The organism is Arthrobacter sp. Leaf141 (genome assembly GCF_001424565.1).
GTDB lineage: Bacteria > Actinomycetota > Actinomycetes > Actinomycetales > Micrococcaceae > Arthrobacter.
Genome location: NZ_LMOL01000016.1, coordinates 92,876 through 321,495, shown reverse-complemented (window position 1 = coordinate 321,495; position 228,620 = coordinate 92,876). Strand labels below are relative to the sequence as shown.

211 protein-coding genes and 3 tRNA genes (2 of these 214 running past the window's edge) are annotated in these 228,620 nt (G+C 66.1%); 127 read left to right on the top strand and 87 right to left on the bottom strand.

From position 1 onward, the window contains the following. The 12 genes from ASF72_RS13230 to ASF72_RS13175 all read right to left on the bottom strand — a co-directional run. Window positions 1-234, bottom strand: the beginning of a protein-coding gene (locus tag ASF72_RS13230) for an L-idonate 5-dehydrogenase (protein WP_056599559.1). 831 nt of this gene lie to the left of the window's left edge; 234 of the gene's 1,065 nt are visible here — the first part of the coding sequence; its start codon is at window positions 232-234; the stop codon falls past the left edge of the window. Further along, window positions 234-1,004, bottom strand: coding sequence for an SDR family oxidoreductase (locus ASF72_RS13225; protein WP_056599556.1), 771 nt, complete (start codon window positions 1,002-1,004; stop codon window positions 234-236). Before ASF72_RS13225 ends, ASF72_RS13230 begins: the two co-directional genes overlap by 1 nt. After that, window positions 1,004-1,942 carry a 2-hydroxyacid dehydrogenase gene (locus tag ASF72_RS13220; RefSeq protein WP_056599555.1) on the bottom strand — a complete coding sequence of 313 codons (939 nt, stop codon included), beginning with the start codon at window positions 1,940-1,942 and terminating at the stop codon, window positions 1,004-1,006. Before ASF72_RS13220 ends, ASF72_RS13225 begins: the two co-directional genes overlap by 1 nt. 48 nt (window positions 1,943-1,990) lie before the next feature. Beyond that, window positions 1,991-2,746: an SDR family oxidoreductase gene (locus ASF72_RS13215; RefSeq protein ID WP_056599552.1), complete on the bottom strand. Its 756-nt coding sequence runs from the start codon at window positions 2,744-2,746 to the stop codon at window positions 1,991-1,993. A 49-nt stretch (window positions 2,747-2,795) separates the two neighbouring features. Then, window positions 2,796-4,136, bottom strand: coding sequence for an MFS transporter (locus tag ASF72_RS13210; protein WP_056599704.1), 1,341 nt, complete (start codon window positions 4,134-4,136; stop codon window positions 2,796-2,798). Window positions 4,137-4,176: 40 nt separating this feature from the next. Continuing rightward, window positions 4,177-5,190 carry a biotin-dependent carboxyltransferase family protein gene (locus tag ASF72_RS13205; protein WP_056599550.1) on the bottom strand — a complete coding sequence of 338 codons (1,014 nt, stop codon included), beginning with the start codon at window positions 5,188-5,190 and terminating at the stop codon, window positions 4,177-4,179. Continuing rightward, on the bottom strand, window positions 5,187-5,900 hold the full coding sequence (locus ASF72_RS13200; protein ID WP_056599547.1) for a 5-oxoprolinase subunit B family protein: 714 nt from the start codon (window positions 5,898-5,900) through the stop codon (window positions 5,187-5,189). The genes ASF72_RS13205 and ASF72_RS13200 overlap by 4 nt, the downstream gene beginning before the upstream one ends. A 1-nt stretch (window position 5,901) precedes the next feature. Continuing rightward, complete coding sequence (locus ASF72_RS13195; protein WP_056599703.1) at window positions 5,902-6,687, bottom strand: LamB/YcsF family protein; 786 nt, start codon at window positions 6,685-6,687, stop codon at window positions 5,902-5,904. A gap of 213 nt (window positions 6,688-6,900) precedes the next feature. Next, complete coding sequence (locus tag ASF72_RS13190; protein WP_056599544.1) at window positions 6,901-7,716, bottom strand: ABC transporter permease; 816 nt, start codon at window positions 7,714-7,716, stop codon at window positions 6,901-6,903. Window positions 7,717-7,719: 3 nt separating this feature from the next. Further along, window positions 7,720-8,637, bottom strand: a complete 918-nt coding sequence (locus tag ASF72_RS13185; protein WP_056599541.1) for an ABC transporter permease — start codon at window positions 8,635-8,637, stop codon at window positions 7,720-7,722. Beyond that, a complete protein-coding gene (locus tag ASF72_RS13180; protein WP_056599538.1) occupies window positions 8,634-9,746 on the bottom strand; it encodes an ABC transporter ATP-binding protein in 1,113 nt (370 codons plus the stop codon). Before ASF72_RS13180 ends, ASF72_RS13185 begins: the two co-directional genes overlap by 4 nt. A 48-nt stretch (window positions 9,747-9,794) precedes the next feature. Further along, window positions 9,795-10,877, bottom strand: a complete 1,083-nt coding sequence (locus ASF72_RS13175; RefSeq protein WP_056599533.1) for an ABC transporter substrate-binding protein — start codon at window positions 10,875-10,877, stop codon at window positions 9,795-9,797. A 313-nt stretch (window positions 10,878-11,190) separates the two neighbouring features. Here ASF72_RS13175 and nac point away from each other — a divergent pair, with 313 nt between their 5' ends. Together nac and ASF72_RS13165 are read left to right on the top strand one after the other, a co-directional pair. Continuing rightward, on the top strand, window positions 11,191-12,126 hold the full coding sequence (gene nac, locus ASF72_RS13170) for a nitrogen assimilation transcriptional regulator NAC (RefSeq protein WP_056599530.1): 936 nt from the start codon (window positions 11,191-11,193) through the stop codon (window positions 12,124-12,126). A 120-nt stretch (window positions 12,127-12,246) separates the two neighbouring features. Next, window positions 12,247-12,480 carry a hypothetical protein gene (locus tag ASF72_RS13165; protein WP_056599527.1) on the top strand — a complete coding sequence of 78 codons (234 nt, stop codon included), beginning with the start codon at window positions 12,247-12,249 and terminating at the stop codon, window positions 12,478-12,480. Between the two features lie 127 nt (window positions 12,481-12,607). On the opposite strand, the gene ASF72_RS13160 is transcribed toward ASF72_RS13165, so the two are convergent. After that, on the bottom strand, window positions 12,608-13,303 hold the full coding sequence (locus ASF72_RS13160) for a 4-carboxy-4-hydroxy-2-oxoadipate aldolase/oxaloacetate decarboxylase (protein WP_056599524.1): 696 nt from the start codon (window positions 13,301-13,303) through the stop codon (window positions 12,608-12,610). A gap of 22 nt (window positions 13,304-13,325) precedes the next feature. Then, window positions 13,326-14,534 carry an aspartate transaminase gene (locus tag ASF72_RS13155; RefSeq protein WP_056599522.1) on the bottom strand — a complete coding sequence of 403 codons (1,209 nt, stop codon included), beginning with the start codon at window positions 14,532-14,534 and terminating at the stop codon, window positions 13,326-13,328. A gap of 254 nt (window positions 14,535-14,788) precedes the next feature. Between ASF72_RS13155 and ASF72_RS13150 the strand changes: the two genes are divergently transcribed. Then, entirely contained in the window at window positions 14,789-15,349 is a 561-nt protein-coding gene (locus tag ASF72_RS13150) for a hypothetical protein (RefSeq protein WP_235504726.1), read from the top strand. Window positions 15,350-15,400: 51 nt separating this feature from the next. Here the strand turns inward: ASF72_RS13150 and ASF72_RS13145 are convergent, their stop codons facing one another. Next, entirely contained in the window at window positions 15,401-15,610 is a 210-nt protein-coding gene (locus ASF72_RS13145) for a hypothetical protein (protein ID WP_050686857.1), read from the bottom strand. 365 nt (window positions 15,611-15,975) lie between these two features. On the opposite strand from ASF72_RS13145, the gene ASF72_RS13140 reads away from it, so the two are divergent. Both ASF72_RS13140 and ASF72_RS13135 read left to right on the top strand, forming a co-directional pair. Continuing rightward, entirely contained in the window at window positions 15,976-17,256 is a 1,281-nt protein-coding gene (locus ASF72_RS13140) for a glycosyltransferase family 87 protein (RefSeq protein WP_442854166.1), read from the top strand. 61 nt (window positions 17,257-17,317) lie between these two features. Next, the gene (locus ASF72_RS13135; protein ID WP_200933651.1) at window positions 17,318-18,538 is read left to right on the top strand and encodes a glycosyltransferase 87 family protein; all 1,221 of its coding nucleotides are present in this window, start codon (window positions 17,318-17,320) and stop codon (window positions 18,536-18,538) included. Between the two features lie 3 nt (window positions 18,539-18,541). Here ASF72_RS13135 and mptB read toward each other — a convergent pair whose 3' ends face one another. Both mptB and ASF72_RS13125 read right to left on the bottom strand, forming a co-directional pair. Next, entirely contained in the window at window positions 18,542-20,134 is a 1,593-nt protein-coding gene (mptB, locus tag ASF72_RS13130) for a polyprenol phosphomannose-dependent alpha 1,6 mannosyltransferase MptB (RefSeq protein WP_056599513.1), read from the bottom strand. A 179-nt stretch (window positions 20,135-20,313) separates the two neighbouring features. Then, window positions 20,314-20,694: a MerR family transcriptional regulator gene (locus ASF72_RS13125; RefSeq protein ID WP_050686864.1), complete on the bottom strand. Its 381-nt coding sequence runs from the start codon at window positions 20,692-20,694 to the stop codon at window positions 20,314-20,316. A gap of 159 nt (window positions 20,695-20,853) precedes the next feature. Between ASF72_RS13125 and ASF72_RS13120 the strand changes: the two genes are divergently transcribed. The 13 genes from ASF72_RS13120 (at window position 20,854) to ASF72_RS13060 (ending at window position 36,696) form a co-directional block, all read left to right on the top strand. Beyond that, window positions 20,854-22,377: a SulP family inorganic anion transporter gene (locus ASF72_RS13120; RefSeq protein WP_056599510.1), complete on the top strand. Its 1,524-nt coding sequence runs from the start codon at window positions 20,854-20,856 to the stop codon at window positions 22,375-22,377. Between the two features lie 38 nt (window positions 22,378-22,415). Then, window positions 22,416-22,871 (top strand): GNAT family N-acetyltransferase, encoded by a 456-nt coding sequence (locus ASF72_RS13115; RefSeq protein ID WP_056599508.1) that lies wholly within the window; start codon window positions 22,416-22,418, stop codon window positions 22,869-22,871. 62 nt (window positions 22,872-22,933) lie between these two features. Next, window positions 22,934-24,139, top strand: coding sequence for an FAD-dependent monooxygenase (locus ASF72_RS13110; protein ID WP_056599505.1), 1,206 nt, complete (start codon window positions 22,934-22,936; stop codon window positions 24,137-24,139). Between the two features lie 272 nt (window positions 24,140-24,411). Further along, on the top strand, window positions 24,412-25,848 hold the full coding sequence (locus ASF72_RS13105) for a GH32 C-terminal domain-containing protein (RefSeq protein ID WP_056599501.1): 1,437 nt from the start codon (window positions 24,412-24,414) through the stop codon (window positions 25,846-25,848). A 50-nt stretch (window positions 25,849-25,898) separates the two neighbouring features. Next, the gene (locus ASF72_RS13100) at window positions 25,899-27,236 is read left to right on the top strand and encodes an ABC transporter substrate-binding protein (protein ID WP_056599498.1); all 1,338 of its coding nucleotides are present in this window, start codon (window positions 25,899-25,901) and stop codon (window positions 27,234-27,236) included. A gap of 46 nt (window positions 27,237-27,282) precedes the next feature. After that, on the top strand, window positions 27,283-28,161 hold the full coding sequence (locus ASF72_RS13095) for a carbohydrate ABC transporter permease (protein WP_050686875.1): 879 nt from the start codon (window positions 27,283-27,285) through the stop codon (window positions 28,159-28,161). Continuing rightward, window positions 28,161-29,063, top strand: a complete 903-nt coding sequence (locus ASF72_RS13090) for a carbohydrate ABC transporter permease (RefSeq protein WP_056599495.1) — start codon at window positions 28,161-28,163, stop codon at window positions 29,061-29,063. Before ASF72_RS13095 ends, ASF72_RS13090 begins: the two co-directional genes overlap by 1 nt. A 38-nt stretch (window positions 29,064-29,101) precedes the next feature. Beyond that, window positions 29,102-30,181, top strand: a complete 1,080-nt coding sequence (locus ASF72_RS13085; RefSeq protein ID WP_082484250.1) for a LacI family DNA-binding transcriptional regulator — start codon at window positions 29,102-29,104, stop codon at window positions 30,179-30,181. A 20-nt stretch (window positions 30,182-30,201) separates the two neighbouring features. After that, complete coding sequence (locus ASF72_RS13080) at window positions 30,202-31,077, top strand: serine hydrolase domain-containing protein (RefSeq protein ID WP_056599492.1); 876 nt, start codon at window positions 30,202-30,204, stop codon at window positions 31,075-31,077. A 362-nt stretch (window positions 31,078-31,439) separates the two neighbouring features. Then, entirely contained in the window at window positions 31,440-33,032 is a 1,593-nt protein-coding gene (locus ASF72_RS13075) for a glycoside hydrolase family 68 protein (RefSeq protein WP_050686882.1), read from the top strand. A 114-nt stretch (window positions 33,033-33,146) separates the two neighbouring features. Continuing rightward, window positions 33,147-35,114 carry a glycoside hydrolase family 32 protein gene (locus ASF72_RS13070; protein WP_056599489.1) on the top strand — a complete coding sequence of 656 codons (1,968 nt, stop codon included), beginning with the start codon at window positions 33,147-33,149 and terminating at the stop codon, window positions 35,112-35,114. A 107-nt stretch (window positions 35,115-35,221) separates the two neighbouring features. Beyond that, a complete protein-coding gene (locus ASF72_RS13065; protein ID WP_056599486.1) occupies window positions 35,222-35,731 on the top strand; it encodes an RNA polymerase sigma factor in 510 nt (169 codons plus the stop codon). A gap of 2 nt (window positions 35,732-35,733) precedes the next feature. After that, window positions 35,734-36,696 carry a hypothetical protein gene (locus tag ASF72_RS13060; RefSeq protein ID WP_056599483.1) on the top strand — a complete coding sequence of 321 codons (963 nt, stop codon included), beginning with the start codon at window positions 35,734-35,736 and terminating at the stop codon, window positions 36,694-36,696. Between the two features lie 76 nt (window positions 36,697-36,772). Here ASF72_RS13060 and ASF72_RS13055 read toward each other — a convergent pair whose 3' ends face one another. From ASF72_RS13055 to ASF72_RS13035, 5 genes are all read right to left on the bottom strand, one after another. Continuing rightward, window positions 36,773-37,912 (bottom strand): bifunctional 2-methylcitrate synthase/citrate synthase, encoded by a 1,140-nt coding sequence (locus ASF72_RS13055; protein WP_056599480.1) that lies wholly within the window; start codon window positions 37,910-37,912, stop codon window positions 36,773-36,775. Between the two features lie 62 nt (window positions 37,913-37,974). Continuing rightward, a complete protein-coding gene (prpB, locus tag ASF72_RS13050; protein ID WP_056599477.1) occupies window positions 37,975-38,880 on the bottom strand; it encodes a methylisocitrate lyase in 906 nt (301 codons plus the stop codon). Further along, complete coding sequence (locus tag ASF72_RS13045) at window positions 38,881-40,401, bottom strand: MmgE/PrpD family protein (protein ID WP_056599474.1); 1,521 nt, start codon at window positions 40,399-40,401, stop codon at window positions 38,881-38,883. Window positions 40,402-40,411: 10 nt separating this feature from the next. Further along, window positions 40,412-41,047, bottom strand: a complete 636-nt coding sequence (locus ASF72_RS13040) for a GntR family transcriptional regulator (protein ID WP_050686893.1) — start codon at window positions 41,045-41,047, stop codon at window positions 40,412-40,414. 77 nt (window positions 41,048-41,124) lie between these two features. Further along, window positions 41,125-42,153 carry a LacI family DNA-binding transcriptional regulator gene (locus ASF72_RS13035; RefSeq protein ID WP_056599471.1) on the bottom strand — a complete coding sequence of 343 codons (1,029 nt, stop codon included), beginning with the start codon at window positions 42,151-42,153 and terminating at the stop codon, window positions 41,125-41,127. A 143-nt stretch (window positions 42,154-42,296) separates the two neighbouring features. On the opposite strand from ASF72_RS13035, the gene ASF72_RS13030 reads away from it, so the two are divergent. From ASF72_RS13030 to ASF72_RS13020, 3 genes are read left to right on the top strand one after another with little or no spacing between them, the layout of a single operon-like run. After that, window positions 42,297-43,475 (top strand): Gfo/Idh/MocA family protein, encoded by a 1,179-nt coding sequence (locus ASF72_RS13030; RefSeq protein ID WP_056599468.1) that lies wholly within the window; start codon window positions 42,297-42,299, stop codon window positions 43,473-43,475. Between the two features lie 49 nt (window positions 43,476-43,524). Next, the gene (locus ASF72_RS13025; protein ID WP_056599464.1) at window positions 43,525-44,223 is read left to right on the top strand and encodes a ThuA domain-containing protein; all 699 of its coding nucleotides are present in this window, start codon (window positions 43,525-43,527) and stop codon (window positions 44,221-44,223) included. After that, window positions 44,208-45,308 (top strand): Gfo/Idh/MocA family protein, encoded by a 1,101-nt coding sequence (locus ASF72_RS13020; protein ID WP_235504724.1) that lies wholly within the window; start codon window positions 44,208-44,210, stop codon window positions 45,306-45,308. The genes ASF72_RS13025 and ASF72_RS13020 overlap by 16 nt, the downstream gene beginning before the upstream one ends. On the opposite strand, the gene ASF72_RS13015 is transcribed toward ASF72_RS13020, so the two are convergent. Next, window positions 45,301-46,458, bottom strand: a complete 1,158-nt coding sequence (locus ASF72_RS13015) for a GGDEF domain-containing protein (RefSeq protein WP_050686901.1) — start codon at window positions 46,456-46,458, stop codon at window positions 45,301-45,303. The genes ASF72_RS13020 and ASF72_RS13015 overlap by 8 nt on opposite strands. Before the next feature lie 231 nt (window positions 46,459-46,689). Between ASF72_RS13015 and ASF72_RS13010 the strand changes: the two genes are divergently transcribed. From ASF72_RS13010 to ASF72_RS12980, 7 genes are all read left to right on the top strand, one after another. Beyond that, entirely contained in the window at window positions 46,690-48,048 is a 1,359-nt protein-coding gene (locus tag ASF72_RS13010) for a hemolysin family protein (protein WP_056599461.1), read from the top strand. Further along, on the top strand, window positions 48,041-49,081 hold the full coding sequence (locus ASF72_RS13005; RefSeq protein WP_056599458.1) for a hemolysin family protein: 1,041 nt from the start codon (window positions 48,041-48,043) through the stop codon (window positions 49,079-49,081). Before ASF72_RS13010 ends, ASF72_RS13005 begins: the two co-directional genes overlap by 8 nt. Before the next feature lie 317 nt (window positions 49,082-49,398). Then, a complete protein-coding gene (gene rsgA / locus ASF72_RS13000) occupies window positions 49,399-50,538 on the top strand; it encodes a ribosome small subunit-dependent GTPase A (RefSeq protein WP_157370979.1) in 1,140 nt (379 codons plus the stop codon). A 120-nt stretch (window positions 50,539-50,658) separates the two neighbouring features. Next, window positions 50,659-52,974, top strand: a complete 2,316-nt coding sequence (locus ASF72_RS12995) for a beta-L-arabinofuranosidase domain-containing protein (protein WP_056599455.1) — start codon at window positions 50,659-50,661, stop codon at window positions 52,972-52,974. A gap of 9 nt (window positions 52,975-52,983) precedes the next feature. Next, entirely contained in the window at window positions 52,984-53,691 is a 708-nt protein-coding gene (locus ASF72_RS12990; RefSeq protein ID WP_056599452.1) for an alpha/beta fold hydrolase, read from the top strand. Window positions 53,692-53,826: 135 nt separating this feature from the next. Further along, window positions 53,827-54,909, top strand: coding sequence for an agmatine deiminase family protein (locus ASF72_RS12985; protein ID WP_056599449.1), 1,083 nt, complete (start codon window positions 53,827-53,829; stop codon window positions 54,907-54,909). Then, complete coding sequence (locus tag ASF72_RS12980; RefSeq protein ID WP_056599445.1) at window positions 54,906-56,651, top strand: amidase; 1,746 nt, start codon at window positions 54,906-54,908, stop codon at window positions 56,649-56,651. Before ASF72_RS12985 ends, ASF72_RS12980 begins: the two co-directional genes overlap by 4 nt. A 133-nt stretch (window positions 56,652-56,784) precedes the next feature. Here ASF72_RS12980 and ASF72_RS12975 read toward each other — a convergent pair whose 3' ends face one another. Continuing rightward, the gene (locus tag ASF72_RS12975) at window positions 56,785-58,077 is read right to left on the bottom strand and encodes a glycoside hydrolase family 27 protein (RefSeq protein WP_056599442.1); all 1,293 of its coding nucleotides are present in this window, start codon (window positions 58,075-58,077) and stop codon (window positions 56,785-56,787) included. A 154-nt stretch (window positions 58,078-58,231) separates the two neighbouring features. On the opposite strand from ASF72_RS12975, the gene ASF72_RS12970 reads away from it, so the two are divergent. Both ASF72_RS12970 and ASF72_RS12965 read left to right on the top strand, forming a co-directional pair. Continuing rightward, the gene (locus ASF72_RS12970; protein ID WP_050684613.1) at window positions 58,232-59,488 is read left to right on the top strand and encodes a D-arabinono-1,4-lactone oxidase; all 1,257 of its coding nucleotides are present in this window, start codon (window positions 58,232-58,234) and stop codon (window positions 59,486-59,488) included. A 37-nt stretch (window positions 59,489-59,525) separates the two neighbouring features. After that, window positions 59,526-59,858, top strand: a complete 333-nt coding sequence (locus ASF72_RS12965) for a hypothetical protein (RefSeq protein WP_056599439.1) — start codon at window positions 59,526-59,528, stop codon at window positions 59,856-59,858. A gap of 42 nt (window positions 59,859-59,900) precedes the next feature. On the opposite strand, the gene ASF72_RS12960 is transcribed toward ASF72_RS12965, so the two are convergent. Both ASF72_RS12960 and ASF72_RS12955 read right to left on the bottom strand, forming a co-directional pair. Next, window positions 59,901-60,479, bottom strand: coding sequence for a MarR family winged helix-turn-helix transcriptional regulator (locus tag ASF72_RS12960; RefSeq protein ID WP_056599436.1), 579 nt, complete (start codon window positions 60,477-60,479; stop codon window positions 59,901-59,903). Between the two features lie 175 nt (window positions 60,480-60,654). After that, complete coding sequence (locus tag ASF72_RS12955) at window positions 60,655-61,458, bottom strand: LysR substrate-binding domain-containing protein (protein ID WP_082178205.1); 804 nt, start codon at window positions 61,456-61,458, stop codon at window positions 60,655-60,657. Here ASF72_RS12955 and ASF72_RS12950 point away from each other — a divergent pair. Then, window positions 61,457-61,861 carry a DUF5997 family protein gene (locus tag ASF72_RS12950; protein ID WP_050684609.1) on the top strand — a complete coding sequence of 135 codons (405 nt, stop codon included), beginning with the start codon at window positions 61,457-61,459 and terminating at the stop codon, window positions 61,859-61,861. The genes ASF72_RS12955 and ASF72_RS12950 overlap by 2 nt on opposite strands. 14 nt (window positions 61,862-61,875) lie before the next feature. Here ASF72_RS12950 and ASF72_RS12945 read toward each other — a convergent pair whose 3' ends face one another. Beyond that, window positions 61,876-62,256, bottom strand: a complete 381-nt coding sequence (locus tag ASF72_RS12945) for a VOC family protein (RefSeq protein ID WP_050684608.1) — start codon at window positions 62,254-62,256, stop codon at window positions 61,876-61,878. 103 nt (window positions 62,257-62,359) lie between these two features. Between ASF72_RS12945 and ASF72_RS12940 the strand changes: the two genes are divergently transcribed. Together ASF72_RS12940 and ASF72_RS12935 are read left to right on the top strand one after the other, a co-directional pair. Beyond that, window positions 62,360-62,965: a hypothetical protein gene (locus ASF72_RS12940; RefSeq protein WP_050684607.1), complete on the top strand. Its 606-nt coding sequence runs from the start codon at window positions 62,360-62,362 to the stop codon at window positions 62,963-62,965. A 61-nt stretch (window positions 62,966-63,026) separates the two neighbouring features. Beyond that, window positions 63,027-63,629 carry a DUF6919 domain-containing protein gene (locus tag ASF72_RS12935; RefSeq protein ID WP_050684606.1) on the top strand — a complete coding sequence of 201 codons (603 nt, stop codon included), beginning with the start codon at window positions 63,027-63,029 and terminating at the stop codon, window positions 63,627-63,629. Window positions 63,630-63,688: 59 nt separating this feature from the next. On the opposite strand, the gene ASF72_RS12930 is transcribed toward ASF72_RS12935, so the two are convergent. Both ASF72_RS12930 and ASF72_RS12925 read right to left on the bottom strand, forming a co-directional pair. Continuing rightward, window positions 63,689-64,171 carry a pyridoxamine 5'-phosphate oxidase family protein gene (locus tag ASF72_RS12930; RefSeq protein WP_050684605.1) on the bottom strand — a complete coding sequence of 161 codons (483 nt, stop codon included), beginning with the start codon at window positions 64,169-64,171 and terminating at the stop codon, window positions 63,689-63,691. Between the two features lie 66 nt (window positions 64,172-64,237). Continuing rightward, window positions 64,238-65,614, bottom strand: coding sequence for a flavin monoamine oxidase family protein (locus ASF72_RS12925; RefSeq protein ID WP_050684604.1), 1,377 nt, complete (start codon window positions 65,612-65,614; stop codon window positions 64,238-64,240). Window positions 65,615-65,754: 140 nt separating this feature from the next. On the opposite strand from ASF72_RS12925, the gene ASF72_RS12920 reads away from it, so the two are divergent. From ASF72_RS12920 to ASF72_RS12910, 3 genes are all read left to right on the top strand, one after another. Continuing rightward, window positions 65,755-66,447, top strand: coding sequence for a TetR/AcrR family transcriptional regulator (locus ASF72_RS12920; protein ID WP_157370978.1), 693 nt, complete (start codon window positions 65,755-65,757; stop codon window positions 66,445-66,447). Window positions 66,448-66,517: 70 nt separating this feature from the next. Then, window positions 66,518-67,645, top strand: coding sequence for an L-talarate/galactarate dehydratase (locus tag ASF72_RS12915; protein WP_050684602.1), 1,128 nt, complete (start codon window positions 66,518-66,520; stop codon window positions 67,643-67,645). A 10-nt stretch (window positions 67,646-67,655) separates the two neighbouring features. Continuing rightward, complete coding sequence (locus ASF72_RS12910) at window positions 67,656-68,354, top strand: FadR/GntR family transcriptional regulator (RefSeq protein WP_050684601.1); 699 nt, start codon at window positions 67,656-67,658, stop codon at window positions 68,352-68,354. Window positions 68,355-68,434: 80 nt separating this feature from the next. Here ASF72_RS12910 and ASF72_RS12905 read toward each other — a convergent pair. After that, window positions 68,435-68,517 (bottom strand) — tRNA-Leu (locus tag ASF72_RS12905). 375 nt (window positions 68,518-68,892) lie between these two features. On the opposite strand from ASF72_RS12905, the gene ASF72_RS12900 reads away from it, so the two are divergent. Genes ASF72_RS12900 through pknB form a run of 7 tightly spaced genes read left to right on the top strand, consistent with a single transcriptional unit; the run spans window position 68,893 to window position 78,277 of the window. After that, window positions 68,893-69,636: an FhaA domain-containing protein gene (locus tag ASF72_RS12900; RefSeq protein WP_050684600.1), complete on the top strand. Its 744-nt coding sequence runs from the start codon at window positions 68,893-68,895 to the stop codon at window positions 69,634-69,636. Between the two features lie 5 nt (window positions 69,637-69,641). Then, window positions 69,642-70,124, top strand: coding sequence for an FHA domain-containing protein FhaB/FipA (locus tag ASF72_RS12895; protein ID WP_050684627.1), 483 nt, complete (start codon window positions 69,642-69,644; stop codon window positions 70,122-70,124). Between the two features lie 2 nt (window positions 70,125-70,126). Further along, complete coding sequence (locus ASF72_RS12890) at window positions 70,127-71,752, top strand: PP2C family protein-serine/threonine phosphatase (RefSeq protein ID WP_056599432.1); 1,626 nt, start codon at window positions 70,127-70,129, stop codon at window positions 71,750-71,752. Continuing rightward, a complete protein-coding gene (locus ASF72_RS12885; RefSeq protein ID WP_056599430.1) occupies window positions 71,749-73,137 on the top strand; it encodes an FtsW/RodA/SpoVE family cell cycle protein in 1,389 nt (462 codons plus the stop codon). The genes ASF72_RS12890 and ASF72_RS12885 overlap by 4 nt, the downstream gene beginning before the upstream one ends. Further along, window positions 73,134-74,600, top strand: a complete 1,467-nt coding sequence (locus ASF72_RS12880) for a peptidoglycan D,D-transpeptidase FtsI family protein (protein WP_056599427.1) — start codon at window positions 73,134-73,136, stop codon at window positions 74,598-74,600. Before ASF72_RS12885 ends, ASF72_RS12880 begins: the two co-directional genes overlap by 4 nt. Next, complete coding sequence (locus ASF72_RS12875) at window positions 74,597-76,312, top strand: protein kinase domain-containing protein (protein ID WP_050684568.1); 1,716 nt, start codon at window positions 74,597-74,599, stop codon at window positions 76,310-76,312. The genes ASF72_RS12880 and ASF72_RS12875 overlap by 4 nt, the downstream gene beginning before the upstream one ends. A 39-nt stretch (window positions 76,313-76,351) precedes the next feature. Continuing rightward, complete coding sequence (gene pknB, locus ASF72_RS12870) at window positions 76,352-78,277, top strand: Stk1 family PASTA domain-containing Ser/Thr kinase (protein ID WP_056599424.1); 1,926 nt, start codon at window positions 76,352-76,354, stop codon at window positions 78,275-78,277. A 20-nt stretch (window positions 78,278-78,297) separates the two neighbouring features. On the opposite strand, the gene ASF72_RS12865 is transcribed toward pknB, so the two are convergent. From ASF72_RS12865 to ASF72_RS12860, 3 genes are read right to left on the bottom strand one after another with little or no spacing between them, the layout of a single operon-like run. Beyond that, window positions 78,298-78,939, bottom strand: coding sequence for an aminodeoxychorismate/anthranilate synthase component II (locus tag ASF72_RS12865; RefSeq protein ID WP_050684566.1), 642 nt, complete (start codon window positions 78,937-78,939; stop codon window positions 78,298-78,300). Then, window positions 78,936-79,106, bottom strand: a complete 171-nt coding sequence (locus tag ASF72_RS20705) for a hypothetical protein (RefSeq protein WP_164468850.1) — start codon at window positions 79,104-79,106, stop codon at window positions 78,936-78,938. Before ASF72_RS20705 ends, ASF72_RS12865 begins: the two co-directional genes overlap by 4 nt. Window positions 79,107-79,108: 2 nt before the next feature. Further along, the gene (locus tag ASF72_RS12860) at window positions 79,109-79,906 is read right to left on the bottom strand and encodes a class E sortase (RefSeq protein WP_056599421.1); all 798 of its coding nucleotides are present in this window, start codon (window positions 79,904-79,906) and stop codon (window positions 79,109-79,111) included. Window positions 79,907-80,078: 172 nt separating this feature from the next. On the opposite strand from ASF72_RS12860, the gene ASF72_RS12855 reads away from it, so the two are divergent. Together ASF72_RS12855 and ASF72_RS12850 are read left to right on the top strand one after the other, a co-directional pair. Then, window positions 80,079-80,330, top strand: coding sequence for a cell division protein CrgA (locus ASF72_RS12855; protein WP_050684564.1), 252 nt, complete (start codon window positions 80,079-80,081; stop codon window positions 80,328-80,330). 8 nt (window positions 80,331-80,338) lie between these two features. After that, window positions 80,339-80,956: a DNA-3-methyladenine glycosylase I gene (locus ASF72_RS12850; protein ID WP_050684572.1), complete on the top strand. Its 618-nt coding sequence runs from the start codon at window positions 80,339-80,341 to the stop codon at window positions 80,954-80,956. 746 nt (window positions 80,957-81,702) lie between these two features. Here ASF72_RS12850 and ASF72_RS12845 read toward each other — a convergent pair. Together ASF72_RS12845 and ASF72_RS12840 are read right to left on the bottom strand one after the other, a co-directional pair. Beyond that, window positions 81,703-82,581, bottom strand: a complete 879-nt coding sequence (locus ASF72_RS12845) for a rhomboid family intramembrane serine protease (protein ID WP_056599418.1) — start codon at window positions 82,579-82,581, stop codon at window positions 81,703-81,705. A 9-nt stretch (window positions 82,582-82,590) separates the two neighbouring features. Then, on the bottom strand, window positions 82,591-83,136 hold the full coding sequence (locus tag ASF72_RS12840; protein WP_050684562.1) for a peptidylprolyl isomerase: 546 nt from the start codon (window positions 83,134-83,136) through the stop codon (window positions 82,591-82,593). A gap of 155 nt (window positions 83,137-83,291) precedes the next feature. Here ASF72_RS12840 and ASF72_RS12835 point away from each other — a divergent pair, with 155 nt between their 5' ends. Both ASF72_RS12835 and ASF72_RS12830 read left to right on the top strand, forming a co-directional pair. Next, window positions 83,292-84,269, top strand: coding sequence for a hypothetical protein (locus ASF72_RS12835; protein ID WP_056599414.1), 978 nt, complete (start codon window positions 83,292-83,294; stop codon window positions 84,267-84,269). A 108-nt stretch (window positions 84,270-84,377) separates the two neighbouring features. After that, window positions 84,378-85,253 (top strand): glycosyltransferase, encoded by an 876-nt coding sequence (locus ASF72_RS12830; RefSeq protein ID WP_056599411.1) that lies wholly within the window; start codon window positions 84,378-84,380, stop codon window positions 85,251-85,253. A 6-nt stretch (window positions 85,254-85,259) separates the two neighbouring features. Here ASF72_RS12830 and ASF72_RS12825 read toward each other — a convergent pair whose 3' ends face one another. From ASF72_RS12825 to dnaA, 12 genes are all read right to left on the bottom strand, one after another. After that, on the bottom strand, window positions 85,260-86,186 hold the full coding sequence (locus ASF72_RS12825) for a DMT family transporter (protein ID WP_056599407.1): 927 nt from the start codon (window positions 86,184-86,186) through the stop codon (window positions 85,260-85,262). Between the two features lie 99 nt (window positions 86,187-86,285). Further along, a tRNA-Ala gene (locus ASF72_RS12820) sits at window positions 86,286-86,358 on the bottom strand. A 71-nt stretch (window positions 86,359-86,429) separates the two neighbouring features. Next, window positions 86,430-86,546, bottom strand: coding sequence for a DLW-39 family protein (locus ASF72_RS21045; protein WP_231686012.1), 117 nt, complete (start codon window positions 86,544-86,546; stop codon window positions 86,430-86,432). Between the two features lie 67 nt (window positions 86,547-86,613). Further along, window positions 86,614-86,687: transfer RNA gene (locus ASF72_RS12815), tRNA-Ile, on the bottom strand. Between the two features lie 98 nt (window positions 86,688-86,785). Beyond that, entirely contained in the window at window positions 86,786-87,439 is a 654-nt protein-coding gene (locus tag ASF72_RS12810) for a DUF3566 domain-containing protein (RefSeq protein ID WP_056599403.1), read from the bottom strand. Then, on the bottom strand, window positions 87,432-90,110 hold the full coding sequence (gene gyrA, locus ASF72_RS12805) for a DNA gyrase subunit A (protein ID WP_050684557.1): 2,679 nt from the start codon (window positions 90,108-90,110) through the stop codon (window positions 87,432-87,434). Before gyrA ends, ASF72_RS12810 begins: the two co-directional genes overlap by 8 nt. A 56-nt stretch (window positions 90,111-90,166) precedes the next feature. Beyond that, on the bottom strand, window positions 90,167-92,254 hold the full coding sequence (gene gyrB, locus ASF72_RS12800) for a DNA topoisomerase (ATP-hydrolyzing) subunit B (protein ID WP_056599400.1): 2,088 nt from the start codon (window positions 92,252-92,254) through the stop codon (window positions 90,167-90,169). A gap of 373 nt (window positions 92,255-92,627) precedes the next feature. Continuing rightward, the gene (locus tag ASF72_RS12795) at window positions 92,628-93,188 is read right to left on the bottom strand and encodes a DUF721 domain-containing protein (protein ID WP_050684555.1); all 561 of its coding nucleotides are present in this window, start codon (window positions 93,186-93,188) and stop codon (window positions 92,628-92,630) included. Next, window positions 93,172-94,383 (bottom strand): DNA replication/repair protein RecF, encoded by a 1,212-nt coding sequence (gene recF / locus ASF72_RS12790; protein ID WP_056599397.1) that lies wholly within the window; start codon window positions 94,381-94,383, stop codon window positions 93,172-93,174. Before recF ends, ASF72_RS12795 begins: the two co-directional genes overlap by 17 nt. Before the next feature lie 43 nt (window positions 94,384-94,426). After that, window positions 94,427-95,311 carry a phosphogluconate dehydrogenase (NAD(+)-dependent, decarboxylating) gene (gnd, locus tag ASF72_RS12785; protein ID WP_050684553.1) on the bottom strand — a complete coding sequence of 295 codons (885 nt, stop codon included), beginning with the start codon at window positions 95,309-95,311 and terminating at the stop codon, window positions 94,427-94,429. 135 nt (window positions 95,312-95,446) lie between these two features. Then, entirely contained in the window at window positions 95,447-96,571 is a 1,125-nt protein-coding gene (gene dnaN, locus ASF72_RS12780) for a DNA polymerase III subunit beta (protein WP_050684552.1), read from the bottom strand. 525 nt (window positions 96,572-97,096) lie between these two features. Then, window positions 97,097-98,518, bottom strand: coding sequence for a chromosomal replication initiator protein DnaA (dnaA, locus tag ASF72_RS12775; RefSeq protein WP_050684551.1), 1,422 nt, complete (start codon window positions 98,516-98,518; stop codon window positions 97,097-97,099). A 472-nt stretch (window positions 98,519-98,990) separates the two neighbouring features. Here dnaA and rpmH point away from each other — a divergent pair, with 472 nt between their 5' ends. The 8 genes from rpmH (at window position 98,991) to ASF72_RS12740 (ending at window position 104,637) form a co-directional block, all read left to right on the top strand. Continuing rightward, window positions 98,991-99,128 carry a 50S ribosomal protein L34 gene (gene rpmH / locus ASF72_RS20075; RefSeq protein ID WP_003800212.1) on the top strand — a complete coding sequence of 46 codons (138 nt, stop codon included), beginning with the start codon at window positions 98,991-98,993 and terminating at the stop codon, window positions 99,126-99,128. Window positions 99,129-99,168: 40 nt separating this feature from the next. After that, window positions 99,169-99,579: a ribonuclease P protein component gene (gene rnpA, locus ASF72_RS12770; protein WP_056599394.1), complete on the top strand. Its 411-nt coding sequence runs from the start codon at window positions 99,169-99,171 to the stop codon at window positions 99,577-99,579. Then, a complete protein-coding gene (gene yidD / locus ASF72_RS12765; protein WP_050684549.1) occupies window positions 99,572-99,958 on the top strand; it encodes a membrane protein insertion efficiency factor YidD in 387 nt (128 codons plus the stop codon). Before rnpA ends, yidD begins: the two co-directional genes overlap by 8 nt. A gap of 15 nt (window positions 99,959-99,973) precedes the next feature. Beyond that, a complete protein-coding gene (yidC, locus tag ASF72_RS12760) occupies window positions 99,974-100,948 on the top strand; it encodes a membrane protein insertase YidC (protein ID WP_056599391.1) in 975 nt (324 codons plus the stop codon). Further along, on the top strand, window positions 100,948-101,514 hold the full coding sequence (locus ASF72_RS12755) for a Jag family protein (RefSeq protein WP_050684547.1): 567 nt from the start codon (window positions 100,948-100,950) through the stop codon (window positions 101,512-101,514). Before yidC ends, ASF72_RS12755 begins: the two co-directional genes overlap by 1 nt. 21 nt (window positions 101,515-101,535) lie before the next feature. Continuing rightward, window positions 101,536-102,186, top strand: a complete 651-nt coding sequence (rsmG, locus tag ASF72_RS12750; protein WP_056599388.1) for a 16S rRNA (guanine(527)-N(7))-methyltransferase RsmG — start codon at window positions 101,536-101,538, stop codon at window positions 102,184-102,186. Between the two features lie 87 nt (window positions 102,187-102,273). Beyond that, on the top strand, window positions 102,274-103,341 hold the full coding sequence (locus tag ASF72_RS12745; protein WP_231686010.1) for a ParA family protein: 1,068 nt from the start codon (window positions 102,274-102,276) through the stop codon (window positions 103,339-103,341). Between the two features lie 63 nt (window positions 103,342-103,404). Then, window positions 103,405-104,637 (top strand): ParB/RepB/Spo0J family partition protein, encoded by a 1,233-nt coding sequence (locus ASF72_RS12740; RefSeq protein ID WP_056599386.1) that lies wholly within the window; start codon window positions 103,405-103,407, stop codon window positions 104,635-104,637. A gap of 4,651 nt (window positions 104,638-109,288) precedes the next feature. On the opposite strand, the gene trxA is transcribed toward ASF72_RS12740, so the two are convergent. The 5 genes from trxA to ASF72_RS12715 all read right to left on the bottom strand — a co-directional run bounded on the left by trxA (window position 109,289) and on the right by ASF72_RS12715 (window position 115,297). Beyond that, the gene (gene trxA / locus ASF72_RS12735) at window positions 109,289-109,615 is read right to left on the bottom strand and encodes a thioredoxin (protein WP_050684544.1); all 327 of its coding nucleotides are present in this window, start codon (window positions 109,613-109,615) and stop codon (window positions 109,289-109,291) included. A 36-nt stretch (window positions 109,616-109,651) separates the two neighbouring features. Beyond that, a complete protein-coding gene (gene trxB / locus ASF72_RS12730) occupies window positions 109,652-110,608 on the bottom strand; it encodes a thioredoxin-disulfide reductase (protein WP_050684543.1) in 957 nt (318 codons plus the stop codon). Between the two features lie 231 nt (window positions 110,609-110,839). Next, window positions 110,840-112,354 (bottom strand): hypothetical protein, encoded by a 1,515-nt coding sequence (locus tag ASF72_RS12725; protein ID WP_056599383.1) that lies wholly within the window; start codon window positions 112,352-112,354, stop codon window positions 110,840-110,842. 166 nt (window positions 112,355-112,520) lie between these two features. After that, a complete protein-coding gene (gene murJ / locus ASF72_RS12720) occupies window positions 112,521-114,683 on the bottom strand; it encodes a murein biosynthesis integral membrane protein MurJ (RefSeq protein WP_056599381.1) in 2,163 nt (720 codons plus the stop codon). 65 nt (window positions 114,684-114,748) lie between these two features. After that, window positions 114,749-115,297 carry an NUDIX hydrolase gene (locus ASF72_RS12715; RefSeq protein ID WP_231686008.1) on the bottom strand — a complete coding sequence of 183 codons (549 nt, stop codon included), beginning with the start codon at window positions 115,295-115,297 and terminating at the stop codon, window positions 114,749-114,751. Between the two features lie 160 nt (window positions 115,298-115,457). Here ASF72_RS12715 and ASF72_RS12710 point away from each other — a divergent pair, with 160 nt between their 5' ends. From ASF72_RS12710 to ASF72_RS20370, 3 genes are all read left to right on the top strand, one after another. Then, window positions 115,458-116,966 (top strand): CCA tRNA nucleotidyltransferase, encoded by a 1,509-nt coding sequence (locus ASF72_RS12710; RefSeq protein WP_050684539.1) that lies wholly within the window; start codon window positions 115,458-115,460, stop codon window positions 116,964-116,966. Continuing rightward, the gene (locus ASF72_RS12705; protein ID WP_050684538.1) at window positions 116,963-117,547 is read left to right on the top strand and encodes a histidine phosphatase family protein; all 585 of its coding nucleotides are present in this window, start codon (window positions 116,963-116,965) and stop codon (window positions 117,545-117,547) included. The genes ASF72_RS12710 and ASF72_RS12705 overlap by 4 nt, the downstream gene beginning before the upstream one ends. A gap of 501 nt (window positions 117,548-118,048) precedes the next feature. After that, the gene (locus tag ASF72_RS20370; protein ID WP_157370977.1) at window positions 118,049-118,276 is read left to right on the top strand and encodes a hypothetical protein; all 228 of its coding nucleotides are present in this window, start codon (window positions 118,049-118,051) and stop codon (window positions 118,274-118,276) included. 148 nt (window positions 118,277-118,424) lie between these two features. On the opposite strand, the gene ASF72_RS12695 is transcribed toward ASF72_RS20370, so the two are convergent. Then, a complete protein-coding gene (locus ASF72_RS12695; protein ID WP_056599378.1) occupies window positions 118,425-119,924 on the bottom strand; it encodes a glycosyltransferase family 39 protein in 1,500 nt (499 codons plus the stop codon). Between the two features lie 65 nt (window positions 119,925-119,989). Between ASF72_RS12695 and ASF72_RS12690 the strand changes: the two genes are divergently transcribed. The 21 genes from ASF72_RS12690 (at window position 119,990) to ASF72_RS12595 (ending at window position 146,636) form a co-directional block, all read left to right on the top strand. Then, on the top strand, window positions 119,990-121,453 hold the full coding sequence (locus tag ASF72_RS12690) for a glycosyltransferase family 87 protein (RefSeq protein WP_056599375.1): 1,464 nt from the start codon (window positions 119,990-119,992) through the stop codon (window positions 121,451-121,453). Beyond that, window positions 121,446-122,903, top strand: a complete 1,458-nt coding sequence (locus tag ASF72_RS12685; protein WP_056599372.1) for a phytoene desaturase family protein — start codon at window positions 121,446-121,448, stop codon at window positions 122,901-122,903. Before ASF72_RS12690 ends, ASF72_RS12685 begins: the two co-directional genes overlap by 8 nt. 50 nt (window positions 122,904-122,953) lie before the next feature. Next, the gene (locus ASF72_RS12680) at window positions 122,954-124,942 is read left to right on the top strand and encodes a penicillin-binding transpeptidase domain-containing protein (protein WP_056599369.1); all 1,989 of its coding nucleotides are present in this window, start codon (window positions 122,954-122,956) and stop codon (window positions 124,940-124,942) included. Between the two features lie 28 nt (window positions 124,943-124,970). Further along, on the top strand, window positions 124,971-126,653 hold the full coding sequence (locus ASF72_RS12675; protein ID WP_050683831.1) for an ABC-F family ATP-binding cassette domain-containing protein: 1,683 nt from the start codon (window positions 124,971-124,973) through the stop codon (window positions 126,651-126,653). Between the two features lie 53 nt (window positions 126,654-126,706). Next, window positions 126,707-127,480 carry a DeoR/GlpR family DNA-binding transcription regulator gene (locus ASF72_RS12670; RefSeq protein ID WP_050683832.1) on the top strand — a complete coding sequence of 258 codons (774 nt, stop codon included), beginning with the start codon at window positions 126,707-126,709 and terminating at the stop codon, window positions 127,478-127,480. After that, window positions 127,477-128,688, top strand: a complete 1,212-nt coding sequence (locus tag ASF72_RS12665; protein ID WP_050683771.1) for an MFS transporter — start codon at window positions 127,477-127,479, stop codon at window positions 128,686-128,688. Before ASF72_RS12670 ends, ASF72_RS12665 begins: the two co-directional genes overlap by 4 nt. 65 nt (window positions 128,689-128,753) lie before the next feature. Further along, entirely contained in the window at window positions 128,754-130,250 is a 1,497-nt protein-coding gene (locus ASF72_RS12660; protein ID WP_056599366.1) for a bifunctional phosphatase PAP2/diacylglycerol kinase family protein, read from the top strand. A gap of 167 nt (window positions 130,251-130,417) precedes the next feature. Then, the gene (locus ASF72_RS12655) at window positions 130,418-131,365 is read left to right on the top strand and encodes an ABC transporter ATP-binding protein (RefSeq protein ID WP_050683773.1); all 948 of its coding nucleotides are present in this window, start codon (window positions 130,418-130,420) and stop codon (window positions 131,363-131,365) included. Window positions 131,366-131,370: 5 nt separating this feature from the next. After that, window positions 131,371-132,270, top strand: coding sequence for an ABC transporter permease (locus ASF72_RS12650; RefSeq protein ID WP_050683774.1), 900 nt, complete (start codon window positions 131,371-131,373; stop codon window positions 132,268-132,270). Window positions 132,271-132,283: 13 nt separating this feature from the next. Then, entirely contained in the window at window positions 132,284-133,618 is a 1,335-nt protein-coding gene (locus tag ASF72_RS12645) for a sensor histidine kinase (protein WP_050683775.1), read from the top strand. Further along, window positions 133,615-134,307 (top strand): response regulator, encoded by a 693-nt coding sequence (locus ASF72_RS12640; RefSeq protein ID WP_050683776.1) that lies wholly within the window; start codon window positions 133,615-133,617, stop codon window positions 134,305-134,307. Before ASF72_RS12645 ends, ASF72_RS12640 begins: the two co-directional genes overlap by 4 nt. Window positions 134,308-134,335: 28 nt before the next feature. Further along, window positions 134,336-135,640, top strand: coding sequence for a M18 family aminopeptidase (locus ASF72_RS12635; RefSeq protein WP_056599362.1), 1,305 nt, complete (start codon window positions 134,336-134,338; stop codon window positions 135,638-135,640). 243 nt (window positions 135,641-135,883) lie between these two features. Then, a complete protein-coding gene (locus ASF72_RS12630) occupies window positions 135,884-137,218 on the top strand; it encodes a glycosyltransferase (protein ID WP_056599360.1) in 1,335 nt (444 codons plus the stop codon). Window positions 137,219-137,431: 213 nt separating this feature from the next. Further along, window positions 137,432-139,279, top strand: a complete 1,848-nt coding sequence (locus tag ASF72_RS21040; RefSeq protein WP_235504722.1) for a glycosyltransferase — start codon at window positions 137,432-137,434, stop codon at window positions 139,277-139,279. A 65-nt stretch (window positions 139,280-139,344) separates the two neighbouring features. Continuing rightward, complete coding sequence (locus ASF72_RS12620; RefSeq protein WP_162242807.1) at window positions 139,345-140,424, top strand: glycosyltransferase family 4 protein; 1,080 nt, start codon at window positions 139,345-139,347, stop codon at window positions 140,422-140,424. A gap of 45 nt (window positions 140,425-140,469) precedes the next feature. Further along, window positions 140,470-141,396 (top strand): glycosyltransferase family 2 protein, encoded by a 927-nt coding sequence (locus tag ASF72_RS20065; protein WP_162242806.1) that lies wholly within the window; start codon window positions 140,470-140,472, stop codon window positions 141,394-141,396. 160 nt (window positions 141,397-141,556) lie between these two features. Then, window positions 141,557-142,468, top strand: coding sequence for a glycosyltransferase (locus ASF72_RS20060; protein WP_082178119.1), 912 nt, complete (start codon window positions 141,557-141,559; stop codon window positions 142,466-142,468). A 73-nt stretch (window positions 142,469-142,541) separates the two neighbouring features. Next, window positions 142,542-143,300, top strand: coding sequence for a hypothetical protein (locus ASF72_RS12610; RefSeq protein ID WP_157370976.1), 759 nt, complete (start codon window positions 142,542-142,544; stop codon window positions 143,298-143,300). Between the two features lie 9 nt (window positions 143,301-143,309). Continuing rightward, entirely contained in the window at window positions 143,310-144,005 is a 696-nt protein-coding gene (locus ASF72_RS12605; protein ID WP_157370975.1) for a hypothetical protein, read from the top strand. Window positions 144,006-144,082: 77 nt separating this feature from the next. Further along, complete coding sequence (locus ASF72_RS12600) at window positions 144,083-145,447, top strand: O-antigen ligase family protein (RefSeq protein ID WP_162242805.1); 1,365 nt, start codon at window positions 144,083-144,085, stop codon at window positions 145,445-145,447. After that, the gene (locus tag ASF72_RS12595; RefSeq protein WP_082178120.1) at window positions 145,413-146,636 is read left to right on the top strand and encodes a glycosyltransferase; all 1,224 of its coding nucleotides are present in this window, start codon (window positions 145,413-145,415) and stop codon (window positions 146,634-146,636) included. Before ASF72_RS12600 ends, ASF72_RS12595 begins: the two co-directional genes overlap by 35 nt. On the opposite strand, the gene ASF72_RS12590 is transcribed toward ASF72_RS12595, so the two are convergent. The 9 genes from ASF72_RS12590 to ASF72_RS12550 form a co-directional block, all read right to left on the bottom strand. After that, window positions 146,557-148,206, bottom strand: coding sequence for a glycosyltransferase (locus tag ASF72_RS12590; RefSeq protein ID WP_056599346.1), 1,650 nt, complete (start codon window positions 148,204-148,206; stop codon window positions 146,557-146,559). The two genes, ASF72_RS12595 and ASF72_RS12590, sit on opposite strands and share 80 nt — an antisense overlap. Continuing rightward, the gene (locus ASF72_RS12585) at window positions 148,193-149,674 is read right to left on the bottom strand and encodes an oligosaccharide flippase family protein (protein WP_056599343.1); all 1,482 of its coding nucleotides are present in this window, start codon (window positions 149,672-149,674) and stop codon (window positions 148,193-148,195) included. The genes ASF72_RS12590 and ASF72_RS12585 overlap by 14 nt, the downstream gene beginning before the upstream one ends. Further along, a complete protein-coding gene (locus ASF72_RS12580) occupies window positions 149,671-150,810 on the bottom strand; it encodes a DegT/DnrJ/EryC1/StrS family aminotransferase (protein ID WP_056599341.1) in 1,140 nt (379 codons plus the stop codon). The genes ASF72_RS12585 and ASF72_RS12580 overlap by 4 nt, the downstream gene beginning before the upstream one ends. Beyond that, entirely contained in the window at window positions 150,807-151,466 is a 660-nt protein-coding gene (locus ASF72_RS12575) for an acetyltransferase (protein WP_050683788.1), read from the bottom strand. Before ASF72_RS12575 ends, ASF72_RS12580 begins: the two co-directional genes overlap by 4 nt. Continuing rightward, window positions 151,463-152,617 (bottom strand): DegT/DnrJ/EryC1/StrS family aminotransferase, encoded by a 1,155-nt coding sequence (locus tag ASF72_RS12570; RefSeq protein WP_056599338.1) that lies wholly within the window; start codon window positions 152,615-152,617, stop codon window positions 151,463-151,465. Before ASF72_RS12570 ends, ASF72_RS12575 begins: the two co-directional genes overlap by 4 nt. Beyond that, complete coding sequence (locus ASF72_RS12565; RefSeq protein WP_050683790.1) at window positions 152,614-153,609, bottom strand: NAD-dependent epimerase/dehydratase family protein; 996 nt, start codon at window positions 153,607-153,609, stop codon at window positions 152,614-152,616. Before ASF72_RS12565 ends, ASF72_RS12570 begins: the two co-directional genes overlap by 4 nt. Then, window positions 153,606-154,724 carry a Gfo/Idh/MocA family protein gene (locus ASF72_RS12560; RefSeq protein ID WP_050683791.1) on the bottom strand — a complete coding sequence of 373 codons (1,119 nt, stop codon included), beginning with the start codon at window positions 154,722-154,724 and terminating at the stop codon, window positions 153,606-153,608. Before ASF72_RS12560 ends, ASF72_RS12565 begins: the two co-directional genes overlap by 4 nt. 27 nt (window positions 154,725-154,751) lie before the next feature. Beyond that, window positions 154,752-156,344 carry a sugar transferase gene (locus tag ASF72_RS12555; RefSeq protein ID WP_082484244.1) on the bottom strand — a complete coding sequence of 531 codons (1,593 nt, stop codon included), beginning with the start codon at window positions 156,342-156,344 and terminating at the stop codon, window positions 154,752-154,754. Between the two features lie 156 nt (window positions 156,345-156,500). Continuing rightward, complete coding sequence (locus ASF72_RS12550; RefSeq protein WP_056599332.1) at window positions 156,501-159,194, bottom strand: LuxR family transcriptional regulator; 2,694 nt, start codon at window positions 159,192-159,194, stop codon at window positions 156,501-156,503. Window positions 159,195-159,660: 466 nt separating this feature from the next. Between ASF72_RS12550 and ASF72_RS12545 the strand changes: the two genes are divergently transcribed. The 5 genes from ASF72_RS12545 to rplI all read left to right on the top strand — a co-directional run bounded on the left by ASF72_RS12545 (window position 159,661) and on the right by rplI (window position 163,174). Beyond that, entirely contained in the window at window positions 159,661-161,079 is a 1,419-nt protein-coding gene (locus ASF72_RS12545) for an amino acid permease (RefSeq protein ID WP_056599329.1), read from the top strand. A gap of 293 nt (window positions 161,080-161,372) precedes the next feature. Continuing rightward, a complete protein-coding gene (rpsF, locus tag ASF72_RS12540; RefSeq protein ID WP_050683795.1) occupies window positions 161,373-161,678 on the top strand; it encodes a 30S ribosomal protein S6 in 306 nt (101 codons plus the stop codon). 74 nt (window positions 161,679-161,752) lie between these two features. Beyond that, the gene (locus ASF72_RS12535) at window positions 161,753-162,337 is read left to right on the top strand and encodes a single-stranded DNA-binding protein (protein ID WP_056599327.1); all 585 of its coding nucleotides are present in this window, start codon (window positions 161,753-161,755) and stop codon (window positions 162,335-162,337) included. Window positions 162,338-162,463: 126 nt separating this feature from the next. After that, the gene (gene rpsR / locus ASF72_RS12530; protein WP_003800144.1) at window positions 162,464-162,703 is read left to right on the top strand and encodes a 30S ribosomal protein S18; all 240 of its coding nucleotides are present in this window, start codon (window positions 162,464-162,466) and stop codon (window positions 162,701-162,703) included. Between the two features lie 18 nt (window positions 162,704-162,721). After that, window positions 162,722-163,174 carry a 50S ribosomal protein L9 gene (gene rplI, locus ASF72_RS12525; protein ID WP_056599324.1) on the top strand — a complete coding sequence of 151 codons (453 nt, stop codon included), beginning with the start codon at window positions 162,722-162,724 and terminating at the stop codon, window positions 163,172-163,174. A 67-nt stretch (window positions 163,175-163,241) separates the two neighbouring features. On the opposite strand, the gene ASF72_RS12520 is transcribed toward rplI, so the two are convergent. Next, window positions 163,242-163,664, bottom strand: a complete 423-nt coding sequence (locus ASF72_RS12520) for a DUF1801 domain-containing protein (RefSeq protein WP_056599321.1) — start codon at window positions 163,662-163,664, stop codon at window positions 163,242-163,244. A 57-nt stretch (window positions 163,665-163,721) separates the two neighbouring features. Here ASF72_RS12520 and ASF72_RS12515 point away from each other — a divergent pair, with 57 nt between their 5' ends. Next, complete coding sequence (locus ASF72_RS12515; RefSeq protein WP_056599319.1) at window positions 163,722-164,570, top strand: PhzF family phenazine biosynthesis protein; 849 nt, start codon at window positions 163,722-163,724, stop codon at window positions 164,568-164,570. 104 nt (window positions 164,571-164,674) lie between these two features. Then, the gene (locus ASF72_RS12510; protein ID WP_056599316.1) at window positions 164,675-165,301 is read left to right on the top strand and encodes an FMN reductase; all 627 of its coding nucleotides are present in this window, start codon (window positions 164,675-164,677) and stop codon (window positions 165,299-165,301) included. A 15-nt stretch (window positions 165,302-165,316) separates the two neighbouring features. Here ASF72_RS12510 and ASF72_RS12505 read toward each other — a convergent pair whose 3' ends face one another. Both ASF72_RS12505 and ASF72_RS12500 read right to left on the bottom strand, forming a co-directional pair. Next, window positions 165,317-165,883, bottom strand: coding sequence for a hypothetical protein (locus tag ASF72_RS12505; protein WP_056599312.1), 567 nt, complete (start codon window positions 165,881-165,883; stop codon window positions 165,317-165,319). A gap of 25 nt (window positions 165,884-165,908) precedes the next feature. Continuing rightward, window positions 165,909-166,193, bottom strand: a complete 285-nt coding sequence (locus ASF72_RS12500) for a hypothetical protein (RefSeq protein ID WP_050683802.1) — start codon at window positions 166,191-166,193, stop codon at window positions 165,909-165,911. Window positions 166,194-166,854: 661 nt separating this feature from the next. Between ASF72_RS12500 and dnaB the strand changes: the two genes are divergently transcribed. Continuing rightward, window positions 166,855-168,237 (top strand): replicative DNA helicase, encoded by a 1,383-nt coding sequence (gene dnaB, locus ASF72_RS12495; protein ID WP_050683803.1) that lies wholly within the window; start codon window positions 166,855-166,857, stop codon window positions 168,235-168,237. Here the strand turns inward: dnaB and ASF72_RS12490 are convergent. Continuing rightward, window positions 168,234-169,250: an acyl-CoA thioesterase gene (locus tag ASF72_RS12490; protein WP_050683804.1), complete on the bottom strand. Its 1,017-nt coding sequence runs from the start codon at window positions 169,248-169,250 to the stop codon at window positions 168,234-168,236. The genes dnaB and ASF72_RS12490 overlap by 4 nt on opposite strands. Window positions 169,251-169,394: 144 nt before the next feature. After that, the gene (locus ASF72_RS12485; RefSeq protein WP_056599308.1) at window positions 169,395-169,829 is read right to left on the bottom strand and encodes a DoxX family protein; all 435 of its coding nucleotides are present in this window, start codon (window positions 169,827-169,829) and stop codon (window positions 169,395-169,397) included. Between the two features lie 105 nt (window positions 169,830-169,934). Between ASF72_RS12485 and ASF72_RS12480 the strand changes: the two genes are divergently transcribed. The 3 genes from ASF72_RS12480 (at window position 169,935) to ASF72_RS12470 (ending at window position 172,368) form a co-directional block, all read left to right on the top strand. Next, window positions 169,935-171,287, top strand: a complete 1,353-nt coding sequence (locus tag ASF72_RS12480; protein ID WP_082484240.1) for an MATE family efflux transporter — start codon at window positions 169,935-169,937, stop codon at window positions 171,285-171,287. Between the two features lie 25 nt (window positions 171,288-171,312). Then, on the top strand, window positions 171,313-171,903 hold the full coding sequence (locus ASF72_RS12475) for a hypothetical protein (RefSeq protein WP_200933650.1): 591 nt from the start codon (window positions 171,313-171,315) through the stop codon (window positions 171,901-171,903). A gap of 102 nt (window positions 171,904-172,005) precedes the next feature. Continuing rightward, entirely contained in the window at window positions 172,006-172,368 is a 363-nt protein-coding gene (locus ASF72_RS12470) for a hypothetical protein (protein ID WP_056599301.1), read from the top strand. A 50-nt stretch (window positions 172,369-172,418) separates the two neighbouring features. On the opposite strand, the gene ASF72_RS12465 is transcribed toward ASF72_RS12470, so the two are convergent. Then, the gene (locus tag ASF72_RS12465) at window positions 172,419-172,964 is read right to left on the bottom strand and encodes a CGNR zinc finger domain-containing protein (RefSeq protein WP_056599298.1); all 546 of its coding nucleotides are present in this window, start codon (window positions 172,962-172,964) and stop codon (window positions 172,419-172,421) included. Between the two features lie 80 nt (window positions 172,965-173,044). On the opposite strand from ASF72_RS12465, the gene ASF72_RS12460 reads away from it, so the two are divergent. After that, window positions 173,045-174,067 (top strand): EamA family transporter, encoded by a 1,023-nt coding sequence (locus tag ASF72_RS12460; RefSeq protein ID WP_056599686.1) that lies wholly within the window; start codon window positions 173,045-173,047, stop codon window positions 174,065-174,067. A 107-nt stretch (window positions 174,068-174,174) separates the two neighbouring features. Here ASF72_RS12460 and ASF72_RS12455 read toward each other — a convergent pair whose 3' ends face one another. Beyond that, the gene (locus ASF72_RS12455; RefSeq protein WP_050683809.1) at window positions 174,175-174,438 is read right to left on the bottom strand and encodes a WXG100 family type VII secretion target; all 264 of its coding nucleotides are present in this window, start codon (window positions 174,436-174,438) and stop codon (window positions 174,175-174,177) included. Window positions 174,439-174,659: 221 nt separating this feature from the next. On the opposite strand from ASF72_RS12455, the gene ASF72_RS12450 reads away from it, so the two are divergent. Further along, window positions 174,660-174,932 carry a DUF2277 domain-containing protein gene (locus ASF72_RS12450; RefSeq protein ID WP_056599293.1) on the top strand — a complete coding sequence of 91 codons (273 nt, stop codon included), beginning with the start codon at window positions 174,660-174,662 and terminating at the stop codon, window positions 174,930-174,932. Window positions 174,933-174,950: 18 nt separating this feature from the next. Here ASF72_RS12450 and ASF72_RS12445 read toward each other — a convergent pair whose 3' ends face one another. The 3 genes from ASF72_RS12445 to ASF72_RS12435 are packed head-to-tail and all read right to left on the bottom strand — an operon-like array spanning window position 174,951 to window position 177,892. After that, window positions 174,951-177,239 (bottom strand): heavy metal translocating P-type ATPase, encoded by a 2,289-nt coding sequence (locus ASF72_RS12445; RefSeq protein ID WP_056599290.1) that lies wholly within the window; start codon window positions 177,237-177,239, stop codon window positions 174,951-174,953. 31 nt (window positions 177,240-177,270) lie between these two features. Next, entirely contained in the window at window positions 177,271-177,510 is a 240-nt protein-coding gene (locus tag ASF72_RS12440) for a heavy-metal-associated domain-containing protein (protein WP_056599287.1), read from the bottom strand. 46 nt (window positions 177,511-177,556) lie between these two features. Then, on the bottom strand, window positions 177,557-177,892 hold the full coding sequence (locus ASF72_RS12435; protein ID WP_050683813.1) for a metal-sensitive transcriptional regulator: 336 nt from the start codon (window positions 177,890-177,892) through the stop codon (window positions 177,557-177,559). Window positions 177,893-178,199: 307 nt separating this feature from the next. On the opposite strand from ASF72_RS12435, the gene ASF72_RS12430 reads away from it, so the two are divergent. Next, window positions 178,200-179,306, top strand: coding sequence for a WD40/YVTN/BNR-like repeat-containing protein (locus tag ASF72_RS12430; protein WP_056599284.1), 1,107 nt, complete (start codon window positions 178,200-178,202; stop codon window positions 179,304-179,306). Then, a complete protein-coding gene (locus ASF72_RS12425; RefSeq protein WP_056599281.1) occupies window positions 179,299-179,586 on the top strand; it encodes a MoaD/ThiS family protein in 288 nt (95 codons plus the stop codon). The genes ASF72_RS12430 and ASF72_RS12425 overlap by 8 nt, the downstream gene beginning before the upstream one ends. 69 nt (window positions 179,587-179,655) lie before the next feature. On the opposite strand, the gene ASF72_RS12420 is transcribed toward ASF72_RS12425, so the two are convergent. Beyond that, complete coding sequence (locus ASF72_RS12420; protein ID WP_050683816.1) at window positions 179,656-179,892, bottom strand: hypothetical protein; 237 nt, start codon at window positions 179,890-179,892, stop codon at window positions 179,656-179,658. A 127-nt stretch (window positions 179,893-180,019) separates the two neighbouring features. Continuing rightward, entirely contained in the window at window positions 180,020-181,246 is a 1,227-nt protein-coding gene (locus tag ASF72_RS12415) for a pyridoxal phosphate-dependent aminotransferase (protein ID WP_050683817.1), read from the bottom strand. A 213-nt stretch (window positions 181,247-181,459) separates the two neighbouring features. Here ASF72_RS12415 and ASF72_RS12410 point away from each other — a divergent pair, with 213 nt between their 5' ends. From ASF72_RS12410 to ASF72_RS12380, 7 genes are read left to right on the top strand one after another with little or no spacing between them, the layout of a single operon-like run. Continuing rightward, entirely contained in the window at window positions 181,460-182,755 is a 1,296-nt protein-coding gene (locus ASF72_RS12410; RefSeq protein ID WP_056599278.1) for an ABC transporter substrate-binding protein, read from the top strand. A 15-nt stretch (window positions 182,756-182,770) separates the two neighbouring features. Further along, window positions 182,771-183,742 carry a carbohydrate ABC transporter permease gene (locus tag ASF72_RS12405; protein WP_200933649.1) on the top strand — a complete coding sequence of 324 codons (972 nt, stop codon included), beginning with the start codon at window positions 182,771-182,773 and terminating at the stop codon, window positions 183,740-183,742. Next, the gene (locus ASF72_RS12400) at window positions 183,742-184,596 is read left to right on the top strand and encodes a carbohydrate ABC transporter permease (RefSeq protein WP_050683819.1); all 855 of its coding nucleotides are present in this window, start codon (window positions 183,742-183,744) and stop codon (window positions 184,594-184,596) included. Before ASF72_RS12405 ends, ASF72_RS12400 begins: the two co-directional genes overlap by 1 nt. Continuing rightward, window positions 184,593-187,268: a beta-galactosidase gene (locus tag ASF72_RS12395; RefSeq protein WP_082484238.1), complete on the top strand. Its 2,676-nt coding sequence runs from the start codon at window positions 184,593-184,595 to the stop codon at window positions 187,266-187,268. The genes ASF72_RS12400 and ASF72_RS12395 overlap by 4 nt, the downstream gene beginning before the upstream one ends. 26 nt (window positions 187,269-187,294) lie before the next feature. Continuing rightward, window positions 187,295-188,584 (top strand): ROK family transcriptional regulator, encoded by a 1,290-nt coding sequence (locus ASF72_RS12390; RefSeq protein ID WP_082178126.1) that lies wholly within the window; start codon window positions 187,295-187,297, stop codon window positions 188,582-188,584. A gap of 15 nt (window positions 188,585-188,599) precedes the next feature. After that, window positions 188,600-190,351 (top strand): glycoside hydrolase family 35 protein, encoded by a 1,752-nt coding sequence (locus ASF72_RS12385; protein WP_056599273.1) that lies wholly within the window; start codon window positions 188,600-188,602, stop codon window positions 190,349-190,351. A gap of 58 nt (window positions 190,352-190,409) precedes the next feature. Next, window positions 190,410-191,486 carry an ATP-dependent DNA ligase gene (locus ASF72_RS12380; RefSeq protein ID WP_056599270.1) on the top strand — a complete coding sequence of 359 codons (1,077 nt, stop codon included), beginning with the start codon at window positions 190,410-190,412 and terminating at the stop codon, window positions 191,484-191,486. A 4-nt stretch (window positions 191,487-191,490) separates the two neighbouring features. Here the strand turns inward: ASF72_RS12380 and nikE are convergent, their stop codons facing one another. The 5 genes from nikE to ASF72_RS12355 form a co-directional block, all read right to left on the bottom strand. Next, the gene (gene nikE, locus ASF72_RS12375; RefSeq protein WP_056599267.1) at window positions 191,491-193,131 is read right to left on the bottom strand and encodes a nickel ABC transporter ATP-binding protein NikE; all 1,641 of its coding nucleotides are present in this window, start codon (window positions 193,129-193,131) and stop codon (window positions 191,491-191,493) included. Further along, window positions 193,128-193,946 carry an ABC transporter permease gene (locus ASF72_RS12370; protein ID WP_050683824.1) on the bottom strand — a complete coding sequence of 273 codons (819 nt, stop codon included), beginning with the start codon at window positions 193,944-193,946 and terminating at the stop codon, window positions 193,128-193,130. The genes nikE and ASF72_RS12370 overlap by 4 nt, the downstream gene beginning before the upstream one ends. A 4-nt stretch (window positions 193,947-193,950) precedes the next feature. Continuing rightward, window positions 193,951-194,892: an ABC transporter permease gene (locus tag ASF72_RS12365; protein ID WP_056599264.1), complete on the bottom strand. Its 942-nt coding sequence runs from the start codon at window positions 194,890-194,892 to the stop codon at window positions 193,951-193,953. Window positions 194,893-194,910: 18 nt separating this feature from the next. Beyond that, window positions 194,911-196,467 (bottom strand): ABC transporter substrate-binding protein, encoded by a 1,557-nt coding sequence (locus ASF72_RS12360; RefSeq protein ID WP_235504721.1) that lies wholly within the window; start codon window positions 196,465-196,467, stop codon window positions 194,911-194,913. A 177-nt stretch (window positions 196,468-196,644) separates the two neighbouring features. Further along, window positions 196,645-197,964 (bottom strand): MFS transporter, encoded by a 1,320-nt coding sequence (locus tag ASF72_RS12355; RefSeq protein ID WP_050683827.1) that lies wholly within the window; start codon window positions 197,962-197,964, stop codon window positions 196,645-196,647. Window positions 197,965-198,192: 228 nt separating this feature from the next. On the opposite strand from ASF72_RS12355, the gene ASF72_RS12350 reads away from it, so the two are divergent. The 17 genes from ASF72_RS12350 (at window position 198,193) to ASF72_RS12270 (ending at window position 214,014) form a co-directional block, all read left to right on the top strand. Further along, window positions 198,193-199,035 carry an IclR family transcriptional regulator gene (locus ASF72_RS12350; protein ID WP_082484236.1) on the top strand — a complete coding sequence of 281 codons (843 nt, stop codon included), beginning with the start codon at window positions 198,193-198,195 and terminating at the stop codon, window positions 199,033-199,035. 133 nt (window positions 199,036-199,168) lie between these two features. Then, on the top strand, window positions 199,169-200,050 hold the full coding sequence (locus ASF72_RS12345) for a shikimate dehydrogenase (protein WP_056599258.1): 882 nt from the start codon (window positions 199,169-199,171) through the stop codon (window positions 200,048-200,050). Beyond that, a complete protein-coding gene (locus ASF72_RS12340) occupies window positions 200,050-201,921 on the top strand; it encodes a bifunctional sugar phosphate isomerase/epimerase/4-hydroxyphenylpyruvate dioxygenase family protein (RefSeq protein ID WP_056599257.1) in 1,872 nt (623 codons plus the stop codon). The genes ASF72_RS12345 and ASF72_RS12340 overlap by 1 nt, the downstream gene beginning before the upstream one ends. 53 nt (window positions 201,922-201,974) lie before the next feature. Beyond that, on the top strand, window positions 201,975-202,838 hold the full coding sequence (pcaH, locus tag ASF72_RS12335) for a protocatechuate 3,4-dioxygenase subunit beta (protein ID WP_056599254.1): 864 nt from the start codon (window positions 201,975-201,977) through the stop codon (window positions 202,836-202,838). Window positions 202,839-202,843: 5 nt separating this feature from the next. Next, the gene (gene pcaG, locus ASF72_RS12330; RefSeq protein WP_056599251.1) at window positions 202,844-203,410 is read left to right on the top strand and encodes a protocatechuate 3,4-dioxygenase subunit alpha; all 567 of its coding nucleotides are present in this window, start codon (window positions 202,844-202,846) and stop codon (window positions 203,408-203,410) included. Then, the gene (locus tag ASF72_RS12325; protein WP_235504720.1) at window positions 203,407-204,858 is read left to right on the top strand and encodes a lyase family protein; all 1,452 of its coding nucleotides are present in this window, start codon (window positions 203,407-203,409) and stop codon (window positions 204,856-204,858) included. The genes pcaG and ASF72_RS12325 overlap by 4 nt, the downstream gene beginning before the upstream one ends. Continuing rightward, complete coding sequence (locus ASF72_RS12320; protein ID WP_050687552.1) at window positions 204,851-205,669, top strand: alpha/beta fold hydrolase; 819 nt, start codon at window positions 204,851-204,853, stop codon at window positions 205,667-205,669. The genes ASF72_RS12325 and ASF72_RS12320 overlap by 8 nt, the downstream gene beginning before the upstream one ends. Beyond that, window positions 205,666-206,130: a 4-carboxymuconolactone decarboxylase gene (gene pcaC, locus ASF72_RS12315; protein WP_056599248.1), complete on the top strand. Its 465-nt coding sequence runs from the start codon at window positions 205,666-205,668 to the stop codon at window positions 206,128-206,130. The genes ASF72_RS12320 and pcaC overlap by 4 nt, the downstream gene beginning before the upstream one ends. Before the next feature lie 104 nt (window positions 206,131-206,234). Then, entirely contained in the window at window positions 206,235-207,431 is a 1,197-nt protein-coding gene (locus ASF72_RS12310; protein WP_056599244.1) for a thiolase family protein, read from the top strand. A 4-nt stretch (window positions 207,432-207,435) separates the two neighbouring features. After that, window positions 207,436-208,095: a 3-oxoacid CoA-transferase subunit A gene (locus tag ASF72_RS12305; protein WP_056599240.1), complete on the top strand. Its 660-nt coding sequence runs from the start codon at window positions 207,436-207,438 to the stop codon at window positions 208,093-208,095. A 2-nt stretch (window positions 208,096-208,097) separates the two neighbouring features. Next, window positions 208,098-208,781 (top strand): 3-oxoacid CoA-transferase subunit B, encoded by a 684-nt coding sequence (locus tag ASF72_RS12300; protein ID WP_056599237.1) that lies wholly within the window; start codon window positions 208,098-208,100, stop codon window positions 208,779-208,781. A 41-nt stretch (window positions 208,782-208,822) separates the two neighbouring features. Further along, window positions 208,823-209,623 (top strand): IclR family transcriptional regulator domain-containing protein, encoded by an 801-nt coding sequence (locus tag ASF72_RS12295; RefSeq protein WP_050687547.1) that lies wholly within the window; start codon window positions 208,823-208,825, stop codon window positions 209,621-209,623. Window positions 209,624-209,670: 47 nt separating this feature from the next. Continuing rightward, a complete protein-coding gene (locus tag ASF72_RS12290; RefSeq protein ID WP_056599235.1) occupies window positions 209,671-210,012 on the top strand; it encodes an MmcQ/YjbR family DNA-binding protein in 342 nt (113 codons plus the stop codon). Between the two features lie 167 nt (window positions 210,013-210,179). Next, the gene (locus tag ASF72_RS12285) at window positions 210,180-211,358 is read left to right on the top strand and encodes a Re/Si-specific NAD(P)(+) transhydrogenase subunit alpha (RefSeq protein ID WP_056599232.1); all 1,179 of its coding nucleotides are present in this window, start codon (window positions 210,180-210,182) and stop codon (window positions 211,356-211,358) included. Next, complete coding sequence (locus tag ASF72_RS12280) at window positions 211,358-211,669, top strand: NAD(P) transhydrogenase subunit alpha (RefSeq protein ID WP_050683628.1); 312 nt, start codon at window positions 211,358-211,360, stop codon at window positions 211,667-211,669. The genes ASF72_RS12285 and ASF72_RS12280 overlap by 1 nt, the downstream gene beginning before the upstream one ends. Beyond that, window positions 211,666-213,039: an NAD(P)(+) transhydrogenase (Re/Si-specific) subunit beta gene (locus tag ASF72_RS12275; RefSeq protein WP_056599229.1), complete on the top strand. Its 1,374-nt coding sequence runs from the start codon at window positions 211,666-211,668 to the stop codon at window positions 213,037-213,039. Before ASF72_RS12280 ends, ASF72_RS12275 begins: the two co-directional genes overlap by 4 nt. 60 nt (window positions 213,040-213,099) lie before the next feature. After that, window positions 213,100-214,014: a diacylglycerol/lipid kinase family protein gene (locus ASF72_RS12270; protein WP_056599226.1), complete on the top strand. Its 915-nt coding sequence runs from the start codon at window positions 213,100-213,102 to the stop codon at window positions 214,012-214,014. Between the two features lie 67 nt (window positions 214,015-214,081). Here the strand turns inward: ASF72_RS12270 and ASF72_RS12265 are convergent, their stop codons facing one another. Next, complete coding sequence (locus tag ASF72_RS12265; RefSeq protein WP_056599223.1) at window positions 214,082-214,927, bottom strand: ACT domain-containing protein; 846 nt, start codon at window positions 214,925-214,927, stop codon at window positions 214,082-214,084. 198 nt (window positions 214,928-215,125) lie between these two features. Here ASF72_RS12265 and ASF72_RS12260 point away from each other — a divergent pair, with 198 nt between their 5' ends. Beyond that, window positions 215,126-216,178 carry an FUSC family protein gene (locus ASF72_RS12260; protein ID WP_056599681.1) on the top strand — a complete coding sequence of 351 codons (1,053 nt, stop codon included), beginning with the start codon at window positions 215,126-215,128 and terminating at the stop codon, window positions 216,176-216,178. Window positions 216,179-216,214: 36 nt separating this feature from the next. Here the strand turns inward: ASF72_RS12260 and ASF72_RS12255 are convergent, their stop codons facing one another. Beyond that, on the bottom strand, window positions 216,215-217,516 hold the full coding sequence (locus ASF72_RS12255) for an MFS transporter (protein WP_056599220.1): 1,302 nt from the start codon (window positions 217,514-217,516) through the stop codon (window positions 216,215-216,217). Between the two features lie 137 nt (window positions 217,517-217,653). Here ASF72_RS12255 and ASF72_RS12250 point away from each other — a divergent pair, with 137 nt between their 5' ends. Continuing rightward, window positions 217,654-218,403 (top strand): IclR family transcriptional regulator, encoded by a 750-nt coding sequence (locus ASF72_RS12250; protein WP_056599218.1) that lies wholly within the window; start codon window positions 217,654-217,656, stop codon window positions 218,401-218,403. A 110-nt stretch (window positions 218,404-218,513) separates the two neighbouring features. Continuing rightward, window positions 218,514-219,704 (top strand): 4-hydroxybenzoate 3-monooxygenase, encoded by a 1,191-nt coding sequence (locus ASF72_RS12245; protein ID WP_056599215.1) that lies wholly within the window; start codon window positions 218,514-218,516, stop codon window positions 219,702-219,704. 21 nt (window positions 219,705-219,725) lie between these two features. Here ASF72_RS12245 and ASF72_RS12240 read toward each other — a convergent pair whose 3' ends face one another. From ASF72_RS12240 to ASF72_RS12230, 3 genes are all read right to left on the bottom strand, one after another. Next, window positions 219,726-220,352 (bottom strand): thymidine kinase, encoded by a 627-nt coding sequence (locus ASF72_RS12240; RefSeq protein ID WP_050683643.1) that lies wholly within the window; start codon window positions 220,350-220,352, stop codon window positions 219,726-219,728. Window positions 220,353-220,456: 104 nt separating this feature from the next. Next, window positions 220,457-220,891 (bottom strand): acyl-CoA thioesterase, encoded by a 435-nt coding sequence (locus ASF72_RS12235; RefSeq protein ID WP_082178100.1) that lies wholly within the window; start codon window positions 220,889-220,891, stop codon window positions 220,457-220,459. A 56-nt stretch (window positions 220,892-220,947) separates the two neighbouring features. Continuing rightward, window positions 220,948-221,451: a GNAT family N-acetyltransferase gene (locus tag ASF72_RS12230; protein WP_050683621.1), complete on the bottom strand. Its 504-nt coding sequence runs from the start codon at window positions 221,449-221,451 to the stop codon at window positions 220,948-220,950. A gap of 143 nt (window positions 221,452-221,594) precedes the next feature. Here ASF72_RS12230 and ASF72_RS12225 point away from each other — a divergent pair, with 143 nt between their 5' ends. Genes ASF72_RS12225 through ASF72_RS12215 form a run of 3 tightly spaced genes read left to right on the top strand, consistent with a single transcriptional unit; the run spans window position 221,595 to window position 223,414 of the window. Beyond that, window positions 221,595-222,098, top strand: a complete 504-nt coding sequence (locus ASF72_RS12225) for a MarR family winged helix-turn-helix transcriptional regulator (protein ID WP_056599212.1) — start codon at window positions 221,595-221,597, stop codon at window positions 222,096-222,098. A gap of 57 nt (window positions 222,099-222,155) precedes the next feature. Next, entirely contained in the window at window positions 222,156-222,482 is a 327-nt protein-coding gene (locus ASF72_RS20055; protein ID WP_050683619.1) for a hypothetical protein, read from the top strand. After that, complete coding sequence (locus tag ASF72_RS12215; protein WP_235504718.1) at window positions 222,479-223,414, top strand: serine/threonine-protein kinase; 936 nt, start codon at window positions 222,479-222,481, stop codon at window positions 223,412-223,414. The genes ASF72_RS20055 and ASF72_RS12215 overlap by 4 nt, the downstream gene beginning before the upstream one ends. Here ASF72_RS12215 and ASF72_RS12210 read toward each other — a convergent pair. Both ASF72_RS12210 and purB read right to left on the bottom strand, forming a co-directional pair. Continuing rightward, the gene (locus ASF72_RS12210) at window positions 223,411-224,088 is read right to left on the bottom strand and encodes a histidine phosphatase family protein (RefSeq protein ID WP_056599209.1); all 678 of its coding nucleotides are present in this window, start codon (window positions 224,086-224,088) and stop codon (window positions 223,411-223,413) included. The genes ASF72_RS12215 and ASF72_RS12210 overlap by 4 nt on opposite strands. 88 nt (window positions 224,089-224,176) lie before the next feature. Further along, window positions 224,177-225,619, bottom strand: coding sequence for an adenylosuccinate lyase (purB, locus tag ASF72_RS12205; protein WP_050683617.1), 1,443 nt, complete (start codon window positions 225,617-225,619; stop codon window positions 224,177-224,179). Window positions 225,620-225,882: 263 nt separating this feature from the next. Between purB and ASF72_RS12200 the strand changes: the two genes are divergently transcribed. Then, window positions 225,883-226,215, top strand: coding sequence for a hypothetical protein (locus ASF72_RS12200; RefSeq protein ID WP_200933648.1), 333 nt, complete (start codon window positions 225,883-225,885; stop codon window positions 226,213-226,215). Continuing rightward, window positions 226,215-227,609, top strand: coding sequence for a hypothetical protein (locus ASF72_RS12195; RefSeq protein ID WP_056599206.1), 1,395 nt, complete (start codon window positions 226,215-226,217; stop codon window positions 227,607-227,609). Before ASF72_RS12200 ends, ASF72_RS12195 begins: the two co-directional genes overlap by 1 nt. 20 nt (window positions 227,610-227,629) lie before the next feature. On the opposite strand, the gene ASF72_RS12190 is transcribed toward ASF72_RS12195, so the two are convergent. Continuing rightward, window positions 227,630-228,058: a phage holin family protein gene (locus ASF72_RS12190; RefSeq protein ID WP_056599675.1), complete on the bottom strand. Its 429-nt coding sequence runs from the start codon at window positions 228,056-228,058 to the stop codon at window positions 227,630-227,632. Window positions 228,059-228,148: 90 nt separating this feature from the next. On the opposite strand from ASF72_RS12190, the gene ASF72_RS12185 reads away from it, so the two are divergent. Beyond that, window positions 228,149-228,620, top strand: the 5' portion of a protein-coding gene (locus tag ASF72_RS12185; protein WP_082484234.1) for a histidinol-phosphate transaminase. Its footprint extends 647 nt past the window's final position; the window shows 472 of its 1,119 coding nt (coding positions 1-472); its start codon is at window positions 228,149-228,151; its stop codon lies beyond the right edge, outside the window.

Below are 228,620 nucleotides of genomic sequence, written 5' to 3'. Positions count from 1 at the left end.
GACCACGGTGCCCGAGATTTCGTGTCCCAGGACCAGCGGGGCCTTGAGAATGGATTCGCCGGCCGCGCCGTGCAGCCAGTAGTGCAGGTCGGACCCGCAGATGCCGCCGTACAGCACCTCGATCACGGCCTCATCCGGGCCGGGAGCACGCAACGGTACGTCGTCGATGCGCAGGTCCCCGGCGGCGTGGGCCACCAGGGCAGGCCCGGAAGCGGGCAGGTTCAAGGTTTCCATCAGACCACCACCGTCATTCCGCCGTCGATGAAGATTGTCTGGCCGTTGACGAACGCCGAGCCGTCGGAGGCCAGCCAGACCACCGGACCGGCGAGGTCCTGCACGGTTCCCCACCGGTGGGCGGGGGTGCGGCCGAGGATCCAGGAGTTGAATGCGGCGTCGTCCACCAGGTTCTGGGTCATTTCGGTGTGGATGTAGCCGGGTGCGATGCCGTTGATCTGCAGCCCGTCCGCTGCCCACTCGGCCGTCATGGCGCGGGTGAGGTTGCGGAGCCCGCCTTTTGCCGCCACGTAAGGGGCGATTGTGGGCCGGGCCAGGTCTGTCTGAACCGAGCAGATGTTGATGATCTTGCCGCGTCCGCGGGGAATCATGCGGCGGGCGGCGGCCCGGCCCACCAGGAACGCGCTGGTCAGGTCCGTTGCCAGGACCCGTTCCCAGTCGACGACGTCCAGCTCCAGCATGGGCACCCGGTGCTGGATGCCTGCGTTGTTCACCAGGATCTCCAGCGGGCCGACGTTTTCCTCGATCCAGGCGATGCTGCGTTCGGCAGCGTCGCCGTCCGTGACGTCGAAGGCGCAGCTGGCGATCCGGCCCGGCGGATAGTCGGCGGCGAACGCCGTCTCGGCGGCCTTGAGCCGTTCGGTGTTGACACCGTTAAGCACCACCGTGGCACCTGCGTCCGCGAGGGCGCGGGCCAGGGCGGAGCCGATGCCCCGGCTTGATCCGGTCACCAGGGCCACCCGGCCCGTGAGGTCGAAGAGGCCGCTCATCAGAACGCCCCCTGCTGGACCAGGTTGGCCGGGGTCCGGCCTGCGGCCAACGCTTCCAGTTGGTTCTTGAGGAGTTTGAGGATCCGCGGTTCGAAGGCCGAGGCGTTTCCGCCCACGTGCGGGGTGATGAGCGCGTTCGGGGTGGACCACAGGGGGTGGCCGGCCGGCAGCGGTTCCGGGTCGACGACGTCGAGGGCGCAGCTCAGGCGTCCCGAGACCACCTCGCGGGTCAGGGCGTCCGTGCTGATGACGGCGCCCCGGCCCACATTGACCACCAGTGCACCGTCCGGAAGCGCGGCGAGGACCTCCTCGCCCACCAGGTGGTGCGTCTTCGAATCCAGCGGAAGGACGGACACCAGGATGTCGTGTTGGGCCGCAAGGCGGACCAGGTCCGCCGAGGAGTGGACCTGGCCATCGGCGTCGGTCCGGGCCCTGCTGCCCACCCGGGTGAGCGTGACCTCAAAAGGAGCAAGCCGGCGCGCCAGTTCGGCGCCGATGCCGCCCACCCCCAGCAGCAGGATCCGCCGGTCGGCCAGGGACTGGCGGCGCTGCGGGTTCCAGTTCTGCGCCTGCTGGTCCCGCACGGCCTCGTCGATGCCGCGCAGCTTGGCCAGGATCAGGCCCACCGCCAGTTCCGCGGTGGCAGCAGCGTGCACCCCCGAAGCGGTGGCCACTGCGGCGCCGGGCCCGGCCGCCTCCGGCACGCCGTCGAATCCGGTCGACTGGGTCTGGACGTACTTGAGGTTTTTTACGTGCGCCAGTGAACCCAGCACCGCTGACGCATCGATGTACGGCAGGATCACGCCGTCAATCTCGCCCGCGGACTCCCCCGGCGCCGCCTTCATGTCCCAGACGACGCCGCGCAGCCCCTCCGGGAGGGGTGAGAGGTCCGCCAGGAGTTGGGGCGTGGGAAAGCTGACGGTTTGTACAAGCTGCATCGGTTGGACCTGTTCGTTGTGGGGACGGGTGACTGCTGGCCGGACGGGTCAGGCGACGCGCCGGTCGAAGGTGAGGCCGCCGGGGACCTGGAAGGTGGGCATGATTTCCATCAGGCCAAGGTTCACGTGGCGGGGCGTTTCGACGGCGTAGTCCAGCGCGTTGACGATGTCGTCGGTGGTGAGGGACTCGTAGCCCTCGTAGTACGTGTCCCATGCCTCGGCCATGGCCTCGGGGCTGCCGCCCATGTTGCGGCCGAAGATCTCGGTTTCCACGCGGCCGGGGCAGATTTCGGTGACCCTGATCCGTTTGCCGACCGTGTCGTTCCGCAGCTGCCGGGAAATCTGGTGCACGGCGGCTTTGGTGGCGTGGTATGCCGTGTGGCCGTAGAAGTTGTACAGCCCGGCGATCGAGCTGATGTTCACCACGTGGCCCAGGTCCCGGGCCACCATGCCCGGCAGCACCAGACGGGTCAGCTGCAACAGCCCGCGGAGGTTCACGTCCACAAGTTCGTCGATGTCCGCCGCGCTGGAGTCCAGGATGTTGCCGGGCCGGGAGACGCCGGCGCAGTTGACCAGGACGTCGATTTCCAGGTTTCCGACGGCGGCCGCGAGGGCTTGGGTGTCGGTCAGGTCAACGGTGTGCGGGATGGCCCCCGTCCTGTCGGCGAGCTCGGCCAGCCGTTCGGTGTTGCGGGCCACCGCGTGGACGGTGAGGCCCCGCTTGGTGAGGCGTTCGGCGATCGCGGCACCCATGCCGGTGGAGGCTCCGGTGACGAGGGCAGTCTTGTAGTCGGAAAAGGGCATTGAAGTCTCCTGTGGTTGGGCGGGACGGTGGTCCCGGGTGAGTGGTGGGTCAGGCGTCGCGGAGCGGCTGGTGCGCGCGGTCCGTGACCCTGCTGACGGCGATGAGCGTGCCCAGGGCGGTCAGGACGGCGTAGAACGCGGGCATGTAGATGTTGCCGGTGGTGCTGATCAGCCACGTCATGAGCAGCGGCGCGGTGCCGCCGAACAGCGCCGAGGAGACGTTGTAACCCAGGCCGTAGGCGGAGTACCGCACCCTGGTGGGGAAGAGTTCCACAATCAGGATGTGGATGACGGCGGTGTGGCCGGCGAAGACGATAGCCATCAGGGACGCGCCAAGGATGGCCCAGACCATTTCACCGGTGGCGATGAGGGCGTAGGCCGGGATGCCGATCACGGCCATGGCGATTGCGGAGCCGGCGATGACCCGCTTGCGGCCGATCCGGTCAGAGAGGGCGCCCATGAACGGGATGGCGATGCAGATGACCACCAGGCTGCAGGCCGTCACCAGGAGGGCTTCACCGATGCTGAAGTTCAGGGCCTTGCCCTTCAGGAAGGTGGGCATGTAGGAGAAGAGGACGTAGTAGCCGGAACCGTTCATCAGCGGGATGAAGAGGGCCAGCACCATGGCGCGCCGGTGTTCTGCCGAGGCGAACGCTTCCTTCAGCGGGTTCTTGGACAGCCCGCCTTCTTCCTTGAGCTTCTCGAAGTTCGGGGTGTCGCTGATGGACTTGCGGATGTACCAGCCGATGATGCCCATGGGGATGGCCACCAGGAACGGGATGCGCCAGGCGAACGAACCGAAGCCGCCGCCGTCGATCGCGGCCTGGGTGAGCCAGGGGGACATGGAGTAGGCCACCAGCGTGCCGGTGAGCAGCGCCGCGAAGGAGGCGATCTGGGCGTAGGAGGTGATGATGCCGCGTTTGCCTTCGGGGGCATGCTCGGCCAGGAAAGTCATGGCACCGGCCGATTCGCCGCCCACGGAGAAGCCCTGGAGGAGGCGCAGGAGCACCAGCAGGATGGGCGCCGCGATGCCGATGGCCGCGTAGTCCGGGAGCAGGCCGATGCCCGCCGTCGCCACGCTGATAAGCATGATCACAAAGACCAGGAGCCGTTGCCGGCCGATGATGTCGCCCAGGTAGCCGCAGACCACGGCGCCCAGTGGGCGGACGAAGAAGGACACGGCGTAGCCGGCGAAAACAAACAGCAGGGCGTTGTCCGGGTTCCCCGGTGCCAGGAATACCAGCGCCAGGGTGCCGGCCATAAATGCGAAGATTCCGTTGTCGTACAGTTCGACGAAAATCCCGACGCAGCCGGCGGTGACAACCTTCCTGGTCTGCCGTGCATCCAGCCGGTCGTGCTGCGGCGAGGCCGCGCGCGTTGATGTAGTCATGTTCAGGTCCTTTGCGGGGTTTGGCACGGGGGGCATGCGCTTAGATTCCGGCTGCGGCGGGCAGCTCACGCCAGCCGGCGTTGGTTCCAACGCCGAGCAGCCCGAAGACGGTCTGCACGGTTCCACGCAGCCTCTCCAGCTCGAGGCACGCTGCCCGGTGTGTGGCGGTGGCTTCGGCGACGGTGGTTTTTCGGAAGGTGATGGTGTGGCCTGGCCTGGCCTGGCCCAGGAGGTCCAGGGCGCGGGTGGTGGCGACGGCGAGCACAGGGTAGCCGGCGGTCACGCCGCGGCCTCGGTGCAGCAGCAGCAGTTCGTCCCGCGACGGAACCTCGATGGCACCCACCGGGACGCCGCGTGAGAGGACTTCCGCCGTCGTCTGGCGTTCCGGGAGCAGCCCGCCCAGCCGCAGCCCGATGTGGTTGCTGCGGGGGCTGACCGTGTAGGTGCTCCGGTACAGCAGTTCCGCGGTGGCGCCGAACTCGGTCACGTCCGGGCCGTCCGTCACGTCAATGACCAGGTGGTCCCTGAACTGTGGCGCGGCGAACCCCAACCGGTAAAGCGGCAGGCCGAAGTGCGGCTGGCTGACGGGCGGGAGGCTGGCGGCCGTGGGGAGGGCGGTGCCGTTGGCGAGCCGGAGGCCGAAGCCGATTACGGTGTCCGGGGCGCAGCTGCCCAGCAGGACGGGGACGGGGAAGGAACCGTGGACCGCGATGTAGGCGCGGAGGCCGGTGGTGATGCGGCGGATGGCCACGGTTTCCCCGGCGCGGACGGATACCGGCTCCCAGCAGGGGGTTTCCCGGCCGCCGACAGTCAGGTGCAGGGGTGCGCCGGTCACGGCGATCAGCAGGTCAGAGGTGGCCCGCATCCGGAAGTCCAGTGCGGTGATTTCCAGGAGCGGATCGTTGTCCGGGTTGCCTGCCAGGATGTTGGCGGCCTTGGCCGAGAACTGGTCCAGGGCGCCGTTGACGGGGAGCCCGAAGGCGGGTCCCCTGGTCCTGCCGAGGTCAGTGATGACCGAGTTGCCGGCCTGTTCGACGATCAGTGGGTTGTTCATGCCGTGGCCTCCAGCGGCCGGCCCTCAAGCCGGGCGAATTCGACGGCGTCAATCCGGTGGAAGCGCAGGACATCTCCGGGGGTATAGGGAACCAGGGGTTCCCTGGCGGCGTCGAGGACCACCAGCGGGGTCTGGCCGATGACGCACCAGCCGCCCGGGGCGACGGCCGGGGCAATAACCGCCTGGCGGCCGGCTACCGACACGGCTCCGGCGGGGACGGACAGCCTCGGGTCCTTGAGCCGCGGGACAGGATGGGGAAAGTCGGGCCCGTCCATCATGGGTGAACCGGCGGGCGCGCCCAGGCAGCGGATGAGGTAGGACTTTTGGGTGTGAAGCGCGATGACTTCGGCAACGGAGAGGCCCTGCTGTTCGGCCACCCGTTCCAGGTCGGGGCCGTAGCCCCCGCCGTACACCACCGGCACGTCGAAGTGCCGGGGCTGCCGCAGGCCGCCGCCCACAAACTCCAGCTGGCGCATTCCCAGCTGGATGAACGCCCGGACCTGCCGGGCGGATGTGATGTAGGGATCGAATTCCACCAGGACCGAGTCGTAGGTGGGGACAGCGCCGTGGATTCCGTCCACCCCGGCGGTGGCCAGCCAGGCTGCCAGCGAGTGGACGGTGCTCCAGTTGGCTTCCTTGTCCGCTGACACTGCCACGGCGCGTAGGGCGGCGTCGCCTGACTCGTGGATTTCAAGGGTGGGAGCGGACATGTCAGGCGGCCTTCTGCTTTGCGGCGAGCACCTGGGCCAGCGGGGCGATGGTGACACCGGCGGCGATCAGTTCGCTGCGGATCAGGCCGGCGAGTTCGACGGCGCCGGCGTTGTCGCCGTGCAGCAGCACGGTGTCCGCGGCGATGCGGATGTCCGTGCCGGAAGCGGTGCGGATCAGTCCTTCACAGACCATCCGGACGGTCCGGTCAACGATGATGGCGGGGTCGTGGATGACGGCGCCGGGCAGCGCCCTGGGCACCAGTGTGCCGTCATCCTGGTAGGCCCGGTCCGCGATGCCCACAATCCCCACGCTGAGCCCGCGGCGGGCGGCGGCCAGGGCGAGTTCGCCGTCCTGGGCCAGGATGATCAGGCTGGGATCCACGCGGCTGGCGGCCTCTGCCACCGCGTCCGCGTAGTCGGCCCGGGTGGCCACCAGGTTGCCCAGCCGGCCGTGCGGGGCCAGGTGGGAGACGGAGGCGCCGTGGTAGCCGGCGAAGGCGGTCAGCGCGCCGAGCTGGTAGACCACGTCGTTGCGGACTTCCTCCGCCGTGAGGTCCATGGCGCGCCGGCCGAAGCCCCGCAGGTCCGGGAAGCTGGGGTGCGCCCCGATGCCTACGCCCTTGCGGACGCATTCTGCAACGGTGGCGTTCATGATGTCCGGGTCGCCGGCGTGGAAGCCGCAGGCGATGTTGGCGCTGGAGACGATGTCGAGCAGGGCTGCGTCGTCGCCGATTGAGTAGGCACCAAAGCCTTCACCAAGATCCGCTACGAGATCAACTGTGGGCATCATGGGCCTTCCTCTGCTGGGGTATCTGCCGCCGCCGCGTTTCGCGGCTGGTGGTTCGGAGTGAAGGCCGGAAGCGGCGGTTTGCGCCGCCACTTCCGGCCTTCAAAAAGTCTGTCACCGAGAGTTGACTCACACAAAGACGTAATCGGTGTCACGGGATAGGGCCAGGTTATGACGTGGCCCTATCCCGCCGGGGGCGTGCGGGTCCAGGAATTACCGCAGCGCCTTGCGCAGGCCCATCACCCGTTCCACGATGACCACAACGGCCAGGGAGATCAGGATCAGGATCACGGAAAGGGCGGCGACGGCGGCGTCCGCCGAATTTTCGACGTACCTCAGGACCTGCACCGGGAGCGTGGGCAGGCCCGATTCCGCTACGAACAAGGAGATGACGGCCTCGTCGAAGGACACGATGAAGGCGATGACGCCGCCGGCGATCACCCCTGGCGCGATGATGGGCAGGGTCACCCGCCGGAACACCGTCCACGAATTGGCGCCGAGGATCCTGGCAGCGGCTTCGCAGGAGGTATCGGTGGTGGCCAGGCTCATCAGCGTGGTCCTGATGACAAACGGGATGGTGATGGCGACGTGGCCGATGATGATCCCGGCGTAGGTGTTGTTCAGCCTGAGCGGGCCGAACAGCAGCACCATGCCCAGCGCCAGCACGATGCTGGGGATCAGCAGCGGGGAGAGGAAAAAAGACTGCACGGCCGCTTTTGCTTTGAACTCGAACCGGTCGAGGGCCAGGGCCACCGGAACACCCAGCGCCAGGACGATCAGGGTGACCACAACGGCGACAATCAGGCTTACCTTCATGCCCTCCATAAAGGTGCTTTCCTTTGGCAGCATCTCGTACCACTTGAGGGTGAAGCCCTCCGGCGGGAACGAGAGGTACTGGTTGGAGGCGAAGGAGACAACAAAGACGATCAGCAGCGGCGCCAGCAGGAACACGTAAAGCAGGAACACGAGGATGCCGAAGGCGGGCTTCGCGGCGTTGAACCGTGGTTTGAACAGCGGTGCTTCGCTCATGGTTCAGCCTCCGATTTTTCGTGTTAGCCGCTGGTAGACGGCGATGATCAGCCCGAACAGCACCAGCAGGATGACGGACAGGGCGGCCGCGAAGGGCCAGTTGAGCAGGCCGGTGGTCTGGTCGTAGATCTCAGTGGCCAGCACCTGGACGCTGCCGCCGCCCAGGAGGCGGGGCGTGATGAAGGTGCTGATGGACAGGACGAACACCAGCAGGAAAGCGGTGAGGATGCCCGGCAGGCTGAGCGGCAGGGTCACGCGGGCGAAGATCTTTGCCTTGCTGGCCCCCAGGGACCCGGCGGCCTCTTCCAGCTGCGGGCTGAGCCGGCCGAACCCTGAGATCATGGCGAGGATGGCGTAGGGCATAAAGATTTCCACCAGGCCAATGGTCACGCCGGTGATGTTGTTGGTCAGTTTCAGTGGCGTATCGATCAGGCCCATTCCCGTCAGGGACGAGTTGATCAGGCCGTTGGTGCCCAGGATGACCATCCAGCCATAGGTACGGACGACGGCTGAGGTCAGCAGCGGGGCAATGGCGATGGCCAGGAGCAGCCCGCGGTATTTGCTTTGGCTCCGGGCCAGGAACAGCGCCACAGGGTAGGAAACCAGCACGCAGAGCAGGCCCACCGTAACGCCCATCTGGAAGGTATCCAGGGTCACTTTCCAGTAGTACGGATCGGTGAGGGGCTGCAGGTAGGTGTCGAACGTGAAGGTTTCCTCGATGACGCCGTCCGGTGCGCCTTTGTTGAACGACATCCGCACCATGTAGGCCAGTGGGAAGACGAAGCTCACCAGCAGGCCCAAGAGTCCGGGAATCAGCAGCGCCAGGTACGTGCGCCGGTTCCGCTTCTCGGTGGCTTTTTCGAGTTCACCTGAGCCCGCGGCCTGGAGCGGCGAGCGCCCCCTGGTCTTGAGGAGGGTCATGATGCCTTCCCGGGTGCGGCTGCCGGCAGCAGGTAGGCGTCTTCCGGCGCCCAGGACAGGTACGCGGTGTCACCGCGGCGGGGCAGGTCCCCGCTGGTGGTCAGCAGCTGGGCGTTGAAGCTTCTTTCTCCTACAGCAATGGCAACGGACAGGGCATCGCCGGTGTAGCTGACCCGTTCGATGGTTCCCTTCAGCGCGTCGTGGCCTTCACCGGTGAGGGTGACCTTGAGCCGGTGCGGACGGATGACCAGTTCGTGGGCTCCGGTGAGCCCCTTGGCGCCGACGGCGCCGAAGCCGCCGAGGCCTTCGACGTCCACTTTGTAGCTGGCCTCGCCGGCCACGGGGGCGGGGCCGGTTTCCGAGATGATGGTGACGTCGAGGAAGTTTGCCTGGCCGATGAAGTTGGCCACGAAGTGGGTCTGCGGGCGTTCGTAGACGTCGGTGGGTGAGCCGAACTGCTCGATCAGGCCACCGTTCATCACCGCGATCCGGTCGGCCATGTCCAGTGCCTCGTCCTGGTCGTGGGTGACGAACAGGGTGGTGGCGCGGGTGCGCTGCTGGATGGACCGGATTTCGGTCCGCATGGTTTCGCGGAGCTTGGCGTCGAGGTTGGAAAGGGGCTCATCCAGCAGGAGCAGGGTGGGCTCCACCACCAGCGCGCGGGCCAACGCGATCCGCTGCTGCTGGCCACCGGAGAGTTCCCGGGTCTGCCGCTTTCCGAGGTGGCCCAGCTGGACCATGTCCAGGGCGGCCGCCACCCGTTTTTTCTGCTCGGCTTTGGGCGTTTGCCGCATCTGCAGCCCGAACGCCACGTTCTGTTCCACGTTCATGTGGGGGAACAGCGCGTACGACTGGAACACCATGCCCATGCCGCGCTTGTTGACGGGCGTGTGCGTGATTTCCTTTCCGTCCACCACGATGGACCCGGCGGTGGGGTCCATCAGGCCCGCCACCATCCGCAAGGTGGTGGTTTTGCCGCACCCGGACGGGCCGAGGAGCGCCACCAGGTGCCCCTCCTCCACCTGCATGTTCAGTCGGTCCACCGCCGGGTCAAGGCCTGCGGCGTATCGCTTGGTCAGATCAACGATCGACAGTTTTGTTTCACTCACGGTTTCAGTTCTCCTGATGCGAAGGGAGGCAGGGGCGCCGGTGGGCGGCTATTTGGTGATGATTTCGCGCTTCCAGGTGTCGGTCCACTTGTCGCGGGCCGAGGACAGGAAGTCGACGTCGAGGGGGATGATGTTAAGGGAACCGTCGGTGGGGACCACCCGGTCCTTGACGTCTGCCGGGAGGTCCGCGTTGTTGACGGACGGGGCGTAGAACAGCGCCTTGGCGAAGGCCGTCTGGGCTTCGGCGGAGAGGGAGTAGTCAATGAAGGTCTTGGCTGCGGCTGCGTGCGGGGCATCCTTGACGAGGTTCACCGTGTTGATCTGGTAGACGGTGCCTTCCTTCGGAAAGGTGACGCCCATCTTTTTGTTGCTTTGGTCGCTGTAGAACTGGCCGCGGGCATTCTGGCCCAGGCCCAGGACGGTCTGCCCTGTGATCACGTTCTGGTATTCGTCCGGGTTCGGGGCGAAGGTCTGGACGGCGGGAGCCAGTTCCTTCAGCCGGGCCACGGCCTTGTCGATCCCCTGCGTGTAGTCCTCGCCCTCCATTTTTGAGGTGATGGCGGTCAGGGATAGGCCCAGCAGCGACGGGGGCGCGTTGACGTTGATCTTGCCGGCGTAGGCCGGATCCCAGAGGACGTCCCAGCTGTCCGGGGCTTTGGGGAAGGCGGCGGTGTCGTAGAGGAGTCCGACGGCGTCCAGCATGACCACCGGGCCGAATCCGTCCTTGTTTTTGAAGTCGTCCGGAACGTTGGCCAGGTTGGGGACGCCGGCAGCGTCCACCTTCTCGAAGAGGCCCTGCTTGTTGCCGGTGGTGGAGACCGAGTTGTCCATGATGGCAACGTCCGTGGCGGGGCTGTTCTTCTGGCCCTGCAGTGCGCTCAACATTTCGGCGGAGGACCGCTTGGAGGAGAAGTTGATTTTGATGTTGGGGTACTTGGCTTTGAAGGGCTCGATGACGGCGGCCGTGTACTGGTCCTGCCACACACCGGAGTAGGCGATCAGGTTGACTTCGCCGGAGTCCGGGCTGTCATTGGCCGCCGGGGTGGATCCGCCGCCGCAGCCGGTCAGGACCAGGGCGGAAACGGAGATCGCAGCCAGCGCCGCAAACTTTCCCTTATTCGTTACTTTCATCTGTCAGCTCTTTCTCATAAGGAAGAATCCGGTGGGTGGGCCCAAGAACACACCAGAAGGTATGCGGCACTTATTTCCGGAATGTTTAAAGCGATGACATTTCGGCCGAATGTACCAAACATGCAAAATGCATATTGGGTCATAGTTTTTTCCCATTGATCGACGGGGATAGAATGATGCCGTCACGGAAATGTCGTCTGGCATAAACTTAGGTCCGAGATGTGGATCACACAAAGACCGAATGCATGTCCCTACATAGCGTTCGCGTATGACCCCCGGCGGGCCTGCCCACCGTGCTGGAAAGAGGAACGTTTTGGACACTAGGAAGCTGGCGTACTTCGTACAGATCGTCGACTCGGGCAGCATCACCAAGGCCGCGGCGGCGCTGCACGTGGCGCAGCCTGCCCTGAGCCAGCAGGTCTCGTCCCTGGAAAACGATCTCAAGCAGCGGCTCCTGATCCGCAGCAAGCAGGGGGTCCAGCCCACCGCCGCAGGCCACACCCTGTACCGGCACGCGCAAACCATCCTGCGCCAGGTGGAGCAGGCACGCCTGGACGTGGCATCTTCCGGCGCCGCGCCGTCAGGCCGCGTTTCCATCGCCATCGCGCCGTACAGCATGGCCTCGAGCCTCACGCCCCAGATCATCCGGGAAGTTGGCCGGCTTTACCCGGACATTGTGCTGCACCTGACCGAGATTTACGGTGGCGTCCTGAGCGATGCCATCAAGAACGGGCGCCTGGACATGGCGTTGATTTACGAGCCGGGCCCCATCCGCGGCGTCAAGTTCACCACGCTGATCGTGGAGGACCTGCACCTGATTGTCAACGCGGGGCGGGACCTGGGTATCGCCGCCGATGCGGGTTCCGTCACCCTGGCTGAAGCAGCCAAAATTGGTCTGTTCCTGCCCGAGCAGAACCACACCCTCCGCCAGGTGGTCCAGGCCGGGATCGAAGCCAAGGGCATGGAACTGCGCCTGATGGGGGAAGTGGAGTCCGTCCCCAGCCTGACCCGGCTGCTCCGGACGGACCTGGGCGCAACCATCCTGCCCAAGTCGGCTGCGGACGCGCTCTTCCACGAGGAGGACTTCCGGGTGCTGCGGATTTCGGACCCCGCACTGCAATGCCGGATCGCCCTCTGCACCCCTGATCACGAACCGCTGTCCGAGGCCGCGTCGGCGGTCCTGCTGGTCCTTCGGGAGATGCTGCAGGAATGGCTCAACAGCAAGTACACCCGGCGCGCCGATTCATAAGGCCGGCTTATCACAGCACCCTGCATTCGTCTTATCCAGCAATTCCCGGCAGAACTAAAATAAAAGCATCAGGATCAGCCGGACCGCTTTTATAAATGCCGTAATTAACTGGAGCCCATCATGAAGAAAATTACTTCGGCCTACCGGAGTGCAGCGGAGCGAGCCATCCATCTGAAGGCCAGCACGGGATCCCATTGCCCCGCCAACGGCTTTTGGCGCACAGCGGACCTCCTCTCGGATCCCATCTTCGTGTTTGAAGGCAGCATGATGCCGCCAGGGAAGGGTGGTTCCACTATGTGGTTCCTCGACGAAGCGCACGCGGGTCCGCCAGCGTACCCGCTGCCGGGGCGGTAGCCCGCCGCACGGACGGAGCATGGCCGGTTGTACAGCGTCGCTGCGCAACCGGCCATTTTTGTATTGCCGACGCAACCCAAGGGCCGGTGTCCACGCGGACACCGGCCCTTGGGCGCGGGGGGTGCCGTTACCGGCTGAGCAGTTCCGGGGCGTCCTCCACCAGCAGGCCCTTGGCCTTGAGGACGTCCGTGAGGTTGCACAGGTCGATGGTGGTGCCGCCTTCCTTGTACAGTCGGATCAGCTCCCGCTCGGCGTCGTCGCGCGCCTGGGACAGCTTGATGACCTCTTCGATCTCGTCGCGGCGGACCACCACCACACCGTCGGCGTCGCCGAGCAGGATGTCGCCCGCGTAAATGATCTCGTCACCAAAAACCACGGGGTGGTTGACGGGGCCGATGGTCTCCTTCACGGTGCCCTTGATGCTGACGCTGCCGGAGAAGACCGGCAGGCCAAGCTCAATAAGGTCCTGGGTGTCCCTGACGCCGGAATCGGTGACCAGGGCAGCCAGGCCCTTGGCCTTCATGGCGTTGCCCAGGACGTCACCAAACGTTCCGGCTTCTTCGAACTCACCGGCGGCGACCAGGACAACATCGCCTTCCTGGGCGTAGTGGATGGCCACTTGAAGCATGAGGTTGTCCCTCGGGGCGCACCGTACCGTCACGGCGGGGCCGCAGAAGGACATGCTGCGGTCGATCGGCTTGATCCTGGAACTTAGCGCACCCTTGCGTCCCTGTGCTTCGTGGACGGTGGCCGATGAGAATTTCGAAAGCCGTTGGACAGCGTCGGCGGAAGGCCGCTCGATGGAGGTTTTGACGTGGATCATGGGATTTGCTCCTCAGCTGGGGTTAGGAAAGCGCCTGGACGGCTTTGTCGATGGCCGCGATGGATTCCTCGATGACGGGAAGCCCTGTGGCATAGGAAATGCGGAAGTACGGACCAAGGCCGTACGCGGAGCCCTGGATGACCGCAACACCCACCTCGTCAAGGAGGTAGAGCGTGAAGTCTTCGTCGGTGCTGATCAGGCGGCCCTCACGGGTGGACTTGCCGATCACGCCGCTGCAGTTGACGTAGGCGTAGAAGGCGCCTTCCGGCGTCGCGCAGGAGAGGCCGTCGATGGCGTTCAGCGCTGCCACGGCCACGTCGCGCCGTTCGCGGTAGGTTTCGAGGCTGTCGCGGACGAAGGACTGGTCCCCGGTCAAGGCGGCCGCTGCTGCTGCCTGGCTCACGGAGGACGGGCACGACGAAATCTGGGACTGGAGCTTGTTGATGGCACCCACCAGGGCCGCCGGTCCCGCGCCGTAGCCCAGCCGCCAGCCGGTCATGGCGTAGGCCTTGGAGACGCCGTTCACCAGGAGCACCCGGTCCTTGAGCCCCGGAGCCACGGCCACCAGGCTGGACAGCTTTCCGGCACCGAAGTGGATTTCGTCGTAGATCTCGTCCGTCAGGACCAGGACCTGCGGGTGGTCCTCGAGGACGGCTGCGAGTGCTGCCAGCTCCTCCCGCGAGTACACGGCTCCGGTGGGGTTGGAGGGGGTGTTCAGGATGAGCCATTTGGTGCGGTCCGTGATGGCGCCGGCCAAGGCTTCCGGGGTGAGTTTGAAGCCCACGTCCTCGCCGCAGGGGACGATCACGGGGCTGCCGTCGTTGGCCAGCACCATGTCCGGGTAGGAAACCCAGTAGGGGGCGGGGATGACCACTTCGTCGCCCTGGTCCAGGGTGGCCATAAAAGCGGTGAAGATGACCTGCTTGGCGCCGCCGCCGATGGTGATTTCCGCCGGGGTGTAGTGCAGCCCGGTTTTGAGCTCAAGGGTTTGCAGGATGGCCCGCTGCAGTTCGGGGGTGCCGTTGACGGAGGTGTACTTGGTTTCGCCGCGGCTGATGGCCGCGGCGGCGGCGTCCTTCACGTGGGCCGGCGTGTCGAAGTCCGGTTCACCGACGGTGAGGTCGAGGATCCGCCGGCCTTCGGCCTTCAGTTCGCGGACACGGGCGGCGGCAGAAACGCTGGGGGAGGATTTGATGCGGGATACGCGGGAGGCAGGCACAAATTCAGTCATGGTCTTTTCCAGGGTCGGGGAGCTGGCAGAGCTTGATTCATTCGAGCCTAGGGAAGGCCGCGGCATCTGGATAAGACCTAAAGTACGTGGACGGATAAGCCGTGCTTATGACCGTCCGGCCACACGAACCGGCTATCACACCACGCATTTTCGGTATTTTTGCCGGTCCGGAATTGCCCGTAGCGTGCAGGGGACGCACAGCGGGCCCGGTGTAGCTGCCCGGTCCGCATCCGAACCGAGGGCAGGAGCTCAAAGTGGCTGCAGAACCCGCGCCGCAGGTCCGTGACGCGGCCAGCGGCGCCGCGCCTGGTTTCCGGCGCGGAACAGCACCGCGGCTCTACACCTACCGGGGGCATCCGGACCGGGAGCCGTCGGACCGGTCCGCTGACGTCCGCGCGAAGCTCGGGGAGCAAAAGACCCTGCTGGCATTCCGGTCCAGCAGGCTGCGGGCACTTTCCGCGAAATTCAACCAGCACGTGGCGCAGGCGTTGTGTGACGGCCTGAAAATGACCGCCATTGCCAAAGCCGCCGGGATGCCGCTCGGGGCGATCCGCAGCGCAGCGGTGTCACTGGACGATGTACAGCCATCCGGCGGGTCAGCCGATGAGCATCTGCGGGGCATCACGCAGCTCGGCAACGAGCTGAAGGCTGCCGACGGGGACCGCGCGGTGCTTGAACGGAACCGGGCCCGGCTGCTGGCGAGCGCACGGGCCCTGGGGCTGCTCGATGATTACGAGCTCGCTTCAGCCAGCGGCCTCAAGCACGAGGAAATCCGCAAGCTGACCCGGGGGCTGCGCAGCGCCGGCCGGCCATAGGCCCCGGCGCGCCGCTGCCGGCATCCGGCGCCGGACAGGCGGCGGCGCGGCCTACCAGGCCTGGTGTTCGCGGGTGAGGCCGAAGGGGACAGCGTCGCTGAGGGCCACAGTGAACGTGTCCACCCCGTGCCGGGTCACCAGGATGCCGTGCTGCTTCCCGGCGAGGGCGTGGTCCTTGGCTGCGGCGACGGCAGCCTCAAGTTCGGTGTCCATGCTCTGGCGATCGGAGATGGTCAGTGTCAGTGGGAAGTCAGCAGTCATTGGGAGAACCTTCGGTGGGGACGGTGCATACGGGTCCGCGCCGGTCCGCTCCCCCAAGCCGCCGGCGCAATCAGGCATATGTGTGCCCAGAACATAATCTACCGTCAAGTCACAGCAAGCAACTTTATTTAACTACCGGCGGGTAACCGCAGGTCACACCAGACAAAAGCGGCCGGGTGGGCGGGCCTTGACCGGCAGCGCGGCGCCGTCAATTAGACTGGACGCGGAGCGGAGGCCGCGCGCAAAACGGCTCCACTGCTCCCGAGACCCGCCCTGCGGCATGACAAACGCCTCTTCTGCGCTGCAGCCGGCGGTGCCACGACGACAAGGATTCCGCCATTTCCACCGACGCCTTCTTCGGCAATCTGACCCGGATCCGCAACGTCGTCATCCCGTCCCGTGCGCGGGCCTGGCTGAACACCCCGCGCGGCCTGCTGGCCGGATTCATTGTGGTGCACCTGGTGTTCCTGATCTTCGCCGGTATCGTTTCCCTGAACGGCGAGGCGTTCAGCGACACAGGCATCTACCGCGCGTGGGCGCTGGCCGGCTTCAACGACGCCAACCTGAGCGGCGGGCCCAGCCCGTGGGTCTACCCCATCCTGGCCCTGATCCCCATGGCTATCGCGGGCGTTGCCGGTCCCGCGCCGTTCTTCTTCCTGTGGGTCCTGATGACCACCCTCCTGAACGCCTGGGCCCTGCTCAAGCTCACCAACCGCGGCCGCGACAGCCAGGCCATCCCCGCCGCCTGGTGGTGGCTGGTCTTTACGTTCCTGATGGGCTGGCTTGGCTTCGCCCGCGTGGACGGCCTCACCGCACCGCTGGTCCTGGTGGCCCTTTCCTATGGGGTGGGCCGGCCGTTCATCGCCTCGATCCTGCTGGCCATCGGCACTTGGGCCAAGGTATGGCCTGCAGCGGTCATGCTGGCGTTGTTTGCCGTGGTCAAGAACCGGATCCTGGTGGTCCTTGCAGGCATTACGACGACGGCGGGCGTCGTTGCGCTGGCCGCTGCCCTTGGCAGTGTCCCCAAGCTGCTTAACTTCCTCACCCAGCAGGGTGACCGCGGCATGCAGCTCGAAGCCACGTTCACCACGCCGTGGCTCTGGCTGTCCGTGCTCAACGTGGGCGATTCGCGGATGTACATGAACACGGACATCAACTCCATGCAGGTGGACGGCCCGGGCACGGCGGTGATGTCCGTGCTGATGCAGCCCCTGCTCATCCTGGCCGCGCTGCTGGTGGCGGGGCTGACGTTCTGGGCCCTGCACAACGGCAAGGTCAGCGGCGGGGTGGACCGCACCGAGCTGCTCCTGGCCGGTGCCCTGACCCTGGCCACGGCGTTTGTGGTGTTCAACAAGGTGGGCTCCCCCCAGTTCATGGTGTGGCTGGCCCCCGCTGTTGCCGTGGGTCTGGCCCACAGCTGGCGTGAATGGCGCGTCCCGGCCGCCATGCTGATCGTCATCGCGGTGGCCACGTACTTCATCTACCCGCTCTTCTACGACGCGCTCAGCCACAACAACCCCTGGATGGCGCTGGTGCTGACCATCCGCAACGTCCTGCTGGTGGTCCTGTTCCTGTGGAGCGTCCGCCGCCTGTACCTCCTGGGCCGCAAGACGCCGGCCGCCGCTCCCGCACTCAAGGAGAGCTGACATTCCTACCCGCTTCTTCGACCGCCTGGTCAGCGTCCGCACCCGGCTCCTCCCGGCGAAGGTGGTGGACTGGTTCGCCACCCGTGCCAGCGTGTGGTGGGGATTCGCCGTTGTGCACCTCTACTTCCTGGGCTGGATGGCGTCCTTCTTCCTTGGCGGCGGCACCTTCAGCGACACTGAGCAGTACCGCCAGTGGGCCATGGACGGCTACAACCCGGCGGACCTGGAGGGCAAAATCAGCCCCTGGGTCTACCCGGTCCTGGCGCAGATTCCGATCTTCCTCGCCAACATCGCCGGACCCGGCCTGTACCTGCTGGTCTGGACCCTGATCATCACGGCGCTGAACGCTGCGGGCCTGTGGTTCCTGACCCGCGGCCGGCGATCGGAATCCGGGATTGCGCCGGCCTGGTGGTGGCTGTTTTTCACCGTGTTCATGGGCTACCTCAGCTTTGCCCGGGTGGAGGGCATCACCGCCCCGATTGTGCTGGTGGCGTTGCTGTACGCGGCCGAACGCCCCGTGGTGGCCGGGCTCCTGCTGAGCGTCGCCACGTGGATCAAGGTGTGGCCGGCCGCCGTGCTGGTGCCGTTTGTGATCGCCAGCCGGCAGCGGATCCAGGTGCTCCTGTCCGGTGTGGCAGTGACGGCCGTCGTGGCCGTGGGGACCTGGCTTTCCGGCGGCCTGCCGCACATCCTGGACTTCCTCACCAACCAGGGCGAGCGCGGCATGCAGCTTGAGGCGACGTTCTCCACACCCTGGGTCTGGCTGAGCGTCTTCCACATCGCAGGATCAAGGATGGCGGACAATACGGCCATCAACTCCACGGAGGTGTACGGCCCCGGGGCCAGCGTCGCGGCGTTCCTGATGCAGCCGCTCCTGATCCTGGCGGCCGTGGCCGCCGCCGTCCTGCTGGTCCGGGCCCTGAACCGCGGCGCCGAGCGGGAGGAGCTGGTCCTCGAAGGTGCCCTGATGGTGGTCACCGCGTTCATCGTGTTCAACAAGGTGGGCTCGCCGCAGTTCATCATCTGGCTGGCACCGGTGATTGTGGCCGGCCTGGCGCACGACTGGGACCGCTGGAAGGTCCCCGCGGCGCTGCTGATGGGCATCGCGATCACCACGTTTGTCATTTATCCACTGTTTTACACGCCGCTGATCCATGCCCACCCGGTCATGGCTGCCGTCCTCACCACCCGGAACGTACTGCTGGTGGTGCTCCTCTGGTGGTCCGTGCAGCGGACCGCTGAGCTGGGCCGCAAGCCTGCCACAGTCCCGGCCGGAGCCTGAACCCTAGGGCGTGCCGGTGCGCTGCAGGCTGGTCCGTTTGGCCAGCAGCCACTGCCACGCGCGTTTGGCCAGGTCCAGCGGCCTGCCATCGATCAGCAGCGTCCTGGTGTGGACATCAAGGAACAACAGGTAGAAAGTGAAGGCCAGCGCCGTCACAAACGCCAGTGACGAGGCATCGATGGGCAGCTCCACAAATGACCAGACGGACAGCTGGTCCTGCGCGCCGAACACCACAAAGAAGGTCACCCCCACGTAGAGGGACCTGATCTGCCAGTCGTCCCGGATCCCCGTGACGGCCAGGAGCGGCACGAACCAGAGGATGTACCAGGGCTGGATGATGGGCGAAAGCATCACGACGGCGGCGAACGCCAGGGCCATCCGGCGCACCGCCCGGGAGTAGTCGCCGCGGAACATCAGCAGCAGGACCAGGCCGATAGCCGCCCACTTCATTCCGGTCCGGAGCAGGTCGGCGAAGGTCCCGCCGGGCAGTCCCAGGACGTTGCCCAGGAACTCCACCTGCTGGCCCAGGAAGCCCGACGGCGAATAGCCGGTGTAGCCGGGCGTTGAGTCCAGGATGGCCCAGGTCCAGCCCATGCCCAGGTTGTAGGGTATCCCGCTGAGGGCCAGCACACCGAAGCTGATGGCTGCCGTAGCTCCCCAGATCAGGAATTTCCGCAGCCAGGTGGCGCCGGGCCCGGCCCACATCACGCCGATGAAGGGCAGCAGCAGGATGGTGATGGGCTTGATGCCGATGGATGCGGTGACCAACAATATGCCCAGGATGTAGCGGCGCGTGGCCGCGAAGTAGACCCCGGCCACGGCCAGGCCAACCATCAGGGCATCGTTGTGGGCGCTGGCAATGAAACTGATGAGGAACAACGGGTTGGCCACGGAGATCCACAGGGCGCGGGCGCCGTTGATGCCGTGCAGCTCCGCCAGTTTGGGCACGTAGATCACGCACAGGACCACCCCGACGCCGGCCAGCAACCGGAACAGCAGGACCGAGATGTCAGGCTGGGCTCCGGTCAGTCCCACCACGCCGCGGGCAAGCCAGAGGAAGTAGGGCCCGTAGGGAGTCCGGTTTTCGGCCCAGGCCGGGTCCGCGCCGAGCGCGAACCAGTTGTTGAGGGTGGAAATGCCCACCTCGTAGGGGTCCTGGCCTTCCATGACCAGCCGCCCCTGCCCCGTGTAGGCATAGACATCCCGGGAAAACACGGGCACGCAGAAAAGCAGCGGCAAGGACCACGCCGAAATGGCGATCACCACTGACCGCAGGGACCGGGTACCCCAGTCCCCCAGCCGCTGCCCCAGCCGCAGCCAGGAGCGGATCAGCAGCATGGCCCCCACCGTGAGCAGCACGGTGGATACGGTGACGCCCCAGCCTTCGGTGCGGAGGGCGATGACCACGGGTTGGCGGATCATGGGCGAGCCGTTGGCGATCCAGCCGGTGCCGATGGAGCCTACGAACATCATCAGGGCGCCGACGAACCCTTCAAGGGTGGCAACGTAGGCGCGGCGCTTTACGGGTGCGGAGGCGGCGGCAGGTGCGCCCGCCGTGCTCTCCGAAGTCCCGAGGTGTGACCCGCCTGCCGTCATATTGTGTTGGTCCCCTACTTCGTTACGGCGCTGGGTGGACGCGCATTACGGCCCTCCGCAACCCGGCCATTTTACCAGCAGGCTCCCTGCCGCGGCCCGGGCGGGCCGCTGTGGAAAGGCACAATTCGGCAACACGTGCCGCGATGCCGGCCGGGCCCGCGCGGCGGCCCCACGCCGGTTCAGGCCCCGGAGCGGAGCCGTTCGATCAGTTCGTCGGCCTGGGCGAGGTTCCGCACCATCTTTTCCCGCTCGTGGATGGCCTTCCCCAGGTAGCCGGCCAGCTTTTCCGCGGCGGCACCGCCGGTGGCCGCTTCCCCGCCGGCGGTGCCGCCGTCGGGCTTCAGGAGGGCCAGCATGTCCGCCATCTCCTCCAGCGAAAAGCCCAGCGGCTTCATCTGGCGGATCACCATCAGCCGGCCGAAGTCATCCTCGGTGTAGACCCGGAAGCCGCCATCGGTGCGGGCTGCGGCCGGCAGCAGGCCCACCTCGTCGTAGTGGCGGATGGTGCGCAGGGACAGGCCCGTCCGTTCGGCCAGCTCGCCGATGTGCATGGTGTCCATCTTCTGCTCCTTACATTCGGCCTAAACCCTACCATTACGTTAGGGTAGGGTTTAGCTTCCGGCCGTACAGGCCACCCCGGCGCACAACCGCCCCTTCCCGGCATCGCCGGTGACCGGCCGCCGCCCGCCAGCCCATCCCGATTCCGAACGGAGCCAGTAATGGCCGCGCCAACCACCACGCAGGCAACGGTCCCGCCGCATCAGCTGCAATCAGTCCGCGCCACGCTGCGTTCGCCACGGCGACTGAAGACGGAGGCCCTGGCCGGGCTGGTGGTGGCCCTGGCGCTGATCCCGGAGGCCATCGCGTTTTCGGTGATCGCCGGCGTTGATCCGCGCATTGGCCTGTTCGCGTCGTTCACCATGGCGGTGACCATTTCGTTTGTGGGCGGCCGCCCGGCAATGATTTCCGCTGCCACCGGGGCGGTGGCGCTGGTGATCGCGCCGCTGATGCGCAGCCACGGGCTGGATTACCTGATTGCCGCAGTGATCCTGGCCGGCGTTTTCCAGATCCTGCTGGCCGTCGCCGGGGTCACCAAACTCATGCGCTTCATCCCCCGCTCGGTGATGGTGGGGTTTGTTAATGCGCTGGCCATCCTGGTGTTCATGGCACAGCTGCCGGAGCTTTTCGGGGTGCCGTGGATGGTTTACCCGCTGGTGGCGGCTGGCCTGCTGATCGTGGTGGGCCTGCCCCGGATCACCACGGCGGTCCCCTCGCCTTTGGCGGCCATCGTGGTACTCACCCTCCTCGCCGTGGTGGCCGGCGTCGACGTCCCCACGGTGCAGGACAAGGGGCAGCTGCCGGAGAGCCTGCCGTCCCTGTTTGTTCCCAACGTGCCCCTGACCTGGGAAACGTTCCAGATCATCGCCCCCTTCGCGTTGTCCATGGCGCTGGTGGGGCTGCTGGAATCCCTGATGACGGCCAAGCTGGTGGATGACATCACAGACACCCGCTCCAACAAGACCCGGGAGTCCTGGGGCCAGGGTGTGGCCAATATCGTCACCGGCTTCTTCGGCGGGATGGGCGGCTGCGCCGTGATTGGGCAGACCATGATCAACGTGAAGGGCTCCGGGGCCAGGAGCCGGGTCTCCACCTTTCTGGCCGGCGTCTTCCTCCTGGTCCTGGTGGTGGTCCTGGGCGACGTGGTGGGGCTGATCCCCATGGCTGCGCTGGTGGCCGTGATGGTCTTCATTTCCGCCATCACCTTCGACTGGCACTCCATTGCGCCGCGGACCCTGCGCCGGATGCCGAAGTCGGAGACCGCCGTGATGGTCATCACCGTGGCCGTAGTGGTGGCCACCCACAACCTCGCCATCGGCGTGGGCGCAGGGGTCCTCGCCGCCATGGCCATGTTTGCCCGGCGGGTGGCGCACTTTGTGACTGTCGACCGGACGGTCCTGGAACTCAACGGCGAAAATGTGGCCACCTACACGGTGGACGGAGAGCTGTTCTTCGCCTCCTCCAACGACCTCTACACACAGTTCGACTACGCCCTGGACGCATCGCCGGACATCGCCCGCGTGGTGGTGGACCTGCACGCCTCCCACCTGTGGGACGCCTCCACCATCGCCGTCCTTGATGCCGTCACCGAAAAATACAGGCGGCACGGCCGCGAGGTGGAACTGATCGGGCTGAACTCCGCCAGCGTCACCATGCGGGAGCGGCTGGCCGGGAAGCTCAACTGAGTTTCGGCCATGCCGGTCCGTTGCGGTTGAATGGCCGTATGCTTCCGGACTGGTCCCTCCGCCCCAGCCGTCCCGCCGATGCCGACTGGATCGCCGGGCTCCGCGCCGTGGTGCTCCGCCCCGACCTTGAGCGGCTGGGCCGGTTTGATCCCGTGCGGGTGCGGCAAAGGTTCCTGGCCGGCTTTGTGCCCGGCCACACCTTCGTGATCGAGGCGGACGGAACCGGCGTGGGTGCCATCGCCGTCCGCCCCGAACCTGACGGGCTGTGGGTTGAGCATTTTTACCTGGCCCCCGACCAGCAGGGCAAGGGCCTGGGCGGCGCGGTCCTGGCCGCCGTGATGGAATCACACGCCGATGGCCGGCCGTTCCGGCTCAACGTCCTGCAGGGCAGCCCGGCCCGGCGGCTCTACGAGCGCCACGGTTTTGAACTTGAGCGCGAGGACGCCGTGGATGTGTTCCTCGTGGCGCACCCGCCGGAGAATACGCTTTATTGATTCCGGTCCACGTGCCTTTATCCAATTCGCGCACGCCCCCTCCCCCTGAAAATCGAGGAATTATGCCCGGACCACGAGTCCTGATCGCCGGAGCAAGCATTGCCGGACCCGCGCTGGCGTTTTGGCTGCACCGGTGTGGCTTCGAGCCCACAGTTGTGGAGCGCGCCCCGGAACTGCGGCGGGGCGGGCAAAACGTCGACGTCCGCGGGGCCGGCCGGGAAGTCTCGCGGCGCATGGGCCTCGAGGACAGCATCCGGGCCGCAACCACCGGGGAAGTGGGCACGCGGTTCCTGGGCCCCGGGGGGCAAACAGTGGCGGAGTTCCCGGCCGGAACCTCAGATTCAGGGGGCGCCACGGCGGAACTGGAAATCCTGCGCGGCGACCTGGCGGAAATCCTCGTCGACTGCACCCAACCCAACACTGACTACCGCTTCCGCGACAGCCTCACCGGCATCCGGGACGACGGTGATGGCGTCACGGTCAGCTTCGAAAACTCCCCCGACGAACGATTCGACCTGGTGGTCGCGGCTGACGGCATCGGCTCCGGCACCCGGCAGCTGGCGTTCGGGGACGAAGCCGAAATCCGCCCCCTGGGCCTGGAGATCACCTACGCCACCATCCCGCGGACCGCCGCCGACGACGACTGGTGGCGCTGGTACAACGCCCCCGGCGGGCGGTCCGTCACCTTACGGCCTGACAGCCAAGGCACCATCCGCGCCACCCTGAACCGCATTACCGACAAGGGCCGCCGGGAAGCCGGCTCCCGCACCCTGGAGCAGCAGCGAGCCAGGCTGCGTGCGCAGTTCGGCGACGCCGGCTGGGAAACGGGGCGTATCCTTGCCGCGCTTGACGACGCCGATGACCTGTATTTTGAATCAGTCGGCCAGGTGCTCGCCCCACGGTGGTCGAACGGACGGGTGGCCTTGCTGGGTGATGCGGCGTACTGCGCCTCACCGGTCAGCGGAATGGGGACAAGCCTGGCGATCACCGGGGCCTACGTCCTCGCGGGCGAACTTGCAGCACACCGCCACCACCTGGACGCGTTCGCCGGGTACGAACGGATCATGCGCCCGTACGTGAATCAGGCGCAGCAGTTGCCGCCGGGCACGCCACGCGCCGCCAACCCAAAAAGCCGGCTGGGCATTGCCGTGTTTGGCCTGGCCCTGAAGATTGCCGCGACTCCGTTCGCAGGCAGGGTGGGCAGCCGGCTCTTTACGCCTCCTGCGGACAAGATCGAGCTGCCGGACTACAGCCACTTGGAAGTCTGACCGCGGCCCTGCCAGCCCGCCCTGCCGCAGCAGCGCCCGGCCGTAAACGAGCACGCCCGCACCACACCACCAGCCCCGAGCGAACTCCCGGACGGCGGTTCCAGGAGAGGGTGGCGGCTCCGATCCCGGCTGCGCAGACAGCGTCTTGATCAAGCGTTTAATCAGCCCGGCTTCAGGGCCCAAAAGAAGTTTGCTAAAACGCTTGATCAAACGTGGGCCCGGCGCTAGCCTTTGAGTGATCAAACGCTTTAGCAGAATGGACGTCAGCGCCGATGAATCATCCAGTCTTTTTCCAGCCCGCCGATGGATGGGTGGGAGACCTGATCCCGTTCGAGAAGGACGGCGAATTCTGGCTCTTTTACCTTCACGAGGTCCGCACCGATCCCAAGCCCGGGACGGCCTGGCACCTGGTCACCACCAAGGACCTTACGCAGTTCCAGGACCACGGCGTATCGCTCCCCCATGGCAGCAGCACGGACCTGGACTTCAATGCCTACACCGGCAGCATCGTGCTGGACGATGCGGGAGTCCACCACGTCTTTTACACCGGGCAGAACCCGGACAACCTGGGACCGGACGGCCTGCCGCTGCAGCTGGCCATGCACGCCACCAGCACTGACGGAATGCAGACCTGGGTCAAGCACCCGGAGCTGACATTCGGGGCACCTGCCGGCTATGAACCCGGCGACTGGCGCGATCCCTTTGTGTTCCGCGACGGCAGCCAGGGTCCGTGGCGGATGCTGCTGGCAGCACGGCACGGGTCCGGCCCCGGGCGCCGCCGCGGCGTCATCGCCCAGTGCGTCTCCGACGACCTGCTCACGTGGCGGCACACCGAACCGTTCTGGGACCCGCGCCGCTACATCACCCACGAATGCCCCGACGTGTTTGCCTGGGGCGGCTGGTGGTACATGGTCTACTCCGAATTCTCCGAAAGCTTCACCACCCGGTACCGGATGGCCACCAGCCCCGACGGTCCGTGGACCGTGCCGGCGCAGGACAGCATCGACGGCCGCGCGTTCTACGCCTCAAAATCGGCGGCCCGGGACGGCCGGCGATTCCTTTTCGGCTGGATCGCCAGCAAGGAAGGAAACCACGACGCCGGACCCTGGCAGTGGGCGGGCACCATGGCCGTCCTGGAGATGCGCCAGAACGCCGACGGGACGCTGGGATTCGGCCTCGCCGACGAGGTGGTGGAAAGCTTCTGGGACGAGGTCCCCGTAACTTTCGACCGCGCGCTGCCAGCCCGGCTCGACGTACCGGACGGCTACGAGGCGCTCGTTTCGGACCAGGACCTGCCCGCCCAGTTCTACGCGAAGGCGGTCCTGGACATCGCCGCCGGCACCACCGAATGCGGCCTCCTGCTGCGGGCCGGCGCGGACGGCGACCACTCCTACGTCCTGCGCCTGGAACCGAAGCGTGGCCGGCTGGTCTTTGACCGGTGGCCGCGGACCCGCACCGGCGACGCCCAATGGCAGGTCTCGGGCGACGTGCCTTTCGCGCTGGAACTGGAGCGACCCTGCAGGCTCAGCGCCGGACTCCACACCCTGGAGGTGGTTGTTGATGGCGACCTCTGCGTGGCCACCGTGGACGGCCAGGTGGCCCTGAGCACCAGGATCTACGACCTGCCCACAGGACGGATCGGCGTGTTTGCCGGCGAAGGTTCCGTCACCGTCACCGACTTTGAAGTGCGCCGGCGCACCAACAACTGAAGACCCGCACCCCACCCCACCCTCCGTTCCAATCAAGGGAGATTGCCGCAATGAAGAAACTGTTCCGCGCTGCCGCCGTCGCAGCCGCCACCGCCCTGGCCCTGACTGCCTGCGGGGGTGGCGGTAGTTCCGCCGACCCCGCCAACGTAGCGCCCACCGGTGAGATCAAACCGCGCGAAATATCGTGGCTGCTGTCCCGGCCCGCCGATGGCGCCGTCATCAACATCATGAAGAAGCTCGCCGATGACTACGCAAAGGACCACCCGGGGTTCGAGCTGAACCTCATCACCACCCCGGACCGGCCGTCCTACATCCAGAAACTGGAAACCCTGGCCGCAGCCAACAAACTCCCGGAATTGTTCGACACCGACGCCACCCCCTTCGCCCAGCAGCTGGCCGGGCAGGGCAAGATGGTCGACGCCGAAAAGCTGCTGAAGTCATTGGACCTCTACGACAGCTACCGCCCCGGCGCCCTGGACTACCAGCGGTTCGACGACGGCTCCCTCTTTATGATTCCGTTCCAGTTCGAGCTCGAATTTATCTGGTACAACAAGGCACTGCTGCAAAAGGCGGGCGTCTCCGTGCCCACCTCGCTGGACGATATTCCGGCCATGTGCACCGCGTTGCGCAGCGCGGGGATCACCCCGATCGCCATTGACGGCCAGGACCAGTGGCCGCTGGAGCGCTATGTGGCGTACCAGCCGTTCCGGGAAGCCGGACCGGACTTTGTCCAGCAGCTGAAGAAGGGCGACGCCGCCTTTGCGGATGCAGCCGGACAGAAAACCGTCAACTGGATGGCAGACCTGGGCAAGGCGGACTGCTTCCAGGAGGGCTTCTCCGCCCAGGGCTACTCCGACGCGCAGAACCTGTTCACCAACGGTGAGGCGGCGATGTACAACATCGGAACCTGGGAGCTGCCCAGCCTCGCCACGGACAAGCTGAACCCGGCAGTCCGCGACGACATCGACTTCTTCACCCTGCCCACCACCAGCGGATCGGCGACGGCGGCCAACGAGTTCGTTTCCCCCTCCGGCATCGGCATGGCCGTGAACACCAAGACCTACGATCCGCTGGTAAGCGACTTCCTGAAATTCGCACTGCAGAAGTACCCCGCCGAATACGCCGCCACCGGCGCACTGTCGCCCACCACCGACGTCGAAACCGCCGTTCCTGCCAACGCCACCCCGCTGTACAAAAAAGCGCTGGAGCAGGCCAACAACCTCGGCGCCAAGCAGGCCATGCCGTGGGACACCCAGCTGGACCCCACCACCAACGGCAGGCTGCAGCAGGAACTCGTCCTCCTGGTCCAGGGCGACATCACCCCCGCCCAGTTCACCGAAACCATGGACAAGGCAATCGGGCAGAACGCCCCCAAGTTCTTCAAGTAACCACAGCGGCGGGGGATCATTTGGTCCCCCGTCCGAAAGGCCCGCCATGCTTCCCAACAGGTCACGGACATCGGTCCTCGTCTTCCTGCTCCCGCCCCTGCTGCTCTACTGCGCAGCCGTCCTTTTTCCCATCCTCCAGTCCCTGTTCCTGAGCTTCTTCTCCTGGAACGGCATCAGCGACATGGAATTCGTTGGCCTGGACAACTACGTCCGGATGTTCGTCGCCGACGATATCTTCTGGCGCGCTTTCCTCAACGCCCTGGTCTACCTGGCCATCTGCCTGGTCCTGCAGCTGGGCGGGGCCCTGGTGGTGGCCAGCCTGCTCACGTCCCTGCGACGGGGCCGGGAGCTCATCAAAACGCTCTACCTGCTTCCCGCCGTGATCTCCACCGTCGCCATCGCCTTCCTGTTTGTCCGGATCTACTCGATCGACCCCGTGGGGCTGCTGAACCAGCTGCTGCACTGGATCGGGCTCGGCAGCCTGGAGCGGCCCTGGCTCTCGGACGTCAACACCGTCCTGGCCGCCGTCTCCGCACCGGAGGGTTGGCGCTTCACCGGGCTGTACATGCTCATCATCTACGCCGCACTGATCGCCGTCCCCAAGGAACTCGAGGAAGCGGCCGTCCTGGACGGCGCCTCGAAGTGGACCCTGTTCACCAAAATCCGGTTCCCGTACATCCGGCCCGTCTGGATCACCACCACCATCATGGCAACCACGTACGGGCTCCGCGGCTTCGACATCCCTTACCTGATGACCAACGGCGGGCCCGGCCAATCCTCCGAGCTGTTGACCACGTACATGTACAAAACGGCGTTCACCAGCACCGACTTCGGCTACGCCAGCACCATCTCCGTCTTCATCGTGATCGAGTGCCTCGTCGCCGTCGGCCTCATCCTTTTCCTGCTCAAGCGGAAGGCAGACTAATGATCGCCCAGACCAGCCCGGCCGCCCCACCCACCATCCGGCCGCCCAGCCCCGTCGCCGTGCGCCGGCGCCGCAAACCGAGCCTTTCCCGCACCCTGTCCCGCGTGCTGATCATGCTCATCGTCATCGTCCAGGTGTACCCCCTCGCCTGGCTGTTCCTGACCAGCCTGCGCACCGAACAGGACTTCGCCTCCGGGGACCCGTTCGCCTTGCCAAGCTCGCTGACCTGGGAGAACTACGCCAGGGCATTCGAGACAGGGGACCTGGGCAGGAACATCCTGAACAGCTTCATTGTCACCATGGGCGCCAACATCCTGATTGTCCTGTTCGGCATGATGGCCGCCTACGCCCTCCAGGTCCTCGGTTTTCGGCACAGCAGGATCATCCGGGGCCTCTTTATGGTCGGAATCATCGTCCCGGTCCAGATTGCCCTGGTGCCGCTGTTCATCGACTACTCCGCCGTGAACCTGCTGGACACCTACCAGTCCATGATCATCCCGCTCGCCGGGTTCTCCCTGCCCATGTCCATCTACCTCTTCTCCTCATTCTTCGAATACATCCCCCGCGAAACCTATGAGGCCGCGTCCCTGGACGGCGCCGGCCCGTACCGGATCTTCGGGCTCATCACGCTGCCGCTGTCCGTAAACACTGTGGTCACCGTGGTGCTGGTCAACAGCATCTTCATCTGGAACGACTTCATCTTCGCCAACACCTTTGTCCTGTCCGAGGACCTCAAGACCATTCCGCTGGGGCTGCAGAACTACATCGGGGCCATGGGCAAAGTCGACTGGACTGCCACCTTTGCCGCCGTCTGCGTCACCATCACCCCCCTGCTGCTGGTGTTCCTGGTCCTGAACAAGGCCATGATCCAGGGCCTGGAGAGCGGGGCGAACAAGGGATGAGTCCCACAACTGACGGATATACTCCTGACGGAGGGCAGATGATTTCAGAGACGAAAAGTTCCGGTGAGCCGGCCCCCTTGCCGCGCCCGGTCCAGCCGCCGGAACGCAGCCACCCCGCAACCCTCCGGGAAGTCGCGGAGGCCGCCGGGGTCTCCACCGCCACCGTCTCCCTGGTGGTGAACAGGAAAAAAGGGGCTCGGATCGCGGAAGAAACCCGCCAGCGCGTTAAGGACGCCATCCGGGCGCTCGGCTACCGCCCCAACGCGATGGCCAAGAACCTGGTCAGCGGCACCTCACGCTTCATCGGCCTGGTGGCGGACGGCGTCGCCACCACCCCGTTCGCCGGCCAGATCATCCACGGCGCCCAGGATGAGGCCTGGAAGCACGGGTACGCGTTGCTGATCGCCAACACCGAAGGCAACACCGAGCTTGAGCAGGACGCAATCGCCATGATGCTTGAGTACAAGGTGCGCGGCATCCTCTACTCCACCTGGTTCCACAGGGCCACCAGCATCCCGGAATCGCTCCGCGAAGCGGAGTTTGTGCTGGTCAACTGCTTCTCGGAGGAACCCGGCACACGTGCGGTGGTCCCCGACGAGGAGCAGGGCGGCCGCTCAGCCACGGACATCCTGGTGGGTCACGGCCACCGCCGGATCGCCTTTATCAACGCCACCATCCCGGCTCCGGCCAAGGACGGCCGGCTGAAGGGATACCGCGATGCCCTGGCGGCTGCGGGCATCCCGTTCGATCCCGAGCTGGTGCTGGAGGCCTACCCGGACCAGGAGGGCGGCTACCGCGCCACGGCCGGGCTCCTGGCACGGGGCGCCACGGCCGTGTACTGCTACAACGACCGTATGGCCATGGGCCTCTATGACGGGCTGCGCGAACGCGGCCTGTCCATCCCCGACGACCTGGCAGTGGTTGGTTTCGACAACCAGGAAGTGATCGCCGCGCACCTGCGCCCGCCGCTGTCCACGGTGTCCCTTCCCCACTACGAGCTGGGGGCCGCCGGCGTGCGGATCCTGCTGGGCATCGACGAAGCTCCGGCCGAGGCACCGACCAGGATCCACTGCCCGCCGGTGGAACGCACTTCGGTGCGGGCGCAGGCCCACGCCTGACCGGACAGGAGACCAGCCAGATGCCAACCGCCGCCGCAGTCCTCGGCTCCGTTGTGGCCGCCGTGGACGCGGAAGGCCTGGGTGCCTACGGCGTCCACGTCCTGGTGGGTGACCAGGCGGCACAGCACCGGTGGCGCAGTGATGACCGGGTCAATATCTACTCGGCGTCAAAAGGAGTGTGCGCGCTGGCCGTGGGCATGGCGGTCGACGGCGGCCTCCTGACCCTGGATTCCCGGGTGCCGGAACTGCTGCCGGGCATGGTCCTGGGGCCCGGCGTCGAACACGTCACCGTGGGGCACCTGCTCACAATGACCAGCGGCATCGATTTCGCGTGGTTCGGTCACGAGCCCGCCCCTTGGCCGGACCTCGGCCAGGAAATGCTGCGCAGGCCGGCCACCGGAACCGGAACCGCCTTCCAGTACTCGGATGCCAGCACCTACGTGGCAATGCGCCTGCTCGGCGCCGTGGTGGGCGATGTCCGCGACTGGCTCCAGCCGCGGCTGTTTGACCCGCTGGGCATCCACAACCCCCAGTGGCACCGCTGTCCGAAGGGGTGGATCGTCGGCGGTTCCGGACTGGAACTGCGCACGGAAGAACTCGCGCGGATCGCCCGGCTGCTCCGCGACGGCGGCCGGTGGGACGGACGCCACCTGGTCAGCTCCGCGTGGATCGAACGGATGCATTCCCACTGGGTGGACACCGGCGGCGGACCGCCCTACCAGCGGTACGGCCTGGCCGTCTGGGACGGCCCCGGCGGCAGCTGGCGGCTGGACGGCAAGTACGGCCAGTACGTCATCGTGGACGCAGCCCGGAACGCCGTCATCACCATTACCGCACACGAGGAAACCCGGGACCACAGGCTAGCGGAGATCGCGGCGCTGGCGCTCGGCGGCTGAGCCTGCGCCACCCGCAACGGACCGTCCGGACCCCAATTTCCGGAGATGCCTGACATATTTGACTCCTTACGGCGGCTCATGCAACGCGCGCAGGATTCTTAATGCAAGCGCTTACATTTTGTGATCGCTAACGCCGGAATTCCGCCGGGTAAAGAGGTTTGAACCCCTTCCGCAACTCTGCCTAGGGTGTTGACAGGCGCAGCACAGGGATTCCCCAGCCGCCTCTGCGAAGGGCACAACGACCCTTCACCCCACAACGAAGGCGTCCCGGCGGCAGCTCTTTGTCTTGGGGATGCCGGAGTTCTGGAACCGGGCACCAGCCCTTCTTCCACCCATGGCAACAAACCCCCGAGAAGAGCATCATGCTTACGCACCCCAACAAACCCCACCGGCTCCGGAAACGGTCAGCCGCAGCGACACTGGTGGCGGCCTTCGCCGTCACCACGTTCCTCGCCGTACCGGCCGCCCAGGCCAACGAGCCGTCAGACCCGCCGGCAAGCCAGCAGATGCCGGCCCCGGCGCCGGGCTTCCCCCTCCCCACCGGGCATTCCCAGCAGGCGTTCGACCCGGCGTCGGACTTCACCTCCAAGTGGACCCGTGCCGACGCCAAGCAGATCATGGCGCAAAGCGACCCCGCGGTTGCCCCCGGCGTGAACTCCATGAGCCCTGACGTGACCATGCCGGAAATCCCCGAGGATTTCCCCACCATGAACGACGACGTCTGGGTGTGGGACACCTGGTCGCTGACCGACGAGAACGCCAACCAGATCAGCTACAAGGGCTGGGACGTCATTTTCTCGCTGGTGGCCGACCGGCACGCCGGGTACGGCTTCGACCAGCGCCACTGGAACGCCCGGATCGGGTACTTCTTCCGCAAAACCAACGCCGACCCGGCAGAAAAGTGGAACTACGGCGGCCACGTCTTCGCTGACGGCGCGTCGATCGGCAACACCGAATGGTCGGGCTCCACCCGCCTGATGCAGGGCAACCAGGTCAACGTCTTCTACACCGCCACCACGTTCTACGACGTGGCCGAGCGCAACGCGGGCGGCGGCGGCATCGCCCCGGATGCGGCGATCGCGAAGGCGCTGGGCAAAATTCACGCCGACAAGAACGGCGTCACGTTCGACGGCTTTGAACACACCAAGCTGCTGGAACCGGACGGCAAGATGTACCAGAACAAGGCGCAGAACCCCGGCTTCGCGTTCCGTGACCCGTACACCTTCGCCGACCCGGCGCACCCCGGCAAGACGTTTATGGTGTTCGAAGGAAACACCGGCGGCACCCGCGGCGACTACAAGTGCAAGGCTGAAGACCTGGGCTACCGCCCAGGTGACGCGCAGGCCGAATCGGTGGCTGAAGTCAACAGCGCCGGCGCCTACTTCCAGACCGCCAATGTGGGCCTGGCCGTGGCGGATAACAAGGACCTCACCAAGTGGTCGTTCCTGCCGCCCATCCTGTCCGCCAACTGCGTGAACGACCAGACTGAGCGCCCCCAGATCTTCATCCAGAATGAAGGCGGGAAAAACAAGTACTACCTCTTCACCATCAGCCACCAGTTCACGTACGCAGCCGGAATGCGCGGCCCCGACGGCGTGTACGGCTTCGTGGGCAACGGCATCCGCTCCGACTACCAGCCAATGAACAACAGCGGCCTGGCGCTTGGCTCCCCCACGGACCTGAACCTTCCGTCGGAATCCCCCGAGGCTCCCACGCCCAACCAGAACGGCCGGCAGTTCCAGGCGTACTCGCACTACGTCCAGCCCGGCGGCCTGGTGCAGTCGTTCATCGACAACGTCAACGGCGTGCGGGGCGGGTCCCTCTCCCCCACCGTCAAGATCAACTTCCGTGACGGCGTCTCACAAGTGGACCGCAGCTTCGGCAAAAACGGCCTGGGCCCCTTCGGCTACCTGCCCACCAACCTCAAAGTCGGCGGCAAGGGCCTCTACAAGTAAGCCTGCCCGGCGGACTGCTGCCTGACGCACCGGCCCGCACACCGGAAGGAGCGGGGACCCCCTCAAGGCGGCCCCGCTCCTTTGCCGGTACCGGCCTCACCCCGAACGGTCCCGATGCCCAAGAATTGGCTCCCCTCCCCCGCCACCGCCACGCGCAGCACCTGGCTGGCCGTGGCGCTGTCCCTCAGCATCCTGCTGGTGGGGCTGCTGGCATTCCTGCCCCGCACCGGAACACCTGATGCCGGCCAGGAAAGCGCCGAAACTGCCCTTGGGAGTGTCGCAGCAGCCCAGGCCGGCCTCAAAGCCTCCCGGGACGCCTACGGGACGTACTGGCTGGCGGGCGGCGACCGGACCCTGGAGGCCGGCGGCCCCGTCGACCCGGCCGGCGCGGAGGACCTGCGCAGCATCAGCTGCGCGGACGGCTGGGTCGCCGCGGCACGGACCAACGGCAGGTATTTTGTACGGTCCAGCGAAGACGGCACAACGCGCCAGGCAGGGGAACGGGAGATCAGCAGGCCTGACTGCATCACCCCCGAGGCAACGGCGGCGATGCTCGCCGATCTGGGCAAAACGGACCCACCGGCCACCCCCGCGGCTGTTCCGGAGCGTCCCGCCGGAGCGTCCCCGCACCGCCCGGCGTACCACATCACTCCCGGACAGGACTGGATGAACGATCCCCAGCGGCCCTTTTTCCTGGCCGGGCGCTGGCATTACTACTACCTCTACAACGCCGACTACCCGGAAGGCAACGGCACCGAGTGGTACCACCTCACCAGCACCGACCTGGTGACCTGGCAGGACGAGGGCGTTGCCATCCCCAAGTACAAAAATGGACTGGGCGACATTGAGACCGGCAGCACGGTGGTGGATTACAACAACACCGCCGGGTTCGGGGAGGGCGCCGTGATCGCCGTCCTGACGCAGCAGGACCAGGGCGTCCAGCGGCAGTCGCTGTTCCACTCAACCGACGGCGGCTACAGCTTCACCGCCTTTGACGCCAATCCCGTCATGGAAAATCCCGGTGAAACCCACTGGCGGGATCCCAAAATCATCCGGGACGAGGCCAACGGGCAATGGCTGATGACGTTGGCCGAGGGTGGAAAACTGGGCATCTACACCTCGACGGACCTCAAGTCCTGGCGGTACACCTCCAGCGTTGAACTGCCCGGCCTGGGCACGCTGGAATGCCCGGATCTTTTCCAGCTCGATCTCGACGGCGACCCAGCCAAAAGAACCTGGGTCCTGGCTGCCAGCGGCAACGGCGCCGGAGAAGGCGGCACCACCGGCGTGGCCTACTGGACCGGCGGCTGGGACGGGACCACTTTCACCCCCGCTGGCAACGGGCACCAGTGGCTGGATGCCGGCTCCGACTTCTACGCGGCCGTGACCTGGGACGACCCCCGGCTGACGGAAGGCCAGCGGATGCAGTCCCGCCAGGCCATCGGTTGGGTCAACAACTGGGATTACGCCCGGAAACTGCCCACCGCTGACTGGCACGGCGGAATGGACTCCATAGTCCGCGACCTCCGGCTCAAAACCGTCAGGGGCAAACCGACTCTGGTTTCCACGCCGGCCCGGGCGCTGGCCGGGCTTGAGGGCCCTCCCGTTACGTCGGGGCCGGCAGCCATCACCCCGGACGGAACGGCCGGCCTGCCCGCCGTGAACGGCAGCGCCTACCGGTTGGACCTGACCCTGGAAGCCGACGGCGGCCGCGAAACGGGTGCCGGCGACGCCACGGCACTGCTCCAACTTGGCCGCGGGGAGGCCGTCTACGCCACCATCGGCTACGACTTCGCCGCGGGGACGGCTTCCGTCAGCCGGAAACAGCCAGCCGACGGGACCAACCTGGGCCGGCTGTTCACGGAACGCCGGACCGCCCGGGCACCGGCCCGGGACGGCAGCGTGGACCTGACGGTTTTTGTGGACCATTCCTCCGTCGAGGTCTTTGTCAACGGAGGCGAACAGGCCCTGACGTCGCTGGTGTTTCCCGGGGCCGGCGTGGAGTCCATCAACCTTGTCTCCGACGGGCCGGGGCTGGCCCTCAGGAACGCACGGTACGCCTCGCTCGGCGCCCCAGGCTGACGTTTTCGAATCCGTCGGAATTGAAATCCGAGCACTGTAACCGGAACGGTCCGGCCGGAAACTATACGGTTGCAAGCAGAACCAAAATGTGAACTTCAGGGGGGATCGTGCTTTCAGAGCGCGAGTTGGCGTTTATCGCCTTGTATAAGGACAGCTATCCAAGGATTTACCAATTCGTCCTAAGGCGGGTGGATGAAGCGGAGCTTGCCGAAGAGCTGGCGGCGGACGTTTTTCGGGTCGCCTGGCAAAAGTGGGACGAGCAGGCCGGCCTGGAGATTCCGTGGCTTTTCAGCGTGGCCCGCAACCTGATCGGCAACGCATACCGCGGACGCGACCGGCAGAAGGCTCTGCAGAGCAAGCTTATGGCCACCGCCGCGGGACCGTTCACGAATCAGGATGGCAGCACGCCCGTCGAGGACGCCCTGGCAGCGCTGCGGGAAAAGGACCGGGATATCCTCCAACTGGCGTACTGGGACGGGCTGAGCATGGCGGAAATTTCGCAGGTTCTGCAGTGCACCCCGGCATCGGCCAAGGTGCGGCTTCACAGGGCAAGGGCAGCGTTCCGCCGGCTTATGCCCGCCCTCGCGGGAACCTTCGAACAGAAAGTGAGTGCCTAGCCGTGGATGACATCAGGAAACTCATTGCAGGTGCTGACCCCCTCGGCCAGGACTCCGCCACTCCGGACCCTGAGGACGCCCTGCGCTCCATGTTGTCGCGCCTTGAGGCTTCCCCCGACCGCGTGTATCCCAACATCCCAACGCTGGCTGAGCGGCGGAAACGCCGCGGCAGGATCACCGGGTTTGCTGCGATGGCCGCGGCGGCAGCAACTGCCGGCGTCCTGCTATCCCTGAACCTCGGACCCATCGTGGCGGCACCGGAGCCGGCAAACACCTCCGCCGCCACCCCGTCCGCGACTCCCCGCGCCAGTGCAACGGCCAGCACACCCCCGGAACCCACAGTGCCGGCATCATCGTCCCAACCGGCCCCTGCGCCCAGCACCGCTGCGCCCTCCCCTGCCGCGGAACCCACGCCGCCCGCCGCTGCCTGGGGAAGGTTCTCAAGTCCCGCTGCCGGGCTGTCCTTCGATGTCCCGGCCGGCTGGACTGCCTTGGATGTGCCTGCCGGCGCCCCCGGTTACCCCGCAGCGGGTGTGCAGGTGCGGGATGGAACCGGAAAAACGGTGGCGGACCTGTACTACGGCGTGGGAGGCGGCCGCGGGGGTTCCTGCGGCCCCGAAGCCTATACGGCCACGGAATTGGACTCCGCGCCCTACGCCGCGGCCTGGGACTCTGGCGCGGGGGTCAGGTTCTCCTACCGCGTCCTCGACCGGACGTCAGTTGGCGGCGGGCTCACCTACCAGGCGGGCCTGGTTGACAGGGACACCGGCCGGCTGAGCACCAGCTGCCTGATGTACTCCGGGGTCACAGCGGCGCCGGGTGGTACGTTGACCTTCGGCGACCGGGCATACAACACCCCCGATGAGCCGGTCTTCCGGACCATGGCCGACGCAATCGCGTACATGGCCACCGCCGAGTACCGGAACCTGAAGCAGATGGTCCTGAGCCTCAGCCTGTCCCAGTAGCAGGACTCACGACGACGGCGGCGGGCCACCATCCAAGGTGACCCACCGCCGTCGGGCTCCCGCAGCCGGCGCGGCCCTACGGAAGGTGCCGTTCCGCCGGGCCGTTGTATTCGCTCAGCGGCCGGATCAGCGAGTTTGATTCGAGCTGCTCCATGATGTGCGCGGTCCAGCCGGTGATCCTGCTGGCCACAAACAGCGGGGTGAAGGTGTGGGTGTCGAACCCCATGAGGTGGTACGTGGGCCCTGCCGGGTAATCCAGGTTCGGCTTGATCGCCTTGGCTTCGTCCATTGCCGTTTCCAGGCCCTGGTACAGCCCCAGCAGCTCGGGCCGGCCATAGTGCGCGATCATTTTGTCCAGGGCCGTCTTCATGGTGGGCACGCGGGAGTCCCCGTGCTTGTAGACGCGGTGGCCGAAGCCCATGACCTTCTTTTTTTGGGCCAGGGCGTCCTCCATCCATGCCTTGGCACGGGCAGCAGCCTCCTCGAGGGGTTCGTCCGGGCGGATGCCGATCTCGTCGAAGGTGTGCATCACGGCCTCGTTGGCGCCGCCGTGCAGCGCGCCCTTCAGCGCCCCGATGGCACCCGTCACGGCGGAATGCAGGTCCGCGAGGGTGGAGGTGATCACCCGGGCGGTGAAGGTGGAGGCGTTGAAGGAGTGCTCGGCGTAAAGAATCATCGAGACGTTGAACGCCTCCTCCACTTCGGGGACGGCTTCCTCGCCGAAGGTCATCCACAGGAAGTTCGCGGAGTAGCCCAGGTCATCGCGCGGTTCCACCACGTCCTGGCCGTGCCGGCGGCGCTGGTCGTAGGCCACCACCGCAGGCATGGCGGCGAAGAGGTCGATCGCTTTGGCCATGTTGGCCTCGCGGGACTGGTCCTCGGCCTGCGGGTGGCGGGCGCCCAGGACCGAAGCCGCCGTCCGGCAGACGTCCATGGGGTGTGCCGATTCGGGCAACGCGTCGATCACCTGCTTCACCACGGGGTCCAGGGCCCGGCCTGCTTTCTCCCGCGCCGTGAACTGCGCCAGCTGCTCCGCGCTAGGCAGTTCCCCGTTCCACAGCAGGTAGGCCACCTCCTCGAAACTGCATCGGGCGGCGAGTTCCTGGACCGGGTACCCGCGGTACAGCAGCGAGTTGGTGTCCGAGTTGACCGCAGAGACGGAGGTGTAGTCCACCACCACGCCGGCGAGGCCTTTTTTGATGTCCTGTTCAGCCATGCTGAAACTCCTTTGTTCCTGTCGCCTGTCGGATGCCGGCCGTGGCCGGCGGTGGGTGCGGGTCAGTGCTTCCCGGGCACCTGGAAATTGAAGACCCCCGAGTCGAACCGGTTGTAGCCCTCATAGTCCACGAGGTCGTACAGCCGTGCACGGGTCAGCATGGCGCCAACCTGTGCTTCCTGCGTTCCGTCCGCCTTGATCGAGTCCAGCGTACGCTCGGCAGCGCCCATGGCACTACGGAGCAGGGTCACCGGATATATGACCATGTTCACGCCCACGCCCTGGAGCTGGGTGGTGGTGAAGAGCTCGCTTTTGCCGAATTCGGTCATGTTGGCCAGGATGGGCACGTCCACGGCGTCCCGGATGGCCTGGAACTCGGCCAGCGTGGCCATCGCTTCGGGGAAGATCGCGTCCGCACCGGCGTCCACCAGGGCTTTGGCGCGGTCCTGCGCGGCCGCAAGTCCATCAACGGCCCGGATGTCCGTGCGGGCCATGATGAGGAAATTGGGGTCCCGGCGGGAGTCCGCCGCGGCCCGGATGCGTTTGGCGGCGGTATCCAGGTCCACCACGTTCTTCCCGTCCAGGTGCCCGCAGCGCTTGGGATTGAACTGGTCCTCGATGTGCAGTCCGGCCAGGCCGGCGTTTTCGATCTCCTGGACCGTGCGGGCCACGTTCATGGGCTCACCAAAGCCGGTGTCAGCGTCCACGATCGCGGGCAGGTCCGTCATCCGGGCAATCTGGCCGGCGCGCGTGGCCACTTCCGTGAGGGTGGTCAGGCCGATGTCCGGCAGGCCCAGGTCGTTGGCCAGGACGGCCCCGGAGATGTAGACGCCCTCGAATCCCTTTTCTTCAATCAGCCTGGCCGAGAGCGGGTTGAACGCGCCGGGGAACTGCGCGATGGTATCCGCCGCGAGGAGCTCCCGGAACCGGATCCGTTTCTGTTCGGGGGTCACAGCCGAGTACAGCATTTAGAACAGTCCCTTGGGTGCGCCTGCGGGGTTGATGATCCCCGGTGCTGCCTCGATGTTCAGCTGGTCCAGTTCGCCGGCAGCCAGTTCGGGCAGGCGTTCGACGGCGGCGAGGAACCTGTCGATTTCGGCCTCCTCAACGAGCCCGGCGGCAAGGGTACGGAACTTGTGCACGTACTGCTCGCGGGCGAACGGCCGGGCGCCGAGCGGGTGGGCGTCGGCCACGGCGATCTGGTCAGTGATGACCGTGCCGTCGTTCAGGGTGATCTCCACGGAACCGCCGAAGGCTTTCTCATTGATATCCAGCGAGTGGTAGCGCCGGGTCCACTCCGGGTCTTCCTCGGTGGACACCTTGTGCCAGAGTTCCACGGTGTCCGGCCGGGCGGCGCGTTCGGGGGCGTAGGAATCAACGTGATGCCAGGACCCGTCCTGCAGGGCCACAGTGAAGATGTACGGGATGGAGTGGTCAAGGGTTTCCCGCGAGGCCGTTGGGGAGTACTTCTGGGGATCGTTGGCGCCGGAGCCGATCACGTAGTGCGTGTGGTGGCTGGTTTTGATGAGCACGGAGGCCACGTTGGCGGGGTCGGTGGCCTCGGGGTGTTCGCGGTTCAGTTTCCGGGCAAGGTCGATCCAGGCCTGGGCCTGGTACTCGGCGGAATGTTCCTTGGTGTACGTGTCCAGGATGGCGCGCTTCGCTTCTCCGGGTACCGGCAGCGGGACCGTGTAGGAGGCGTCCGGTCCGTCCAGCAGCCAGGCGATCACACCGTCCTCGCCCTCGTAGATGGGCACCGGCGACGTCTGGCCGCGCATGGACCTGTCCACCGCCTCTACGGCCATTTTGCCGGCGAACGCCGGGGCGTGCGCCTTCCAGGTGGAAATTTCGCCCTTGCGGGATTGCCGGGTGGCAGTGGTGGTGTGCAGGCCCTGACCCACGGACTGGAAGATGGTCTCCACATCCAGGCCCAGGAGGGTGCCGATCCCGGCGGCCGCCGACGGGCCGAGGTGCGCCACGTGGTCGATCTTGTGCTCGTGCAGGCAAATGGCCTTCACCAGGTTCACCTGGATCTCATAGCCGGTGGCGATCGCCCTGACCAGGTCACGGCCGGAGGAGCCCACGTGCTGGCCCACGGCCAGGATCGGCGGGATGTTGTCCCCCGGGTGGGAATAGTCCGCTGCGAGGAACGTGTCGTGGTAGTCCAGTTCGCGGACCGCAACGCCGTTGGCCCACGCCGCCCATTCCGGGGAAACACGTTCCGCAATGCCAAACACCCTGGCGCCCTTCCCGCCCGTACTGGGGCCGTGCGTGAGCGCCTGCGCCCTGGCCGCGACGATAGGGGCCCGGTTCAGCGACGCGATGGCCACCGAGGCATTGTCGATGATCCGGTTGATCACCATCTCCGTCACCTCCGCGCTTACCTCGACGGGATCAGCTGCAACCACGGCGATCTTGTGCGCCAGCTGATCCTCGCGGGCAAGGTTTTCCTCGCTCCGGTAAACCCGGACGTGATGCTCCTGAACCATGGGACTCCTTCTAGGACGTGTGGGTTGCTTTGATGTGCGTAAGGCTGCGGTGCAGATGAAGTGTTACTGCTGCCGAGGCCAGGTGCGCATTGCGGTCCGCAATGGCCTCGGCAATGGCGGCGTGTTCCGCCGCGGCGGCGGTCAGCCGGCCGGCGTCGTCGGCCGCGAGCCGGCGGATCCGGACCAGGTGGACCCTAAGGCCCTGCATGGCCTGGGCCAAATAGGCGTTGGCAATGGCGGCATCAATGGCGGTATCCAGCCTGCCCACCAACGTGTAGTACCCGGCCAGCTCAAGCACGTCACCGGAGATCAGCAGTGGCGCGGCCAGCAGCTCTTCCTGCAGGCCGCGGAAGACGGCGGGATCCCCGCGTTCAGCGGCAAGCGCCGCCGCCCGGCATTCAAGGGTTTCGCGCAGCTCAAAGAGTTCGTCGATGGCCGCCAGCGGAACGCCCGTGACCACCAGTCCCCGCCCGCCGGGTGCGGCCAGGCCTTCGGCGGCCAACCGGCGCAGCGCCTCGCGCAGCGGGGTACGGGAGACGCCCAAACGCTCGGCCTGCTCCACCTCGGCGAGGACTGTACCGGGAGGCAGCCGCCCGTCGAGGATGTCCCCCCGCAGGCCGGTATAGGCCCTTTCGCTTGCACGCATATCCTCAGTGTATACACAGCGACCATCAGCAGCGAGGAAATCCGTCAATCACGCCACCTGTGTATACAAACTGAGACTTATTCGATGGCCGCGGTGGATTCGCGGACCAGCAGCCGGGTGGCGAGCTCAACCCGGCGCGAATCGGGGACCTCGCCCTTGACCTGGCGGAGGACCACCCGGAGTGCGGCCCGGCCGATCTCGCGCAGGGGCTGGGCAACGGTGGTCAGCGCCGGTACCGACTCCGCGCCCTGGCGGATTCCGTCAAAGCCCACCACGCTGAGGTCCTCAGGCACACGGAGCTGCCGGCGCAGCGCCTCGGACATCACTCCGAGGGCGATCGTGTCGCTGGCGGCGAAAACGGCTGTGGGGCGTGGCTCCAGCCGGAGCAGTTCACCCAGCCGCCTGGCGCCGTCGTCGGTCCTGAAGCTGCCGGGGATGATCAGGCGGCCATCCACCGCCACCCCGGCCGCCCGCAGGGCAGCCAGGTACCCGTGCAGCCTGGCCTGGTTGCACTCCATGGATTCCGGACCGCTGAGGAACGCGATCCGCCGGTGGCCCAGGCCCAGCAGGTGGCTGGTGGCATCCTTGGCTCCCGTCCAGTCCGTCGAGCCGATGCTTACCACCTCGTCCGGCGGCGGATTGAGTGGATCGATGACCACTACGGGAACCCCGCGCCGGTGGAATGCGTCCAGTGGACCGTTGCCGAAGGCTGACGTCACCAGGATCAGGCCGGTCCGCCCCTGGTCCACAATGCGCTGGGCTCGCTGTTCCGGATTCAAGGGCCGGGAGCCGCCGGCGCCGATGGCAGTGACCAGCACCTCCACACCCTGGTCCGCGGCGTAGCCAAGGATTCCGGTGACCACCTCAGCCGTGTAGGCGGAGTTGAGCGAATCGAGCACCACTTCCACCACGGGAACGTCTTCCAGGGCGCGCCGCTGCTGCACCGGAGACCTGTAGCCGGTGCGGTCCAGCACTGCCAGGACCCTGGCACGGGTCGCGGCGGAAACGTCAGGCCTGCCGTTGATGACCTTGGAGACGGTGGAGGCCGACGCTCCCGCTTCATGGGCCAGCTGCGCCAGAGTCCACTTCGATTGCTCTTCCGCCATGACCAACCTTTCGAAAACATTCGCTGCTCAAATGAAGAAGACGTCCGTGGCATTGACCGGTTCAGCTTATTGGTAATAGATTTCAATAAGAGAAAAGCGTACATCTTTTCGAAATGTTTCGAAACCTGAGTCAACGAGGACCTATGACCACTCCATCCCCGCTGCGTGTTGGCATGGTGGGCTACGCCTTTATGGGTGCCGCCCACTCACACGCCTGGCGCACCGCCCCCCGCTTTTTCGACCTGCCGCTCCGGCCCGAACTGACAGCAGTCGCCGGCCGGAGCGCAGCCTCGGTCGAAGCCGCCGCAGCCAAAATGGGCTGGGCTTCGGTGGAAACTGACTGGCAGCGGCTGCTGGAGCGCGACGACATTGACCTGATCGATATCTGCACCCCCGGCGATACGCACGCCGAGATTGCCATCGCCGCCCTGTCCGCCGGCAAGCACGTGCTGTGCGAGAAGCCCCTCGCCAATACGGTGGCCGAGGCTGAACAAATGACGGCGGCTGCTGCGGCCGCGGCCCGGAACGGCATCTTCGCCATGTGCGGGTTCACCTACCGCAGGACCCCTGCCCTCGCGCTGGCCCGGCGTATGGTGGCCGAAGGCAGGCTGGGTACCATCCGGCACGTCCGGGCGCAGTACCTTCAGGATTGGCTCAGCGATGCGAACGCCCCCATGACCTGGCGGCTGGACAAGTCGAAGTCAGGCTCCGGCGCACTCGGGGACATTGGCGCCCACATTGTCGACGCCGCGCAGTGGATCCTGGGCCGCCACATCACCGGGGTGTCAGCGCTGCTGGAGACGTTCGTCCCGGACCGTCCGCTCGGCGGAGACCTCGTGGGGCTCGGTGGCCACGGCAATACGGCGGCCGAGGGACCGCGGGGAACCGTCACGGTGGACGACGCCGCGATCTTCACGGCACGGTTCGACGGCGGGCCGGTGGGCGTCTTTGAGGCCACCCGGATGGCACTGGGCCGCAAGAACGCGATGCGGCTTGAATTCAACGGCACCAAGGGCTCGTTGGCCTTCGACTTCGAGGACAACAACGTTCTGTCCTATTACGACGCCGCCGAAGGCCCGGATGCCGGGTTCCGCCGGATCATCGTTACCGAGCCCGAGCACCCTTACGTGGGTAACTGGTGGCCCACGGGCCATGGGCTGGGTTACGAACACGGCTTCACACACCAGGTGGTGGACCTGGTCACCGCCCTTGCGGCCGGCCAGCAGCCCGAGCCCTCCTTCGCCGACGCACTCCAGGTGCAGCGCGTCCTGGCGGCTGTGGAGGCCAGCGCCGGGGCGTCGTCGCAATGGCACAGCGTCTGAACCAGCCCACCAGCAATCCCGACAGATCCATGCAGTTAGAGGAATATTAATGACCGGCAGCAAAAATGCACTTGTGGTCCGCGGCGGCTGGGACGGCCACCAACCCGTCGAAGCCACGGAGCTCTTCATCCCGTTCCTGGAAGAAAACGGCTACACCGTTCGCGTGGAGGAATCCGCCAAAATATATGCCGATCCGGAATACATGGCCGGGGTGGACCTGATCGTCCAGTGCATGACCATGTCCACCATTGAGCAGGATGAGTTTAGGGGACTCCGGGCGGCCGTCGAAAGCGGCACCGGGCTGGCCGGCTGGCACGGCGGCATCGCCGATTCCTACCGGAACACCTCGGACTACCTGCACCTGATCGGGGGCCAATTCGCCTGCCATCCTGGCAAGCACGCCGACGAACTCAAGGGTGAACAGGCAGACAACTACGTGCCGTATACGGTGAACATGCTCCCCGCGGCTGCTGGACACCCCATCACCGAGGGCATCGCCGATTTTGAGCTCGAAACCGAGCAGTACTGGGTCCTCTCGGACGATTACATCGACGTCCTGGCCACCACCACTCAGAAGGCCCGGTCCTGGGACCCTTGGCAGCGGGAAGTGACCTCCCCCGCCATCTGGACCCGGCAATGGGGTGCCGGCAGGATCTTCGTCAGCACACCGGGTCACCGCGTGGAAGTCCTCCAGGACACCAACGTCCGGACCATCATCGAAAGGGGCATGCTGTGGGCAAGCCGTTGAACATCGGAATGGTGGGCTGCGGCGCCATCAGCACCCAGTACCTGGCCACCTTTACCAAGGACGACTCGATCCGCCTGGTGGCCGTGGCGGACATCGATCCTGCCCGCGCACAGGCGGTGGCCGATGCCCACCCGGGCGCCCGCGCCGTCGGGGTCGGGGAACTACTGGCGGATCCCGCGGTGGATGTGGTGCTGAACCTGACCATCCCCGCCGTCCACGCCGAGGTGGCGCTCCAAGCCATTGCCGCCGGTAAGGGCGTCTACGGCGAGAAGCCGCTGGCGGCAACCCTGGCCGAGGCCAAGGATGTCCTGGCCGCGGCGGATGCGGCTGGCGTTGTGGTGGGCTGCGCGCCGGACACCGTCCTCGGCACGGGCATCCAGACGGCGCGGAAAGCGATCGACGACGGCCTGATCGGCCGGCCGGTGTCTGCCATGGCCATGATGGCAACGCCGGGACACGAATCCTGGCATCCGAATCCGGACTTCTACTACCAGCCCGGCGGCGGGCCGCTCCTGGACATGGGCCCGTACTACGTCAGTGCACTGGTGAACCTGCTGGGCCCGGTGGTGTCAGTGACCGGCGCCGCCAGCCGGACCCGGACCGAGCGCATCATCGGCTCAGGCGCCCGCGAAGGCGAGGTGATTCCGGTGGCCGTTGACTCGCACGTCGCAGCCATGTTGACGCACGCCGATGGTGCCATCTCCACCCTGGTGATGAGCTTCGACGCCGTGCGCACCAAGGCGCCCAACCTCGAAATCCACGGCGAGCGCGGCTCGCTGGTGGTCCCGGATCCCAACCGGTTCGACGGCGATGTTGAGCTTTTCGCGCTGGGCGCCGCCGGCTGGGAGGTGCTTCCGGTGTCAGCAGGCTTTGTGGACGCAGGACGGGGCGCCGGCCTGGCGGACCTCGCCGCCACCCCGCCCGGCAGCGAGCCGCGGGCAGGCGGCCGGCTGGCCTACCATGTCCTGGAGGTTATGGAGTCGGTCCTGGTGGCCGCCGGGACGGGCAGGACCGTGGCTATTGAAAGCACCGCGGCGCGGCCAGCCCTGGTTCCCTTGACGGTCCCGGAGCCTGCGGTCAGCTGAGGCCGCGGTGGTCGCTGCGGGCAATCCGGTTCCGGCCCAGCGACTTGGCCGTGTACAACGCCGCGTCCGCTGTGACGATCACGTCGTCGATGTCAGCGGTACCGGCGTCGTACGTTGAAATGCCGTAGCTCACGGTGGGCATCACCATGCCGTCCACCGTGGGCGAGGCAGCCAGCCGGCGGCTGATTTCCCCGGCGATCAGCTCCGCCCGTTCGGCGCTGGCACCGGGGATAAGGATGACAAACTCCTCGCCGCCGTACCGCCCCGCCAGGTCGGTGGTCCGTACGGTGTCCGTGCAGGCGGTGGCGAAGGCCTTCAGTGCGACATCCCCGGCCGCGTGCCCAAAGGTGTCGTTGACCGCTTTGAAGTGGTCCAGGTCGGCCAGGATCAAGGCACCGGAGCCTCCCGTGATGGCCCGGTCGGACAGCTGTTCAGCGGCCAGGTCCAGGAAGGCCTTCCGGTTCAACAGGCCGGTCAGGTCGTCGCGGGTGGCCACCACGCGCAGGGCCCGGGTCTGCTGTTCGCTGCTGAGGGCGGCCATGCTGAAGGAGACCACCACCAGGAGCACCATGGTGATCATGGTGGTCACGGCTGAGCCGAAGATGGTGGTGAAGGTGGGGCCGTTCTGGCCTTCCAGCAGGAAGGCCACCCAGCGGAGGAAGTAAAACAGGGCCAGCCCGCCCGCAGCCGTGGCCATGGGGATCCGGACGCGGGAGTAGCCCGGTTCAAGGCGCCACAGTTCGCGGGAGCCCAGGCCGATGGTCAGGGCCATGGCAAACAGGAACACGGGGCCGCCTGACCACACGTTGGTGGCCGGGTTGTCCAGGACGGAGGCCACCAGGGTGACCACGGGGATTGCCGCGAAGGCCCACTTGTTCGGCGCAGCTGTCCGGAGCGAACGGGCCCCGGCCCACACGGCCACGCCGCCGTGCACCAGCAGGGTGTTGCCCAACGGATTGGCCCAGACCTGGTGGGCGGTGCCGTCCAGCAGGAAGCACGCCGAGCCCGCCAGGAAAAACAGCAGGGCCACACACCACCAGCCACTGTACGGCGAGCGCGTCACCCGGTAGGCGGAGAAGTAAAAAAGCACAACGAGGGCCAGCGCCATTATGCCGAATGAGAGCCGGAGGGTCTCCGTATCCAAAACCATGTCTTCGAGGTCCCCCAAACTCCGCCCGCCCGTGCCCCCAGTATGGCACTGCACACGTTCCGGGAGCAGCAGCGCCTGCTCCGGCACGCTGGTCCGGCAGGCTGTGCCTGCCGGGGAACCATTCCGCCGGACCCGGCGTTGAAAGCAGCATGGACGACCCTCCTTCACACATGCCCTGGCCCCTCTGCCATCTGACCGGATTACCGGCCACCACGGGAGAGGGGCGCCGAAATGTATGAATGGATCATGCTCGGCATCGGCCTCGTCCTGACTGTCGGCACCGGATTCTTCGTTGCCTCGGAATTCGCGCTGGTCAACCTTGACCGGCACGACCTCGAATCCCGGCAGACCCGCGGCGAGAAACGCCTGGGCCCCACCATCAAAGCCCTCCGGATCACCTCAACGCACCTGTCCGGCGCGCAACTGGGCATCACGCTCACCACGCTGCTGACGGGCTACACGTTCGAACCGGCCATCAGCCGGATGCTTAGCGCTCCCCTGACGTCGGCAGGCGTACCCGAGGCCATTGTGCCGGCCGTCGGCTCCGTGGCCGGCATCTTCCTGGCCACCATCTTCTCCATGGTGATCGGCGAACTGGTCCCCAAGAACTTCGCCCTTGCGCTGCCCCTGGCCACCGCCAAGGTGGTGGTGCCGTTCCAGACCCTGTTCACCACCGTGTTCAAGCCGGTGATCCTGCTGTTCAACAACACGGCGAACAACATCATCCGCAGCTTCGGCATCGAACCCAAGGAGGAACTCTCCGGCGCCCGCAGCGCCGAGGAGCTCAGTTCCCTGGTGCGCCGCTCCGCCGTCGAGGGCGTCCTGGACCAGGACCATGCAACCCTCCTGCACCGGACACTGCGGTTCTCCGAGCACAGCGCGGCGGACGTGATGACCCCGCGTGTGCGGATGACCGCCGTCGGAATCCAGGACTCGGCGGAGGACATCGTCGCCCTGGCCACTGCCACTGGATTCTCGCGTTTCCCCGTGATCGGCAGGGACCGGGACGACGTGGTGGGGGTGCTGCACGTCAAGCAGGCCTTCGCCGTGGCGCTGGCCGAACGGCCCGCCGTCCGGGCTGAACAACTCATGATCGATCCCATCCGCGTCCCCGAATCCATGGGCGTGGACACACTCCTGGGCCTGCTGCGGCGCCAGGGCCTGCAGGTGGCCATCGTGTCGGACGAACACGGCGGCACCGCCGGGATCGTCACCCTGGAGGACCTGGTGGAAGAGATTGTGGGCGAGCTGGAAGATGAACACGACCGTGCCCGGGTGGGTGTGGTCCGCACCGGCCGCTCGCTGACCTTTGATGCGGCGCTGCGCCCCGACGAGCTCCTGGACCGGACCGGGGTTGAAGTCCCGGACGGCGGGGAGTACGACACTGTGGCCGGTTTCGTCACGGACCGGCTGGACCGCATCCCCGAGCTCGGTGATGAAGTGGAGCTCGACGCCGGCACGCTGCGGGTGGAGCGGGTAGTGGGCACGCACGTGGAACGGCTCCGGTTCACCCCGGCCGGCGCAGGAGCGGCCGGCAGCGCCCACGACAGAATCATCGACGACATCACGCAGGAGCTGACCCATGAGTGAGTACCTTCCCGGCATCATCTGGCTTGTTGTCCTCCTGGCGGTGAATGGCTTTTTTGTGGGCGCCGAGTTCGCCGTCATTTCGGCGCGCCGCTCCCAGATCGAGCCCAAGGCCGAGGCCGGCAGCAAGGCCGCCAAAACCACGCTGTGGGCCATGGAACACGCCACCCTGATGCTGGCCACGAGCCAACTCGGCATCACGGTCTGTTCCCTGGTGATCCTCAACGTTTCCGAACCTGCCATCCACCACCTGCTGGAGATCCCGCTGGGCCTGACCACACTCTCCGGCGAAGCGATCGGCGTCATCGCGTTCATCGCAGCGCTGCTCCTGGTCACGTTCCTGCACGTGGTGCTGGGCGAGATGGTGCCGAAAAACATCTCGTTCTCGGTCCCCACCCGTGCGGCCCTGATCCTGGCGCCGCCGCTGGTGCTGGTGGCCCGGATCTTCAAACCGGTCATCTGGACCCTTAACGGCATTGCCAACTCCATCCTGCGGCTGTTCAAAGTGGAGCCCAAGGACGAGGCCACCAGCGCCTACACACTTGATGAGGTGGCAAACATCGTGGCCCAGTCCACCCGGGACGGCATGTTGAAGGACACCACGGGCGCCCTGACCAACGCCTTCGAGTTCACGGCCAAAACCGTGGCGGACGTCCAGGTGCCGCTGGCGGACATGGTGCTCCTGCCGCAGTCCGCCACGCCCTTCGACATCCAGCAGGCGGTGGGCCGGCACGGCTTCTCGCGCTACATCCTCACGGACGGCGCCGAGGAACCCGCAGGGTACCTGCACCTCAAGGACGTGATGGACCTGGTGGCGCCCGGCACGTTCGACGCGCCGGTGCCGGCCAAGCGGATCCGGCGCCTGGCGTCGGCGTTCGCAGGGGCGGAACTGGAGGACGCGCTGGCCGCCATGCGGCGCACGGGCGCGCACGTGGCCCGCGTCTTCGACGCGCAGGGCCGGACCACCGGCGTCCTGTTCCTCGAGGACATCATCGAAGAGCTGGTGGGCGAAGTACAGGATGCCACCAGCGCCTGACCTGCGCAAACGGGTGGTGCGGCGCCAACCGCGCCACCCGTTTGTGCACTCAGATTTTTCGCCGCAGGGGCTGGCCGACGACGGCGGGCGGCGCTAGAGTGAAAAGCGTCCGCCACCGCGCGGGCACACTAAGGAACGGGCCTCGAACAGGCCCCGGAGGATGGGAGGTGGTTTTGATGACTGCAGTTGTTGCGCGCCGTGCGCGCCCCGCCATCAACCACCATTCCCTCCCCTCCCGCACCTGCACCGCCTGAGCGGCGCCCGCAGCGGCATCCACGCCGGACAGTGGCAGGGGACCTTGTCCGAAGGTAACCACCGTGTACAACCCTTTGCCCAGCACCGCCGCAACTTCCGGCGGCCCCATCAACTACGGCTACGGCCCCCGGGCCGCAGCCCACTTCGAGGACAACCCGCTGCCGGGTGCCACCGGCCGCGGCCGGGTGATCCGGGTGGACCGAACACTCCTCTTAGTGGCGTCTGAGGAGGGCACCGCCCATCTGCCCTACCCGCTGACCGGGGAAACCGCCGTCACCGGGGACTGGGTGTGGACCGGGCCCAACCGGGCCGGTCCGCACCAGATCCTCGGCATCCTGCCGCGCCTGACAGAGCTCAGCCGAAAACGCGCCTTCGAGGATTCCTCCGAGGCCCAGGTCCTCGCCGCCAACATGGACGTGGTGGGCGTGGTGGTGCCGGTGGACCGTCCGCTGACCCATAACCGCCTGGAACGGACCCTGGTGGCCGCCTGGGATTCGGGGGCCACTCCCCTGGTGATCATCACCAAAGCGGACCTTGCCGACGTGGCGGACGACGTCGTCGGGAAGGTCATCCTCCAGGCCGCCGGCGTGGAGGTGGTCACCACCTCCGCTGAAGATGGCGACGGCATCGACGCGTTGCTGTCCCACCTGCCCGGGGGCCGCACCATCGTGCTCCTGGGGCCTTCGGGCGCCGGAAAGTCGACCCTCATCAACGCCCTGGCAGGCAGCCAGGTGCAGCACACCGGGGAGGTGCGGTCCGGGGATTTCAAGGGCAAGCACACCACCACGGCCCGGGAGCTGGTCCCGCTGCCCAACGGAGCCGTCCTGATGGACACCCCCGGAGTCCGTGGTTTCGGCCTTTTTGACGCTGCCGACGGATTAGGGGAAATGTTCGGGGACGTGGCGGAGCTGGCTGGGAGCTGCCGGTTTGCGGACTGCGCCCACCGGACCGAGCCTGGCTGCGCTGTGCAGGCCGCCCTTGCCGACGGCAGCCTGGCCGAACGCCGCTGGCTCAGCTACGGGAAGATGCAGCGCGAGCTCGCGGCCCTGGCCCGCCGCAGTGATGTGGCGGCACAACGCGCCTATTACCGGGAATGGCACCAGAAGGTGGTTTCCGCCGGGACCTCGCAGCGTTCGGCCGAACGCGGGCTGGCGGAGAAGCAGGAACGGTCCGGCGGGAAGAACCGGCGCGGGCGGCGGTGAGGCGATCAGCAGCCACCGTCAAGGACTGCCACTGTTGACAACTAATTACAACGTTATAAATTTGGGTTTGAAACCAATCACATGACCGCCGGGCAGGGCGTTCGTCACGGAAGGATTGTTGTGCCCACCAGGCCGGAACACAAAACCACAACCAGCACGCCCACACGCACCGGTCCGGGCTCCTTCCCCCCGCACCAGGTCCGCCTCCTCGACAGCGACTTCAAAGCGGCCCAGGAGACCTCTGTCAGCTACGTCCTGTCCCTCGACGCGGACCGGCTCTGCGCCCCGTATCTCCTGGCAGCAGGCCTGGAAAGCCCGGCCCACCCCTACGGCAGCTGGGAGTCGGAGGGCATGGGCGGCCACATCGGCGGCCACTACCTCTCCGCCTGCGCCAAGCTGTTCGCCGCCACCGGCAACCCGGAACTGCTGGCCAATGCCAGATACGTGGTCGGGGTCCTGGTCCGGTGCCAGGACGCGGCAACGGACGGTTATGTGGGCGGCGTTCCGGGCGGCCGGGACCTGGGGAACCAGCTGTCCCGCGGTGAGGTGGACGCGGACCTGTTCACCCTCAACGGCAGATGGGTTCCGCTGTACAACCTGCACAAGACCCTGGCCGGGCTGCTGGATGCCCATCAGTTTGCCGGTCTCACGGACGCACTGGAGGCGGCCACCGCCCTGGCGGACTGGTGGCTGGGCGTTTCCGCCCGGCTGGACCAGCCTGCCTTCGAACGGCTCCTGCGGACCGAGTTCGGCGGAATGAACGACGCCTTCGCTTTGCTGTGGGGCTTCACGGGTGATGACCGGTACCTGGCGGAGGCGCACCGGTTCGCGCACCGCAGCATCCTGGATCCCCTGGCGGCGTACCAGGACCGACTGGACGGGCTGCACGCCAATACCCAGATCCCCAAGGTGGTGGGGTACGCGCGGCTTGCCGCGGGCACCGGCGATCCGGCGTATGCCCGGGCCGTGGACACCTTCTGGGAGTCAGTGGTGTGCCGGCGGTCGGTCTCCGTGGGCGGGAACAGTGTCCGCGAGCATTTCCACCCGGCAGCAGACTTCTCATCGATGGTCCAGGAACCGCAGGGACCGGAGACGTGCAACACCTACAACATGCTGAAGCTGGCGCAGCTGCGGTTCGAGGCCTCCGGCGACCCGGCCGCCATCGACTTCTATGAACGCGCCACGTACAACCACATCCTGTCCTCGCAGCATCCTGCCAGCGGCGGCCTGGTGTACTTCACACCCATGCGCCCCGGGCACTACCGCGTATATTCGAAGGCGCAGGAATCGATGTGGTGCTGTGTGGGGTCCGGGTTGGAGAACCATGCCCGCTACGGCGAGCTGATCTACAGCCACACAGACACCGACCTCCTGGTCAACCTCTACATCCCATCCACGCTGGACTGGACAGAGCGCGGACTTACGGTCCGGCTCGAAACCGACTTTCCGGGTTCCGGCCTGGTCACGCTGACCATCACCGCGACTGCGCCGGTGGACGCCACCGTCCGGCTGCGCAGGCCGGGCTGGGCCACGGCAATGACGGTCGACGGCGGCGGGCAGGGAAGTACCCAGGCCACCCCTCCGGCCGAGGCCGGGGACGTCCGCCTTGCCCGCCGCTGGGCCGGCACCTCTACGGTCCGGATCCGGCTGACCGCGGGATTCCAGGCGGAGGCGCTGCCGGATGGGTCCCCCTGGGTTTCCTTCCGGTACGGCCCGATGGTCCTGGCAGCCCGGGGCGGCGCTGATGGCGTCCCCGGATTCGAGGCCGCTGACCAGCGCATGGGACATGTCGCCGTGGGAACGTTGGAGCCACTGGCCGGAACGCCCGTGGTACCGGATCCGGAAGCCCTCTCCCGGCGCCGCACCCCATCCTTCGCAGCCGAGCTGGAGGTCATCGATCCGGCAGGACAGCCTGCCACGGTCATCCTGGAGCCCTTCCACCGGATCCACGACTGCCGCTATACCGTGTACTGGCCTACGGGTGAACCGGCAGAGCTGCGGGCCAGTCTGCAGGCCCTGGATCGGGCCGCCGCCGGGGCAGCCCGGGTGGTGGATGCCGTTACAGCCGGAGAGCAGCAGCCCGAGGCGGACCACAAATTCGCGGGGAAAGACACCATGGCCGGGGGCGCCGGAGGGCTCCATTGGCGGGACGCCGGCGGCTGGTTCTCCTATGTCCTCACCGATCCGGCGAACCGGGCCACAATCCTGCGGGTCCGCTTCCTGCCCGGCGACGCGCACCACCACATCCTGCGGCTGAACGGGGCGCTCCTGACCGGTCCGGCCCAAGGGCCCGACGACGGCGGCCCGCCGGCCAGCGACTTCGACATCACCGGCGTGGCACGCAACGGGGACGAGCTCGTCTTCACCGTTACGGCCGTCCCGGGCTTCCGCACGGGACGCCTTGTGTCCGTCCAGTTGGTCAACGGCCTGGAGTAGGGTTCGGTCATGGACATCATTCTGGTTCCCGGATTCTGGTTGGACGCTTCCTCGTGGGACGAGGTGACACCGGCCCTGGAGGCCGCCGGCCACCGTCCACACCCCCTCACTCTGCCCGGCCTGGAATCACCCACCGCCAATCGGGAGGGCATTGAACTGCACCACCACGTGGATGCAGTCGTCGAAACAATCGACGCCTTGTCCGGGCCGGCGGTGCTGGTGGGCCACTCCGGCGGTGGTGCTGTCATCCACGGGGCAGTCGATGCCCGGCCGGACCTGGTGGCGCGGGCCATCTATGTGGACAGCGGGCCCCTCGGCGAGGGCGGCGTGATCAATGACGAACTGCCATCCGAAGGTCCGGACGTTCCCCTTCCGCCCTGGGACGCTTTCGAGGACGCGGATTTGGTGGATCTCGATGACCGGATCCGCGCCAGCTTCCGGGAGCGCGCCATCCCCCAGCCAAAAGGGGTGGCATTTGGCCGGCAGCGCCTGCACGATGACCGGCGCTACGAGGTTCCCGTGACCGTCATTGCCTGCGAGTTCCCGTCGGCGGTGCTCCGCGAATGGATGGCGGCGGGGCATCCGTTCGTTGCGGAGCTGGCCCTTGTGCGCGAGGTGGAATATGTCGACCTGCCCACCGGGCACTGGCCGCAGTTCACCCGGCCGAGGGAACTGGCGCAGGCAATTCTGGCGTCTGTGGACGGCAGCGCCGGCTAGATTGATCCGCGGCTGACGGATGCAGGTTCCCGAAGTGCTTCTGGCTAAACCCTTGCGTGGGCACGTCGACGTCCCCATAATAAATGAATGTCATTCATTTATTGACGGCCACCACAGAAAGACCTGCGCCAAGCCATGAAAACTGCAACCCTCCCATCCGCCCCTTCGGCCGCGGCTCAGCCAGCCACCCTCATGCCCGCAGAGTGGGCCCGCCACCAACGGACCTGGATGGCATTCCCACCCCCCAACGACACTTTTGGACCCGCCGGAAGTGCCACGCTGGACCGAGCCAGGGCCGCCTGGACCGCGGTCGCCCACACCATCGCCCGCTATGAGCCGGTCACGGTGGTGGCACACCCGCGGGACGCCACGGCCGCGAGGGAATGGCTGGGCGCGGACATCAACGTCGTTGAAATCCAGCTGGATGACGCCTGGCTCCGCGACAGCGGTCCCAGTTTCGTGCACCAAGGTGACGGCTCCCTGGCCGCGGTGGACTGGACGTTCAACGGCTGGGGCGCCCAGCACTGGGCAGCATGGGACAACGACCAGCATGTGGCCCGGTCAGTGGCCGGCTTCGCGGACACGTCCGTGCGCAGCAGCACCCTGGTCAACGAGGGCGGCGGATTCCACGTGGACGGCGCCGGGACCGTCCTGCTGACCGAGACCGTCCAACTGGACCCGCACCGGAACCCTGGCGCCACCCGGGAATCCGTGGAGGCGGAAATCCACGCGGCCCTGGGCACCACAACGGCGATCTGGCTCCCCCGCGGCCTCACCCGGGACTACGGCGAATTTGGCACCCGCGGCCACGTGGACATCGTGGCTGCCTTCGCCGGCCCCGGTACCATACTGCTGCACCAGCAGCAGGATCCCTCCCACCCTGATTACGCCGTGTACCAGGAAGTCCGCGCCGCCCTTGCGGGGAAGCTGGACGCCCAGGGCAGGCCGCTGCGCATCATTGACGTCCCCGCCCCCACTGTCCTCACGGATGACGAGGGTTTTGTGGACTGGTCGTACATCAACCACTACGTCGCGAACGGAGTAGTGGTCCTGTGCGGGTTCGACGATGCCAACGATTCCATCGCGGCCGGCATCCTGGCCCGCGCCTACCCGGGACGGGCAGTGGAACTGGTGGACGCGCGCGACATCTTCGCTTTCGGCGGCGGCATCCACTGCATCACCCAGCAGCAGCCGGCACCCCAGGAGCCATCGGCATGACGCCGGCCAGCATCGGGAAGGACGGCGAAGAAGCTGCGTTCTCCGTTGTGGAAGCGGGAATCAGGGAGCTCCGGCAGGCCCTGGAGACCGGCGCCACCACCAGCCAAGCCCTGGTCCGGCAGTACCTTGAGCGAATTCAGACATATGACTCCTCAGGCATACGCCTCAATGCCATGGTGGTGCTGAACCCCGAAGCAGTTGCGGAAGCCAGGGCGTCGGATGCCCGCCGGGCAGCCGGGGAAACGTTGGGCCCACTGGACGGCATTCCCTACACCGCCAAGGACAGCTACAAGGTTCGGGGCCTGACCGTGGCCGCCGGATCCCCGGCGTTCAAGGACCTCGTGGCGCAACAGGATGCCTTCACCATCGAGCGGCTCCGGGCGGCGGGCGCCGTCCTGATTGGCCTGACCAACATGCCGCCCATGGCCAACGGCGGTATGCAGCGCGGCGCCTACGGCCGGGCCGAGTCCCCCTACAACGCCGACTACCTCCCGGCCGCTTTCGCCTCCGGCTCGTCAAACGGTTCCGGCACGGCAACGGCCGCCAGCTTTGCGGCGTTCGGGCTGGCCGAGGAAACCTGGTCATCCGGCCGCGCGCCGGCGTCGAACAGTGGCCTGTGCGCCTACACCCCCTCCCGGGGAGTGATCTCCGTGCGCGGCAACTGGCCCCTGGTCCCCACCATGGACGTGGTGGTCCCCCACACCCGTTCCATGGCCGACCTCCTCGAGGTCCTTGACGTTGTGGTGGCCGACGACGCGAACACCCGCGGCGATTTCTGGCGCGTCCAGCCATGGATCCCCATCCCCGCGGCATCTGCCGTCCGGCCGCCGTCGTACCCGGACCTGGCCGTTGCCGACCCTGCCGCGGCGGCAGGGATCCTGGCCGGTAAACGGCTGGGCATCCCGCGGATGTACATCAACGCGGATCCCGACGCCGGCACGGCACCTGCGCCGGGCATCGGCGGCCCCACCGGCCAACGCATCCACACCCGGCAGTCCATCATCGACTTGTGGAGCGCTGCCCTTAAAAGCCTGGAAGCCGCGGGGGCCGAGGTTGTGGACGTCGACTTCCCGGTGGTCTCCAACTACGAGGGCGACCGGCCCGGCGCCCCCACGCTCGGCACCCGGGGCCTGGTCTCCGCCGCCTACCTCCGCAGAGAGATCGTGGACCTTTCGGCCTGGGCCTGGCACGACTTCCTGGCGGCCAACGCCGATCCGCGCCTCAACACGCTGGCGCAGGTGGACGGAGCCATGATCTTCCCCGCCCCGGACGGCTCCCTCCCGGACCGCTACGACGGGTTCGACGACGATATCAGCGACTACCCTGCCTGGATCCGCGCCCACGGGGTTCCCACCCTCGACGGGATGCCGGAACTCGCGGACGGGCTGGCCGGACTGGAGGAGACCCGGCGCGTTGACCTGGAGGAGTGGATGGACGGCCTGGGCCTGGACGCCGTGGTGTTTCCCGCCGTCGCGGATGTGGGCCCGGCCGATGCCGACATAAACCAGGACTCAGCCGACCAGGCCTGGCGCAACGGCGTGTGGGTGGCCAACGGGAACCTGGTGCCACGGCACCTTGGCATTCCAACAGTCACCGTGCCCATGGGCCTCGCTGCAGACATCGCCATGCCGGTGGGCCTCACGTTCGCCGGCCGCGCCTACACCGACAACGCCCTGCTGAACCTGGCGGCCGCGTTCGAGGCCACCGGCAGCCGGAGGGTACCGCCGCCCCGCACCAGCTAGAGCTTCCGCCTGGCGGGTTTTGCACCATCAAACCAACCGGCGCGGTGGCCACACCCCGGAAGTGCGGGTCCGGCAGCCGGGCCGAGCCGATTGATGGTGCAGAACCCGACAGCACCCTGGCGGACGGGTTGTCCTAGCCGCGGAAGCAGCTGAAGAACTGCACCCCGTGCGGCGGCAGGTCCACCGCGAGTGCGGGCATCCCGTCCACGGCGGCAGCGCCTGCCTCCTGCCCGCTCCAGGCCTCCCGGAGCCGCCACGCGCCGGCATCCGGGAGGACTGAAAGCCCCAGGTCGGCCAACGGCATGATGTGTGTTGCGGCGCCGGTCCCGGTGTTGAACAGCGCCACAAAGCCGCCGTCCGCCGTCGTGCTGTCCGCCGCCCAGACCACCAGGTCCCCGTCCCGCAGCAGTTCACGGTTGTTGTGGCTGTCCTTGAGGGCGGCCAGGAGGTCCGCGTTGGTCAGCAGTTCCAGGGTCTCCGGCGGAGAGGACGGCAGGTCGCAGCCCAGCATCAGCGGGGAGCGGGCAATGCACCAGAGCGAGAGCATGGTGCGCTGTTCGTCGCGCGTCAGGCGGCTGAGCCGTTCCTGGCCACGCTCGGCGCGAAGCGCGATGTTACCTACTGGCAGCATGTCCGCATCCGCCCAATGTCCGGGCTGCTGGTGCGGCGCCCACCGCGCCAGCCGGGCGAACTGGGCTTCGACGTCGTCCCAGATGTCCCACAAATCGTCGGAAACCCGCCACATCTGGGCGTTGGCCCGCAGGTGCTCCAGCCGCGCCAACGACAGCGCCTTGCCCGGTGAAAGGCTCAGCACCATATCCCGGCCGCTGCGCCCGATGGCCAGCTGGTACGCGGCGATTTCCTCCGCAAAGTACGGGCCGAGCATGTCGTCGGCCTTAACAAAGTCCACACCCCAGGCGGCAAAAAGGCGCAGTTGGGAGTCGTAGTAGGCCTGGGCGCCCGGCTTGCCGTGATCCAGGCCGAAGTTGTCGGTGTTCCATTCGCAAGAGGATCCCGTGTCGGCCACCTGGTCCGCCGTGACCTGCGTTCCCTCAACGGGGAGCCGGTCCCGGACGGCCTGCCGCGGGATGCCGCGCATAATGTGCAGGCCAAACTTGAGGCCCATGCCATGGATCCGGTCCGCCAGCGGCTTGAACCCCAGCCCGCCGGCGGACGAAGGAAACCTGTTCACGGCCGGAAGCTGCCGGCCGTAGGCGTCGAGTTCCAGGACGGCACCGTCGTTGTAGCCGCCCGCCCGGGCCGCCGGTTCGTACCACTGGATATCCACCACCACGGTGTCCCAGCCGTGCGGCAAAAGATGTTCGGCCATAAAGGCCGCGTTTGCCAGGACCTCATCCTCGGTGACGGACGTGCCGAAGCAGTCCCAGCTGTTCCAGCCCATCGGTGGCGTCTGCGCAAGTGTCATCCGACAAATCTATAACGTTGGAAATCAAGGCACCACCCCACATCAGCAACAGCTTCCTGACGGGCGGTTGCACCCTGGACGAGCCTTGACAGCAAATTTGTTAGCGCTGACAGTGGAGGAAACGAATTCAACCCCGGACGGGAAGCCACGCAATATGAAGAATTGGGCAGGGAACCTCGAATACGGCTCGGCGGACGTGCTCCGGCCGGAATCGGTGGCGGAACTGGCGGCCATGGTGGGACGGGCCGGCAAAATCAAGGCCCTGGGTTCCCGGCACTCCTTCAACCGCGTGGGTGACACCGACGGCGTGCATGTGCTCCTGGACGCCCTGCCCCAGCACATTGAGCTCGACTCGGCGCGCGGCACGGTCCACGTCAGCGGCGGAGTCAGCTACGGCGCCCTGTGCCGGACTCTCGCGGAGTCAGGCGCGGCCATCCACAACCTTGCGTCCCTGCCCCACATTTCCGTGGCGGGTGCAGTGCAGACAGGCACGCACGGCTCCGGGGTGGACAACCAGTCACTGGCAGGCGCCGTGGAGTCCATCGACCTGGTGCGGCCCTCCGGCGAGCAGGTCACGCTTGCCAGGGCGGACGGCGACCAATTCATGGCCAGCGTTGTGGGCCTGGGCGCCTTGGGGATCGTGACGGGCCTGGAACTGTCCGTCCGGCCGGCGTACCAGATGCGCCAGCGCGTCCTGGAGGACCTGCCGTGGGACCGGGCCCTGGCGGAGTTCCCCGCCATCGTCTCGAGCGCTTACAGCGTCAGCCTGTTCACCGACTACGCAGGTGGGACCATCAACCAGGTATGGCTCAAGGCCCTCGCCGCCGAGCCGCCGTTGCCGGATCTCTTCGGCGCCACTGCCGCCACCCGCTCCCGGCACCCCCTCCCCGACATGTCCGCGGAGAACTGCACGGAACAGCTGGACGTACCGGGGCCCTGGCTCGACCGGCTCCCGCATTTCCGCCACGAATTTACGCCCAGCAACGGCGAGGAACTGCAGAGCGAATTCATCCTTCCGCTGGAGCTTGCACCCGCTGCCCTGCAGGCCGTCCGCGGCCTGGCCGGCCGGCTGGCACCGCTGCTGTTCGTCTCCGAGATCCGCACGGGTGCGGCCGATGACTTCTGGCTCAGCCCGTTTTACCGCCAGCGGAGCGTTGCCCTGCACTTCACGTGGAAACCGCTGCAGCAGGAGGTGGAGGCGTTGCTGCCGGACCTGGAAGACGCGCTGCGCCCGTTCGGCGCCAGGCCGCACTGGGGCAAGCTCTTCACGCCGTCAAGCCATGACTGGGAAGACCTGTATCCGAAGTTTGCCGAGTTCCGGTCGCTGGCTGCAGCACATGATCCCGACGGAAAATTCCGCAACACCCTGTTGGACAGCGTCCTTGGCGTGCCGGCAGCCAGCGGACGCTAGGAAGCGGCAGCCCGGCGCCCCCGCCTAAACTGAAGGCATGAACCGACATGCCGCCGCCCTCCTCGCCACCCCGCTGCTGCTCCTGGTGGCCGGTTGCGGCGCCGTCGAGGAGGCCGCGGGAAACGCTGCCAGCGATGCCGCTTCCCAGGTGGCCTCGGCGGCCGCGGAGGAGGTCAACCGGCAGATCTGCGCCGTGGTCCAGGACGGGCTGGTCACTGCCCAGGACCGGGAAGTGCTGGGCAGCCTGGTTTCCGCTGCCCGGTCTGCCGGAGTGGCAGAGGACATTACGACGCCGCTGGGCCGGATCGCGGAGGCCGGAGACCAGGTGCCGGCCGAGTCCGTCCAGGCGCTGCAGGACGCCTGCGCCTAGCCCGGAAGGGCCGCAACTGCGCTCGGGCAACTGGAATCCCGCTCAGGCCCCCGGCCTGCCCGGCCCCCACTCGCCGGTGCTACGGCCGGCATCACGACCGGTGCCACGGCCGGGCCGGTGCGGGTTGCGGTGCTCAGCGCCGGCCCGGTGATCCTTCCGGTTCCCCGGAACGGTAAACGGGACCACTTCACGGTCCCTGCCGGCTGGCAGGGCGCGGACAAATTTAGCCAGCTCGGCGTGCAGGACCTTCCAGCCGATGTCCGGATCGTTGGGATACGCGTTTATTTCCGCTTCCCGTGCAGATTCCAGGGCGTCCCGGCCAGCCCCGGTCAGCTCCACAATCATCTGCCGCCGGTCCGCGGCGTGGCGGTTCCGGACAATGTGGCCGGTGGATTCCAGCCTGCTGAGGACCCGGCCCAGGGTCTGGCTCTGGACGCGGATGGCATCCGCGAGCTGCTCCTGGTTGAGCGGCCCGGCCGCCAGTCCTTCAAGCGCGATGACAGCGGCGCGGGTCAGCCCCAAGGGAGCCAGCGCGTCATCCTGGCGTCGCTGCACCATCCGGGCGGCCAAGCTGATCAGGCGGTAACTGCTCCGGGCATCCGGGTCGAGGTTGCTGGTCATCGGCACGCCTTCCTGTAGGTGGCGAAGCGCGGGGGGTCACCCGTCACGCATGGCTACCCCTACACAATAAGCATGCTTAGCATCAATGATGCAAGTGAACGGCCCTCATTGCCCCGGGCCGGCGCCACAAACCTCGCCGCGGCGGACCGCATCACGGCGGCGGAATGAGCGGAACCTACCGCTTGCCCTTTTTCCGCGAGCCCTTGCCGCGGCCCTTATCCGGGTTTGGCGCGTACCGCTGGGCCACCTTGGGGGCCTTTTTGGCACCTGTGCCGCGCCGGTCCGGTTTGGGCTCCTTCTTTTCCTTGACGGGCTGGGCGGAGGGCTGGCGGGAGCTTTGCGCCGTCCGCCCGCGGACGATGCCGATGAACTCCTCGATGACCGGATCCGTGCCGTCGATGGGCCAGACCAGGGCAATTCCCGATTCAGGGGCGCCGGTGAGCCGCCGGGCCACGGTGTCCTTGACGTTAAAGTGCCGGGCCACGGACATGGGCAGGATCACCAGGCCGGCGCCGGAAGCCACCACCTGCAGGGCCGCTTCGGCACCGCCCAATGCCGCAACGTCCAGGAAGGTTTCCGCGTCCAGGTCCGCCAGCGCCACTTCGTCGAACACCGAAATTTCGTGCCCCTTCGGCGCCACCACGACCGGCAGCTCCTCGTACAGGGAAATGACGTTGAACCCTTCGCGGTCCACCGGCAGCCGGACAAAGGCCAGGTCCGCGGACCCGTCCCGGACCGCCTGGCCGCCGGGACCGCCGTCGGTCATAAACGCCTGCAACGGTACGCCGGGCATCCGTTCTTCCCAGCGGCGGATCCATTTGCCCGGCGTGACTCCCGGCACGTACGCGATCCGGAGTTCCCGCGGCGCTTCCGCTGACGCGTCCTGTTCCGCGGAATCGGCGGGGACTGCGTCTGTCTGGGGGGTGTTCTCGGTGGGCACGTCTTCACAGTACCGCCCGCCCGGATACCCTTGAAGCATGACCTCTGCAAACTCCCAGTCCATGAAGCCGGCCACCGTTGCCAAGAAACTTGGCATCTACCTGCCTGCAACACCCCAGGAGTTCCAGGATTCAACCATCTCCCGCGCGGATTTCGCCGAGCTCCAGGCCAACCCGCCGGAGTGGCTGGCCGAGCTCCGCCGCACCGGCCCGCACCCGCGCCCCGTGGTGGCCCAGAAACTGAACGTCTCCATCAGCGGCCTGGCCCGCGGCGGCGTTGAAGAAGCGCTCACGACGGCGGAAATCACCGCGCTGCTGCAGGCTCCGCCGGCCTGGCTGGTCACCGAGCGCGCCACGCACGCTGCCGTCCGCGCCGACGCCCAGCGGGTCAAGGACGACGCCGCCAAGAAGGACGCGAAGAAGGCCCGCGCCCAGGCGGAGTAGCGCCTCCGGGCCGCTCAGTCCTGGTGCAACTGCACGTAGTTGCCGCACCCGTCGTCGAACACGGCGCTGATGCCTGAGGGATCCTCGGTGGGTTCGCCGCGGAAGCTCACCCCGGCCGCCAGCAGCCGCTGGTACTCGGCCTGGACGTCGGGGACGCCGAAGACAATTGCCGGCAGGCCGGCGTTGTGCAGGGCGTTCATGTAATTGGCGCCGATCGGGTTGTCGCTGGGTTCCAGCAGCAGCCCGGCGGCGCCTGCGCCGGCACCGGGATCCTTGACGATGAACAGGTTGTATTCGGGCATGGCCATCAGGGTTTCGAAACCCAGGGTGTCCGTGTAAAAGGTGTGGGCCGTCGCCGGGTCCTGCACATGGATGCTGCACATTTTCAGTCTCATGACTCCACGGTACGCGGCATTGACCCCGGCGCCGGAACCCAATTTAATGGGAAGACAAGCCTGGGAAACCCTTGGCCCGGGCGGTAACCGCTGGAGGTTCAGGATGTCGGCCGTGATGGAAGCCTTCTCCGAGGGACTCCTCCTGCTCCTCTGCGGGGCGGTTTTGGTGGTCAGTGTTGCGGGCACTGTCTATTTGGTCCGGCGGCGGTCCCTCGCCCCTGCAGGCACCGGTCCGGAGCGCTCCGACCAGCTGTTCTGGGACCTCTTCCTGGGCGCCGCCGTTGCCGTTCCGGCACTGCTCATTCCCACCCTGGCCTGGCCGTGGGCCGGCCTGATCCTCGGTGCCGCCGGTGTTGGGGCCGCCGTCGCCGCCTACCGCCTCAGCCCCCGCTTGCTGGCCTGGCGGGCCGGCCGGCGGGACTCGAGGCTGCAGGTGTCCGCCAACCAGGCCGCCAGGGTCCAGCACGATGAACTGATGGCCCGCTGGCGCAGGTATGAGCTGGACCCCGCCTGCAGCATCGACTACCCGGCCCTCACCGATGTCCGGTTGCCGGAAACGTCGGCACTGATCAAGGCCATGCGGACGGCCGAACAATTGCGCGCACAGCCGCACCGCGACTACCCGGCCGCAGTAACCGGATTGGCGTTGTCACTGGCTGCAGCGGAGCGCGCTGCCGGACTTCCTACGAACCAGGCCGGCGCAGCCTGACGTTAAGTGCTGTGTCGGTGCCACTGGATCAGACTGCGTCAGGGCGGATAGCATCCAAAGGATGAAGCCAGAGGAAATGCCAGTCCATGACCGCTTCGGCCGCCTGCTGGAGGACCGCGGCGTGTGGCGCCAGGCCACCACCCTGGCCGGGGCTGGCGAGCTAACGGCCCGGTGGCTTGAAGGCGGCAGCAAATACCAGCCGGGCCACTTCGCGGCAGGCTTCGATCCTGAAACCATCGCACTCGCCCCGGAACTCGCCCGCCTGAACCGCAGCGGCCTTTTCACGAAGGAATCCCAGCCGGGAATCAGCGGCGCCGCCCTGGCCCAGCGGCAGTACGTTACCGGGTTCTGCAGCCCCGCCGCGGCTGGAGACCTGCTGGCGCTGTCCACCCGCAGCGAATTCATTACCGTGGCGCACGCCCCGGGCGATTCAAGCAACGCCGCCATTCCCGTCACGCTGGCAGGCGATGATGTGGCCACCGTCCTCGGTTCCAGCGAAAACCCCGTCACCGAGGACCAGATCCGGGATTGGGCGGAGGAAACCAACGATGCTTTGGCCCTACTGCTGGCCGACTCCTGGTACGTCGAAATCCTGGACCCCGTCTGGGGCCGGAACGATGTCCTCCTTCCTGCAGTCCTCGCCGCTCTTTCCCCGAACGGCTGAACCGGCGGTTAAACGACAAAAGGTGGAGCAGCCTGCGCTGCTCCACCTTTTGCGGGGACTCAGAGATCCACGGTGCCGCTCTCGCCAACGCTCATCCGGCTGTTGGTGACTTTGGCCTTGACCCACTGCAGGACAGTGGCCGCCGTGCCTCCCGGGCTGGTCCAGTACTCGGCCGAATCGGAATCGACCCGCAGCAGGCACACCTCAGGGGTATCCGGGCCGTCCGGAAACCACGCCTCCACCGCCTGGTTCCACATTTCGCGGATTTTGGCGCGGTCCGTGACAACCTCGGCGGTCCCTGCCACAGACACCCATTCGGTGTTTTTTCCGAACGAGACGTTGACGCGGGAGTCGGCCCGGACGTGCGTTACCTGTGAGGTGTTCAGGCCCGTGAAAAACCACATGTCGCCGTCGTCCAGCACTTCCTGGACGGCCAGCGGGCGGCTGACGAGGGCACCCTCCCCGTTGATGGTGGTCAACATCCCGATGTGGGACCCGTTGATGATGTCGGTTACTTTGCTGATGCTCTGTGCGTCAGTCATGCCTCACCTCTTCGTCTGCTGTCGGGGTCGCTCCCCTTCGGCCAGCCTATTGGTAAGCATGCTTATTTACCAGCCGGCCGCAACCTGCACCTTCGCTTTTTCTGCGATCAGCTGTGCCGTCCGGCGCCCCATCCTGATGGCCCCGTCAACGTGCTGGTACCCCTCGGCGGCCAGGTCTGACGAGGACCAGTGGATGGGCCCCACGGGAGCCAGCTGGTCCTTGCCATAGCGGTGCAGGCCACCCAGGTCATAGCTGGCAGCGTAGGCACCGCGCGTCCACTCCTCAGAGCCCCAGTCGGATTCGTAATACACCTCCGGCGCCAGGGCAGCGTCACCCAAAAAGGCGGCGATGGATTCCAGGACGGCCTTTTTGCGGTCCGCCGGGCTGAGCTCGAAGACGGCGTCGGCTTTCTCGTCGGAGATGAAGCCCACCAGGGTGCCGCGGGTGTCGCCGTGGTTGGTGTTGTCGTAGACCTCCTGCACCAGGGCGCCGGCGCCGAAGCCGGTGCCCGACAGGCCGGCCGCACGCCAGAACGGGGTTTTGTAGACGGCGTGCACCTTGATGACCAGGCCCAGCGACTGGTGCTGGTGCATCTGGTGCTGGCGGCGGGGCAGCGGCGGGTTAAAGGACACCCGGGAGTAGAGGTTCGGCGGAACCGCCATGACTACAAACCTCGCATTCACTGTTGCGCGCTCCGAGACAACCACCGCACTGTCGGCAGTCCAGTTAATGCTCCGGACCGGGCTGTCCAGCACCACGTCACCCTCCAGGCCTGCGGCCATCAGCTGCGAAACCTGCTGCATGCCGCCCACCACACGCTTGTCCAGGATGAAATCCTCATCCGTGAGGTGCGTGAAGGAGCCGGCGGAGGCGGCCATCAGGACCGCCTGCAGGGCGGAAAAGGCGTGCGCCGGCTTGGTCAGCATGCCGCCGGCGATGAAGAGGCCAATGTTGTTGCAGGCTTCCTCGTCAGCGGAATTCTGCCGCAGCCAATGGTGGAATGAGATGGTGTCCAGTTCGCGTGCCTTGGGATGCGCCCAGGGCTCGGTGGCACCGATCTCCTCCGCCAGGCCGTCAAGCAGTTCAATCAGCCGGTCCATTTCGGCGGCGGTGCCCGGCGCCACGGGAAAGGAGTCGCCCGTATAGGTCACGGGAGCGCCGTCCGCGCCGATATAGACGGATTTTCCCTCCCGGTAGCGGGAGTAGGTCTCCAGGCCGAGCTCCGCGAGCAGGTCCAGGAGCACCGTCTGGTCCGGCGAGACCCACTGGCCGCCGATTTCCAGCATGGCCCCGTCGATGGTGTCGGTCCAGGTGCGGCCACCCACCCTGTCACGGGCCTCGATGACGGCGACGGTGAAACCGGCCTTCTTCAGTTCACGGGCTGCGGTCAGGCCGGACGGGCCGGCTCCCACCACTGCAACGTCGCGGTTCAGGTTCAGCATGATGTCCTCTCTGCGGCCCGCAAAGTGACGGGGAGCACTAAATGAATGACGTTCATTTAGCATCAACTATAGCGGCTGCCGGGCGGGACCGGAAGTGCGCGGATGGAATAATGCTGGAGACCATGACAGAAGGGGCAGCAATGCCGGCAGTATCAGCCACACAGGGACGATCCGCGGGGAAGGACCCGGCAGCCAGAAGGCGCGCCGGGAGGCCGTCGGCAGCCGTACTGGACAAGGCGGGCATCACCGTCGCAGCCCTGGCGCTGATCAGCAGGAAGGGCTACGACGGATTGACCATGGCCGCGCTGGCCCGGTCGCTGGACGTGGCGCCGTCTGCCCTCTACAACCATGTGTCCTCCAAGGATGATGTGCTGCTCCTTGTTGAGGACCACCTGGTGGAGATGGTGGACGTGTCGGGTTTCGGCGCCGGTCCGTGGGATGCCGCCGTGCGCCGGTGGGCCTGGTCCTACCGCGAGGTGTTTGCCCAGCACACACCCCTGATCCCCATTATCGCGGTGCTGCCCGTCGCCAATGCGCCCAAAACACTCGCCATGTATGAGGCGGTAACGGCCGGCTTCGGGGCTGCGGGGTTCCCCGCGGAGAAAACCATCTCCGCCATTGTCGCCCTGGAGGCGTTTGTCTTCGGCGCCGCGTACGATGTCACGGCCCCGGCGGACATTTTCGACGCCGGCACCCTCGCCGCGCAGACTCCCAACTTTACGTCCGCCGTCGACCGGCTGGCAGCCGAGCAGCACCCGCGGCCGGCCGACGTGGCCTTCAGCTTGGGCCTGGAAGCCCTGATCACAGGCTTCGACGCCCTCCGGAACAGGTAAGTCTTGTAGTACAAGTTTTAAACTTGTATCCTAAGTGTAGGCAAAGATGCCCCGCCACCTAGGAGAACCCATGAGTCCCGTCGATCTCATCCGCCACGTCAAGCTGTCCACCGCCACGCTGCCGCTCAGCGTCCCCATCAGCGACGCAAAGGTCTTCACCGGGCGGCAGAAGCCCATGACCGAGGTGGTGTTCCTGTTTGCCGAGATCACCACGGAACAGGGCCACGCCGGACTGGGTTTCAGTTACTCCAAACGGGCAGGCGGCCCGGCGCAGTACGCGCACGCCAAGGAAGTGGCGGAAGGCATCATCGGGGAAGACCCCAACGACATCGGCCGGATCTACACCAAGCTCCTCTGGGCCGGCGCCTCCGTTGGCCGCTCCGGGGTGGCCACCCAGGCCCTCGCGGCCATCGACATCGCCCTGTATGACCTGAAAGCAAAGCGGGCCGGGCTGCCGCTGGCCAAGCTCCTGGGTGCCTACCGCGATTCCGTCCAGACCTACAACACTTCGGGCGGATTCCTGAACGCAAGCCTGGACGAGGTCAAGGCCCGTGCCACCCAACTCCTGGCGGAAGGCATCGGCGGCATCAAGATCAAGGTTGGCCTGCCGGACTCCTCGGAAGACCTGCGCCGAGTGGCGGGCGTCCGGGAGCACATCGGCTGGGACGTGCCGCTGATGGTGGATGCCAACCAGCAGTGGGACCGTGCCACGGCACTGCGGATGGGCCGGCAGCTGGAGCAGTACAACCTCATCTGGATCGAGGAGCCCCTGGACGCCTACGACTTCGAGGGACACGCGCACCTGGCCCACGTCCTGGACACACCCATCGCCACCGGCGAAATGCTGGCCTCCGTGGCCGAACACAAGGGCCTCATCAACGCCAACAGCTGCGACATCATCCAGCCGGACGCCCCACGGGTGGGCGGCATCACCCAATTCCTCCGCCTCGCGGCCCTGGCCGACGAACGCGGCCTTGGCCTGGCACCCCACTTCGCCATGGAAATCCACCTGCACCTGGCGGCGGCCTACCCGCGGGAACCGTGGGTGGAGCACTTCGACTGGCTCGACCCGCTCTTCGAGGAACGCCTGGAAACCAAGAACGGCCGCATGATCGTCCCGGACCGGCCGGGACTGGGCGTCACCCTGAGCGGCCAGGCACGCGCCTGGACCACCGACTCCGTGGAGTTCGGCGCGTAACCTTGATCCCATGAGCCGAAACCTCACCGCGGACCTCACCGCCGACCTCCGCACCCGGATTGTGGACGGCATCATCCAGCCGGGCGGGAAACTGCCCAGCGAGAACACGCTGATCAGCGATTTCGGCGTCAGCCGTACGGTGGTTCGCGCGGCCCTGACCCGGCTGCAGGCCGAGGGACTGGTGGAAACTGAACGGGGCAGGGGCAGCTTTGCCCTCACCCCGCCCTCAGAGGCGTCCCCGGCAGCGCCGGGGACGCGGCCCGTGGCCAGTACGGAGGACCGCCTCCACCTGCTGGACTTCCGGCTCGGCGTGGAATCGGAGGCAGCGGCCCTGGCCGCCCGCAACCGCACCGACCGCCAGTTGCGTGCCGTCACGGCCGCCCTGGAAGAATTTACGGCCAGCACGGGCCACCCCGCGCACGCCATGAAGGCGGACTTCGAATTCCACCGGGCAGTGGCCGCCGCATCCGGCAACCCGTACTACTCCGACTGCCTGGCCGCCTTGGGGCAGACGATGATCGCCATGCCCCGCACCCGGCTTATGACCGGCGTCGAACATTATGCCCGGGACCACTTCGACCAGGTGGTGCACGAACACCGGTCCATTGCCGATGCCATCGCTGACGGCGACGGATCCGCGGCCGCAGCTGCCATGCGCAGCCACCTTGCCAACTCACGACGCCGGTTCCAGGCGTCCGCGCGTCCGTAGCGTGGCGTGCGGAGCAGGCAGCCGCCAACAGTTAAAACAGGATGGGCCCCGATCCTAAGACCGGGGCCCATCCATTTGCGTGCGCGAGGGGGGATTTGAACCCCCACGCCCTTTCGGACACTGGCACCTGAAGCCAGCGCGTCTGCCGTTCCGCCACTCGCGCGCAACTTCTTTCCCATTTCCGCTCCCGGTTTCCCGGTTATGCGGACCTGCGAAAGCAGCGAGATCAAGCATAACGGACATATGCCGGAAAATACCAATTGAGCCTGGCGGCCCCTCCATCAGCCGCGCCAAAACCCCCGGAACACGGGCCGAAATAGCCTTTCCACAGCCCCCCAGGAGCCCCACGGCAGCGTCCGGTGGCTGAACTTTTACGCCCGCCCGGCCGTTGCGGATTAAGGTCATTCCCAGCCCTGCCCAGTAGTATCGGTTCTGGACGTGACTGCCGCGCGCAGTCACAACGCCTGGTGACGGACCGTCACGCGGCGTTCCTGCCAAGGACTATTGCCCCGCAGCCGGGGGGAAAGGAGAAGGACCTATGGGTCTGCTGGATAAAGTGGAACGCGGCATCGAAAAAGCCGTCCGGGGCGTCTTCTCCACCGGCTCCAAAGCACAGGTTGAGCCCGTGGAGATCGCCAGCAGGCTCCGCCGCGAACTCGACAACAAGGCGCTGACGGTTTCGGCCGGCCGGACGCTGGCTCCCAACGTTTTCGACGTTGAGTTGAGCAACGAGGACTTTGCCCGGGCCCAGGAATGGGGTACCCCGCTGGCCGAAGAACTCTGTGACGTGGTGATCAACCACGTCCGCAGCCAGGGTTACACCCTGCAGGGCCCGGTCCGGATCTCCTTCCGCCGGGACGCGGAACTCCGCGCCGGGGACTTCGAAATTGCTTCGGCCACGGAAAAGCAGAACGGGGCCGCGGCCGCCGCACCGGCACGCCCCAACGTGCCGGCCGCCCCCAGCCGCCAGCCCGTGCGCCTGCAGCCCGTGCTGGACATTGACGGGCAAAGGTACTCATTGAACGCGCCGTCCATCGTGCTGGGCAGGTCCTCCGAGGCAGACATCCTGGTGGAGGACACCGGCGTTTCACGCCGGCACCTGGAGATCCGCACCACCAACGGCGTGACCAGCGCCGTGGACATGGGTTCCACCAACGGCAGCTACGTCAACGGGCAGCGCGTGGCCGGCAGCACCGAACTCACAGACGGCTCCACCATCACGATGGGACGGACAAAGATCATCTTCCGCCTGCTTCCCGCCGGACCCGGTGGTTCCGCATGAATGACATGAGCGATCTCACCATCACAGTGCTGCGGTTCGGCTTCCTGCTGCTGCTGTGGGTCCTGATCTTCAGCATTGTCTCGGCCATGCGCCGGGACCTTATGGTGGGACGGAAAGCCGCTTCCGGCGCCCCCACCGCCCGCGAGGTCCGCCGCAACCCCGAACTTGCCGAGGCTCCCCCGCAGCCCGTCAAGCTGCAGGCCCACCAGTTGGTGGTGGTCGAAGGGCCATTGAAGGGCACTACCATTCCGCTGGCTGCGAGCCCCATCCTGCTGGGCCGCGCCCAGGAAGCCACCCTGGTGCTTGAGGACGATTACGCTTCCGGCCGCCACGCGCGCCTGTTCCCGCAGGGCAGCCGCTGGTTCATCGAGGACCTGGGTTCCACCAACGGAACCTACCTGGCAGACCAGCAACTCACCCGGGCGCTGCCCGTTGAACCAGGCGTTCCCGTGAGAATCGGCAAGACGGTCATCGAATTGAGGCCGTAGCCGTGGCTGCTCCCGAAAACCCCGCCACCGGGCACCTGCCCGCGCAGCGGCCCCTCATCATGCGCTTCGCGGCGCAGTCCGACGTGGGCCGGATCCGCTCCAAGAATGACGATTCCGCTTACGCCGGCCGGCATCTGGCCGTGGTGGCGGACGGCATGGGCGGGCACGCCGGCGGCGACGTCGCCTCCGCCGCCACTGTCCTGGACATGATCCACCTGGACCGCGCAGACTACAACGATGACGCCGGCACCATCCTGGCCGATGAAATCCAGACCGCCAATTCACTGCTTTCCGAACTGGTGCACATCAATCCCAAACTCGCGGGAATGGGCACCACCGTCACGGCCCTCCTGCTGGCCGGCGGCCGGCTGCACTTCGCCCATATCGGGGACTCCCGCGCGTACCGCCTGCGGGCCGGGACATTCGAGCAGGTCAGCGTTGACCACACCTTCGTCCAGCGGCTCATTGACGAAGGCAGGCTGCGGCCCGAAGAAGCCGAAACCCACCCGCATAAAAACGTTCTGATGCGTGTGCTGGGCGATGTGGATGCCAGTCCCGAACTTGACCTGGACACCCTGGATGTCCTGCCGGGCGACCGCTGGCTGCTGTGCTCCGATGGCCTGAACTATGTTGCCGGGCATGCCGTGGAGAGGACTGTCCGCGAGACGAAGGACCTCCACGAGTGCGCCGGGATCCTGGTGGACCTCACCCTGGAGGCAGGTTCCCCGGACAACGTCACCGTGGTGGTGGTGGACATCGTGGAGGAAACGCCCGACGACGTCCACACGGCCGCCGTGGAAGTGATCCAGCAGCAGCCGGCCGGGTCCGCCCCTGCCGCCAAGGAACCGGCGTCCAGTCCGGCCGCGGCCGGTCCAGAGACCGAACCGGCAACACCCGACGCTGCCGGCACTGCTGCCGGGCACCCGCCGGATTCCGGTGCCACCGACCCCCACCTGGGCGAACACCTGTCGGCGGAGGTGCTGCGCGAGGAACTCTCGTCCCGCCCCCACGAATTGGTGGGCTCTGCGGCGCTGGCCGCCGAATCAGGTTCAATCCCCACCATCGCGGGCCGTACTGTCGCCCGCCGGGCGGCAACCCTGCTGACCCACAAGGCAGAGGGGCAAGGCAGCGACGCCGATGACGTCCCGGTCCCGCTGAAGACCCGCCGGTGGATCACCTGGTCCATCGCTGCAGCCGTACTGGTGTTCCTCACCGCCGGCCTGTGGCTGGGCTACGCCTGGACCCAGACCCGCTACTACGTGGGCGAATTCGACTCGCGCGTGGCTATCTACAATGGCGTTTCGCAGCGCCTGGGCCCCATCCAGCTGTCCACGCTGGAGGCCGTCACTGACATCCGGATGGACTCCCTGCCGCAGTTCTCCCAGCAGCGCGTCCGCCAGACAGTGCCCGCCAACGACCTCTACGACGCGCAGCGGATCGTAAAAAACCTTGAACTGACCGGCTCCCCCTCACCCGAGGAGGACTGCGTGACGGCTTCGGCCGCCCCCACCCAGACCGCGTCGCCCACCCCCGCCCCCACAGGAACGGCGACGGCTCCAGCCACGCCGGCGCCGGGCAGCCCCACACCCACGCCAAGTCCCACCGTTACCTGCGAGGCCGCACGATGAGCCAGCTGAGCACCATGCCAAAACCCCGCCGGAACGTCGAACTGGCCTTGCTGGTCCTGGCCCTTGCCGTGGGGATCGGTGCCAACATGCTGGTGGGTGTGGATCAGGAGAAGGCGTTCGACTCCGACTTCTGGTTCCAGTCGAGCCTCCTGGCCGTGGCGGCCCTGGTTTTCCATGTGGTCCTCCGGCTCCGCGCTAAATATGCCGATCCAGTAATACTTCCGATCGTGGTGGCCCTCAACGGTCTCGGTCTGGCCATCATCCACCGCCTGGACGCTCCAGACCAGGACACCGGCAACAACCAGCTGCGGTGGACCCTGATCGCCATGGCCGTGGCCATTGCCGTGATCTGGTTCCTCCGCGATCACCGCGTACTCCGCCGGTTCACGTTCATTTCACTGGCTGCCAGCGCCTTGCTCCTCCTGCTGCCGCTGATCCCCGGGATCAGCGCCGGTGAAATCCTCGGCGCCAGGGTGTGGATCCAGATCGGGCCCATGACGTTCCAGCCCGGCGAAGTAGCCAAGATCACGCTTGCAATATTCTTTGCCGGGTATCTTTCCTCAAACCGCGACCTGATCCTGCTGGCCGGCCGCAAAGTCGGTCCCCTGCAGTTTCCGCGGTTCAAGGACATGGGCCCCATGATCACGGCGTGGCTGGTCAGCATCGGCGTGCTGATCTTCCAGCGCGACCTCGGCTCGTCGGTGCTCTTCTTCGGACTGTTCATCGTGATGATCTACGTGGCCACCAGCCGGATCAGCTGGGTGGTGATCGGCCTGGCGCTGATCCTGGGCGGCGGCTTTGTTGCCGCCCAGGTCTTCTCCCACGTGGAACAGCGCATCTATGGGTGGCTCAATGCCTTCAGCCCGGACGTATACCGGGACGGAAGCCGGCAGGTGATCGAAGGACTGTTCGGGATGGCCAACGGCGGCCTGGTGGGTACCGGCCTGGGCCAGGGGCGGCCAGACCTGGTCCCCTTCGCCAACAGCGACATGATCATCGCGTCCATCGGCGAGGAACTCGGTCTCATCGGCCTGTTCGCCGTTGTCCTGCTGTATCTGCTGCTCTTCACCCGCGGCTTCCGGGCAGCACTTGGCACCCGCGACGCCTTCGGGAAGCTGCTGGCATGCGGCTTGTCCTTCGCCGTCGCCCTGCAGTGCTTTGTGGTCATCGGCGGGGTCACCCGGCTGATCCCGCTCACGGGCCTGACCACACCGTTCCTCGCGGCCGGCGGTTCATCGCTGCTGGCCAACTGGATCATTGTGGGCCTGCTCCTATTGATCTCGCACACCGCCCGCGGCCCGGTGGACACCACACCGCTGCCTCCCGCCGGCGCAGCGGAATCCACCGGCATCGATACTCCCACCCAGGCGGTGAAACAGGCATGAACCAGGCAATCCGTAACTCCTGGGTGGCAGCAGTTGCCATGTTCGCCCTCATTTTCGGCGCCATCAGCTTTGTGCAGGTGGTGGGCGCCGACGACCTCAAGGCCAACCCGCTGAACCAACGGGCCGTCCTGCAGAACTTCTGCAACGACCGCGGTGCCATCATTGTGGGCGGCGATCCCGTTGCGGAGTCCGTGGAAGGCACCTCCGAAGTGTGTGCCTTCCAGCGCACCTATCCCCAGGGGGATCTGTACGCGGGCCTCACCGGGTACTTCTCGCAAAGCTATGGCGCCACCGGCCTGGAACAGTCCATGGGCGAGGTCCTGGCCGGGAATTCGGACCAGCTGTTCCTGGACCGGATCGGCCAGTTGTTCCTGGGCAGCCAGCCCAAGGGTGCCTCCGTGGAACTGACCATCGACCCGGAACTGCAGAAACTGGCTTACAGCCTGATACCGGACGGCCAGCGCGGCTCGATTGTGGTCACCGACCCGAAGACCGGGGCCATCCTGGCCATGGTGTCCAAGCCTTCGTACGACCCCAACACCGTGGCCACGCAGGACCGCACGGCTGAGCAGGCAGCGATGGATCAGCTGATCAAGGTTCCCGGGATCAACCTGAACCAGAATGTCAGCGGACCCACAGGCGAGCTCCTGGCCCCGGGATCCGTCTTTAAGCTGGTGGACACCGCAGCGGCCCTCGCCTCGGGGAAGTACAACAAGGACAGTGTGTTGCCCAACCCGGCGCAGCTGCCCTTCGACGGCATCGATTACAGCCTGCCCAACTACGCCGGCGGAAACTGCTATACCCGCACCGAGGCCAGTTTCGCCTTCGCCCTGCAGCAATCCTGCAATACACCCTTCGCCAGCATCGCCCTGGACCTGGGCCGGGACGCGATCGCCGAGCAGGCAAAAAAATTCGGCATCGGCGAGGACGTGGGCGACCAGCTGAAGCTGGCCCACGCCACGGACAACAGCTTCCCCGACGACCTTGACGGTCCGGGGCTGGCGCAGTCCTCAGTGGGGCAGAAGGATGTCCGGGCAACTCCCCTGCAGATCAACATGATGACGGCAGCGATCGCCAACGACGGCGTCCAGATGGCTCCCAGCCTGATCAAAACCCTGCGCTCACCTGACCTGCGGGTCATCGACGAACCACAGCCTGAACAGTTGCGGACCTCCACAACTCCCGAGATTGCCAACCAGATTACCGAGTGGATGGAAAGCGCGGTAAGCCAGGGCATTGCCCGTGGCGCCGCTGTACCGGGTGTGGAAGTCGCCGGCAAGACCGGCACCGCAGAGCTCGGGAACGCCGGCGGCACCAACAATTCCTGGTTTACGGGTTTTGCTCCAGCAGGCAACCCTCAGGTGGCCGTCACCATCGTGATGGAAGACGTAGACGTTGTTACCGGCGCACAGCTAACCAGTCCGAACGCGAAGAAGATTTTTGAGGCGGTGTTGAATAAGTGAGGCCTACAACCGGAATCACCCTCGGCGGCAGATTCCAGCTGACCACGCGGATTGCGATCGGCGGGATGGGGGAGGTCTGGAAAGCCAAGGACCTGGTCCTTGGCCGCATCGTCGCCATCAAGGTGCTGAAAGAGGAATACACCGGGGATCCGGGCTTCCTCCAGCGCTTCCGCGCTGAGGCCCGCCACACCGCCCTGCTCAACCACGTGGGCATCGCCAACGTCTTCGACTACGGCGAGGAGGAGGGCTCCGCCTACCTGGTGATGGAACTGGTGCCCGGCCAGCCGCTGAGCAGCATCATCGAGCACGAACAGGTGCTGTCCCCGGACCGTACCCTGTCCATGATTGCCCAGACTGCCCGGGCCCTGTCCGTGGCCCACGCCCAGGGCCTGGTGCACCGGGACATCAAGCCCGGAAACCTCCTGATCACCCCTGACGGCCGGGTTAAGGTCACTGACTTCGGCATCGCCAGGCTCGCCGACCAGGTGCCGCTGACCCAAACCGGGCAAGTCATGGGAACGGCCCAATACCTGGCTCCGGAGCAGGCCACCGGCCAGACCGCCACCGGTTCCTCCGACATCTATTCGCTGGGCGTCATCGGCTACGAATGCCTCACCGGCCACCGCCCGTTCTCCGGGGAATCGCAGATTGCCATCGCGCTGGCCCAGGTCAACGATGCGCCGCCGCCGCTGCCCGAAACCCTGCCCACTCCCGTACGCGCCCTCCTGATGTCCATGCTGGCCAAGGACCCCAAGAACCGTCCCGCCAACGCCATCAAGCTGTCGGAAGCCGCCGAGGCCATCCGCAACGGGGACATCAGCGCCGCCCGCGCGGCAGTGCCGGGCATGCTCCTTTTCGATTCCGGCACGGGCCCCGTCACCGCGCCGGTGGACACGGCCACTGCGCCCACCAGCGTGGTGGGCACCCAGCGGGACGCTCCAACGCACACCTCGGCATTGCCCGCCGTGGGTGCGGCAGCAGCGGGTGCGGCAGCCGGTGCAGGGGCCGCCGCCGCCCAGGACGCCGACGCGCCCCAGGGAACGCTGGCCCGGGCCAACGCGCTGGCCGCGGAACGGAGCTGGAGCCAGGACGAGCCAGCGTACGACGACGAGCCCGCCGACCAGCCCAAACGCAAGGGCCGCAGCCCTTGGACCTGGCCGTTGGTGGCACTGATCCTGCTGGGGCTGTTTGTGCTCGTGGGGGTCTTCCTCAACCAGCAGGGACTGTTTTCCCCGTCCGACGACACCACTGCCGGACCCACGTCCAGCAGCCCGCAGGCCACCAGCGCCAGCCCCACCCGGTCCGCGCCGCCCTCATCAGCGCCGCCCACCACTGAGCCGGTCACCACCCCGCCGCCGACCACCAGCGAAGCGCCGGAGACCGTGGACATCATTCCGGCGGCCTACTTGGGCAGGTCGTACCAGCAGGTGCGCACCGACCTGGTCAACCTCGGGCTCGGAGTCAACGGCGTCACCCAAGTCACCGATGACGCTGAACCTGGCACCGTCCTGGATGTGAATCCGTCGGGTCCCGTCCCCCCGGGCTCAACAATCACTGTCACCTACGCAGTCGCCCCGCAGACCACCGAGCCGCCGGCACCCACTACGGCAGCACCCACCAAGGAGGCTCCCACGACCGCTCCGTCCGCTCCGACCGTCACCGATTGCGCCACCGGCCAGCTGCCGGGAGCGCAGGCAACCTGTAAACCGTAAGCAACGGAACAACCAGTGACGGACCCATCGCGCACCCCGATGCACCGGGAGGACAACCTCCCGGTGGATATCCGGCGCGTCCTGAGCGAACGCTACGAACTGGGTGAACTGATCGGCCGCGGGGGCATGGCCGATGTCCACAGGGGCCTCGACACCCGGCTGGGACGGACCGTTGCCATCAAGCTGCTCCGGCCCGACCTTGCCCGGGACCCGCAGTTCCAGGCCCGGTTCAAGCGCGAGGCCCAAGCCGTAGCGGCCCTCAACCACCCGTCCATCGTGGCGATTTATGACACCGGCGAACACCTGGTCCATGACGGATCGGAAGAGACCGTCAAGGTGCCCTACATCGTGATGGAGTTCGTGGACGGACAGACCCTCCGCGACCTCATCCGGGCCAAGGACGTCACGATTCCCCAGGCCATCGAATACTGCCTCGGTGTCCTGGGTGCCCTCGAATACAGCCACAAAGCAGGGATCGTCCACCGGGACATCAAGCCGGCCAACGTGATGTACTGCGCCGGGCCCAACACGGTGAAGGTCATGGACTTCGGCATCGCCCGTGCCATTGCCGATTCCTCGGCCACCATGACGCAGACGCAGGCGGTAGTGGGTACCGCCCAGTACCTCTCTCCTGAGCAGGCACGGGGAGAGTCCGTGGATGCCCGCAGCGACCTGTACTCCGCGGCCTGCCTGCTGTACGAAATGCTGACCTCCCGGCCGCCCTTCATCGGTGACAGCCCGGTGTCCGTGGCCTACCAGCACGTCCGTGAAATACCGGAACCGGCCAGCAGCATCAATCCGGACGTGACGCCTGCCCTGGATACGGTCCTGGCCAAGGCGCTGCAGAAAAACAGGGACGACCGTTTCCAGGACGCAGCGGCTTTCCGCCGGGCGCTCCGGGCAGCCCGGTCCGGCATTCCCGTGCCTGCCGTTGCCGCCTCGGAAGCCCCCACCGACCCCAACGACCATGTTCCCGCCCCCGCGGCGCCTCCCACCGAGGCTTTCGCCCTTGCGGGGACAGGACGGGCTGACGATGCGCCAACCGGGATCATGGCCGCCAGCTCGTTCGCATCGACCCGCGATGCAGCCACTGAGTCCTGGGGCAACAGCGACGCCGGCAAATTTGATCCGCCGCCCGCCGATGCGCTGCCGCTGGGCCTCACCCCCGAACGCGACCGGACTGCAGGACAGAAGTCACGCCGTCGTGCGTGGATTGCCACGCTGGTGGTCTTCACGCTGCTGATACTGGCGGGAGGCGGCCTATGGCTGTACAACTCCGTCAACAGGCCCGCTCCCGCCGCACCGAAGGTGCAGGTGCCTTCGGTCTCCACCATGACTGAATCGGCGGCTCTGCAGGAGCTCTACAACGCCGATTTGCGGCCCAAAATTGTCAGGCAGGCCAGCGACTCGGTGGCCAAGGGCACCGCGCTGGGGACCGACCCCACCACCGGCACGGAGCTGGATCCCGGCGCTGAAATCCTGCTGAACATCTCCGAGGGACCCAGCGCAGTGAAGATCCCCGACAGCCTGCCAGGCGCCACTGAGGCGGCTGCGCGTGACATCCTGCGGCAGATGGGCCTGGTGGGTGCGCCCACCACTACAACGGCCAACAGCGCAACGGTCCCGGCCGGCATTGTCATCACCTCCAGCCCCGCGCCCGGCCAGTCGGTGGGCGTCGGATCCACTGTTGAGCTGGTGGTCTCCACCGGGAAGGTGGCGGTTCCCGAGCTGCGCGGCCGGACACGCGAAGAAGCCGAGACTGCCCTCAAGGCGCTGAGCCTGGTTCCGGTGGTGGCGGAGGTTGAAAATTCCGAGGTCGAAGCCGGCCGGGTGACCGACCAGTCAGCGCCCGTCAATGCCACGCTGGAACAGGGCAGCACCGTGAACATCGTGGTGGCCAAAGCTCCGCCGCCGCCACCCACACCCACGCCGACTCCAACGCCGACAGCGACCAAAAAGAAGTAACAGGAGCCAGGACCGCGGGGTCAGTGCTGGATGAGGGGGCTGAGCGTAGCCGCTTTGGCCGCGGCACCCGCCATGCCGAGCGATTCCAGCCAGTTGCCCAGCATCTGGTAGCCGCCCTCGGTGAGGACCGATTCGGGGTGGAACTGGACGCCGCACAGCGGTGCTGTCCGGTGCTGGAGCCCCATTACCACCCCTGACGCTGTCTGGGCCGTGATTTCCAGGACCTCCGGAATGGTTTCGCGGACCGCTGCCAGCGAGTGGTAGCGGGTAGCCGTCACCGGCGACGGCAACCCGGCGAAGACGCTGGTGCCCGTGTGCTCCACCAGGGACGTCTTGCCGTGCATAAGTTCCGGGGCGTGCGTGACGGTCCCTCCGAAGGCCTCAGCCAGTGCCTGGTGTCCAAGGCAAACACCAAACATCGGGCTGCTGTTCTGCCCGCACCATTTGATCAGCTCGATGCAGACGCCGGCCTCGGCCGGGTTGCCGGGGCCGGGGGAGATCAGGACACCGTCGCGGGTGCTGGCCAGTTCAATGGCCTCTGCTAGGGTCACGTCGTCGTTGCGCACCACTGTGGTTTCGGCGCCGAGCTCCTGGAGGTAGCCCACCAGGGTGTAGACGAAACTGTCGTAGTTATCCACTACGAGGATCTTGGCTGTGGTCATGGCTGGCTTTGGGAACCAATCGTTGAGTCGGTGAACTGGGTGTACTGGGACATCCACGGGAAAAGGTACAAAACCATCAATACCAGTGCCACGCCAATCAGCACCAGCGAGATGGCGATCCGCAGCCACAACGGACCCGGAAGGTGGTGGAACAGCCAGCTGTACACGCCTACCCCTGTCCCATGGCGGCCGCTACCTGGCCGGATATTTCCGCGGGCGGTCCTGCAGCGGCGGGACGCCACTCGTCCAGCAGGGCGTACGCGATGATGCGCTCTTCGGCGCCGAAGCGCGGGTTGCAGCTGGTCATGGTCAGGTAGCTTTCGGTGGGTTCAACGCCGGGCCGGGTGGGAACGGGCTCCAGGACGTCCGTTCGCGAGGGCATCACAATCTGGTTGTTGCGGAATACGTAGACGTAGAAACCGTCTTTGGTCTGGACATAGATTTTGTCACCCGGGACCAGGGTATGGATGTTGTCCAGGACCGCGCCGTGGGTTTGCCGGTGGCCGGCGACGGCAAAATTGCCCACCGCTCCCGGCATGGCCGTGTTGGCGTAGTGTCCCAGCCCCAGGGTGTCCAGGACATCCCCTGTTGTTCCCTGCACGATGGGGCGGGTGTAATCCGCGCCGAACCTGGGGATGTACATAATGCCGATGGTTCCGGCGTGGCCTGGAGCTACGCCCACCACGGGGGCGCCAAAGTCTTCAGCGGCCGACGGCGGTGCTGCCGCCGCCGCCGGGTTTGCGGAGGGATCCGCTGACCCCCCAAGGTCCCGCGCGAATTCCTTGATCACCCGGGACTGCGCGGCGTCTGATTCCACATTGGTCCACCAGAGCTGCCAGGCGACAAAAAGCAGCAGGATGACGCCCGCCGTAATGAGCAACTCCCCGGCAACGCCGACCACGCGGCGCACGACGTTGCCGCGGGGAGGAGGAGCGGCCGCGCGTCGGGCCCTCTGCTGCAATACCACTCGTTCTCCTTGGCGGCTCCACTGGACGCAGGCGGCCCAGGAACTACAGCTAGAATTGGCTGCTAGTAAGAATCCAGATTTGACCAAGATCGTGCAGACCACTGGCTATTTCCTTCTTGCAGGATATCAAGGCCAGGTTGCCGAACTTGTCCCAGCCCGCCAAGGAGACCCAGTGCCCGAGTCGAAACCGCGCAAGAAAACTGCCAGCGCCCCGCAGCAGGCGTCGTCCCAGGCGTACAAACCGAATCCGGTCTGGTTCAAGCCCGTAATGTTCGGCCTGATGCTTATTGGCCTGTTCTGGATCATCACGTTTTACATCAGCGAGGGCCGGTTCCCGGTCCAGGCCTGGGGATCGTGGAACATTGTGGCCGGTTTTGGCATCGCCATCGTCGGCTTCCTGATGACCACGCGGTGGCGCTCCTAGCGCCAGCCGTGGAACCTGACACTGCCGGCGTCGTCACCGGACCGGACGGGTTGTCCCGGCCTGCCTGGGCCGCCGCCAACCCGCTGATGCAGGACTATTACGACCACGAGTGGGGCCTGCCTGTCAGGGATGAGCAGGGGCTCTACGAACGCATCTGCCTCGAGGGGTTCCAGGCCGGCCTGTCCTGGGCCACGATACTGCGGAAGCGGCCCGCCTTCCGGGCTGCCTTCGCCGGCTTCGACCCAGAGGCCGTCGCCTTGTTCACCGACCACGACGTGGAGCGCCTGCTGCAGGATCCGGGCATTGTCCGCAACCGCCTCAAAATCCAGGCGACCATCAGGAACGCGCAGGCTACCCTCTCATTGCGGGGTGACGGTGGACTGGTGGACTTCGTCTGGCAGTTCCAACCGGCCAGCACGCCCACCCCTGCCCGTCACTCAGACATACCCACCAGCTCTCCTGAATCCGCGGCCCTTTCCAAGGCCCTGCGCGGTAAAGGGTTCTCCTTCGTGGGACCCACCACCATGTTCGCCCTGATGGAGGCTATCGGCATGGTGGATACCCACCTCATGGACAGCCACAGGCGCGGCTCATCGGGAATCTGGCCTGCGCTGGGCCCTGCATAGGCCTTCAGCTTTTCCCCAACTGTTGGGAAAGTTATCCACAGTGTGGATAACGTCCGATGCTGCCGGGTGCGCCCGGCCCACAGGCCCCCAATGGCGGCAGTGGGCCCGTTCCGTGGCCAGGTGACGGTTATTAACAGTGTGGATTGCCTGTGGATAAATCCGGGCATTCCCACAACGGCACCGGGGCTCGTGGAGCCGATGCGCCGCGTTTGAAGCACCTTCATTAAAAAGCGCACCGATTGACCCGCTTCCCGGCTGGCTATCCGCCTGCAAGCCTGCGGCGTACTTATCCACTTACCAACACTGGGATACCCACAAGTTATCCACAACTGTGGATACAGGGACGGCCCGATTCGCGAAAATCACCGGAATGGGGGCGATCGTGCCCTGTTTTTATGGCTTAACTACACCGATGTCACTTATTAACAGTGTGCAAAAGCCTGTTGAAAGCAGGCCGGCTGGCCTGCGACCGCACGCAGCCATGGCAATCTTTGCGTGGTTTTTCCACATTTGGAGCATTTGCAGCCCGGTTTTCCACATACACACACTGGTATCCCCAAGAGTTATCCACAGCTGTGGATTCCGCTGTACCGTTCGGTAACAAAAGCCCGGCAGGGCGCTCCAGAGGCCGATGGCCTGCTTGAACTACATGTGTGTAAGTTACCAACACTGTGGATAATCCCTGTGGATAACAAAAACCCCCAACGCCGGGTGGCGTCGGGGGTTCCGTTGGAAGCCGAGGGCTGTTAGAGGCTCACCCGTACCCAGGCGGCCACCGACAGCAGGACCAGGAGAGCCACCAGCCCTGCGGCCTGGATCAGTCCTTGCCGGGGCCCGCGGGGGGTGTAGGCGATAACGGCTGCTGCCAGTGCACCCGTGACCAGGCCGCCCAGGTGGGCCTGCCAGGCGATCTGCGGCACCAGGAAGCCGATGACACCATTGATGGCGATCAGGATCCACAGCTGCCTCGTGTCCCCGCCGCGCTGGCGCTGGACCAGCAGCATGGCGCCGAACAGGCCGAAGATGGCACCCGAGGCACCCACCACCCCGTACAGCGGCTGGCCTGGACTGTAGAGGGAGGTCAGCAGGAGGTAGCCTACGGACCCGCCAAAGGCCGAGAGCAGGTAAAGGGCAAGGAAACGGACGCGGCCCAGCAGCGGCTCGAGCGCCTGGCCAAAAATCCAGAGCATGTACATGTTCAGGGCGATATGCAGGACAAAACCCTGCGAATGCAGGAAAGCGGAGGTAACCATCCGCCACGGCTCAAACTCGCCGTATTGGGGTTCCGCGTAAATGTTCGCGAAGCCGAGGGCCTGGTAGATGGCATCGTTGGGCACCAACCACTGCAGGACATACAGGAGGGCGCAGGCGGCGATAAGCACGAACGTCACCAAAGGTTTGCCCGTTGCTACGGCGCCGCCGTAAACAGACCGTACTTCCGGCGTCGAACGTTTTGCTTCGTTGACGCAGTCAACGCATTGGAATCCAACGGCGGCCGCCCGCTGGCACTCCGGGCAGGCAGGCCGCCCGCAGCGTTGGCAGCTGACGTAGGAGGGCCTGTCCGGGTGCCGTGGGCACACCGGAGCCTGGGCGGACGGCTCAGCCGAAGGAATTCCGTAACTCATGGTGCGGTGTTACAGCTGTTCGATGTCGATGCTGTTGATGGTGACATCCTCCACCGGACGGTCACCCATGCCGGTGCGAACGCCCTCGATCGCGTCCACTACCTTGCGGGACTCATCGTCCGCCACCTCGCCGAAGATGCTGTGCTTGCCCTGCAGCCAGTCGGTGGGGATGGTGGTGATGAAGAACTGCGAACCGTTGGTTCCCTGGCCCATCTGGATGCCGGCGTTCGCCATGGCCAGCTTGTAGGGCTGGTTGAAGCTGAGTTCGGGGTGGATTTCGTCGTCGAAGCGGTAGCCCGGTCCGCCGGTACCGCGGCCCAGCGGATCGCCGGCCTGGATCATGAAGTCCTTGATGATGCGGTGGAAGATGGTTCCGTCATACAGCGGCGTGCCGGACTTGGCCTCACCGGTTTCCGGGTGGGTCCAGTCCTGCTCGCCGGTGGCGAGGCCCACGAAGTTCTTCACTGTCTTGGGCGCGTGGTTACCGAAGAGGTTAACCACGATGTCGCCGAGGCTCGTGTGGATGGTTGCTTTTGCAGTTGCTATGGCAGTCATGGCCCCCATTCTCCCATGCCACCCTGGGGGAGTGCCTGCAGCACCGGCAGTTCCGCGCTGGGTGAAATATGCCTAAAATCCGCAGAGTGAATAGCCGGTGAAGAGCTGGGCACGTAGGCTAACCACAGAACCGTCACATTAATCGGGAGGTAGTTGTGAAGAAGTCGGACCGAATTGCCCGTGACCTCGAGCAGTCAGTCACCAGCGCAGTGGAGAATGCCCGGGATTGGGCCACCCCCCGCGTGGAAGCAGCTGTGGATTGGGCGGTACCCCGCCTCCAGCACAGCCTGGACACTGCGTCTCCCAAGATCCAGGAGGGCCTGAAGTCCGCTGCCCACAACCTGGCCGACGGCGTTGCAACAGTTACGCCGCGGATCCAGGATGGCTTGGCGCACCTTGCCCCCCGGATCAGCGACGTTGTGGACAATGCCTCGCCCCGCCTGCATGAGGCCCTCGACAAGGCGGCCCCCGTGGTGCTGAACGCCCGCGACCGGGTGGTTGTTGACTACCTGCCCCGCCTGTCGGACCAGATCGGCAACGCCTCCGAGGCTGTGCACCGCACCCTTGAAGGTGCGCCGGCACGCGTTGATGCCGTAGCCCAGCGCCTCGGTGACGCCGGGATCGTCCACTCGTTCCAGGACCAGGCCCATGCGGCAGGCAGCCAGCTGAAGGCCGCAGCGGCCGGGGCCGGGAAGGCTGTAGGAATCCAAGTGGCCCAGCCAAAGCCTAAGAAGCGCGGTTGGCTGGTCTTCGGCATTGTGGCAGCAGCGGTCGCTGCCGGTGTTGCCGCATGGAAGGCCTCCAAGCCGGTGGAGGATCCATGGAAGACGCCTTCACCCGTGAAGCCCACGCCCGCCCCCGTTCCCGCCACCACGGTCAACGACGTAAAGGAAAACACCGCTGACGCTGCAGAGAACGCAGCCGGCGCAGCTTCCTCCGCCGTGGCCGCGGCCAAGGACAAGGCAGCGGACGTTGCAGCGGACGTCAAGGACGGCGTCGACGATGCCGCAGATAAGGCCAAGCACGTTGCCGGTGACGCCGCTGATGCAGCCGCCAAGGTTGCCACGGACGCCAAGACGGCCACGAAGAACATCGCCGCCAACATCGGCCACACGGACAAGGGCACCAACTAACTGTCCCCACCGATGACACAAAGGGCCCCGTCCACGGACGGGGCCCTTTGTGGTCCACGCCCGGTGCCCCCGGCAGGCGTGGACGGGAACGGTGCTACATTGAAGCTGATGTCAGCCGATCAATCCTCTGGGGATGCCTTGAACGACGCAGCCGTGCTGCCCCGCGTGTCCATCGTTATCCCGGCCTACAACGAGGAGAGCGTCATCCGGCAGTGCCTCATTGCTGCCGTCTACCAGTCCGTGCCGGCCCACGAGATCATCGTGGTGGACAATCTCTCCACTGACCGGACAGCCGCGATTGTGCAGCAGATGCAGCTTGAATACCCGGAGAGTCCTGTGATTCTCCTGAGCCAGGACACTGACCAGGGCCTGATCCCCACCCGGAACTTCGGCCTGAACCACGCCACGGGTGACATTCTGGGCCGGATCGACGCCGATTCGGTGGTGGAGCCCGACTGGGTGGAAGAGGTCCAGCGGGCCTTTCATGATCCGTCGGTCCAGGCAGCCACCGGGCCTGTGGTGTATTACGACATGCCCATGCGCAGGTTCGGCCTGAAGGCGGACGACAAAATGCGCCAGCTGATGCTGAAGCTGGCCAAGCAGCAGTACCATTTCCTCTTCGGATCCAACATGGCGCTCCGTGCGACGGCCTGGGAAACCATCCGCAGCGAGACCTGCCGGGACGAGAAGGACGAGATGCATGAGGACATCGACCTGTCCCTGCATCTCGCCGATCACGGGCTCAAGGTCCAGTACTGGCCGCAAATGGTCTCCGGGATGTCCGCACGGCGCCTGGAGGACTCACCCCGGGACTACCGCTACTACGTCACCCGCTTTGACCGGACCTACAAGGCCCACAACGTCAAGAAGATGGCACTGAAAGCCCCCATGGTGGTGTTCTTCTCGGTCTACTTCCCCGCAAAGATCCTCCGTGCCATCCACACGGTCAACACCGCGCAGCCCGCCCGCCGCGGCGGGCAGTAACACCGTTCAGTCCGTGCCAAGCCCCGGCAGCGCCTGGCCCGGCTCCTGATCGGTTTTGCCCGCGTTCCGGCTGGACTTCTGGCCCAGCACCACAATGGCAAGCCCCACCATAATCAGGGCCAGCCCGGCATACGTTCCCGCGGGAAGCTGCTCGCTGAGGAAAACCGCGGCCAGCAGGGCGGCTCCCGGGATTTCCAGCAGGATGATCATGGATACCAGCAGCGGGCTCATCGTGGCCAGCAGGTGGTTGAAGGCCGTGTGGCCCACCAGCTGGGCGCACACGGTGATGGCAACGATTCCCAGCCAGCCAGTTGCTTCGAAGCCTGCGAGAGGCTGCCCGGAAATCAGCATCATGCCCGCCACCAAGGCCGCGCACATCCCGTAGCACAGCGTTGTATAGGTTCCCGTGGTCATGCTCTGCCGGGCTTGACCACCAGCCAGCGTGTAGACGCCGGCCAGCGCCCCTCCTGCCACCGCCAGCACGTCACCCAGCAGCGCCCCAGGCGAGGAACCCATGTCGAAGCCGGTAATTGCCACCACCCCGCCGAAGGCCACGCCCAGGCCGGCCAGCACCTGCCAGCGGTGCCGGGTTCCACGGAACAGCTGGAAGACGGCAATCCAGGCGGACTGCAGGCAGACCAGCGCCGTGGCGGCCGCCACCGATGTGAGCTGCAGTGACGTGATGAAGCACGCGAAGTGCAGCGCCAGCGCAGCAGCGGCCACCAGCGACCACCGGAATTCGCGCCCGGTGATCCGACCAAACTGGCGCGGTGTGCGGACCAGGGTGGGGGTGGCCATCACGGCCGCACCGATGGCGTTGCGCCAAAAGGCAATGGCCAGGGCGCTGACGCTGGTGGCACCCATTGTGGCGGCCATCAGCGGCCCGGAGGAGGCAACACCGAGGACGCCCAGGGTGGCAAGAAGGAAAGTCACTGCACCACACTAGTGTGCCGGGGCGGCAGGAATCGGAACCTTCCCGGCACAACAAAAAGTCCCGGTCCGCATTTCTGCGGGCCGGGACTTTTTTTACGGTGGAGGCACGGGGACTCGAACCCCGAACCCCCTGCTTGCAAAGCAGGTGCGCTACCAATTGCGCCATGCCCCCGTAAGTGGCAACCCGATAATCATATCCCAGAACCAGCAGACTGTTGACCAGCTTCTGTTCCGTTTCCGGGGCTAGTCGACCGTGTCGGTTGACTGGCTCCAGACTGTTTTCCGGGCTTCGGAAACCTGTGCCTTGCGGTAAAGAAGGGCGGCTGCGATTGCGGCTGCCAGAACCAGCAACTTCTTCACATGCTCCCCATCCCGGCCTGATTGCGTTACCACAACCAAGCCTCCGCTTGAACCTGCACAGGTTCCGTGGGCGTACCAGGACTTGAACCTGGGACCTCTTCGTTATCAGCGAAGCGCTCTAACCGCCTGAGCTATACGCCCCGATGCCTCATCGGGCCGAGATATGACTGTACAGCACATCCCGGCCCGATCCCAAATCGGGTCTTTGCGCCGGCCCGGGACCGGCGCAAAGGGGGGTTTTAGTCGTCGGTAAGGGTCACGCCGATGCCGCCCACCAAAGTGGCGGAGATGTTGTACAGAATGGCCGACAGCATCGACAGGGCTGTCAGCAGCACAACGTTGACGACGGCGATGATGGTGGCAAAGGACGCCACCTGCCCCAGCGAAGCCACCTTCTTCAGCTCGAAGCCGCCGCCTTCGGACCCGGCCAGGGTGCCCAGCAGGCTGTCCACCTGGTCGAAGATGCCCGTGAGGTCCAGGACGGTCCACAGCACGATCGCTGCCACCACCGTGACAATTCCCAAGGCAACGGACAGCAGGAACGCCATCTTCAGGACGGACCAGGGATCCACCTTGCTGACCAGGAGCCTGGCCCGGCGGACTTTGGCCTTGGGAGCGGGCTTGACCAGCCCGGGATTACCCTGGCCCTGCCCTGCGGATGCGGGCCGCTGGCCGGCACCCGGTGAAGGCCGCTGGCCCTGCCCGGACGGCTGCTGGGGGCGCTGCTGGCCGCCGCCACCCGGGGCGCCCTGCGGGCGTTGGCCCGGGGCCGACGCCGGAGCCGCCGGCCGCTGCTGCGGGCGGAGGGGGGCGTTCACCCGCGGAGCCGACGAAGGCCGGTTTCCATCGGGAGCAGAACTGCTCGGCTTGGGAAATGAGTCGGAATTACTCACTCGTTACCTCCGTGTTGTCTTCGTTCGGCTCGTCGCCGGAGGAGTCTTCAGACTCAACGGCCGGTGCTTCTTCTGCCAATGCTTGCGCGGCGACGTCCCCGGCGGGCCCGCCATCTTCAGCCAACGTTACGTCATCCTCCGGCGATTCCTCGCCCTCGAGACCACGTTCGCTGTTGCGCGCCACTTCGATGATCCGGTCGTTCTTGTCCGGTTTGGCGAAGATGACACCCATGGTGTCGCGGCCCTTGGCCGGGACTCCTGAAACGGAGGAGCGGACCACCTTGCCGCCTTCCATGACCACCAGGACCTCATCCTCTTCCTGGACGATCAGGGCACCTACCAGGTCGCCGCGTTCCTCCGCCAGCTTGGCCACCTTGATGCCCAGGCCGCCACGGCCCTGCAGGCGGTATTCCTCGACGGCGGTCCGCTTGGCGTAGCCGCCCTCGGTCACGATGAAAACGAACGAACCGTCGGTGATGACGTTGGCGGCCAGCAGTTCATCCTCTTCGCGGAACTTCATGCCGGTCACGCCGGAGGTGGCGCGTCCCATGGGACGCAGGGCATCCTCGGTGGCGGTGAAGCGGATCGACTGGCCCTTGCGCGACACCAGCAGGAGGTCGTCGGTCTCGGACACGAGCTGGGCCGAGACCAGTTCGTCGTTGTCCCGCAGGTTGATGGCGATGACGCCGGCGGACCGGTTGGTGTCATAGTCCTCAAGCCGGGTCTTTTTGACCAGGCCCCGCTTGGTGGCGAGCACCAGGTAGGGCGCCTGTTGGTAGTCGCGGAGGTCAAGGACCTGCGCGATGTGTTCGTCCGGCTGGAAGGCCATCAGGTTGGCCACGTGCTGGCCCTTGGCGTCGCGGCCCGCCTCCACCAGTTCATAGGCCTTGGCCCGGTAGACCCGGCCCAGGTTGGTGAAGAACAGCAGCCAATGGTGGGTGGTGGTGACGAAGAAGTGTTCCACCACGTCGTCGCCGCGCAGCTGCGCGCCCTTGATGCCCTTGCCGCCGCGCTGCTGGGAGCGGTAGTTGTCGCTGCGGGTCCGCTTGACGTAGCCGCCGCGGGTGATGGTGACCACCATCTCCTCTTCGGGGATGAGGTCTTCCATGGACATGTCGCCGTCGAAGCCCATCAGGATCCGGGTCCGCCGGTCATCGCCGTGCTTGTTCACGATTTCCGCGAGTTCGGTGCTGATGATTTCGCGCTGGCGCTCCTCGGAGGCCAGAATCGAGTTGTACTCGGCGATCAGGGCTTCGAGTTCGGAGTGCCGGTCCTGGATCTTCTGGCGTTCCAGGGCGGCGAGGCGGCGCAGCTGCATGTCCAGGATGGCCCGGGCCTGCAGTTCGTCGATATCCAGGAGTTCCATCAGGCCGTCGCGGGCCGCTTCGGTGGTGTTGGACGCGCGGATGAGGGCAATGACCTCGTCCAGCATGTCCAGGGCCTTCAGCAGCGCGCGGAGGATGTGTGCTTCCTCTTCGGCCTTGCGCAGGCGGTACCGGGTGCGGCGTGCGATGACGTCCATCTGGTGGGTGACCCAGTGCCGGATGAAGGCATCCAGGCTCAAAGTCCGCGGAACGCCGTCAACAATCGCCAGCATGTTGGCGGAGAAGTTGCTCTGCAGCTCCGTGTGCTTGTAAAGGTTGTTCAGGACCACCTTGGCCACGGCGTCACGTTTGAGCACAATGACCAGGCGCTGGCCGGTGCGGCCCGACGTTTCATCGCGGAGGTCCGCGATGCCGGAGATCTTGCCGTCTTTGACCAGTTCGGCAATCTTGATGGCCAGGTTGTCCGGGTTGGCCTGGTAGGGCAGTTCGGTGACCACCAGGCACGTGCGGCCCTGGAGCTCCTCGACGTTGACCACGGCACGCATGGTGACGGAACCGCGGCCGGTCCGGTAGGCGTCCTCGATGCCCTTGTGGCCCAGGATCGTGGCACCGGTGGGGAAATCGGGTCCCTTGACCCGCAGCAGGAGCTCTTCGAGGAGCTCTTCGCGGCTGGCTCCGGGGTTGGCGAGGTACCACTGGACGCCGTCGGCAACCTCTCGGAGGTTGTGCGGCGGAATGTTCGTGGCCATACCCACGGCGATGCCGGAGGAACCGTTGACCAGGAGGTTGGGGAACCGCGCCGGCAGGATGGTGGGTTCCTGGTTCTTGCCGTCGTAGTTGTCCTGGAAGTCGACGGTTTCCTCGTCGATGTCCCGAACCATTTCCATGGCCAAATGGGCCATCTTCGTTTCGGTGTACCGGGGTGCAGCGGCGCCGTCGTTGCCGGGCGAACCGAAGTTTCCCTGGCCCAGGGCCAGCGGGTAGCGCATGGTCCAGTCCTGGATCAGGCGGACCAGGGCATCGTAGATCGCGGTGTCGCCGTGGGGGTGGTACTGGCCCATGACTTCGCCCACCACGCGGGCGCACTTGTTAAAGGAACGCTCCGGCCGGTAGCCGCCGTCGAACATGGCGTACAGCACACGACGGTGGACGGGCTTCAGGCCGTCCCGGACGTCAGGCAGCGCGCGGCCCACAATGACGGCCATGGCGTAATCCAGGTAGGAGCGCTGCATTTCCGTCTGCAGGTCCACCTGCTCCACACGGTCCACCAGCACAAGGTCGCCTGCGGGAACGGTATCCGGAGTGCCGGCGTCGGCGGCCGGGTTCTCGGGTGTTTCGTCGCTCATCTTATATTTTCCGTTTCAGGTATATGTCGGGTCGAGGATATGTAAGGGGGTTTGCCCTAGATATCCAGGAACCTGACGTCCTTGGCGTTCTGCTGGATGAAGTTTCGGCGTGATTCCACGTCCTCGCCCATCAGGACTGAGAAGATCTGATCCGCCGCAAGGGCGTCGTCCATGGTCACCTGCAGCAAGGTGCGGTTATCCGGGTCCATGGTGGTGTCCCAAAGCTCGGTGTAGTCCATCTCACCAAGGCCCTTGTAGCGCTGGATTCCATTGTCTTTCGGGATCCGGCGGCCGGCAGCCTGTCCGGACACCAGCTTGGCGTCGCGTTCCCGGTCGCTGTAGACGTAGTCGTGGGCCGCATTGGACCACTTGATCCTGTACAGCGGCGGCTGGGCCAGGTACACGTAACCGTGTTCGATCAGCGGACGCATGTAGCGGAACAGCAGCGTCATCAACAGCGTGGTGATGTGCTGTCCGTCCACGTCGGCATCGGCCATCAGGACAATCTTGTGGTACCGGAGCTTTGAGAGGTCGAAGTCCTCACCGATGCCGGTTCCGAAGGCCGTGATCATCGACTGCACTTCGGCGTTTCCCAGGGCCTTGTCCAGGCGCGCCCGCTCAACATTCAGGATCTTGCCGCGGAGCGGCAGGATCGCCTGGGTCTCGGGGTTGCGGCCGCGCTTGGCGGAGCCACCGGCGGAGTCGCCCTCCACGATGTAGACCTCGCACTTTTCCGGGTTCTTGGAGGAGCAGTCGGACAGCTTCCCGGGCATGCCAAACGATTCCAGCGGGCTCTTGCGGCGGGCATTGTCCCTCGCCTTCCGGGCGGCCATGCGGGCCTGGGCGGCCGAGATGGCCTTGCGGATGACGTCGCGGGCAGGGCCGGGGTTGCGCTCGAGCCAGTCGCCCAGGCCGTCCGTGACCACGCGCTGCACAAAGCCCTTAACCTCGGAGTTGCCCAGCTTGGTTTTGGTCTGTCCTTCGAACTGCGGTTCGGCGAGCTTGACCGAAATCACGGCGGTGAGTCCTTCGCGGATGTCATCACCGGTGAGGTTGTCGTCTTTTTCCTTGATGATGCCCTTCTCCCGCGCATAGCGGTTGATCAGGGACGTCATGGCGGCGCGGAAGCCCTCTTCGTGGGTGCCGCCCTCATGGGTGTTGATGGTGTTGGCGTAGGTGTGGACGCTCTCGGAGTACGCATTGGTCCACTGCATCGCCATTTCCAGGGCGATGTGGCGTTCCTTGTCCTCGGTTTCGAAGGCGATGACGTCCTCGTGGACCACGTCCACCTTTTTGCCTGAGTTCAGGTGCTTGACATAGTCCAGCAGTCCGTCGTCGTACTGGTAGACCACCGTGCGGTGCTCGGCGCTGACTTCGCCTTCCGTGGCCACGGCATCCAGGTCAAGGTCGACGTCGGGCTCCGCGGTTTCGGCGGCACGCTCGTCCGTGAGCGTGATGCGCAGGCCCTTGTTGAGGAAGGCCATCTGCTGGAACCGGGCACGGAGGGTTTCGAAGTCGAAGTCCGTGCTTTCGAAGATGGCCGGGTCCGCGTAGAACGTCTGGGTGGTTCCCGTCCGGTCGGTTTCCTCGCCCTGGACCAGTCCGCCCTGCGGCTTGCCGCCGTCGGCGAAGGACATCCGCCAGACGTGGCCCTGCCGGCGGACCTCGGTGTCAACCCGATGGGAAAGCGCGTTGACCACGGAGATACCCACCCCGTGCAGCCCGCCGGAGACGGCGTAGCCGCCGCCACCGAACTTGCCGCCGGCGTGCAGGATGGTCATCACCACCTCGACGGTGGGTTTGTGTTCGGTGGGGTGCATGTCAACGGGAATGCCACGGCCGTCGTCAACGACCTTCACGCCGCCGTCGGCCTGCAGGACAATCTCGATGTGCGAGCAGTAGCCGGCCAGCGCCTCATCCACGGAGTTGTCCACCACTTCGTAGACCAGGTGGTGCAGGCCGCGGGGACCGGTGGAGCCAATGTACATGCCCGGCCGTTTCCGGACGGCTTCAAGTCCTTCAAGGACCGTAATGTCGCTGGCACCATACTCGCGGGGTGTCACGGCTTCCGCGGGGGTATCCGGTGTGGGGGCATCCTCGAACTCGGGGTCAACTGCCAGGATTTCGGTATTGTCGTTAGCCACAGGCGGTGTCGACTCCTCTGTTTTCGATGATGGCCGGATGGTCCGCTCCCAACCGGGGAGGGACCTGCCAGCAGGCACAAACTGATAGCGCGGTGGCCTGCCGACGGTGCGGTCCGTACTCCGCATTCTGGACATGCGCGAAGTCCGGACCCAGTCAAGGTTCACCCGCGCCCAGTTTTCTCCCGTAATTCTACCGCGAAGTAGGGCGTTTCCCCGCATTCCGGAGCCGTGGCTGGCGGCTGATGTGGCGCTGCGCGGCCGTTGATCGCGCCTTGGGCGCCCTCGCGGTCCTGCCTTTGGGTGCCTATACGCCCATTGACCCGCTGGTGGCTCTACACGCCGCAGGGCGGACAATCAAGAGTTACACCGCCGCCTACCCGTACGTATCGCGGGGGCCCCGGCCGTTGACGGTCCGACCGCCCTTGCGCCAACTCGGCGCCGACGGGCCCAGCACCTGGATGCTGGTCACCACACCGTCCCCCAGCTCCCGCCGGAATTTTTCCAGCAGGCTGATGCTGAGAAGGCGAAGCTGGGTAGCCCACGCAGTGGAATCGCAACGGACATGGAGGGTGGTGTCGGTGAAGCTCTCCGGCGTGCAGTGGGCCGAAATTTCGGGACCCACCAGGGTGGCCCATTCGGCCATGACCGACCCCACCGCCACTGGGGAGGTCCAGCCGCGCTCGGCGACGAGCCTGCCCACAACTTTGCCCAGGCCCAGCGGATCCCGGCCCGTTGAGTGGAACTGGCTGAAGCCCCGGGTGTCGCGGATGCCACTTTTGGCTTTTTTGGCTCCGGCCCGTGGCGCAGCCCGGCGGATTTCGCCGCGGGCGGCCGCGGCTTCGCGCATCCTGTTCAGCGCAGCCTGCGGGGCGTCGATGTTATCCGGGTCGCGGCCAGGCTGCAGCCCGCCGCCGGATTCACTGCTCCTGCTCATCGATGCCTCCCGGGATGACCGTCACCCGCCGGCCGGACAGCTCTTCCGGGATGTCGGCGTCGACGGCGGCAGTTACCAGGACCTGTTCGGCGCCGGCGACTATTGCAGCAAGTTTACGCCGCCGCTGCACGTCCAGCTCGGCAAACACGTCGTCAAGGATCAGGACAGGTGCGGAGCCGCCGGTCCGGGCGTCATCGAGCATCACGTAATACGAAGCCAGCCGCAGCGACAGGCACATGGACCAGGTTTCGCCGTGGGACGCGTAGCCCTTGGCGGGGGCCTGGCCCAGGATCAGGTCCAGTTCGTCCCGGTGCGGGCCCACCAGGGAAATCCCCCGTTCAAGTTCCTTCTTCCGGGACTCCCGGAAGGCCTGCACGTAGCGTTCAGTGAGCTGCCCGACGGTGAGCTGCCGCAGCTCCTCGGCCCCGGCTGCCCCGGCCGGACCGTTCTGGCCTGGGACTCCGAAAGCCGTTGCGCCGTCGTCATCCATCTGGTTCTGCAGCGAGGAACGGTAAATGGCATCGGCCGGCTTGGATTCGTCCGTCAGCTGCGCGTAGGCGCGGGACAGATGCGGACGCAGGCGTTCAACGAGTTCGAGCCGGGCGTGCAGCAAGGCGGCTCCTGCGGCGGCCATGTGCTGGTCCCAAACGTCCAAGGTGGCTTCGTGGCCGGCCGTGAACCTGCCGGCGCGGGCGGATTTCAGCAGGGCGTTGCGTTGTTTCAGCACCCTGTCATAGTCGCTGCGTGTCGCGGCGTGGTGCGGAATGAGGCTAGCCAGCAACTCATCGAGGAACCGGCGCCGGTTGGCCGGATCGCCCTTGACCAACGCCAGGTCCTCGGGCGCAAAGAGGACCGTCTGGCAGATTCCCAACAGGTCCCGCGCCCGGACCGGGTTGCTCCGGTTGATCCGGCCCCGGTTGGCCCGGCCGGCGTTGATTTCCAGTTCCAGCACGGTGGTTTGGTCCCCGCGGACCAGCCGGGCCCGGACCAGGGCCCGTTCGGTCCCGAACCGCAGCAGCGGGGCGTCCGAGCTGACCCGGTGGGAGCTGAGGGTTGCCAGGTACCCAATGGCTTCCATCAGATTGGTTTTGCCGATCCCGTTGGACCCCACCAGCACGGTGACGCCGGGTTGCAGGGCAAGGTCAACCTGCGCGTAGCTGCGGAAATCGGTCAGGGAAAGGTGTTCCAGGTACACGCGGGCTTCGACAATTCCGGGACCCGGAGGTCCCCGCTGGGTCTTACTTGGCTGGACGGGTGGCGTGCCCGCCGAACTGGTGGCGGAGTGCGGAGACCATCTTCATGGCCGGCGAGGTGTCTTCGCGGGAGGCAAACCTGGCGAAGAGTGCTGCCGTGATGGCCGGCGCCGGCACGGCGTTGGCGATGGCTTCCTCCACGGTCCAGCGGCCTTCGCCGGAATCCTCCACGTAGTCATCGATCGTTTCCAGGCCAGGGTCCTCGTCCAGGGCCTTGACCATGAGGTCCAGCAGCCAGGACCGGACCACGGTGCCCTTCTGCCAGGCCCGGAAGGTTCCCGGCAGGTCGGTGATGATGTCCTTGGCGGCGAGGAGCTCGTAGCCTTCGGCGTAGGCCTGCATCAGCCCGTATTCGATTCCGTTGTGCACCATTTTGGCGTAGTGTCCGGCACCGACGTCACCAACATGGACGAAGCTGTCCGCGCGGTCGCCTTCGGGACGGAGTGCATCAAAGACCGGCAGGGCGCGTTGGATGTCCTCGACTGCGCCGCCGGCCATCAGTCCGTAGCCGTTCTGCAGGCCCCAGACGCCACCGGAAACACCACAGTCAGCGAACCGGATGCCTTTGGCGGCAAGAATTTCGCCATGCCTCTGGTCCTCGGTGAAGCGGGAATTCCCGCCGTCGATGACCAGGTCGCCCTGGTCAAGCTTGTCCCCGAGTTCGGTGATGACCGCATCGGTGATGGCTCCGGAGGGAACCATGACCCAGATGATCCTGGGCGTGGGGACGGCTGCCAGGAGGTCCTCGACGGAGGCAACATCGGTGACGTCCGGGTTACGGTCGAAACCGGTGACCTCGATGCCACCCACGCGCAGCCGCTCGCGCATGTTGAAACCCATTTTGCCAAGGCCGATCAGTCCAATGTGCAAGGTGGAACTCTTTTCTAAGCTAGGGATGGGTTGTCGTTTGGCACCAGGAGTCCGGGCCCACCGCAAAGTGCAGTGGGTGGGGCCCATCGGCGCGGGCCCCGGCCTCAGCTTGCGACGGCTGGGATCCGATGGGGCCTAGTTGGGCAGGCGGACGGGCATAACCAGGTAGCGGTAGTCGTCCTGGTCGTCGCCGTCGGCCTCTGCCTGCGCGGTGATCATCGCGGGCTTGGGCGCAGAGGTGAAGGAGAACCTGACGAACTTGGTTTCAATGACGCTCAGGCCTTCCACCAGGTAGTGCGGGTTGAACGCCACGGTGATGTCCTCACCGGAAAGCTGGGCCTCAAGTTCCTCGGAAGCCTGGGCGTCCTCGCCGGTGCCTGCATCAAGGTTCAGTTGCCCTTCGGTGAAGGCAAGCCGGACCGGAGTGTTGCGCTCGGCAACCAGGGACACGCGACGGACTGCTTCGACGAGCTCCTGGGTCTGGACGGTCGCGTGGATGGGCGTCGATTCCGGGAAGAGCGAGCGGATCTTGGGGTAGTCGCCGTCCACCAGCAGCGACGTGGTGGTGCGGCCACCGCTTTCGAAACCGATCAGGCGGGTGTCGTCGTCGGCGAGGGCGAGGTTGATGTCGCCGCTGTTGCCCAGCGTCTTCGCAACTTCGTTCAGGGTCTTCGCTTTCACCAGTGCGCTGGTGGAGATGCCGGGAGTGACAGGCTTCCACGGCACTTCACGCATGGCCAGCCGGTAGCGGTCGGTGGCCAGCAGGGTGATCAGGTCATCCTCGATCTCCATCCGCACGCCGGTGAGGATGGGCAGGGTGTCATCCTTGCTCGCAGCGATAATGACCTGCGAGACAGCCTGGGCGAAGGCATCGCCCGGGACCGTACCACTGATGGTGGGCAAAGCGGGCAGCGGCGGGTATTCCGCCTCCGGCATGGTGGCCAGGTGGAAGCTGCTTCGGCGGCAGGTCAGCGTGACTTTGTTGCCATCCGTTTCGACATCCACCGGCGCGGACGGAAGGCTCCGGCAAATATCAGCCAGCAACCGTCCGGACACCAGGATGGTGCCTTCTTCGCGGATGTCCGCTGCAATTTCAAGCCGCGCTGACGTCTCGTAATCGAAGCTCGACAGACTGACAGTGCCGGCCTCCGCCTTGAGGAGCAGGCCGGACAGGACGGGCACGGGTGGCCGCGGAGACAACGACCGGGCTGTCCAGGTGACGGCTTCTGCCAGGACGTCCCGATCGACTCTGAACTTCACGGAAGGGTGCCGCCTTTCATTGCTGCTGCATTGGAAACCCGAAACCACCCCGGGGTGGTCCTAAAAAATGTCGAGCCCACATCCGGGACGTGCATGGTCCGCACAGACGGAAACCACAAGAAAACCCAAGGATGGGAGCGCTGCTGACAGCTTAGCCGGAAGATCCGGGATTAACCCATCCCCGGGTCTCCCACCCAGCTGTTCGGGCCGCCAGGTCCGGACGGTCGAAGTGCTGGGAACGAACTTGTTGTTTGAGGGATTTCAATTTTTTGGGATTAGTAGTGTTAATAACTGCTGTGGAAACTGTGGATAACTCCTGCTGGCCGCGGGTTCCAGCGGTTAAGCCCTGTTCACGGATTGTGGGTGGAGCTGGTTTTAAACAGGGTGTGGATGGGGATAAGAATTTTGCCCGGTTTGCTGATCCACAGGCGGCTTAAGGGTTTTAAGCCCATTAAGCGCGGTTGTCCCCTTAACTATCCACAGGCTTATCCACATGTGCCTGTTAATAAGGTAAGAGAAGCGCGGTCAGGAGTCGCGCTGCTGCTGCTTGATCCGGTTGGTCAGCTCTGTCACCTGGTTGTAGATCACACGGCGTTCGGCCATCAGCTCACGGATTTTCCGGTCCGCGTGGATCACCGTGGTGTGGTCGCGGCCGCCGAGCTCCTGCCCGATCTTGGGCAATGACATGTCCGTCAGCTCGCGGCAGAGGTACATGGCGATCTGGCGCGCCGTGACGAGGGTCCGGGTGCGGGACTTGCTGCACAGCTCTTCCATGCTGAGCTTGAAGTACTCAGCTGTCTGCTGCAGGATCTGGGCCGAGGTGATCTCCTGGGCCCCGTCATCGGTGATGAGGTCCTTGAGTACCATCTCAGCGAGTGCCACATCGACCGGCTGCCGGTTCAGGCTGGCGAAGGCCGTGACCCGGATGAGGGCGCCCTCAAGTTCGCGGATGTTGCTGGAAATCTTGGAAGCGATGTATTCCAGCGCGTCGTCCGGAGCGGAGAGCCCTTCGCTAAGGGCCTTCTTCCGGAGGATGGCGATGCGGGTTTCCAGTTCCGGGGGCTGGATGTCCGTCAGGAGGCCCCATTCGAAGCGTGACTTCATCCGGTCTTCGAAACCTGCCAGCTGCTTGGGCGGCAGGTCCGAGGTGATGACCACCTGCTTGTTGTTGTTATGCAGGGAGTTGAACGTGTGGAAGAACTCCTCCAGCGTCCGGTCCTTGCCGGCCAGGAACTGGATGTCATCGATCAGGAGCACATCCACATTGCGGTACGTGGTCTTGAAGCTGGCGCCTTCGTCATCCCGGATGGAGTTGATGAAGTCGTTGGTGAATTCCTCCGAGTTGACGTACCGGACCCGGATGCCGCTGTACAGCCGGCGGGCATAATGCCCGATCGCGTGCAGCAGGTGTGTTTTGCCCAGGCCCGAATCGCCATAGATGAAAAGCGGGTTGTAGGCCTTGGCAGGGGCTTCGGCGACGGCCACTGCAGCGGCGTGGGCAAACCGATTCGACGAGCCGATCACAAAAGTGTCAAATACATACTTCGGGTTGAGCCGGCCGAACTCGTGGGAGGTGCTGGGCAGCATGGGCTGCGGCTTCTGCTCGATCAGCTGGTCGGCAGTGAAGGAAGGCTCGACGACGGGTTCGGGCTCCGCGTGCAGGGGAACCAGATCGGTGTCCACGTCGATGGCGCACCGGATGTCCTCGGAAAAGACGTTATGCAGGGCGTCGTCCAAGGCGTCCTTGACCTGGGTCTGCAGAACTTCGCGGGTGAGCTCATTGGGAACGGCCACCAGGAGGGTGGATCCGATCAGGCCTTGGGCCTGGGCCAGAATGACGAAACCACGCTGGCGGGGCGAAACGCGGTGGTCCTGCTCCAGCAGGGTGATAACGCGCCGCCAGGAACTTCCGACAGTATTGGCGTGGTTGGATTCGTCTACTGTCATCAATCGGTTCCCTAAAACTTGCTTTGCCTGCATTGCCAGCAGCCAGTCCGGAATCCAGGGGGCTGGCCCAGCTGTATCCACAGGGTTATGCACAGTCCGTGGATAATCGGCTACTGAGCCACTCTAGGGGATGAAAAGCCTAGAAGATAGCTGGCAATCGGCTTGTGGATAATTACACGGGTGTGGTTCGAAAAACGGGCCCCCGGGACACTTCATCCACAGGCCCGGCAGGCAGGTTAGCCACAGCTGGGGATAGCCGCCGGCATGGCTCCCGGTTTGACTCCGGGGCACAAAAGGCCCTAACGTTGTGAAGTCCTTTGTGTCCGCTTTTTAGCCCCATCGAAATCTCCCAGCCGCAACGCGTCCGGGTAGTAGGGGGAAAGCGTGTGCACATACAAAACTTAGCGTCGGCCAGTTCTTCCCCCTTTTTCTGATCGGGTGGGCGCACCTTTGATCCACTGGAGTAACTAACGTGAGCAAGCGGACTTTTCAGCCGAATAACCGCCGTCGAGCCAAGAAGCACGGCTTCCGCCTTCGTATGCGTACCCGTGCCGGCCGCGCCATCCTGGCAGCCCGTCGTGGCAAGGGCCGCACCGAACTGTCGGCCTAAACACTGACTTGTCGGTAGACATTTCCCTGCGAGTTTAGAGGTGCTTGCCGCCCGCAACCGCCTGAGGACTGCGACCGATTTTTCAACAACCGTACGTTCCGGTGTCCGCAATGGACGCCGGAACGTAGTGTTATATGCGGCAGCACTAGCTGCTGACGAACCCAGCCGGATCGGGTTCATCGTTTCCAAGAGTGTAGGGAACGCTGTGGTCAGGAACCTCGTTAAGAGGAGACTGAGGGAAGCAGGAGCCGTCTCGCTGCGCGAGCACGGCACCGGATTCGCCATCGTGGTGCGGGCGCTGCCCGCGTCCGCATCGGCGAGCTGGGACCAGCTCCTTTCGGACTACAACGCTGCACTCGAATCGACGCTGAACCGACTGGCGGGCCGCGCCCTCAAAGGCGCCCCCAGCGGTTCTGCCGGTACAACACAGGAGGGGACACCGCGTGCCTAACGCCACCGCCGTCGTCCGCCCTTCCGTGGCCGCCGCCGTCGGGAAGTTCATCTGGACGCTTCCCCGCAACATCCTCATCCTCCTGCTGATGGCCTACCGCAAGGTGATTTCCCCCTTGTACGGTCCCGTCTGCCGTTTTTTCCCATCGTGTTCTGCCTACGCCCTCGAAGCGGTCACCGTCCACGGTGCCGTGAAGGGTACGTGGCTGGCAGCCCGGCGCCTTGGCCGCTGCCACCCTTGGAACGCCGGCGGTGTGGACCACGTCCCCGCCGGGAGCCGGGAATGGCCTGCGGGCCGGACCCCCACAATTGTTGTGCTGAACAACCCGGACAAGTACCTGGCTGCTCGGACTGATGAAGAAGGCCGCAGTGCGGCCTGACGAATAGGGATAAGTATGGACTTCTTTGAAACAATCATGTTTCCGTTCAAATGGCTCGTGTCCATCATCATGGTGGGTTTTCATGAGGGACTGACGATCATTGGCCTGCCCGCTGCCAACGGGTGGACGTGGACCCTGTCCATCATCGGGCTGGTGCTGGTGATCCGTGCCGCCCTAATCCCTGTTTTCGTCAAACAGATCAAGGCCCAGCGCGGAATGCAGCTCCTGCAGCCCGACCTGAAGAAGCTGCAGACCAAGTACAAGGGCAAAACCGACCAGCTCTCGCGCCAGGCCATGGCGCAGGAGCAGATGGCCATGTACAAGAAGCACGGGACCAACCCGTTCTCGGCCTGCCTTCCCATGCTGATCCAGATGCCGTTCTTCTTCGCGCTGTTCCAGGTGCTTTCCGGCATCAGCACCAACGCCCGTGAAGGCGAAGGCGTTGGCGCCATGAGCCACGAACAGGTCGTTCAGTTTGACCAGTCCAGCATCTTCGGTGCCCCGCTCTCAGCCACCTTGCTGCACGGCACACCGGCCGGCGGCAACGTCACGGCCACATGGATTCTTTCCATCGTGATGATCCTCGCCATGACCGCCTCGCAGTTCATCACGCAGAAGCAGATCATGGCGAAGAACATGTCAGAAGAAGCCATGGCCAGCCCGTTTATGCGGCAGCAGAAGATGATGCTGTACATCCTGCCGGTGGTCTTCGGCGTGGGTGGCATCAACTTCCCCATCGGTGTCCTCATCTACTGGACCACCACCAACCTTTGGACCATGGCCCAGCAGTTCTTTGTGATCCGCCGGATGCCCACCCCGGGTTCCCCCGCAGCGAAGGCCCTGGCGGAGCGCCGCGCCGCCAAGGGCCTGCCGGCCCTGTCCATCCTTACGGGCAAAAAGGACGAAGAGGCCGACGCCGCTGCTGCCGCCGCCCTTGAGCCCAAGATCCAGCGTGTCCAGCCCCAGCGCAAGAACAGGAAGAAGAAGTAATGTCAGCCGAGAGCACCGAACACGCCCTTACGGAAGACGGCATCAACGGCCGGGACGACGTCGTTGCCGGCGATGACTCCCCGGCAAAGGTCTCCTCCGTCAGCCGCCTCGAAGAAGAAGGCGACATCGCGGCGGACTACCTCGAAGAGCTGCTGGACATTGCGGACATTGACGGCGACATCGACATTGAGGTCCGGAACGGCCGCACGTACATCTCGATCGTGGCCGAAGAAGAGACGGATAACCTGGACCACCTGGTGGGTGAGGACGGCGAAGTCCTGGAAGCCCTCCAGGAACTGACGCGGCTTGCCGTGCTGTCCGCGACGGACAGCCGCTCGCGCCTTGTCCTGGACATCAACGGCTACCGCCAGGAGCGGACCGGTCACCTGCAGAAGGTGGCTGAGGATGCCGCAGCAGCAGTCAAGGAGACCGGCCAGCCCGTGGCCCTGGAGCCCATGAGCGCCTACGAGCGGAAGATCGTCCATGACGCCGTAGCCGATCTGGGACTTGTCAGCGAGTCCGAGGGCGAAGGCGCCGGCCGCCACATTGTTGTATCCGCAGACTAGAGAATTGCTGACCCGCTAACCATGGTTGAAATCACGGCAGCTGAGCTCGTGGCCGCTGAAAAGATCTTCGGCGACAGGCTGGAGCTTGCGAAGCGCTATGTCGAGCACCTCGCCACCTCGGGTACCGAACGTGGCCTTATCGGGCCGAGGGAAGTACCCCGCCTCTGGAGCCGGCATGTGCTCAATTGCGCCGTCATCGAAAGTGAGATTGCGCAGGGAAGCCAGGTGGCCGACGTCGGCAGCGGGGCCGGGCTGCCGGGACTCTGCCTGGCGATTGCCCGTCCCGACCTCGAATTGACGCTGATCGAACCCTTGGAGCGCCGGGTGATCTGGCTGCAGGAAGTAGTTGATGACCTGGGGCTGGACAACGTCACGGTGATGCGGACCCGCGCCGAACTCGCGGTGGGCCACGTCGAAGCGGACGTGGTGACGGCCCGCGCTGTCTCGGCGCTGACAAACCTGGCGGGACTCACCATTCCCCTGCTGGCGGGCAAAGGGGAAGTGGTGGCCATCAAGGGCCGCAGCGCCGGTGAGGAAATCGAGAAAGCCGCGAAAACCATCCGCAGGCTGGGCGGCGTTTCCACCTCCGTGGTCACCGTTGGCGAGACCCTCCTGGCGGAACCCACCACCGTGGTCCGCATTGTTGTAAACAAGTCCCAAAAGAAGGCCTAGGCGAGCCCGGCGGCCCAGGTTCGCCGGGTTGAGCGGATAGGCTAGTCCACGGCAGCAGTATTGGCTGAACGAGAGTGAGTGTGCCCATTGAGCAGTAGCGAAGCCTCCACGCAACGGATCCCCCCGTTTGTGTCTTTGGGGTCGGCGCGGTCTGTCGCGGGCCCAGTCTCTGCCCCTGCCCGCGGTGGTAATCACCCGAAACAGGTAGTAGCAGCAGCTTCAACCGCGGCCGTTTCACGTGAAACAACCGCCGGCGGTAGAAGCAACGTTATGGATGCGATGGATGACTCAAGTCCCATCGCGAAGGAACTGGCGCATGAAACCAAGCGCCGGGAGAAGCTTCTGGGGCGTCCCTTGCCCCGCCCCGAAAAGACACGAATCTTCACCGTCTCCAACCAGAAGGGTGGTGTGGGTAAAACCACCACCACCGTGAACATCGCCGCAGCCCTTGCAGCTGCCGGACTTAATGTCCTGGTCATCGACATTGACCCGCAGGGAAATGCGTCCACAGCCCTCGGCATTGAACACCACGCCGACGTCGACAGCATCTACGATGTGCTGATCAACGATGTGGCCCTGGCGGATGTTGTGGCCCAGTGCCCGGACATCAAGAACCTCATCTGTGCACCCGCCACCATCCACCTGGCCGGCGCAGAGATTGAACTCGTTTCACTCGTGGCCCGCGAGCAGCGGCTGCGCAGGGCCATCGACCTTTATGCGAAGACCCGTGAGAAGAACGGCGAAGAGCGCCTCGACTACATTTTTATTGACTGCCCGCCCAGCCTGGGTTTGCTGACGGTCAACGCTTTCTGTGCAGCCGGCGAGGTACTGATCCCCATCCAGTGCGAGTACTACGCCCTCGAGGGACTGAGTCAGTTGCTGAAGAACATCGAAATGATCCAGAAGCACCTGAATGCTGATCTGGAAGTATCCACCATCCTGTTGACCATGTACGACGGCCGCACCAACCTGGCCGCCCAGGTGGCAGCGGAGGTGCGCCAGCATTTCCCTGAGAAGGTACTCTCTGCGGTTGTTCCCCGCTCGGTGCGGATTTCTGAAGCGCCCAGCTACCAGCAGACGGTCATGACTTACGACCCCTCCTCCACAGGAGCACTGTCCTACCTGGAAGCCGCTGCTGAAATCGCGGAACGCTAGAATCTTTCGAAACTGCAACGACTGGACCCGGGCTGCAACCCGGACCACTGGAGGGACATACCCATGAGCGAGAAGCGACGGGGCTTAGGCCGCGGACTTGGCGCGCTGATTCCCAGCTCGGCTGGCGCCGGCGAATCAGGCAACAGCACTTCCGTTTCGCGTCCGGTGGATCTCTTTTTCCCTGAAGGGCGGCGGAAGACTGAGCCTGTCGAGGAAACCGTTGCCGCGCCCGGCACCGGCGATGAGACAGTCAAGCCCGGCCGGAAACCAGCTTCCGGCAAAGCAACTGATGCTTCGGGCTCCGTTCCCGAAAAGCCGGCGCCTGCGGCTGCTGCCGGTTCCAGCTCGCGGAAGTCTCCGGTCTCAGCTTCCGACGCGGAGGCGACGGCTGCGAAGACATCCGATGCTCCGACGACGGCCAAAGTTCCTGCCGGCACCAGGACGGGACGTCCGGCGCCGGCGGTAGAACTTGTTGAAGTGCCCGGTGCCCGGTTCGCTGAAATCCCGGTGCTGGACATTCATCCCAACCGCAAACAACCCCGCAGCGTCTTCGATGAAGACGACATGGCAGAGCTTGTCCACTCGGTCCGCGAAATCGGCGTCCTCCAGCCAATTGTGGTGCGTAAATCAACCGAAACCGATGGCGAGCCTTATGAGCTCGTTATGGGTGAGCGCCGGTGGAGGGCAGTACAGGCCGCAGGCCTCGAAACGGTACCCGCGATCATCCGTGACACCACCGATGATGACCTTCTGCGGGATGCCCTGCTGGAAAACCTGCACCGCAGCCAGCTGAACCCGCTGGAAGAAGCAGCAGCGTACCAGCAGCTCCTTGAGGACTTTGGCACTACCCACGAACAGTTGGCTGACCGGATCGGCCGGTCCAGGCCACAGGTGTCCAATACGCTTCGCCTGCTGAAGCTTCCGGCCCTGGTACAGCGTCGGGTTGCCGCTGGAGTTCTTTCGGCCGGCCATGCACGGGCCCTCCTTTCCCTTCCCGATGCGGCAGCAATGGAGCGGCTGGCGCAGAAGATTGTGGCCGAGGGAATGTCCGTCCGGGCAACCGAAGAGGCGGTAACCCTGCACCAGGATCCCGCAAAGCCCGCAAAGAACAACATTCCCCGCCCCGGTGCCAGGCATGAGCGTTTGGATTATCTCGCGTCATCCCTTTCGGACCGGCTGGACACAAATGTCAAGATTTCGCTTGGTGTCCGTAAGGGCAAGGTAAGCATTGAGTTTGCCAGCGTTGAGGATCTGAATCGCATCATGGATGTCCTGAGTCCGGGTTCTGCGAACTGACAGTTTGAAGCTACTCTCTTTGGCAAGGCCCCGTCTGTGGACGGGGCCTTTTCCTGTTTCCGGGAAGCGTGGTACGCGATGGCTCCTCCACGGAAGGCCAATCCCTTGATGTCCTGGATGAGCGGAGCATCAAATTGATTGGCGCTGGGCTGCTTGGTGGCTGTTTGAGCGCCTTGAATGCCTTCAGCGGCTGCTGGTGCATGCGGGCTGCATCCCACTCCCCTGATGGGGCGCCGGCGGCTTATGAATGCGGAACTACCAGGCGGGCCCCACCGCCCGGGTGTCGGAGGAAATGGCCGGTAGGCTGGTCGTCTTTCGAGTTGGCAGGTTCCATTTTCGACCAGGGAGGCCAGCCACCGGTTGTCATTCAGTCGCTCTGATTCGCTGCAGGACGCGAGTGTTGCGTGCCACGATTAGCTGATTCACTCTGCTGTCATCGGCAACCACTCTGGCATGGTCATAAAGGCAAGTTTGATAGTACTCAAAAGCGAATGCCCGTCGTGGCGACCGAGTGAGAGAAGCTCCATCGGGATGAGAACGGTGGTGCTCGTACTAATGATTCACCAAATGTTTCACGTGAAACGCGAGGGACACGGGACCTCAGAGCGCTCACTCCGCTTGGCGGGCACTTCAGGATGAGAGACCGAACAGTCGGCTTGGACGGCGTACAAGGATCGTCCCCCTCTCCTCTGTTGAGGAGCGCCCGGATGTGTCTTGACTGGTCGGGCCTGACGGCTATGCGAGACTGATGAAATTTTCCTATGCCGTCTTAGCGTGTCAGTAGGTGATTCGGCTTCTGAGAAGCATGGGATCAGGGTACGAAATCGCCCGCTACGGGCGCGCCCCGTGTGCGACAGATCAACACCGAGGCATCAACCCAAGCACCCCGATCATTCTCAGTCAGACTGATGTTTCACGTGAAACGCTAAAGGAATGGCTGGGGCTCTTCATTTGGATGGAACATCGGACTACTCCTTGCATTTGCTGTATCCAGGCGGCCGTTAGCGAAGCTGCAAATCCAACCGCACTACATACTTCCGCAGTCTAGGCATCGGCCACTCGGAAATATCGCTATCAGGCGATCGGGCAATACCGATGCGAAAGACGCTACCTCGTTTGGCTTGCCTGCCAGGAGAACTTCGGTTCGCCGAATGGACTACCTGGAAGCTGTCTGCCGCAGTTTTCTGGTTTTGTGTTTCACGTGAAACCTCCAGTAAAGGTCAGCAGATTGAGTCACTTGCCGGCCGCAAAAGCGAACCTGGACCTTGGTAAGGACGGGGACATCGACTCGAACCCGGGTCCGAACACGGAAAGTGACCATGATTTCGACGGGTCGGTGGACCCCGTCGGCTCAGCGCCAGGCAGCAAGACCGGCGAGGGGGCCTACATCCGTGACGAGCCGGCCCCGGCCGCCACGGCGAACTCCCGAGTCCACGGCACTTCTATCTCAGTAGGTCGCCGCTGTAACGAAGATAATGTAGGCGCAGATGTGGACGTGGCATCCGTATGGGTCCACACCCACTTACGTTGCCGTAGTCTCCGGCCCGGTGCAACTACGGAACGCAACGCTCATTGCCTAACCAATGCCGTGATCTATTGGTGCTTGTTCCCGTCAACTGCTTCCTCACTGTCGCCTCCACAAGACCAAAGTACGCAAGCACAGTCTTCAGCGGAATTATCGGCCGCCCTCCCATCGTGAGGTGTGCGGAGACGGAGCACCTGACAGCATTGCGCTTGATGAGTAGACCGCCAACACATGCCTGGGTGCGGTCCCTGTAGCAACGTTTGTTATCCTTCCCATTCCGCGGCGGACAATCTTGATTGAGTGCAGACGCCGATGCGCGCCGACACCGTTGCACTCCCCCCAGGGATGGCGACGACGCTACGTTCTTTAACCCTTCAGTTTGGCGTCGGCCGTCCCGGTTGTGTTGTCGCTTCGACCTTTGGCGCCCGGAGGACAAGTCGCCGATCCCGCGCCAGTATCAACTTCGGTCGAGACATAGTTCATTCGCCGGACCAAGGCGAGCCACTCGGGCCGCGGCGCCCGCTTCGCTGAATATTCACTTCTGCACATGGAGTTCTGCGGACTTCTTTGCCAGGACTGGCGGTGTCATCCATCGACGGGTCAGTCGACCAGAGCTCGCCGTTAGGAATCCCACCGATGGGCTCTAGAAAGAGCCCGCTGCGCAGTTCGTGACCAGCTGGCACCGTGGGTGACCACGAGGGTTTCCGGTTGGTGGGCTGAGCGATTGATGCTGGCCCCGGCCCACCCCAAATTGAACTGCAGTCACCATCTCCAGTGTTTGTCATCAACCGGCTCTATGGATTTCACTGGCGGATATCACTCGTTGATCAGGCTGTGGATAACGGTGTGGATATCTAGTTGCTGGTTGTGGCTAACTTTAGCCAGCTGGCAGCAGGCGGCGGAGCAAAAGGCGCGCAAGGTTATCTTGGTTGGGCTCCAAGACAGGTCATGTTTCACGTGAAACATGCGCCTTCCTTTATAGGCAATCTAAGATTCAGGCGCAGAACGGACATTATAAGCCACAAAAGGCTGATTATTCCGCTATTTTGGGCTCTTCTGCCTATTTGTTGCGCCGATAAGTGGGTGAAACTGCGCAGCGGGACTTACCCGGGTGGGAGACGACGAAACCGTACGCTCCACGGGGCAGCATCCTCACTGAGACGATGGCTGTGAATAAAGGTGTGGATAAGCTGGCCGCGCTCGTGTGGACAACGTGTGTATTCGCTCACGGATATGCAGCTGCCCAGGTTGCGGAATTGCCCCAAGACTGCGAAGTTGTCCAAGACGATTTGCAGTTGCCATAACTCCGGAACCAACGGCATACACCCGGGCCACGAGTCTCCTATTGGTTCTTGCCAGTCAACTTGCGCCCCACAGAACCGAACCAACTGGCACTGGCGCCGTACGGCTCCCCCGGGCCGCGGTGAGCCGTACGGGGCGATAACCGGACAGCCAGCCCAACAGCCAGGCATGGTGGGAGCGGTGGCGCCGTGAAGGACGCCTTGTGCCTACCAGACCGCCCGCTGCGTGCATTCACGGAATGTCGTCTTGAGGTGGTGTTTCACGTGAAACATACTCACGAGCAGAATGGCTCCAGGGCCATACGTTACCGAGTAGCTGGCTACCATGAGTCATCATTTCGGATAATCAGTTTTGGTAGAGATGAATAGGGTCGACCGACTCAGAGCAGGTAGGCCACGCTACAGCCAAGAATTCCGGCTTGGGAGAGGCTTGCTCCGGAGCATCTGGGCCGTTGCGGTTCTTTCCTGGCTCCTATTTCCCGTGATCCAGGTCTTGGCTTCCGATGTCAGCACCCCAATCGTTGTCACGCAGGGCGTGCTCAACCCTGGATGACGTATCTACACGAGTTTTAGCCGCCGCGGCGATGAGTCTCTGCGGGGACAGGATGGCGAGGGGCAGGGAAGCCACTGCGAGGTCACTAGAGGCATGGGGATGGTGCTACCGCTGCAGGCCCTCAGACCCTCAGGCCCTCGGAATTCCTTCGGCCACATGGTACCTGGTGACCGCTTCACCCGGCACTTCGGTGCTCGCAGCGGAAACCAGCGGGACGGAGGCCGTACCCCTGATAGTCGCAATCCCTGAGGAGTGCCTTGGCGGTTTCCCTGCTAAATGATTGCGCAACGTTTGGGACTGCCTCGGGTGGATCCATTTGCACCATTACGCTGAATTGCGTGTTTCCGTAGCGGAAAGTGTGGCCATATCTGCGATGAGAGTCTTCATCTCCCTTTTCGCCCCATTTCAGGAGCTACACTGCGGTTTGATCCGTACGCTGGGCGGTGGACCCTCTTCCGGGTGAGCGAGCGATTATCGACGCCTCTGGGTTCCTTCTAAGACCTAGGATCGCTATGCTGCTAAATGATGGAAACTGAAATGGGCTGACTGCCCACGTTTCCTATCAATCGAGTGGAACCGCCTGCAATTTAGCCGGATGGCCAAGCACCGACTATTGGCGGATGTTTCACGTGAAACATCCGATCCGTCATCGCCAGGATGGGGACCGTGTGCTGAGGAAAGCTGCAACAGGCCCTATCGTTATCGGAACACCTCCCAGCCCAGCCAGCCGATGACGAGTTCATGTTCGGCAGCCCTGCTGGATGCTGTGTGTTTGCTCCGTCGTGGCAGACCGAAGAACCGACCTCAGCCGGCCCGGCCTTGTTGTTCCAGCAACGTCCCAGACAACTTGATGGACGAATGATCGCAGACACTCAGAGTCAATGCCTAAAGAACACCGCACATATGTTTCACGTGAAACACGGATGCAGTCGATGGAATGGGATCCGGCGGTCTTCTCCAGGAACTGATCTAAGCGCACCATTGTTCGCTTCGTTGACGTACTCGCTTGTTGGAACAAGCTGTCTACTTCGAAGATTTGCTACATCTCTGTGTTTCACGTGAAACATGCCCGCTGGGCTGGAGCTTGCTGATTAGTCGGGTCATTCATGGCTACGCCGAGCTTCCTGAGCGTGGAGTAGACCACATCGCCTCCCATCGCATGTGCCCGACGTAAATGTTTCACGTGAAACACGCACTAAAAAAAGGAGTGGCTCCGGCTGAAAGCCGGAGCCACTCCTTTCGGACGGCGGTGACCGTACCTATGTGGAGTCCTTAGGACAGGACGTCCGCAAATTCCTTCTCAAAGAACTGCTTCGGCTTCGCGCCGATCACAGTGCTCTTCACTTCGCCGCCTTGGAAGAGGTAAACAGCGGGGATCGACGTGATACCGTACTCGGCTGCAATGGCCGGGTTGTCATCGACGTTCACCTTTACAACGTCAACCTTCTCGCTGTACTCGACGGAGATCTCATCGAGGATAGGGCCCAGTTTGCGGCAGGGACCGCACCACTCTGCCCAGAAATCAACAATTACCGGCTTCTCGGAAGACAGTACATCCGCACCGAAGCTTGCATCAGTTACATCTTTGGCGTTGCTCATAACTAGTCCTTCTTTCGTGAAATATCGGTACGTTTATTAGGCAGACAGGTCGGCCAGGTAGTGTTCAACATCAAGGGCCGCAACGCAACCGGATCCGGATGCAGTGATGGCCTGGCGGTAGGTGGGATCAACGACGTCGCCGGCAGCGAAGACGCCGGCAATGCTGGTCCTGGAACTGCGGCCCTCCACCGCGATGGTGCCCTCCGGTGCCAAGGCGAGGACGTCCTTCACCAAGTCGGTCCGCGGATCGTTGCCGATCGCCACGAAGACACCCGTCACGGCCAGGTCGGACACCGTACCGTCGATCAGGTTCTTCAGCTTCAAGCCCGCCACCTTGGCGTCTCCCACGACATCTTCAACGGCGGTGTTCCAGATGAAGTTAATCTTCTCGTGGGCCAGGGCGCGGTCGGCCATGATCTTGGAGGCCTTCAATGTGTCCCTGCGGTGGATTACAGTGACGGACTTGGCGAACTTGGTGAGGAACAGGGCTTCCTCCATGGCAGAGTCTCCCCCGCCGATCACTGCAATGTCCTGGTCCTTGAAAAAGAAACCATCGCAGGTTGCACACCAGCTGACACCGTGCCCGGAGAGCCGCTTTTCATTCGGGAGACCAAGCTCGCGGTATGCGGATCCTGTCGACAGGATGACAGCGCGTGCCTGGAAGCTATCACCCGTGGCAATGGTGACCGTTTTGATCGGACCGGTGAGGTCCAACGCGGTGACGTCCTCGAACTGGATTTCGGTGCCGAACCGGGCAGCCTGCTTCTCGAAGTTCTCCATCAGGTCCGGTCCCATGATGCCGTCCGGGAAACCCGGGTAGTTCTCCACATCAGTGGTGTTCATCAGTTCACCACCTGCAGTCACCGATCCTGCGATCAGCAGCGGCTTCAGGTTTGCGCGCGCGGTGTAGACCGCTGCGGTGTATCCAGCGGGGCCCGAGCCGACAATGATGACGTCACGGACGTCTGACGCCGTGTTTTCTGCGATGGTCACTGAACTGTGAACCTCTTCCTTGATTGACGCGCCCCCTGCGGAGGCCGGCCACATGGCACAACTGATACTTGGTGCTGAATATTCCGCTGCCTGCGCTGCGAGGTCGGTCCCGCCCGGAGCCGGGCACACAAACCGGCACCCACAAGATTACCGTCCCCTATCCGGGATCAGCCACCGGGCCAGCGGCTGGGAAGCAAACGCAGTCACAATGCTGCCGGCCCGGTCGGTAGGCTACTGGACCTTGATTTCAGCCAGTCGAAGCCCGAAACCGTAGCGCGTTTTCGGGGCAGCCAGCTTTGGCAGGGAGTTGATGGCCACAATCACGTACTTCGACTCAGCCGGTTCAGCCAACGGAATGTTAAGGTCTCCGGAGGTGAAGCTGTTGGTACCCACGGACTTGGCACCGTCCAGGGACGGCTTGTCGTTGGTGTACACCGTGATGTTGCCGCCGGAACCGCCCAGCTGCTGCAGGGTGATGGAGGATACTTTTGCCGGTTCCTTGAGCTCGATTGCCAGCGGCACGCCTTCCGGAGCCAGTCCGCCCCAGTTTTCCGTTGCGAACTCCATATCGGACCAGTAGCTGGCAGCGTTGCCATCAAAGGCCTTGACCAGGTCACCGTCGAAAGTGGCGGCGAAATCGAAGGAACCCAGCCGGCTGACATTGGCGATCACCGGAGGCGCCGCCGGCGCCGCAGAGCTGGGGGCTGCTGAGGGAGTGGGCTCCACCGTGGAACCACCCGTGGCCTGGGGCGCCGTGGTGTTGGCCTGCGGGCCGGAGGGGATGAGGTTGCCCAGATTCGAGACAGCAAAGATCAACCCGCCAATGAGGACAACCGCCAGCAGGCCACCCACCAGCCAACGCATGGACCGGGGTTCGCGCTCGGTTTCGTCCCGGTCCCGGTCCTCGTCGACCTCGGTATCCGTGCTGCCGGCTGTTGCCGCAATGCCCCCCCCGGCGGCTGCCGGGGCAGCAGCACGGGCAAAGCGGGAGGGCTTCCGGACAGCCGGGCCGGCGTTCTCTTCCGGCGTCTCTGCATAAGATTCCGTGGTGTCGGCCTGGGCGTAGTCGTCCTCGGACCACAACGAAACCTTGGGCTTTCCGGTGCCCTGCGCGTTGTCGGTCGCCTGGCTGCTGCCGGCATCCGCGTCCTGCGGAGGCTGGACGGGGTGGGCCGCTGTCGCGTCAGCATCACCAGTAGAGGAGGGTGCGGCGGCGGCAGTGGCCGCGGCGGCTGCGGGGCGGGCCGGCGGCTTGGCCGGCATCACAGGCGCGGTGGGGTAAGGATCCACCTGGCTTGGGTGCGTTTCGGCATAGTTGATGTACCCGGCGTCGACGTCGTCCTCGTCGTCGTCGTAAGGTTCGGGTTCATTGGACCGTGCCTGGCCAAAAATTTCACTGCCCAGGGTGTCCGTGAAGAACGGCTCAACGTAGGGAGGGTTGGAGGCCACCACCAGGTCCAGCAGGTCCGCCGCGGACGCGTGGTTGGTAATCAGGTACGTGGCCGCTTCCGTCACGCCCAAATCAAGGACCTGGACAGTCCCCGGGCGTTCTCCCGTAGCCACTTCGCGGGCGCTTTGGGCAACCTGTTCCGTGTTTTCGGGGCCGGCAACCAGGATGCTGACCGGCCGGTTCAGGACCTGATCCACACCGTCCAGCACCAGATCGTGGTCGTGCGAGGTCAGGACTGTGGCTGTGACCTTGTAACGGCCGCCCAGTACTGATCCGACATCGATCGGGTTGGACACGTGTTCCTCCTAGATTGTCCGGCGGTGCCGGCTCAAGCGATGCAACCGCTGCTCGCGGCGGAAGCCTGGCGGCTCTCCCCCGGAATTTCGGTCCCCATACCCTTCCGATCCTAGCGGATGGCATCGGTTGGGCCGTGGAGAAAAGATGCCGGAAATACCCGGCGTCCTACTTTTTCCGGGTGGTCCGCGGCTTGAAATACGGGTTCTCCCCGGCTTTACCCTGGAAGGTCCGCCTGCCCGGCAGGGGGATGCTCTCCCGCAGGAAGCCTGCCCTGGCCGTGCCGGGCTGATCCTCGCCAGGGAGGTAGCCGCCGTGCGGTGTTTCCCGGGTGCCGCCGTCGTACGCCTCGGGCAGCTGCTCCGGCACCGGGCCGGCCCGGAAGGACACGGCGTCGAACTCGCCGGAGATGCGCGGAATCAGTCCGGTATCCACGGACGTCGTGGCCCGTTGGGGGGAATCTGCGGCAGGCCCGCCTGTTGTGGGCGGCACCTTGGAAGCGTCCGACGGCGGGTCCCCGGCAGGGGGGTCGTTCCGCCCGCCGCGGCCCAACCGGCCCAGCAGCGGACGGAGCAGGTCAGTCAATTCGCTCACGCGGAAGAGCTTCAACAACACCAGGTACACCGCAAGCATGACCGGACCCACCACGGCAACGGTGATGAGCGCCGTTAAACGGTCGGCCCAGGCGAAGCCATCAACGTTGTAGCTGCCCATCAGCCACAGCGCACCGGCACCGGCAAGGGCTGAACCGAGCGCCGCGTAGCCCATCCGGATGTACGAATTAGCGATCCGGGGCCCGTCCAGGTGGCCCAGGAGCCGGCGGAGGAAGACGGCGCTGATCACCACGGACAGGATGTTGCCCACCATATAGAGGATGGCGATAGCGTAAATGATCTGGCCCACCGGCAGGAACTGGATGGCGAAGGCCCCTGCCACGTAGACCACCGCCAGCAGCAGCTGGACGTAAAACGGCGTCCGGGCATCCTCGTTCGCGTAAAAGACCCGCGACATCATGAAGTTTGCGCTCAGGAAGGGGGTGCTCAGCGCCAGTATGGTCAGCGTCTGGGCCAGCATCACGCCGTCCTGCCGGGAACCGCCGGAGAAGAACATCCCCAGCGGACCAGCCAGCGCAAAGAGCGCCAGGGCTCCGAAAACGGTGGCCACGGCCATGGTCCGCAGGCCGTGCGAGAGTGCGTCCCGCAACTCCGTGCGGTTCCCCGCCTGGGAGGCCCGCGTCATCCGGTTGAAGAGCACCGTGGCCAGCGAGAGGGCGATGATCGAGTGCGGCAGGAGGTACAGCTGGCTGGCTACTTCCAGGACGGCGTTGCCCGGCAGCGCCGCAGCGGCTGGGTCTCCCGCCTCCGTGAGGCGGATGCGCTCGGCGCCGGGGATGGTGGCGATCCGCATGACGTACAGGAAGGCAAGCTGCCCGACGGCGGCCGTCAGCAGCGTCCACACGCTCAGCTTCGCGGCCTGCCCCAGGCCCACACCGCGCCAGCCGAAGCGCGGCCGCAGCCCGAGCTTCAGCCGGATCACGGGGATCAGGAGGATGGCCGTTTGGGCCACCACGCCGATGGTGGAGAAACCGGCCACAAGCAGCGTCTGCTGGGGACCCCAGTTGGCGAGCGTATGCGGGCTGAATTCGTTGGTGCCGAAGAGCCAAATGAACATCCCCAGCCCGCCGATGGCCACCAGGTTGTTCAGGATGGGGGCCCACATGGCCGGGCCAAAGGCGCCGTTGGCATTCAGGATCTGGGTGAGCAGGGCGTAAAGCCCGTAAAAGAAGATCTGCGGCAGGCACCAGAACGCAAACGTGACAGCCAGCGCCTTCTGCTGCTCGTTGTACCCCTGCGTCGTCAGGTCGATGACCCACGGCGCGGCAAGGGTCACCAAAGCGGTCAGCCCGAGCAGCAGCAGGACCGCCAGGGTCAGCAGCCTGCTGATGAAGTCCGCTCCCCTGTCCGGGGCCTTGCTCGCCTTGATGATCTGGGGCACCAGTACGGCGTTGAAGACGCCGCCGGCCACCAGCAGGAAAATCAGGTTGGGCAGGTTGTTGGCGTTGATGAACGTGTCATTGACGGTGGAGCCAAGCCCCAGGGCGGTGCCCAGCATCCAGGTCTTGCCGAAGCCCAGGAACCGGGAGACGAGCGTTCCGGCGGCCATGATGGCGCTGGACCGCGTTTCGCTGGCCCCCGAAGGTGCCCCGGAAGGCTCCCCACCGGTGCCCCGGGGCTCCGCTGGAACGCTGTTGCCGGAGCTGTCCGCGGGGCCGGCCAAGGTGGTTGCAGGTGGCCGGGTGGGCTTCTCAGAAGGAAAATTGGTAGCTGACATCGCCTTCATCGTCTCACCCGGGGCCCCATAACGCCGCACTACAACAGCGGCCGGTGCCGAGAACCTCAGAGGTGGGTGGGCAGGACTTCGCGGGCCAGATCGGCAATGCGCCGCTCGTTGGGGAACGACAGTTTCCGGGCGAGTTCGGCGATGGGGACCCATGCCACGTCCACGGCTTCCTGGTCCGGATCATTTTCGATGGTGAGTTCACCGCCGGTGGCGCGCAGGAGGTAATGGTGCACCGTTTTGTGAACCCGGTGCCCGCTTACGGTGAACCAGTAGTCGATGCTGCCCAGCGGCGCCAGGATGATGCCTTCGATGCCGGTTTCCTCGGCAATCTCGCGGACCGCGGCTTCTTCGTTGTTTTCCTTGCCCTCCGGGTGACCCTTGGGAAGGCACCACTCCAGCCGTCCGCCGCGGTTAAGGCGGGCGATGATCGCCACCCGAAGTTCGGCGTCGGACGTGTCCACCACAACGCCCCCGGCGGAAACTTCCTCCACCGTGGGAAGCGAAGCCGGCGCCGAATGCTGGGCAGGGGCAACGTGCGCACCGATTGCCGACGGCAATGGTGCGTTTGTCCTCCTGCCGGGAGCGCTCGGTACTGGATGGGCCATGGAGTCCACTCTAACGACAGTTGCCCGATCGTGATGACCGGAACATGACACCTATATGGACGGGATATGACGCCGTTTGGTGGCGATACACGGAATCATCCGTGATCTTGACGGAATATTGGCCTGCCGCGGCGCTGGTTTCTGACAAGCTTAAGTAACTATGGCGCACGCACATCACAAGATTGATTCCCACACCGTCGATTTCCGGGTGGACCCGGTGGTTCTGGAGCTCGGCCGTCGCTTCGTGGCCGCCGGACACGAATTGTCGCTGGTGGGCGGTCCGGTGCGTGACCTCTTCCTGGGCCGGACGTCGCCGGACCTGGACTTCACCACCGACGCCACCCCTGACCAGACCTTGGCCCTGATTAAAAAATGGGCGGACAACTACTGGGAGATCGGGCGCGCGTTCGGCACCATCGGGATGCGCAAGGACGGGTTCCAGATCGAGGTCACCACGTACCGGGCCGAGGCCTACGATCCCGACTCGCGCAAACCAGTGGTGGCGTTCGGTACGTCGTTGACGGATGACCTGCAGCGCCGTGACTTCACCATCAATGCAATGGCCCTCAGGCTGCCCTCCCTGGAGCTGGTGGACCCGTTCGGCGGCGTCCGGGACCTGCACGCGTCCGTCCTTGCCACGCCGGGGTCCCCCGAGTCGTCCTTTTCGGATGACCCGCTGCGGATGATGCGGGCTGCCAGGTTCGCTGCCCAACTGGGGGTGTCGGTCCACCGCGACGTCCGCCGGGCCATGACGGACATGGCTGACAGGATCGCCATCATCTCGGCGGAGCGCGTACGGGACGAGCTGGTGAAGCTCATCTGCGGGGACAGTCCACGGGTGGGCGTGGACCTCCTGGTGGATACCGGGCTGGCCGACCACGTCCTGCCCGAAGTCTCCGCGTTGCGGCTGGAATCGGATGAACACCACCGGCACAAGGACGTCTACCAGCATTCCCTGCAGGTGCTGGAGCAGGCGGCGGCCCTGGAAACGGCTGCGGACGGAGCCGTTCCCGGCCCGGACTTTGTCCTTCGGTTCGCCGCGCTGATGCACGACGCCGGGAAGCCGGCTACGCGCCGCTTCGAACCGGGCGGTGCGGTGAGTTTCCGCCATCACGACATGGTGGGTGCCAAACTCACCACGAAGCGCATGAAGGCATTGCGTTTCGACAACGACACCATTAAGGCCGTCGCCCGCCTGGTGGAACTCCACATGCGGTTCTACGGGTACGGTGATGCGGGCTGGAGCGATTCCGCAGTCCGGCGGTACGTCACCGATGCCGGTCCCCTGCTGGAGCGCCTGCACCGGCTGACCCGCTCCGATGTCACCACCCGCAACCAGCGCAAGGCCGAACGCCTGGCGTTTGCCTACGACGACCTTGAGGACCGCATCGCGGCGCTGAGGGAGCAGGAATCGCTCGACGCCGTCCGGCCGGACCTGGACGGCGCCCGGATCATGGCACTGCTTGGGATCAGGCCGGGCCCAGTCGTGGGCCGGGCCTATAAGTTCCTGCTGAACGAGCGGATGGACCACGGTCCCCTTCCTGCGGACGTCGCGGAGGCGCGGCTGCTCCAATGGTGGGCGGGGCAGCCCGAATCAGCACCTGTCGAACCAGCGGCAGGAAACCCTTCCGCCGGCGTCGACCTTTCCCCCTCAGAGGAGTCCCAGTGACAGTTCCCGCGTTCGCCCCCCGCCCCCAGCTCTGGATCCTGCGCCACGGCGAAACGGAATGGTCCAAGAGCGGCCAGTACACAGGCCTCACAGACCTCCCCCTGACCGTCGAAGGCGAACAGCAGGCGGTGGAGGCCCGCAAGGTCCTCGACGGCGTTGACTTCGACCTGGTGCTGACCTCGCCGCTCCGGCGTGCGCGGCGGACCGCCGAACTGGCGGGTTACCCGGACGCGCAGCACGAGCCCCTGGCCGTGGAGTGGAATTACGGCGACTACGAGGGCATCAGTTCGGACCTCATCCGCAAGGACAATCCGGACTACCTGATCTGGACGGACGGCGTCCCCAACGGCGAAGCGCTGGATGAGGTGGCGGCCCGGGCCGACAAGATCATCGCCCGCGTACTCGAATCCGGAATGGATAACGTCCTGATTGTGGCCCACGGTCATTTTTCCCGGATCCTGACGGCCCGGTGGCTTGAATTGCCGGCCGTGGAAGGCCGGCATTTTGTTTTGGGAACCGCGAAAGTCTGCACACTCGGCTGGGACAAAAGAACACCGGCAATTGTCCGCTGGGGACTCTGAGGACTTTCTTTTCAACCAATTTCCTGAAAGTACCGGCAATTGGTAGTCACAGCGCAAATTGTGGTGTATTTTTATTCCTAGTCCCAGGGCGTTCTGCCCGGACGTTCGCCCGCGTAGCACCCGGTAATGGTGCAACGGATAGCTGAAAAGGAGGTTGGGAAAATGAATACTTTGACTGGCGGATGGAAGATGACCATCACCAATGACCCGGCCCCTGCTGTCCACGCGCGCGCTTTTGCGGGATACTTCGGCGCCTAGGCCCGTTCCCTGCCGCTTGGCTGGAAAGCCGCGGCACCCGTTGCAGGCCGTCCCGGACGCCTGACTTTCCCCACGCCAGATCGCAGACCCGGTTCTGCTGACGCAGTCCCGCTGACTCTGGCGCGTGGCGGCGGTACCATCCGCCCTCCCTGAATCGGAACCAGCTTCCCCTTGGGACGGTGCTGTACCGCCGGCAATATCCTGCCGTGGGGAAATTCGGTGCATTTCCGGCAAGGCCCCGTAATGCCCAAATTAGTCCTCTTTTGCATCAGCAAATTGGACCCTAATTGTCATGCCCAAATTCACGATAAAACCCGGGAGGTGATTTCCGTGATGAAAAGACTCAAACGCTTGCTGCTCGCCCGTTCCCGGCCAGTACGCGGCCGTGGTTCGTTCAACAGTGCACTGTTGGAGCAACGCCGAGAAGAAGTGTTCGCCGTCCTGCACCAGCAGATGTCGGGCCTGCGCTGAGGTCCACACCGTCCAGGAAAGGAGGGCCGATGATTTCCGTCCAGCCCCATGAACGGCAAAGAGCCCACGCACTGGTGCGTGGGCTCTTTGCCGTTCCGGCGGCGCCGCCGGGTGCCGGTGGGCTTTTGCTGCGGCTCAGGAACAGTGTTCAGGGGCAGTCGAAGGAGATCAGCACCAGGCGCTGGAAGGGCTGGTTCCCTGTCTCCCGGCAACCCGCGGCCCCAAATGCCGACGTATCGCCGGGAGTGCCGCCGCCTGTGCCGACAAACAGGACCTCACCCTTTCCGGTCAACTGGTCCGGGGCAACCGGGGCATCAACACCCCACAGCGAGCCGGAAGTGGCCGGACTGGCGGCCAGGGACAGGTCGGCGATGCCGGCGAAATCGTCCGGGTAGGCCAGCACCATGTCCCGCAGGTACGGAGCTCCGAACACCACTGCCGCCGGGCGTTCGGGCTCCTGGTCCACCAGGGCAGCGATACGCCGCTCGGTGTCCGGCGGCTCATTGACCAGGCTCTTAAGCGTGAGCTGCGGGACGAGGCTGCAGAGGACCAGCCCCGCCACCAGGAATCGGAACCCTACGCGCCTCCGCGGCAGGCTGATCAGGCCCATACCGACCAGCAGGGCGAACGCCGGCGCCGTGAACGTCAGGTACCGCGCCACATAAACAGGTTGGGTGATCAGGCTGGCCAGGAGCAGCCCACCCACAGGGACCAGCACGCCGGCCAGTCCCAGGACCATTGCTTGGCGGAGCTGCGCGTCCAGCCGGGCCGCCCACACGCCCCGGACCACCAGTGCGCCTTGCAGCAGGCCCAGAACCACCACAAACGCCAGCACCCACTGCGGCGGGAGGTTCCCTGTTGGCCTGTCATCGCCGTAGAAGTACTGCTTCACCACTGCCGTCACCAGATGCTCCGTCAGCGAACGGTTCTGGATCCACTCCACCTGTGCCTTTTGTCCCAAGGCAAACACCAGGAAGGGCAGGGCGGCCACGCCTGCAACGGCACCGGCCGCCAACGTGGCCACGATCCTGCGCCGGAGGACAACGGCGGCCACCGCATGGGCCACGATGGCCAGCGCAAAGAACATAAAAACGCCGACTCCCACCACCGCGCACAAGCTGTACAGCACCCAGTCCAGCGGCCGGTTGGATTCCCAGGCCCGCAACAGCAGCAGCGTCAGGAGAACTGCCAGCACGGTTGTCAGTGCAGACTGGCGTGACTCCGTGCCTGCCCACACCATGCGGGGCAGGAGCGCCAACACCAGCCCGGCCGCCACCCCCAGGGGTGCGGATCCCAGCCTCCGCCCCAGGACCACTGTCAGGCCTGCCGCAGCACCAACGGCCAAGGCGGAAGGAAACCGCAGCGCCACCTCGGAGAAACCGAAAACAGCGGTCCACAGGTGCATCAGGAAGTAGTAGATGCCGTGGACGGCGTCCACGGACTGCAACAGGAGCAGGAGTTCTGCCGGCGACCGTCCAGCAGCCGAAATGGTGGCAATTTCGTCATCCCAGAACGACGGGACCCAGGAGCCGACAAACGCCGCGCAGAAGGCGAGGAGTCCGATGCCGACGGGTGCAAGCCACGGCCGTTCAGTGGTCAAGGCACGGCGGCGCCCGGCAATTTTGGCTCCGGCGTTCTGGGTTTCCACCCCATGACCATACCTGCCGGCGGATCGGCGGCGCCCAACCGAAGACCCGGCGGTAAGCTCGGTGCATGCAGGAGACCACGCCCCCGGAACGCCGCGGCCGGTCCCGTCTGGTGGTTCCCACCCGCAGCGACCTGACCCTCAGGAACTTCACGGAGATCGCCGGGGGGCCGCTGGGTGCCAGGTCGGAACCGGGGGTGATCACACCGGGGATCTTTACGGTTGACCGGGTCCTGATCCTCCTCACGGTCGCTGCCGCCCTGGTCGGGGTGGTCCTGAAAGGCTACTGCCGGGTCAATGGGTGGGAGACCCCCACCCAGTTCTATGCGACCTGCTATTCGGACTTCCCCGAACTCTTCCGCAACCGGGGCCTGGCGGACGGACTGTTCCCCATCGCCGGCAGCGGAAGCCAGTTCGAATATCCGGTCCTGATCGGTGTCATCGCGGGAATCACCGCCTGGCTGGTGCCCGGAACCGGTGTATCGGACGCACGCGTCCTGGGCTACTTCGACATCAATGCGGCCCTGCTGGCATTTGCGGCGCTGGTGACCGTCCTGGCTACGGCGCGCCTGGCCGGCCGGCGCCCCTGGGATGCCGCGATGATCGCAGTAGCCCCGGGGATCGTGTTGGCCGGGACCATCAACTGGGACCTCTGGGCTGCCGCGCTGCTGGCCCTAGGCATGTACTTCTTCGCCCGGCACAGGCCACTGGCCGCCGGCATCCTGATCGGGCTGGCTGCGGCAACGAAGCTGTACCCCCTGCTGATCCTCGGCGCGATTGTCCTGCTGGCCGTCCGGACCGGCAGGTTCAGGCCGATGCTGATAGCAGCTGCCGCGGCTGCGGCCTCGTGGGCTGCAGTCAACCTGCCGTTTGCGGCCGCCAACCCCGCCGGCTGGGCTTACTTTTTCCAGTTCAGCGCGGACCGCGACGCGGGCTACAGCTCGCCGTGGTTCATCTACAACCTTGTGGCCGCAAGGATCGGAATGGCCGGGCTGGATCGCACGGCCGTGGACCTGCTGTCCATTGGACTCTTTCTGCTGGCCTGCGCCGGCATCGCCGCGGTGGCCCTCAGCTCGGCCCGCAGGCCGCGCCTGGCCCAGCTGGCGTTCCTGATTGTTGCCGCCTTTATCCTCACCAACAAGGTGTATTCGCCGCAGTACGTCATTTGGCTGATCCCGCTCTTCGCGCTGGCACGTCCGCGCTGGCGCGACTTCCTGGTGTGGCAGGGAATCGAAGGCCTGCATTGGGCCGCTATTTGGCTGTACCTTGGCCAGGTCACCAGCGGTGGGCCCCCGCAGCACAACCTCGACATGCCGTACTACGTCCTGGCCGTCGTCATTCATATGCTTGCTGTGGCATATCTGATGATTCGGGTCATCTGGGACATCTACGACCCCAATCTGGACCCGGTCCGCCGCCAACACGCCGACGATCCGCACGGCGGACCTTTCGACGGGGCGCCTGACCGGCTGCGGACGGCCGCGGGAGCCCTCACCGGCTCCCCCGTCAGGAAGGCTTTATCCGATGGCTGACGTCAATGTGGTGGGTGCGGGACCCAATGGGCTCGCAGCGGCGGTAATCATGGCCAGAGCGGGGCTGTCAGTCGAAGTGTTCGAAGCGGCCCAGGCCGTTGGCGGCGGGACACGTACGGCCGAGCTGATGCAGCCAGGGCATTTCCACGACGTATGCTCTGCCGTGCATCCAATGGCACTGGCGTCGCCGTTCTTCCGCGCCTTTGAACTGTCGGAGCGGATCCGTTTTGCCACACCGGACATATCCTTCGGCTCACCCCTGGGCGGTGGCCGGGCAGCGCTGGCGTACCGGTCGCTGGACCGGACGGCTGCTGAACTGGGACGCGACGGGCGGGCTTACCGTCAGCTGATGGGCCCGTTGGTCCAGCACCGTGACGAGGTCATTGAGTTCACCCAGAACCAACTGCTGCGCATCCCCCGGCATCCCTTCGTCGCTGCCCTCTTCGGTCTGCGCACGCTGGAGCAGGGTTCCCGGCTCTGGAACACCAGGTTCCGCGAAGACCTTGCACCATCGTTGCTGAGTGGTGTTGCCGCCCACGCCGTCTCCCACCTTCCATCCCTGGCTGCGGCCGGGGCGGGGCTGTTGCTGGCCGCATTGGGTCACCGGGACGGCTGGCCAATCCCCGTCGGCGGTTCGGCGTCCATCGCCGGGGCATTGGCCGGGGACCTCAGCGCCCACGGCGGCGTCATCCACACCGGTTCCGCAGTGGACAGCCTGGCTGCCTTGCCGCCGTCGTGCGTCACGCTCCTGGACGTCGCGCCGCAGGGACTGGCAAACCTGGCAGGAAGTTCATTGCCGGCCGGTTACCGGAGGTCACTGGAGGCTTTTCGCTACGGGAACGGTTCCTGCAAGGTGGACTACATCCTGTCCGGGCCCGTGCCGTGGGCGGCCCGGTCCCTGGCAGCGGCCGGAACCGTCCACGTGGGCGGGACCAGGGCGGAGCTGGCCCACGCCGAAAACCAGGTGGCCAGCGGCCGCCACCCCGAAAAGCCCTATGTCCTGGTGGCCCAGCCCTCGCCGTTCGATGCCAGCCGGGCCCCCGCCGGACGGCACACCCTCTGGACGTACTGCCACGTCCCTGCCGGATCCACCGTCGATATGACGGCTGCCATCACCGGCCAGCTCGAGCGCTTTGCGCCCGGCTTCCGGGACCTGGTGGTCCAGTCGCAGGCCGTCACGGCGGCGCAGCTGGGGGAATACAACCGAAACTACGTTGGCGGGGACTTCAGCGCCGGCACCATGGACCTCCGCGGCCTGATCCAGCGCCCCGTGGTTTCCCGGGTCCCGTGGCGCACACCGCTGCGCGGGGTGTACATATGCTCTTCCTCAACACCGCCGGGTCCGGGGGTGACCGGCATGCCCGGCCTGCACGCCGCAACATATGCTCTCCGGGACATCTTCGGGCTTCCCGTCCCGGCCCTGGGACGGGACGGCGCCGGCCGGGCTTAAGCGGTCCCCCTCGGGCATAATGGCATCGGAAAAACGGGCATAATGGCGAAATGGGGAAAAAAACAAAGCTGTCACTTGCCATGGCCTCGCTCGTCCTGGGGACCTCCCTCGTTGGATGCGACGATGGGCGGAGCGGAGCAGAATCAGCTGTCAAGGACCTGGCCAGCGCAGTCTCGGCCCTGGACGTTGGCTCCGTAGCCTTCGAGGGCAAGGATTCCGCCAGCGCAAATGAGCAGCTCCGGAACGTGTTCGCTGCCCTGGACCCCCAAAAGCCGGCAGTGCAGCCTGGCGATCTGACCCTCGACGGCGATAATGCCTCCGCACCCTTGAACTACACCTGGACGTTCGGGGACTCCGAATGGAAGTACGCTGCATCAGCCAAATTCAAGAAGTCGGGCGGCGAATGGCTTGCTGTCTGGGACCCAGCCACTTTGGTCCCAGGCCTCGCTGACTCCGAAATCCTCAGCAAGGGATCACAATCGCCGCCGCGGGCGGACATCCTCGGTGCCGGCGACGTTCCGTTGGTCACCTACCGTCCCGTGGTGGACGTGGGCATCGACAAGCCCCAGTTGGGCGCAGCGGATCCCGCAGCAGCAGCCTCGAAGCTCGCGACGCTGGTGGGGGTGGACCCGGCGGCCTACGCCGACCAGGTCAAGGCTGCCGGACCGGAAGCCTTTGTCCGCGCCATCACCCTGCGCGAAGAAGGCCGCACCGTCACCAATGATCAGATCGCGGCGGTTCCAGGTGCCCGCGCCATTCCCGCATCGGTCCCGCTTGCTCCTAGCCGCACCTTTGCCCGCCCGGTACTGGGCGCCGTCGGCGAGGCCACTGCCGAACAGATCGAAGCATCCGGGGGGTCACTGACCGCAGGGGATGTGACAGGACTTGGGGGTCTGCAGCAGCAATACGACAAGCAGCTCCGGGGAACCGAAGCGCTGATCATCCGCGCCCAACGCGCCGACCTCACCCGGGAGCAGATCCAGGCCGCGGCAACAGACCCGCGGCGGACCCTGTTCGAAGTGGCCCCCGCCCCGGGGACGCCGTTGAAAACCACCCTGGACCAGCGGTTGCAGGCACTGGCCGAGACCACGCTGGCCGACGTCGGACCGGCCTCGGCCATCGTGGCCCTCCGACCCTCCTCCGGCGCAGTCCTGGCCGCGGCGTCCGGCCCCGGCAGCAACGGCTACAACACCGCCATGCTCGGACAGTACGCGCCCGGCTCCATCTTCAAAATGGTCGATTCCCTGGCCATGTTCCGCAACGGGCTCACCCCTGACTCCAAGGTCGCCTGCACGCCCACCCTGGCGGTGGACGGAAGGACCTTCAAAAACTCTGAAGGTTATCCGGAAAGTTCTTTGGGATCCGTGACCCTCCGTGACGCGTTCGCCCACTCCTGCAACACCGCCTTCATCGCCGCCAGGGACTCCGTATCCCAGGCCCAGCTCGAAGCTGCGGCCATGGCCATGGGCCTGGCGGTTGAGGCCCCCACCCTGGGCGCAGAGGCCTTCCTCGGTTCAGTTCCCGGCGAGGCCGCAGGAACCGAACACGCAGCGTCCATGATCGGGCAGGGCAAGGTGCTGCTCTCCCCCTTGTCAGCCGCCATGATGGCCGGCTCTGTTGCCAAGGGTGCTCCCGTCGCACCGCAGCTTGTCCTCAATCCCGACGCCGGGGCTCCCGCCGCCGGAACTGCCAACGGGTCCACCGCACCGGCGGCCCAGCCTTCCGCCACGGCCACCGGCGAGGCCCCGGCCTCAGCATCCGGCCAGCCCATCACTGCCGCCGAAGCCGCCTCGTTGTCCGACATGATGCGGGCAGTGGTCACGTCCGGTCACGCAGGTTTCCTTTCCTCCGTCCCGGGCGCACCCGTCGGCGCCAAGACCGGTACGGCGGAGTTCGGCAACGAAACACCGCCCAAAACCCACGCCTGGATTGTGGCCGTCCACGGTGACCTGGCCGTTGCCGTCTTTGTGGAGGACGGCGGCCTGGGCGCCACCACCTCCGGGCCCCTCCTGAAGGAGTTCCTCACGGCCGCAGGGTAGGCATTGCCGGCGTGGGAAGATGGAGTACGTGGCCCATATTGACGTTTCCGGTATCGATTACTTCCTCTCCGACGGCACCCAACTGCTGAACGGCGTGACCTTCAAGGTCCCGGACGGCACCAAAACAGCGCTGATCGGGCCCAACGGCACCGGTAAGACCACGCTCTTCCGGATCATCGCCGGGGACCTGGTTCCGGACGAAGGCGTCATCGGCCGGTCCGGCACCATGGGCATCATGCGCCAGTTCGTGGGCCAGGTCAGGGACGGATCCACTGTCCGTGACCTGCTGGTTTCCGCTGCCCAGCCGGCACTGGCAGCCGCCGCGCGTGAGGTGGACGCCGCGGAACTCGCCATGGTGGAGCACGACGACGAACCCAGCCAGATGCGGTACGCACAGGCCATCGTTGACTGGGGCGACGCCGGCGGATACGACGTCGAGACGGTCTGGGACGAGGTTTGCATGGCCGCCCTGGGACTGCCCTTCGACCGCGCCCAGCACCGACCGGCGTCTACCCTTTCCGGCGGCGAGCAGAAGCGGCTGGTGCTGGAAGCGCTTTTCGCCGGCCCTGACGAACTGCTGCTCCTGGACGAACCGGACAACTACCTTGACGTTCCGGGGAAGCGCTGGCTGGAGGACAAACTTAACGGTTCCCGGAAGACTGTCTTCTTCATCAGCCACGACCGCGAACTGCTCAACAACGCCGCAGGCCGCATCGTCACCCTGGAGCCCGGCATCAACGGCGCCGGTGCCTGGATCCACGGCGGCGGGTTCGGTTCCTACGTTGACGCCCGCGCGGACAGGAACGCCCGGTTTGAGGAACTGCGCAAGCGCTGGGACGAGGAGCACGTAAAGCTCAAGGAACTCGTCAACATGTACAAAAACAAGGCCGCTTTCCGCTCGGACATGGCCAACCGCTACCACGCAGCCCAAACGCGCCTGGCGAAGTTCCTTGAGGCCGGGCCGCCTGAGGCGCTGCCCATCGAGCAGAACGTCCAGATGAGGCTGAAGGGCGGGCGGACCGCGAAGCGGGCCATCGTGGCCGAGCGCCTGGAGCTGACAGGACTCATGAAGGCGTTCTCCACCGAGGTGTGGTTTGGTGACCGCGTCGGCGTCCTGGGCTCCAACGGCTCTGGCAAAAGCCATTTCCTTCGCCTGCTGGCCACCGGTGGCACCGATCCGGAACGTGAACACCTGCCGGTGTCGGACGTTGAGATTGCCGAGGTACCCCACGAAGGCACAGTCAAGCTCGGTGCCCGCATCCGCCCCGGATTCTTCGCCCAGACCCACGTCCGCCCGGACCTGCTGGGCAAGACGCTGCTGGAAATCCTGCACCGCGGCGACGAGCACCGGTCCGGGCTGGGCCGCGAAGCCGCTGCAGGGGCACTGGACGGCTACGGGCTGGCGACGCAGTCGGAGCAGAAGTACGAGTCGCTCTCAGGCGGCCAGCAGGCCCGGTTCCAGATCCTGCTGCTCCAGCTCAGCGGCGCCACGCTGCTTCTGCTGGATGAACCGACCGACAACCTCGACCTGCACTCCGCTGAGGCCCTGGAGCGGGCCATCGACCACTTTGAAGGAACGGTCCTGGCTGTCACCCACGATCGCTGGTTCGCGCGGACGTTCGACCGGTTTATGGTGTTTGGTTCCGACGGCAAGGTCTACGAGTCCCCGGAGCCGGTCTGGGACGAGAAGCGGGTCCAGCGGGTCCGCTGACCGGTGCGCACGGGCTAAAACGCCAAACGATCAAAAATTGATATCATTTGATCATGAAGACGGAAGAGCGGCACCGGGCAATCGCTGCGCTCCTTCGGCAGCGGGTGGAAATAAGTGTTGAGGAGCTGACGACGGCCTGCGCGGCGTCCGGCGCCACGATCCGCAGGGACCTCGACGTCCTGGCCGCGAATGGTGTCCTCAAACGGATCCACGGCGGGGCAAGGAGCCTGATCGGCCATGGCGAGAACCCCGGCTACGGCCAGCGCGAACTTGAGGACCACGACGCAAAGCGGCGCATCGGCGCTGCAGTGGCGGATTTGATCCGGGACAGGGAGCACCTCTGGCTGGACAGTGGCAGCACCGCCACGGAGGTGGCCCGTGCCCTGGCCGGGCGTGAAATAACGGTGATGCCCATGGGCCTGCAGGCACTCAATGCTGTTGCTTTGGCGGAGGGTGCGGCGGTTTCCCGCACCGGGTTGCTCCTGCCAGGTGGGAGCCTGGTGCCAGGAGAGCTCGGCTTCCGTGGTCCCATGGCCGAAGCCAATATCAGGTCGCTGCGGTTCGACACCGCCGTCCTCACCCCCTGTTCCGTGGATTTCCAGGATGGCCTGTTGGCCCACGACCTTGAGGATGCCGCCGTCAAACGGGCAGGCATCGACTCTGCGGCCCGGATCATCCTCGCGGCCAGTGCAGCCAAATGGCACGCCTCGGCAAGGGTCCTGGTCGCCGGCCTCCAGCAGGTGGACGTGGTGGTCACGGACCGGACATTCAGCGCGGCGGAACGCGCACAACTCGACGGATATCCAGTGGAAGTAGTGAACGTATGAGCACCAAGACAAACGACTCCCCGGATGCTGCGGTGAAGGCGGCCGCGCTGGCCACCTTCGTGGTGTTCGGAATCAACGGCCTGGTGTTTGCCAGCTGGGCTGCCAGAATCCCGGCCGTCACCCAAACCCTCCAGATCACCTCCGGGCAGATGGGAACCCTGCTCTTGTGCACCGCCGTTGGCTCGCTGCTGGCGCTGCCCACGGCCGGGCTGGTGGTGGGCCGGATCGGCACAGCCAACACAGTCCGTGTGGGCGGTCTGGTGGCCGCCCTCGCCGGAACCGGGATCGCCTTCTCGCTGTCCGCTGCCTCGATTCCAGGCACCGCCGTCTCCCTGTTTTTCTTCGGCATAGCCGTAGGGCTCTGGGATGTTGCCCAAAACATTGAAGGCGCCGATGTTGAGCACCGGCTCCGGCGCACCGTGATGCCCCAACTGCACGCGGCCTTCAGCGGCGGGGCATTTATTGGCGCCCTGGTCGGTGCAGGGCTCTCGACCATCGGTGTGGACCTTCCGCTGCACCTGCTGGTGATCGTGGCTGTGGTGCTGGTGGTCACCATGGTCGCTCCACGTTACTTCCTGCCGCACATCAGCACCGCGACTCCCGTCGGTGAGCCGAAGCCCGCCAAGGGCCCTTCCGCCTGGCGTGACAGCCGCACCCTGCTCATCGGTGTGGTGGTTCTCGGCGCCACCCTGACCGAAGGTGCAGGCAATGACTGGATCGCCAAGGCCTCCGTTGATGGACTGGGCACCTCGGAGTCCACCGGCGCATTGATGTTTGCGCTCTTTGTGCTGGCCATGACCGCCATGCGCTTCCTGGGCGGCCGCGTGATCGACACGTACGGCCGGGTGGCCGTCCTGCGCGCCAGCATGGCGGCCGCTGCGGCGGGCCTTTGCCTCTTTGTCCTCGCCGGGAACATCTGGCTCGCGGCAGCAGGTGCCGCCCTGTGGGGCGTAGGCGCGGCACTCGCCTTCCCCATGGGGATGTCGGCGGCCGCGGACGATCCCCGCCGGGCGGCAGCCCGGGTGTCAGTGGTGTCAACCCTGGGCTACGTCTCCTTCCTGGCAGGCCCCCCGCTGCTCGGCTACCTGGGTGACGTCACGGGAATCCACCGGGCGCTGCTTGCCATCCTCATCCCGATCCTGGTTGCCCTTGTTTTGGCCAAGGCTGCCAAGCCCCTCAAGATTGAGCCGGGAACGCCCACCAGCTAGCCACGCCAGCCGCGCGTGCCCCGTTGCCTTCCCGGCAGCCGGGGACGCGGCGGTAGGGTGAAGAAATGCAGAGCAAAGCGCGGGCCGGGCACCGGTGGATCAGCCGGCTGGATAGATACCTTGTCCGGCATGTTTCGGACCTGCCCGGCGGAAACCATGACGCGTTCTTCCGTAGGCTCTCCGCTGCCGCCAACAACGGCAAGCTCTGGATGGGCGCCGCAGCCGTGATGGCAGCCTTCCCAGGCCGCCCGCGGCGTGCCGCCCTCCATGGACTCATCGCCCAGGGCGTGGCATCGGGCGTCACCAATATCGTCTTCAAAACCCTTTTGCCGCGGAGCCGGCCATTACCGGAACACCTGCCGGTGTTCCGGTTCGTCCACCCCCAGCCCACCAGTTCGTCAATGCCCTCCGGGCACTCCGCCTCAGCGGTGGCGTTCGCGGTCGGCGCAGGACTGGTCAAACCGGGGCTTGGTGCCGCGCTGGCTCCAGCAGCGATTGGCGTCGCCTACTCACGGGTGCACACCGGCGCGCACTGGCCGTCGGACGTGGTGTTTGGCTCCGCGATCGGCGCTGCCGCAGCCATGGCAACCCGGCGGTGGTGGCCGGTGCGCCCGCCCATCCCCGCCCTCACCAGGACGGCGGCCCCGGCCCCCAGGCTCCCCGCCGGCGAAGGCCTCAGCATCGTGGTCAACACGTTGGGCGGATCGTTTACTGCGGAAACAGCTGGCGCGCTCCACGAAGTATTCCCTAAGGCGCATATAGTGACCGTTGAAAGCGGGCAGGACCTGGCGGAGCAAATCGCTGCTGCGGCCGACAATCCCGGAACCCTGGCTCTCGGGGTGTGGGGCGGAGACGGAACCGTCGGCACTGCGGCCGCAGCCGCCGTGGAACGGGGCCTCCCGCTCCTGGCCCTGCCCGGCGGAACCCTGAACCATTTTGCCCGCGACGCCGGCATCGGCAGCCTCCGGGATGCGCTGGCAGCGGCAACGGAAGGCCACGCGGCCCTGGCAGACGTGGGATTGGTTACGGCCGAGCGCGGCCTCGCGACAGACCCGGAGGTGATCCGGCTGACCATGCTCAACACCTCGAGTGTGGGCCTCTATCCCAACCTTGTGCGGCGGCGCGAGCAACTGCAGCCGGCATTGGGAAAGCCGCTGGCCGGCGTGGTTGCCATGTTCCGGACCTTCGCGGCCGGGACCCCCACCACCCTGACGGTTGACGGCATCCGGCACAAGGTGTGGATTGCCTATGTGGGCAGGGGCAGGTTCTACCCCCGCGACCACGCGCCCCTGGTCCGGCCGGTGCTCGATGACGGCGTGCTGGACCTCCGACTTATCACCGCAGATGAGTCCTTCGCCCGGCTCCGGCTCCTGTGGTCGGTGCTGACCGGAACCGTTGCAGGCTCCCGGATCACGCACCTGCAGGAGGCCACGGAGGTGCACATCGATGCCGGGGGTGCACCCATGGCCCTGGCGGTGGACGGTGAGGCGCTGGCGGGCGTGCGCGCAGTGGCCTACAGCGTCCGGCCACGCGCCCTGACGTACTATTCGCCGCAGCCGTAATCCCCCATGCTGCCGGCTCCGGCGGCATCCTCATCCAAGCGGAGTACCCTGATTCGGCCCTGAATCATCCCTGAGACCGGCGCGAAAGCGGGCGGGCGTCGGTAGCGTAGGAACCACACCACCGTCTTCACACGAATCCGGCAGCCCCGCTGCCGGCCGGAGGAACCATGATAGAGGCACACGACCTGACCAAGACCTATGGCAGCAAGACTGCCGTGGGTGGGGTCAGTTTCACCGTCAGGGCCGGGCAGGTCACCGGATTCCTGGGACCGAACGGCGCAGGCAAATCCACCACGATGCGCATGATCATGGGGCTGGACCGACCCACGTCCGGCTCCGTCACCGTGAACGGCCTGCCGTATGCGCAGCACAAGGCGCCCCTGCACGAGGTCGGTGCGCTGCTGGACGCCAAGGCCGTCCACACCAGCCGCAGCGCCTACAACCACCTCCTGGCCATGGCCGCAACGCACGGTATTGCCAAGTCCAGGGTCCGCGAAGTCATCGAGATGACCGGACTGGACGCCGTAGCCCGCAAAAAGGCCGGCGGATTCTCCCTCGGCATGGGGCAACGCCTGGGCATTGCCGCCGCCCTGCTGGGCGACCCCCAGACCCTCATCCTGGACGAGCCGGTCAACGGGCTGGACCCGGAGGGTGTGTTGTGGGTCCGCAACCTGGTCCGCTACCTCGCCTCCCAGGGCAAAACCGTGTTCCTCTCCTCCCACCTGATGAGCGAGATGGCACAGACCGCCGACCACCTGGTGGTCATTGGCCGAGGCCGCATCATCGCAGACGCACCCGTCAAGGACATCATCGCCGGGACCCGGCAGACCCGGACCCTGGTGCGGACCGGCGAGTCGCACCAGCTCTCCGCGCTCCTCGCGGGCAACGGCGTCACCGTTGACCAAAGCGAGCCGGAGACACTTACCGTCACCGGTCTTGAGCCGCGCCGCATCGCCAAGCTGGCGCTCGATAACGGCGTCCTCATCTACGAGCTCACCCCACAGGTTTCGTCCCTGGAAGACGCCTACTTCGACCTCACCAAGGACGAAGTGGAATACCACTCGCATCTGACCGGGGGGCCCGCAGCGGCCGTTCCGGCCACGGCAGGAAAGTAGCCACGATGAGCACCACCACACAAACTTCCCCGGCCCCCACGCGCTCGGCGGCCGCCGCCCGGCACGGCCTGACCTTCGGCGGCGTGCTCCGCTCCGAATGGATCAAGCTGTGGAGCCTGATGTCCACCCGCATCCTGATCCTGCTGACCCTGGTGGCCACCATCGGCGTCGGTGTCCTGACCGCCTGGGTCCGTTACAACATCCTTGATTCCATGGTGGCCGGCGCCCGGGAACAGGGGATTGAGCCGTCGTCGGACATGCTGGAGCAGTCAATGCCGCCGGGATCAGGGCTGGACCTCTACAACCTGCCCAACGCCGGCCTGCAGGTCGGCATCCTGATCTTCGGGGCCCTTGCCGTCCTGTTCATGGCCTCTGAATACGCCACCGGAATGATCCGCTCCACCATGAGCGCCGTACCGCGCCGCACTCCGGCGTTCCTGGCCAAGGCAATCATCCTTGCCGTGGTTTCCTATGTCATCACCACGGTGGCCGGCGCGGTCACCTTCCTGCTGTCCCTGCCGATGTTCCAGGGCCTGGGCGTGGATCTGTCCTGGTCCACTGACGGTGTGATCTACAGCGTCTTCACCGGGGGCCTCTACGTGGCGGGTGTCGCTTTGATCGGACTGTCACTCGGTACCCTGCTGCGCAACTCCGCCGGCGGCATCACCGTTCTGGTGGGGATTTTCTTTGTTATCCCCATTGCCTCAGGCTTCGCTTCGCTGGTCCCGGGGGACTTCTGGAAATACGTTCCCCAATACATCCCCAGTGAAGCCGGCGGCCGCTTCCTGGCCATCGGCGAGATCGACGCCTACATCGATCCCTGGCAGGGCGGCCTGATCTTCCTCGGCTATGTGCTGCTGTTCCTGGTCCCGGCACTGCTGGTCCTCAAGAAGCGCGACGTCTGACCGGCACCGCACCGTGAACACCGCAGGACCCGCAAAGGACGCGCCGGCCAGCCAGGCTGACGCGTCCTTTGCCGAGCTTACCGCCAGGCGGCGGGGACGCATCCGCGGCTTCCTGTACCGCCGGCCCAAAGCCATGGATGCTGTGGTTTCCGCCAGCTACACCCTGGTGGTGGCCCCCACCGTGGTGGATGCCGTCCGGTCCGGCAACTGGCTCGCGGCGGCCCTGCTGGTCGGGGTGAGCGGGGCCATGCTCCTGCGCCGCCGCTACCCTGTGGCGCTGGTGGCGCTGGTGGCGGTGGTGGAGGTTGCCGTCACGATGCTGCATCCGTGGGGCTCCAACGTTTCAGCGGGGCTCTGGTTCTCGCTGTACGCCGTTGCTGTGGTTCACAGCCGGAGGTTCGCACTCATCACGATGGCCGTTGCCACAGCGCCGCTGGCCCTGCTTTACCTCCTGGCCGCCGTTGGACCCATCGAGGAACGCCTGGTACCGGCGGCTGCTGCAGCGTCCGGTGACTTCCAGCTGATCACCAGCATTGCCACCGGCGCCACCATTGCACTGTCCAACGTCATTGCCACCGGCATCGGCATCGGCGTCCGGCAGCGGCGCGAACACGAACAGGAAGTGGCTGCCTGGGCCGCGCGGGCCGCGCAGCTGGCCTCCGTCAACGAACGGAACCGGATCGCACGCGAGATGCACGACGTTGTTGCCCACTCCCTGACGGTGATGGTCAGCCTGTCGGACGGGGCCGCCGTTGTGGTCCGGAAGGATCCTGCCCGCGCCGGCGACGTGCTGGGGGAGTTGTCCAGGACCGGACGAACAGCACTGGCGGATATGCGCCGGGTGCTTGGTGTCCTCCGGGACGACGCCGGCAAGGCAGCGCCCCGGCAGCCGCTGGCATCCGGCGACAGCCTTGCCAAACTGCTGGACGGCTTCCGGACGGCAGGCCTGCCGCTGCACTTTTCCCACACGGGCCCCGCACTGCCCGCAGATGCCGCCTTCCAGCTCACCGTGTACAGGATTGTGCAGGAATCCCTCACCAACGTGTTGCGGTACGGCAGGTCGCTGGGGCGGGTGGAGGTCAACATCGTCCGGTCCGGTGGCACGGTTACCATTGACGTGCTCGACGACGGCGCCGTCGCCCAGCCCGCCAACGAACCTGGGCTGTCCGCCGGTTCGTTCGGTTCGGGGCAGGGCCTGGCGGGCATGGCGGAGCGGGCACGGATCTATGCGGGCACCGTTGAAGCCGGCCGCAGCAGCCGCGGCTGGCGGGTGCACGCCGTGTTGTCCTGGCCCGGAGAGCATCCCGAACTGACGAGCCGTCCCTCTGAACTGCAAGGCAAAGCATGACTGACAACGCCCTTATCTCCGTTCTGCTGGTGGATGACCAGCCGCTGCTGAGGATGGGGTTCCGCCTCATCCTCGAGGGCGAGGACGACCTGCATATTGTGGGCGAAGCCTCCGACGGCGCCGAAGCGATCCGCCGGGTTCAGGAGTTGAACCCGGATGTGGTGCTCATGGACGTGCGGATGCCCGTCCTTGACGGCATCGAGGCCACCCGCGCCATCACGGCTGCAGGCTCCTGCGCCCGGATCATCATCCTGACCACGTTCGATGTGGACGAGTACGCCTTCGCCGGGCTGCAGGCCGGAGCGTCGGCGTTCCTCCTCAAGGACGCCGCGCCGGAAGAACTCATCCACGCCGTGCGGGTGGTGGCCAGCGGGGACGCGGTGGTGGCGCCCCGGGTCACGCAGCGGCTGCTGGAGACGTATGTGCGTGGCGCTGCCCGGCCGGCGCCGGCGGCAGCGGCTCCCGATCCGCTCCTGGCCGACCTCACGCCGCGGGAGACCGAGATGCTCGAGGCCATGGCGGAAGGCCTCTCCAACGCCGAGATCGCCCACCGCTACTACCTTTCGGAGGCCACGGTGAAGACCCACGTGCGCCGGATCCTCACAAAACTCCACCTCCGGGACCGGGTGCAGGCAGTGGTTTATGCCTATGAGACCGGACTGGTGGTCCCGAGCAACCCCGACTACTGAGGGTAACGGCACCCCCTAGACTCGGTAGATGGCTATCTTTTCCTCCGCTACAGAGCACATCCAGGACCTTGGCGCCTACGTCAGCGCCTCGCCGTCGAGCTTCCACGCCGTGCACGAGGCGGGCCGGCGGCTTGAAGCTGCGGGTTTCGCCCGGCTGGATGAGCTTGAGCCGTGGGATGGGGGTGCCGGCTCCTTTTTCATCATCCGGGACGGGGCACTGATTGCCTGGGTGGTCCCCGGGAACGCCGGACCCACCACCGGGTTCAACATCCTGGGGGCGCACACGGATTCGCCGTCCTTCAAGCTCAAGCCCAAACCCACAACGGGCGCGCACGGCTGGCTGCAGGCGGGCGTGGAAGTTTACGGCGGGCCGCTGCTGAACTCCTGGCTTGACCGGGAACTGCAGCTCGCCGGCCGGCTGGTGATGCTGGACGGCACCGAACACCTCACCGCCACCGGCCCCATGCTCCGGTTCCCGCAACTGGCCATCCACCTGGACCGGGCCGTCAATGACGGGCTCACCCTGGACAAGCAGCGCCACATGAACCCGGTCTGGGGCCTGGGCGCCCCCGGCGACGTTGACCTCCTCGGCGTCCTCGCCGCCCGCGCCGGCGGTGGTTCGGTGGACCCTGCTGCCATTGGCGGGTACGACGTCGTTATTGCAGACACGCAGGCGCCCGCGGTTTTCGGCGTCAACAGTGAATTCTTTGCCTCCGGCCGGCTGGACAACCTGTCCGCCACGCACGCGGGTCTGGCGGCGCTGATGGCACACGCCGCGGCCGCTGCCGTCCCCGGCGCTCCGATCGCCGTCCTGGCCGCCTTCGATCATGAGGAAATCGGGTCCAACTCCCGTTCGGGCGCCTGTGGACCCATCCTCGAGGACGTGCTGGTGCGCATCTCCGACGGCCTCGGGGCCACCGTCAGCCAGCGCCGGCAGGCACTGGCGGCATCGTTCTGCGTCTCGGCCGACGCCGGGCATGCAGTCCACCCCAACTACGCCGAACGGCACGACCCCGCCAACCACCCTGTCCTCAACGGCGGCCCGCTCCTGAAAATCAACGCCAACCAGCGGTACGCCACTGACGCTGCGGGGGCCGCCTTCTGGGCCCGGCTCTGCGCCGAATCCAGCGTTCCCTACCAGGAATTTGTGTCCAATAACGTGATGCCCTGCGGGTCCACGATCGGTCCGCTGACTGCCACCCGGCTGGGAATCCGCACGGTGGACGTGGGGGTGCCGCTTCTCTCCATGCACTCGGCGCGCGAACTGTGCGGCGTCGAGGACCCCCACCGGCTGGCTGCTGTTGCGGAGCGTTTCTTCGGCACTGCAGCCTAGGGGACGGACGGCCACTTCAGGCGCTCCACAAAGATGGTGCGGATACCCACACGCACCGTGATTCCGGCTAGGAACGCCGGATCACGGTGCCTACGGTTAAAAAGTACGGATGCCCTGAGGGCATGCGGTTCCCGGTTCCGGGCCGCATGACGGTGGATACGCCACCCGCGGGACGCCGGTAACAACTACCTGAACGCGACAGACAGGCACCGGCGAGCCGGTGCTGATGGCAGGACAAGGGCAGTGCAGACCCCGATTCCCGCCGCTGCGTGGTTGTACCGCGACAATGGAGCCGAAAATGAAGTCTGCACCCGGAAAATTTTCCCGGTTTATTCCACCACGTCCCGGGCTGGCAAGGCGATGACCGGGACCCTGGGCGACCTGATCCCGCCCGACAAGCGTGTTCTGTGGGTCTCCTCGTGTGGCGGGCACCTGGCCGAACTCAAAAAGATGGCAGACCTCTATCCCGAGCTTGACTCAAGGTCCATGTGGGTCACCTTCAATACTCCCCAGGCCCGGTCCATGCTGTCAGGCCGCAATGTGCAGTTCATCCCGTCAATAGGCACCCGGGATGCATGGGGGACGTTGCACACGATCCTGGCCGCATACAGGATTCTTCGCAGTGGTTCGTACCACTACGTAGTGAGCACCGGGGCGGCCGTGGCAGTTTCCTTCCTGCCGCTCGCTGCCTGGATGGGAGTCCAGGCCCTGTACGTGGAGAGCCTCGCGAGAACTCATGCCCCGTCCGCCACCGGGCGGCTCCTGCGACTTTTTCCGGGCGTCCAGACCTATACCCAGTATGAACGATGGGCGAATGACAGGTGGAAATACTCTGGATCTGTGCTGGACAACTGGGACACCCGGTTACGCGGGCGGCGCACCGCCGTCAGGAACGTGTTTGTCAGTTTGGGGACCATCCAGCCCTACCGGTTCGACCGGGCGGTCGATGCGGTCAGGGCGGTGTTGCCCGACGATTGCTCCGTAACGTGGCAGCTTGGGGCGACCTCGCGCGACGACGTGCCTGGAACAACGCACAGCGAGTTGCCTTGGGAACAGATGGGGCAGCTCATCCGGGACTCTGACGCGTTTGTCTGCCACGCCGGGGTCGGATCGGTTCTGCAGGCGCTGGATAACGGCGCCGTTCCTTTGCTGGCGGTGCGTTCCGCTCGACAAGGGGAGCACGTGGATGATCACCAGGAACACTTTGCCCGGGAAATCCTGCGCCGCGGCTTAGGCAGGATTCTGCCGTTGTCCGGTGATGCGGGCGGCGCCCTGCAACAGATAGCCCAGTGGGAGCCCCTCCGGCAGGAAGAACTGGAAGCTGCCCGGGAACTTCCGCCCTTGCCGGTCCTGGAGAGCCAGCTTCGAAGTTTCCGCTACCGGGGCAAGGGGCAGGCAAAGAGAACCGCTGTTCCGGCAGCTCCGCACCGTGTGCGATTGGCGGATCCGGCAGCTGCCGTGGCGTCCACTGCCGGTACGGTAAGCGAACGGCAACTGCGTGCCGCAGGGGAGGCCGACTCCCCCGTGCCGCACCACAAAGCTCAGGCGGACTCCCACAATGTCGGCCTGCATGGCTAGTGAACGCGGGTAGCCGAGCCTACGGTTGGGAACTACAGATGCCAGCCGGAACGCTGCCCCGGGTTCGGGGCCGCGGTTCCATCCCCGGCCGGCCATCAGTAACAGAATATCCAAACACCACAACCACGTGCCGGGCAGCCGGCACCTTCGGCCAGGCAGTGCAGACGCCAGGTAAGGCCGGAAGGTGATTGTGCCGCGCGCTTGGAGCAAAACATGAAGTCTGCACACGGTGAACCGCCCAGCCGGAATACGAAGCCGGATCGGCCCGCGCTGACCGGACTCAACGGGTTGCCCGGTTTCACACCGGCGACGGACTACGCGGACGTTGCTGTCATCGTGGTGACGTACAACAACGAATCCGACGTGCCACAGCTGCTGGCAAGCCTTCGCTGCGAGACTGAGGACCAGTCCATCAAGGTCATCGTCGCGGACAACTCACCGGCGCCTGCCACATTGGACGTGCTCTCCCTTCAAAGTGACGTGCTTTCGTTTTCAACGGGCGGCAATCTGGGCTACGCCGGAGGCATCAACCGGGCCATGGAGTTGGTTGGCGAAGCCGGCAGCATTCTCGTTTTGAATCCGGATCTCTGGGTGGAACGGGGTTCGATCAAGACCCTGCGGCAACGCCTGACTGACTCGGGGGCCGGCGTTGTGGTCCCCGCACTCCTTGACGCAGCCGGTGAGCTGCACCGTTCCCTGCGGAGGGAGCCGGGCCTGCTTCGCTCCCTGGGTGATGCCTTGCTGGGAAGCAGGTTCCAGGGCCGGCCCGGGTGGCTGTCAGAGACTGTTTACGACGACGGCAGTTACACTCATCCGCATCCCGTGGACTGGGCGACCGGGGCGGCTTTGCTGATAAGGCCCGACGTGGCGGCTTTGGTCGGACGCTGGGACGAGCAATTTTTCCTCTATTCGGAGGAAACGGATTTTTTCCGTCGCGTTCGGCTCGGTCGTGCGGGGGTCTGGTTCGAACCGGCCGCCCGAATGCGCCACAGGGAGGGAGGCTCCGGAAGTTCCCCAGCACTCACGGCCTTGCTGGCAGTCAACCGGGTCCGGTACGCACGGAAGTACGGGCACGGAATGTATTCGACCTCCGTTCACGTCATAGTGGGCTTTGCGGAGCTTGCCAGGGCCTGGCAACCTGCGCACAGGCGGGCCTTGCACGCTGTTCTGCGTTCACGGACATGGGCCATGCTTCCCCACGCCGTTCAGTACCCTGATCCCGGACTGCCGGAAAATTTCCCCTGCGGCGCCGTTATCATTCCCGCCCATAATGAAGTGGCAGTCATCAGGCGGACGTTGGCATGCCTTGCCAGGCCCCTCGGGACCGGGAAGGTCCAGGTCATTGTGGCCTGCAACGGCTGCGTCGATGGCACCGAAGCTGCAGCATCATCCGTTCCGGGTGTGGAAGTCATCCGCGTGCAGGAACCGTCGAAGGTGGCGGCCCTCAACGCCGGCGACCGGGCGGCGACGCTGTGGCCACGGATCTACCTGGACGCTGACATAGAAATCTCCGAGGAAGCCCTCCGGCTTACGTTTGAGGAGCTTTCCTCCGAGGACGCACCGTTCGCGGCCAGGCCGGCATTCCGATACGACTTCAGGGAAGCGAGCCACGCTGTGCGGTCCTACTATCGCGCGAGGAGCCGGATCCCCGGCACGTCGGCGGCGCTTTGGGGGGCGGGCGTTTACGGCCTCAGCGAACGCGGACACGACGTCCTCGGCGAGTTTCCTGCGGTCACAGGCGACGACTATTACATCGACCGGCTATATCGGGCGGACGAGAAACGCGTCCTCGACTGCGATCCGGTACTCGTTCGGACGCCGCGGTCCACAAAGGCCCTCGTGGGGACCCTCCGGCGGGTCTACCGGGGGAACAGCGAGCAGGCCGGAGCCGGTCCGTCCGGTGCGCGGGACACGATGAAGGGACTGCTCCGCTCCATCCGTGGGCCGATATCGGCCGCGGACGCACTGGTCTACACCTGTTTTGCGCTGGCCGGACGAGGGGAACCACGGTCTTCGCGGGCCGTGCGATGGCATCGCGATGAAAGCAGTAGGGCTTCCTGATGCCGCGGGACGGGACGCGCGGGCCGCGCAAAGACGAAGCCGGGCAGGCTCCCAGGGTCCTGCTGGTGAAAAGCCGGGGACGATCCCGCACGGACAACGCGGAGCGGGCAATCCGGCAGCGGGCTGGCGAGGAGCCCCGCAGTCTGCTTCTGGAAGAGGTCCTCGGCTGCGACGTTCTGGACGAGTTCGAGGTGACCGGTATGGCGGGCTGGCGTGGGCGCGTCTACAAGTTCCTCCCATATTTTGTGGCCCAGGCGATGGAGGCAGCTCTTCGGAGCAGGTCTTATGACGTGGTGGTGACGTGGTCCGAGCGGCATACGGTGGCCGTTGCAGCCCTCTTTGCCTGCTTCCGGGTGCGGACCCCGCACCTTGCACTGATGTTCTGGATGTCGAAACCTTCCGTCCGTATCCCGCTCAGGATCTTTCGCTCCGGCGTCGACCGCATCATCACCTGGAGTTCCCTCCAGCGCTCCCTCGCCATCGAAAACTCCGGTTTCAGTCCGGAGGATATCGTCCTGGTCCACCACCCCGTTGACCAGGAGTTCTATCATCCGGGCAGCGATGAGCAAACCATCATCTTTTCGGCAGGGTCCACTGAGCGCGATTTCCAGACGCTCGTTGAGGCTGCCCGGGGACTCAAAATTCCGGTTCGAATTGCAGCATCCCTGGTGGTTACCCACGACGGACTCCGGACGGCCACGAAGGACGTCCGTGGTCAGTTGGGAGATTTGGCGGATCTGGAGGTTGGACCCCTGACACCGGCCGAGCTCCGGGCATCCTATGCGGCGGCGAAAGTGGTGGTTGTTCCCTTGCTCCCCTCCGACATCGATGCAGGGGTGAACGTAATCCTCGAAGGGATGGCCGCTGGGCGCCCGGTCATCGCGTCCAGGACACGAGGCCAAATTGATGTGATCCGGGACGGAGAGAACGGACTTCTGGTTCCGCCCGGCGATGTTGCCGCCCTCAGGGCCGGCATCGAGTACGTCCTCAACGACCCGGCAGCGGCGGCCGTCCTAGGGCGCAGGGCAAGGGCTTACGTCGAAGCAAACCATAGGCTCGAGGACTTCGTAGAGCAGATCCGGGAAAATACTGAGACCCTGGCGGCTACAAAGCCCCGACGGATTCTGACGATTCCCGGCAGGTGAGAAGAATCCCGGCAAACATCCGACGATATTGGATTGGAGGACTACGTGAACAGCATAAGTTTATGTATTTCGACATATAATCGTGTTGATGACCTGACCCGGTTGATTTCAAGCGCACTCATGCAGGTGCCGAAAGTTCCCATTATTGTTTATGATGATGCATCCTTGGATGCGACCGCGGAAATTGTTCGAACGCAGTTTCCGACAGTCAGGGTCATTGCCGGAAAAAATAATGTTGGACTTATTGCCGCCCGGAATATCTGCATCCGGGAGGCGTCCACTCCATTTGTTATTATTCTGGACGATGATGCCTTTTTTACTTCCCCGAAAACGGTTCAACAAACTCTCGATGACTTCAGCTCCGAACGGATCGGGGCTGTTGCCGTCCCATTCACCGAGAATGGCGTGCTTATGCAGGGTGAAACAGCCGGACCCTCGATTGGACTGGCCAGGTCCTTCATCGGCGCCGCGCATGCTGTCCGCCGGGATGCGGTCCTCGCCTGCGGCGGCCTGCGTGAATCCTACGGCTTCTACTGCGAGGAATCAGACCTGGCCATTCGGTTCCTGGCGGCTGGACTGGTTGTCAGGCACGGCTCCGCCGATCCGGTCACACACTGCCCCAACGCGGACCGTAAACCGCTGCTGCGGCGTCAACTCAGGTGGCGGAGCGAATTCCGGTTCAAGTACTGTCATACGCCGGCATTGCTTCTACTACCTGTGCTGGGCAGCCATTTGGCTCTGCTCGTGTTCCGGTGCAGCCAGTTTGGCGGCCTGGCTGCAACGCTCAAGCTCGGGTACAGCACCTGGCGGGATGTCATCAAGTCGCGGCACGAACGAAAGGGCGTGGGTTTCCGGACCTATTTCCTGTGGCGGCGGCTGTCCGAGAGCCCCCGGCTTACCCTGGGCGACATTGACGACGTGCCCGCAGTGCGCCGGGCCCTCGAAGGCAGTGACTCCTTCGCTGTTCAATGAACGGCAGGGGCACCCTGGGACAGGGCAGCACGCGACAAAGTTGCTGTGGCTACCCACATTTCCAGCCCGCGGATCTGGTGGGTCCAATCCCTGAACGATAGCTTAACAAATCAGGGAGTTACCCATTTGTGCCACAGCGGAACTCGAATTGCGGTGAAGTATGGACCTGGTTGGATCTCCGGACGTCGATCACGTTCTTCTCACGCGTTTTAATCTGCCGTCAAAAGGCTACGAGGGCATTGTTCGAGCCAGGAGTGGATGGCTCCTGGAGCGTGCTGATCTCTTTGAAAAGTATTGCCTGCCCTCGGTGAGTGGACAAAGCCGAAAACCCTCCGCGTGGATCATCTATCTTGATCCCGCGAGTCCAGTGTGGCTGATCGACCGCATGAAGCAGTTAAACGCCGACACGGTGTTTTCGCCGATATTCCGGAGCGAAGTCTCGCGAAGTGAGTTGCTGTCCGATATTGCCGGCGTCTTGGGATCACCGAAAGAACTGCTTCTAACCACAAACCTGGACAACGATGACGGATTGGCATGCGATTTTGTAGAGCGGCTTCAGGCGGTGGGCCCGGTTGATCGTGCAACGGCGATCTATCTCACCCGGGGATTGATCAGCGCAAGCAAAGGAATCTACCTGCACGAAGACCGGGACAATGCATTCTGCTCAGTGCTGGCGCCTTGGCCTGACGCCAGGACCTGTTGGGAGGATTGGCATAATCACCTCAAATATTCCATGCCCGTGGTCCGCCTTCGGGGTGACCCTGCCTGGCTGCAGGTGATCCATGGGACCAATGTCAGCAACCGGGTGCACGGACGACGCATCTCACCCACAGGGTTTCTGGACCGATTTCCGGTCCTGGGTCAGGATGCAAAAATTCCCACCCCAATCCAGCTTTTGGCGGACCGCGCGATTTCCGCACCGGGACGGAAAATCCGTGAATCCTTGCGCCGGTTGGCCAAGACAGTAATCCAGGGCACCTCCGGCCGGTCGCGGCTCGATGGCCTCAGGGTCTGGCGGGCAACCCTTACGGACGGTGTTCGTTCACGGGTCCTGCTCCGGAGAAATTCCTAGCCGGCTGGAGCCAGGTGATCAATCGCTGCGTTTCAAATGGAAATCTAATCGAAAGCGGTATTGGATAATGTGGTTGCGCGACATGATCTCGAGCCTGTTGCGGCGATGGTACGTCATTGCTGCACTGTTGCTGTTGACTGTTGGGCTTTGCTTGGTGGTCAAGCAGTCGTTTCCTTCAACATACCGGGCCCACGCGAGCCTGGTCCTGATGCCGCCAACTTCCACGGTGGGCCCTGAGGGGAACCCATTCCTGTTTTTGACAGGGATGGGGCAGATACTCGACATCCTCGCAGTTGAAGTATCCACAGCGGATACTGCCCCGCCGTTTGGCCAGTTATACCCTGGCATGTCCTTCGTAACCGAACCAGACCGGGGCAGCAGCGGCTCCATCATCCGTGTCACAGTGGAGGGGGATGACCCGAGCCAGGTCATTCCCGCCCTGGAAGACGTTGTTGCTCTGGTTCCAAAGACGCTGACAGCCATGCAGGATGAGCAGCGGGTACCAACCCCGTCGCGTGTTGGTTTGATGACGTTGGTGATGGATGAGACTCCGACGGAAGACGCCAAATCGAAGTCGCTGTCAGTGGCCACCGCAGCGGCGGGCGGGTTTGCACTGAGCATCCTGCTGACGGGTTTTATTGATGGCCGGATGCTGGCCCGCGATGAGCGACGCGGTGCGCCAGTCAAGGACGGCTCAGCTTCCGATCTGCGAACCTTGCGACGCGCACGAAATCACAAACATGTGGACGCTGCCGTACCTGGACCGGGCACGCGCACGCCACCGGCCATCCCCCCGGTCGAGGACCGTTTGACGGTCGACGCCAAAGGTTAGGACCAACGGGTGAGGACAAATGAGATCCCGCGGGTTTCGGCCTCAATTGGCGGGGTCCTGGGCCTGGTCTCTTTGCGGAAATGGGCGGTCGTTGTCTTGGGCCTGTCCCTGACGGCGATGTCGGCGTTTCTGCTCGCCGGAGTTGGGCGAACCTACGGAACAACAGTGGAGCTGCTTTTTGTCGAACCCGGCAGGGGTTCTGTCGTCAGTGGTTCGGATGCGGCGCTTCCGTCCCTCGTTGACTTCGCCGGAATTGTCCAGCAAAGGATTTCGGAGGAGGGCAGCGCCGTTGAGCTGCCCTCGTCCACCGCAACGCTCTACGGCAGCGGTGTCCGCAATGGATACTCCATCACCCTCCCGAATACCGGAACACAATGGGCTGTCAGCTTCTCCCGCCCGGTGCTGGCCGTCCAGGTGGTCGGACCCAGCCCCCAGCAGGTCCGCCAGACCCTGGACCAGGTGATGACCTCGGTTGAACTGGAAGCACAGGGTCTGCAGGGGGGCAAGGGGGTACCACCGGGAGGCTACATCCAGGTCACACCATCGCCGGCGGCCCCGGTAGTTGTCGACCTTGGAAGCACCAAGCTGGGCCGCACCAAGGCAGCCCTGGTTATCGGACTGCTGGGACTGACCCTCACCGCATTTTCCGCCAGCCGGATCGACCGCTGGCTCACGGCTTACAAACCGCGCTGGAGACACCCATGAGCGGTCAACAGCACGGCCGGCGGCGCACCCCGCGCGGGCAGGGGCTTACGCTCCGGCCCCCGGCGCGGTTTGATGCAGTGGATGTGCTGACGATTGGCATGATCCTGAGCTGCGCCATTCCGTCCAACCTGACCATCTCGGCACTTGGTTCAATCGGCAGACCCGGTCTTTTGTGGTTTCTTGGAGCGCTGTTGTGGTGGGGATGGCAACAAGTACAGCGGCCCTTTCCGCTTTTTGGCGGTAGTCAGCCGGCCCGCCGTTCACTGTTTATGTTCCTGTGTGCCGTTGCGGTCACTTATGCCGTCGCTAACTTTGCCGGGTTGGCCCCCGATGAGGCGCGTGCTGCTGACACCGGGTTGCTGCGGGCACTGAGTTGGGCCGGTCTCTTCCTTCTAGCCAACGACGGAGTGATTGACCGCGGAAAACTCCTGGTCCTGCTGGACCGGGTTGTGCTGCTGGGAACGGCGATGGCCACACTGGGACTTGTCCAGTTCGTGACAGGACAGTCTTTTGTCTCCGCCATTTCCATCCCTGGCTTCAGCGAAGGAGTTGCCGCTGACAGCATCCATCTCAGGGCGGGTTTCCTGCGCGCCGCCGGTACAGCGACCCACCCGCTCGAGTACGGCGTGGTGCTGTGCATGTCCCTTCCCATCGCCGTGACTCTTGCCCTGAACGAACTTAAAGGCAGGAGCATCTTCCGCTGGATCTGTGTGGGAATAATTCTGGCGGCAGTTGCCCTTTCGGTTTCACGTTCGACGTTCATAGGCGTTGCCGTTGTTCTGATCGTGCTGCTCCCGAGTTGGTCCAGGACCTTACGCCTCCGGGCACTTCTTGTGTTCATGTTCGCCGGCGTCGCCGTGTACTTCCTGGTGCCGGGCATGGTGGGAACGGTGCGCGGCCTGTTCGAGGGGCTCTCCGGAGATTCAAGTACCCAATCCAGAACTGACAGTTATGGAGTTGTGCTGGAACTGGCCATCAGGAACGGGATTCTGGGGCGCGGTTTCGGTACGTTCCTGCCCAAGTACAGGATCCTTGATAATGAGTACCTGCTTATGCTGATTGATTCCGGCTTCCTGGGGCTGTTCACCTTCCTGCTGTTTATGCTCAGCGGCCTCTATTGCTGTTTCCGCGCCCGGGCGCTCCTGACGGACCCGCTGCTTTCCAGGCTGAGTATCGCTGTAGCCTCAGCACTCACTGCTGCCGGAGTGATGTTTGCCTTCTTTGACGCTTTGAGCTTTCCCATGGCCGGCGCATTCCTGTTCCTGATGCTTGGCATCGCCGGTGCTTTGTGGCGCATTGCGAGGAATGAGAAAGCCTCAACCGTGGTACTGCAGCTCCCACGAACAGACCCGATCCCTGAGCGGCGGCCGGTATGGCCGCTTCCGGGTGATGCACCCCTAAACCCGGATGAGGAGCGAGATCTTGATGTTGCCAAGCACTGAAGTGGGAGTACGCACACCGGTATCCATTATTTGTGTCTTCAATAGTCCGGACGTGCTCAGGGAATGCCTGACGGCGTCTGTGCACTCGGGATTGCCTGCGGCGCCGGATACCGAGTACCTGCCGGTTGACAATACGGCCGGTCAATTTCCTTCCGCCGGCGCCGCCCTCAATCACGGTGCGCGCCTGGCGGCCAACGACGTGGTGGTCTTTGTGCACCAAGACGTCTTCCTCCACTCCCTTGTTGCTCTGGAGGCCGCGGCGGGACTCCTTATGCGTGACACCTCGACGGGCATTGCCGGCGCAACAGGAGTAACACGTGACGGCAGGCAGCTTGGACTGATCCGCGACCGCGTGGTCTTTTCCGGCGAACCCCTCTCGGGGTTGACCGATGTCGACACCCTTGACGAGGTACTTTTTATGGCCCGGCGGCAACAAATCCTCCGCCACCCGCTCGCTGAAGTCCGTGACCTTTCATGGCACGCCTATGCGGTGGAGTACTGCGTCCGCATGCGGTCCCTGGGACTGAGGGTGTCGGCGGCCCCGATTCCATTGACCCACAACAGCCTCTCCACCAACGTGGACCTGCTGGCCGAAGCGCATGACTGGATCGCCAAGGCTTACCCGGAGCAGTTGCCGGTGGTTACCACGTGCGGCACCGTCCAGGCGCGGATGAAGGCCCCCGGAGTCCTTGCACGCATGGTGGGCACCCAGAAATGGCGGTATCGATGGCTTCGGGAATCACTGGCCGCCCACCGGCTCCGCAACGGTGCGCCGGCGGATGCCCCGACTGTACTTGGCGACATCCGCTGGGACATCGATTCCATCTGTTCCGCGGCGGATCTTGCCGAGGCGTATGTCATCAGTGCAGTGCCCGCTGGGGCAGGCCTTTCCGCCATCAGCTGTGCCGTGGAGCTGCCCCGCAGGAATGTGACGTTCAGGTTCGAGACCGCGGATCAGGCGTCACTGGTCCCGCTGGTTGCATCACAACCACTGGACCGTACAGTCGTTGTGACAAATGCGGGCTTTGCCGCTGTGGGCGAGGTTGCAGGTGCGTTGGCCGGCCGGAAGGTCCTTCTCGGGTTCGACGGTGACATCGGTGCGTGGCTTCTTACCGGACCTGGCGTCGACGCAGCGGTAGCAGGCTATCGTGGACGGCGGGCAACGCCGTTTGCCATGCGGGCGGGCTGAGCCGGCGCCGGGTATCTGCGATCCCGGCACGGACCCATTCCGGCAGCAGCCGCCAGGGCCCCAACTGCTGGGACTTCCGCAATGCCAACCAGTGCCGGATCCGCCCGGCAGGCCCGCGCAGGGTGAGAACGTCGGCCGCTGCGGCTCCAACGCCCGAAAAACCTGTCCTGCTTTGGATCATGCCTACCAGCTGATCCAATGGTCCGTCCTGCCAAGGCGTCGCCCCCGTCACGACGGACGTACCGGCAGCCCGGGCTTTGGTGTAGATGGCGGATACCGTCTCCGCCCAGGCAGCTGGACTGTGGCCGGCAAGAACCGCCTCCCGGCTCGCTGTACCCCGGGCGGCCCTTAACGCGGGAGAGTCGGCCAGCGCCGCAAAGGTCTCAATGAACTCCTGCTCGGTTGCCGGGCTGAACAGCTCCTTGACCATGCCGGGCGAATCGGAGCCAAGTACCGCACACTCTTCCGGGTGGCCCCGGAAGGTCACCAGCGGCAGGCCATGCGCGCCGGCCTCCAGCAGGGAGGTCAGCGACGAAAACGGATAGGAATCAAGGTAAACGTCCGCAACGGACAGGAGGCCCTGCACCTCGGGAAGCCGGCCGAGGGCCCGGATCCGGCCACCGCTTGCCCCCGCAGCCTCCAACCATTGGCCTTCGGCGGCCGGACCGGCAACCAGGAGCCGCATTTCGGGGCGGTGCCGAATCAGGGCGGAGAAGAGCCCGATCAGGGATTCCTGGCCCACCGCACTGTACTTACTGCCTGCTGCCGCTGAAACAACCAGCAGTTCGCCGTCCGCCACGCCAAGCCGCAACCGGGCTGCCGAGCGTTGGAAGCCGTCAAGCCCCCCGGCAGGGGACAGCTCAAGCGGCCGGTTCGCCACCATGCACCGCTCAGGGGCTATTCCCCTCCGGCTGACGCTCAGGTCCCGGCCGCTTTGGCGCAGATTCATTGTCACGGTGGCGGCGGATGTACCAACCCAGAAGACGTGGTCTGCGTGGTTCACGTAAACCGCGGGCGGCGATCCCTCGAGCCCGAGGGCGAGGGCGGGCACCACATCGTACGGATGGGCGTGGACTATGACCACGTCGGCGGCACGGACGAACCGGCGCAGGGCCGCTGCCCGTCTAAGCAGGCCCCCGGGTCGACGGTCCAGCAGGAGCACATCGCTGGAATCGGGGAGATGAGCCGTGACTTTGGCCGGTATCTGCGCCATTCCCTGCCGCGTGAGCACCAGCTTGTGGCTTGACAGCGGATCTTCACGAATCCAGCGTGCGATGGACTGGGTATGGCCACCCGTGCCGTAGAGCTGGGTGGCCACGTGAACAATCACCTGCCGGCCCGGGGCCGCTGATTCCGGCCGCCCAACCGCGGCCGGAACGGAGGTTCTGATCCGGCTGATGAGGTCTTCAAGTTCCTTGCTGGCGAAAAATCCCGCATGGTCGGTCCACGCGAAGCGGGCAGCCAGCTGCGCCTGGACTGCCGCGCGCTCCCAGGCTCCGGAATCCGCAAATGCTGCCGCGCTGCGAACGAGCTGGCAGAAGGTTTCCCTGTTCTGACTAGTCGTCGTCAAGGCCCCCGCTCCGTCCCATCGCCTTGAGCATCGAAATATCGGCACGTTTGATCCACAGCAGGCCAGCCATCATAGCGATGGCCGCAGCCGCTGAAATGAGTTGGGCGAACGGCGGTTGCAGTCCGGCCCTGTCCACAAGTATGGCGAAGCCGGACAGCAAGGCTGAACAGAGCGCCGGAAGCCAGCCTTGGCGCAGCATCCTGGCGGGTCCGATACCGGCCGTCCGCAACCGCCACAGATAGATGGGAAGCACCACGGCTGCCGCAACCAGGAACTGTGCCCTGGCAATCCCGGCAATCCCGTCAGCAGCGCCCAGGAGGAGGGCCGGCACCAGGGCCACGAGCCAGCACACCTGGATAGTGAGGATGGAACCGGTGAGACCCACCACCACCAGGTAGTCATAAATCAATTCAAAGAAAATACGCAGGCCCGCCAACATGGCGAGCCAGGTAAGGGCGGCCGCGGCTCCTGCCCAGGCGTCGCCATACACAAACTGGACAATGGGCCCGGCCTGGATTGCGAGCAGGGTAACGGCCGGGAAGGTTACGGCCGTCAGGACACCTGTCAGGGCGGTGACTGTCGCCCGCATCCTCGGCGGGTCGTGCTGGAGCCGGGCCAGGGCAGCGGGTGCAACACTTCGCAGCGGCTGTGACAGGACGGAGACCGGCCAGCTGGCCAGGTTGAAGGCGAGGACATACAGGCCCAGCATGGTGGGGCCGAGGAGATTGCCGATCACCAGCTGATCAAAATAGCCCAGGCAAAAGACGATGATGCTGGTGCCGGCAAGCGGCAGGCCGAACCCGAGCAGGGGCTTCAGAAGCTTCCTGTCGAGGCCTGCACGCAGTGGCAGCGGTGACTTGACCACAAACATGATGCCGGAAACCACAGTTCCGGCCAGGCGTCCGATGGCCAGGCTCATGGCCCCGAATCCCGCGAGTGCGAGAACGATGGATATAACGGCGCCCAGCCAGACATTCACCTGGTCGATGGCCATTTTTGTTTTCTGGTCAAAGCTGCGCTGCAGGAGAGCGGCAGGTGTTGCGACGACGCCACTGATGGGGACGCAGCAGACCATCAGGCGAACGACGCCGGCGGCATCCGGATCGCCCATGGCAGCCGCAAACCAGGGTGCCGCCCACAGCCCTGCCAGGCAAAAGAGGCAACTGCTCAGGATTGAAATTGTGGTCACCGTAGGTGCGATATCGGCGGGATCACCCGGCCAGCGGACGATCGCCAGGCTAACGCCGAGCTCATTGAATGTCAGGACTGCAAGCAGCGCGACCATGGCGACCGCGAAAGTGCCGTAGGAATCCGGACCAAGGATCCGGGCAAGCAGGATTCCGATCCCCAGGGTTCCCAACTTGGCAACGCCGGTATTGAGCAGGCTCCACGCCAGGGCCGCAGAGGCTCCCGGTGCTTTGGCGGTAACCGGCGAAGCCGTTCCCGGCCCTTGCACCGGGGCGGTCATAGACTGCTCCGGACTGCTTTCAGGGCGTCGGCCACCCGCTCCTGCTGGTCCGGCGTGATGTGCGGGAACAAGGGGAGGGACAGGATCCGGCCGGCGGCTTCCTCGGCGACAGGAAAGGACCCCGGCCCCCGGCCATCGCCCGCGTACGCACCGCTCAAGTGAACGGGAACGGGATAGTGGATGCCGGCCTGGATCCCCCGGGCGAGCAGGCCGGCAAGCACGGTATCCCGGTCCGGGACCCGGACCACATAAAGATGCCAGACGTCGGTGTTGCCGGGCGCTTCCGCGGGCAGTTCCACACCCGGAATGTCGGCCAGCAGGCACGCGTACCGCTCGGCTGCAGCACGCCGCAGGAGGTTCCACTCCTGCAGCCGGGCCAGTTTCGCTTTCAACACCACCGCCTGGACGGTGTCCAGGCGGGAGTTGATCCCCACCACGTCGTGGCGGTACTTGACGGAGCTTCCATGAGCGCCCAGCAGCCGGACATGCGCGGCCACGTCCGGATCGTTGGTCAGGACCCCGCCTGCGTCACCCGCAGCGCCGAGGTTCTTTCCCGGATAGAAACTTGTGCCCGCGGCCAACCCCAACGTGCCGGCGGAGCGGCCGAACCGGGTGGCGCCCTGGGCCTGGGCGGCGTCCTCAATGATCACCGCCCCGCACGACGCGGCGACGGGAAGCAGCTGTTCCACAAACGCCGTCTGCCCGAAGAGATGGACAGGGACGATGGCCTGGGTGCGTCCCGTCACGGCGGCAGCCGCGGCGGCCGGGTCCATCAGGAGGTAGCGGGCGTCCACATCCACGGGGACGGGAACCGCCCCGATCCTGCTGACAGCCTCCGCTGTGGCAATGAACGTATTGGCCGGCAGGATGACTTCGCCGCCTGGCCCCACGCCACCTGCCCGCAGGGCCAGCTCAAGGGCCTCGGTGCCGTTAGCGACGCCTACGCAGTGCCGGGCACCCGTAAATCGGGCGTAGCCGGACTCAAAGTCCGCCACGGCTGTGCCGCCCACAAACGCGGCCGTCGCAAACACCCCGGCCAGTTCGGCCATTACGACGTCGTGGACCTCCGCCTGCTGCGCGGCCAGGTCCACCAACGGAACGATTGCCGGCGCCGAGACTTCCAATCCCGCGCTCACGGTGCCCCCTTGAACAGGAAACTGTCCTTGTCGATTTCACGGGCGGGCACACCCACCCACGTTTCGCCGTCGGGTACGTTGCTGAGGACAGCGGCGCCCATCCCCACAGTTGCGTACGCACCCACGGAAACCCGTTCCCGGACGCTGGAATTCATACCGAGGTAGGCTGCCCGGCCCACCCGGACGCCGCCGCCCAGGGACACGCCGGCGGCAAACGTGGCGAAGTCTGCCACGTCGTCGTCGTGCGTAAACGTCACAGACGGCATCACCACCACATGTGAACCCAGGGTGACAGCGGCGGTGAGGGTGACGTTGCGCAGCAAAATGCTGCCCCGGCCGATCCTGCAGTCTTCGGGATACTGCACCGACGGGTCGATAGCGGTGGCGTAGCGGGCCTCGTTGAGGCCCATGGCGGTAAGCCGGTCCACCACCGCCTCCCTGGCCCTTCCCGAACCGATGCACACCAGCACAAAGGCATGGGTGTATTTTGCTGCCTCGTCGATGGTTCCAAGGACCGGCGCGCCATCCACGGTAACGCCCGCCATTTCCCGGTCATCGTCCAGGAGGCCAACGACGTCGTACTGCCCGCTGCTGCGCACCATGGCCAGGACCTCCCGGGCCAGGCCGCTGGCAGCGATCAGAATCAGCTCGCTCATGTGGCCGCCGCCCGGATGGTGCTGATAATGCGGCCGAGTCCTTCGTCGCTGAGGTCATGGAAGACAGGCAGGATCAGTGTCCTGTCATTGAGCCGTTGCGTGTGCTGCAGGCTGGCGTTGCCCCCGTCCCGCCAGCGGTAGGCCGGCTGGCGGTGCGCGGCCATGATGCCGCGCCGTGCAGAAATCCCGGCGTCAGCCAGCTTTTCCATCAGCCCCTCCCGGCTGGTGGCGAAGGAGGGCAGGACCTCGATCCAGAAGGACTGGTAATTAGTGGTGCCGTAGGGCGGATCGGAGACCAGCCGCAGTCCCCGCAGGCCCGCCAGCCCGGCCACGTAACGGGAAGCGATGTCACGGCGCCGCTGCAGGATTTCGGGCAGCCGGCCGAGTTGGACGATGCCGACGGCCGCCTGCAGGTCCGTCATCCTGTAGTTGAAGCCCACCTCAAGGTAAACCTCCGGCGGGGCCAGGACGGAGCCGTGCCGGTCGGTGGCGGACACGCTCATGGAATGCTCCCGCAGGGTCCGTACCCTGGCCGCCCAGTCGGCCCGGTTGGTGGTCAGCATGCCACCCTCGCCGGTAGTGAGGATTTTCCGGGGATGGAACGACCACACCGCGATGTCCGCGCGGGTGCCCACCGGTTTTCCCTTGTACGTGGAACCCACCGCGCAGGCTGCGTCCTCGATGACGGTGATTTCGTGCCTGTCGCAGAGCTCCCTGATGGGGTCAAGGTCCAGTGGTACCCCACCCTGGTCCACCACAATCACCGCGCGGGTGTCCAGGGTGAGGGCGGCGTGGATGGTTTCGGCCGTGACGTTGCCCGTGGCCGGATCAACGTCACAAAAGACCGGCCGCGCTCCCACATAGGTGACGGCGTTCGCGGTGGCAATGAAGGACAGTGACGGGACCAGGACATCGTCGCCCGGCCCGATCCCGGCCACGACCAGGGCCAGGTGCAGCGCCGTGGTGCAGCTGGAGGTTGCCACCGCATGGCGGACGCTTTGCCCGGCAGCGAAAAGGGTTTCGAACTCCTTGACTTTGGGTCCCTGGGCCACCCAGCCGGATGCCACCACGTCGGCCAGGGCCTTCGCTTCCTCTTCGCCCAGTAGGGGCTTCATCACGTTGATCCGCGCGAGGACTGCTTCCTGGCTCATGACAACCCTGCCTTCCTTGCTGCGGCGATTTCGTCCCGGAGCGGGGCCCACCACGCGACCAGGCCGCGAAGGCCCTCTTCCAGCTCCACTTCGGCTTTGAAGCCCAGGTCGCGTGCTGCGGCTGTCGTGTCGGCCAGCCGGCGCACCACGCCGTTGACCTGGCGTTCGGGGCCATGTTCCACGGCCAGGCCGGAGTCCATGGCCCGCAGCAGCGCCTGGGCCATTTCCAGGAGGCTCGTTTCAGTTCCGCTCGCCACGTTGTAGACGCCGGTGGTGACGCCGCTTCCGGCCGCTAGAACGTTGGCCCGGGCCACGTCCGCGGTGTGGATGAAGTCCATGGTCTGTTGGCCGTCGCCGAAAATCAGCGGCGGCCTGCCGTCCTTGATCCGCTCCATCCAACGCACCAGGACCTCCGTGTACAGGCCGTGGACGTCCATCCGGGGGCCGTAGACGTTGAAGTAGCGAAGCATCACGCAGTTCAGTCCGGTCATGGCGCTGAAGCTCCTGGCCATGCCCTCGTTGAAGGATTTGGCGGCACCGTAGAACGTGTCGTTGTTGGCGTGGTGGTGCCGTTCGGTGGTGGGGAACTCCTCCGCCATCCCGTAGACGGAAGCACTGGAGGCGGCCACGAGTTTGTCCACCTTGTGTTCCGCGGCGGCCTCCATCACGTTGAAGGAGCCGTCCACCAGGACTTCCAGGGCGAGGCGCGGCTCTTCGGCACACTGCGTGATCCGGATGGCGGCCTGATGGAACACCAGGTCCTTGCCCCGGCTCAGGTCATGCACCAGGTCCCGGTCCGAGATAGTGCCCTCCACGAGCTCCACCTGGCCGGAGGACAAGGCGCCGGAGAGGTTGGCCCGGCGGCCGCGCACCAGGTTGTCCAGAACGTCCACCCGGCCCACCCCGGCCGCCAGCAGCTGGTCCACCAGGGTTGATCCGATGGTGCCCGCGCCGCCTGTCACCAGGACATCCGCACCCTCAAGATTGGTCACCGGGCACGCTCCGCGCCGGCATCCGCCAGGGCGGACCCCTCAACCTGTGATGCCTGGCCGGACCGGCTCAGGCTCCTGGTTACCGCTTCGAGTACGGACAGGACCCGGAGCCCGGAGGCGCCGCCGGTGCGGGCCGGGCGGCCGCTGCGGATGCAGGTGGCAAGTTCCTCCACCACCTGCGAGAGGGCTTCGCGCTCCGGAAGCGCCGGGGACCAGGTGTCACCGAGCCGGTAGGACACCGCCGTGGACGTTTTTTCACCGATGGACTGCGGCTGCCGGTCAAGGCTTACGCCGCGGTCATAGACACTGAGCCGCTGCTGCGGGTTGAGGTCGTCCCAGACCAGCGTGCGCTGGGAGCCGCCAATCACCATTTGCCGGATCTTGGTGGGGCTGAGCCAATTGACGTGCACGTGGGCGGTGGCATCATTGGCGAGGCGGAAGTTCAGGTGTCCCACGCAGTCACGGCCGGTGCCCAGCGGATCGGCTCCGAACGCCGAGACTTCACTGGGGTTCAGTCCGCCCGGCAGGATGAAGTCCAGGATGGACAGGTCATGCGGCGCCAGGTCCCAGAACACGTCCACGTCCGGCTGGACCAGTCCCAGATTGATGCGCGTGGAATCCACGTACAGGATGTCCCCCAGGGAGCCGCTCTGCACCAGTTCCTGCATCTTAAGCACGGCAGGTGTGTAGCAATAGGTGTGGTCGGCCATCAGCACCAGGCCGTTCGCCTCCGCGGTCTCCACCATTTCCACCCCGTGGGCCCGGCTGTCCGCGAGGGGCTTTTCCACCAGGACGTGCTTGCCGGCCCGCAGCGCCGTCATCACGGTCCCATAGTGGGTGCGCGCCGGCGTCGCGATGGCCACGGCATCCACGTCGAATGTGTCCAGCAGCTCGTCCAGGCTTTCCACCACGGGGATCTCGCCCAGCGACGCGGCGAGTTTCCGGGCCCGCGCAAGGTCCAGGTCGCAGATGGCCACCAGGTCCCAGTCGGGGCTCGCCTGCAGGTTGCGGGCCAGGTTCGGTCCCCAGTAGCCGGCGCCAACGACGGCGATCCGGAGTTTCCTGCCCTGCTGCCGGTGGGCGGGGGCTGGTGATGGGGTAGCAGCTGCGGTCATGGCGGTTTCTTTCCCGGAGATGGATTGTTAGTAAGCGCCGGACGGCCGGATCACTGCCCGGAAAGTCCGCCAAAGAATAAGGAGGTCACCGGCGATGGACCAGTTTTCGACGTAGTACAGGTCAAGCCGGACGGCTTCATCCCAGGCGAGGTCCGAGCGTCCGTTGATCTGCCACAGGCCGGTGATGCCGGGCTTGATCAGCAGCCGGCGCCGGGTGTGGTGCTCGTAGGCCCCTACTTCCCGGTCCAGCGGCGGGCGGGGACCCACCATGCTCATGTCGCCGAGCACCACGTTCCACAGCTGCGGCAGCTCGTCCAGCGAGTACTTGCGCATCCACCGTCCGCAACGGGTCACCCGGGGATCGTCCCGCATCTTGAACAGCACACCCGCACCCTCGTTCTGCTGGCCAAGGTCAGCCAGCCGGGCCTCGGCGTCCACCACCATGGAGCGGAACTTGAACATGCCGAACACCTTGCCGTCCTTGCCGATCCGCTCCTGTCGGAACAGCACCGGCCCGGGGCTGTCCAACCGCACAATAAGTGCCAGTGCCAGCAGGATGGGGGAGAGGGCCAGGAGGGCGCCCAGCGCGGCGGCGGCGTCCATGGCCCGCTTGAGCACATGCTTGGCCCCGGAATACTGCGGGATGTCCACGTGCATCAGGGGCAGTCCCTCGACGGGCCGCCAGTGGATGCGGGGGCCCGCAACGTTGGTCAGGGTTGCCGCGAGGATCAGCTCCGCTGATGACTCCTCAAGCTTCCAACCCAGTTCACGGATGAACCGGTTGCCGCCCGGCAGGGGACCGGCGACAATCACCGAGTCCGCGTCGGACAGCCGGACCGTCCGGGCAATGTCATCGGTCGAGGAAAGGACCGGGACCGTGCTGTCCTCGACCCGGAAGATCCCGCCACGGCGGGCCCCGGGGAGGCAGACACCCAGGATGTCGTAAACGGCTCCGGACTTCCTGCGGACCTGCTGCACCACGTAGCGGACGTCCTCGGGGTCCCCCACAACGATGGCCCGGGAAAGATGCCGGCCCTTGGCCTTTTCTGCCGTGAGCCTGCGGCGGAACACCCACCGGTTCAGGGTCAGGGCGGCGAGCCCCAGCGGCAGGGAAACGGTGACGAAGGCGTCGGCCCCGTCGACGGAGAAAACCACGGCTGCGATGGCCATCAGGCCGAAGATCCGCACAGTGGCCGAGGCAACCCGCTTGTATTCGTCGGCACCGATGCCCAGGACCTTGGAGTCCCTGGTCCGGTACATTTCCAGCGCCACCAGCCAGGCCACCGCCACACCCATGGCCGTCACGGTGGCGGCCCGGTTCGCCAGGCTGTCCGGCGCCGCGCCCGTCACCACGTAGCCGAGGTAGACGGCGGCCACCACCAGGACCGTGTCGGCGCCGCGGATCAGGTTCAGGTGCGTCGAGATCCACGCTGCTGCAGCTTTCCGTCCGGTGGCCTTCGCCACGCCGAGGGCGGGACCGCTGGTTGGCGGCCGCAGAATCCGGGTTCCTGCGGTTTCCGCCGCCGCCAACCGCGGAGTTGACGTCCGCTGTGCAGCAACCGACGCAACAGGCCAGCTAAAAGCTGCACGTCCGGTTCGGGCTACTGGTATTTCTGCCATAGTGAACCTTTCCGGCGTATCCGCCTTTTGAGTTGGCCATGAGGAAAAATTAGCTGGGAAAAGCCTGGGGAAACGCGGGTTCAAGGAGGCTTTTGTGGGTCCCGGGAGGTAACGCTGTGGATACTGCGGGTACCTGCAAAACGGCCGGAAAAAGGCCTAGAGGACGGGCAGGACGTACGGCTCCGGCGCAAGGTTTTCCTTGCCGGCGGCCAGGGCTGTCAGCTGGGCGCGCGACTCCACGCCGAGCTTGCGGTAGATGGCCGTGAGGCGCACCTCCACGGTCCGGACCGACACGTACAACGTGGCCGCTATCTCCTTGTTCCGCATCCCGCGCGCCACCATTTTCGCCAGGGCGCGTTCGTGGTCCGCGAGCAGCCTCATGGCCGGGTTGCCCTGCGGTTTGGCCGGCTCCACCCGTTCGTCGAGCAGCAGCGCGTCCACATGCTGGGTCCAGGCGTCGGCCCCGGCCTCATCGAACATCACCTTGGCGCGCAGCAGGGCGTCGCGGGCATCCCGCAACCGGCCGAAAGCGCTCAGCCTTTCGGCGTAGCACATCAGGGTCCGGGCGCATTCGAGCACGGATTCAAGCGCGGCCCGGCCTTCGAGCGCCTGGGTAAAAAGATTCAGTGACTGCTCGCCGTCGGCAAGCATGGCGCGGCTGCGGGCCACAGCGATCGCCAGCCAGGGCGACCGCAGGCCCACGGAACGGCCTTCCAGGATCATCAGCGCGTGCGTGGCCTCGCGGTGGCGGCCCATGCGGATGAGGACTTCCACCAGGTCAGCCTCACACCGGAGCAATGTTGGATTCCCGAACCCCAGGCCGATTTCCGTAGCGCGGGATAACTGGGCAAAAGCCTCCGCCAGGTCGCCGCGGAGCAGGGCAAAATGGCCGCGGACCGAGGCGAGCTGAGCGGTGGTCGCAGCGTGGCTTTCCGAACCGGCGTAGCGCTGTGCCTCGGCGGCGTGGACATGGGCCAGGGCCTCGTCGCCCAGCGCGTGGGCCCGCCACTCGCGGTAGAGGTGCCGCAGGCCACGGTGGAACTTCACTTCAGGTTCGTGGCGTTCGATGTCGTCGATGAGCTTGATGGCGGCGCGGATGTTGCCGGCCCGGATTTCGTTGTCCACCGCAAGGAACGCTGCGGTTTCCCGCCAGTTGGTGTTGCTTGCCTCAACGGAACTGCGGACCATGGCGAAGGCTTCCTGCGCGTGGTCGTACCGTTCTGCGTAGCTCAGGGCGCGGCCCTGGATCAGCAGGCTTGCCATCCGGGCGCTGCCCGCCGGTTCGTGCTTCCGGCTCAGCGTCCCGGTATTGCCGCTGATGGAGTCTGCCAGCATCCTCGCCCGCTCCGAAATGGCAAGCACCCCGGCGGATGCCGAGTCCTGGAACTCGGCGCCTTGCCGGAGGAGTTCGGCGGCGTCGCGGAGTTCCCAGCGTTCGGCGTAGTACAGGGCGCCAACGGCCAGCAGGCTGGCGGCGTATCCCGGATCGTGGCGGCCGAATTCCCTCACCAGCCGCAGCACCATGCTGGAGCGCACCGCCGCGCCCTGGATGAACTGGATCTGGAAGGACAGGCCGGTGAGCCGCAGGATCAGCGCGGGATTGCGGGTGACCCGTTGGGCCCACTCGAGGTAGCGCTTGGCATAAACAAATTCGCCGCGGTTAAACAGCAGTTCGGCGACGGTGGCAAGGCGCGAGGCTGTTTCGGCCTCCCACGGGTTGATGGTGAGGGCCCGCTCGATGTATTCGACGGCGAAGGAGATCTCCCCGCCCCGGATCAGGTCCACGGCGTGGCGCAACAGGCCGAACGGGGTCTGGCGCTCCAGGGCGGTGAAGCTGAGGTGCCACCGCCGGGCGTAGGGATCGGTGGCCTCCGACGCTTCGGCCAGGGTCCGGTGGCTTGCCGTGCGGACAGCGGGGGTCATGGCTGAGAAAACGAAGCCGCGCAGCAGCTGGTCCCGGATGCGCAGGTGGTGCCCGGAACGGTTCACCAGGCCGCTGGCGAGGAGCTCATCCACCCCGGCCCAAATATCAGGGCTGACCTTTTCCAGGCTGGGGATATCGCTGCGGTAGGAGAGGGACAGCAGGTCCAGCACGTTGCGCGCGCTGCGGCTGATCCCGCCGACGACGGCGGCGAACTCCGCCTCGAAGCTGCCTTTGCAGGGCAGCGGGACCGGCAGCGCGTGCTTGCCTTCCGCCTGCCGTTCCAGCAGCCGGCGGTAAAGCTCGACGGCGGCGAGCGGGTTCCCGCCTGTAGCCGCGGCAACCGTGTGGGCGGCCGCCGTCGTGGTTTGCTTCGCCGGAATGGCCTCCAGCAACCTGACGGTGTCGCTGTAGCTGAGGGGACCCAACGGCAGGACGGCAAGACCGGTGAAGGGGCTGTCCGGCACTTCTTCACGGACGCTGACGAAGAGGGCGATGTCCGTTGCGGCCAACCGGCGGGAAAGGAACCCGATGACGGCCTGGCTGCTGGAATCCAGCTGGTCCGCGTCATCGATCACAATCACTGTCCGGGCTGAGGAACGCTGCTGCAGGCCGTTCAAGAGCATCGCGGAGACGATGGGGACGTTCATGGTGCCGGCTGTATCGCGGAGGAGTTCATCTGCGATGCGGTTCAGGACCGGGTCGTCGATGCCGTTGAGCAGCGCGGTCAGCCCGGACAGCGGCCAATCCGATTCGGCGGCGCTGGCCTGCAGGAAAACGGTCCGGTACTCGGAAAGAGTGGGAATCTCGGACAGCAAGGCAGACTTGCCCGATCCGCGCCGGCCGATCACGGCAAGGGCGGAATCCTTGGGCCCCCGGATCACAGAAAGGATCCGGTCCAACTCTTTGCTGCGGCCTATAAGCGACATACGGTCCCCACCCATCAAAGGTGAGACCGCGTCCTCTGCGTTATTGATGCCAATGTGGTTTGCCGCACACCGGCCAGCTGGCTGGCCAACAGTGCAACATGCCGGCAAACGAGGTGCTGCCGGCACGGTTCCCAGCCGTAGAAGGAATATAGCGCCGCAGATGCAAGCGTTTCCACCGATTAGTCACTGGATTGGATCAAGATTGCCCACGCGTTTCCTCAAGATTACCGCGTTGACCACAGGGAATCTGTTGATTCCTTGTGGTCCTCATGCCTGTGGGATCATCCGATTTCGCACCCGACGATCTGTGCCACTGCACATAATGCCCCCCCGGAGTCGGAGTCTAGGGTGGGAGAAACATTGTGACCCGCCGCACTCGCTGCGGCCCCTGCGTACCGCGCAGTGGCGTCCCGGAGACCCGTCCGGCGCCCCAACCCGCACTGAAAGACCCTAAGGACGGCGCTCCATGCCTGCTGACCAACAGTTAGCCAAGTCGCTCAAGCCGCGGCACCTCTCCATGATCGCGATCGCCGGTGTGATCGGCGCGGGGCTCTTTGTGGGCTCCGGCGCGGCGATCCAGCAGGCCGGCCCGGGGATCCTGGTGGCCTACATGGCCGCGGGCATCGTCGTCATCCTGGTGATGCGGATGCTGGGCGAAATGGCAGCGGCAAACCCGGAAACCGGCTCCTTCTCCACCTATGCCGATAAGGCGCTGGGCCGCTGGGCAGGATTCAGCATCGGCTGGCTGTATGCCTGGTTCTGGATCATCGTGCTGGGCATTGAAGCGACGGCCGGGGCCGCCATCATGCACCGTTGGGTCCCCGGTGTCGACCAGTGGGTCTGGGCGCTGCTCCTCATGGTGCTGCTGACCCTGACCAACCTGGGATCCGTAAAATCCTTCGGCGAATTCGAATTCTGGTTCGCCTCCATCAAGGTCACAGCCATCGCCCTGTTCCTGCTGTTCGGAGCTGCAGCCATCCTGGGCCTGGTGCCGGGCGTCCCGGCCCCCGGCCTGGACAACCTGGTCAACAACGGCGGGTTCTTCCCCAACGGACCAGGCGCCGTGCTGGCCGGCATCCTGGTGGTGGTCTTCTCGTTCTTCGGCGCGGAAATCGCCACCATCGCGGCCGGCGAATCCGAGAATCCCGTCGACGCCGTCAAGAAGGCAGTCCGGTCCACCGTGTGGCGGATCCTGGTGTTCTACATCGGCTCGATCGCCGTTGTGGTGACCCTCCTGCCGTGGAACGACGCCAGCGTCGCCAAGAGCCCATACGTGGCGGTGATTGAACTCTTCGGCATCCCCGGGGCGGGCACCATCATGGACGTTGTAGTCCTCACGTCAGTGCTTTCCTGCCTGAACTCCGGGCTTTACACCGCCAGCCGCATGCTGTTCTCGCTGTCCAAGCGGGGCGACGCACCCAAGTCATGGACCAGGATCTCCCGCCGCGGCGTCCCCGCGTCCGCTGTGCTCGCCTCCACCGTGGTGGGGTTCGTCACCGTTGGCCTGAATTACATCGCCCCGGACACCGTTTTCCTCTTCCTGGTCAACACCTCCGGTGCCATTGCCCTCTTTGTCTGGCTGGTCATCGCCTCCTCGCAGCTGATCCTGCGCAAGCGCATGGGTGCCCGGGCCAAGGACCTTGAACTGAAAATGTGGCTGTTCCCGTACCTCACCTGGTTGGCCATCGGCAGCATCGTTGCCCTGCTGATCGGCATGGTCATCCTGGATTCGACCCGCGAATCGCTGCTGCTGTCCGTTGCCCTTGCCGCTGTTGTGGTGGGTATCGGTGTGTTCCGTTACCGCAAGGGCGGACCGGCGGGCCCGGCCAATGCTGCTGCCGACACAACCGAACCTGCAGCCGCAGGCGCCCCGCCGGCTTCGTAAACCTGCCGCATCTGCTTCTCCTGCCGTCCGCCCGGCGCGCCGCCATGGCCGCCGGGCGGACGGTTTTCCACATACGGTGACCAGCCCCGATATCCGGGGTGGAACCGCCCTACGCTGGGGGAACACGGCTGCTCCAAGGCGCGAATCGCCTATCCGCACCGCATGCACTAAGATTGAAAAGTCTGTGCTGCGCCCTGCCTCCGTTCCGGAAGCTGGCGCCGCACGGCACCGCAAATGAACCTCCTGTTACGGAAATGCCGTAACCGCTTAGCCCAAAGGAGGTGGGTTCACATATGCGTCCTTACGAATTGATGGTAATCATCGACCCCGAGGTCGAAGAGCGTACCGTTGAGCCGTCGCTTCAGAAGTTCCTGAACGTCATCACCAACGATGGTGGAACCATCGAAAAGGTTGACATCTGGGGCCGTCGCCGACTGGCTTACGACATCAAGAAGAAGTCCGAAGGTATCTACGCCGTGGTGAACTTCACCGCCAAGCCGGACACCGCCAAGGAACTTGACCGCCAGTTGTCTCTTAACGAGACCATCATGCGCACCAAGATCACCCGCCCCGAAGAGCAGAAGGTCGTTGCGGAGTAATTTCCCGCACCAGCTTCATTCTTCACCCCGCAGGAAACGCACTCTTCACCCAGGATCGAACAAGGAGGCAGTAGATGGCAGGCGAGACCACCATTACGGTCATCGGTAACCTCACCAATGACCCGGAATTGCGGTTCACACCGTCAGGTTCGGCAGTAGCGAACTTCACCATCGCTTCCACCCCCCGCACCTTTGATCGCCAGTCCAACGAGTGGAAGGACGGGGAAACCCTGTTCCTCCGCGCCGCCGTCTGGCGTGAAGCAGCCGAAAACGTCGCCGAATCCCTGACCAAGGGTATGCGTGTGATCGTCAACGGCCGTCTGAAGAGCCGTTCCTACGAAACAAAAGAAGGCGAAAAGCGCACCGTCATCGAGCTTGAGGTCGACGAAATCGGCCCCAGCCTGCGTTACGCCAATGCCAAGGTCAACCGCACCCAGCGCTCCGGCGGTCAGGGTGGCCAGGGTGGCTTCGGCGGCGGAAACGCCGGCGGCGGCGGCAACTTCGGAGGTGGCAACTCCGGTGGAAACCAGGGTGGCAACTCCGGCGGAAACTGGGGCGGCGGCAACCAGCAGGCTGCACAGGAGGATCCCTGGGCAACGCCCGGTGTCTCCAACGCAGGCGGCTGGGGCAACGGCCCCGATTCCGAACCTCCCTTCTAACAACCAATAACGGCCCGACGCCGGGACCGCCAGGGGTGCCATTGCGCACCGCTGCGGATGCCGGCGCCTGGCCACCACCATCCCGTGGATCAATATCCACGGGCTCCCTAGAATAGGAGCTCCACGATGGCTAAGGCTGAACTCCGTAAGCCCAAACCAAAGTCCAACCCCTTGAAGGCCGCTGACATCACTGTCATCGACTACAAGGACGTAGCATTGCTGCGCAAGTTCATCTCCGACCGCGGAAAAATCCGCGCCCGTCGCGTCACCGGCGTTACGGTCCAGGAACAGCGCAAAATCGCCCAGGCAATCAAGAACGCCCGCGAAGTTGCACTGCTGCCTTACTCCGGCGCTGGCCGCGGCTAAGGAAAGGGACTAACTAACATGGCAAAGCTCATTCTGACCCACGAAGTAACCGGTCTCGGTGCTGCTGGCGACGTTGTCGAGGTCAAGGACGGTTACGCACGTAACTACCTGCTGCCCCGCAACTTCGCCCTGACCTGGTCCAAGGGTGGCGAGAAGCAGGTTGAGTCCATCAAGGCTGCCCGCGCCGCCCGCGAGCACGCTTCCCTGGAAGATGCTCAGAAGCAGGCCGCTGCACTGTCCTCCAAGCCGGTCAAGCTGATCGTCAAGGCCGGCGAGACCGGACGCCTGTTCGGCACCGTCAAGCAGGCCGACGTCGCCGATGCTGTTGAGGCCGCTGGCCTTGGCAAGATCGACAAGCGCAAGGTTGAACTGCCGGCTCACATCAAGTCGGTTGGCTCCTACCAGGCCAACGTCCGCCTTCACGCTGACGTTGCAGCCGTCGTCGAACTCGACGTCGTTGCAGGCAAGTAGCAGCATCCCGGTCATCTGACTGCACTAAGACCCCCGTTGCCGGTTCCGGCGGCGGGGGTCTTTTGCGTCAGGGTTTGTGAAGTTCCGCCATGGTGTGCCGGTACCCGGTGCTGACCAGCTGCGCCAGGACGTCCCGGTCCACGTCCGCCAGCCGATTGACATAGAGGCATCCCGCCCCGGCCCGGTGCTTGCCAAGCTCCGGCAGCAGCCGGTCCGCGTCCGGACCATAGGTCAGTCCGTAAAGGACCAGGTTTGCCTTGCGGGGCGAGAACCCGACCGCCGCCGCGTCGCCTTCCCGGCCGGTTTCATACCGGTAGTGGTATGCGCCGAACCCCACGATCGTGGGTCCCCACATAACTGCCTCCTGGCCCGTGATGCCCGCCATCAGGTCGGCCAGTTCCAAGCTGTCGGACCGGCGGCCGGGGTGCTCCACCGACGCCAGGAAGCCGGCCACCGACACCGTTGTGGGCTGGGTCTTGTTCGTTGCCATGGACGAAGTCTTGCAGACCGGCGGTGGCGCTGCCAGCGCCGGTGGTAGCCTTCTGCGGTGAACCCCGAACCCCGGAACCGCCCTTTCCACCAAGTGGATGTTTTTGCCGCCGAGCCGTACCGTGGCAATCCCCTCGCTGTTGTCCTTGACGCCGATGGCCTCAGCTCCGGCATGATGCAGCACTTCGCCAACTGGACCAACCTGTCCGAGACCACGTTCCTGCTGCCGCCCACGGATCCCCGCGCTGACTACCGGGTCCGGATCTTCACCGGAAGCGAGGAGTTCCCCTTCGCGGGACATCCAACGCTCGGGTCGGCCCACACCTGGCTTGAGGCCGGTGGCGTTCCGCACACGGCGGGGGAGCTGGTACAGGAGTGCGGGGCGGGGCTGGTAAAGATCAGGCACGACGCCGGCCGCCTGGCTTTCGCGGCGCCCCCGCTGACCCGCTTCGGGCCCGTGGACGCGGCCGTCCGGCGCACCCTCGCTGCCGGCCTTAGGCTGCCCGAATCAGCCATCCTGGATGCTTCCTGGCTGGTCAACGGCCCGTCCTGGGTGGGTGTCCTGCTGGCGTCCGCTGGGGAGGTGCTGGCCATCCAGCCGGATCCTGTGGCCATGGGGGACCTGAAGGTGGGGGTCATCGGCCCGCACACCGCAGGCGGCGATGCCGACTTCGAGGTACGGACCTTTGTTCCGGGGGACGCCATGATGGAGGATCCGGTAACGGGAAGCTTTAATGCGGGCGCCGCGAAGTGGCTGATCGACAGCGGCCGCGCTCCTGCACGCTATGTGGCCGCGCAGGGCACGGTCCTCGGCCGGGCAGGCCGGCTGCATATCAGTGCCCGGTACGACGGAATCTGGGTGGGCGGAAACAGCACCACCTGCATCCGGGGGACTGTCCTGCTGTAACCGGAAGGACCGGTCGGCCGCGGGAATACCCAGACGGGACCCGCTGTTCCCCATGTAGATGCATATGCATATATGCTGTTGGTAAGAACCAAGAGGAGAACGCCATGGAAACCCGCCGCATCACCGTCCTGTCCGCGGGCCTGGGAGTACCGTCGTCGAGCAGGCTGCTCGCCGACCAGCTCGCCGCGTCGACTAAACGCCAGCTGGAGTCGGCAGGCTACAACGTCGTGGTGGACTTTGTGGAACTTCGGGACCTTGCCGTGGACATCGCCAACAACTTTGTCACCGGGTACGCCGCGCCGAAGCTCGCTGAGGTTATCGCCGGCGTGGATGCCTCGACCGGCATCATTGCCGTGACACCGGTGTTCAGTGCTTCCTACAGCGGCCTCTTCAAGTCATTCATCGATGTCCTGGACCCGAAATCCCTCACCGGGAAGGCCGTCCTGCTGGGCGCCACGGGCGGAACTGACAGGCACCAGATGGTCCTGGATTACGCCATGCGCCCGCTGTTCAGCTACCTGCGCACCCGAACGGCTGCCACCGCCGTCTTCGCCGGACCGCAGGACTGGGGTTCGGCCGACGACGCAGCGTCGCCCCTGTCGGAGCGGACCGGCAGGGCAGCCGCAGAGTTTGCAGTTCTCCTGACGGGCCCCCAGCCCGGCCAGGCTCCGGCGACGCTGGAGTCCCTTCCGTTCGAACAGCTGCTGGCGGGGATCTCCGCCAGCCACTAAGGCCTGTGCACCGGGTCAGTCGTCCAGGAGTGCAATGAACTCGCGGGCCTGGTCCAGGGAGACATCGGAGTGCCTGGTCAGCGCCGTGGCGGCGGCCTCGGTTTCCCCACTGCGGGCAAGGGTCCGGATCCGGCCGTAGATCTCATCGTTGAGCATGTTGCTGCTGACCTCACGCGTAACCTCACCCTTGCTGGCGATGGCCCGGTACCGGTAGGGGAAGCGTTCCGGCCCACCAGCCTCCTCCTGGGCGGGCGCCGGCACCTCGGCGCTCCGGTACGGCTGGGGGTGGGTGGCGAGGGCGCCCACGGCGTCGCGGGATGCCCGGAGGCCGTCCCCTGTCGATTCGTAATAGAGCTTGATGGCCGCCATGGCCTGGCCCTGCGCTATGAGGGCGTAGATCCGGCGGTGCTCATCCTCCGAGAGCCTGGCCGAGGCCGTCCGCGCCAGGTCGGCACTGCCGGCCGCCGGGAGCGGCTCCGCGCCCGCCCCGGGGGACTTCCGCCGGCCCATGGCCCTGACGGCCAGCAGGATGCCTGCCAGGACTGCCAGGAGGATGAGGACAGGGATCACAAGCGATTCCATCTTTCAAAAGCCGTTCTGTGAAAATTCAGCCGCGGGGCCGGAGCTGCGGCTGGGCGGGGTGGTACTCCTGCTGCTGTGCATGCTGTTGCTCGTTCTGTGACGGCCGGGTTGTGGCTTCAAACCGGGCACGCGCAGCTGACGCGGCCTGGACCTGTTCGGCGTTGTGCCGGGCCGAACGGAGGGCAAGGTCCCGCTGGTACTTTTCGGCGTCCGACAGGCCGGTATCCCGTGGTTTGAATGCCGTGGCGAGCCCCCACAGGAGCGCCACCAGAATGATCGATGGCAGGAGTACCAGCAGAAGTTCGCCCATACCAAGAGCTTATGCCAGATGCACGTTATCCACAGCAATATTCGCCCCTGCGCATGGATGCGTACCCGGCCTGGCGCGGGTGCACCGGACGGGAATATATGCGGCGCACCGCGGGGGTGGAATGAACTGCATCACCTGCCCGGAAGCTGTAACCGGCGGCTCCGGTGCCGCACCGCGGCTGTGGATGAAATTCCGGCAAAGAAATATTTACTCCACACCTCAAAAGTAGTGTTTTCGCAGGTCAGAGCCTTAAAGCGGGGAAAAGAATTTTTCTTTCCACAACCTTTCCCACAGGCTGTGCACAATCTATGCCGCTTAGTGCACAGGTTATCCACACCCACCCGGGTCCCTTGGCTTTGCGGCTGGCCCGCAGGCGGCTAGCGTAGCGGAGTACCTGTTTTTCCTGTCGCCCCGGTCTCCGGAGGTGCCGGTGGACCACAGCTTCACTGGCTCCGAAGGACCCAAGCCGGAGGTGGCTGTGGAAAACCTGTGGAAAGTGGGGATAACTGTGTTCCCCGCGAGCAGGCGGGCGCCAAGGCCTTATGTCGGACCCTCCGGGTAGACCATTACCAGGCGGCGGAGCGAAATTCCCCGCGCACCCCTGGCGGGACGCACACCTGCCGGGCATCTTATGCACCGGCACCTATGAAGGACGGCAGTTTTGTCAATCGCGCACCTGGACACCGCAGAGACCACCCGCGGATCAGACGCGAGCCGGAAACCGCCGCAGGACATTCCCGCTGAACAGTCGGTGCTGGGCGGCATGATGCTGTCCAAGGACGCCATCGCGGATGTGGTGGAAATCCTCCGCGGGCAGGACTTCTACCGCCCCGCCCACGAAACCATCTACGAAGCGATCATCGACCTGTATGGCCGTGGCGAACCCGCCGACGCCGTCACGGTCTCCGATGAGCTGACCAAGCGGGCCGAAATCAACCGGATCGGCGGCCCGGCCTACCTGCATGAGCTGATCCAGACCGTCCCCACGGCTGCCAACGCCGGGTACTACGCGGAGATCGTGGCGGAGCGGGCCGTCCTCCGGCGCCTGGTGAACGCCGGGACCAAGATCGTCCAGTTGGGCTACGGCTCGGACGGCGAGGTGGAGGACCTGGTCAACCAGGCCCAGGCGGAGGTCTACGCCGTCGCGGAGCGCCGGACGGCCGAGGACTACGTGGTGCTCAAGGACGTCATGGAATCTACCGTTGACGAAATTGAGGCCTCCGGCCACCGCGGAGAAGGCATGACGGGTGTGCCCACCGGGTTTTACGAACTCGACGAGCTCACCCACGGGCTGCACCCCGGCCAGATGATTGTCATCGCCGCCCGCCCCGCCGTGGGTAAGTCCACCTTCGCCCTGGACTTCGCCCGGTCCGCCGCCATCAAGAACAACCTGGCCACTGTGATGTTCTCGCTCGAAATGGGCCGGAATGAGATCGCCATGCGCCTCCTCTCCGCAGAGGCCACCATCGGCCTCCAGGACCTGCGCAAGGGCACCATCAAAGATGATCAGTGGTCCAAGATCGCCACCACCATGGGCCGGATGAACGATGCCCCGCTGTTCATTGACGACAGCCCCAACATGTCGCTGATGGAAATCCGTGCCAAATGCCGGCGCCTGAAGCAGCAGCACGACCTCAAACTCGTGATCCTTGACTACCTCCAGCTGATGAGCTCCGGCAAAAAAGTCGAGTCCCGCCAGCAGGAAGTGTCGGAATTCTCCAGGGCGCTCAAGCTGCTGGCCAAGGAGCTCCAGGTTCCGGTCATCGCGCTGTCCCAGTTGAACCGTGGTTCCGAGCAGCGCCAGGACAAGCGGCCCATGGTCTCGGACCTCCGTGAATCGGGTTCCATCGAGCAGGATGCCGACATGGTGATCCTGCTGCACCGCGAGGACGTCTACGACAAGGAATCGCCGCGTGCCGGTGAGGCGGACATCCTGATCGCCAAGCACCGCAACGGGCCCACCAAGGACATTGTGGTTGCGTTCCAGGGTCATTACTCCCGCTTTGCCAATATGGCAGCGGACGCTGGCGGCGGCGGCTTCTAGCCGCTGACGCTTTCCGCCGGCCGGCCCGTTGCTGAACCCGCGGGGCCGGCGGCCAGCAGATGGTTGGGCAGCCGGTTCCCCGGCGCGGTGCCCCGGATCTCCAGCAGGTCCCGGGCATGGGCGTGCAGCCGCCGGTCCTCGTCGCTCACCGGGTCCCAGGCCGGGATCGGCACCGATGTTCCTTCGGTGTCCCGGGCCACCATGACGGTGAGGCAGTAGGTGGTGAGCTCCAGGCCGCCGTCCTTGGGGTCGCCGGAGCGGACGTGGACGGCGACGTGCATGCCTTTGGTGCCGGTGTAGACCAGCCTGGCCTCCACCTCCACGAGGTGGCCGATCCGCAGCGGCCGGTAGAAGCGCACGCCGCCGGAGAAAACCGCCACGGTGTCCTTGCCGGCGTAGCGGGACGCGCAGACATATGCCGCCTCGTCGATCCACTTCATCACGGTGCCGCCATGGACCTTCCCGCCCCAGTTCACATCCGTCGGGGCCGCCATAAAGCGGAGCGTCACCCGCTCGGCGGTCCCGGCATCTGTATATTCCTGATGGTTCATGGCTTCGACGATTTGTTCGCGCACCTTGATCCGGGCCAGGGCGTGGTCCCGCTGCTCGGTTTCGGCCGCCGTTACGGGCTCGAACTGCGGTACGGGGATGGGCCGGCCGTCCGGGCCCACAGCCACAAAAATCACGATGCACTGGCTGCGCATGGTGGCTTGTCCGCCACGCGGATCCCCGGACGAGACCACCGTGCGGATGTGCATGGAAGACCTGCCGGTGTAGACGATCGTGGCCTCCACCTCCACCATGTCGCCGCTGTTGACCGGGTCGGCGAAGTGGATGTTGCCCACGTAGGCGGTGACGCAGTAGGACTTGGCCCAGCCCACCGCGGCGGCGTAAGCGGCCTTGTCCACCCACTCCAGGACGGTTCCGGCATCCACCGAGCCGCTGTGGCCCACGTCCATGGGTGCTGCCAGGAAGCGGAGGGTCACGGAGTTTTGCCTGCCGGTCTGCGTCATGCAGCGATCATACTGAGGGCCAGCGGTTACCGGCCGGTTGGGCTGACATGCGGCCGTCATGGACGGTCCCGGTGGGCCGCCTGGCCTACCACGGCGGCCCGGCACGTGGGTGCCGGGCCGCCGTGATGCGCGGGACGGGTTGGGTCAGGCGAAGGCGGCAAGCCTGGAGTTTTTCCGGCCAAACAGGGCCCTGTCCAGGGAAACGCGCCCCGGCCCGGTGAGGGCGAGGGTGAAGGCGGCCGCGGCCAGCAGCAGGACCAGCTCGTAGCCGCCGTTGGCAGCAAAAACGCCGGCTGATGCGTGCACCAGGAACAGGGCACCCAGCATGTCGATCACCAGCAATGCTGCCACCACGCGGGTCAGGATGCCCAGAATCAGGGCGATGCCGCCCGCAAGTTCGAGGACTGCGGCGGCGGGAGCGGCGATCTCAGCTGCGGGGACACCCATCTTGCCGAAGGATGCCTGCGTGCCGGCGATGGTCCATTCATTGAATTTCTGCCAGCCGTGGGCGGCGAAGATGAAGCCCAGGACAATGCGCAGGGCGGTAATGGCCGTGGTGGTGAGATGTGACTGGTTCATGCTTCGAGTCTTCCGGATCATTTGTTGAAGTGTCAATAAAATTGACCCCGATGTGGGTTTTGTCATGCTTCCGCGACATCTCTGCATCCCCGTTAAGCTGGCACCGTGCCTCAACCTGTCCTGCCCGCAACCACCCGTCCCGAACGAAGCCGTTCCCGCCAGATCCTGCACCTGGCGGTCCCTGCCTTCGGCGCATTGGTTGCGGAGCCACTGTTCCTGCTTGCCGATTCCGCGATTGTGGGCCACCTTGGGGTGGCGCAACTGGCGGGCGTCGGCCTTGCCTCGGCAGTGCTGCACACCGCAGTCGGCCTGATGGTTTTCCTGGCCTACTCCACCACGCCCGCCGTGGCGCGCGCCATGGGCGACGGCCGGCTGGGAAAGGCCCTGGCTGCCGGGCGGGATGGCGTCTGGCTCGCCCTGCTGCTGGGCCTGGTGCTGGCCGCGGCAGGTTTCCTGTTCGCGGAACCCCTGGTGGGCCTGCTGGGCGCGGAAGGTGCCGTGCGGCAGTATGCGGTGGATTATCTGCGCTGGTCCATGCCGGGGCTGGTGGCCATGCTGCTGGTCTTTGCCGGAACGGGAGTGCTGCGCGGCCTGCAGGACACAAAAACACCGCTGGTGGTGGCCACTGCAGGCTTCGCGCTGAACATCGTCCTTAACCTTTGGCTGGTGTACGGACTGGGGTGGTCCGTGGCCGGCTCAGCCGCCGGAACCAGCGTGGCCCAGTGGGCCATGGCTGCCGTGTACGTGGTGATGGTGGGACGGAATGCCCGCCGGCACGGCGTGGGCCTCCTCCCGACGTGGCAGGGTATCAGGGGCCTGGCCCGGGTGGGATCGTGGCTGATGCTGCGGACCCTGAGCCTGCGCGTTGCGATCCTGGCCACCGTGCTGGTGGTCACCGCCCAGGGGGCCGTGAACCTGGCGGCCCACCAACTGGCAATGACGATCTTCTCCTTCCTGGCCTTTGCCCTGGATGCCCTGGCCATCGCGGCGCAGGCCCTGATCGGCAAGGAACTGGGCGCCGGCAACCCGCGGGAGGCCCGCCAGTTGACCCGGACCATGACACGGTGGGGGATTGGCTTCGGTGTGCTCACGGGAGCCCTGCTGGCCCTCGCGGCACCCTGGCTGGGGGCCCTGTTCACGCCCGACCCCGAGGTGGGCGCCGTCCTTGCAACGGCGCTGTGGGTCCTGGCGGCAGGCCAGCCCCTTGCCGGCTACGTGTTTGTGCTGGACGGTGTGCTGATCGGCGCCGGCGATGCCCGCTACCTGGCACTGGCGGGACTGGCAAACCTCACCGTCTACGCGCCGCTGCTCGTGTGGGTTGCCGGCACCGGCCTGCAAGGTGCCGCGGGCCTCGGGTGGCTCTGGGCAGCCTTCGCCCTGGCCTACATGGCTGCCCGGGCCGTGACGCTGGGCCTGCGTGCCCGGTCCGACCGGTGGATGGTCCTCGGTTCGGCGTAGCACCGCCCGCCACTAAACTGGACCGGTGAGCCAATCCATGACCCCCGCCGGAACCGCCCCCGAAACCAGCCCCCGGCCCGATCTCTGGCGCCCGGTCCTGGTGCGCGCGGCGGCGGCCCTGGCCTTCGGCGCCATCACCATTTTCTGGCCGGCGCCGTCCATTGAAGTCATGGGCTGGGCCGGCGGCCTCTACCTGCTGGCCACCGGGCTGGTGCTGCTGCGCGGCATCCCCGCCACGGGATGGGAGCGCACGTCCGGTCCGGGCAAGCTCCTGTCCGGCGCCGGATCAGTGCTGGCGGGCGCGGGCTTTGCGGTGCTCCTCCTGCACGGCGACACCCTGTTCGCTGTGATCGCAGCCCTGGGGCTGGGAGCCGCCGGTGCCCTGGAACTTGCGTGCGGGCTGCAGTACAGGGGGCGGCACGTCCTGGCCCGGGACTGGATTGCGTCCGGCGTGATCGGGCTGGGAACCGCGGCCGCCCTCCCGTTCTTCGCCGGCCTGGGCGCCCACGCCCTGCTGGGGGTTGCCGGCGGCGGTGCCATCATTTCCGGGGTGCTCTGGGTCCTGTCGGGCCTGACGCTCCGGCACGATACCCGCAGCGGGGCCGGCAACCCGTAAACTGGTTACGCACGGTTCTACTTCCTGTAGAAATATGCCGGGCACACCATCGAAGCATTAACACCAGGCCGGCCGGCGCGCCGCCTGCAGGGAGGAATCATCGTGGCAGACCAGCATCCAGGCAAACCGCGCAAGCTGCGGACCTCGGTGAAAGGGCCGCTGATGTTTTCCGCGTTCTGGGCGGTAGTGGCCTTTGGCGCAGTGCTGATCTTCGCCTCCGGCGGCAGCGCCCGCGCGCCCCGTTTCGACCTCGCGTTCACCGCCGCGGGAATCGCCTTCATCGTCACCCTGGTCATCGCCGCCATGTTGTCCATGAGCCATAAGGACAACGCCGAACACCTGGGCAAGGGCTCGGGCGTCAACCTCAGCTCCGCGGGAAACCAGGGCCACGGATTCGGCGGCCAAAAATCCGGTGGCCAGGCCCCGGCTGCCGGTGACGTCACCGACGGCACCCCCGGCACCTGACCGCCGGCACGCCGGCCCCTAGCCGTTGGTCCGGCCGGCGGCTTTCCGGATCAACCGGTCGCTGCCTGCCGTGCCCGGTACGCCGCCACGTGCGCCCGGTTTGCGCAGTTTCCGGTATCGCAGTACCGCTTTGACCTGTTGCGGCTGAGGTCAAGCACGGCCGCATCGCAGTCCGCGGCCTCGCAGGCGCGCAGCCGGTCCATCTCCTTGCTGCGGATGACGTCAGCCAGCGCCATGGCCGCCTCCGTGCTCATCCGGTCCGCCAGCGGCGCGGCCGGCAGGGTGGCGTGCAGGTGCCAGTCCCAGCCATCATGCTTCACCAGCTGCGGCAAAGCCCGGGCTTCCCGGAGCAGCCGGTTCACCGTCTTCACGGCCGCGTCTTCACCGGCCGTCCAAAGCGCCGCAAGCTCACCGCGGAGAGCGTGGACGCTGGCCAGTTCCCGGGCGTCCCGGACCCGGGATCCGGTGAAACCCTCGGCTGCGAGGAATTTATCCAGGTCCTGCAGCGTGGCCAGGCCTTCCCTGCCATTCGCTGCGGAGTTAACAAGGTTGACCACGGTGCGCAGGGCCACCTCAGTGTCAGGGGCAAAAACCATCTTGACTCCTTACGTGGGGCAAGCGTACTGTCATGACCATCACCTCACTTTACTCCTGACAGAAGGCATTGGTGCCTGCCGTGAAACAAACCCACCGCCGCGGACCGGCCGGCGCCTTCCTGGCGCCGGGCCTCGGCATTGCCCTCTTTTCCTCCGCCGTGTTCGGCATCTCCGGCGCCTTTGCCAAGGCCCTGCTCGAAACCGGCTGGACCCCCGGCGCCGCGGTGACCGCCCGGCTGACCGGTGCCGCGCTGATCCTTGCCGTCCCGGCCATTCCGGCCCTCCGCGGCCGGTGGCACCAGCTGCGCAGCAACTGGCTCACCATCGTGCTGTTTGGCCTGGTGGGCGTGGCAGCCTGCCAGCTGTTCTACTTCAATGCCGTGGCCAGGCTGTCAGTGGGCGTCGCCCTCCTGCTCGAGTACCTGGCGCCGGTGCTGATTGTGCTCTGGCTGTGGGCGGCCAGCCGGAAAACGCCGCGCGCCCTGACCTTTGGCGGCACGCTGCTCGCCCTGGCCGGCCTGGTGCTGGTCCTGGACCTGACCGGCGCTGTCAAGGTGGACGTGGTGGGCGTGCTGTGGGGCATCGCCGCAGCGGTCTGCCTCGCCATCTATTTTGTGATCACGGCCAAGGAAAACGACACCCTGCCGCCCATCGTCCTGGCGTCCGGCGGGCTGATGGTGGGTGCTGCGGTGATGTGGCTGGCGGCCGCTACCGGCCTGCTGCCCATGGCGTTCAGCACCGCTGACACCAAGCTGGGACCCTGGCTGGCGCCGTGGTGGGTTTCGCTGGCCGGCCTGGTGCTGCTGGCCACCGTGCTGGCGTACGTCTCGGGCATCATGGCGGCCAGGGCGCTGGGCTCCAAAGTGGCATCGTTTGTGTCGCTGACCGAGGTCCTCTTCGCCGTGGCCTGGGCCTGGCTGCTGCTGGGTGAACTGCCGGGTGCCATCCAGCTCCTGGGCGGTGTCCTGATTGTGGGCGGCGTGGTCCTGGTGCGGCTTGACGAACTCCGCGCCGCAGCGAAAACCGGTGCGCCGCCGGCCGCGGATGCACCTGCGGGGCCCCGTCCGCTGGACCATGCGAACGACGTCGAACCCGTCCCGTAACCCAGGCCTGTCCGCAGGTGGAACCGGGGCGGGGGTTAAACCGGACAGGGTCCGGACACCCCATGGTGTCCGGACCCTGCCGCGGCAAGCCTGCTGAACCGTCAGGGTCAGTTGGAGGCCCGGTCCTGCTCTTCGGCGTTCTTGGTAGCCTTCGTGCCGGCTTCCTTCAGCGCTTCCGCAACCTTGGTGAGAAGGGCGGAGTGCGTGCCGGACCATTCGTTGCGGAACTTCTGGGCGTCCGGACCTTCCCAGTTCGTGCTGCTCAGGACCTTGGTGAGAGTGGTCTTCTGCGTCTCGATCTCCGCTGCACCCGACTGAAGCTTGCTGCCCAGCTGACGAAGTTCCTGGACGTCTGCACCCCAAATAGCCATCAGTTTCTCCTTGTGTAGTGTGGATCCGGCTTGAACCGGTCTCCCCAGTGGCCCCCGGCTCATCCGGAAGATCCATTGGTTCAAACCTACCCCGGCCCGGAAAACAGTGTCGATGGGCACCCCTGCCCATGCTGGACTCCCCATGCGGGGACCCCGCGGAACGGGCGGCTGCCAAGGAAAAAGGGCTCGATCCCGGCTGGATCAGCGCCTAGCATGGGCGTATGTGCCGGAACATCCGAACCCTTCACAACTTCGAACCGCATGCCACCAGCGATGAGGTGCATGCCGCAGCGCTGCAGTATGTGCGGAAGATCAGCGGCAGCACCAAGCCGTCCAAGGCCAACCAGGAGGCCTTCGACGACGCCGTCCACGAGATTGCCCACATCACGGCACATCTGCTGGACGCCCTGGTCAGTGTCGCGCCCCCCAAGGACCGGGAGGTTGAAGCGGCCAAGGCAAGAGCCAGGTCCGCCGAGCGGTTTGGCGCCGCCTGACGGACCACCGGGCCCCGGTTACCTGCCGAAGCGCCGCAGCCGCAGCGAGTTTGCCACCACCAGGACCGAGCTCGCCGCCATCGCGGCGCCGGCCAACATCGGGTTGAGCAGGCCCAGAGCGGCCACCGGGATGCCCACCGCGTTGTAAAAGAAGGCCCAGAACAGGTTCGTTTTGATGGTGGCGAGGGTCCTGCGGGACAACTGGATGGCCTGCACTACCTGGGCCAGGTCGTTTCCCATCACCGTCAGGTCCGCTGCCTCGATGGCCACGTCCGTGCCCGAGCCCATGGCGATGCCGAGGTCCGCCTGTGCCAATGCCGCGGCGTCGTTCACGCCGTCGCCCGCCATGGCCACCGTGGCGCCCGAAGCCTGGAGCGTCCGGACGGCCGCCACTTTCCCTTCCGGAGTGACCCCGGAAAACACGTCGGCAGGATCAATTCCGACGGCGGCAGCCACCTTCGCAGCCGCGGCGGCGTTGTCCCCGGTCAACAGGATGGGACGCAGTCCGAGTTCCTTCAACGCGCCCACTGCGTCCGCGGAGCCTGCCTTGGGGGCATCCCGGAGGCTGATGATGCCGGCCGGTGCACCGTCCACGGCCACCCAGACGGCGGTGGCACCCCCCGCTTCGGCAGCCGCCAACGCGGCTTTCCGGTCCGGGCCCAGGGCAAGTCCTGACTGTTCCAGCCAGCCGGTGCGGCCGGCGGCCACCAGCCTGCCTTCCACGGTTCCCAGCACTCCGCCGCCTGGCTCGGAACGGAACCCGTGGACGGGCGGCAAGGCGCCGCCGTCGTGCGTTTCCCGGCTCTTCCCGGCCGCGGCGATGGCCCTGGCCACTGGATGTTCCGACGCGGTCTCGACTGCCGCCGCCAGGCGCAGCACTTCGGCTTCCGTGAAGCCCGGCAGCGCCGTGGTGCCGTCCACAGACAGGATGCCGGTGGTGACGGTACCGGTCTTGTCCAGCAGGATGGTGTCCACCGTCCGGGTGTCCTCCAGGACCTGCGGGCCCTTGATCAGGATGCCCAGTTGGGCGCCGCGTCCCGTTCCCGCCAGCAGGCCAACCGGTGTGGCCAGCCCCAGGGCACAGGGACAGGCGATGACCAGCACGGCCACCGCAGCGGTAAACGCGGAACTCAGCTCGCCGGCGGAGATGGCGGGCCCGGCAGCCAGGAGCCAGAGCCCGAACGTGGCCACGGCAATGACCAGCACCACCGGTACGAACACGGCGCTGACGCGGTCGGCGAGGCGGGCGATGGGCGCCTTGCCGGTCTGGGCCTGGGAGACCAGCCGGGCCATCTGGGCCAGCGTGGTGGCTGACCCCACGCGGGTGGCCCGGACCAGCAGCCGGCCTGAGGTATTGATGGTGGCGCCGGTTACCCGGCTGCCCGGACCCACGTCCACCGGCATGGATTCGCCGGTGACCAGGGATGCGTCAACGGCCGATGTCCCCTCGGTGACCACGCCGTCCGTGGCTATTTTTTCGCCGGGGCGGACCACCAGCAGGTCATCCACCTGCAGCCGGTCAGCGGGGATCGACAGTTCGTTTCCCTCCCGCAGGATAGTGGCAGCCTTGGCGCCGAGGTTCAGGAGGGCCTGCAAGGCATCGCCCGCCTTCTGCTTGGCGTTGGCCTCCAGGAACCTGCCCAGGAGCAGGAAGGTGGTGACCACTGCCGCCACTTCGAAATAGAGCCCGCCGGCTGCCATGCCCTCCATTCCGGTGCTTTCGGTCATGCGGGGATCCGCCAGCAGCTGCCAGGCGGAGAACAGGTAGGCGGCAGCAACGCCGATGGACACCAGGGTGTCCATGGTGGAGGCCAGGTGCCTTGCGTTGATGGCTGCGGCCCGGTGGAAGGGCCACGCGGCCCAGGTCACCACGGGCAGGGCCAGGACGGCGGCGGCCCAGCCCCAATGCGGGAAGTGGAAGGCGGTCACCATGGAGATGAGGAAAACGGGGACCGTGAGGGCTGCGGAGACCACGAGGCGGGGGCGCAGCGATGCGGCGGAACCGCCGTGGGACATGTGGTCCCCGCCGGCAGGGTCCATCGCGTGGCTGTGGCCGTGGTCCGCGGCGGGCCGCACGGTGGCCGTGTAGCCGGCAGCGTTGACGGTGGCCACCAGTTGGTCATCGCTGATATGGGCAGGAACGCTCACGTGGGCGGATTCCAAAGGCAGGTTGACGGTGGCTGCCACGCCTTCGAGCTTGCCCAGCTTCCTTTCCACGCGGTTGACGCACGACGCGCAGGTCATGCCTGTGATGTCCAGGTCAACCGTGCGGTGGTCCGATGGGTGCAGGAGCCCGTGCTGGCTCATGTCCGCCTCCTTGGTCAGGGGATAAAAGGGTTCAGGCCTGGTTGGCGACGACAAGGTAGCCGGCCTCGGCCACTGCTTCACCGATGTCCGACGGCGGCAAGGCGCCGCTCGAGGTAATGGTGACCGTGGAGATGCCGCCGGCGTTGAGGTCTACGGCGACCGCTTCCACCCCGGCCAGGGACTCCAGTTCTTCGCTGACCGCCGAGACGCAGTGGCCGCAGGTCATGCCGGACACGCTGACGATGGTGGTGATGGGTGAGGTGGTGCTCATGGCTGGCTCCTTGGGTTGTGGGTGGTGTTCGCGGGCTGGTGCTGCCTCAACGGATCAGGCGGCCGATGGCTTCCGTGGCTTCCTTGACCTTTGCATCGATGGCCCCGGCGCGCAGTTCCGGATCCGGCTCCGCGGCGGCGCCCACCACACAATGGCCGATATGTTCCTCTACCAGGCCCAGGCTCACGGCGTGCAGGGCCTTCGTGACTGCCGAGACCTGGGTGAGGATATCGATGCAGTACTTGTCCTCGTCCACCATGCGGGCGATGCCGCGGACCTGGCCCTCGATGCGCTTGAGCCGGCGGAGGTAGGCGTCCTTGTTGCCCGTGTAGCCGTGGACGGCGGGGGTGTGCTCCGGCGTCGGCTGTTCTGCAGTGTCCATACAACCAACTTATACCCCCTTGGGGTATGGTGCAAGTACCCCTGGGGGGTATTCCAAGGACGGGCTTCATGATCTTGGCCGGGCACAAAAAAGCTCCGGAGTGCGTTATTGGGGGATACGCACTCCGGAGCAGCATTTGGGCAGGCCCGCGGTTCACTTGGGCTTGCGAAATTAAGCTTACTGGCTGGTAGGGCGGTCCGCCAGCACCGCGAATAAGTACTTTCGCTTTATTTTCCACACCACAAAAAGGCCGGCCAAACTGTTGTTGGAAAGAAAACCGTTGCGGCCCGCCGCCGCCGGTGGTTGCATGGAACGCATGGCAACCGCGGAGAGTTATGTCCTGGCGATCGGAACCAAAAAAGGGTTATGGCTGGCCACCAGCCCGGACCGGAGCAATTGGGCCTTTACCGGCCCGCATTTCCTGATGAGCGAGATCCCCAGCGTGGGGATCGACACGCGGGAAGTCCGGACGCGGATCATGGTGGGGGTGCGCAGCGAGCACTGGGGGCCCACCGTGGCACACTCCGACGATCTTGGCGCCACGTGGTCCGAGCCTGCGGAGGGCGCCATCACTTTTCCCGCTGATACCGGGGCGGCGGTGGAGCGGATCTGGCAGATCCATCCGGACGCCGAATCCCGGCCCGGGGTGGTGTGGGCGGGTGCCCAGCCCATCTCGGTCTGGAAATCAACGGACGGGGGAGAGCATTTCGAGCTGAACCGGGGGCTGTGGGACCACCCCCACCGCAGCGAGTGGGGCGCAGGCTACGGCGGCGCGGCGGCGCATTCAATCGTGGTGCAGCCAGGCGGTGACACCGTCCACATCGCCATGAGCACCGGCGGCGTCTACCGTTCCCTGGACGGGGGCTCCTCCTGGGAGCCGCGGAACCGCGGCATTTCTGCGGGCTTTATGCCGGACGCCGAACCGGAATTCGGCCAGTGTGTGCACAAGATTGCGGCGGACGCCGGGATCGAAGGCAGGCTGTACGCCCAGAACCACCATGGTGTGTACCGGACAGACGACAACGCCGACACCTGGACGTCCATCGCTGATGGGCTTCCCGCAGACTTCGGCTTTGTGATGCTGGCGCATCCGCGGCGGGAAGGGACCGCCTGGGTCATTCCGCTGAAGGCCGACGGCGAACGGATTCCGCCGGATGCCGAACTCGCGGTGCACCGGACGGACGACGCCGGTGCCACCTGGCTTAGATCCACCACCGGGCTGCCGGACCACGAATACAACAGCGTCCTGCGCGACGCCGCGGCAGTGGATAGCGCCGAACCGGCAGGCGTCTACTTCGGCACCCGTGGCGGCTCCGTCTACGCAAGCCCGGACGAGGGGGAAACCTTCACCGAGGTGGCTGCCCACCTGCCGGATGTCCTGTGCGTCCGGGCGGCAGTGGTGGCCGGTGCCTGATATCACTGTGGTGCTGCCCAGCGTGCTGCAGCCCCTGGCCGGCGGGCAGTCCGTTCTGACTGCGCCCGCTGACGCGGCGGTGACTGTTGGGAGCGTGCTGGATGCGGTGACGGCGGACTTTGCCATCCTGGCCCGCCGGTTGCGGGACGAAACGGGTGCCTTGCGCCGGTTCGTCAATGTTTATGTGGACGGCGACGAGGTCCGCCGCCTGCAGGGCATGGCTACCGAGGTGGAGCCCGGCCAGGAAGTACTGGTCATCCAATCCGTGGCCGGCGGCTGAGGCGGAAGGGTCCAGCGCCGTGCGGGCAGTCCATACTGACTGCGCCCGCACTGCCGTGCCCGGCCCGGCTCAGGCCACCCGCCAGATGCTGCACTCGTCAGCGTTGATGGCCTTCCGCAGGCCGGTAAGCCGGTCGACGATCCAGATGACGCCGATGCCCGGCGCGGTCTCCTGGACACTGCCGCGGCGGATGACCACGTCGTCGTAGGAAGGGCCCACAGAGAGCCTGGCTTCAATTTCATCACCGCGGTGGAGCTGGTCCAGGGCGCGGACTCTGGTTACATTCGGCGTCGCTTTCGTCAACATGGGGGCCTCCTGGCGCTGGGACGGGCCCTTGCCCGCAGTTCCAGTGTGGCCCTGCAATGTTGCGCGCCGGTTTCACCGCCGTTAGCTGCCGGTTAGTTCTGCGCGCCGGCGCTGTTTCCGCCGGCCCCTACTCCGTGCCGGCCGCCCGGTAGCCGGCCAGGAACGTGGCGATCCTGCCCACGGCCTCCTCGATGTCCAGGACGGAGGGCAGGATGACGAACCGGAAATGGTCCGGCGCAGGCCAGTTGAAGGCCGTGCCGTGGGAAACCAGGATTTTCTGGTCCCGGAGCAGGTCCAGGACAAACTGCTCGTCGCTGGCGATGGGGTAGAGGTCCGGGTCCAGGCGCGGGAAAAGGTACATGGCCCCCGCCGCCGGGACGCAGGTGACACCGGGGATGGCGGTCAGCAACTGGTAGGCGAGATCCCGCTGTTCCCGGAGCCTTCCGCCGGGCCGGACCAGCGCCTCGATGCTTTGGTAGCCGCCCAGGCAGGTCTGGATGGCGTGCTGGGCGGGAACGTTCGGGCACAGGCGCAGGGAGGCGAGGAGCTCCAGGCCTTCTCGGTAACTGGCGGTCGCGGCCAACGGGCCGGTGATGGCCACCCAGCCGGCGCGGTAGCCGGGCATCCGGTAGGCCTTGGACAGGCCGCTGAACGTCAGGCAGCAGACATCCTCCGCGACGGCCGCTGTATGGATGTGCTCGGCGCCGGCGTAGAGCACCTTTTCGTAGATTTCGTCCGAAAAGAGGACCAGGTTGTGCTTCCGGGCCAGCGACGCGAACTGCTCAAGGATGTGGCGGGGGTAGACGGCGCCCGTGGGGTTGTTGGGGTTGATGATCACAATCCCCTTGGTCCGGCTGGTGATCTTCGCCTCGACATCGGCCAGGTCCGGCCACCAGTTGTCCGCTTCCTCGCAGAGGTAGTGCACCGGCTTGCCGCCCGTCAAGGTCACGGCGGCGGTCCACAGCGGATAATCGGGCGCCGGGACCAGGATTTCGTCGCCGTTTTCCATAAACGCCTGCAGGCACATGGAGATGAGTTCACTGACGCCGTTGCCAATGAAGATGTCTTCCACGCCGATCTGCATCAGGCCGCGGGTCTGGTAGTACTGCGAGATGGCGGTACGGGCGGAGAAGATTCCCTTGGAGTCGCTGTAGCCCTGCGCGCCCCGGAGGTGGTGGATCATGTCCACCACCACGGACTCCGGGGCTTCCATGCCGAACGGGGCTGTGTCGCCCAGGTTCATCTTGAGGATCCGGTGCCCCTCCGCCTCCATGGTTTTGGCTGCCTGGAGAATGGGGCCCCGCAACTCGTACCGGACGTTCTGAAGTTTGCTGGAGTGTTGCATGGCGCGCATGGTTGATCATTTCACAGCCGCCGCCCCACCGCCCGTGATGACCCGTCGGCAGCCCCGGGGATCATGTGTTAGCGATCACAAAAAACTATTGACGACGGTTAGAATAAGCACTAGCGTAAGGGTCTGCCGGCTATCCGGGGGACACCCGCGCCAGCCCAGGCTCTTGGTACACAGTTTCCGGCAATGACCGCCGGGCCATCTGAAGGGAAAGCAATGAAGCTTCTTGAAACCACCGTCTCGCGCCGCAACGTCCTGGCCGGCCTGGGCGCCTCAGCCCTGGGCATCATCACCCTCACCGCCTGCGGCGGGTTCGGCACCGCCTCCTCATCCGGCGGCAAGGACTTCGTGATGACCGTCTGGGGCGGGGACCCGGACAAGGCCGCATACCAGGCCCGGCTGGACCTCGCCAAGGCCAAATACCCCGACTACAACATCACGCTCCAGCTGATTCCGAACAAGGACTACGCCCAGAAGGTCCAGACCATGATCTCCGGCGGCACCGGCCCGGACATCATGCAGGTCGCGGAAGACGCCAACGCCTACAGCTCAAAGAACCAGCTGCTGGCCCTGGACGATCTGATCGGCAAGTCCGCCCTGGACCTCTCCGCGACCTTCGGGCCCGTGGCGGAGAACTGGAAGTACAAGGACAAGACCTACGCCATCCCGGACCGCGCCGGAGCCATGATCATGTATTACAACACCGCCGAATTCGAGAAGAAGGGCATCCCGGCACCCACGGCGGAGTGGACCTGGGACGACCTGCTCTCGGCCGCCAAAGAGCTCACCGGCGACGGCGTCTACGGCTACGGCGGCACCGAATGGTGGCCCATCTGGATGTCCTTCGCCTACCAGAACGGCGGACAGATCATCGATCCGGGCAGCGGCCGGCCCACCGTGAACACCCCTGAAGTCATCGAGGCGCTGCAGTTCTGCCAGGACCTGGTCTTTAAGCACAAGGTGGCCCCGTCCAAGGTTGACTACGCCAACATGGGCGCCGGCGTGGGCGGCGACGCCGCCTTCGCGTCGGGCAAGGTGATGATGAACAGCACTGGCTTCTGGAACATCGGCAGCCTGGCCAAACAAAAGACCATCAGCTGGGATGTGGCGCCCGTCTGGCGCGGCCAGGAGAAGGCCATCGCAGCCTTCGGTTCCGGCCTTGCCGTGTCCCGGAGCAGCAAAAACCCCGACGACGCCTTCAAGATCATCGAATTCATGACTTCTGCCGAGGGCCAGAAACCCATCATGGACCTGGGCCAGGACGTCCCCGCACGCCAGGACCTGCAAAGCAGCCAGGAGTTCCTCAAGCCGGCCTGGCTGGACGCCACCGTGGACATGCAGGTGTTCCCCGATTCCGCACCGTCCATCTTCAAACCCCCGTTCATCCCCGAGTGGAACGAAATGCAGAAGGCCATGACTGACGCGCTGTCCGACTTCTGGCTCGGCAAGTCCGATGCCAAGGCCAGCGCCGCTGACCTGCAGAAGCGGCTTGAGTCCATCGTCAAGGCCTAGGCGCGGCAGACGGCCATGTCAGTCCTGCAGAAGCCCACCTCCGCGCCGGGCCCCGCCCCGGCGCGGGAGGCGCCCAACCCCCGCAAGGCCCGCCCCAGCGCCATGCGCCGCAAGGAAGCCAGGTTCTTCTGGCTTTTCATCTCACCCTGGATCATCGGATTTGTGGTGTTCCTGCTCGGCCCCATGCTGGCCTCCATCTACCTGTCCTTCACGGACTGGGACTCCTTCACGGACCCCAACTGGGTGGGCGTTGCCAACTACGTCCGGCTCTTCACCGAAGACGAGATCTTCCATAAATCCCTCTGGAACACGTTCTATTTCGCGTTCTTCTCCGTGCCGCTGGGCATGGCCATCGCGCTGTTCCTGGCCGCGCTGCTGAACAAGCAGATGAAGGGGCGGAAGCTGTTCCGCACCCTGGTCTACCTGCCGCACCTGGTGCCGATCGTCGCCGTCGCCCTCATCTTCCAGATGGTGCTGGCACCCGATTCCGGCCCGCTCAACAGGTTCCTCGCCGTGTTCGGCATCGACGGTCCCGCCTGGCTCTTCGAGAGTGACTGGGTCAAGCCTGCGATCATCCTGCTGTCCCTGTGGCAGGCAGGCGGTGCCACCGTGCTGCTGCTGGCCGGTATGAAAGGCATCCCGCAGGAATTCTACGAAGCGGCAGAAATCGATGGCGCCTCCGGGATCCGCCAGTTCTGGAGCATCACCTTTCCGCAGCTGACCCCCATCATCTTCTTCAACCTGATCATGGGCATCATCGGTGCGTTCCAGGTGTTTGCGCAGGTCTACATCCTGACCCAGGGCGGGCCGGACAACGCCAGCCAGATGGTGGTCCCGCTGCTGTTCAACGAGGCCTTCCGGAACTACCGGATGGGCTACGCCTCCGCCATCTCCTGGGTGCTGTTCCTCATCGTCATGGCACTGACCGTCCTGGCCTTCGCCACCTCACGCAAGTGGGTCTTCTACGAAACCGAGGTCAAGAACTGATGGCCGCCCTCAAGGTCTACAAAAGTTCCGCCTTCACCTACGGGTGGCTCACGGTGGCATCCGCCATCTTCTTCGCACCGCTGGTGTTTGTGGTCTCCATCGCCCTCAGCAGCGACCAGACGGTGGCATCCGGCAGCTTCTCACTGATCCCCACAGAATTCCAGTGGGACAACTTCGTGCGGATTTTCCAGACCCAGCAGCCGGTGGGCAACTTTGTGCTGAACTCCGTCATCATCTCGGTGTTCGCCACCGTGGGGCAAGTGTTCTCCTCCGCGCTGGTCGGCTACGCCTTCGCCCGGCTTCGTGCCAAGGGTAAAAACATCACCTTCATGATTGTGTTGGCCACCATGATGATCCCTGCCCAGATCACCATGATCCCGCAGTTCATCCTGTTCAAGGAGCTCGGCTGGATCAACACGTTCCTGCCGCTGATCATCCCCAACTTCTTCGGCAACGCCTACAACATTTTCCTGATCCGGCAGTTTGTTTCCAGGCTGCCCCTGGAAATGGATGAGGCTGCCATGGTGGATGGGCTGGGCTACTTCGGCATCTTCCGCCGGATTGTGCTGCCCATGATGACCCCGGTCCTGATGGCCATCGCCATCTTCACCCTGACCTTCACCTGGGGCGACTTCATGGGCCCCCTGATCTACATCAACGACGACACCAAGATGCCGCTGGCGCTGGGCGTCCAGCTGCTGACCAGCACCAGCCAGGAACTGCAGACACCGCCGTGGAACCTGGTCATGGTGGGCACCGTGTTCCTGTCCCTGCCCATGATCATCATCTACTACTTCGGCCAGAAATACATGTACGAAATGAACATCACAACCGGCAGCGCAGGGGTGAAATGATGCAGGATTCCGACGGCGGCAGCGTCCGCCTCGAGGACGGCCGGCTGCTGATCGACGGCGGCCCCGAGGTATTGCTGTGCTCCTCGCTGTTCTACTTCCGGCTTCCTCCGGAGCAGTGGCGCGAACGCCTCCGGCTGGTCCGCGCATCAGGGTACCGCGCCGTGGACGTCTACTTTCCCTGGAACTTCCACGAGCTCCGGCCCGGCACGTTCGACTTCACCGGCGCCAGGGACATCGCGCGGTTCCTGGACCTCGCCGCCGAGGAGGACCTGTTGGTGATGGCCCGCCCCGGCCCGTACATCTGCTCCGAGGTGGACGGCGGGGGACTGCCGGCCTGGCTGGGGCTGGATCCCGAACTCCGGGTCCGGCAGAACGAGCCGCGCTTCCTGTCCCAGGCGCTGGCCTGGTACCGGGAGGCACTGCCCCTGATCGCCGAACGCCAGCACGGCAACGGCGGCAGCGTGGTCCTGGTCCAGGTGGAGAACGAACTGGATTTCTTCGACTGCGAGGACCGGACCGGCTACGTGGAAGTCCTCGCGGACGCGGCCAGGGCTGCCGGGATCACGGTTCCCATCATTGCCTGCGCCGGCCAGGGCGACCTTGCCGGCGCCACCGGCAACGCCCGGGGTGTGGTGCCGGCCGCAAACTTCTACCCGGACGACGCCTCCCCTGACGTTGAGGCCGAGGTGCTGGCGTACCAGCAGGAACTGGCCGCCCGGGGGATCCCGCTGCTTATCACGGAAACCAACCGGCTCCACCTGACACTGCGCCGCGGACTCCTCTCGGGTGCCCGCCTGCTGGCCCCCTACCTGCAAAGCTCGGGTTGGAATTTCGACCTGAACCCGTCCGCCGGAAACTGGGGAAACCCTGGCAACTTCATGACCCACAGCTACGACTTCGGCGGCTACGTGGCCGCCGACGGCGCCACCCGGCCGGAGTACGCCGAAGGCCAGCGGCTGGCGGCGGTGATCGGTGCGCTGGGCGTCCGGCTGGCAGGCGCGGCGCCCGTCCTGGCCGCGCCGCTGGAACTGGTGCCCGACTTCGCCACGTCCAGCGTCCGGCCCGTGCTGGCGCTCGACGGTGGCGGGTTCCTGGCCGGGCTGCCCAACCTGTCCGGCACGGACGGGATGCTGCAGCTCAAGACCGATGCCGGGGCCACCGCCACGGCCCTGGTTCCCGCCGGCCACTGCCCGCTGCTCCTGGCCGGCCTGCCGCTGGCAGGCTGGGGCGTGCCGGCCGTGCTGGAACTGGCCACGGCCGAACTGACGGCCAGCGCCGCTGCCCCCGGCGTCCTGCACCTCACGTTTGCGCCCGCCCCGGGCGCGGTGCTGGTGCTCTCGACGGACCGGGACACCACAGTGCTGTCCGGCACCGCCGGCCACAGCGGCAGCTTCCTCATCGTGGACGTGGCGGCGGGTCCCGGCGAGGTGGCGTTCGACGACGGCACCCGGCTGGCGTGGTCAACGTCCGCGGCACCCACGACGGGCGCCGTGGCCAGCCCGGGTGCCGGCGTCGGGCTTTCCACCGGACGCACCCTTGCTGCCCGGCCCTTCACCGGGATTCCGGCAACCCGGCACGCCGCGGCGCCGCCGCTGGAGGAAGTCGGTGTGTATGCCGGCCGGGGCCGGTACCGGGCCGCTGTTCCCGCAGGCTGCCGCCGGCTTCTTATCCACGGGGCCGCCGACATCGTGGACTTTTCCCACCACAGCACTCCGGCCGGCGGATCAGTGCCCCTGGGCACCAGGATTCCCTACGGCGCCGGCATGGATGTGGACCTGCCCGCCGCCGGCGGCGAGGTGGTGGCCGACGTCGAAATCTGGGGCCACGCAAATTTCGACGACGTCCGGCTGCCCGCGCTGGCCCTCGGCTCGCTGCGCGGGGTAGGGACCGTCCTGGCCGTCATCGCCGCCACGGACGTCTCCGGGCTGTGGCGGGTCCACGGCCCGGACCAATGGGCCGCACCCGGCGGCGCCGTCCGCAGGTTCGGCGGCTGGAGCAGCACACGGCTGGGCGCCGGCATCGAATACCGCAAAACCATTCCGGCTCCCCGGCAGGGGGAGGCGTGGCTGCACTTTGCCGGGCTGGCCGCTCCCGTGCAGGTGCGGGTGGACGGCGGTCCTTCCGTGGCCGTTCCCGCCGAAAACCCCTACCTGCCCCTGCCGGCCGGTGCGGACAGCTGGGACGTGGCGGTCAGCCTGACCCATGACCCGTCGGCCCCGTCCGTGGCCGTGACACTGCTGTCGGGAACGCCGCTGCGGGACTGGGACGTGCAGGCACTGCCGCAACAGCACCTGGACGCCCTGGCGCTTGCCGCCGGGACCGCGGCGGTTGAATCCGCGGCGGAACCGCTGCCGGTGGTTGTCCGCCCCGGCCAGCCAGTTTGGCTGGTCCCGGACACTGCAGCGCTGCAGCCGGGACACGGGTATTTCCTGGCAGCGGCCGGGTCAGGCCTGATGGCCAGCGTGTGGCTCGACGGGCAGCGGCTGGGGCGGTTCTTCCCCGGCGGGCAGGAGTCCGGCAGTGACCTGGAGCTCCGCGGCGGCGACCCCGGCGTGATCTGGTTCCCGGCCCCTATGATAAAACCGGACGCCAGGCTGACGCTCCTGCTCGAATGCCGGGGCACCGCGGCCGGCACCCTCGACTCCCTGCTGTGCCGTCCGGCCGCCAGCTGATCCGCACCAACAACGAAAACACACCAATGCCGAAAAGAACGTCCAGGGACATCCGCAATGAAAGCCGCTTCGCGCTGCTCCGCGGCCTCTATGCCCTCCGCACCGCCACCCGCCAGGAGTTGGCCTCCGCCACGGGACTGAGCTTCGCCACCATCTCCAGCATTGTGGGCGAGCTGATCGAGGCCGGGGTGCTGGTGGAGGCCGGACGCGAGGACTCCGGCGGCGGCCGGCCCGTGACCCGGCTGAAGATATCCCCCGAACGCGGCACCCTGGTGGGGGTGGACATCGCGGAAACGTACATCCACGTGGACATCTACGACCTCTCCCTGTGTGTAATCGGCAAGGCCGAAAGTGCCCTGGGCATCGAGGAAAACGAACCGGCGGCCCTGGTCCGCCGGGTGGCAGGGGTCATCAACCAGGCCGCCGCAGACGCCGGAATCGCCCGCAGCTCGCTGGTGCGCGTCGGCGTCAGCCTCCCGGGCCAGGTGGATCCCCAGCGGGGGGTGTCCGTCTTCGCCCCGAACTGGGACTGGCACGAGGTCAACATCCAGGCCCTGCTCAGCAACGCGATCGGGCTGCCGGTGGACGTTGACAACCCGCTGCGGGCGATCGCCCTGTCCGAGCTCTGGTTCGGCGCCGGCCGCCTGGTGGCCAACATCGCTGCCGTGAACCTGGGCACCGGTGTGGGCGCCGGCCTTGCCCTGGACGGTGAGCTGGTCCGGGGCGCCAGCAACACCGCCGGGGAATGGGGCCACACCACCCTCATGTTTGGCGGCCGGCTCTGCCGGTGCGGCCGGCACGGCTGTGTGGAGGCGTACCTGGGGGTGCCCGGCCTGCAGCAGACCATGGCGGAAATCAACGCAGGCCACCCCCTCCTCACGGCGGACCGGCAGCGGGAATTCGTCCTCGCCGTCGCCAAAGGCCTGGCCGCCGGCGACCCCGACTGCACCGAACTGCTGGACGTCACGGGCCAGTACTTCGCCGCCGCCCTGGGTAACCTCATCAACTTCATCAACCCGGACCACGTCAGCATCCTGGGCTGGACCGCGGCCAACATCGGCCCCGAACTGCTCCAGGCCACGGAGAAACACCTGGCCCGGGAGATGCTGCCCAGCGCCGGGGGCGTGGTGCGTGTGGGACTGTCCACCGTCGTCGGCAACGCCGTCACCCTGGGCATGGCAACCCTGGCGCTTGAGGGATTCCTTGAGCAGGCAGGAGTGCCCAGCCGCGGCGCCTTGCCCCGCGCCGGCGCCGCACTGCCGGCCGATCCCCGGCCGCACCAAACCCGCGGGCCGCAGCCCGCCAAAACCACTTAAGAAGGAGCACCCCGGATGGGACATTTCGAGATCGGCACCGAGGATTTCCTGCTGGACGGCGCACCGTTCCGCATCCTCTCCGGCGCCATCCACTACTTCCGGGTCCACCCCGACCAGTGGGCGGACCGGATCCACAAGGCCCGGCTGATGGGCCTGAACACCATCGAGACCTACGTGCCCTGGAACGAGCACTCGCCGGAACCCGGCACGTTCCTGACCAACGGGGGCCTGGACCTGGCCCGGTTCCTGGATCTGGTCCAGGCGGAGGGGATGCAGGCCATTGTCCGGCCGGGGCCGTACATCTGCGCCGAGTGGGACAACGGCGGCCTGCCCGCCTGGCTGTTCACGGACCCGTCCATCGGCGTCCGCAGCAGCGAACCAGGCTTCCTGGCCGCCGTGGATGGGTTCCTGGCCGGCCTGCTGCCCATCGTCGTCGAACGCCAGGTCAGCCGGGGCGGGCCGGTCATCCTGCTGCAGATCGAAAACGAGTACGGCGCCTACGGCAGCGACAAGGCCTACCTGCAGCACCTCGTCGATTTCGCGCTGAATGCCGGCGTTGACGTGCCGCTGTTCACGTGCGACCAGCCCTTCGGCAGCATGATCGAGGACGGCTCGCTGCCGTTCCTGCACAAAACCGGGACGTTCGGGTCCCGGACGGCGGAGCGGCTGGCCTTCCTCCGGGAACGGCAGCCAACCGGACCGCTGATGTGCGCAGAATTCTGGAACGGCTGGTTTGATAACTGGGGCACCCACCACCACACCACCGACGCTGCCGCCTCCGCCGCCGAACTCGATGCCCTGCTCAGCGCCGGCGCCTCCGTAAACGTCTACATGTTCCACGGCGGCACAAACTTCGGCTTCACCAATGGCGCCAACGACAAGGGCATCTACGAGCCCACCATCACCTCCTACGACTACGACGCCCCGCTCAGCGAGGACGGCTACCCCACGGACAAATACTTCGCCTTCCGGGACGTGATCGCCAAACACTTCCCCGTCCCGGAGGAGATGCCCTCCCGACGGCGCCCTGCCGCCGAAACGGAGGTGGCCGTGACCTCGGCCGCCGGTTTGCTTGGCTCCCTGGACCTGCTGGGCGGGCCCCGCACCCTGGCCGGGCCGGTGCCCACCACCGAGGACGCCGGGCAGTACCGGGGCTTCACGCTCTACAGCACGGAGGTGGACCGCGGCGGCGTGCTGACCGTTGCGGAAGTCCGGGACCGTGCCCAGTTTTTCCTGGCCGGCGCACCCGTGGGTGTCCTCAGCCGCGAACTGGGGGAACGGGCCATCACCATCCCCTCCGGCGGGCTACTCCAGGTCCTGGTGGAGGACCAGGGCCGGGTGAATTACGGCCGGCGGATCGGCGAATTCAAGGGCCTGATGGCGCCCGTGAAGCTCAATGGCGGCGAACTGCTGGACTGGGACATCCAGGCGGTGGACGTTGGAAAGCTGGGCAGCCTGCGCCCGGCGGCGACGGACCTTGCTGCGGCCGCCGGTGTGCCGGGGCCGTCCGTTGCGTTTGCGGACTTCGAGGTGGACGAGCCTGCCGACCGCTACCTGCGGCTGGACGGCTGGACCAAGGGCAACGCGTTTGTCAACGGCTTCAACCTGGGCCGCTACTGGAGCCGGGGGCCGCAACGGACCCTCTACGTTCCGGGGCCGCTGCTGCAGCCGGGCCGCAACGAACTGGCCATCCTGGAACTGCATGGCAGCACCACCCGGACCGTGCAGTTCGTCGCCGCACCGGACCTGGGGCCGGACGAAAAGTAGCCGCCCGCACCCCGCGGCGGGGTTCCGCCCGCCGCGGTCCGGGGACAGAATGGGGTCCATGGAACTCCCCGTGATGCCGCCCGTCCCGCCCATGCTCGCCAAAGCCGTCAGCGGCATCCCGGAAGGGGAGCTGAGCTACGAACCCAAGTGGGACGGGTTCCGGTCCATCATCTTCCGCGACGGGGACGACCTGGAGATCGGCAGCCGGAACGAAAAACCACTGACCCGCTACTTTCCGGAACTGGTGGCCGCGTTGAAGAAGAACCTGCCGCCGCGGTGCGTGGTGGACGGCGAAATCGTCCTGGTGGGCGCCGCCGGGGACCGCCTCGACTTTGATGCCCTGCAGCAGCGCATCCACCCCGCCGCGAGCCGGGTGAACCTCCTGGCAGGGGAGACCCCGGCGTCGTTTGTGGCCTTTGACCTGCTGGCCCTCGGCGACGACGACTTCACCGGCCGGCCGTTCGCCGAACGCCGGGCGGCGCTGGAGGAGGCGCTCGCCGGCAGCCGCGCCCCGGTCCACCTCACGGCCGCCACCACCGACAAGGACACGGCCGGGAGCTGGTTCCGGCAGTTCGAGGGGGCAGGGCTGGACGGGATCGTGGCCAAACCCCTTGCCGGAACCTACCAGCCGGACAAACGCGTGATGTTCAAGATCAAGCATGAACGCACCGCGGACTGCGTGGTGGCCGGCTACCGGGTGCACAAGAGCGGCCCGGACGCCATCGGATCATTGCTGCTGGGCTTGTACAAGGACGACGGCGGGCTGGCGAGCGTCGGCGTGATCGGCGCCTTCCCGATGAAGCGGCGCCAGGAGCTGTTTGCTGAGCTGCAGCCTTTGGTCACGGGCCTCGAGGAGCATCCGTGGGCATGGGCCCGGCAGGAAGAAGGGGAGCGGACGCCCCGCAAGGCGGAAGGCAGCCGGTGGAGCGGGGGCAAGGACCTCTCCTTTGTGCCGCTCCGGCCGGAACTGGTGGTGGAAGTGCGCTATGACCACATGGAGGGGGAGAGGTTCCGGCACACGGCACAGTTCTCCCGCTGGCGGCCGGACCGTGATCCCGCCTCCTGCACCTATGCCCAGCTGGAGGAACCCGTCAGCTTCGACCTGGCCGCGGTGCTGGCGACGGGGCGGCCGTAGGCGGTCAGCCTTCCGGGGCTTCGCCCCTGAGCCCGGCACGGGCGGCGTGGGTCCTGGCATCCAGCATGGTCCACAGGCCGTCGGCCCGGCAGGGAATGGACGCCCCCACCAAGGCCTGGCTGTGTGGATGCTGGGGAGCTGCGAAGAAGTCGCGGGTTTCGGCCACTTCCACCACCCGGCCCGCCAGCAGCACGGCCACCCGGTCGCACATGTAGCGCACCACATCCATGTCGTGGGAAACGACGATGAGGGACAGGTGGTGCTCCCGCTGCAAGCGGAGCAGCAGGTTCAAGATGGTCCGTTGGGTGAGGGCGTCCAGGGCGGAGGTGGCTTCGTCGCAGATCAGGACCTGCGGTTCGAGCAGGAGGGCCCGGGCGATGGTGGCCCGCTGGAGCTGCCCGCCGGAGCACTGGCCGGGACGCCGGTCCAGCAGGCCCGCGTCCAGTTCCACTTCCTTTATGGCGGTCGCAATGCGCTCATCCCGCTGGGCCGGCGTCAGTGACCGGTGCGGCCTGAGCGGGGCCGCCAGGCTGGCCCGCAGCGTCAGCCGGGGGTCGAAGGCGCTGTGCGGTTCCTGGAAGACAAGCTGCACGGCGGTGGGCAGGTGCGCGGCGGCGCCGTCCAGCCGCCGCGTGATGGTCCCGGTACTGGGTGCCTCAAGCCCCACGATGGCTTTCGCCAGCGTACTTTTGCCGGATCCCGACTGGCCGAGGACACCCAGGATTTCGCCGCGCCGCAGGGTAAGCGAAACGTTCTCAAGCGCGGACCTGGCGCGCTTGGGCCCGAAGTGCTTGCCCACCTTATCCATAACAAGGACCTCACGCTCTGTCGAAGCCGGACGACGGCGGGAAACCGGTGCCAGCTGCGCTGCGGCCAGGAGGTCGCGGGCGTAGTCCGTCGCAGGCCGGGTGAGCAGCTCGCCGGCCGGACCGGCTTCCACGATGCTGCCGGCGTTCATGACCAGGACCCGGTCCGCGTACGCGGCAACGGTGGCGAGGTTGTGGGTGATGTACAGGATGCCCAGTCCCCGCTCGCGCCGTTCCCGGTCCAGCAGTTGCAGGACCTGGCGTTCCAGGACCCTGTCCAGGGCGGACGTGGGCTCATCAGCCAGCAGCATGTCCGGCTGCCCGGCCAGCGCGAGGGCTGTCATGGCGCGTTGGGCCATCCCGCCCGAGAGTTGGTGCGGGTGGGAACGGATGCCGCGAAGCGGATCGGCGAAGCCAACCTCCTCAAGCAGTTCCACAGCCCGGGCCCGGGCCTTGGCGCCGCGAAGCCCGGCATGGAGGCGCAGCGGCTCCTTGAGGTGGGAGCCGATGGTCCGGTTGGGGTTGAACATCCGTTTAGGCTGTTGGAACAGCATTCCCAAGCGGCCGCCGCGGACCTTGTTGAGCTCCGCTTCGGTGGCCCGGGTCAGGTCAAGGTCTCCCAAGCGGATGGATCCGCCGGCAATTTCAAGGTTCGGCGGCAGCAGCCGCAGGCAGGACATGGCGGTCAGCGTCTTGCCGGAACCTGAACTGCCCACCAGCGCCACAAACTCGCCGGGTTCAACGGCGAGCGAGACACCGGAAAGAAGGCGCCTGGGGTTCGGGCCGCCGTCGGTCGCGTGCCTCACGTCCAGGTCCGCCAGGACCAGGCGCGCGCTCATTGATGTGCCGCCTGGGGCAGGAGCAGCGGGGCCGCGGCCATGTGTGCGGCCCGCTGGCCCAGCAGCGTCACGCAGAGGGCCACGGTGAAGATGACCAGGCCAGGCGCCAGGATTCCCAGCGGTGCGCGGTCTGCGAAGGGCTGGGCCGCGGCAAGCATGGAGCCCCAGTCGGACTGCGGCGGCTGGACGCCCAGACCCAGGTAGGAGAGGGCGCCGACGCTGATCAGCAGGTGCCCGAACCTCAGTGTCGCCTGGCCGAGGATGGGCGCGGTGAGGTGCGGCAGGACGTGCCGGAAGATGATGAACCACGGCGAACAGCCCACCACCCGCGCCGCGTCCACGAAGCCGCGTGCCGAAACGTCGTAGGCAAGGGTGCGGGCCAGCCTGGCGAAGGGCGTCCACCCGGTGACGGTCAGTGCCAGCAGGAGCGGCCAGAACCCGGTGCCGAGGGCGGCCACGATGAACAGCGCCACCACCATTTCCGGCAGGGCCAGCAGGACATCGTTGGTGCGCGTCAGGAATTCATCCACCCAGCCACGCCGGCGGGCGCTGATGATTCCGACGGCGACGCCCACCAGGCAGGTCAGTACCGTCGCCAGCGCGGCGACCGACATGGAGAACCGGCCGCCCTCCAGGATCCGGCTCAGCGTGTCCCGGCCCAGGTTGTCCGTGCCCAGCCAGTGATCCGCCGACGGCGGCGCCAGCCGCTGCGCGAGCTGCTGTTCTGCGGGCGGGTAGGGTGAAATCCACGGCGCCAGCAGCACGGCCAGGACGATCAGGGCAAGGACAGCCGCGGCAACCGTGGTCACTGTCATCCGCTTACGCAAGGGAACCTCCCACCGTGGGGCTGATAAGGCGATGGACGAAGTCGGCCAGTGTCGTCACGCCGACGGCCAGTGCCACCACAACCACCACGCCGCCCTGCGCGAGCGGGATGTCGCTGTTGATGACAGCGTCGAAAAGCAGCCTTCCCATACCCGGCACGGCGAAGATCACCTCCACGATCACGGAACCGCCCAGCAGCCCGGCAAACCAGACGGCGAACAGCGTGGAGAGCGGAACCATCCCGTTCGGGATGACGTGCCGGATGATCGACTGGGCGTGGCTGAGGCCGCGGGCCCGGGCTGCCGGCACATGGTCTGCGGCCGCGGCGTCGATGATGCCGGCGCGGACCGCAGAGGTGAAGAAACTGATGGGTCGCAGGGCAAGAGTGAAGACGGGAAGGACTGCCGATGACAGGTCGTTCCAGCCGGCCGTGGGCAGCACTGGCAGCTTGAGGGCGAAGACCAGGACCAGGACAGGCGCCACCCAGTACTCCGGCATGGCGATCAGCGCCTGGGTGACCCCCGTGATGGCTTTGTCCGGCATGCTCCCCGGGCGAAGACCGGAAATGATGCCGAGCGGCAGGGCGACGGCTGCCGCAAGCCCCAACGACATGGCCACCAGGCTGAGGGTGACGGCCAACGCGGGCAGGACCTGCTCCACCACGGGTGTGCGGCTGACGTAGGACAGGCCCATGTCGCCACTGAAGAAGTTGCCAAGCCAGCGGAAGTACTGGGTGGCCAGGGATTCGTTTAGCCCCAGGTTCTGGGCCAGGGCCTGGACGGACGACGCGTCGATGGCGTCCCCGGCGACCCTGGACCGGATGATCTTCCGTACCGGGTCGCCCGGAGTGACGTAGGGGATGAGGAACACCGCAAAGGAGGACACGGCAACGGCGGCCAGCAAGGTGGCCGTTCGTTTGGTGATGAACTGCAGCATACGGTCGGTTCCGGAGGACTAGGAGGCGGACTTGGCCGTCTTCGCCGTCAGCACATAGCGGGACAGCGGGTCCTGGACGTAGGAGAGCACGTTGGTGCGGATGGCATCGGTGGCCTGTTCGTTGACCAGCCAGGCGTTCACCGCCTTGTCCTGGAGTATCCGGCCGGCTTCGGCGTACAGCTTGTACCGTTCGGTGGTGTCCACGGTGGTGGCAGCGTCCGCGATGATCCTGTCGTACTCGGCGTCGCAGAAGCGGCTCAGGTTGTAGGTGCCCTTGCAGGTGTAGTCGGCGGTCAGGAAGCCGATGGGATCGGCGATGTCGATCAGCCGGTTCCGCTGGCTGAGCAGCATGTCGTAGTTGCCGGCCAGTACGTCCGGTTCGGCCGAGGCGTATTCCTTGGCCTGGATGGAGAGCGGGATGCCGATGTTCTTCAGGTTCTCCTGGATGACCGCGGCGACGTCGGCGAATTCTGCGCGCTCCACAATGGCGATGATCTCCAGCGGCCGGTCTGCCGTGTAGCCGGCGCCGGCCAGCAGCTTCCTGGCTGACTCGATGTCCTGTTTCTGCTGCTCCCGGCCTTCGCCTGCCCAGGGTTCGGAGGGGGCGAACGGCCCGGTGGCTGGCAATGCTGCGCCTTCGTAGACGCTGGCGGCCAAGGCGTCCAGGTCCAGGGAATCCCGGATTGCCTTGCGGACGTCCACGTTGTCCAGCGGGGCGCGCCCGTTGTTCATGTAGAGGGTGGCGGTCCGTGGCGAATCGGCGCCGAGCACGGTGACGCCCGCAGCGCCCTTCAGGGTGGCGAGGCTGGCGACCGGGATGGACAGGGAGATGTCGGCTTCGCCGGTCTGCACTTGGGCCGCCCGGGTAGCGCCATTGGTGATGAACCGGATTTCGGCGCCGGCGAGCTGGACGTCCCCGCCCCAGTAGTTCTCGTTGCGGTCCAGGGTCAGCGACTGCTTGGCCTTCTCGGAGACTGGGGTGAACGGTCCGGTGCAGTGGCCGAACGGGTCCACCTCGGTTTCCTTGTAGGCGGCCGGAGCCAGGATGCCGGTGTTGACGCTGGCCAGGCGGTACGGGACCAGCGGGTTTTCGGCTGGCGTGCTGACGCGGACTGTGCCGGCGTCAACAACGCTGACGCTGCTGATCATGGTCCGGTTGAAGGCGCGGGCGGGGACCTTGGCGTCCAGGACGTGGTTCAGTGCCGCCACAATCGACTCGGCGCTGAGCTCCGTGCCGTCCTGGAAGGAGACGCCCTCCCGGATGGTGAAGTCCCAGTCCAGCGGGGAGGTCTGCTTCCACTCGGTGGCAAGTGACGGCACCACTTTGCCTTCCGCCTGGTCGTACCTGGCCAGGGTCTCAAGGCAGCCGGACAGGGACAGGATGTAGGCGGCGTCTGATTCCAGGGCCCAGTTGGCCACCGGGGCGCGGAAGTTGTCCACAACGATCCGCTGGTCCGGGTCTGCTGTTGCCGTGCCTTGGTCCGGCCCCGGTTGCGAGCCGCTGAAGCCGCAGCCGGCCAGGGCCAGGGTGGCCAGTGCGGCCACGAGGACGCGGGGACGGGGGAAGGAGCGCACGGGGAACCGCCTTGCTGTGACGCCGGCGGGGCCCGGCAAAAAGTGGAGACTTCTTAGGTTAGCCTCACCTGTTGTCTTTTAGGGAATCCATGTCCTGGCCCGCTAACCGGCGCTGCCCGCGGATCCGCCCCATGCAAGGGTGGCTCCACGGGCAGCCGCGGCGGTTCGGTGGGACGGCTATTTCAGGCCGAGCTGCCGGGTGGGGGTCCGGAAGGACTCCTTTGCGGTGAGGGCCGAAATCGCTGCGATACCGCAGATCACGGCGGTGAAGATGCTGATCTGGACCCAGCCGCCGGGCTTGATGCCGCCCATGGCCGCCACTATCGCCGGAGCGAAGCCAGCCATCAGGAAGCCCAGCTGCGTGCCGATGGCCAGGCCGGAGAACCGGACCTTGGTGCTGAACATCTCGGCGTAGAAGGAGGGCCACACGGCGTTGGAGGCCGCGTATCCGAAGGAGAAGAAGCCGATGGCGGCGAGGAACATCAGCGGGACGCTTCCGGATTCGAGGCTGAGCAGGAACACCGGGGTGAGGATGGCGCTGGCCACTGCACCGTAGATAAAGACGGGCTTGCGGCCGATCCGGTCCGCCAGCAGGCCGAACAGGGGCTGCGTTCCCAGGGCCACGAAGTTGGCGCCCACCACCAGCCAAAGCGTGGTGGTGCCGTCAACTCCGGCAACGGTCTTGGCGTAGCTGATGGCCAGGGTGCCGAACACGGTGGAGACGGCTGCGATGAACGCGCAGCACACCACGCGGAGCACATCGCGCCAGTGGCCCCTGAGCAGGTCGGCCACCGGGAGCTTCGAGATCTGGGCCGTCTTCTGCGCCTCGGCGAAGGCCGGCGGTTCGTGCAGGGTGCGGCGGATGAAGAAGGCCACCAGCACCACAATGGCGCTGAGCCAGAACGGGATCCGCCAGCCGATGCCGAATTTGATCTCATCCGGGAGTGCAAGGACGGGGATAAAGACGAGTGCCGCCAGGATCTGGCCGCCCTGGGTGCCGGTGAGGGTCCAGGACGTGAAGAAGGACCTGCGGTTGTCCGGGGCGTGTTCCAGGGTCATGGACGAGGCTCCGGCCTGCTCGCCGGCGGCCGACAGGCCCTGGCAGAGGCGGGCCAGCACCAGCAGTGCCGGCGCCCACCAGCCCACGGTATTGAAGTCCGGCAGGCAGCCGATCACAAACGTCGAGGCCCCCATCAGGACCAGGGTGAACATCAGGACCTTCTGCCGTCCCACCCGGTCCCCGAAGTGGCCCAGGATGACGGCGCCCACGGGCCGGGCCACGTAGGCAAAGCCGAAGGTGGCAAACGACATAATGGCGGCGTTGGCGTCCGCGCTCGGGAAAAAGACGGTGGGGAAGATCAGGGCGGCGGCGGAGCCGAAGATGAAGAAGTCATAATATTCGACGGCGCTGCCCAGGAAGCTGGCGAGGGCCGCCTTCTTGGGCGTCCCCTGCGCGGTGGCAGTGTCCTCTCCGGCGGACGGGCGTGTCTGGCTCATGGCGTTCCTTTGTGTGACGACAGTGTCGGGGAAAAGTGAAAAGCATTTTGCCGCTGCCTTGGTGCGGGCGCGTCGAGGTGCTGGCCGGAATCCGAAAATCCCGGAGGTGGTAGCCGCATGGTGGGAGCTACTGGTGCGATACAGCAATGATGGCTGTGAGCTGCGTTACCTGTCAAGAAAAATAATCACACTCTGGAAATAGCTCTCACATTGTGGCAACATCGACCTATGAGTGTGAACCAAACCACAACTGCCCAGCCGCTGGCCGGCGATGACACTGATGGCCAGCCCGCCGGGGCTGCCGGCGCCCGGGTTCCGGGCGGCACGGACATGGTGGGCAAGGCCCTGGGGCTCCTGGTCCTGCTGGGCGATGAGCCCCGCGGGGCCAGTGCTGCGGACATCTCGCGCCGGGCCGGACTTCCCTTCAGCACCACCTACCGGCTCCTGGGGTCACTGACCCGCGATGGCTTTGTGGATTATGAGCCGGATGGCCGCCGCTACCACTTGGGCCTGCGGGTCTTCCAGCTGGGGCAGCGGGTATCCAACCACCACGGCTTTGCCGGGACCGCCCTGCCCATCCTGCGCCGGGTGACGGGCCGGACGGCTGAAGCCACCATCCTCAGCGTCCGCGACGGCATTCACCACCTCACTGTCAACAAAGTGGATGGCCCGCAGACGTTCCGGGTCACCAGTGACCCCGGCCACCTGGGCTCCCTGTCCGCGACCGCCGTCGGCAAGGTGCTGGTGGCATTTGCCGAGGATGCTGAACGGGAGCACCTGCTGGCCGAGCTTCCCCTGGAGCGGCTGACGGACCGGACCATCGTGGACCGGGACGCGTTCCGGGCGGAGATCGAGGCGGTCCGGCGCCGGGGCTACGCCGTGATGGACGAGGAAAACGAGACCGGCATGCGGGCCCTGGCTGTGCCAGTGCTGAACGCCCAGGGATACGCCTTCGCATCCCTTGCCACCGCAGCTCCCGTTTTCAGGCTCACCGTCGAAGGGCTCGAGGCGCACCTGCCGGTGCTGCTGGAAGCCGCGGCGGAGCTCGCGGACCGGCTTCCGCAGCGCTGACCCCCGGTTAAAAGTTCGCATCTCGAACAGTAGTGCGACTAATGAACAAATGCTGTACTGTCATCCCTACACCCCCTGTCCCGGCCGCTGAGCGGCCCGCGCACCGGGTGCCGTTACCAAAGGAGCTGCACGGATGAGTTCTCGAACCGAGTCCTACCTGGTGGGACTGGTCGGCGATGGCGTTACGCCATCCCTCACCCCGCCCATGCACGAACACGAGGCCGATCTGCTGGGCCTCCGCTACCTCTACCGGCCCATCGACCTCCTGGAACTCGGCCTGGCCGGCGAAGCAGTGGGCAGCCTGCTCCGGAGCGCCCGCAGCCTCGGCTTCAACGGCCTGAACATCACCCACCCCTGCAAGCAGCTGGTCCTGGCGCACCTGGACGAGATCTCACCCGATGCCCGTCGCCTGGGCGCTGTCAACACCGTAGTCATCCGTGACGGTCGGTTCGTGGGACACAACACCGACTGGTCCGGCTTCGCCGCCGCCCTGGCCGCGGGCCTCCCCGGCGCTGCCCTGGAACACGTGGTCCAGCTGGGCGCCGGCGGTGCCGGTTCCGCCGTCGCATACGCCCTGCTCAGCGCCGGCGTCCGCACCCTGGACCTCGTGGACGTCGACCCGGAACGCGCGGCCCAGCGCGCCGCGGAACTGGCCGGCTTTTTCCCGGACAGCACCATCACGGGCCGGACGACGGCGGAGCTGCCGCAGCTGATGCCTGCCGCCGACGGGCTGGTGCACTGCACGCCCGTGGGCATGGCGGCCCACCCCGGCGCACCGCTGGACCTGGAATTGGTGGAATCCCGGCACTGGGTGGCGGACATCGTCTACCGGCCCATCGACACCGAGCTGGTCCGGGACGCCCGCGCCAAGGGCTGCACCGTGCTGGACGGCGGCCGGATGGCTGTGGGCCAGGCGGCTGACGCCTTCCGCATCTTCACGGGCCTGGAACCGGATGCGGACCGGATGCGCAGCCATTTCCTGCAGCTCGTCGCCGCCGAGGAGGTGGCTGCCTGATGCGCACCGGAATTGCCACCGTGTGCCTCTCCGGCACCCTGAAGGAAAAGATGCAGGCCTGCGCCATCGCGGGCTTCGACGGCATCGAAATCTTCGAACAGGACCTGGTCACCTCGCCGCTGCCGCCGGAGGACATCCGGAAAATGGCCGCAGACCTGGGCCTGACCCTTGACCTGTATCAGCCGTTCCGCGACTTCGACAGTGTCCCCGGGGACCTGCTGGCCGCCAACCTGCGCCGGGCGGACGCTAAATTCAGGCTGATGTCCCGGCTTGGCATGGACACCATCCTGGTCTGCTCCAACGTGGCCACGGCGAGCGTCGACAGCGACGACCTGCGGGTTGAGCAGCTGGGCCAACTGGCCGCGCTCGCCGGCGACCACGGCGTCAAAGTGGCGTATGAGGCGCTGGCCTGGGGAAAGTTCGTCAGCGACTACGAACACGCGCACCGGCTGGTCACGGCAGTGGACCACCCCAACCTGGGCACCTGCCTGGACTCCTTCCATATCCTGTCCCGCAACTGGGACACGGCCCCGATCGAGGCGCTGGACCCTGCCAAAATCTTCTTTGTTCAGGTGGCCGACGCCCCGAAGCTGGCCATGGACGTGCTGTCCTGGAGCCGGCACTACCGGGTCTTCCCGGGCGAAGGCCAGTTCGAACTGGCCAAGTTCATGGGCCACGTGGTCCGTGCCGGGTACGCCGGCCCGGTATCGCTGGAGATCTTCAACGACGTCTTCCGCCAGTCGGATGTGGAACGCACCGCCGTTGACGGCATGCGCTCGCTCATCTGGCTCGAGGAGCAGGGCGCCAAGTGGCTCGATGCCAACGCCGGCACCCCGGCCGTGCCCCGGCGTCGTTATCCCATGGAACTGGCAACCCTTCCGCAGGTGGCCGAACCCGCCGGCTGGAACTTTGCCGAGGTCCGCGCCGCTGACACCACAGGACTGGAGACGGTCCTGGGCCAGTTGGGCTTCGGCTTCGACGGCCGGCACCGGACCAAGGACGTGCAGCTCTGGAGCATGGGTGCTGCGCGGGTTGTCATCAACGAGGCAGCCCCGGACCTGGCCGCAGGCAGTGCACCGGCCATTGCTGCCCTGGGGTTCGACGTCGATTCCCCCGTCATTGCCGCCGCCCGCGCCCAGCAGCTTAAGGCCCCCGCGGTCCCCCGCAAGAGCCAGGCCAACGAGGAGGTCTTCCAGGGCTTCGCCGCGCCGGATTCCACCGAGGTGTTCCTTTGCCAGGGCAGTGCGGACCGCACAGCGGCCTGGACCAGCGAATTCGGCGAAGGCCTGGACGTTCCGGCCGGCGGCAGCACGGCCGTGATCGACCACATCAACCTCGCCCAGCCCTGGCAGCACTTCGATGAAGCTGTCCTCTTCTATACCAGCGCCCTGGCCCTGCAGCCGCAGCCCTTCGCCGAGGTGCCCAGCCCCACCGGACTGGTCCGCTCGCAGGTCATGCTCAGCGCCGACCGGTCAGTGCGCCTGGTCCTGAACCTGGCCCCCCTCATCCAGCAGGAAGGCGGCGGGGCCCGGACCACGTACCAGGAACACATCGCCTTCGCGGTGGACGACCTGGTGGGCACCGCCCGTGCCGCCCGCGGCAGGGGGCTGGAATTCCTGCAGATCCCGGCCAACTATTACGAGGACCTCGGCGCCCGGTTCGGCCTGCACCCGGACTTCCTGGCCACCCTCCAGGACCTGAACCTGCTCTACGACCGGGACGCCGACGGCGAATTCCTGCACTTCTACACGGCCACCGTTGGCAGCGTCTTCTTCGAAATGGTGGAACGGCGCGGCGGCTACGACGGTTACGGGGCGCCCAACGCCCCGGTCCGGCATGCCGTCCAGTACGACCACCTGCACCGCAGCTGACCGTCCCCACCCATCCCGTACCACCCCATCCGCAACCCAGAAAGGAGCCAGCCGTGCCGCACACCACCACCGAAACGGACGAACTTGTCCCGGCTGCCGAACCCAAGGCAGGACACACCATGGCGGACCGCGCCGTGGAGACCCAGCAGGATCTCAGCGCCGAGATCAACGGCCTGGCCGGCGCCTACGCGCAGGCGCTCAAGGACGGGGCCCCCGCAGAGACGCAGCCCCGGCTGGATTACCCGCCGTACCGCAGCAGCATCCTGCGCCACCCCACCAAGAGCCTGCACCACGCGGACCCGGAAACCATCGAGCTGTACTCCCCGGCCTTCGGCCACCAGGACGTGCACGCGCTGGAAGCCGACCTGACCATCCAGCACAACGGCGAGCCCCAGGGCGAGCGGATCATTGTTGCCGGCAAGGTCCTGGACGGCGACGGCCGGCCCGTGGCCGGCCAGCTGGTGGAAATCTGGCAGGCCAACGCCTCCGGCCGCTACATCCACAAGCGCGACCAGCACCCGGCCCCGCTGGACCCCAACTTCACGGGCATCGGCCGATGCATCACCGGCCCGGACGGCTCCTACCGCTTCACTACCATCAAACCCGGCGCCTACCCGTGGAAAAATCACCTGAACGCCTGGCGGCCGGCGCACATCCACTTCTCCATGTTCGGCACGGAGTTCACCCAGCGCATCATCACCCAGATGTACTTCCCCGGCGACCAGCTCTTCCCACTGGACCCCATCTACCAGACCATCGTGGACCAGGACGCCCGGGACCGGCTGGTGGCCAGCTACGACCACAGCCTCACCGAGCCCGAATGGGCGCTGGGCTACAACTGGGACATCGTGCTGACCGGACCCAAGCGGACCTGGACCGAAAACGAGGCGCTGGGCGCAGAAGGCGACGAGGAATAACACTCATGAGCAACCACACCACCCCGCTGGTCCCCACCCCGGGCCAGACCGTGGGCCCGTTCTACGGCTACGCCCTGCCCTTTGAGAAGGACAACGAACTCCTCGCCCCCGGCTCCGCCGGTTCCATCCGGCTCCAGGGCACCGTGTACGACGGCGCCGGCGAGACCGTACCTGACGCCATCCTGGAAATCTGGCAGCCGGATGCCGAAGGCCGGATCGTGCAGAAGACCGGTTCGCTGGTGCGTGACGGCTACACCTTCACCGGCTGGGGCCGCGGCTCCGTGGGCTACTCGGGCGTCTTCACCTTCACCACCGTGAACCCGGGCCCCACCGAACCCGGTGCCGCGCCCTTCATCTCCGTGGCCATCTTCGCCCGCGGCCTGACCAACCGGCTGTTCACCAGGATCTACCTTCCGGAGGACACCGCCGCTCTGGCCAACGATCCGCTGCTGGCCTCGCTTGACCCGGAACGCCGCGACACCCTGATCGCCCGCCGCGACCCGGACGGCGGTCTCACCTGGGACATCCACTTCCAGGGCGCCAACGAGACAGTCTTCCTGGACTTCCAGTGAGCCTGGATGCCGACGCAGGCCTGCTCAGCCCCGTCTCCGCCGCGCCGTCCGTGGCGGCGCTGACGGGGGACCGGGCGGTGCTCGCTGCGATCCTCGACGTCGAAGCCGGCTGGGCTGCGGTCCTGGAAGAGGCGGGACTGGCACCCGCCGGTTCGTCCGCCGTTGTGGCTGCCGCAGCGGAACCCGGACGCTACGACGTGGCGGACATCGCGGTGCGCGCCCAGGGCGGCGCCAACCCCGTCATCCCCCTGCTGGCGGACCTCCGCCGCCAGGTCACAGCGCTGGACACCCATGGCGTCGGCGCTGCGGCAGCCGTGCACGCCTCGCTCACCAGCCAGGACGTGTTGGATACCGCCCTGATGCTGGTGGCGCGCAACGCCGTCGGCGCCGTGCTGGCTGACCTGGGCCGGGCCACAGCGGCCCTCGCGGACCTGTCGGCAGCGCATTCGACCACCCTCTGCGTGGGCCGGAGCCTGACGCAGCACTCCCTGCCCTATACCTTCGGGCTGCGGGCCGCACAGTGGTTCCACGGTCTCGCCGCCGCGGGACGGCAGCTCGCGGGCCTTGGCTTCCCCGTCCAGTTCGGCGGTGCCGCGGGTACCCTCGCGGCCGGTTCCGCGTTGACAGCCAACTCCGCTGCCACCCCCTTCAACCTGGCGGACAGTCTCGCCGCGCACCTGGGCCTGGCCCCGGCTGCCGCGCCCTGGCCCACCAACCGCCTGCCGGTCACCTCCCTGGGCAACGCCCTGGCCGCGGTGCTTGATGCCGCAGGCAAGACCGCCGCGGACGTCCTGTTCCTCAGCCGGCCCGAGGTGGCGGAGGTGGCCGAACCCCGCGCCGCCGGCCGCGGCGTTTCCTCGGCCATGCCGCAGAAGCAGAATCCCGTCCTGTCCGTGCTGGTGCGCAGCGCCGCCCTTCAGGCCCCGCAGCCGGCGGCCCAGCTCCATCTCGCCGCTGCCAATTTCAACGACGAACGCCCCGACGGCGCGTGGCACGCGGAATGGCCTGCGCTCCGGCAGCTGCTGGCGCTGGCCCTCGGCGCCGTTGGCCAGCTGCAGGAACTCACCGGAGGACTCCAGGTCTTCCCGGCCGCCATGCGCCGCAACCTCGACCTCGCCGGGCCCCTGCTCCTGGCCGAAGGCGTGGCTGCTGCCGTGGCGCCGCTGCTGGCGGACCGGGACGGCCTGGGCGGCAAACAGCAGCTCCAGGCGGTGGTGGACAGGACCCTCCAGGTTCCCGCGGCGGACCAGGCTGCCGCCTACCGCCGGTACCTGCGCGAAACCGTCCCCGAGGACGTCCTCCCGGACTCCCGGCTGGCCGAGCTCCTGGATCCGGCCGGCTACCTGGGCGAGTCCGCCGGGATCGCCCACCGTATCCTGGCGGCCTACCCGGATTTCGCCGGCACAGACCGTCCCCACCCCGACGCGATTGGAGCCCCCCGTGGCTGAACCAACCCTGAAAGCCGTGCTGCTCTCTCCGCAGCGCCCCCTCGGTGAGCACCCGCTGCTGGTGGTGGGCTCCTCCCTGGGAACGTCCTCTGTCCTGTGGACGGACGCCGCCGCCCTGCTGGGACCCACCGTGGATGTGGTGGCCTGGGACCTCCCCGGGCACGGGGTCTCGCCCGCCGCCGCCGAACCATTCAGCGTGGCGGAGCTGGCGGACGCCGTGGTGGGCCTGGTCGATTCCATTGCCCCCGGCCAGGATTTCCACTACGCCGGCGTCTCGCTGGGCGGAGCAACGGGCCTGCAGCTCGGCATCAAGCACGCCAGCCGGCTCAAAAGCCTTTCCGTCCAGTGCAGCGGCGCCAAACTCGGCACGCCGGAAGGCTGGCTGGAACGCGCCGCCACGGTCCGCAGCCAGGGCACACCCGTGATGATCCAAGGCTCCGCGGAGCGGTGGTTCGCCCCGGGCTTTATGGACCGCCAGCCTGAGCTCAGCAGCAGGCTCCTGCACGCCCTGCGCGACGCCGATCGCTTCAGTTACGCCTTCTGCTGCGAGGCCCTTGCCGCGTTTGACGTCCGCGCGGACCTGGGCAGCATCACGGTTCCCACGCAGGCGGTTGCGGGTGCCGAGGATACTGTTGCGCCGCCGTCGTTCGCCGAAGACGTGGCGGCCGGCATCACGGCCGGCGGTGGAACGGCCAGTGCGCTGACGCTGGGCGGCGTGGGCCATCTGGCACCCGCCGAGGCGCCGGGGCACGTCGCCGAGCTGCTGCGGAACCTCATCACCTGGTCCGAATCCCGCGGCGGCGCCCAGTGAGCGGCGCAGCGGGCCCGGAGCGCTCCGGCGTGGTGCAGCCGGACGCCACCAGCCAGGAAATTTACGACGGCGGCATGGCCGTGCGGCGCGAGGTGCTGGGCGCGGCCCATGTGGACCGCGCCAACGCCGCCAAGGACGGTTTCACCGAAGATTTCCAGGACATGATCACGCGGATCGCGTGGGGTGGGATCTGGACCCGGCCGGGGCTGTCCCGGCAGATGCGCTCCGCCGTCACCATCACGGCGATGGTGGCGCACGGGCATTGGGAGGAGCTGGCCATGCACATCCGCGCGGCCCTCACCAACGGCCTGAGCAGGGACGAGATCAAGGAAATCCTGCTTCAAACCGCCATTTACTGCGGCGTCCCCGCCGCAAACACCGCCTTCAAGACGGCGCAGCAGGTGTTCCGCGACATGGACAAAACGGCCATGGACCCCGCTGCGCCCACCCCACCCAACTAACCCCCTTCCCAACTAACTCGCAGTTGTTGTCGTTTTGAGCCCTCATAACGACAACAACTGCGAGCTAGTTGGGAAACCACCCGCAGAATCTTTCGAGGAGCATCGTGAAGCAGGCATTTGTGTACGACGCCGTACGCACCCCTTTCGGTAAGTTCGGCTCAGGTTTGGCGTCTGTGCGTCCTGATGACCTGGCTGCGCATGTGATCCGGGAGTCCGTGCAGCGGGCCCCCGGGCTTGATCCGGAGCGGATCGATGAGGTGGTGTTTGGCAACGCCAACGGCGCCGGTGAGGAGAACCGCAACATTGCCCGGATGGGCACGTTGCTGGCGGGGTTGCCGGTCTCGATTCCGGGTACTTCGGTCAACCGGTTGTGCGGGTCCTCGCTGGACGCGGCGATCATCGCCTCGCGGCAGATCAATGCCGGGGACGCCGAGTTGATGCTGGTGGGCGGCGCGGAATCCATGTCCCGCGCGCCCTGGGTGCTGCCCAAGACGGAGAAGCCGTACCCGGCCGGGGACATGACGCTGGCCTCCACCACCCTTGGCTGGCGCCTGGTGAACAAGGCCATGCCGAAGGAGTGGACCATCTCGCTGGGCGAGGCCACCGAACGGCTCCGCGAGAAGTACGGTGTGACCCGGGAACAGCAGGACGAATTCGCCGCGGACTCGCACAACCTGGCGGCCACCGCCTGGGACGAGGGGTTCTACGACAACCTCGTCACCCCGGTGCCGGGCACGGACCTGGTCCGGGATGAAGGCATCCGGGCCGGTTCTTCGGCGGCGAAGCTTGCGGGCCTGAAGACGGTGTTCCGGTCTGGGAACGGGACGGTGACGGCGGGGAACGCCTCCCCGTTGTCCGACGGTGCTTCCGCGGCCTGGATCGGCTCCGACGCTGCCGCCGGGCTGCTGGGGTTGGAGCCGCTGGCCCGGATCGCGGGCCGTGGCGCGCACGGGAACGATCCCCAGTTCTTCGGTTACGCCCCGGTGGAGGCGGCGAACAAGGCCCTCGCGAAGGCGGGCATCGGCTGGGACCAGGTGGGCGCCGTCGAACTTAACGAAGCGTTTGCCGCGCAGTCCCTGGCCTGCATCAACGCCTGGGACATCGACCCGTCGATTGTGAACCGGCACGGCGGCGCGATCGCGATGGGCCACCCGCTGGGGGCCTCCGGCACCCGGATCCTGGGCACGCTCGCCCGGTCGCTGCAGGCTTCCGGGCAGCGGTGGGGTGTGGCTGCGATCTGCATCGGCGTGGGCCAGGGCCTGGCCGTGGTCCTCGAAAACGTTACCGCTGGAAAGGCGTAAGGCAATGCTGAACTTCGTAGACACCGTCCAGGATGCCGTGGCCGGCATCAAGGACGGGTCCACCGTGATGATCGGCGGGTTCGGCAACGCCGGGCAGCCGTTCGAACTCATCGACGCCCTGATGGACTGCGGCGCCACGGACCTGACGGTAGTTAACAACAACGCGGGCCAGGGCGATCAGGGCCTGGCCCTGCTGATCCGGAAAGGCCGGGTGCGGAAAATGATCTGCTCCTTCCCGCGGCAGTCCGACTCCTGGCACTTCGATGCCAAGTACAAGGCCGGCGAAATCGAGCTGGAACTGGTCCCGCAAGGCAACCTTGCGGAGCGGATCCGGGCTGCCGGGGCCGGGATCGGCGGGTTCTTTACTCCCACCGGGTACGGCACCATGCTGGCCGAGGGCAAGGAAACCCGGATCATCGACGGCCGCGGCCAGGTCTTCGAAACCCCGCTGCACGCGGACGTGGCCCTGATCAAGGCCCTCACCGCGGACGGCCGGGGGAACCTGGTCTACCGCAAAACCGCCCGGAACTTCGGCCCCATCATGGCCGCGGCGGCGAAGCACACCATCGTCCAGGTCTCCGATATTGTTCCCACCGGCGGGCTGGACCCCGAAAACGTCGTCACCCCCGGCATCTACGTCAACAGCATCGTGAAGGTGGCCTGAACATGAGCAGCGAAACCAACCAGCCGGCGGCCCTGCAGTCAGCTCCGGAACCGCTGGGCCGGGACGACCTGGCCCGGCTGGTGGCCCGGGACATCGCCCCGGGTTCCTTTGTGAACCTCGGCATTGGCCAGCCCACGCTGGTCTCCAACTACCTCACCGCTGAGCAGAACATCACCCTCCACACGGAGAACGGAATGCTGGGCATGGGCCCGGCAGCGGAAGGCGACGCGATCGACGGCGACCTCATCAACGCCGGAAAAATTCCCGTCACCGAACTCCCGGGGGCGTCCTACTTCCATCACGCCGATTCGTTCGCGATCATGCGCGGCGGCCACCTGGACATCTGCGTCCTGGGCGCGTTCCAGGTCTCGGCCACCGGCGACCTCGCCAACTGGCACACCGGGGCGCCCGGTGCCATCCCCGCAGTGGGCGGCGCGATGGACCTCGCCACCGGCGCCAAGGACGTCTTTGTAATGATGACCCTGCTGACCCGCGAAGGTGCCTCAAAAATCGTGGAAGCCTGCACCTACCCGCTCACAGGTGTGGGCTGCGTGACCCGGGTGTACACCGACAAAGCCGTGTTCCTCACCGGACCCAACGGCGTCACCGTCCGCGAAACCTTCGGCTGCACCCTCGCCGAACTCCAGGAACTCGTCCCCGTCCCCCTCACCGCCGCCGTGCCTTGAACCGGAAAACCACGCCGGCGGCACGCATAGGATTGGACACCATGACCGACGCAGCAGCACCTCCTCCGCAGGCCGGCGACCAATACGTGCAGTCGCTGGCGCGGGGGCTGGCGGTGATCCGGGCGTTCGGCCCCGACCACCCGCTGATGACCCTCACCGAGGTGGCGGCGCGGACCGACCTGACCCGTGCCACCGCGCGCCGGTTCCTGCACACCCTGGTGGAACTGGGGTACATCCGGACCGACGGCAAAACCTTTGCGCTCACGGCCAAGGTCCTGCAGCTGGGCTTCGCGTACCTGTCCGGCCTGTCCCTGCCGCAGCTGGCCCAGCCGCACCTGGAGGAACTGTCCCTGAAGCTGGGGGAGTCCACCTCGGCGGCCGTGCTGGACGGGACGGACATCGCCTACGTGGCCCGGGTGTCCACGCGGCGCATCATGACCATCGGCATCACGGTGGGGACCCGATTCCCGGCCTACGCCACGTCCATGGGCCGGGTGCTGCTGGCCCACCTGCCGGCGGACCAGCTCAAGGCATACTTCGCTGCAGCCGACATCAGCCCGTTGACCCCCCGCGCCCTGGGAACGGTCCCGGAGCTGCTGGCTGTCCTGGCGGACGTCCGGGACAAGGGCTGGTGCGTTCTGGACCAGGAACTGGAGCTCGGGCTGATGTCCGTGGCCGCGCCGGTCCTTGACGGGCCCAAAGTGGTGGCAGCCGTCAACGTCTCGCTGCAGGCCCAGTCCGTCGCTGCCAGGCCGGATCCGGACGCCTACCTGGCCACGGTGGCGGAGGAAATCACCGCCACCGCGCGGCGGGTTTCAGCGGACCTCACCGCCCGAGGGTAGCCCGGGGGCCCTTGCGCGGCGGACGCTCCAGCAGGCAGACTCGGTCAATGGTGACCGAAGACCACGTCAGGAAGGCCGCACTGGCCTTGCCCGGCATTACCGAACGGCTGAGCTGGGGCCAGCCTGCCTGGTTCGCGAAGACCCTGATGGCGCGGCTCTGGGAACCCGGAGTATTGACCGTCAAGACGGCGGAGCGGGAAGCGCTGGCGGGCACCGACCCGGACACGTTCTTCTGGACGCCGCACCACGACCGGTCCCCGCAGCTGGTCCTGGTGCGGCTGGAACGGCTGGACGGCACCCTGCTGGCAGAGCTGCTGCAGGACTCCTTCCGGCTGGCCGGCGGCCGGCTGCAGCCGGAAGCAGGCGAAAAGCAGCCCCGCCGGAAGTAGCCCCGCAAAAGTAACCGCAGGCCACAGGGGCGGCACGCCTCCCGCAGCGGCTTTCTTGGCCCTAGACTCAAGCCAACTACGTGCAGCAGTGACGCCGCCGCGGATCCCGGCCTGCCAGGCCGGTCCTGGCCAGCCCGCCGCAGCACCACTGAGCGAGGGAGGCTGCGGTGCAACTGGGCATACCGCGCGAACGCCGGGACGGCGAACGCCGCGTCGCCGGGACGCCGGAAACCGCCAGGCAGCTGACCGGACTGGGGCTCGAAGTCCTGGTGGAAGCCGGCGCCGGGGAGGCCGCGGGGCACCCGGACCGGGACTACGAACAGGCCGGCGCCAGGATCGTGCCGGACCTCGACCTGGCGGGTCTGGACCTCCTGGCCCACGTGAGGCCCCTGGATCCCGGCACCGCCCGGCTCCTGAAGCCGGGGGCCATCACCGTGGGCTTTGCCTCGCCGTCTTCGGAACTGGCCACCGTCCGGGCGCTCGCGGACGCCGGCGTGACCAGCTTCGCACTGGAACTGGTGCCCCGCATCTCCCGGGCCCAGTCCATGGACGCGCTGAGCTCCCAGGCGTTGGTGGCCGGCTACCGCTGCGTCCTGGAAGCCGCGATCCGGCTGCCCCGGTTTTTTCCCCTGTATATGACAGCCGCTGGAACGGTCCCGCCCGCTCGGGTCCTGGTGCTGGGCGCAGGAGTGGCCGGGCTGCAGGCCATCGGCACCGCCAAACGCCTGGGCGCCCGCGTTTTCGCCAACGACATCCGGCCTGCCTCAGCGGACGAGGTGGCATCGCTGGGTGGCACGTTCATCAGGCTGGACCTCGAAACGGCGGAAGCCGCCGGCGGGTACGCCCGCCAGCTCAGTTCCGACGCCGGCACCCGGCAGCGGCAGCTGCTGGCACCCCACGTGGCGGATGCGGATGTCCTGATCACGACGGCGGCCGTCCCCGGCAGGCGCGCACCGCTGCTGGTGACCCTGGACATGGTCCAGGGCATGCGGCCGGGTTCCGTGGTGGTGGACCTGGCTGCCGACTCCGGCGGAAACGTCGAAGGGGTGGTGGCGGGGCAGGACACCGCAGTCCCCACCGCTGACGGGTCCGGCCACGTGCAGCTGGTGGGCCTCAAGGACCCGGCGTCGGCCATGGCGGCAGACTCTTCCCGCCTCTATGCCAAAAACGTCGCCAACCTGGTGGCCCTGCTGGTCCGGGACGGTGCCTTGGCCCCTGATTTCGGCGACGAGGTGGTGGCGGGGGCGTGCCTGACCTCGGGCGGCGCCGTGCGGCACCAGCCCACGGCGGACCTGCTGGGTACGGCCCGGCAGGAAACCGGCAACGGACAGGAAGGGGAGCGGTGATGGACGGAATGAGCCTGCTGACTGTTACGGTCCTTGCCGTGTTTGTCGGCTTTGAGGTGGTCTCCAAGGTCTCCAGCACCCTGCACACGCCCCTGATGTCCGGCGCCAACGCCATCCACGGGATCATCCTGGTTGGTGCCATCATCGTGGCAGGCCAGGCCGCCGAGCCCTGGCTCCTGGCATTGGCCCTGCTGGCCGTGGTCCTGGCCACCGCCAACCTGGTGGGCGGTTTTGTGGTCACCGACCGGATGCTGCACATGTTCGGCCGGAAAGGTCCTGCCCGGGCCGGCCGGAAGGGGGAGCAGCCGTGATCCTCCTGTCTCCGGCCTGGACCTCCCTGCTGTACCTCGCCGCCTCGGTGTGCTTCATCCTTGCCCTCCGCGGCCTGAGTTCGCCCAGGTCGGCCCGTCGCGGCAACCTGATCGGTGCGCTGGGTGCCGTGATCGCCGTCGTGACCGTTTTCCTGTCCGTCCGGCTGGCCAACATCCCCTGGATCCTGGCCGCCATCGCGGTGGGTTCCCTCGTGGCGGCGCCCGTGGCCCGGCGGGTGAAGATGACCCAGATGCCGCAGCTGGTGGCGCTGTTCAACGGGGTGGGCGGCGGTGCTGCCGCGCTGGTGGCCTTCCTGGAGCTGGACCACGCCCCGGACCCCTGGCTGCGGCTGGCCATCGTGTTTACGCTCCTGGTGGGAGCGGTGTCCTTCGCCGGGTCCGCCGTCACGTTCGCCAAGCTGCAGGAACTGATCACCACCCGGCCCATCCTGTTCCCGGGCCTGCCCGTGCTGATGGCGGCGGTGCTGGTGGCCGCCGTGGCTGCTGCCGCCGTCGTGATGGCCACCGGATCAACGGCCTTGGCGGTAGCGCTGCTGGTCCTCGGGCTGGCTGCGGGCACCCTGCTGGTGCTGCCCGTGGGCGGCGCGGACGTGCCCATTGTCATCTCCCTGCTGAACGCGTTCACCGGCCTCGCCGTCGCCGCGTCCGGTGTGGTGCTCGGCAACGTGCTCCTGGTGGTGGCCGGCACGCTGGTGGGCGCGTCGGGCACCATCCTGACCCGTGCCATGGCCGCGGCGATGGGCCGCAGCGTGGCGGGCATCCTGTTCGGCGCCTTCCGGGGAGGCTCGACGGCGGGATCCACCGTTGTGAGCGAACGTCCGGTCAGGTCCTCCAGCCCAGAGGACGTGGCGGTGCTGCTGGGGTACGCACAGCACGTGATCATCGTGCCGGGGTACGGCCTCGCCGTGGCGCAGGGCCAGCACACCGCCGCGGAACTGGCGCAGGCGCTGGAGGCCAGGGGCATCACCGTGGAATTCGCGATCCACCCCGTGGCCGGCCGGATGCCCGGGCATATGAACGTCCTGCTGGCCGAGGCCAATGTCCCCTATGAATCGCTGAAGGAGATGGGCGAAATCAACGGAGAGTTCAAAACCGCCGACGTCGCCCTGGTGGTGGGTGCCAACGACGTGGTGAACCCGGCAGCCAAGTCCTCCCCTGGGTCGCCGATCTACGGCATGCCCATCCTGGAGGTGGCGGCGGCCCGGCAGGTGGTGTTCCTCAAGCGCTCCATGCGGCCGGGCTTCGCAGGGATCGAAAACGAGCTGCTCTACGAGCCGCAAACCTCGCTGCTGTTCGGCGACGCCAAGGAATCCCTGGCCAAGGTGTTGGGGGCGGTAAAGGCGCTGTAGCCGGCCGGCCGCGCTACTGTTCTTTCAGCAGCACCCTTCCCTTCGCTCCCAGAGGACACCATGACTGAATCCAGCACCACCTCCCCCAGGCGCGCCGCCATCATCGTCAACCCCTCAAAGCCGGTGGACTTCGACGTCAATGCCCTGGTGGCAAAACACTGTGCGGAAAACGGCTGGGGCGAGCCCATCTGGCTGGAGACCACCAAGGAGGATCCCGGCGTGGGCCAGGCCAAGGAGGCCCTAGCCCAGGGCGCGGACATTGTCATCGCCGCCGGTGGCGACGGGACCGTCCGGTGCGTCGCGGAGGTCCTGGCCGGCGGGGAGACCCCCATGGGCCTGCTGCCAATGGGCACGGGCAACCTGCTGGCCCGGAACCTGGGCATGGACGTGACCGATTTCGACGGCGCCATGGCAGGAGCACTGGCAGGCACCGAACGGAAAATCGACGTGGTCCGGGCCCGGCGGGACAACAAGGAACAGGTCTTCCTGGTCATGGCCGGAGTGGGATACGACGCCACGATCATGGCGGACACCAATTCCGAGCTCAAGGACAAGGTGGGCTGGCTGGCGTACGTGGACGCCGGCATCCGCAACCTGCCCGGCAAGCCGGTCAAGGCCAGCGTGGTTATCGACGGCAAGACCGTTTCGCAGCGCGGGGTCCGCAGCGTCATGGTGGGCAACTGCGGGAAGGTCCAGGGCAACCTGGAGATCTTCCCGGACGCCAAGGTGGACGACGGCCTGCTGGACATTGCGGTCCTGGCCCCCCACCACGGCAAGCTCGGCTGGCTCTCCGTCCTGGCCGGCATCATCGGCAAGGGAAAGACCAAGGACACCGCAGTGGAGTACTTCCAGGGCAAGTCAGTGGCAATCTCGCTGGAAAGCGACCAGGACTACCAGCTCGACGGCGACCATGAGGGCCAGGGCAAGCAGGTCCTGATGACGGTGGATCCGGGCGCCCTGACCATCCGGATGTAGGCTCACGCGCCCCAACCAGGTAGCAGAAGATGTCATTTTGGGGCGTCATAACGACACTTGCTGCTACCTAGTTGGGCGGGGGAGCGCAGGCGGTGTTCCGGTGCGCCACCGTCTCGGCAAGTTCAGCCAGGCGGTGCGCCCGGGCCGATTCGGCGGGCGTGAAGGGTTCGCCGGGCCGGGCGAACGTAATGGGGCCGTGCCAGGCGGTGGGAATCTTCAGGCGCGTCCCGGCGTCGGGCGTTCCCTGGTGCGCTTCCGCAGGGGTGAGGATCCGCGCCCGGAGCAGCTCCGCCACCGCCAGCGGCAGCTCTTCCGGGGCGCCGGCGATCCGGGCCGCGAGGCTCAGTGCGCGGGTCTGCCCGTCCGCCATCGCCAGGGACGTGGTGGGCCAGGCCTGGGAACTGATTCCGCCGGCCTCCTGCAGCGCCGCCACCAACTGGCGCTCGCCGATGTCCCCGGGGGCAGACAGGACAAACTCGTCCAGGACCCCGGACGGCACCGGATGGACGTGGATGCTGAGGATATTCGCATCCAGTCCTGCCAGTGCCGCGGTGACCCGCTGCAGGGACCCGGGCTCATCCCGGAGCATGGTCCGAGCCCGCCACAGGGCCGGTGCCGCGGCCAGCCGCCGCCGGTGCCGGAGCGCAGGTGCGTGCAGCCAGCTGCGCAGGACCCGGGATGCGGAGGGTTCCGCCACCCAGATCACCAGGACTGTGGCGGTGATGGTCAGGACCAGCACCTTGGCCAGGTACGGCAGGTGGGTGCCCACCACCAGGGCGTGGACCAGCAGTTCAATGGGAAGCATCATGGCCACGTTGGCGAGGGTGAGGCGGGCCTTGGGCGGCTCGGGCATCAGGCCGCAGACTTCGCAGCTGAGCGCAGCCGCAGGGGAAAGACGAGCGTGGATGTCCATGGTCCAAGGATCCCCGGGGGCTGTTTCGGCGGTGTTGCCCGGCGGTTCCGATCATGCGAAGCCTGCACCTCCCACCATCGGCAGGTTGGCCGGGCCGGGCACCCGCCGGGGGTGCGGGCGTAGGATGCTGAGGGAACGTCAGCGCGGCCGCCCCCCAAAAAAACCACCCCCGGCCCCGAAGGAAAGGCGCTGTTGCCCGTGAAGATGCTCGCTGAATTGTTCAGCCTCGCGCCCGGCAACAAGGACCACCACCCGGCCATCCGTTGCGCGGTAGGCGTCTTCGTTCCGCTCTTCACTTTGGTCCTCCTGGGCAGGCTGGACCTGGCCATTTTCGCTTCGTTCGGCGCCTTCACCGGCATCTACGGCCGCGGCGAACCCCACGGAACCCGCTTCTTCCTCCAGCTCCGGGCCGGCGGGCTGATGCTGGCGGTCATCCTCCTGGCCTCCCTCGCGGCGCGGATGGGAGCGGCCTGGAACCTCGATGCGGCCACCACCACCTGGCTCCTGGTCCTGGCCACCACCCTGGTTGCCGGAGCCTGCTCGGTGGCCATCTCCTGGCAGCGGCTGCGTCCGGCCGGGTCGCTGTTCCACATCTTCGCCTTCGCGGCCATCGCCTCCATCCCCAACCAGCCCCCGCTGTGGCAGGGGCTGCTGGTGGCCGTCCTCACCACCGCCTTTTGCCTGCTGATCGGGTTCTCGGCCCGCGCGCTGCCCGGCCACCGCGCGCAGTGGGTCCGCCCCAGGCCCCTTCGCCGCACCGCCGAGGAGAAACGGGCTGCCTGGCTTGAAGGGCTGGGGTACCTGGTGGCTGCCGGCCTGGCCGGGACACTGGCCACCTGGGTGGGGGCGCAGCTGGGCTTCGGCCACAATTACTGGGCCATGGTGGCCGCCGTGGTCCCGTTGGTGGGGCACACCACCCGGCACCGCGTCAGCCGTGGTGTGCAGCGTATTGTCGGCACCGGGCTGGGGCTGGTGCTCCTGGCCGGGATTGTACTGCTGGACCTGCAACCATGGCAGACGATCCTGGTCATGGCGCTGTGCCAGTTCGGGGCGGAGATGTTCATCCTCCGCCAGTACCTCCTGGCCCAGCTGTTCGTGACTCCGCTGGCGCTGATCTCCACCCTGCTGGTGGTCCCGGCCTCACCGGCCACCCTGCTCCGGGACCGCATCGTGGAAACCATCATCGGTGCGGCCGTGGGCATTGCGGTGGTGCTGGCACCCACGCTGTGGCGGCGCCTGCGCCGGGCCTAGGACTGCCGGGACTTGTGCCCCGGCGGATACGCCCGGTTACGGCTGGTTTGGGGACTGCCCGATGACGGTTTCCCGGCCGGGTGCCGGTGCGATGGCGTGCGGAACGGTCACCAGCGCCACCACCGCGATGACGGCGGCAGCCGCGAAGACATAGAAGCCCCACGGATACGCGATCCCCGCCGCAACCAGTGTTCCGGTGACGGCCGGGCCCATGATGGCGCCGAACCGGCCCACGCCCGCCGCGAAGCCCAGGGCAGTTGCGCGCAGCCGGGCGGGGAAGAGCTGGCTGACCCAGGCGTAGACAAGCACCTGCGAGCTGAACACAAAGACACCCGTGACGAACACTGCGGCGTTGAGCAGCAGCTCGCTCTGGATCTTGACGCTGAGGATGGCCAGCAGCACGGCGGACAACCCGAACCACAGCAGGACGATCTTTTTGGTGCCGTGCTTGTCGGCGAGGATGCCCGCCACCACCAGGCCGACCACGGCCCCCACGTTCAGGACCAGGAGCAGCACCAGGCCGGTGCTGACGGTGTAGCCTGCGGCGGCCATCAGCTGCGGCAGCCAGGTGTTCAGGCCGTACACCAGCAGGAGTCCCATAAAGGACGCGACAGCGATGGCCAAAGCCACCAGCGGGTAGGGCTTGCGGGCCAGGTCCCGGAAGCTGGCGCGCGCTGCGGGTGTGGTGGGTGCCGGTTCCTCCACGGCTTTCCCGGTGGTACCGGCAGCGCCGGAGCCGGCTCCGACGTCGACGGTGACTGCAGGCAGTGTCTCCGGAAGCTTGAACCAAAGGAAAGGCACCAGAGCGAAACCGGCGAGGCCACCCACCACAAACATGATCCGCCAGTCCGGCACCACCAGGATGGCCAGGAACGCTGTGGCCACGGCACCCACGTGGTAGCCGGTCATGGTGCGGGTGGTGGACTTGCCGGCCGTGCCAGCCGGTGCGTAGTCATTCATGTACGCCAGGGCCGCGGGCAGGCAGGCGCCCAGGCCCAGGCCGGCCAGCAGGCGGAAAATGCCGAAGACGGCCACGTTCGGGGCGAACACCACAGCAATGGTGAAAATGGAGAACCACAGCACGCAGGCCACCAGGAGCCGCCGCCGGCCAAACCGGTCAGAGAGCGGTGCGATAAAGAGCGCCCCGATGCCCACGCCCACCAGCGAGATCGTCGCGGCATAGGTGGCCCCGACGGCGTCGAACCCCAGGTCCTGGGTCTTGATCAGCGTTGGGATGACAGTGCCCAGGACCACCAAGTCAAAGCCGTCCAGGACCATCGCCAGCCAGCACAGCCAGACGGGCCACTTCGATCGGTGTTGCGCTGGCGTCATTGGCATTACAAACCTCGGTACATCGTGAATGGAGTGTGGCGGCGCACGGCCGCGGGCGCGGCAGTGCAAACCCTTAGTGAGATTTGTATCACCGGGGAGTGTAATCTGGAACAAGTTCTACCATTCAATGGAAGCGATGGACCATGGCCAATTCAGTCTCGGGGGATTCGGTGGTGGACCGGGTGGTGCGGGTGATTGCCGCCTTCCCCGAGGGTGCCAGCAGCCTCCAGCTCTCCGACCTGGCCGTCCGCGCCGGGCTACCGCTGACCACCGCCCACCGGCTGGTCCGGCAGCTGGCGGCCCACGGGCTGCTTGAAACCGGCGCCGGCGGCACGGTCCGGCTGGGACTGCGCCTGTGGGAGCTGGTGAACCGGAATTCGCCCACCCTGGCGCTCCGGCAGGCCGCCATGCCGTTTATGGAGGACATCCAGCAGGTCCTGAACCAGAACGTCAACCTTGCGGTCCTGGACGGCTGGGAGGCGCTCTTTGTTGAACGGCTGTCCCGCCGCGGATCAGTGGCCAACCGGGCCAAGGTGGCCGGCAGGATGCCAGTGCACGTCTCGTCAGCCGGGCTTGCCCTGATGGCGCACCAGGACATGGCTCTGCAGGCCGACTACCTGGCCCAATTCGCGGACCCCGTTGGGAAAGCGACCGTCGACACCATGCGTGGGCTGCTCAGCGAAACAGCCCACCAGGGCTATGCGCAGCTCGCCGGCGTGGTTGATCCGGACACGTGGGGCATCGCCGTTCCCGTGATTGACGGCAAAAAACGCGCAGTGGCCGCGCTTGGCATCGTGGTTCCGCTGCAGGAAATGCGGCTGCAGGCGCTGGTTCCCGCGCTGCAGACGGCCGCGAGGGGGATCGCCCGGCGGCTGGGAAGGGATGAACCCTGATTCCGTTGAACGGAATAGGTGTTACCGCAGTCATGCCTCCGGCGGCACACTGATAGCCAGACGCCCCCCATCCGGCCCCGCAAAGGGCCCCGCAGCGAAGCGAGACAGCCATGGCAGCACGCACGATCATCACCACCCAGGTGGCCATCATGGGCGCCGGTCCCGCCGGACTGATGCTTTCGCACCTGCTGGCGAAGACCGGTATTGAGTCCACCGTCATCGAAGTCCGCAGCCACCAGGACATCTCCGAGACCGTCCGGGCCGGAATCCTGGAACACGGGACGGTGAACCTGCTGGTGGACAGCGGAGTTTCGGATCGCGTGCTGCGCGAGGGCGACCGGCACGATGGCATTGAGCTGCGTTTCAATGGCGAAAGCCACCGCGTCGATTTCAAGGACCTCGTGGGGGAAGCCGTGTGGCTGTACCCGCAGACCGACGTCTTCCTTGACCTGGCCGCACGGCGGAAAGCCGACGGCGGCGACGTCCGTTACAGCGTAACGGACACCTCCGTCCACAACCCCGAGGGCAAGCCGGTGGTCCACTTCACCGATGCGGAAGGCGTGGAGTACGAACTCCGGGCCGACTTTGTGGTGGGCGCCGACGGCTCGCGGAGCCAATGCCGATCCCTGGTGCCGGAATCCGCCAGGACCCGCTACTTCCACGAATACCCCTTCGCCTGGTTCGGCATCCTGGCCGAAGCGCCGCGCAGCTCCGACGAACTGATCTATGCCAATTCCGCCAACGGCTTCGCCCTGATCAGCCAGCGCACCGAAACCGTGCAGCGGATGTACTTCCAATGCGATCCCAGGGAGAACGTCCAGGACTGGGACGACGACAGGATCTGGGCCGAGTTCCGCAACCGGGTCAACGGCAACGGCTTCGAGCTGAACGAAGGCCCGGTCATCGACAAAATGGTCCTGCCCTTCCGCAGTTTCGTCCAGGCGCCGATGCGCCACGGGAACCTGTTCCTGGTGGGCGACGCCGCCCATACGGTCCCGCCCACCGGCGCCAAGGGCCTGAACCTTGCCATCCATGACGTCAAGGTCCTTTTTGAAGGCCTGGACAGCCACTACAATTCCCGCTCGGGGCTGCTCCTGGATTCCTATGGTGACCGGGCCCTGGAGCGGGTGTGGAAGGCGCAGCAGTTCTCCTACTGGATGACCACCATGCTGCACACCCCGGCGGATGCCGACGACTTCTCCCGGGCGCGCCAGCTTGGCGAGCTGAACTCCGTGGTGTCGTCCCGGCACGGCTTGGCCTACCTGGCCGAGGCCTACACCGGCTGGCCGTCGGCCACATAGTAACCGGGGTTGCCGCGGAGGTCAGGAACCCAGCCGGCCGCCGGACACCTCGAGGTAGCAGGCGCCGCAGAGCGACTCGTACCAGACGTCCTTTCCGTCGATGGCTACCTGGTCGCCGTCGAACACCACCGCGTTGCCCACGCGCCGGGTGTTGAAAATAGCCTTCCGCCCACAGCGGCAGATGGTTTTGAGCTCCTCCAGCGTGTGGGCCACTTCAAGGAGCCGCCGCGACCCGGGAAAGGCGTGGGTAAGGAAATCCGTCCGGATGCCGTAGGCCAGCACGGGAACACTGTCCAGGATGGCAATCCGGAACAGGTCATCCACCTGTTCCGGGCTCAGGAACTGCGCTTCGTCCACCAGCAGGCACGCGACAGGCTTCTGGTCGACGTGTTCGAGCAGGGCATCGGGATCGTCGCCGGCAGCGTGGGCCGTGAAGAGTGCACGGACGTCCGCCCCGGGGGTGATCAGGAAGTCCACGGACCGGGTCATCCCCAGCCGGGACACGATGTCCGTGTCACCCTTGGTATCGACGTCCGGCTTGGCCAGGAGGACACGCTGGCCGCGTTCCTCATAGTTGAACGCCGCCTGGAGCAGCCCGGTGGACTTCCCGGAGTTCATGGCGCCATAGCGGAAGTAAAGCTTGGACAAAGGGGGATCCTTTCAGCAGGTACGGCTGGGGCTGCGGCTGCCGGCCAGCGGCGCCCATCAGTGCCCCCGGCGCCCCCACCATGGAAGGCGGCAGGCCGCCGTCGTCAGTCCTGGCTGAGCGTGTCCGTAAGGTGGTGGTTGGGGATCCTGTCCCGGTCATACGTGATTTCAGTGTAGCCGTGCGGCTCGGGCCGGCCGGCGGGGCTGAGGTTCACAAAAACGATTTCCTCGATGGTGAGGATGCTGTGCCGCGTGATCATGTTCCGGACCTCCGCGCGCATGGTCAGTGACGTGCGGCCGAAGCGCGTGGCCGTCAGGCCCATTTCGATCAGGTCGCCCTGGACCGCAGAGCTGACGAAGTTGATCTCGGAAATATACTTGGTGACCGCCCGGCCGTTGCCCAGTTGCAGGATGGCGTAAATGGCCGCCTCCTCGTCAATCCATTTGAGCAGGCTCCCACCGAACAGGGTGCCGTTGGCGTTGAGGTCTTCGGGCCGGACCCACTTGCGGGTCCGGAAGGTGATGTCTGCGGGGTCCATACGGCGAGGGTAGCTGACGACGCCGCGCGGCCCCCATTATGACGTTGGCCGCCGCCTCAGGCCATGGCGGTGTGCGCCGCGCTCCGGGCGTTGATGGACTTGGCGTAGCAGTAGGAGTGCTCCACGCCCGCGTAGGCGCCGAAGTTCGGGACCGGTTCGAAGCCGCTGTTCTCGTAGAAGTTCCGTCCATCCGGCTGGGCCGATCCGGCTTCCGCTTTGATCCGCGTGATGCCCTGCCTGAACGCCTCCGCCTCAAGGGCGGCGAGGATTGAGCTGGCCACTCCGGAGCCCCGCGTGTACGGCAGGACGTACAGCCGTTTGATTTCGGCCGTCAGCGCGTCCAGTATCCGCAGCCCGCCGCAGCCCACGGGCTGCCCGGAACCCTTGTCGTAGGCCACCAGGAAAACGGCACAGTCAGCGCCCGACGGCGGCTGGCCGGGTTCGTGATCCGGTGTCCCGAAGCGGGCATCAAGTTCCGCCTGCTGGGCCCGGCGCAGATCGGCACCCACAGGGTTGGACCAGGCCACCTGCCTGATGTTCAGCCGTGGGTTGGTCTGCATGTCTGCCTCGATTCGCCGAAGGGTTATGCAAACCAAGGCTACGAGTGCGCGGTTACGCCGGTGTTTCACGGGGGTAAGCGGACGGATAACGCGAAGTCCCTGTTGTTCGATTGCCTAGTTAGCAGGTGGACTAAGATGTTCGCATGGCTTCTGCGGGTAATGAGGGCTCCGGCTACTGGTACGGACCCGACGGGCAACTGGACAGCAGCGCTGCCGTGCTGAAGTCACTGCGGGACTACCGCACAGCCGAAACGGGTGTCCGCAAATCCACCCGCGACTCCATGGGAATGGGCGAGACGGACATCCTGGCCCTGCGGTACCTCCTCCGGTCCCAGGCGGCGGGAAAATCCTCAGTACCCAAAGACCTGAGCCTGTTCCTGGGCATCACCAGCGCGTCCACCACAACGCTGATCGACCGCCTGGTGGCCAGCGGGCACGTCCGCAGGGAGGCGCACCCCTCGGACCGACGCTCCATCATTGTCATTCCCACGGGTGAATCCGATCAGGAGGTGCGGCATACGCTCGGCGCCATGCACCGCAGGATGATGTCGGTGGCGGAAACCCTCACCGCAGACCAGGCCCGGATCGTGGTGGACTTCCTGCAGCGGATGACCGAAGCCCTGGAGGGCCCCGAAGCGACTAGCTAGTTTGGCTAGTAATATGTATGCTTACGATCAAGATGCTGGATCCCTCCCGATGGAGTTGTGAAAACCTTGGTCGCCTTTCCGGAAGTTATGCAGCACAACGGCCGTCCTGCGCCCCGTCACATCACCGGGTCCTGGAGCCCCCGCGGGGTGACGGGCAGCGAAGCGGTCCATTGTGGTACGGCCATGGTCCTGTTTACGCCCCGCTCCACAGCGGCGGACTACACCTTTGGACCTGCAGGCGGCGGCCCGGTCCACCTTCCCCCGGTGTGGCGCTGCAGCTGCGGGTTCCAGCTGGATGCCCGGCTGCCTGGCGGAGACGCCGCCACTCCGGAAACGTTGTCTGCGGGCCCGTCCCGCCGGCGCACCACCGCCCTGTCCGCGTGAGCACCACCGTGCCGGCTGCCCGCCGGCGCGCCTCCGCCCTGCCTGCCTACGCCCTGGCTGCCCGGCCTGGCAGGACCCTGCCCCGTGTCCCGCCGCAGCCGGCAGAGCCCCGCAGCTCCGGCAGCCGATCAACTGGCCTGCCCGCCACCCTGGGCCTCCGCGAGCGGCTTGGCCGCGGTGCGGCAGCTGAGGTGTACCGGGCCGTTGACTCCGCGGGCGGTCCGGATGTGGCCGTGAAGATCGGGTTCCACCGCCCCGAAGGGCAACCGGACCGCCTGCTGCACGAGGCTGCCGTCATGGCCTCGCTGCAGCACCCGGCCATCATCAGCTTTATTACAGCAGGCACCATCAGCGGCGGCCCCCACCATGGGCGGCCCTTCCTGGTGCAGGAGCTGGCCCATGGAAGCAGCCTGGCCGCGGCGGCGCAGGCCGGCGGCCACCACCCGGCCGAGGTGGCCCGTTGGTCGGCGGACCTGTTCGGCGCCCTGGCCCACCTGCACGCGGGCGGCCTGGTCCACCGGGACATCAAGCCTGCCAACCTGATGCTGAGTGGCCTGCGCCGGAGCCCGGTCCGGATCATCGACTTCGGCATCGCAGCGGCGGCGGGCTCCGCTGCGGAGCTCGGCATCTCGTCCGGGACGGTCCACTACATGAGTCCTGAACAGGCCGCCGGGGCCAACACCCGGCCGTCCTGGGATGTCTATTCCATGGGGCTGGTCCTGCTCGAAGTCCTTACCGGCACCAAGGCCTTCCCCGGTACGGCCATCGAATCGCTCGTTGCCAGGACCCTCCGGGCCCCGGAGGTCCCTGACGTCCTGGGCCCGGAATGGGGCGCATTCCTCAGGTCTTTGACCGCCATGGACAGCGCCGCACGGCCCACGGCTGCGGAAGCCGCGGACGCTGCGGCGCGGCTTGGCCGCCCTGTTCCCTAGCCGCCGGCCAGGGTGGTGCCCGTCGGATCCTCCGCAGTGGGATCCGCCAGGGCCAGGCCGCCCACGGGGCTGCCATCCCAATGGACCAGCGTCCAGCCGTCCGCTGGTCCGCCCTCCACCGCCACAATCCCGGTGTTTTCCAGGACGTGCCGGTTGGCGAAGTCGGGGCCGGCGCCCGACACCCGACGGCCCGCCCAGGTGCGGATGGCCGCGCCGTGGCTGACGATCGCCACCGTGCCGTGGCCCGCCTGCTCCGCCTGGTCCACCACATGCGCCACTGCGGCATCAAAGCGCCCAAAAAACGCGTGGCCGTCAGGGCCTGCAGGCATCCGGCGGTCCAGGTCCCCGGCGATCCAGGAAATCACGGTCCCGATGTAGCGGAGGTGGGACTCGTGGTCGGTCAGCTTCTCCAGGGCGCCGGCCTCGATCTCGTGCAGGCCATCAAGCACCGTCACATCCAGGCCCTGGCGGTGGCCCAGGGGTGCTGCCGTCAGCTGTGTCCGCACCAGGGTGGACGCATACAGGGCCCCGATGGGCTCGTTGGCCAGGGACCGGGCCATGGCTTCGGCCTGGCGCTGGCCCAGTTCGGTAAGGCCGGGGCCGGGGTGGGCGGTGTCCAGCTGGCCCAAGACGTTTCCGGGCGTCTGGCCATGACGGATCAGCAGCAGCTTCATGGTTCCAGTCTGGCACTGGGACGCAAAACGGGACCGGACCTTCGAAAGGTCCGGTCCCGCCGTCGGGCAACTGCCCCGGCGCTGGAGCCTACTTGAGGTGGTCTACCAGCTGGTCGGCGATACCCGTGTACTTGCCCGGCGTAAGGGCCAGCAGGCGGGCTTCGGCGTCAGCGGACAGGCCAAGGCCCTGGACGAACTCCTGCATGCGGGCGCCGTCCACACGCTGTCCGCGGGTGAGGTCCTTCAGCCGCTCGTAGGGGTTCTCCATGCCCTCGACGCCGGCGATCGCCTCTGCGCGCATCACCATCTGGATGGCCTCGCCCAGCACTTCCCAGTTGGTGTCGAGATCGCCGGCAAGGACGTCCTCGGCCACGTCAAGGCGCTCCAGGCCTTTGGCCACGTTGGAGATGGCAAGCAGCGAGTGGCCGAAGGCCACACCGATGTTGCGCTGGCTGGAGGAGTCGGTCAGGTCGCGCTGCCAGCGGGACGTGACCAGGGTGGAGCCCAGGACGTCCAGCAGCCCGGAGGAAATTTCCAGGTTGGCCTCGGCGTTTTCGAAGCGGATGGGGTTGACCTTGTGCGGCATTGTGGAGGACCCGGTGGCGCCTGCCACGGGAACCTGTGCGAAGTAGCCGATGGAAATGTAGCTCCAGATGTCCGTGCAGACGTTGTGCAGGATGCGGTTGAAGCGTGCGACGTCGGCGTACAGTTCAGCCTGCCAGTCGTGGCTTTCGATCTGGGTGGTGAGCGGGTTCCAGGCCAGGCCCAGGCCTTCCACGAAGGACCTGGCCACCTGCTGCCAGTCGGCGCCCGGAACGGAAGCGACGTGGGCCGCGTAGGTGCCGGTGGCACCGTTGATCTTGCCCAGGTACTCAGTGCTGGAAATGCGGTCCAGCTGGCGGGTGAGGCGGTGCGCAATGACGGCCAGTTCCTTGCCCAGCGTGGTGGGGGTGGCGGGCTGGCCGTGGGTGCGGGACAGCATGGGGACCGCCCGGTTTTCCTCGGCCATCCGGCTGATCTGCGCCACGAGCGTGCGCGCGGCCGGGAGCCACACGTCCTCCACCGCGCCCTTGACACCCAGGGCGTACGAAAGGTTGTTGATGTCCTCGGACGTGCAGCCGAAGTGGACCATGGCGGTCAGGTTGGTGATGCCGATCCCGTCCAGCCGGCGGCCGATGTAGTACTCCACGGCCTTGACGTCGTGCACCGTGACAGCCTCGATTTCAGCGAGTTCAACCACTGACGCGGCATTGAACTCCGTCACGATGGCGCGGAGCTTTGCCTGCTGGTCCGCCGTCAGCGGACCCGCGCCGGGAAGAACGTTGTTGCTGGTCAGGTGGATGAGCCATTCAACTTCAACGGCTACACGGTCACGGTTCAGGGCCGCCTCGGACAGGTAGTCCACGAGGGGCGCGACGGCGGACTGGTAGCGGCCGTCCAGCGGGCCCAGGGCGATCTGCTCCGGGGACGCGGCGAGGGCGAGTCGTCCGGAGGGCGTACGGGTGTCAGCTGTGGCGGCAGTTTCAGGCATGTGCTGATTCTTTCACGAACCTGGTGCGGCGCTTAAGCCGGCCTTCCTTGTTACCCGTGCAGGGGCGGTTGCCCGGTCAGGGGTGGCTGCTGGCTTCGCACCTTGTCCACATAGGCCGCAACGGTTCTTGGCCGGCGCGCCGGCCGTTCGTAGCGTGGTGCCTGTCGGCAAAGAGATTGCGGCGGCGGCACAAGTCAGGGGTCAAAAAGCAGGCAGTACGAGGCCGCACAAGGCAGGTGGGGTACGGAGCAGGGAGGGACAAAATGGTCACGGATGCGGTGACGGACCCATGGTCCGGAGCCGGCGCGCAGGAGGCGGTGGGGCACCTGGTGTCCCGGCTGGCGGGCTGTTCGGTGCGTGTTGAGCAGGTCCTTGCCGGGTGCCGGGATATCCAGCTGCTTGAGTGGCAGTCCCCGGCGGGACAGGCGTACCGGGAGGCGGTGTCGATCCAGGCGGCCGCCCTGGCGCAGTCCCTGGAACGGTTGGCGGAGGCCCGCGCGGCAGTGTCACGCTTCGTTCCGGAAGTCCCGTTGTCCGGAAGCTCCACTTTGGCCGGCGGAAGCCTCCCCGGCCAGGCGTTCCCGGGCTGGCCGTGATGTCCGCGCGCAGGCTTGCCGCCGGCAATGTGTCCGGCTACCCGCAGGCGGAGGGCGGCGGGATCGGCCTGTCCGGCCCTGCCCGGGACGGGTACCTGACCATCCGTGGCGGCGCCGGCGGGATAGCCGTTCAGCTCGAGGAGCTGACGGGTGGTGCGGAGAAGCTGGATTCCCTCGCAGCTGACCTCCTGGCAGCGGAAACGGAGGTGGGCAGGATCGGTGAGCAACTGGGCGTGATCGCTGGTGCGGCGCCGTGGTCGGCGGCGCCGCATGTCGCTGCGGTGCGGAACAGCCAGTGGAGCCTCCGCCTTGTCCGGCAGGAGATGCAGCAGCTCAGTACCCGCATCCGCGACTGCCGGCGCGAGTATGAACTGGCGGAATGGCGGGCGGACGCCGTCCGGTTCCTGGGGTTCGCAGGCGTTGCGGACATCCGGGGTTCGATGGCCACCATGGCCGGCACCGGAGTACCGGACCGGAGCTCCGTGGAAGGGCTGGTGTCCACCCTGGGGCTGGAATCCGCGGACACCCGACGCCGGATCGCCCGGGCACCGCAGCTCCGGGACCTGCTGATGGGTTTCCTTCGGCCCAGGCCGCTGCAGCTCCGGCAGGAGGAAACGCTGTCCGTGGCCCTGGACAGCTCACCGGCCGGGCTGCTGGAACGTGTCCGGCTCATCGACGCCCGCGGCGCCGGGTTCATTGAGATCCTGGCCGTGGGCGCCGGTCCGGCCAAGACGTACGTGGTGGTGGTTCCGGGCACCCAGGCCGCCGGCAGCCGGATGGGAGGGGAGAACCCGTTCGACGAGGCCGGCATAGCCGAAGGAATGTTCTACGGCTCGGCGGAAATCGACGCCGCCATCTTGTCGGCGCTCCGGGCGGCGGGCGCTGAACCGGGCGCGTCGGTGGTGGCCGTGGGCTACAGCCAGGGCGGCATCCACGCCATGAACCTCGTGGCGGACCCGCGGATCCGCCACGAGTACAACGTCGGCTACGTGCTGACGGCAGGGTCTCCGGTGGCGGGAATCAACGCTCCGCCGGGTGTTGGGTCCCTGCATCTGGAACACCGGGCAGACTGGGTGCCGGGCGCGGACGGCACCCCCAACCCGGACACCCGGGACCGTGTCACCGTAACCCTTGGCAGCCCGCCCGTTGCCGGCCCGGGGGAGGGCGGGCTGGGTGCCGGCCACAGCCTCAGCGGCTACGAAAACGGCGCGCGGCTGGTCGCCGCCAGCTCCGACCCTTCCCTGGTGTCCACCACTGCGGCGCTGGGTGTTCTGCTGGGAGCTGGCGGCAGTGCCACCGCTACGAGGTTCCAGCTCACCCGGTCCCGGGAGCTGCCGCGGCGGGCGCCGGCCACGGAACCGCGGGGCAGGGAGCGTGGCCTGGGTGGGAGGTGAGGAAAGGACCTGGCCGGATCTTACCGCCGGTTGAGGCCCGGCAGGATGCCCGCCACAAGGGAGACCAGCGAGATGATGACGGCTGCCAGGACTGCCGTCCAGAAAAACGAGTCAATGGTGAAATGCACCGGGGTGTAACTGCTGATCCAGGCTGTCAGGAAAAGCATGCCAGCGTTGATCACCACGGTGAACAGGCCAAGGGTCAGGATGGTGATTGGCAGCGCCAGGGCGCGGACCAAGGGCCGGACAAAGGCGTTGACCACCCCGAAGATGGCGCCGATGAACAGATAGGCAAGGACAATGCCGATGGTGTCGGTGTTTTCAGTGACGCCGGTTTTTGCCACGACGTCCGATGCCGCGCCGCTGGAGATCTCCAGGCCGGGAAGGACCCAGCCGGCCACCCAGATTGCCGCAGCGTTGACGATGACCCGCAGGAGAAAGGAACCCATGCCCTCCATGGTTCCACACCGCACGGAAACGGGCTGGACCGGGCAGCAATTGCCCCAGGCCGGGGCGGTGGGAGAAGTAGGCTGGAGGGCATGACCTCAGCAGAGTCCCTGGGCGGCGCAATCCCGCCGCGTCCGGTGGTGGCCGGGTTGCCCCGCTACGCCGCCGGCAAACCGCCGGCCGTTGTCGAAGGACTGGACAGCTACAAACTCTCGTCGAACGAGAACCCGTTGCCGCCGTTGCCCGCCGTCCTGGCGGCCATCGCGGAGCAATCGGACGTCAACCGTTACCCTGATCCGCTGAGCAGCCGGCTGCGCTCGGAGCTCGCGGATTTCCTGGACGTCCCATCGGACGACATCGTGACCGGGGCAGGCAGCCTCGGAGCGCTGAACCAGATCCTGGCCGCCTTTGCCGGCCGGAACGAAGACGGCAAGCCGGATGAAGTGATCTACGCCTGGCGTTCCTTCGAGGCCTATCCCATCAGCGTTGGTTTGGCCGGCGCTGAAAGCGTCCGCATCCCTGTCACCCCGGACGGCCGGCACGACCTCGCGGCCATGGCGGCCG

Excerpts from the sequence above, each read along its gene's own strand:
- ASF72_RS13225 (WP_056599556.1), bottom strand. The coding sequence starts at position 1,004 with ATGAGCGGCCTCTTCGACCTCACGGGCCGGGTGGCCCTGGTGACCGGA.
- ASF72_RS13220 (WP_056599555.1), bottom strand. The coding sequence starts at position 1,942 with ATGCAGCTTGTACAAACCGTCAGCTTTCCCACGCCCCAACTCCTGGCG.
- ASF72_RS13215 (WP_056599552.1), bottom strand. The coding sequence starts at position 2,746 with ATGCCCTTTTCCGACTACAAGACTGCCCTCGTCACCGGAGCCTCCACC.
- ASF72_RS13210 (WP_056599704.1), bottom strand. The coding sequence starts at position 4,136 with ATGACTACATCAACGCGCGCGGCCTCGCCGCAGCACGACCGGCTGGAT.
- ASF72_RS13205 (WP_056599550.1), bottom strand. The coding sequence starts at position 5,190 with ATGAACAACCCACTGATCGTCGAACAGGCCGGCAACTCGGTCATCACT.
- ASF72_RS13200 (WP_056599547.1), bottom strand. The coding sequence starts at position 5,900 with ATGTCCGCTCCCACCCTTGAAATCCACGAGTCAGGCGACGCCGCCCTA.
- ASF72_RS13195 (WP_056599703.1), bottom strand. The coding sequence starts at position 6,687 with ATGCCCACAGTTGATCTCGTAGCGGATCTTGGTGAAGGCTTTGGTGCC.
- ASF72_RS13190 (WP_056599544.1), bottom strand. The coding sequence starts at position 7,716 with ATGAGCGAAGCACCGCTGTTCAAACCACGGTTCAACGCCGCGAAGCCC.
- ASF72_RS13185 (WP_056599541.1), bottom strand. The coding sequence starts at position 8,637 with ATGACCCTCCTCAAGACCAGGGGGCGCTCGCCGCTCCAGGCCGCGGGC.
- ASF72_RS13175 (WP_056599533.1), bottom strand. The coding sequence starts at position 10,877 with ATGAAAGTAACGAATAAGGGAAAGTTTGCGGCGCTGGCTGCGATCTCC.
- ASF72_RS13165 (WP_056599527.1), top strand. The coding sequence starts at position 12,247 with ATGAAGAAAATTACTTCGGCCTACCGGAGTGCAGCGGAGCGAGCCATC.
- ASF72_RS13160 (WP_056599524.1), bottom strand. The coding sequence starts at position 13,303 with ATGATCCACGTCAAAACCTCCATCGAGCGGCCTTCCGCCGACGCTGTC.
- ASF72_RS13155 (WP_056599522.1), bottom strand. The coding sequence starts at position 14,534 with ATGACTGAATTTGTGCCTGCCTCCCGCGTATCCCGCATCAAATCCTCC.
- ASF72_RS13145 (WP_050686857.1), bottom strand. The coding sequence starts at position 15,610 with ATGACTGCTGACTTCCCACTGACACTGACCATCTCCGATCGCCAGAGC.
- mptB (WP_056599513.1), bottom strand. The coding sequence starts at position 20,134 with ATGACGGCAGGCGGGTCACACCTCGGGACTTCGGAGAGCACGGCGGGC.
- ASF72_RS13125 (WP_050686864.1), bottom strand. The coding sequence starts at position 20,694 with ATGGACACCATGCACATCGGCGAGCTGGCCGAACGGACGGGCCTGTCC.
- ASF72_RS13120 (WP_056599510.1), top strand. The coding sequence starts at position 20,854 with ATGGCCGCGCCAACCACCACGCAGGCAACGGTCCCGCCGCATCAGCTG.
- ASF72_RS13115 (WP_056599508.1), top strand. The coding sequence starts at position 22,416 with ATGCTTCCGGACTGGTCCCTCCGCCCCAGCCGTCCCGCCGATGCCGAC.
- ASF72_RS13110 (WP_056599505.1), top strand. The coding sequence starts at position 22,934 with ATGCCCGGACCACGAGTCCTGATCGCCGGAGCAAGCATTGCCGGACCC.
- ASF72_RS13105 (WP_056599501.1), top strand. The coding sequence starts at position 24,412 with ATGAATCATCCAGTCTTTTTCCAGCCCGCCGATGGATGGGTGGGAGAC.
- ASF72_RS13100 (WP_056599498.1), top strand. The coding sequence starts at position 25,899 with ATGAAGAAACTGTTCCGCGCTGCCGCCGTCGCAGCCGCCACCGCCCTG.
- ASF72_RS13095 (WP_050686875.1), top strand. The coding sequence starts at position 27,283 with ATGCTTCCCAACAGGTCACGGACATCGGTCCTCGTCTTCCTGCTCCCG.
- ASF72_RS13090 (WP_056599495.1), top strand. The coding sequence starts at position 28,161 with ATGATCGCCCAGACCAGCCCGGCCGCCCCACCCACCATCCGGCCGCCC.
- ASF72_RS13085 (WP_082484250.1), top strand. The coding sequence starts at position 29,102 with ATGATTTCAGAGACGAAAAGTTCCGGTGAGCCGGCCCCCTTGCCGCGC.
- ASF72_RS13080 (WP_056599492.1), top strand. The coding sequence starts at position 30,202 with ATGCCAACCGCCGCCGCAGTCCTCGGCTCCGTTGTGGCCGCCGTGGAC.
- ASF72_RS13075 (WP_050686882.1), top strand. The coding sequence starts at position 31,440 with ATGCTTACGCACCCCAACAAACCCCACCGGCTCCGGAAACGGTCAGCC.
- ASF72_RS13070 (WP_056599489.1), top strand. The coding sequence starts at position 33,147 with ATGCCCAAGAATTGGCTCCCCTCCCCCGCCACCGCCACGCGCAGCACC.
- ASF72_RS13055 (WP_056599480.1), bottom strand. The coding sequence starts at position 37,912 with ATGGCTGAACAGGACATCAAAAAAGGCCTCGCCGGCGTGGTGGTGGAC.
- prpB (WP_056599477.1), bottom strand. The coding sequence starts at position 38,880 with ATGCTGTACTCGGCTGTGACCCCCGAACAGAAACGGATCCGGTTCCGG.
- ASF72_RS13045 (WP_056599474.1), bottom strand. The coding sequence starts at position 40,401 with ATGGTTCAGGAGCATCACGTCCGGGTTTACCGGAGCGAGGAAAACCTT.
- ASF72_RS13040 (WP_050686893.1), bottom strand. The coding sequence starts at position 41,047 with ATGCGTGCAAGCGAAAGGGCCTATACCGGCCTGCGGGGGGACATCCTC.
- ASF72_RS13035 (WP_056599471.1), bottom strand. The coding sequence starts at position 42,153 with ATGGCGGAAGAGCAATCGAAGTGGACTCTGGCGCAGCTGGCCCATGAA.
- ASF72_RS13030 (WP_056599468.1), top strand. The coding sequence starts at position 42,297 with ATGACCACTCCATCCCCGCTGCGTGTTGGCATGGTGGGCTACGCCTTT.
- ASF72_RS13025 (WP_056599464.1), top strand. The coding sequence starts at position 43,525 with ATGACCGGCAGCAAAAATGCACTTGTGGTCCGCGGCGGCTGGGACGGC.
- ASF72_RS13015 (WP_050686901.1), bottom strand. The coding sequence starts at position 46,458 with ATGGTTTTGGATACGGAGACCCTCCGGCTCTCATTCGGCATAATGGCG.
- ASF72_RS13010 (WP_056599461.1), top strand. The coding sequence starts at position 46,690 with ATGTATGAATGGATCATGCTCGGCATCGGCCTCGTCCTGACTGTCGGC.
- ASF72_RS13005 (WP_056599458.1), top strand. The coding sequence starts at position 48,041 with ATGAGTGAGTACCTTCCCGGCATCATCTGGCTTGTTGTCCTCCTGGCG.
- ASF72_RS12990 (WP_056599452.1), top strand. The coding sequence starts at position 52,984 with ATGGACATCATTCTGGTTCCCGGATTCTGGTTGGACGCTTCCTCGTGG.
- ASF72_RS12985 (WP_056599449.1), top strand. The coding sequence starts at position 53,827 with ATGAAAACTGCAACCCTCCCATCCGCCCCTTCGGCCGCGGCTCAGCCA.
- ASF72_RS12980 (WP_056599445.1), top strand. The coding sequence starts at position 54,906 with ATGACGCCGGCCAGCATCGGGAAGGACGGCGAAGAAGCTGCGTTCTCC.
- ASF72_RS12975 (WP_056599442.1), bottom strand. The coding sequence starts at position 58,077 with ATGACACTTGCGCAGACGCCACCGATGGGCTGGAACAGCTGGGACTGC.
- ASF72_RS12970 (WP_050684613.1), top strand. The coding sequence starts at position 58,232 with ATGAAGAATTGGGCAGGGAACCTCGAATACGGCTCGGCGGACGTGCTC.
- ASF72_RS12965 (WP_056599439.1), top strand. The coding sequence starts at position 59,526 with ATGAACCGACATGCCGCCGCCCTCCTCGCCACCCCGCTGCTGCTCCTG.
- ASF72_RS12960 (WP_056599436.1), bottom strand. The coding sequence starts at position 60,479 with ATGACCAGCAACCTCGACCCGGATGCCCGGAGCAGTTACCGCCTGATC.
- ASF72_RS12950 (WP_050684609.1), top strand. The coding sequence starts at position 61,457 with ATGACCTCTGCAAACTCCCAGTCCATGAAGCCGGCCACCGTTGCCAAG.
- ASF72_RS12955 (WP_082178205.1), bottom strand. The coding sequence starts at position 61,458 with ATGCTTCAAGGGTATCCGGGCGGGCGGTACTGTGAAGACGTGCCCACC.
- ASF72_RS12945 (WP_050684608.1), bottom strand. The coding sequence starts at position 62,256 with ATGAGACTGAAAATGTGCAGCATCCATGTGCAGGACCCGGCGACGGCC.
- ASF72_RS12940 (WP_050684607.1), top strand. The coding sequence starts at position 62,360 with ATGTCGGCCGTGATGGAAGCCTTCTCCGAGGGACTCCTCCTGCTCCTC.
- ASF72_RS12935 (WP_050684606.1), top strand. The coding sequence starts at position 63,027 with ATGAAGCCAGAGGAAATGCCAGTCCATGACCGCTTCGGCCGCCTGCTG.
- ASF72_RS12930 (WP_050684605.1), bottom strand. The coding sequence starts at position 64,171 with ATGACTGACGCACAGAGCATCAGCAAAGTAACCGACATCATCAACGGG.
- ASF72_RS12925 (WP_050684604.1), bottom strand. The coding sequence starts at position 65,614 with ATGCTGAACCTGAACCGCGACGTTGCAGTGGTGGGAGCCGGCCCGTCC.
- ASF72_RS12920 (WP_157370978.1), top strand. The coding sequence starts at position 65,755 with ATGCCGGCAGTATCAGCCACACAGGGACGATCCGCGGGGAAGGACCCG.
- ASF72_RS12915 (WP_050684602.1), top strand. The coding sequence starts at position 66,518 with ATGAGTCCCGTCGATCTCATCCGCCACGTCAAGCTGTCCACCGCCACG.
- ASF72_RS12910 (WP_050684601.1), top strand. The coding sequence starts at position 67,656 with ATGAGCCGAAACCTCACCGCGGACCTCACCGCCGACCTCCGCACCCGG.
- ASF72_RS12900 (WP_050684600.1), top strand. The coding sequence starts at position 68,893 with ATGGGTCTGCTGGATAAAGTGGAACGCGGCATCGAAAAAGCCGTCCGG.
- ASF72_RS12895 (WP_050684627.1), top strand. The coding sequence starts at position 69,642 with ATGAGCGATCTCACCATCACAGTGCTGCGGTTCGGCTTCCTGCTGCTG.
- ASF72_RS12885 (WP_056599430.1), top strand. The coding sequence starts at position 71,749 with ATGAGCCAGCTGAGCACCATGCCAAAACCCCGCCGGAACGTCGAACTG.
- ASF72_RS12880 (WP_056599427.1), top strand. The coding sequence starts at position 73,134 with ATGAACCAGGCAATCCGTAACTCCTGGGTGGCAGCAGTTGCCATGTTC.
- pknB (WP_056599424.1), top strand. The coding sequence starts at position 76,352 with ATGCACCGGGAGGACAACCTCCCGGTGGATATCCGGCGCGTCCTGAGC.
- ASF72_RS12865 (WP_050684566.1), bottom strand. The coding sequence starts at position 78,939 with ATGACCACAGCCAAGATCCTCGTAGTGGATAACTACGACAGTTTCGTC.
- ASF72_RS12845 (WP_056599418.1), bottom strand. The coding sequence starts at position 82,581 with ATGAGTTACGGAATTCCTTCGGCTGAGCCGTCCGCCCAGGCTCCGGTG.
- ASF72_RS12840 (WP_050684562.1), bottom strand. The coding sequence starts at position 83,136 with ATGACTGCCATAGCAACTGCAAAAGCAACCATCCACACGAGCCTCGGC.
- ASF72_RS12830 (WP_056599411.1), top strand. The coding sequence starts at position 84,378 with ATGTCAGCCGATCAATCCTCTGGGGATGCCTTGAACGACGCAGCCGTG.
- gyrA (WP_050684557.1), bottom strand. The coding sequence starts at position 90,110 with ATGAGCGACGAAACACCCGAGAACCCGGCCGCCGACGCCGGCACTCCG.
- ASF72_RS12795 (WP_050684555.1), bottom strand. The coding sequence starts at position 93,188 with ATGAGCAGGAGCAGTGAATCCGGCGGCGGGCTGCAGCCTGGCCGCGAC.
- dnaA (WP_050684551.1), bottom strand. The coding sequence starts at position 98,518 with ATGACAGTAGACGAATCCAACCACGCCAATACTGTCGGAAGTTCCTGG.
- yidC (WP_056599391.1), top strand. The coding sequence starts at position 99,974 with ATGGACTTCTTTGAAACAATCATGTTTCCGTTCAAATGGCTCGTGTCC.
- ASF72_RS12755 (WP_050684547.1), top strand. The coding sequence starts at position 100,948 with ATGTCAGCCGAGAGCACCGAACACGCCCTTACGGAAGACGGCATCAAC.
- rsmG (WP_056599388.1), top strand. The coding sequence starts at position 101,536 with ATGGTTGAAATCACGGCAGCTGAGCTCGTGGCCGCTGAAAAGATCTTC.
- ASF72_RS12740 (WP_056599386.1), top strand. The coding sequence starts at position 103,405 with ATGAGCGAGAAGCGACGGGGCTTAGGCCGCGGACTTGGCGCGCTGATT.
- trxA (WP_050684544.1), bottom strand. The coding sequence starts at position 109,615 with ATGAGCAACGCCAAAGATGTAACTGATGCAAGCTTCGGTGCGGATGTA.
- murJ (WP_056599381.1), bottom strand. The coding sequence starts at position 114,683 with ATGTCAGCTACCAATTTTCCTTCTGAGAAGCCCACCCGGCCACCTGCA.
- ASF72_RS12715 (WP_231686008.1), bottom strand. The coding sequence starts at position 115,297 with ATGGCCCATCCAGTACCGAGCGCTCCCGGCAGGAGGACAAACGCACCA.
- ASF72_RS12710 (WP_050684539.1), top strand. The coding sequence starts at position 115,458 with ATGGCGCACGCACATCACAAGATTGATTCCCACACCGTCGATTTCCGG.
- ASF72_RS20370 (WP_157370977.1), top strand. The coding sequence starts at position 118,049 with ATGCCCAAATTAGTCCTCTTTTGCATCAGCAAATTGGACCCTAATTGT.
- ASF72_RS12690 (WP_056599375.1), top strand. The coding sequence starts at position 119,990 with ATGCAGGAGACCACGCCCCCGGAACGCCGCGGCCGGTCCCGTCTGGTG.
- ASF72_RS12685 (WP_056599372.1), top strand. The coding sequence starts at position 121,446 with ATGGCTGACGTCAATGTGGTGGGTGCGGGACCCAATGGGCTCGCAGCG.
- ASF72_RS12680 (WP_056599369.1), top strand. The coding sequence starts at position 122,954 with ATGGGGAAAAAAACAAAGCTGTCACTTGCCATGGCCTCGCTCGTCCTG.
- ASF72_RS12670 (WP_050683832.1), top strand. The coding sequence starts at position 126,707 with ATGAAGACGGAAGAGCGGCACCGGGCAATCGCTGCGCTCCTTCGGCAG.
- ASF72_RS12665 (WP_050683771.1), top strand. The coding sequence starts at position 127,477 with ATGAGCACCAAGACAAACGACTCCCCGGATGCTGCGGTGAAGGCGGCC.
- ASF72_RS12660 (WP_056599366.1), top strand. The coding sequence starts at position 128,754 with ATGCAGAGCAAAGCGCGGGCCGGGCACCGGTGGATCAGCCGGCTGGAT.
- ASF72_RS12655 (WP_050683773.1), top strand. The coding sequence starts at position 130,418 with ATGATAGAGGCACACGACCTGACCAAGACCTATGGCAGCAAGACTGCC.
- ASF72_RS12650 (WP_050683774.1), top strand. The coding sequence starts at position 131,371 with ATGAGCACCACCACACAAACTTCCCCGGCCCCCACGCGCTCGGCGGCC.
- ASF72_RS12640 (WP_050683776.1), top strand. The coding sequence starts at position 133,615 with ATGACTGACAACGCCCTTATCTCCGTTCTGCTGGTGGATGACCAGCCG.
- ASF72_RS12635 (WP_056599362.1), top strand. The coding sequence starts at position 134,336 with ATGGCTATCTTTTCCTCCGCTACAGAGCACATCCAGGACCTTGGCGCC.
- ASF72_RS21040 (WP_235504722.1), top strand. The coding sequence starts at position 137,432 with ATGAAGTCTGCACACGGTGAACCGCCCAGCCGGAATACGAAGCCGGAT.
- ASF72_RS20060 (WP_082178119.1), top strand. The coding sequence starts at position 141,557 with ATGGACCTGGTTGGATCTCCGGACGTCGATCACGTTCTTCTCACGCGT.
- ASF72_RS12595 (WP_082178120.1), top strand. The coding sequence starts at position 145,413 with ATGAGGAGCGAGATCTTGATGTTGCCAAGCACTGAAGTGGGAGTACGC.
- ASF72_RS12585 (WP_056599343.1), bottom strand. The coding sequence starts at position 149,674 with ATGACCGCCCCGGTGCAAGGGCCGGGAACGGCTTCGCCGGTTACCGCC.
- ASF72_RS12575 (WP_050683788.1), bottom strand. The coding sequence starts at position 151,466 with ATGAGCGAGCTGATTCTGATCGCTGCCAGCGGCCTGGCCCGGGAGGTC.
- ASF72_RS12570 (WP_056599338.1), bottom strand. The coding sequence starts at position 152,617 with ATGAGCCAGGAAGCAGTCCTCGCGCGGATCAACGTGATGAAGCCCCTA.
- ASF72_RS12560 (WP_050683791.1), bottom strand. The coding sequence starts at position 154,724 with ATGACCGCAGCTGCTACCCCATCACCAGCCCCCGCCCACCGGCAGCAG.
- ASF72_RS12555 (WP_082484244.1), bottom strand. The coding sequence starts at position 156,344 with ATGGCAGAAATACCAGTAGCCCGAACCGGACGTGCAGCTTTTAGCTGG.
- ASF72_RS12550 (WP_056599332.1), bottom strand. The coding sequence starts at position 159,194 with ATGTCGCTTATAGGCCGCAGCAAAGAGTTGGACCGGATCCTTTCTGTG.
- ASF72_RS12545 (WP_056599329.1), top strand. The coding sequence starts at position 159,661 with ATGCCTGCTGACCAACAGTTAGCCAAGTCGCTCAAGCCGCGGCACCTC.
- rpsF (WP_050683795.1), top strand. The coding sequence starts at position 161,373 with ATGCGTCCTTACGAATTGATGGTAATCATCGACCCCGAGGTCGAAGAG.
- ASF72_RS12535 (WP_056599327.1), top strand. The coding sequence starts at position 161,753 with ATGGCAGGCGAGACCACCATTACGGTCATCGGTAACCTCACCAATGAC.
- rpsR (WP_003800144.1), top strand. The coding sequence starts at position 162,464 with ATGGCTAAGGCTGAACTCCGTAAGCCCAAACCAAAGTCCAACCCCTTG.
- rplI (WP_056599324.1), top strand. The coding sequence starts at position 162,722 with ATGGCAAAGCTCATTCTGACCCACGAAGTAACCGGTCTCGGTGCTGCT.
- ASF72_RS12520 (WP_056599321.1), bottom strand. The coding sequence starts at position 163,664 with ATGGCAACGAACAAGACCCAGCCCACAACGGTGTCGGTGGCCGGCTTC.
- ASF72_RS12510 (WP_056599316.1), top strand. The coding sequence starts at position 164,675 with ATGGAAACCCGCCGCATCACCGTCCTGTCCGCGGGCCTGGGAGTACCG.
- ASF72_RS12505 (WP_056599312.1), bottom strand. The coding sequence starts at position 165,883 with ATGGAATCGCTTGTGATCCCTGTCCTCATCCTCCTGGCAGTCCTGGCA.
- ASF72_RS12500 (WP_050683802.1), bottom strand. The coding sequence starts at position 166,193 with ATGGGCGAACTTCTGCTGGTACTCCTGCCATCGATCATTCTGGTGGCG.
- ASF72_RS12490 (WP_050683804.1), bottom strand. The coding sequence starts at position 169,250 with ATGACGCAGACCGGCAGGCAAAACTCCGTGACCCTCCGCTTCCTGGCA.
- ASF72_RS12485 (WP_056599308.1), bottom strand. The coding sequence starts at position 169,829 with ATGAACCAGTCACATCTCACCACCACGGCCATTACCGCCCTGCGCATT.
- ASF72_RS12465 (WP_056599298.1), bottom strand. The coding sequence starts at position 172,964 with ATGGTTTTTGCCCCTGACACTGAGGTGGCCCTGCGCACCGTGGTCAAC.
- ASF72_RS12455 (WP_050683809.1), bottom strand. The coding sequence starts at position 174,438 with ATGGCTATTTGGGGTGCAGACGTCCAGGAACTTCGTCAGCTGGGCAGC.
- ASF72_RS12450 (WP_056599293.1), top strand. The coding sequence starts at position 174,660 with ATGTGCCGGAACATCCGAACCCTTCACAACTTCGAACCGCATGCCACC.
- ASF72_RS12445 (WP_056599290.1), bottom strand. The coding sequence starts at position 177,239 with ATGAGCCAGCACGGGCTCCTGCACCCATCGGACCACCGCACGGTTGAC.
- ASF72_RS12440 (WP_056599287.1), bottom strand. The coding sequence starts at position 177,510 with ATGAGCACCACCTCACCCATCACCACCATCGTCAGCGTGTCCGGCATG.
- ASF72_RS12435 (WP_050683813.1), bottom strand. The coding sequence starts at position 177,892 with ATGGACACTGCAGAACAGCCGACGCCGGAGCACACCCCCGCCGTCCAC.
- ASF72_RS12430 (WP_056599284.1), top strand. The coding sequence starts at position 178,200 with ATGGAACGCATGGCAACCGCGGAGAGTTATGTCCTGGCGATCGGAACC.
- ASF72_RS12420 (WP_050683816.1), bottom strand. The coding sequence starts at position 179,892 with ATGTTGACGAAAGCGACGCCGAATGTAACCAGAGTCCGCGCCCTGGAC.
- ASF72_RS12415 (WP_050683817.1), bottom strand. The coding sequence starts at position 181,246 with ATGCGCGCCATGCAACACTCCAGCAAACTTCAGAACGTCCGGTACGAG.
- ASF72_RS12410 (WP_056599278.1), top strand. The coding sequence starts at position 181,460 with ATGAAGCTTCTTGAAACCACCGTCTCGCGCCGCAACGTCCTGGCCGGC.
- ASF72_RS12405 (WP_200933649.1), top strand. The coding sequence starts at position 182,771 with ATGTCAGTCCTGCAGAAGCCCACCTCCGCGCCGGGCCCCGCCCCGGCG.
- ASF72_RS12400 (WP_050683819.1), top strand. The coding sequence starts at position 183,742 with ATGGCCGCCCTCAAGGTCTACAAAAGTTCCGCCTTCACCTACGGGTGG.
- ASF72_RS12395 (WP_082484238.1), top strand. The coding sequence starts at position 184,593 with ATGATGCAGGATTCCGACGGCGGCAGCGTCCGCCTCGAGGACGGCCGG.
- ASF72_RS12390 (WP_082178126.1), top strand. The coding sequence starts at position 187,295 with ATGCCGAAAAGAACGTCCAGGGACATCCGCAATGAAAGCCGCTTCGCG.
- ASF72_RS12385 (WP_056599273.1), top strand. The coding sequence starts at position 188,600 with ATGGGACATTTCGAGATCGGCACCGAGGATTTCCTGCTGGACGGCGCA.
- ASF72_RS12380 (WP_056599270.1), top strand. The coding sequence starts at position 190,410 with ATGGAACTCCCCGTGATGCCGCCCGTCCCGCCCATGCTCGCCAAAGCC.
- nikE (WP_056599267.1), bottom strand. The coding sequence starts at position 193,131 with ATGAGCGCGCGCCTGGTCCTGGCGGACCTGGACGTGAGGCACGCGACC.
- ASF72_RS12370 (WP_050683824.1), bottom strand. The coding sequence starts at position 193,946 with ATGACAGTGACCACGGTTGCCGCGGCTGTCCTTGCCCTGATCGTCCTG.
- ASF72_RS12365 (WP_056599264.1), bottom strand. The coding sequence starts at position 194,892 with ATGCTGCAGTTCATCACCAAACGAACGGCCACCTTGCTGGCCGCCGTT.
- ASF72_RS12355 (WP_050683827.1), bottom strand. The coding sequence starts at position 197,964 with ATGAGCCAGACACGCCCGTCCGCCGGAGAGGACACTGCCACCGCGCAG.
- ASF72_RS12350 (WP_082484236.1), top strand. The coding sequence starts at position 198,193 with ATGAGTGTGAACCAAACCACAACTGCCCAGCCGCTGGCCGGCGATGAC.
- ASF72_RS12345 (WP_056599258.1), top strand. The coding sequence starts at position 199,169 with ATGAGTTCTCGAACCGAGTCCTACCTGGTGGGACTGGTCGGCGATGGC.
- ASF72_RS12340 (WP_056599257.1), top strand. The coding sequence starts at position 200,050 with ATGCGCACCGGAATTGCCACCGTGTGCCTCTCCGGCACCCTGAAGGAA.
- pcaG (WP_056599251.1), top strand. The coding sequence starts at position 202,844 with ATGAGCAACCACACCACCCCGCTGGTCCCCACCCCGGGCCAGACCGTG.
- ASF72_RS12305 (WP_056599240.1), top strand. The coding sequence starts at position 207,436 with ATGCTGAACTTCGTAGACACCGTCCAGGATGCCGTGGCCGGCATCAAG.
- ASF72_RS12300 (WP_056599237.1), top strand. The coding sequence starts at position 208,098 with ATGAGCAGCGAAACCAACCAGCCGGCGGCCCTGCAGTCAGCTCCGGAA.
- ASF72_RS12295 (WP_050687547.1), top strand. The coding sequence starts at position 208,823 with ATGACCGACGCAGCAGCACCTCCTCCGCAGGCCGGCGACCAATACGTG.
- ASF72_RS12290 (WP_056599235.1), top strand. The coding sequence starts at position 209,671 with ATGGTGACCGAAGACCACGTCAGGAAGGCCGCACTGGCCTTGCCCGGC.
- ASF72_RS12280 (WP_050683628.1), top strand. The coding sequence starts at position 211,358 with ATGGACGGAATGAGCCTGCTGACTGTTACGGTCCTTGCCGTGTTTGTC.
- ASF72_RS12270 (WP_056599226.1), top strand. The coding sequence starts at position 213,100 with ATGACTGAATCCAGCACCACCTCCCCCAGGCGCGCCGCCATCATCGTC.
- ASF72_RS12265 (WP_056599223.1), bottom strand. The coding sequence starts at position 214,927 with ATGGACATCCACGCTCGTCTTTCCCCTGCGGCTGCGCTCAGCTGCGAA.
- ASF72_RS12255 (WP_056599220.1), bottom strand. The coding sequence starts at position 217,516 with ATGCCAATGACGCCAGCGCAACACCGATCGAAGTGGCCCGTCTGGCTG.
- ASF72_RS12250 (WP_056599218.1), top strand. The coding sequence starts at position 217,654 with ATGGCCAATTCAGTCTCGGGGGATTCGGTGGTGGACCGGGTGGTGCGG.
- ASF72_RS12245 (WP_056599215.1), top strand. The coding sequence starts at position 218,514 with ATGGCAGCACGCACGATCATCACCACCCAGGTGGCCATCATGGGCGCC.
- ASF72_RS12235 (WP_082178100.1), bottom strand. The coding sequence starts at position 220,891 with ATGGACCCCGCAGACATCACCTTCCGGACCCGCAAGTGGGTCCGGCCC.
- ASF72_RS12230 (WP_050683621.1), bottom strand. The coding sequence starts at position 221,451 with ATGCAGACCAACCCACGGCTGAACATCAGGCAGGTGGCCTGGTCCAAC.
- ASF72_RS12225 (WP_056599212.1), top strand. The coding sequence starts at position 221,595 with ATGGCTTCTGCGGGTAATGAGGGCTCCGGCTACTGGTACGGACCCGAC.
- ASF72_RS12210 (WP_056599209.1), bottom strand. The coding sequence starts at position 224,088 with ATGAAGCTGCTGCTGATCCGTCATGGCCAGACGCCCGGAAACGTCTTG.
- purB (WP_050683617.1), bottom strand. The coding sequence starts at position 225,619 with ATGCCTGAAACTGCCGCCACAGCTGACACCCGTACGCCCTCCGGACGA.
- ASF72_RS12200 (WP_200933648.1), top strand. The coding sequence starts at position 225,883 with ATGGTCACGGATGCGGTGACGGACCCATGGTCCGGAGCCGGCGCGCAG.
- ASF72_RS12195 (WP_056599206.1), top strand. The coding sequence starts at position 226,215 with ATGTCCGCGCGCAGGCTTGCCGCCGGCAATGTGTCCGGCTACCCGCAG.
- ASF72_RS12190 (WP_056599675.1), bottom strand. The coding sequence starts at position 228,058 with ATGGGTTCCTTTCTCCTGCGGGTCATCGTCAACGCTGCGGCAATCTGG.